Here is a 230,686-nt window from a genome sequence, read left to right on the forward strand (position 1 = left end):
CGAACTGCGTGTGTTCGTCGACTACCCGATCAACGTGTTCTGATGAACGCCTGATCACCGCCTGACTTCAGGTGGCGCAATGGAAAAAGCCCCGACTGGTTCGGGGCTTTTTTGTGCCTGCGATCTGAGCGCAATGAGGCCGCCAGAGTGGGGGAGGGGCGTGGTCAGGAAGAATGTGCGGTGAACGGGCGTGTTGCGTTGCTTTTCGGGCGTTTCCCACTAGCTTTATGCCATCAGGGATGAGGTTTCAGCCGCAATGGATGCGGGACAAGTTGCTGCGTAACGCCGATCCCTGTGCTTGGCCGATGTTGTTTCGTCCTGCCGCCGCTCTGCTGCGGGTCGTCCGGTCTCTACCTTCCTGGAGCACAGGAGAACACCATGAAAGCAACCCAGCCGATCAACGCCTTGGGCACAGGAATCCTGTTGTCAGTGGCGTGCGCTATTACCCCTGCAACGGCCGAAGCAGCCGCACGGACATTCGAGAATCCCGGCAGCCTGGAACAGCAGGCGCCGCGACAGAAAACCGGAGAAACCACACTGCTGATGTCGTCCAAGGCCACTGTCTTGAGCACTCTTCCAGCATCCTCCCAGGGCGGTATCGAACGCGCTCTGATCCTGAACATCGATTACACCAAGAGCACGATTTTTGACCCGGCCACCGGGCGCAATGTGCCAGTGAACCTGCGCAGCTATCAGGGCACCGGGGTCAATCCCCAGGCCCCCTTCGTGGCCCCGACCATCGATGTGACGCCGGGCGACACCGTACGCATCACCCTCAACAACAAGCTCAAGGCCAAGGACGACCAGCCGTGCAGTGCCCATTCCGCCGAGCCCGACAAGCCCCAGTGCTTCAACAGCACCAACCTGCACTCCCATGGTTTGTGGGTCAGTCCCGCCGGTAACAGCGACAACGTGCTGTTGTCGATCAATCCCCAGATCAGCTTCCAGTACGAGTACAACATCCCCGCCGACCACCCGGCCGGAACCTTCTGGTACCACCCCCATCGGCATGGTTCCACCGCGTTGCAGGTCGCCAGTGGCATGGCCGGAGCGTTGATCATCCACGGCAGCCGGCTGCCGAGTGGGCAAGCCAACGGTGATATCGACACCTTGCTCAAGTCGGCCGATGGCCAGGCCTTTACCGAGCGCCTACTGGTATTGCAGCAAATTCCCTATGCCTGCAAAGGGGTCAAGACCGACCCTGTGACGGGCGACAAGAGCGTGGATTGGCAATGCGATCCGGGCGAGGTCGGCGTGGTCGAGGACTTTGCCCAGTTCACGCCGAAGAGCTGGGGCCAGTCGGGGCGCTACACCAGTATCAATGGCCAGGTGCAGCCGATCTTCGATAAGGCCCGCACCGGTCAGGTGGAACGTTGGCGCCTGGTCCATGCGGGCATACGCGACACCATCAAGCTGGAGTTTCGCAAGCTCGCCGACAGCGCCCTGCAAAAGAGCAATGCGGGCGTTGCCGCAGCGGATGCCGATGCTTTCGTCAGTCAGCAATGCGTCGGCGAACCGGTGGACTATCAAGTCATCGCTGCCGATGGTCTGACCCTGGGCCAGGCGCAAACACTTAGCCAGGTCACCTTGCAGCCCGGCTATCGCAACGACCTGCTGATGCTCTTCCCGCAAGCCGGACGCTACTGCGTGGTCGACGCTGCGCAAACGGCCAATGGCGGCGTGTCCCAGGCAGCGAGTGGCCGGCAGATACTCGGGTTTGTCGATGTCGAGCAAGGCACTGAGGTCAAGGACAGCAATGCCTACTTGACCCAGGTGCTGGTGGATTCGGCGCAGCGCAATATGCCGTCCGATGTGCAGAGCCAGATCGTCAATGACCTCAAGAGCGGGATGAAGCTGACCCGGTTCGTTCCTCACGAGAGCGTCCGTGACGAGGAAGTGAAGGACCGGCCGGAGGAGCGGCTGATGTTCTACATCAACCGAGATGACGAGAAAAATCCCAAGTTCGAGGTGGGCACCAGCATGGACGACGTCAAGCCGTATGAGCCAGGAACCATCAATCGCCACCTGACCCTGGGCACGGCGCAAACCTGGGTGCTGAGTTCCGGTTATGCCAGCCACCCGTTCCACATTCACGTCAATCCGTTCCAGGTGGTGAAGATCATCGGTCCGGACGGCACCGACCTCAGCGAGCCGGGGGCGATCGACCCGACCGACCCCACCGACAAGCAGTACGCCGGGCTCAAGGGCGTGTGGAAAGACACCCTGTTCGTCAAGGGGCCGGACAAGCAGGGGCGCCCTTACACCCTGTACACGCGCACTCGGTATGAACGTTACATCGGCGAGTTCGTCCTGCACTGCCACATCCTCGATCACGAGGACCAGGGCATGATGCAGAACGTCAGCATCGAGCTGTCCGATGGTCAGGGCGGTACCGCGCCCATGCACCATTGATCGCCTGACAGGCGGCAAGGGAGGGCGCCTGCGGGGGCGTCCTCTCATGCATTGCGCTGCATGGCATAGCGCGGCCCCGCGCCTGACCCTTCTTTGTTAAAGTTCCACTCCCTCTTTTGCATCACGGATGATTTCGATGTTCCGTACCCTGCTATCCGGCCTGTGCCTGCTGAGCGTCGCCAGCATCGCCCACGGCCAGCAAGCGACTGCGTCCGAGCAGCTGCTGAGCGAGTTTTCCCGCTGCGATGGGCAATTCTTCCAGAGCCTGAACACGGTCCGGCTACCGGCGGGCACCCTGAGTCTGGCCCGATACGGTGCAGTGAGTGCGCCCAAGGTCCTGAACCCCTTGCAGGAAGGCGGTCGCTACCAGGCCTTCGACCAGCCGCTGCTGGTCAACGGCGTGCGCCTGGTGGGCTACTACAACGAGGCCCAGTCGCTGAAATCGGTGGGCAACCTGCTGTTCTGGGGCTTTATCGCCGAGGGCGAACCCAAGGATGTAGCCGCCGCGCTCAAGCCATTGTTGCGCGACAACAGCCGCCTGAAAGCCGATCGCAGCGCCATGACCCGGGTGGAGATCCGCCGTGTCGGCGATCCGATCGACCAGTGGCGTACCGAAGGCTTGGCGGGAGGTGGCGTGGCCACGCCGTTCGGTTTCGTCGAGCGTGTGTTGAGCATCGACACAGGCACCACCGGCGCCCCGATCTCCGGGCGCACCACGATCTTCTGCAGCCTGCAGGGCACGGTCACCGCGCCGCTGCTGCAGGTCTATCGCCCTGACCTCAACGCTCACCTGCTGGATTGAAAAACATGCCTTCATTGTCTGTTCGCGGGTCGATCCTGCTGCTGTGCACTCTCGCTGTCACCGGCTGCGCCAGCCTGCAGAGCCAGGACCAGATCAACTACGCCCATTGCCGTCTGGTGGGCCAGGCCTCCAAGGCCGAGAAGTTCGATGTGGTGCTGCAAGAGGCCGATCTGTGCCTGTCGAAAAACCAACTGTCCAAGCCGATGCAGAGCCTTGTGTACTGGTTGCAGTCCGATGCCTACGCCAGCTTCAAGCGTTACCCGGAAGCCATCAGCGCCAAGGAAAAATCCATCGAGCTGGGCCCCAAGCCCGATGCCCGTGCGGTGCTGGACCTGAGCCGTCTTTATCGTGAGTCGGGCAACCCGCAAAAGGCCCTGGAACTGGTGCAATCCAACCTCGACGCCAACCTGGGCGAGGCGGGCAAGGGCACCGGCTTCAACATGCCGACCTACTACCACCTGGGCCAGACCCTCTACGACCTGGGCCAATACCGCGAGGCGGCCGAAGCCTACAGCGCCGGCCTGCAGAAGCAGCCGGACTATGCCTGGGCCTTCTACCACCGGGGTTTGGCCTACGACAAACTGGGCCTGACCGACGATGCCCGCGCCGACTTTACCCAGTTCGCCAAGCGGGTGAACCCGAAGTACGTCGAACCGCAGCACCAGGCCAAGCTGGCCGAATACAAGATCAGCCTGCCCTGAGCAGAGCCTTGCCGGCGCAATGCAAAAGGCTCGCCGTTTGGCGAGCCTTTTTTCAGCAACCTGGCCCTTCAGTCATCCGGATTGATCGCGAATTTCAACTGATCGCCTTCCAGGTACACCACCGCCTCCCGGCCATGGATATCCACAGGACGGGCTGAAATCGCCTCATGCTCCGGGACGATCTTGGACAGCACCTTGTACTGCACGTCGACCCGCCAGATGCAGGCCCGCGGCCCTTCGTTGTCGAAGTACATCACCGGGCGGGTTTCGCTCCAGGTGGGATTGACGATGCTCCAGCCAGCCTCGACGTCATTGTGCTCGGTGACGTTCTCGGTGTAGGTGTTGTTGCTCTGCTGGTCGTAGTCCAGGGACAGGCTGTAGTTCTCCTGATTGAGATCCTGGCCGACCCGCGCCCGGGCATGGCGCAGGGTGTTGGAGAGCGACTGGAACACCTGCTGGCTGGCTTCGGGAGCACTGCGCGAGCCCAGGCGATAGCTCATGCCTTGCTGCAGTTCGCCGCCGCTGCGCTGGCGGTAATAGAGCACGCCGTCGACGATGCCGGCGAGGCGCTGGCCCTGATCGTTGGCCCCCGGAGAGGCCCAGCCGACAAAGCCGATATCCCGGGCAATGGGATGCAGACCGGGCTGGTCATCGGCGTATTCGTAGAGTGTGCCGACATAGCCTTCCCGCCCTTTCTGGTACTGACCGACGAACAGCACCACATGCAGCACGCCATCAAGCACCTGGGCGTCGACGATCTGCTGATCGCCCTGGGCAGGAGCGGCGGTGAACCTGGCCAGGGTGAAGCGCTGCCAGTCTTCAGGGTCCTGCAGGCGGTACTGCCGGGTGGGGTCCATCGGCAGCAGCTCGCCCTTGCCGGGCGCCGGAGGAAGGGGCAACAGCGTGAGCATCTTCACCTGGGCCCGGTAGGCCCCCTCCAGGCAGTCGCTGTCGATACAGGTGTCGCGTACCTCCCGCAGCCACTGGGCTTGCAACAGGCGAAACACCTGCAGGTGCTTGAGCGCCTTGTAGCGGCGGTTCAGTTCATCGTCCTTGGCAGACAGGGTTGGCGTGTCGCAGACGGTTTTCTCCACCCGGGTCGAGGCCTTGGCGCAGTCGAAACCGGCGGCCTGCAACTGGGGCATGAACGCAGCCAGGGCCAGGCCCGTGGCGGCAAGCGACAGCAGAGGAAACTTCATCAAAACATCCTTGTAGGCAAACGAGCTTGGATCAGGGGGAGGGGAAGGTCTGCAGATAGGCCAACAGATTATCGATTTTTTCTTCATCGCTCAGCCCCCAGAAAATCATCCGGGTGCCGGGTACCACGGCTTTCGGGTCTTCCAGGTACTGGATGAGCTTGTCCCGGGTCCAGACGATGCCCGACGACTTCATTGCCGTCGAATACTGGTAGTCCTGGGCACTGCCTGCCGGGCGATCGATGATGCCGTTGAGCTGCGGCCCGAACGAACTGCGCACCGAAGGCCCGATATTGTGGCAGCCGCTGCACAGGCGCTTGAACAGCTTGCCACCGGCTTCGGCATCGCCGGCCAGGGCGGGGGAGGTAAGGAGCGTGGAACTGACCAGCAGGGCCAGGATCGATACGGCGATGCGCTTCATGTTCAGCCTGTGTGTCACTGGGATCGGCGGCTATTTGATCATGAAGAGCATCTGTTTGGGGCAGTGACAGCTCCTGCACGGAGCGGCAGTTTTACTGTGAAGGCCTCAGAAGCGCCCGCTAATACCCAGCAGTGGCCCCTTCTGGACAATGTCGTAGACGAAACCGTCATGGCGATAGTTCACTCCCATGGCCCGGTAACCAACCACCGCAGAAAAGCCCGGCAAGAACTCCCAGCCCGCCAGCGCGGCCAGATCCCAGTCTTCCCGAGACTGTCCCGCGCCCGCCATTCCCCATGACGACAACCAGAAGCGCTCATTCACCGCATAGTGCCCACGCAGCCCCGCCATGGCATCGGCCCAGGTAGCCCGGTCGGATCCGGACAGGCCGCCGGCAGGCCCGCCATGCAGGCTGATGGTGGTGCTGCTGTACCAGACACGCACTCCGCCGGCCACGTCCAGCCGATGACTTTCATCACCCAAGACGGTGTACCCGCCTCCCAGAAATCCGGAAGCCGTCTTGCCTTCCACCTCAAGCTTGGAGGCCGGGGCGCCCGCTGGCAGGCGGTTGCGGGTATCGGTGTCGATGTACATCAGGTCGGTGAGCACGCTGTAGGGCCCGCGTCGCGCCTCGCCCATTAGCATCACCGACATATCGACAGTGCGCGCGATGTCCGAGAAGTCGGACTGTATAAACTGGGTCCCGGTGCTGCGGTGGCCTACGTGTCCGCGAATACCGGCGCCCCACAGGTAGGGACCGCCGTTGAAGTGCCAGTCATCGCTGTCTGCCGCCATGGCCACAGTCGGCAGACTGCAGCCGGCTGTGGCGAAGGCGCCAACCAGCAGTGCCAAGCGGGCGCGCTTGCGCAGCAAAGGCGAGCGGAGGTTGTCGCTGTGCATCATGGGGTTTCTCCGATCAGTGCTGGGTCAGCGAGAGCGCGACGCGCTCTGCCGCACAGTCCTCTGTCGGCTTCAGACCGGCCTTCTGGGCCGTCTTGACCTCCTCTTTCGCGGCCGCCAGATCCGCCAGGAACTCCGGATTGCCATGCAGGCTCGCCACCGTGGCGGCGCCCATGATGCGGCCTGCATCCACGTCGCTCTGCCAGTGTGCATCGCAGATGACCCGGCTCTGGCCGTATGCCAACCCGCGGGTCATCAGTTCGGTGGCACGCTCAGGCTGAATCTCGGCGAGAACCAAGCCCCAGGCCCAGCCGGCGGCAGAGTGGCCGGACGGCCAGGAACCGTCCGTGAGCAACAGCGGCTCCATGTCCTTGCGGCACGTTCCTTCGTCATGCACCACGAAGGGACGGGGACGGTTGTAGGCATTCTTCCCGGCATAGGTCGAACCGCCGGCATCGCTCAGGGTGCGTTGCATCAAGCGATAAAGATGCGGTGTATTTTCCTCGGTGATTGGCGTATCCAGGGCGCAGGAAAATGTTTTCGCCGGGCCTGGGAACGACAGTTCCGCATCCGTTGCCGCGAGTTTCTCCCGGGCGGTGCCGCGCAGCGCCAGCGCTGCACGCCGGGCTTCTTCATCCCGCGCCAGCGCTGCAGAATCTGGCTTGGGGGGCGCGCCGAGCAGCGCCAGGCGTACAGGCAGGTCAGCCGGGTCCAGGTAGCCTGGGGCCAGCTTGAAGTTCGGGTCCGTGACCGTGGTGGCGGCATCTTCGGCGAACACCGATCCCGACCCGAACAGGCCGGCCAGGGACAGGATCATCCCCCACGGCTTATGTAGTTTTTTCATCGATTGCTCCTTGATCTATCCCTGTATCGAATGGCGCCGATATCACCGGTCGATCAAAACCGGTACAGCGCGTTCAGATAGGCGCCTGCGCCCACCTTTTCTCCCGTCAGCGGGCTGTTGCGGGCATCGGAGACCAGCGCGTAGGTCTTGATGCCGCCCTCCAGTGCCAACTGTGGTTGCCATTGCCAGGTGAGGCCCAGTTTCAGGGTCACGTCGCGCATCCCGCCGCCTGGGTGGTATTCATCGAACCGGGTACGTGCCGCTTGCTGAGCGGTGACGCCGAAGCGCGCCATCATGTCGTTCTCGTTGCTCCAGGTGCCGTACAGCGTCGAGTCCAGGGTCAAGGTCGAGGACAATGCATAGTCCGTGGCAACCCCGGCCTCCAGGTACGCGGTACGGCCCAGGTGTTCGCCACCGTAATTTCGGCTTTGACTCGATTGCAGGCCGCGCACGAACAGGCGGCCGGCCGGCAGGATCCAATAGACTTCCGCTCCCACCAGGGCGGTGCTGTCCAGGTTGCCCATGCCCTTCAAATAGTCGTCACGGCCGTCCAGGGTATGAATCCGCTCCTTGCGCCCCTGGTCATAGCCAATCAACAGCGCCACCCCGAAAGGCGACAGCCCGGGCAAGTCCCAACGCAGTCCCTCTGGGAAGGCCGCGGTAAAGGTGCCCCAGTCTTGGGTAGGCAAGACCGCCTCGAGTTTCAGCGAAGGGAAAGCGGCGTACCGTGAGGAACCTTCGTACAAGGGACCAACGGCCAATCCGCCGCCTACTGTCACGGACGCAGTGCCGTTTGCATCGTCCGCCTGTGCCGGCAATACCGTGGTCAAGGCGCTAATGAGCAGCAGTTGATGCAGCAAGAAGTGATAAGCACCTTGGGTTGTCATTGTTTATTTCCTTGGCTGTAGAACTCTTCAAGTCAGAGATGCCCCCGACTTGATTGGCACTATCGGGCGTGGCGGCGTTTGCGCTTATTTGTAAGTTTCAGCACTTCTTAGTGGATGCCTTGACTAGAGCCCGATGGGCTGCGGCTGGGGAAAACTCCACTGGCCATTGAGTATTTCGTTGCTTGGCCGATAGAGCCTGACCGTATAGTTCCAACCGGGCGTGGTCGGCAGGTAATTGACGATCTTGGCGTCGCAAGCCCCGAACTGGATGACGATCGAGCCGTCATCACTTTTCTGGGCCGTGAGGTTATTCAGTGAATAGACGTCATATGGGTTTTTCTGGAAGTACCCGTCGGCGTTATACACACTCACCGACCAGAAACTGTTGACCGGCACCTGCCCGACCTTGAGGCGGTAAACGGTTTTTCCATCGTTGCGCGGTATCACGCCGCCGAGGTAGATGGCGTCCTTGCTGGGATTTCCGCCCCAGCCGGTCGCTGTTCCGATCAGGTGATGGATCGGATTGACCCTGCCCTTGGGGCCAAAGGACTGGTTGTAGTTGGGTATTGTCGAACCCAGGACAGCCAGGGCATCGCGCATCTGTTTCTGGCTGGCCTGATCCCACTTGGGAACCACGAATTCCCCGGCCTTGGCCTGGCTGACCCTGATTGCGTCCTGCAGTACATGCACCTGCTCAAGGTCTTTGCGCTCCGTGGGATCGAAGAACAGGCGGACGGCGACGAAGACATAGCGGGTACCGATCACCTCTTTCGTCAGCGTATGGTCGCCGGCACCGTAAATGACCGCGGGTACGTAGTGGTCTTCATTGACCAATTGCATCGACATGAACCGCCCGCCGGCTTCAGGCAATGTGATGGTGACCGGGCCGGCATCGAGGTCGAACACGGCCGACGAATACAGCGTGTCGCGATTCATGCGGATGACATTCTGCGCGTCGATGGGAACCGGCTCGCGGTTATGTACAAACCGACCCAGGCCGCCATCCGCGACGGTCTTGCCCATGTAGAGGTCGGACTCGGCACGGATAAAATTGTCGACACCCACCAAGAGCGTCGTATCAGCGGACGGCTGAGCATTAACGCTGCCGAAAGTTGCCAATGTCAGAGCGACAATGCAGGCCGTGGATGAACAGGACATTTAAACCTCGTGGGCGTTTAAGTGGGCATCAGCTGTTCAAACTTTATAAGAACACCCTGCTGGAAACTTGCCATTTGGTGCCAAAAGCCAAGCGAGCGCGTGCCGCGAAGACGGACTTGGAAGTCAGCCAGTTACTTGGGCGCAAGAGGGGCGAGGGAGGAAGAAAAGTCAGTTAGCGATCGTGTTTCAAGATGGCGCGATAGCGCGACGGTGAACTCCCGGTCCAACGCTTGAAGGCACGGGTGAAGTGCGCTTGATCGCTGTAGCCCACCATGTAGGCAATTTCGGTCGCGGTGTATCTGCCGCTGGCAATGAGTTGCAGTGCTTCACTGCGGCGAGTCTCGTCACGCAAGTCTTCGAAGTCGATACCGCAGGATTTAAGACGCCGCTGCAATGTTCGAGAAGACAGCCCCATGTTCCTCGAGATCACGCCAAGTTTGGATTGATCCTGGTCCGCTATCCGCTCGATGAGCACCCCTGCTGCTTGCGCTGTCGACCTCAAGGCTTCGGTGACTTTCCAGGCATCATCCCGACCGGGCTGCAGGGGGGTGTCGAGCAGCTCACGGTCGAATTCGATCATGTTGTGCTGCGCGTTCATTTCCAGATGAGGCCCCAGGTACTCCTCCAGCGCCTCATCTCCTCTTTCCCTTGGGTTTTGCAGATGCACGCGTATGGCGCCAGGCTCACCGGACATGAGCGGTACTTTTCTGAGCAGCGCCAGCGTGCCGAGAATGACCTGCTTCGGATCCGCCCCGTGCTGCCCGGTAAATCGGTGGATCAGTTTCGTCGTACGGCCTTCGGTGACGATTCTGACTTCTCCTCCCTGATGCAGTAAGTCCGTGTGGATCGACGCCACTGCACAGGCCTGAGCGAGGTTGCTTGAGCCCAATATCAATTCGCCCCAGGCGCCGAGTGAGCGTACTTCGATCAGGTGTCCCACACAGGCCCCCCCGAAAGGGTCCTGGGCGATAGCAGCCATTTCGTTGGCTATGTGAAAGCAGACCGCCCGGGGTACCCAGGCATCAGGGTTTTGAAAAACATGAGGAGAAATGCCGTAACGCCGAAAGAACTCCAGCGGCGACACCCCACGCAGGCTCAGGTAGGGGGCAATTTGCCGAAGAGTACTGAGTTTGATGGATGGCATAGCATTCGTCATAAGCGGTTGCCCCTTTTTAAAGGCCATGCGCGTGAACGCCCTCCTGGCCCGCAGGGAAACACTAGCGCAAAACTTTTGCCGAAGTCGTGCTAACTGCAACGCAGCGAACACAATGGTTTCGCCCTTCGCACCGCAGCGCGCATATAGGGAGTTCAAGGAGCAAGCTGTTTTAGAAAGGACAAGGCTAGGTGGATGGTGAGTGTTATCTGGGAACGAGGTCCTGGTGACCTTGCGAGCCATCGGCCGCTGATCGCACGTTGTGAGAACCACACAGGGCGTGGCTGAGCCTTAAAGATGCTGGCTGCCTGAATGGCGCTCGAAGACAGCCGTTGTTCTATCTATTCTGCGGCTGTGGATAACTTGAGCGGGCGTCTATGAAATTACCCAGGATCCAGAAACAACAAAGCCCCTGCATTTCTGCAGGGGCTTCGTTTTGTATGGTGCCGGCACCAGGAGTCGAACCCGGGACCTACTGATTACAAGTCAGTTGCTCTACCAACTGAGCTATACCGGCGTGTTAGGGCGACGATTATAGCGATTGGCGGGGTTCTGTAAACCCCTGAAATCTGACTATTTTTGCGTGGCCTGTTGAGGGCGCTGGCCGCGCTCCTCGGTGAGTCCTGTCGAGCGGGAAGATTGAGCGCTGCGCCCCTCTGGGCTGAGGGGCGTCGCAAGGCTCTGTGGCCAGGGTGGGCGTTGTGCCAGGAGGAGGCGGGTCTTGCCGCTTTGGCTATGCCTTGTCCTGTTTCTCCAGCTCGCTCTGGGCGTCATGGAACACGCTGTCGGGATAGGGGTACCACCAGCTCTGAATCCGTGGTTTGTGGTCGATGATGACCATCTTCGAACGGCGAAACGCGTCCAGTCCCTGGCGGCCCAGTTCGCTGCCGATCCCTGACATTTTCCAGCCGCTCAATGGCAGGGCGTCGTTGTCCACCAGGGGGTTGTTGATCCATACCATGCCCGCTTCAAGGCGTTCGGCCGCTTCCATCGATTCGGTCAGGTTGGTGGAAAACAGTGAGGCTCCCAGGCCGAATGGCGAGTCGTTGGCGCGGCGGATGGCCTCGTCGAAATCGGCGACGCGACAGACCGCCGCCACTGGCCCGAAACATTCTTCCTGGAGAATCGCCATGTCACCGGTGACGCCACTGAGGATGGTCGGCTCGTAGAACCAGCCGACAGGGCGGTCCTGTGGGATGCGCCCGCCGCACAGCACGCGGGCGCCTTTGGACACGGCGTCTTCCACCAGGCGTATGACTTTGTCGCGTGCCGCTTCGCTGACCAGCGGTCCGATCTCGGAGCGCTCCAGGCCGTGGCCAATCCGCAGTTGGCGGGTCTGCTCGACGAAGCGGGCGACAAATGCCTCATAGATGTCGTCGACCACGTACAGGCGTTCGGCCGAGGTGCAGATCTGTCCGCTCAGATGAAAGGCGGCGGTCACTGCGCCCGCTACCGCGACATCCAAAGGTGCGTGTTTGGAGATGATCATCGGATCGCTGCCACCGGCCTCGATCACGCAAGGCTTCATCAGATCGGCACAGGTCACGGCCACGGCGTGGGCAGCGGCGATACCTCCGGTAAAGGCCACCGCGTGGGTGCCGGATGATTGCACCAGCAATTGGGCGGTGAGGGCATCCCCCGGTACGCAACACACCAAGCCTGGCAACAGGCGGGTGAAGTGGCTGAGAAATTTCAGGGTGCAGAGGGTGGCGCTTTCCGCCGGTTTGATGATGCAGGCGTTGCCCGCAGCCAGGGAGGCCGCGACGGTCCAGCACATCAGCAGAATGGGGTAGTTGAAGGGCATGATGTGCACGCTGACCCCATAGGGCTCATAGCGCACATGCTGGAATGAGCCGGTTTGCGTGGTACCTGCCACTTTGCCGGCATCGTCTCGTGCCATCTCCGCGTAGTAGCGGAAAACCGACGCACAGTTGGCCAGCTCGCCCATGGCTTCCGGAAAGGGCTTGCCGGTCTCCAGGGTCATCAGCCGCGCCACTTCACGGTTGAGGCCAGCCACTTTCTCTATGCTCTCGGCCAGTTCGTGCAGGCGTGCGGCCCGGCTTCGGGTATCCACTCTGGCCCATTGCTGTTGCGCCGCATTGGCGGCATTCACGGCAGCTTGCACATCAGCCTTTTCGCCGAGGCCCATGCGCCCGACGCGCTCCAGGGTCGCCGGGTCGAAGACTTCGCGGAGCCGGCCGCTGGCGGGTGTCAGGTAGTGGGGATTGATAAAGTACAAAGCGCTTTCACAGGTAAAACTGGTCATTGTTCTGTCCTTGAAACCCTGGGTGAATGAAGAGCCCTCAGTAACGGCTTTCAGCGAATCATGTAGACCTTCTTGATCGTCTGGTGGACGGTGCAGGTGCCTTTCCAGTCCTGGCGAAAGAACGCGCTGCTGCCCGGGCGGATTTCGATCACTTCCCCGGACTCATGGACATAGGTGCAGCGCCCTTCAAGAAAGTGACAGAACTCATCCCGGGTCACATGGCACCTCCACTTGCCGGGAGTGCAGCGCCACAGGCCGCATTCCGACTGGCCTTGTGCACCCTTGTGCAGAAGCACGCCGGCAACCCGTGACTGGCCTTCCAGCATCTCTGGTATCTCGCCCCAATCCTGCAGGTCGGTGATCTGCAGCGGGTCCTGTAGCAGCGGTGTGTTCATCGGTCGCGCTCCTTGTGTTGCACTCCCTTTCGAAGGTTGGGCCGGACCTCGCGCTTGAGGAGGTCATCGAGCAGGCGTGCGGCTTCTTCGGTGCCCTGGCGTGATTGCATCTGGGCGCTGGTGCGTTGCAGGCGTTGGCGCAGCACGCTGTCGTTGAGGCAGGCGCTCAGGGCTTCGGCCAGTTGCACTTCGGTCCATTGGTAACGGTCGAGCCGGAAGCCGTGGCCGGTTTCCTGGGCCCGCATGGCGTTGTCATGGCCGTCCCAGACGTAGGGCATGACGATGGCCGGCTTACCGAAGTACAGGCACTCGGTGAAGCTGTTGTTGCCACCGTGGTGGATGACTACGTCCACCTGGGCGATCACCGAGGGCTGCGGCAGCCAGTCGGCAATCTGCACGTTGTCCGGCAATACCGGGTACTGGTCCAAGTGCTCGCCGACATTGACCAGGGCTCGATAGGGCAGTTTGCCGAGGGCGTCTATCAGGCGTTTGAGCAAGGGGATGTCACTGCTGCCCAGGCTGCCGAAGCTCACGTACAGCAATGGCTGGTGGCGTTGTACCGGGAACTCGGGGATCTCATAGGGGCTGTCCTTGCGCACGCTGCCTTGCAGGTAGTGGAAGCGCTCGGCAGGCAATGGGTGGCGTCGCTTGAAGCGGACGGCATCGGGATAGAGCAGCAGGTTCATGAACGGCGAGGGTTCGCAGAAGGTGCCCAGGGGATAGGGTTTCTCGCCCTGGGCCTGGAGGAAAAGGTTGAAGTCCTCGTGGATCGGGCGGATCACTTCCTCGAAGCGCGCTCGGAAACCTTCATGACCGGCTTTGTCCTGAACGCTCATCCCGGACAGGTGCGGCGGGATGTCCGGGTCGCCGATTTCATTCTCCGAGCAGGAAATGATGCGCACCCAGGGCGCGCGGTACTGCTTGATCGCGGGAAACATGACGACGTTGTCGACGCAGATCAGATCGGGTTCGACCCTCGCCAGCACCGCAGGCAGTTCCTTCTGTGCCCATTTCGCCGTATCGACGATCGCTGCCCAGCATTCCTTCACATAGGTGTCGATCTGCTCCAGGGGTGTTTTGCGAAAGTTCGGCAGGTGGCCGTTGATGAAGTCGATCCAGTAACGGGCCATCTCTGCGGCCGGCATCGGCGCGGACATGTTCACCCGGTGTTCCTCAAAGCCGAACCTGGCATACACGCCTTGCATGCCAGGGTCCGTGAGGAATACGGCCTTGTGCCCGAGTGCCTCGCAGGCCTGGGCGATACCCACAGAGTTCAACGCCGGCCCGTAGGCGGCTTCAGGAAAGAAGGCGATCACTTTTTGTGACATGGATAGAGGCTCCCGCCCGGGCATCAGCCGGGCTCGCTAGTCCTTTAGGGGGTTCCTATCGCGCACTGCAGCGCTCTCCAGAGCGAAGCGTTCCAGGTGTGTAAACGAAGATCAGTGAGACGCAGCAACGAACACGCCAGGGGTGTTCGGCAAGAGACGCTTAATAGGGCGGGACGAGCGTTGGCAGCGATCTGTTCATGCCGCGACGGCAAATCGGGCGCAGAAGGCGTCGAGTGCGCAGGGCAAGGGGAGCCGGTTGCCGGGGGCACACTGCAACGCGCGGAGGGGGCTGGTTGTGGTGCAAGGGATTGGGCTTGAGCACTGGGTTCACCTGAGTTTTTGGTTGCTGACTCAAAGGCACGGCCTTGGAAGCTAGTGCCGACTCAGGCGCCTGTCAAACAGCGGTTGCCTGGCCGATGATTCAGTGCAGACTACCCTCACTCGGCCGATAGCCTGCTCAGCCGCTTATGCCGCTTCAGACAAAGGAAAGATCAGTCATGAACCCCGGAAATATCCCCTTGTTGGCGCTGCTGTCGTTGCTCGGCGCCTGCAGCGTCAAGCCGGTGCTGCCTTATTCGGAACCGCCCCTTGGCGTGCCGACGGCGCAGTTGCGGGTGATCACCAATGGCGAGGTGCGCGGTGAGGCCTATGCCGGTTGCCAGGGTGACAGCAAGCGCCTGGCCAAGGCCGGGCGTTTCGGCAGCGATCAACAGGCGAACATCAACTATCCGCAGTTCCCGCTGCAGCCGAGGCAGATCGACATGTTGCCGCGTTTCGCGCCGAAGCTGCCGTCCTATGTGGGTGCGATCCGTATGGGCGAGGGGGCTTACACCGAGGTCGTCACCGAGTATCGGGTGCCCGCCGGCAGGCCTTTTCTGCTGGAAGGGGGAGGTGTGGCTGCAGGCAGTTATGGCAGTACCTATCGCACCTGTGCGCCGGTGAAGAAGGTGGTGCTGTTCGAGCCGGGCAAGAGTTACGAAGCCTTTGTCGGCTTGAATTACATCCCGGTGGCCGGAGGCGAGGTGCAGGCGATGTGTGCGTTTGCGGTGTACCAGTTGCTGCCGCTGAGCAAACCGGGGGCAACCTTGCCGCTGGCGGTCCAGTCCAGGCCTCCAGCGGATCAGCGTTGCCCCGGTCAGTGAATGTCCCCGGCCGGCGTTCAGCCGTCCGGGGAGCCTTTGCCTAGGCCTCCCATCCTGCATGGCTGACGGCTTTCTGCACCAGAGGGTGCAGGTCCGCTCCTTGCTGCTCGGTCTGCCAGGCCAGCAGTTCCTTGCGCATGGCCGGGGTCCAGTACATTTGCATGTGGTTGCGCACGTTGAGCACCGCCTGGTCCTGATTGGGCTCGTTGACGAAGTAGGCGGCGATCTGGTTGGCCATCTTGATCAGGTTGGCGGTGCTCATCGGCGCACCTCCGCCTTGCCATCCCGGGAGCGGCCGCGCTTGTCCAGCAGGCGATGTTGTTCATCGCTGAAGGCCTGGTAGCGTTTCTGCCATTCGGAAGGGTGATAGACGCGGCTGACTTCCACCGCCGTGACCTTGTACTCCGGACAGTTGGTGGCCCAGTCGGAGTTGTCGGTGGTGATCACGTTGGCCCCCGATTCGGGGAAGTGGAAGGTGGTGTAGACCACCCCCGGCGCCACTCGCTCGGTAACCCGGGCCCGCAGCACGGTCTGCCCGGCGCGGCTGCCGATGCCCACCCAGTCGCCTTCGTTGATGCCCCGGCTCTCGGCGTCGGTGGGGTGGATTTCCAGGCGGTCCTCGGCGTGCCAGGCGACGTTGTCGGTACGCCGGGTCTGGGCACCGACGTTGTACTGGCTGAGGATGCGCCCGGTGGTCAGCAGCAGCGGGTAGCGGCCATTGACCTTCTCGTCGGTGGGCACGTAGCCGGTGAGCATGAAGCGCCCCTTGCCGCGCACGAACTCGTCGATGTGCATGGTCGGCGTGCCGTCCGGCGCGGCGTCGTTGCACGGCCATTGCAGGCTGCCGTGGCGGTCCAGGCTGGCGTAGCTGACGCCGGTGAAGGTCGGGGTCAGGCGGGCGATTTCATCCATGATCTGCGAAGGATGGTTGTAGTGCATCGGGTAGCCCAGGGCCGCGGCCAGGGCCAGGGTGCCTTCCCAGTCGGCCTTGCCACCCAGGGGCTCCATGACCTTGCGCACCCGGGAGATGCGCCGTTCGGCGTTGGTGAAAGTGCCGTCCTTTTCCAGGAACGAGGAGCCCGGCAGGAACACGTGGGCGAACTTGGCGGTTTCGTTGAGGAAGATGTCCTGCACCACCACGCATTCCATGGCCGACAGGGCCGCAGTCACGTGCTGGGTATTGGGGTCGCTCTGGGCGATGTCCTCGCCCTGGCAGTACAGGCCCTTGAAGCTGCCGCCCAGGGCCGCTTCGAACATGTTGGGAATGCGCAGGCCGGGGTCGGCTTGCAGGGTGACGTTCCAGGCCTGCTCGAACTCCTGGCGCACCGCCTGGTTGGAGATGTGCCGATAGCCCGGCAGCTCGTGGGGGAAGGAGCCCATGTCGCAGGAGCCCTGGACGTTGTTCTGCCCCCGTAGCGGGTTCACCCCGACCCCTTCGCGACCGATGTTGCCGGTGACCATGGCCAGGTTGGCGATGCCCATCACCGAGGTGCTGCCCTGGCTGTGCTCGGTGACGCCCAGGCCGTAGTAAATCGCGGCGTTGCCGCCGGTGGCGTACAGGCGCGCGGCAGCGCGGATGTCGGCGGCGGGGACGCCGCAGATGGCGCCGAGCACTTCCGGCGAGTTGTCGGCGCGGCTGACGAAGGCGCTCCACTGGGCGAAGGCTTCCGGCTCGCAGCGGGCGTCGACGAACCCCTGGTTGACCAGCCCTTCGGTGACGATCACATGGGCCAGGGCATTGAGCATGGCGACGTTGGTGCCCGGGCGCAGAGCCAGGTGCAGCTCGGCGCGGGCGTGTACCGAGTCCACCAGATCGATGCGTCGCGGATCGATGACGATCAGCTTGGCCCCTTCACGCAGACGCCGCTTGAGTTGGGAGCCGAACACCGGGTGGGCGTCGCTGGGGTTGGCGCCCATTACCAGGATCACGTCGGCCTGCATCACCGAGTCGAAGCTCTGGGTCCCGGCGGATTCCCCCAGGGTCTGCTTGAGACCGTAGCCGGTGGGCGAGTGGCAGACCCGCGCACAGGTGTCGACGTTGTTGTTGCCGAAGGCTGCCCGCACCAGTTTCTGCACCAGGTAGGTTTCTTCGTTGGTGCAGCGGCTGGAGGTGATACCGCCGATGGAGTCGCGGCCGCACTTGAACTGGATGCGCCGCAGCTCGCTGGCGGCGTAGGTCACCGCTTCGTCCCAGCTGACTTCCTGCCACGGGTCGCTGATGTGTTTGCGGATCATCGGTTTGGTGATGCGGTCAGGGTGAGTGGCGTAGCCCCAGGCGAAGCGGCCCTTGACGCAGGAATGGCCGTGGTTGGCCTGGCCGTTCTTGTCCGGAACCATGCGCACCAGCTGGTCGCCCTTCATCTCGGCGCGGAACGAGCAGCCCACCCCGCAGTAGGCGCAGGTGGTGATCACCGCCCGCTCCGGCTGGCCGATTTCCACCACGCTTTTTTCCATCAGGGTCGCCGTCGGGCAGGCCTGCACGCAGGCGCCGCAGGACACGCATTCGGAGTCGAGGAAGTTGTCGCCACCGGCTGCCGCGACCCGGGATTCGAAGCCGCGGCCGCTGATGGTCAGGGCGAAGGTGCCCTGGGTTTCCTCGCAGGCGCGCACGCAGCGGTTGCAGACGATGCACTTGCTCGGGTCGTAGTCGAAGTAGGGGTTGGAGGTGTCTTTCTGATCGTCCAGGTGGTTGGCGCCGTCATAGCCGTAGCGCACTTCCCGCAGGCCCACCTGGCCGGCCACGGTCTGCAGTTCGCAGTTGCCGTTGGCCGAGCAGGTCAGGCAGTCGAGCGGGTGGTCGGAGATGTACAGCTCCATCACGTTGCGCCGCAGGGTCGCCAGCTTTGGCGTTTGCGTATGCACCACCATGCCTTCACTGACCGGGGTGGTGCAGGAAGCCGGGTAGCCGCGCATGCCGTCGATTTCCACCAGGCACATGCGGCACGAGCCGAAGGCTTCCAGGCTGTCGGTGGCGCAGAGCTTGGGGATGGTGGTGCCCAGCAGGGCGGCGGCGCGCATCACCGAGGTGCCCTGGGGCACGCTGATACTGCGTCCGTCGATGTTCAGGCTGACTTGCACCTGGCTGTCGCGGGCTGGGGTGCCGAAGTCCACGGCATTGAGGTCGATGTCTGTGGCTGGGTCGAAAATACTGATCATTGGTCGGCCTCCGAGGGCTGCAGACCGAAGTCGGCGGGAAAGTGTTTCAGGGCGCTGGCCACCGGATAGGACGTCATCCCGCCCAGGGCGCACAGCGAGCCGTATTGCAGGGTGTCGCACAGGTCTTTGAGGATCAGCGCCTGCTCATCGCGCCGGCCTTGATCGGGGGCTGCCAGCAGGCGGTCGATGACCTCCACGCCGCGGGTCGAACCGATGCGGCACGGGGTGCATTTGCCACAGGATTCCTCGGCGCAGAATTGCAGGGCGAAGCGCGCCATGTGGGCCATGTCCAGGCTGTCATCGGCCACCACCACACCGCCGTGGCCGAGCATCGCGCCCATGGCGGCGAAGGCTTCGTAATCCAGCGGCGTATCGAACTGTGCAGGGGGCACCCAGGCGCCGAGCGGGCCGCCGACTTGCGCAGCCTTCAGCGGCCGACCGCTGGCGGTGCCGCCGCCGTAGCCTTCCACCAGCTCGCGCAGGGTCAGGCCGAAGGCCCGTTCCACCAGGCCGCCGTGACGCACATTGCCCGCCAGTTGGAAGGGCATGGTGCCCAGGGAGCGGCCCATGCCGTAGTCGCGATAAAACGGCGCGCCCTTTTCCAGGATCAGTGGCACCGAGGCCAGGGTCAGCACGTTGTGCACCAGGGTCGGCTGGCCGAACAGGCCTTGCAGCGCCGGGATCGGCGGCTTGGCGCGAACGATGCCGCGCTTGCCTTCCAGGGAGTCCAGCAGGGCGGTTTCTTCGCCGCAGATATAAGCCCCGGCACCGACCCGCACCTCCATGTCGAACGCCTGGCCGCTACCGCCGGCATTGGCCCCGAGATAACCGGCATCCCGGGCGATTTCCAGGGCTTCGCGCAGGGTCGCCACCGCCTGGGGATATTCCGAGCGCACGTAGATGTAGCCGTAGCTGGCGCCGACCGCGATACCGGCAATGGCCATGCCTTCGATCAGCAGGAACGGGTCGCCTTCCATCAGCATGCGGTCGGCGAAGGTGCCGGAGTCGCCCTCGTCGGCGTTGCACACCACGTACCTCTGCTGCTGCGGCGTGTCGCGCACGGTGCGCCATTTGATCCCGGCGGGGAAGGCCGCGCCGCCGCGGCCCCGCAGGCCGGAGTCGAGCACCGCGGCCACGGTCTGGTCACCGCCCAGGGCGACGGCGCGGCTCAGGCCCTCGAAGCCGCCGTGGGCCCGATAGTCCGCCAGGGACAGCGGCCGGGTAATGCCGGCGCGGGCGAACAGCAGACGTTGCTGGCTCTTCAGGTAGGGCAGGTCTTCCACCCGGCCCAGGGCCAGGGGATGGCTGGCGGGAGCGTCTTGCAGGGCGTTCAGCAGCGAGGGTACGTCGGCGACGCTCACCGGGCCGAAGCCCAGGCGTCCGTCCGGGGTATCGACTTCCAGCAGCGGTTCCAGCCAGTACAGGCCACGGGAGCTGGTGCGTTGCAGTTGCAGCGGTAGTTGGTGCTGCTCGGCCTGGGCGGCGATGGCGTCGGCCACCGCGTCGGCGCCCACGGCCCGGGCCAGGGAATCACAGGGCAGATAGAGGCTTGGCATCACGCGTCCTCCCGGCAACTGTCCAGCAGCGCATCCAGACGTTCGGCGCTGACCCGGGCATGCAACTGTCCGTCCAGCTCCAGGGCCGGCGAACAGGCACAGGCCCCCAGGCAGTACACCGGCCGCAGGCTGATGGAGCCGTCGGCGCTGCTACCGTGGTCATCCAGTTGCAGGCGTGCGCGCAGTTGCGCCGCCAGCTGCTCGGAGCCGCGGCTCTGGCAGGACTCGGCGCGGCACAGGCGCAGGATGTGGCGCGCCGGCGGTGCGGTACGAAAATCATGGTAGAAGCTGATCACCCCGCGCACTTCCGCCTGGCTCTGATTGAGTGCATGGGCGATTTCGGGGACGGCCAGATCGGGGATGTAGCCGAGCTCTTCCTGGATCTGGTGGAGAATCGGCAACAGCGCACCCGGGGAGCCTTTGTGACGCTCCAGCAGGGTGTGGATCAACGGCAGATGCAGTGTTTCATCAGGCATACAGCAATTCCTCACGGTCACGGACAAACCTGGTGGTTGTCGGCTGTCCGAAAGTGTCGGCTGCGGCACTGGTTGCCACGTCACGGTAGCGCGGCGTTTCAGGCCGTTGGCCATGCACCCTGAATGGGTATCTTGTTGTACCCGGTGCGGTCGTTGCCGCACCTGTTCAGGGCATAAAGGGCAGCTTGACACGCTGCCTCTGATTGATCCGCACGAAAGCGACTTGCTCAGTTCCGAATACGACCACCCGTTGAGTCTAGAAGAGCCTGGGCAACCGGGTGAGCGAGCTGCGCACTATCGGACAAAACCGAGGGGACTAGGCATGACTTCGGTCAGCTCGGTGGCGAATAGCCGGACGCGGGGGAGGGCTGTGGAGGGGCTGTGTGGCGAGGCCGCTTGCTCCCTCGCCACAGGGGGCAATCAGGAGCGGGCGCGGCGCTGGGCGGCGTACTGCAGGGCCAGGCGGCCCATGAGCACCAGCAGGGTCAGGCCGATCAGCAGCACCGAGATCGCCGCCACGCTAGGATCGACGTTATCCCGCAGGCCGCTCCAGATCCGCCGGGGCAGGGTGTTGACGTCGACACTGGTGATGAACAGGGTCACCGCCACCTCCTCCCAGGACAGGGCAAAGCTCAGCAGCGCGGTGGAGAAGATCCCCAGCTTGAGGTTCGGCAGCATCACCAGGAAGGTGGTCTGCATCAGGCTGGCCCCCAGGTTGCGCGAGGCCAGCTCGATGCGCCGGTCCACTTGGCTCAGGGCCACCAGCATGGTCACCACGCCGTAGGGCACCACCATCACCACGTGGGCGATCACCACCCCGGGCAGGGTGTCGTAGCCCCAGCCCGGGGCGATGCGCCCGAGGTTGGTTTCCATGAAGTACAGCACCAGCGCCGAGATCACCGGCGGAATGGCCATGGGCAGCAGCACCAGGCCGATCAGCAGGGTTGCCAGGCGCGAGCGCAGGTACCAGATGCCGAGGCTGAAGCTCACCGCCAGCAAGGTGGCGATCAGGCTGGTGGCACTGGCGATGGCCAGGCTCTGGCCGATGCTCGACAGCCAGTCGGGGTTGCTCAGTAATGCCTCGTAGTGACGCAGCGACCAGTTGCCCTCGGGCATCGACAGGTAGCGCTTGGCGGTGAAGGACACCGGGATCACCGTCAGCAGCGGGAACAGCATGAAGGCCATGGCGACCACGGCGATCAGCCGGGTACTCAATGCAGTGCGATGTGTATTCATAGTGACCTCAACCCACCAGTCGATTGACACGGGTGATGCGCAGCAGCAGCCAGATCAGCGCGCTGACCAGGGTCAGCAGCACCAGGCTCAGGGCCGCGCCCAGACCCCAGTTGCTAGTCTGGAACATCTGCAGGAACACGTACTCGGCGATCATCACCGTCTGCCCGCCACCCAGCAGCACCGGGGTGATGAAGAAGCCCAGGCAGAACACGAACACCATGATGAAAGCCCCCAGCAGCCCTGGCAGGGTCTGGGGCAGCAGCACTTGCCAGAAGGTCCGCAGCGCACCGGCCCCCAGGCCGCGGGAGGCCAGCAGCACCCGTTGATCCAGCTGGCGCATGCTCGACAGCAGCGGGAACAGCGCATAGGGGATCATGAAGTGCAGCATGCCGATCACCACCCCCAGTTCGTTGCGGGTCAGTTGCAAGGGGTGATCGATCCAGCCCAGGGACAGCAGGCTGTCGTTGACCACGCCATTGCTGCGCAGGGCGATCAGCCAGCCGAAGGCCCGCACCAGCACCGAGATCCAGAACGGGATGAACACGCAGATTTCCACCATGCGCTGCCAGAACGGCGGGCTGAACACCCAGCAGTAGGCCAGCAGGTAGCCGATCACCAGGGCCAGCAGGCTCACGGTCAGGCACAGGCGCAGGGTGCGCAGGAGCATGTCGTGGATCGCCGGGTCCGTGGCGATGCGCTGGTACTGCTCGATCCCGGGCTCGGGCAGGGTGAAGCTCCAGCTCACCACGCCGAAGAACGGTAACAGGTAGAACACCACCAGCAGCAACGGCAGGGGAAACAGCAGCAGGCTGCGTTCCAGGCGTGCGGTTCGGGTTGCACTCATGGTCGACGGCTCACTTGGACAGGTGGGTCAGGTACTGCTCCAGGGTGCTGGAGTAGTGGTCGGCGTACCACTGGGTGTTGAGGAAGATCTGCTTCTTCATGTTGGCTTCGGAGGCGCAGTTGATCTCCCGCTGTTCGGCGCTCATCAACTGTTGCGTGGCGGCGTTGGACGGGCCGTTGCCCAGGGCTTCGAATAGCTTCAGCTGCCCGGCGGGCTGCAAGGCGTGCTGGATGAACTGCATGGCCGGCGCGGCGCCTGCCGGGTTGTCCTTGAGCACGCCCCAGCTGCTGGCGTTGAGGAAGGCATTGTCGAAGCCCCACTTGATGCGGCCCTCGCTGTCCTCATGGAGCAGGGTGGCGCGGGTGTGCCAGATGGCGCCCATGGAGGCTTCGCCTTCGATCATCAACTGCTGGCTTTCGGCGCCCGAGCCCCAGAATGAAAGGACGTGGGGCTTGAGTTCATCGATCTTGCGCAAGGCCCGAGGCACGTCCAGCGGGTACAGCTGGTCAGCGGCCACGCCGTCGGCCAGCAGCGCAGCCTCGAGCATGCCGTTCATCCACTTGTAGAGGGTGCGCTTGCCGGGGAATTTCTCGACGTTCCAGAAATCCGCCCAATCCTTGGGGCCGTTGTTGCCGTATTTCTGACTGTCCCAGGCGATCACGTAGCTGAACAGGTAACCGGCGACGCCGTGTTCGTGGGACAGCTCCGGGGCCACCAGATCCCGTTGCACCACGCTGTAGTCCAGGGGCTGGAGGACCTTGTCGCGGCCCAGGGTCATGGCGCTGTAGCTGTCCACGTCCACCACGTCCCAGCTCGGCCGGCCACTGGCCAGCTGCGAACGGATCGCCCCTTCGGTGGGGCCGGCGCCGTCGATGCGCACCGGGATGCCGGTGCTCTGGGTGAAGCTGTCGGTCCAGGCACTGCGGAAGGCGTTGAGCGCATCGCCGCCCCAGTTGACCACCACCAGGGGTTTGTCCGCCGCCCAGCTGATGCCACTGCGCAGCGCCAGGGGCACTGCGGCCAGCAGCCCCATGGCCTGGATGAAAGTGCGGCGGCTGACCTGCCCGCCACGGGCTTTTTCGATAAGGATTTCGATGCAGTCGCGTTGATGGTGCTGGCTCATGGGGCAAGTCCTCGCGAGGCCGACGTGCAAGGCGCCGGCCGATATTGTTATTGGCTTTCTACGAAAACGATCGACAGCGAGCGTGGCCGGTTCAGGCTTCCAGCAGGAAGCTGTGGCGCACCGGCCAGCTCAGCCACACCGGGGTGCCACTGGGCAAGCGGGCGCCGGGATGATCGCCGGGCACCGAAAGGTTCACCGGCGCCAGTTCCGGGCTGATATTCAGCGCCAGGTGGGTGCTGGAGCCCTGGTACACCCGGTCACCGAGGCAGGCCGGTAGCACGTTGTGCTCGCCCGCTTGCGGTCGCTCGGTGTGCAGCGTCATGTATTCCGGACGCACCGCCAGCAACTGCGGCTGGCTGCTGATTTCCCCGTTTGTGGTGGCGTGCAGCGGGCTGTCGCCAAAGCGCCCGCTGGCCTGGCTGCCGTTGCGGGAGAGGCCCTGCAGCGGAAACAGGTTCATCTTGCCGAGGAACTCGGCGACGAAGCGGTTTTTCGGCCGGTCGTAGATGGCTTCCGGGGTGTCGATCTGCGCCAGCCGTCCCTGGTTGAAGATGGCGATGCGGGTCGACAGGGCCAGGGCTTCGCCCTGGTCGTGGGTGACGAAGACGAAGCTGGTGCCGACCTGGCGGTGGATGCGCTGCAGCTCGGTCTGCAGTTGTTCGCGCAGGTTCTTGTCCAGGGCCGACAGCGGCTCGTCCAGCAGCAACATGTCCGGTTCGAATACCAGAGCCCGGGCGATGGCCACCCGTTGCTGCTGGCCGCCGGACAGCTCGGAAGGTTTCTTGTGCAGGTGAGCTCCCAGGCCCACCACTTCGAGGATGTGCTTGACCCGGCGCTGGCGCTCCTCGGCCTTCACCCCACGAATGCGCAGCGGGTAGGCGACGTTGTCGGCCACGCTCATGTGCGGGAACAGGGCGTAGCCCTGGAACACCATGCCGTAGTTGCGTTTCTCTGCCGGGCGCCGGCTGATGTCGATGCCACGCTCCAGCAGCTTGCCGGCGCTGGGGGTGAGAAAGCCCGCGAGGATCATCAACAACGTGGTCTTGCCTGAGCCGGAAGGGCCCAGCAGGGTGAGGAATTCGCCTTGGCGAACGTCCAGATCGATGCCGTCCAGGGCAGTGAAGTTGCCGTAATACTGGCTGATTCCTTGGGCGCTGAGTTGAGTCGAGGGGCTACTGGACACTACAGAGATCTCCCGGAAACCCACCTGCACGATTGAGTTTTTATTGTGTGTGCAGCAGGTGGTGGACTCATTATTGTGAAAAGCAACGCCACATCAATGGAATAATTTTTGCCTCATTGGTGAGTGAAATTTCCCAGTCGTTGCCCCCTTCAAGGGTCGATCAGCGGGTTGTCACTGATGCTTTGGGCACTGATCTGCAGCTGGTTTTTCAGCCAGTCGCTGAACGCCTGGACCGCCGGCCGCTCGGCCTTGGCCGGATCGATCACCAGGAAATAACCGCGCAGGGCGCTGATGCTGATATCGAACGGGCGCACCAGCAGCCCCCGGGCCAGGGCGTCGCCGCTGAGCAGGTTGTCGCCGATGGCCACGCCTTGGGCGGCGATGCAGGCGGACTGCGCGCAATGGGCGTCGGAGAAGGTAATGCCACGGTCAGGGTTGACCTGGCTGGCACCGGCGGCCGCCAGCCAGACCCGCCAGTCGCTGGTGTCGCTCATGTGGATCAACGGGAAGTCCTTGAGGTCCAGCGGGCTCTTCAGGCCGCCGATGGCATGGATCAGGCGCGGGCTGCAGACCGGTGAAAAGCGCAGGGTGACGATCTGCTCCACTAGCAGCCCCGGCCAGTCGCCGATGCCATAGGCGATGAACAGGTCGGCCTCGGCGTCGCTGGTGTCGTCCTGGGCCCGAGGGCTGACCACCTGCAACTGCACCTGGGGGTATTGGCGCAGGAAGCCGTTGATGTGGTTGCACAGCCAGAAACTGGCGAACCCCGGGTTGCAGCTGATGCGCAATTTGCCCGACACCGCCAGGCCGTCGAAGCGCCGTCCGGCGTCCTGGATATCCGCCAGGATGCGCCTCACTTCCCGGGCATAGCACTCGCCCTGGTAGGTCAGGCCGATGCCGCGTCCCACCCGTTCGGTGAGGGCAAAACCCAGGCTCTGTTCGAGGCTGATGATCTGGTGGCTGATGGCGCTGCGGGTCAGGCTCAACTGCTGGGCGGCAGCGGTCACGCTACCGAGCCGGGCCACGGCGTCGAGGGCGCGCAGGGCAGTGATCGAGGGATAGCGCATGCAAACTCCGGGTCAAGGAAACCTGTCTTCGAAGGGAACCGGCCGGTGCCAGGATGCTGCCCAGGCAGGACCCCGAGAGGGGCTGGCCGCGTCGCAGTATGGGCCGTGGCGGCACCGAACTGGTCAATTTTCTTTGACATTGCTGGCGAAAAAATTCGATTGATGTCATCACCGCTTCACCAATACTGGACCTCGATCCGGGCTGCAACCGACCGGACCATCCCTATAACAACAAGAGGTCCTGCAGGTCTTGCGCGGGCGCCGAGGCGTCCTGGCAGCGGCCGGCCGGAACCTGGATAACCAGGAGTGCCGCGGATGTCCCGCTACAAAGAATTCGCTCTCGATTGGGTTGAACGCCACCGCCAGCAACTGTCGGACTGGCACCAGATCATCTGGCATTACGCCGAGCCGGCGTTCCGTGAATACAAGTCCTGCGCCTGGTATGTCGAGCTGCTGGAGGCCGAGGGTTTCATCGTCGAGCGCGGCAGTGGCGGCATGCCCACGGCCTTCTGCGCCACCTTTACCCAAGGCCAGGGACCGCTGCTGGCCACCTATGGCGAGTACGATGCGGTGCCCGGCAACTGCCAGGCGGCCACCACTCGCAAACAGCCCCGGGACGGCCTGTCGCGTTTCGCCCCGGGGCACACCGATCCGCACTCGGCCCTGGGCATCAGCGCCCTCGGTGGGGCCCTGGCGGCCAAGGCGACCATGGTGGAATTCGGCTTGCAGGGCAGCATCAGGTTCTTCGGCGAGCCGGCGGAAAAGCTCCGCGCCTCCAAGCCGGTCCACGCCGCCAAGGGTTATTACGACGACCTCGACGCCGCCATCAGCTTTCACCCCACCTACATGTTGCCGCTGAACAACACCACCACCTGGGACACCCACTGCGGCATCGCCTACGCCTACATCTACAGCTTCACCTGCGAAGACCCGCAGAACTGGATCGCTGCCGATCGCTACAGCCCCATTCCGCAGAATCACTTGGCGGCCCGGGCTCCGGGGGCCAACGATGCCCTGGTGCATTTCTATACCCTCAACGAAAGCCTGCGCCGCTCGACCCTGCCGTTCACCGGCCTGTGGAGCTACAACGAGGCGATCCTCACCGCCGGCCAGGCCACCGCCGACAACCTGCCGCCGCACCTGTCGCAGATCCAGTACCTGCTGCGTTGCGACTCCATCGAACAGGCTGAAACCATCTCCCAAGTGATGGACAACAACGCCGCTGCCGCGGCCATGGCCACCGGTTGTCGCTGGAAAAAGACCTGGGTCTGCAAGTCCCGGGGCGGCCTGCCCAACCACGTCATGGCCCAGGCCACCTACGACAACCTGGCGGCGGTGGGCGCCCCGCAGTGGGACGAAGAAGCCCGAGAAATCGCCCGCGAGATCCAGCGCAACCTCGGTCTGGAAGCCATGGAACGACCCTTCCTGCCGGCCACCGAAGCCTTGATCGAGCCCCAGGAATGCGAGCGCCAGATGCGTCTGCAGATGCCGGCCTGGCAGAACTACCTGACCTCCGACGACTACCCGGAATACACCTGGCACTGCCCGACCGTGCGCCTGCTGGTGGCCCGACCGATGCTCAGCGCGCCGTCGGGGACGGTCTATCCGGACTGGGTGTCCAACGCCCTGGGGGGCATCCGCCAGACCATCGATCCGATGATCGAGGTCGCCGCCAAGACCATTGCCGCGACTCTGGTGGACCTGCTCACCGACGAGGCGTTGCTCAGCGCGGCCAAGGCCGAGTTCATCGAGCGCACCGGTGGCGGCATCGGCGGCAGTCGCTGGCAGGCGCCGCTGCTGCCCAAGGACTTCCAGGTACCCCACGACTTCCGCTGGCCGGAATACATCAGCACGGCCCGAGGCGAAGAGTGGTGGATTCCGGCGCGGGCCGATGAGTAGGAGCCGGTATCAGGCCCTTGCCTGAGGTCGTTGCAAGGCACCTGAGCGAAGGTCGTTATGCCCGTTCGCTCAGGTGTTTATGCACAACGGATGGGTTGCCAGGGTCGGGAACTGTCGGATTTGTGGAGCCGTTCTCATCTTTATGCAACTGGCTGTTTTTTCGGGCTTTTATTTTGTGAACAAAAAATGACCAGCCTGTGAAGGGGCTCCAGCGCCATGCATTACAAGGCTTTGTCAGGATTCCATCAACAGACTTATCCACAGGTCGCGACAGCCTGTCGCAGAAACGCACAGCCTGCTCATCAAGCCAATGGCGCACGGCTGCCGGGAGGCTCGACCGAGCACGCTGTGGTTAGGCCCCTGCGTTGGGTCCGGGCCGGAACCTAGTCGGCCTTTGTGGCCGGGATGGACATTTCATGACGAAACAGGTTGTTGGGGTCAATTGAGGCCTTCAGGTTGCAAAGTGTGTTGATGAGTTGTGTGTTCCAGCCGTAGTACAAGTTCAACCAGTTGGGGTCTACAGCGCCCGCATCGGTGTACTTCATGTCGACATCGGGGTAGTTGATATAGCAGCCATCGTAGGCGGGTCTTTTCGGCTTGCCGCCGTGCACGGCATTGAAGATGTTGCGAATCCAGGCTAGTTGCACCGAGTCATCGGCAGCATGGGTCCAATACGTCTGGTATTGGGTTTTAAGCAGTGAGCTTCTTTGAGGAACGGCGGTGGTTCCCATGCCCTTTTTATTGATCGCCCCGCCGTAGGAGTCGATCTGTACCAGGGACTGGCTGAAGCGCTTGTCTGGCGTAGCTTCGGTCAGGTGGGTCAGCAACGCGTTGCAGGCCTGCTCGGAGAATTGTTCGACCTGATAATCAGACTTGTATTTGCCCCGCTGATTGTTGCCCGAGCCGTTGATCATTTGAGTGACGTATAGCCAATCCATCGCGGTGTGTTCAGCCACCGCCCCTCTGAACTTCCTGCCGGCAAGCGGGTGCCTGAGCGGTGCAATGTTGGGTGCGATGAAACCGTCATGGAGGGTCGGCGTAATGCCCGCCGCGGCATTCATCTTGCTGATGAAGTCGTTGAGCGGTATATCGTTTGCGCCGCCGACCAGGCCATTAGGACCGGTGTATTGGATCGCCAGCACCACATGGTCGGAGGTATCCACATGGTTCAGTTTCAGCAGGGTGAACAATCCGCCGTTGCCTACGCCTTCCACCGGGCTGGTCGCGTTGGCGTCGTTATCCGAGAACCATTGCCAATAGGCTCGCAGGAAGTTCGAGAAGTTGGGAATCAGCTCTTTCCACGGGTAGGCCAGGGGAATCCAGTAGGCTTTTTGCGGGGCTTGGGGGAGTTGGTCGAAGTAGTAGCCGATGATGATGCCGAAGTTGCCACCGCCGGCCCCGCAACAGGCGGTAAACAATGCCTTGTCTTCGTTTGATGGACTGTCTGCGCGAACATGCCGGAACTTCAGTTGCCGCGAGTTTTCCACAGGCACAAGCATGTCGACGCCGGTTACCCAGTCCACGGTCAAGCCCTGAAGGCGCGATAACAAACCGTAACCGCCGCCGCTGATGTGCCCGCCCAAACCGACCGAATAGCATGAGCCGCCAGGAATGGTGCGCCCGGCCTGCTTGTACAGCGACAGGTAACCGTCCCAGTTCTGATTGCCGGTCAATGCCATGAATCGATACTGCTTGTTCTGGCTGTCCCAGGGAGACGTGATGGATTGGCTTTCGTCGTACTTCAGGCCTTTCATTTCACCGATGTCGATAATTGCCAGGCTTTCTGTCTCGCCGCTCAACTTGTTGGAAACAAAACCCTCGTAGCAGTGGCCGCCACTGCGCACTGTGATGCGATAGCCATCACGCAGTGCTGTATTGGCTGCCGCCAGAACTTCATCGGGTGTTGTACATACATAAATCCGCTGTGCGCCCTGTTCGATACTGGGCGGCCAGCGCAAGTTGAACCCCTTTTGCAGGGTTTCGTAGGTGTGTGACTGAGGGTCTATGACGTTCATGGTTAACTCCCTGTATGTGTGGGTGGACTTGGCGACTTCCTGTCGAAAAATGACCGCTTTAGTTGCGCCAGAGCTGTGGCTTGAGTGCTGCACATGTCCAGCTCGCCTTAGAGACTAGTAGGCGTAATGAGCTTGGTTTTTTTCTTTCGTGAAGTTGAGGGACATCCCCCGGCGTGATCGGCGACTTTCAATGGGGTGCGGGTTTCCCATGGGGTGTCCGATGTCCGTTAGTGAGGTCACTGGCCGCAGTGGTTATGCACAACGGGCCTGGGTCGGCGCAGGCGGTTACCGGCGCTCTGCCAGCAGCAGCAGATTGCGCGGGGTCAAGGGGGCTTCGCAGAAGGTTCCAAGGCGCACGGCATAGCCCTGCTCTTGCAGAAACAGCCCGCGATCCAGCACCAGCCACAATTCCAGGGGGCGGCGGAACAGGCCCCGCAGCAGTTCCAGGTTGCGCACCTGGGCCAGGCGCTGCCAGCCGGCGACTTCCAGCGCGGCCCAATCCTGGCAATCGACTGTGGATAAGTCCTTGAGGGCGGCGAGGTCGCGGCAGTAGTCGGCGAAGGGTTTGTCCAGCCAGTGGCTGGGCAGGGAGGGTGTCGGCAGGTATTCGTCGAGGCCACGCACTTGCCGTTGCAGCAGGTCGAATGCCAGGCGCCGGGCCATGGAGGTGTCGCGCTGGCGCCGGACTCGGGCGCCGGCAGTGACGGTTTCGCTCATGGGCAGGGCCAGGTCTTCCAGGGACAGTTCCAGGCCTGATGCCCGGGCGGCTGTGGATAAGCCCTGGTAGCGGCTGGCGCGGGTGCGGTTGTAGCAGCAGGGGGCAATGGCCAGCTGTGGACAACCCTGCTGGCTGGCCAGCTGGATCAAGCGCACATGCAGATCGCCGCACGCGTGCAGGGCCACCGGGCTGTGCTCGGCGCGCAGGTGCTGGGCCGTGTCATCGGCCAGCACGTCCTGTTGCCGATGGCGGGCGGGCAAACCGTGGTGCCGGCTCAGTTGCTCGCCACTCTCGATCAGCGCCGGGTCGTATTCCAGGCAAGTCAGTTGCTGCTCGGGTTGCAGCAGGCGCCTGCCGAGGTGGCCCTTGCCGGAGCACCAGTCGAGCCAGTGAGTCGGCGTGCGGTCGAATTGCAGGCAGGTGGCGAAGGCTTCGATCTGCTGCCATTTGCGCCCGGGCACGTCGACCTTGAGGCGTTGGTTTGGCGCGGGCAGTGCCTTTATGGGGAGTGCGCCCACCGCGCCGAGTGCTCGGGCCTGTTCCGCCAGTTGGGCAAAGGGCGCCGGTGCCTGGAGTTGCTCCGGGTGGTTGTGGGCCGCTTCGGCGTCTTCCAGGGAGCGCTGGCGCAACCACTGGGCCAGTTCGGGATGAGCGGTTTCCCACGGCAGTTGCAGATGGTTGAACGGACGCGGGCGCCAGAGCATCTGGTGTTCAAGCAGGAAGCCGTCCAGGGCCTGGAAACGATCGAGCAGCGCGGGGCCTTGGAGGATCGAGGGCATGGGCGGTGAGTCCGGGCAGGCCCGCTCCCGCGCGGGAGCGGGGGAAGGTCAGCGTCCCTGGCAGGCGTCGACCCGCAGCCAGCGTTCCAGCAGCTTGAAGCCGCGTACCAGAACGTAGGCCATCACCAGGTAGAACAGCCCGGCGGCGAAGAAGATCTCCACCGGCAGGTAGGTGCGGGCAATGATGGTGCGTGCCATGCCGGTCAGTTCCAGCAGGGTCACGGTGCTGGCCAGGGCACTGGCCTTGAGCATCAGGATCACTTCGTTGCTGTAGGCCGGCAGGCCGATCCGCGCAGCGCGCGGCAGGATGATGTAGAACAAAGCCTTGGGTCGGGACATGCCCAGGGCCCGCGCAGCCTCGATTTCACCCGGCGGGATGGCCTGGATCGCACCGCGCAGGATCTCGGCGATGTAGGCCGCGGTGTGCAGGGTCATGGTCACGGTGGCGCACCAGAACGGATCGCGCAGGTAGGGCCACAAAGCGCTTTCACGCACCGCATCGAACTGTGCCAGCCCGTAGTACACCAAAAACAGCTGCACCAGCAGCGGCGTGCCGCGGAAGAAGAAAATGTAGGCGTAGGGCAGGGCGCGCACGTACCACAGCCGTGATGAGCGGGCGATGCCCAGGGGGATCGCCAGCAACAGGCCGGCGATGACCGCGATGGCCACCAGCTCCAGGGTCAGGGTTGCGCCCTGAGCCAGTTTCGGCAGCCATTTGATGATCACTTCCCAGTTCATTGGGCGCTCCTTGCGAAGCCGCGAGCGGCGCGTTTTTCCAGGAAGTGCATGCCGGTCATGGCCAGTACGGTCAGGCCCAGGTACATGAAGGCGGCCACCATGTAGAAGGTGAACGGCTGCTTGGAAACGGTCACTGCAATCTGCGAGTGACGCATGATTTCTTCCAGGCCGATCACCGACACCAGGGCGGTGTCCTTCATCAGGATCATGAACAGGTTGCCCAGGCCCGGCAGGGCGATGCGCCACATCTGCGGCATGATCAGCCGGGTGAAGATCCGCCATTTCGACAGGCCCAGGGCCATGCCAGCCTCGCGGTGACCCTTGGGAATGGCCAGGATCGCGCCGCGGAACACTTCGGTGGCGTAGGCGCCGAAGCACAGGCCAAGGGCGATCACCCCGGCGGCGAAGGCGTTGAGTTCAAGTTCGGGGTTGCCGAAGAACTCGCCCAGGGCCCGCATCAGGTTGACCGTGCCGAAGTAGATGAGCAGGACCCAGAGCAGCTCGGGAACGCCGCGCACCAGGGTCGAATAAGCGCCGCCAAGCCATTGCAGCGGCTTGTACGGAGAAGTCTTGGCCAAGGCGCCGAGCAGACCGAGCACCAGTCCCAGGCATAACGCCGAGAGGGCCAGCTTGACGGTCATCAGCGCGCCGGCGGCGAGCGCCGGGCCGAATCCGTAGAGATCGATATTCATGGGGTCTGGATGGCTTTGCTAAGGACCGGCGCCCAGGGGGCGAGCGCCGGTCAGGCAAGTCAGTATCAATAGATGCTGAACGGGAAGTACTTGTCGTTGATCTTCTTGTAAGTGCCGTCGGCCACGATTTCCTTCAGGGCGGCGTTCAGCTTCTCGCGCAGAGGATCTTTCTTGCGTACGGCAATGCCGATCTTGTCGCTTTCTTCAACCGGATCGCCTTTGAACTCGTAAGGCTTGCCGGCTTCGCTCTTGAGCCACTCGTAGTTGACGTATTTGTCGGCCAGGATCGCGTCCAGGCGGCCAGACGTCAGGTCCAGGTAGGCGTTTTCCTGGGTGTCGTAGAGCTTGATGGTGATGTCGTCGCCCAGTTGGTCTTCCAGCCAGGTGCCGGCCAGGGTCGCCCGTTGCGCGCCGATGATCTTGCCTTTGAGCGAGGCTTTGTCGGTCTTGAACTCGGTCTTGGCCTTGGGCGCAATGAACTGCAGCTTGTTGGAGTAGTACGGGTCGGTGAAGTCCACCGCTTGCTTGCGCTCGTCGGTGATCGACAGCGAGGAGATCAGGAAGTCGAACTTCTTCGCGTTCAGGGCCGGGATGATGCCGTCCCAGTCGGAAGTGACCACGGTGCATTCGACTTTCATCTTGGCGCACAGGGCGTCGCCGATGTCCTTGTCGAAGCCGACCACTTGGCCGCTGGCATCCTTGTTGTTGAACGGTGGGTAGGCGGCCTCGATGCCCATTTTCAGGGTTTCGGCGGCAGCGCTGGCGCTGAAAGCCAGAGTGACGGCAGCGGCCAGGAGGATCTTCTTATAGCTCTGCATGCGTGTAGCTCCGTTAGCGGTTGCTGGACATGAATTGTTTGCAGCGTGCCGAAAGCGGGTTCTCGAAGACCTGCTGTGGCGATCCCTGCTCTTCGATCAGGCCCTGGTGAAGGAACACCACTTCACTGGAGACCTGGCGGGCAAAGCTCATTTCATGGGTGACCAGCAGCATGGTACGGCCTTCGTCGGCCAGGGCGCGGATCACATTGAGGACTTCCTGGACCATTTCCGGGTCCAGGGCCGAGGTCGGCTCGTCGAACAGGATGACTTTGGGTTGCATCGCCAGGGTGCGGGCGATGGCGGCGCGTTGCTGCTGGCCGCCGGACAGTTGGGCCGGGTAGGCGTGGCGCTTGTCGGCGATGCCGACCTTGGCCAGCAGCGCCTCGGCCACTTCGATGGCCTCGGCCTTGCTCTGGCCCAGCACCCGGCGCGGTGCCTCGATGATGTTGTCGAGGACGCTCATGTGCGGCCAGAGATTGAAATTCTGGAAGACGAAACCGATTTCGCTGCGCAGTCGGTTGATCTGCTTGCCGTCGGCGGCCACCAGCTCGCCGTTTTTCGCGGCCTTGAGCTTGAGCTCTTCGCCGGCCACCAGGATCTGGCCCTGGTGCGGGTTTTCCAGCAGGTTGATGCAACGCAGGAAAGTGGACTTGCCGGAGCCGGAGGAACCCAGGATCGATATCACGTCACCGTCGCGTGCGGTCAGCGAGATACCTTTGAGTACCTCCTGAGAGCCGTAGCGTTTGTGCAAGTTGCGGATTTCAAGCGCGGGCGTGGCCTCAGCCATGTGCGGTCCTCATAGAGTTCATTGTGCTCCTGCTGTTGGCGGCCTTCCTGGCGAGGCGCCAAGCTAGCATAGGGTTCGAATCGCAGCCAACAGCGCTACCGGAGGTAAACAGACGGCGTGTGGCAGGTTGTCGCATCAGCACAGAAGACTGTCGCCCCATCAACAACCGAACGCCCGTTTGAACCCAGAAACCGCCTGAAATCCGGTAGGTGTCGCGTAAAAAAAGGCGCGATGGTGCCAGCTTTGGCCGGGTGTTGGAAGGGTTAACGGGCCAAAGGTCACGGATCTGCTTGCTAATTGTGCATCAGGCACTTTGGGGGTGTGTTTCTGGTGCATTGTTTCGTCCTACAAAGTGAGTCACCCGGTAACGAAATGGCGAAATGCCATTGTTCTCAATGACTTGGGATTTCCATCGGTCGGCTCGCCAACCCCTATTGCCCGGGACTCTGTAACATTTTGGCGCAATTCTTGCGTACGAAATAAAGAACGCCCTGTTGAATTCTTTTTACGAGAACGAATGCAGACCGGGTGGAGTTACTCTTTTTTCGTTGCAAAGGTGCTTTTCATGAGCGGTACGCAACTCTCCAATGACCTCGAGCAGGGGCTCAAACCACGGCATGTGACCATGCTGTCGATCGCCGGCGTTATCGGCGCGGGTCTCTTCGTCGGCTCCGGCCACGCCATCGCCGAGGCCGGCCCGGCCGTGCTGCTGGCTTACGCCGCCGCCGGTACCCTGGTGGTACTGGTGATGCGCATGCTGGCGGAAATGGCCGTCGCCTCGCCGGATACCGGGTCGTTCTCGACCTACGCCGATCGCGCCATTGGCCACTGGGCCGGTTTCACCATCGGTTGGCTGTACTGGTGGTTCTGGGTGCTGGTGATCCCGCTGGAAGCCAACGCCGCTGCAACCATCCTGCATGCCTGGTTCCCCAACGTGGCGATCTGGGTCTTTACCCTGGTGATCACCCTGCTGCTGACCGCCACCAACCTGTTCAGTGTGAAGAACTATGGCGAATTCGAGTTCTGGTTTGCCCTGATCAAGGTCGTGGCCATCATCGGCTTCGTGATCCTCGGCCTGGCGGCCATTTGCGGCTTGCTGCCCAACAGCCAGGTCAGCGGCGTCTCGCATCTGGTGGACACCCAAGGCTTCATGCCCAACGGCATGGGCGCGGTGCTGGCCGCCATGCTGACCACCATGTTCTCCTTCATGGGCACCGAGATCGTCACCATCGCTGCGGCGGAATCCCATAACCCGGGTAAACAGATCTCCAAGGCCACCAACTCGGTGATCTGGCGGATTGGTCTGTTCTATCTGGTGTCGATCTTCATCGTTGTGGCCCTGGTGCCGTGGAACGACCCAAGCCTGGCCCAGGTTGGCTCCTACCAGACCGTGCTCGATCGCATGGGCATCCCCAACGCCAAGCTGATCGTTGATCTGGTGGTGCTGGTGGCGGTGACCAGTTGCCTGAACTCGGCGCTCTACACCGCCTCGCGCATGCTCTTCTCCCTGGGCAAGCGGGGCGATGCTCCAGCGGTCGCCAAGCGCACCAATGCCAGTGGCACGCCTTACTGGGCGGTGATCCTGTCCACTGCAGCAGCCTTCCTTGCGGTGTTCGCCAACTATGTAGCTCCGGCTGCGGTGTTCGAGTTCCTGCTGGCCAGTTCCGGCGCCATCGCCTTGCTGGTGTACCTGGTGATTGCCGTATCGCAACTGCGCATGCGCCAGAAGCGCATGGCCGCCGGTGAGAAAATCGCCTTCCGCATGTGGCTGTTCCCTGGCCTGACCTACGCGGTGATCGTGTTCATCGTCGCGATCCTGGGCATCATGCTGTTCCAGGAAGAGCATCGGGTGGAGATCCTCGCCACCGGCCTGCTGAGTGTCATCGTCATCGCTGCGGGCCTATTGGTGGCCCGTCGGCGCAAGGCCGAGCGCAATGGTGCCCTGGCGCTGAGCTGACGGTTTGCTCCACTGCTTGTAAAAAAGGCCGCGCTCAGAGATGACCGCGGCCTTTTTCATGTCCGAATGCAATTTGGCGTGTCTGTTTGTGGCGGGCTGATGCTCAGTCGCGGTCTGGCGACGGGGCGCTTTACGCTGGCAGGTTGCCTACTGATAATCCACCGCTCGGTCAGCTTGGGATGCAGCGATGAAGGACTTGGACATGGATTTTGCCGAGTGGGAAATGCTCGACCTTGAGTGGCATCAGGGGTTCGCCTTCGTGGAGGGCGCGCTGTTGGTGGAAGAGCGCGCCCGGGACGTCTACCTCATGCTGCAGCTTGAAGGGCGGACGCCGGCTGAGCAGGCTTCTCAGGCCGCGGCCGAGCAGTTCCCGGTTTCCCTCCTGGTAGAGGGCGAATCGCTCTGGCGCCATCGTGTTCATCGGCACCTGCTGCGTGATGCGCGGGCCGACTATTATGGCTTGCCCCGCTACTTCGCCCGTTATGGCTACCACCCGTTGCAGACGTTGCCGATGCGTGTGTGCCGCGGGTTGCGGAGCCTGGGCCATGACCATTGGTGCGATCAGCAGCGTGCCTACTTTTGTCACGACTACGGGTTGGCGGTGATCGAGGGCGCGCAGCCTGAGCGCCTGGCACTGTTGCACCCGGTGCCGGAGAACTGGCCTTCATCCGCGGTGCTGTTCAGTGACGGGGCCAAGGTCTTCCTGGGCGCACGGGCGATCGCCAGCGCCGAGGACCGGGTGCGTGGCAGCAACCATCCGGCTTATCAGGTGATCAACGATCAGGTCTGTCGGGGCGGTGTGCCGCTGCACCAGAAGGACGGCTCGCCGTTGCCGATAGCCAATCCGCAGGGCTTTCAGATGCTGGCCCAGCGCTGGGGCACCGACGGGCATTCGGTGATCGTCCAGGCGCAGCAGGGCTCAAGCATTGCCTACGAGTATTTCTACCGCATCGACAACGTCGATCTGGCAACCTTCAGTGTGCTCAACGAGCGCTACGCCAAGGACGCACAACGGGCCTACTTCCTGACCGGAAAAACCCTGCGCTATGTCGGCGACTTTCGCCTGCTGAATCGCGTTCAGTCCGTGTTCGATGCTGCCGGCCGAGTCTTGAGCCGCAGTGAAACTCCGGACCCGTACGTGGCCGTGGATGACCAGTTCGTCTACTGCAATGGCACCCGCCTGCGTGGAGCCCACGCCCCGAGTTTTCGTCACCTGGGATTCCATTACTACGCCGACGAGCATCGCGCCTACCTGTTCAACAAGCCGCTGGATGTGGATGTGCAGAGCTTTGTGGTAAACCAGCTGGAGCGCGGTGAACACCACCACTCGCCGGTGCTGGTGGGCGACAAGCACGGCCCTCTCGGTTCGGGTGGGGTGATCGATGACGGGATGCTGCAGGAGTGGGCCGCGTTCTTCGAGGCTCACCCGCAGTTGCAGGGCTACTGGTGGCACCGTCTGCAGGAGCCCAGCGTGTCAGCGTCGACAACGCCAGCCCTGCGCGCCATCGGCTTGGGGTTTGAGCTGGGGCACCAGGTGCACTTTCATGGTCGCGCTATCAATGGTCTGGATGCCGGCAGTTTCAAGCTGCTGGACACACACCTGTGCGGTGATGCCAACGGCTTGTACCTGATCCCCTTTCATCGTGCCGAGACCCAGGTGCCGGAGCGATTTTCTTCAGCCTCCGTCGACCAGTACCGTGCCCTGGGCGGGCCTTACCTGGCCGATGGCCGGACGGTTTTTTGCCACAGGATCTTTTACCAGGCGCCTGAGCCGCTGGGTAAGGCGGATCTGGCCAGCTTCGAGTCCTGCGGGCATGGCTGGGCCAGGGATAAGGGCGCGGTGTACTACTACAGCGAAAGAAAAAGGAACCTCGACCCGGCCCACACGCGCTTCATGGGCAGCTACGCCTTCAGCGCGACGCAGATGTTTTCTGCCGGCAAGGCGCTGGAGGTGGAGTTCAGCCCGGAAGAAGTGAGGGTTCCTCATCCGGATTTCTTGCAGTTGGGCACGCGCAAGCTGTTCTGTGGCCGGCGCCCGGTGAGTGCCAAGCGCATCGACCTGGCCAGCCTGGAGTTTGTCGCGGACCGCTATGCTCGGGATAAGCAGCGTTTTTACCAGTACGACGGCTACGCGACTCTCAGCGAAATCAGTGCCGAGCAGTATTACCAGGCAACGACGAAGGCCCCGGCCGGGGATGCTGAAAATTTGGCTGTTTGAGCGGCAAAAAGATGGCTGTCAGCATTGACGGTGGCCTTTTTTGTCGGAACTGTGACTTGTTACATGGCGTTTCATGGACAGCCCGCTGGCGAAATAGTAGCCTGCGCGCTCTTCGATAAGAGCTCTTGCGTGCCAGCGTGAGAGGAGCTAAGGAATAGCGCTGTATTGCAAGGGACTGAATGCTTGTCGGGGCTCTGAATCCGTCTTCGCCTCTCTCCCTTGATCCGTGCGCACTAGCCCTGGTTCCTGATTGTCCGCGCCTGCCTGCGGCATGCCCGACAGTCCCGGCTCGAAGAACGAGCATTCAGGGTTCAATGGTGATCGCCCGGCCATTGGTCTCTCAAAAAAGGGCGGCAAGGAGACGCGCATGGCGTTCACTAAAATCATCTTCAAAAACCCGAACACCGGAGCCATCAAGGAAGCGCCAGTTGGTTTCTCCTGGACCGTGTTCTTCTTCGGTTTCATCCCGGCACTGTTCCGCGCCGACTGGAAATGGGCCGCCATCATGTTCCTGCTGGCCATGTTCACTTTCGGCCTGAGCAACCTGGTGTTCATGTTCATCTACAACAAGCTGTATGTACGCGACCTGATCGGCTCGGGCTTCAAGGCCCAGTCCATCGCCAGCGGCGACCTGAACTTCGCCAGCTCGCGCATCGGCATGGAAATCCCTCGGCTGGAAGCTGCCTGAGCATCACGCCAGGCGGTTTAGCTGAAACGAAAAAGGGCGCATTCATTGCTGAATGCGCCCTTTTTCATGCCCGGATGAAACTCAGCCTTCGGCGCTGAACAGTGCCTGGGATGCGGCCATGTAGTCGGCCTGGAAGGCCTCGGACTCGATCCAGGCCAGGGCCGTGGCCTCGTCGGCCTCGGTGGACCAGTTGCGGTACTCCATCAGCGCCGCAAGGATGAAGTCCGTGGCGCCCTGTTCGCCTTCCTGCTCATAGACCAGCTCCAGCAGCGGGTCCGAGAGGAAGACCGTGCACAGCGCCTGCTGGCTGGTTTTTTCGGCATCGCGCATTTTCACGAACAGTTCGGTCAGGTCCACCGATTCGAAGTCGATGCGGCTGTCGTTGGGGTCCAGTTCCAGCTCAGAGGTCGGTGCAGTGCGCTTGGCGCGGTTTTGCTTGGCCTTGGTTTTCGCCCGCTGGGCCCTTTTGTGTTGCTTGTTCGCAGATGCCATGGGCGTCTTACCTTGATGCTTGGAGGTGTGTCGCGTGGGTCGCCAGACAGCGGCGACCTTTCAGGCGGCCAAGGATGCCAGTAAATGCCGGCCGGGGCATCTGCCACCGGGCGAGAAGGGTGGTTCAGGCGCGTGGGATTACTCGTCCCGGGCTGCGGCTGTCGAGTTCGCCGTGGCGCAGCCAGCCCAGGATGATGGGCCAGAGCCGCGTGTCGAAACGGCTGTGGAAGAAGGCGAAATGGCCGACCGCGGTTTCGCCGATTTCCTGCGGGGCGATGCGCAAGTGAGTGCGTGGACTGTTGTTGAAGTAAGCCAGCAGGCGTTCGATGGCCGGCACGGTGCCGAAGGGATCGTCGCTGAGGCTGATGGCGAGGATCGCTGCCGTGACTTGGGCGAAGGGCTGGCCGTTGCGCTCTCCAGCGAGCCTGCGGCCACTGGGGCGGCCTTCGTAGCGCGTGTGTGGGGTGCACCAGTCGCTGACCACGCCGGCGGGGGTGTCCTCCATCCAGCCCAGGCGCTTGCCGGGAAAGTAGCCGTAGAGACAGGTCAGCAGGGGCATCAGCACGTGCCATTTGCCCAGCATGCGCCAGCGCAGCCTGGGTTCGTAGTCGCGCCAGTAGGCGAACTGTGCGCCCATGGTGGCCACGCGGCGGATCACCCCGGCAGAGGCCGCCAGGCCCACGGCGCAACCGCCGAAGCTGTGGCCCACGACATCGATCGGCTGCCCGGGAAACTCGCGCTGGGCTCGTTGCAGCATGGCTTCGAAGTCCAGCGCAGCCCAATCCGACCAGGACGCCTTGAAGCCCTTGAGGGAACCCGTGCGCGACTCGCCGATGCCGCGGTAGTCGTAAGTCATCACGTCGAAGCCGTTGGCGAACAGGTAGTCGGCGAAACGGAAGTAATAACGGCAGCGCACCGAGGTCGCGGCGTTGATGATCACCACCGGTCGCGCTGGATCGGCTTGCGGGTGGCGCCAGGCACAGCCACCGATCAGGTAACCGTCCGCCGCCGGTTCGTTGAAGGTTTCGCTGGGGCCAGGTGTCGGCCCGGCAATGGCGGGTTGTGCGGCAGGCAGGTCGGGCGAGGACAGCAGGGACATGGACGGTTGTTCCTTGGCGGCTGCAATGTGCCGGAGCGGCATTCGGCGTCAGCGATGTTTTTTTGTGTGCCCATTAATACCCGGCCGATCCACGGCGCGGCAACTGCCAGCGCGTCCAACAGCCGGGTGGCGCCGGCATCTTTACTCTCGCTGCGGCCCGTGAGAATAATCCGGGCCCCTGACCCCGATGGAGTGTTGAGCATGGAAGTGAAGAATCAGATGAGCCCGGAACAATGCCAGGGCATGGAAGACATCCGCCGGGAAATCGACACCCTGGATCGGGCGGTTGTCGCGCTGCTGGGGGCTCGTTTCAAGTACGTGCTGGCGGCGTCGAAGTTCAAGACTTCGGCGGCTACTGTACGGGCCGAGGAGCGCTTCAAGGCGATGCTCGCCACCCGCCGCGAGTGGGCAGAGGCCGAAGGCCTGAGCGCAGATGCCATCGAGAAGCTGTACAGCGATCTGGTGCAGCACTTTATCGCCGAGGAGATGAAGCATTGGCAGGCGGCGCAGGCGCCTGCCTGAGGCTGATTGCCGGCGCTCAGTGTTGATCGGGTTCTGCTGCTGATGGCGGCCCGTTCCCTGGATCAGCATCGGCGCGGGTATGCTGGCGGCCTTTTTTCGAGGGATCAGGGATGACAATGATGCAATTTCGCTCATGGACAGGGTTGGCGCTGGCGGTGCTATTGGCCGCGACCGGGCAGGTGCAGGCGAGCGAGCCTTCCTCGGTGTATCTGCGTTGCAGCATGACGCCCGAGCACTACGCCCAAGCCATGGCCGCGCCGCCACGCCCGGCGATCGCCTACAACGATTGGCAGAAGTGGTTCGACAGCAAGGACATGTACGGCTCGGCCCGGGTCGATGCCGAGTCGCTGGAGGATTCTGGTGCGAAGAGCCTGCAGGAAGTGGCGCAGATGTGGGCGGGGGCGGGCGGCACTTCTCACTACGACCCGCAGACAGGGCGTTGGCAGTTTGCCTTGCTGCAGTTCACTGAAAACTATGGCGAGATGATCCAGTTGCTGGCGCCGCTGCGCAGCGTCGCCCCTTACTGCCAGCCCGGCTCCGACAGTTTTCTGCTGATCTACTCCTACATCTGGGGCGATGGCGACAACGCCTACCTGACCCTCAACAAGCAGCGCAGCCGATTTGCCGTCAAACCCACCAAGGCACAACGTGCCGAGGCCGATGCGGCGCTCAAAGTGTTGATGGATGCCGCTTCGGGGTGAAGCGGTTGCGTCGCTCCGGTTCACGGCATTTCTACATGGACAGGGTCATCATGTTCAGCGTCTTGCAATGAGCCTGAAGGGTGATCCGACCATGAACTTGAGTGTTCTCTGCGCGCTGGCGGCGGCCGCCTTGTTCGGCGCCAGCACACCACTGGCCAAGCTGCTGGGGCTGGATGTTCCGCCGATGCTCCTGGCTGGGCTGCTGTATCTGGGCAGTGGTGTGGGCCTGGCCATTGTTCGTTGCGTTCGCGATCGGGGTTGGCAGCCGGCGGGGCTGACGGCGCGCGAGTGGCCGTGGCTGCTGGGGGCGATCCTGTTTGGTGGTGTGCTGGCGCCGGTCGCGCTGATGTTTGGTCTGACGCGGACCGCGGGCGCCAGCGCTTCGTTGCTGCTCAATCTGGAGTCGGTACTCACCGCGATGCTGGCGTGGCTGGTGTTCAAGGAGAACGCCGATCGCCGGATCGTCATCGGCATGCTCGCGATCGTGTTGGGTGGAGTGGTCTTGTCGTGGCCGCAGCAGCACGCCGGTACTGATGACTGGCTGGGGCCGCTGGCCGTGGCCTTCGCCTGCCTGTGCTGGGCCATCGATAACAACCTGACCCGCAAGGTCTCGGCCTCCGATGCGCTGTTCATCGCCGGCAGCAAGGGAGTGGTGGCGGGGGTGGTCAATGCCGGCCTGGCGTTGCTTGTTGGCGCGCAACTGCCTGCTGCTGCCACGCTGGGGCCGATACTGCTGGTGGGTTTTTTGGGTTACGGCGTCAGCCTGGTGCTGTTCGTCCTGGCCCTGCGAGGGCTGGGCAGTGCGCGCACCGGGGCCTACTTCTCCACGGCGCCCTTCCTTGGCGCAGCGCTGTCGATTCTGATCCTGGGCGAGGCGGTTTCCCTGTGGTTCCTGGTGGCGGCGGCACTGATGGCCATCGGCGTCTGGATTCACCTGATGGAAAGCCACGCTCACGAACATCAGCATGAGCCCCTCGCGCACAACCATCGCCATAGGCATGACGAGCACCACCAGCATGAACACGGCTTTGAGTGGGACGGCTCAGAGCCCCACAGCCATCCCCACGAACACGCACCGATCCGGCATAGCCATGCGCACTTCCCTGATGTTCATCATCGGCACAAACACTGAGTGGGCGGGTTACTTTCAGTCACCAGGTGAGGGCTTGCGCTGATCAGCGCATACGCGCCCTTCACAAACTGATGAACAGCCTGTCCTGCATGACCGCGCAAACGGCTGATGCCAGCGACCTGTTCCAGATCGCCGACATCGCCGCGCTGTTGCTCGGTGATGGCGTGGCTCTGCTCGATGTGGCCCAGGGGCAGGCGATGGAGCGGGCGGATAAGGCCTTCTGATTGGCGTGGGCGCTGCGCCAGCCCCAGGATCAGTTTGATTCTGGGCGCCCTTGGAGAGTCCGAGAGAGTGTCATGGCGCCTCAAGCGGTGCCGGTATGAACCCTTGCTCTCGAAGTGCCTTGATCATTCCTCTGATGAGGTAGCTGTTGGAGAAACCGATGGTGTATTGCCGGGCGTTGGCGCTGATGGGCAATAGCATGCCCTGGTCCACCAGTTTCTTTATTTGATAGGTCCTTTGTCCGGCAGTCAGCTTGGGCAGTACCTGGGCGATGTCGCTCGACTTAACAACGCCTGACTTGATCGCTGTGGTCAGTACCGTTTCTTCCGCTGCAGTGATCCATTGTCGATCCCGAGCAAAGGTAATGGCAGGAGCCAGGATGTGCCGGGTCAGGTAGCGGTAGTCGGTGAGGCGATTGACCTTTTCCAGGTCGTCCCTAATGCCCTCTAGAACGTAAGTGCACCAGGTCTCCAGCCCGGCCTTGGTTCCTTGGTCCGCGGTGGCGAGCATGGCGTAGTAACGTTCCCGATCATTGAAGAAAACAGCGGTAGGGTTGAGTACACGGCCACCCGTATCGACGTTGAAGCCATATTTCATCAGCTGTGCATAAGTCAGGAGGCGCACCACGCGGCCATTGCCGTTGCCAAATGGGTGAATCCAACCAAACCGGTGATGGGTCAAGGCCACTTTCATCAGGTCGTATTTGGGGAGGTCCTCCCGATTGACGAACTCCACCAGCTCTTGCATGTAGCTGGGTACCATCAGGGCATCAGGAGGTAGGTGGGCGGCCTGAGCGATCTGTACTTCGCCCTGGCGATACGCTCCAGGCGTCTTATCGCCCTCTCGCTCCAGGTCCTGGACGGTCATCGCGTGCAGCTCTCTGATGGTGAGCTCGGTGATTGGTGTTCCCGGGCCAATGGTTTGCTCGATGTAATCCATGGCTTTTTCGATGTTCGCCACTTCGCGTAACGGGTCGGAGTCCTGGGCTGTGCCTTCCACCTTGCTCTCGATGTAGTCGGCAAGCGTTGTGTGGTTGCCCTCGATGCGCGCCGAACCCAGGCTTTCCAGGATGTGGAAGATCGTTTTCAGCTGATAGAAGACCGCAGGAGGCGTATCGCCTTCCAATCGCAAGCGCCGAAGGTGCTCAAGCTCGCTCAGCACGTCCACCAGAGGGGAGTCGAAGGATGGGTTTAGCAGCTCAAGATCGTGATGGAAGAATGCAGGCATTGTGCAAACATCTCGAAAGCCGAAAAAATTATCTATGATTTTTTTGCCATAGGCCCTGTTCTATAGGGGTTCTGCTCGAATATCAAAAGATGATTATCTCAAAATGGTACTTCACTTAAGTGAACGCTTGAGAAAAAGCGAGGCGTGATGCGCTGTGTGGGTGGCGTGATGGTCGCGCAGCGGCTTGGTTGTGCAGGAAAGAAGGCCGGGGTGTCGAGCAGGGGGAAGGGAAGGGCTGAATGACAGGCAACAAAAAACCCGCACTAGGCGGGTTTTCTGGTTGCTTTCACGTGATGTAAACACCACCTGAAAGCTGAAGGTGGTGCCCAGAGACGGAATCGAACCGCCGACACGGGGATTTTCAATCCCCTGCTCTACCGACTGAGCTATCTGGGCAACGGGGCGCATTAAACGGGTTTTTCAGGGGGGCGTCAAGCAAGTTTTGAAAAAAATGTTTAATTATTACCGTCGCTTACGTTCCACCCCCGATTTTCAGCGGGTTTACTCAGCCGGTGGCACGTAGCCGTCGGCCTTGGCGTATTCCTCGCCGGAGAAAAATTTGTCCATCTCGCCCTGCAGATATTTGCGATCTTCGGCATTCATCATGTTCAGGCGCTTTTCGTTGATCAGCAGGGTCTGGTGTTTCTGCCAGTCAGCCCAGGCCTTGGCCGAAACGTGTTCGAAAATATCCTGGCCTTTGGCGCCCGGGTACGGGGGGCGTTCCAGGCCTGGTAGTTCTTCCTGGTATTTGCGGCACATTACGGTGCGGGTCATGACGACTCTCCTGCATTCAAGACTTCGGCCGCGCGTTTGAGCAGTGTCTTCACCGGGGCGGCAAGGCCCAGGCGCGGCGGGGTGGCGAGGTTATACCAGAGCCAGTCGGCCTCGGCGACGTGCAGCGCCGACTCTTCGACCCGGACCAGCCAGGGCTCGATGGCCAATTGGAAGTGGCTAAAGGTGTGCACCAGGCCGGGCATTTGCTGTTGCTGGCCCAGTTCCAGGGAGTGCTGCAGGGCCAGGTGCTGGATGTCTTGCAGGTCGTCCAGCTCCGGCAGGCTCCAGAGGCCGCCCCAGAGCCCGCTGGAGGGGCGTCGGTAGAGCAGGATGGCGCCTTCGCGGTTAGCCAGCAACGGCATCAGGGTGCGCTTCTGCGGCACCTCCTTGCGCGGCTTGGGAATCGGGTAGCGGGTTTCCAGGCCGAGCATGTGGGCTTCGCAGCCGCGCTCCAGAGGGCACAACAGGCAGCTGGGCTTGCTCCGGGTACAGAGGGTCGCCCCCAGGTCCATCATCGCCTGGGTGTAGTGGTTGACCCGGCTGTGGGGCGTGAAGCGTTCTGCGGCGGCCCACAGCTGCTTGGCCACCTTGGGTTCCCCCGGGTAGCCCTCCTGGGCGGTGAAGCGGGCCAGCACCCGCTTGACGTTGCCGTCGAGAATCGGTGCCCGCAGGCCCATGCTGATGCTGGCGATGGCGCCGGCGGTGGACAGGCCGATGCCCGGCAACTCGGTGAGTTGCTCCACGTCCCGGGGAAACTCGCCGCCGTATTCGGCCATGACGATCTTCGCGGTCTTTTGCAGGTTGCGCGCCCGGGTGTAGTAGCCCAGGCCGGTCCACAGGTGCAGCACTTCGTCTTCCGGGGCCTCGGCCAGGGCCTGCACCGTGGGGAGTGAGGCCATGAAGCGGTCGAAGTAGTTGAGCACGGTGCTGACCTGGGTCTGTTGCAGCATGATCTCCGAGACCCACACCCGATACGGGTTGATGTCCTGCTGCCAGGGCAGGTCGTGGCGACCATGGCGGTCGTACCAGTCCAGCACCGCCGGTGCAAAGGCCTCGGCTCTCATCGCTTGAACAACCCCTTGAGTGCGTTCTTCAGTTCCGGGCTGACCTTGTCACCGAGTTTCTCGTCGATCTTCTGCTGCAGCCGGTCACCGGCCAGCTTGGCGGCAACCTGGCCCAGGCCGTCCTTGTCCAAGCGGCAGGCCTTGGCCCCCAGCTCCAGCGGGCCCCGGCAGCGCAGCGGCAGTTCAACACCAGTAAAGCGTTCGCCGACCTGGCAGGCCGGGTCCGGATTGTCGCTGAGGTCGCCCTCGACGACGATGCCGACCCGGTAGTCCATGCCCAGCACCCGCAGGTCGATATCACCATTGCCGTTGACGGTCATGCCGGGGATGCGCACTTTCAGGTCCGGGTTGCTGGCCACGCCGTTGCGAAACGTCAGGTTGCCCTTGAGCTCCTGGAACGGTGTGTCCTTGCCCCGTGGCGTGCTGCTGAGGTTCTTGCGGTTGAGCACCGCGATGCCCTGGCACAGCTGCTGTTCGATGTTGGCGTTGAGCAGCACGCCGTTGTTGATCACGAAGCTGGCAGTACCGTTGAGGCTATCGATCAGCGCTTTCTGGCTGTTGCCGCTGCCACTGAGGTTGCTGTTCAGAGTCACCAGGCCTTTGACCGGAGGATTCTGGCCCTGGCTTTCCAGGATGCGTTCCACCGGTACGCGGTTGATCTTGGTCTGCAGGCTCAACTGCGGTGTGCTCTGGCGCACATCGAGATTGCCGCTGGCTTCGAAACTGCCGTTGTACAGCTCGCCCCGCAGGCTGGAAAGCTTGAGCTGGCCGCCCTGGCCGCTGGCCTTGAGCGCGGCGTTCTGGATCGGCAGCTTGTCCAGGGTCAACTGGCCAAAACTCAGGTCGGCATCGACGTCGAGTTTGCTCAGGCGCTCCACTGGCAGCAGCTTGTCGGTGCTCCAGGCGCCCTTGGTCGGGGCGTTGGGCAGCGGCGTGGTGCCGGCGCCGGCCATGGCGTCGGCTTCGCTGCTTTGCACCTCAGCCTTGCGTGCTGTGGCGGCACTGTTGGCTGCGGCGGATTTGGGCGGCAGGTAGCGGTCGACATTGAAGGTGTCGCCCTTGAGCTGAGCGCGCAGGGATTGCTTGTCGAAGTCCTCGATGGCCAGGCGGCCACTGAAGGCGCTGTCGTCGAGCTTCAGGTTCAGGTCTTCCAGGGCCAGGCTGCTGGGCGTGCCTTGCAGGCGGCTGACCAGCTCGACCTTGCTCAGGCTGCCTTCGGCCATGGCCGGCAGGGGCTGGCCGATGCTGTCGACGAATTTCGCCAGGTCGAACTGGGCAATGGAAATTCCGCCGCTGATCTGCGGGGTCTTGTCCAGGTCATTGACCTTGAGTTCGCCCAGGGCGCGCAGCTGGTTGAGGGAGACTTTCAGGCCGGTCCACTGGCCGACGTTGGCGGCCTTGTCCAGCAACAGCTGGCCCTGGGCAGCGAAGGTCAGGGTCTTGCCTTGCAGCGGGTCACCGGTAGCTTCGCCGGACAGGCGCATGTCTTCGAACTGGTAGCGCTGCAGGGCGCGGTCGAAGCGCAGCTCGCCATTGAGTTCGGTGCGCACGCGCACGGCGGGCTGGGTGCTGGCGAGGAAGGCGGTGAGCTTGACCGGGGTGTTGCTGGCTTCGTGGATCGGCCCGGTGCTCAGTTGGATGCTTTCGGCGGTGAACTGCTTGCCGGTCTGCTCATCGTTGTACTCAACCCGGGCGTTGTTCACGGTCAGGCTGTCGATGTCCAGGCGGATCGGTTGCGAGGGCTTGTCTGCGCCGACGCTTGGCTGGCCCGCTTCGCCGGTGCTGGTGGCCGGGGTTGCGGCCTGCTTGTCGGTAGGAGCGGTCTTGCCGATGTCCTGCCAGTTGCCGTGGCCATCCTTGTCGCGGTTCAGGCGCAGGTTGAGGCCTTCGACCCGCACATCGCTCATCTGCACTTCACGGCGCAGCAGCGGTAATACCCGGACCGACAGACCAAGCATCTGCAGGTCGGCGAAAGGTTGGGTCGGGTTGGCCAGGGTGGCCACGCCGGCGTCGTGCAGTTCCAGTCCGAGCCAGGGGAACAGGCTCCAGCCGATGTCGCCATTGAGCGTCAGCTCGATGTGGGCCTTGTCGCGGGCAATCTGGCGAATCTCTTCTTTGTAGTCGTTGGGATCAAACAGGTGGGTCAAGGCGAAGCCGAGAGCCACGATGATCAGCAACAGCCCGAGAATTACCAGACCCAGGATTTTGCCGAACGCTTTCATGGGCGAGTCCTTGTATGTCGAATTCAAAATTTAGCGAGGGAGTATAACGCTCTGAACCTGACGACTGGTCACCCATTGCAGTTAGAGGTTTTTTCGTCGTGGCGGCCATTTTTTTGCCAGTGGCCTGGCCTGCGGGCGAAGCAGTTGCGGGAAAAAAGGTAATGTCAGTTTGGTTTTTTAGTTTGTCGCAAATGGTAACCTCTCGCGGTTCGTTCGCCCTTGTGCGACTTAATGTCGCGTCTGCCCAAATGGAGCTTTACTCAATAAAACGACCGCGCCCGCGTGCCAAGGTCGTCGCAGATGAGTGGCCGATGAACAATTCTAATAATTGGGGGAAACATCCATGAGCTCTAGCAACGCGGCGGCCAGTCCGTCTGCTCAGCCAGCGTTCTTGTCCAAAGAACGCATCATTGCCAAGCCCGGCTTCAACCGTTGGCTGGTCCCACCGGCCGCTCTGGCCATTCATCTGTGCATCGGCATGGCCTACGGCTTTTCGGTGTTCTGGCTGCCGCTGTCCAAGGCGCTGGGCATCGGTGCGCCAGTGGCGTGTGCGCCGGGCATGGGTTTTATCGAGCAGGTCTTTTCGTCCCAGTGTGACTGGCCGATCTCCATGCTCGGCTGGATCTACACCCTGTTCTTCATCTTCCTGGGCTGCTCGGCAGCGATCTGGGGCGGCTGGCTGGAACATGCCGGGCCGCGCAAGGCAGGGGTGGTTTCCGCGCTGTGCTGGTGCGGCGGCCTGCTGATTTCGGCGTTGGGGATCTACACCCACCAGATCTGGCTGATGTGGATTGGCTCCGGGGTCATCGGCGGTATTGGCCTGGGCCTGGGCTACATTTCCCCGGTGTCGACCCTGATCAAGTGGTTCCCGGACAAGCGCGGCATGGCCACCGGCATGGCGATCATGGGCTTTGGCGGTGGCGCCATGGTGGGCGCGCCCCTGGCGGCAGCCCTGATGAGCTACTTCGCCACGCCTACCAGCGTCGGCGTGTGGCAGAGCTTTTTGGTGATGGCCGCGATCTACTTCGTGTTCATGATCGGCGGCGCCCTGGCCTATCGGGTTCCGCCGACCGGCTGGAAACCTGAAGGTTGGACTGCGCCGGCGAAGAAAGCCGCCAATGCGATGATCACCCACCGCCATGTGCACGTGAACGTGGCCTGGAAGACTCCGCAGTTCCGCCTGGTCTGGCTGGTGCTGTGCCTCAACGTATCGGCCGGTATCGGCATCCTCGGCATGGCGTCGCCGCTGCTGCAGGAAGTGTTCGCCGGCAAGTTGCTGGGCAACGACCTGACCTTTAGCCAGCTGGATGCCGGGCAACTGGCGCAGATCGCCGCCATCGCTGCCGGCTTCACCGGTCTGTTGAGCCTGTTCAACATCGGCGGGCGGTTCTTCTGGGCGTCGTTCTCCGACTACCTGGGTCGCAAGAACACCTACTTCGTGTTCTTCGCCCTGGGCTTTGCCCTCTACGCGCTGATTCCGAACCTCGGCCACCTGGGCAACATCGCCCTGTTCGTGGCGGCGTTCTGCATCATCCTGTCGATGTACGGCGGTGGTTTCGCCACAGTTCCGGCCTACCTGGCGGACCTGTTCGGGACACAAATGGTGGGTGCGATCCACGGTCGCCTGCTGACTGCCTGGGCGGCGGCGGGCGTACTGGGCCCGGTGCTGGTGAACTACCTGCGTGAGTATCAGCTGAGCATCGGCGTCGAACGCGCCGCGGCCTACGACATCACCCTGTACATCCTCGCCGGCCTGCTGGTGCTGGGCTTCCTGTGCAACCTGCTGGTGCGCCCGGTAGCCGACAAGTACTTCATGACCGACGAGCAACTGGCGGCCGAGCAGGCTCTGGGCCACGACAAGGGCGCTGACAGCAGCGTCGTGCTGGAGTGGAAAGCTTCGTCCGCCAGCCAGCCGCTGGTGATCGCTGCCTGGCTGGCCGTGGGCATTCCCCTGGCGTGGGGCGTGTGGGTCACCCTGCAGAAGACGGCGGTGCTGTTCCATTAAGGGCTTCGCTGGCCAGCCAGCTCCTACGTAGGAGCCGGCTGGCCGGCGAACGCTTCGCCGCTTGTCATGACAGGTACAGCCCCGTAGCCATTGGCTGGCGCCCGTCAGGATATTGTCCAGCGTGTTTCTGTTTGGCCGCCGTCGGGCCTATACTATTCGCCTTTTTCGCCCAATGATTTTGCGGAGCTGGTGATGGCCGAACGTAAGGCATCTGTCGAGCGCGACACTCTGGAAACCCAGATCAAAGCCTCGATCAACCTGGATGGCACCGGAAAGGCCCGATTCGATATCGGCGTGCCCTTCCTTGAGCACATGCTGGACCAGATCGCCCGGCACGGGCTGATCGACCTGGACATCGAAAGCAAGGGCGACCTGCATATCGACGACCACCACACCGTGGAGGATGTCGGTATCACTCTCGGCCAGGCGTTCAGCAAGGCCATCGGCGACAAGAAGGGCATCCGTCGCTACGGTCACGCCTATGTGCCGCTGGATGAAGCCCTGTCCCGCGTGGTAATCGACTTCTCTGGCCGTCCCGGCCTGCAGATGCACGTACCCTTCACCCGCGCCACTGTCGGCGGTTTCGACGTTGACCTGTTCCAGGAATTCTTCCAGGGCTTCGTCAACCACGCCAACGTGACCCTGCACATCGATACCCTGCGCGGCACCAACACGCACCACCAGATCGAGACCGTGTTCAAGGCCTTCGGCCGTGCACTGCGCATGGCGGTGGAGCTGGACGAGCGTATGGCCGGCCAGATGCCGTCCACCAAGGGCGTGCTGTAATGCAGACCGTCGCCGTTATCGACTACGGCATGGGCAACCTGCACTCGGTGGCCAAGGCCCTGGAGCACGTGGGCGCCGGCAAGGTGTTGATCACCAGTGATGCCAACGTGATTCGCGAAGCCGACCGGGTGGTGTTTCCCGGCGTGGGTGCCATTCGCGATTGCATGGCCGAGATCCGTCGCCTGGGCTTCGACGCCCTGGTGCGTGAAGTCAGCCAGGATCGTCCTTTCCTCGGCATCTGCGTGGGCATGCAAGCCTTGCTCGACCACAGCGAAGAGAACGAGGGTGTTGACTGCATCGGCCTGTTTCCCGGCCAGGTGAAGTTCTTCGGCAAGGGCCTGATCGAGGATGGCGAACACCTGAAGGTGCCGCACATGGGCTGGAACGAGGTGAAGCAGGCGGTGGACCATCCGCTGTGGCACAACATTGCGGACCTGGCGCGCTTCTACTTCGTGCACAGCTACTACATCAATGCCGGCAATGCCCGGCAGGTGGTAGGCAGCGGTCACTATGGCGTGGACTTTGCCGCAGCGCTGGCCGACGGCTCGCGTTTCGCCGTGCAGTTCCACCCGGAGAAGAGCCATACCCACGGCCTGCAGTTGCTGCAGAACTTCGCGGCCTGGGACGGTCGCTGGTAATGGCGATCAAGAAGTCCAAGCCGCCGATCCTGACCCTCACTACCGAACAGGAGAGTGAGGCGACGCACAAGATCAAGCGCTTCATGGAGGACCGTTTCGAGCTCGACCTGGGCTCGTTCGAGGCGGCGGAAATTCTTGAGCTGTTTACCCGCGAAATTGCTCCGCACTATTACAACCGGGCGATTTTCGATGTGCAGACGCACCTCAAAGAGAGGTTCGAGAGCATCGAAAGCGACCTGTGGGCGCTCGAGAAAAATTGATTTTCGAGTGAAGCTGAACAATCGAATTTGAAGGTTTGCCAGATGCTGATTATTCCCGCTATCGATCTTAAAGACGGTGCCTGTGTACGTCTGCGCCAGGGCCGCATGGAAGATTCCACGGTGTTCTCCGATGACCCGGTGAGCATGGCTGCCAAGTGGGTTGAAGGCGGTTGCCGTCGTCTGCATCTGGTGGACCTCAACGGTGCCTTCGAAGGCCAGCCGGTGAACGGCGAGGTGGTGACCGCGATCGCCAAGCGTTACCCGAATCTGCCGATCCAGATCGGTGGCGGCATCCGCTCCCTGGAAACCATCGAACACTATGTGAAGGCCGGCGTGAGCTACGTGATCATCGGCACCAAGGCGGTCAAGGAGCCGGAGTTCGTTGCCCAGGCTTGCCGTGCTTTCCCGGGCAAGGTCATCGTTGGCCTGGACGCCAAGGATGGCTTCGTCGCCACCGATGGCTGGGCTGAAGTCAGCAGCGTGCAAGTGATCGACCTGGCCAAGCGTTTCGAAGCCGACGGCGTGTCCGCCATCGTTTATACCGACATCGCCAAAGACGGCATGATGCAGGGCTGCAACGTGCCGTTCACCGCAGCCCTGGCGGCGGCCACCAAGATCCCGGTGATCGCTTCCGGCGGTATCCACAACCTGGGCGACATCAAGGCCCTGCTGGATGCCAAGGCTCCAGGAATCATCGGCGCCATTACTGGCCGCGCGATCTATGAAGGCACCCTCGATGTCGCAGAAGCCCAGGCTTTCTGCGATTCGTACCAAGGCTGAGGACTCGCCATGGCACTGGCCAAACGCATCATCCCTTGCCTGGACGTGGACAACGGCCGGGTGGTCAAGGGCGTCAAGTTCGAGAACATCCGTGACGCCGGCGATCCGGTGGAAATCGCTCGACGCTACGACGAGCAGGGCGCCGACGAGATCACCTTCCTCGATATCACCGCCAGCGTCGATGGGCGCGATACCACCCTGCATACCGTCGAGCGCATGGCCAGCCAGGTGTTCATCCCGCTGACCGTGGGCGGTGGTGTGCGCACCGTGCAGGACATCCGCAACTTGCTCAATGCCGGCGCGGACAAGGTTTCGATCAACACCGCAGCAGTGTTCAACCCCGAGTTCGTCGGCGAAGCGGCGCAGCACTTCGGTTCCCAGTGCATCGTGGTCGCCATCGACGCGAAGAAAGTCTCCGGCCCGGGCGAAACCCCGCGCTGGGAGATCTTCACCCATGGCGGGCGCAAGCCCACCGGGCTGGACGCGGTGGAGTGGGCGAAGAAGATGGAAGGCCTGGGTGCCGGCGAAATCCTACTGACCAGCATGGATCAGGACGGCATGAAAAACGGCTTTGACCTGGGCGTGACCCGGGCCATCAGTGATGCGCTGGGTATTCCGGTGATCGCTTCCGGCGGCGTCGGCAACCTCCAGCACCTGGCCGACGGCATCATTGAAGGCCACGCCAGTGCAGTGCTGGCGGCGAGCATTTTCCACTTCGGCGAATACACGGTTCCCGAGGCCAAGGCCTATATGGCCCAGCGCGGGATTGTTGTGCGATAGCCACTGGACAGCATGGCGTGCTCGCGGCACTCTTGAGCACGCCATGGATTCTGGTAACCCGTCATGTTCAAACGTCTTCTTGTGGTTGTCGCCAGCGCTTCGCTGCTCCTTGGCAGCCTGGCCCGCGCCGCTGAAACCGCCGACACCTCCCTGGTGCTGCTGACGGAAAACTTTCCCCCCTACAACATGGCCAAGAACGGCAAGAACTTCGCTCAAGGCGAGAATATCGATGGCATTGCCGTGGATATCGTCCGCGAAATGTTCAAGCGTGCCGGGGTCAACTACAGCCTGACCCTGCGTTTCCCCTGGGAGCGCATCTACAAGATGGCCCTGGAGCAACCGGGCTATGGCGTGTTCGTCATGGCGCGTCTGCCGGACCGCGAACCGCTGTTCAAGTGGGTCGGCCCCATTGGCCCGGATGACTGGATCATGCTGGCCAAGGCCGGCAGCAAGATCACCCTCGAATCCCTGGAACAGGCGCGCAAATACAAGATCGGCGCCTATAAGGGCGATGCCATTGCCGAGACCCTGACCAAGCAGGGCCTGGCACCCCAGGTGGTGCTGCGGGACCAGGACAATGCCAAGAAGCTGGTGGCGGGGCAGATTGACCTCTGGGCCACCGGCGACCCGGCCGGACGTTATCTGGCCAAGCAGGAAGGCATCACCGGCCTCAAGACCGTGCTGCGCTTCAATAGTGCCGAGCTGTACCTGGCCCTGAACAAGGACGTGTCTGACGAGGTGGTGGCCAAGCTGCAGGCCGCCCTGGAGCAGATGCGCAAAGAGGGGGTGGTGGAAGAGATCATGGGGCGCTATCTGTAGGCGCTTCGCTGGCAAGCCAGCTCCTACGGCGAAGGGCTTTAGCGATAAACCCCATTCTTGCCATGCCCCGCCATGGCCTGGTTGCTGCGCAGACTGATCATCGACTTGATATCGATCCACTCGATGCCCTGGGCCTTGAGCTTGGGCAGTTCGCGCTCGAGCACCGCCAGGGTCTGTGGATAAGGGTGGCCGATCATCACCGCCGAACCCTGTTTGCGGGCCAGCTTGATCGCTGTCTGTAGCTGCTGGGCAATCGCCGCTTCGGTGCGCTCGTCATCCAGGAATACATCCCGGGAAACACTGGCCAGGCCGATCTTCTGCGCTTCGGCGGCGGCGACTGTCTGGGCGCTGGTGCGGCTGTCGACGAAGAACTTGTGGCGGCGCTGCAAGTCAGCCATCAGCCAGGCCATGGCCTGGGGTTGGGCGGTCATGCGGCTGCCCATATGGTTGTTGATGCCGCTGGTGTAGGGCACGGCCTGGAAGGCGGCTTCCAGGCGTTTTTGCAACTCTTCGATGGGCAATTCGGGGTGCCAGGCGAACGGCCCGGTGGCCGGGTCCATGGGCATGTGCAGGATGACGATCTTGCCGGCGCGATGGGCCTCGCGGGCGAATTCGGCAGCGTGGGGCGTGTCGGGCATGATCGCCGTGGTTACCGGGCCGGGCAGGGCCAGTACGCGACGGTCACGGGGCAGGTTCTGGCCGAGGTCGTCGATGATCAGGCTCAGGTAGGCCTTGGGTGCGGCGGCTGTGGGTTCGGCGGCTTGGGTTGCAAGGGGCAAGAGGCACAGCAGGGTGAGCAGCGGGGCCCGGAGTGAGCGGAACAGGGGTGAGCAGCGGGAAATCATGGGGATCGGGGTCAGGCCTTTAGGGGGGATTGGCGCCCTGGCGGGCGCTTCGCGGGCAAGCCAGCTCCTACACAAACCGGCTCCTGATAGGAGCCGGTTTGCCAGCGAAGGGTTCAATCACTTGCCGCGGGTGATGCTCAGCCCCTTGAGCAGGCTCAGGGCCTGGGCCAGCTGGTAGTCGTCATCTTGTGGCATCGGCTTGGCCTTGCTCGACGAGCCGCTTGGCTTGTCGGCACCACCGTTGCCGTTGCCCAGGTGGCCCTGCAGGTCGGCTTCCTTGAAGTACTCGCCGTCCTGGGCCTCGCTGGTGATCTTGGCGCGGCGCACTTCGATGTCCGGAACGATGCCCTGGGCCTGGATCGAGCGGCCGTTGGGGGTGAAGTACAGGGCGGTGGTGATCTTCAGCGCACGGTCGTTGTTCAGCGGCAGCACGGTCTGTACCGAGCCTTTGCCGAAGCTGGTGGTGCCCATCAGCACCGCGCGTTTCTGGTCCTGCAGGGCGCCGGCGACGATTTCCGAAGCCGAGGCGCTGCCGCCGTTGATCAGCACCACCATCGGCACGGCTTCGCTCTCGTCCTTGCCGGTGGCGGAGAAGCGCAGCTCGGAGTTGGCGATGCGGCCCTTGGTGTAGACGATCAGGCCCTTGGTGATGAAGTGGTCCACCACTTCCACGGCGGCCTGCAGCACGCCGCCCGGGTTGTTGCGCAGGTCGAGGATGATGCCATTGAGCTTCTTGCCGTTGTCCTTGCGCAGCTTGGCCAGGGCCTTGGAGACTTCCTCGCCGGTCTTGACCTGGAACTGGGTGATGCGGATGTAGCCGTAGCCCGATTCCAGCAACTGGCTCTTCACGCTTTTCACCTGGATGGTGGCGCGGGCCAGGGTCACGTCGAACGGCGTACCGCCGTCGCGCACCAGGGTCAGGGTGATTTTCTGGCCGATCTTGCCGCGCATCTTGTCCACGGCTTCGGTCATGGTCTGGCCGCGGGTCGGCTGGCCGTTGATCTTGACGATCAGGTCGCCGGCCTGGATGCCGGCCTTGGAGGCCGGGGTGTCGTCGATGGGCGAGACCACTTTGATAAAGCCGTCTTCGGCACCGACTTCAATGCCCAGGCCGCCGAATTCGCCGCTGGTGCTTTCCTGCAGCTCGGCGAAGTCTTCCGGCCCCAGGTAGGCCGAGTGCGGGTCTAGGTTGCTGAGCATGCCCTTGATGGCATTTTCCAGCAGGGTCTTGTCATCCACGGGTTCGACATAGGCCGCCTTGATCCGGTCCATGACCTCGGCAAAGGTGCGCAGTTCTTCCAGCGGCAGAGGTGCCTTGGTGGTCGCGGCGGTCGCTGATTGAGCGGTTTCGGCGGCAAACGCCAGAGGCGCTCCGATCACCAGGGCGATCGTCAGGGCCAGCGAGGTAAGGCGGGACAAATGCAGCATGTCGAACGAACTCCTAATTTAGATGCAGCGCTTATCCTTGCGCGTGGCACCACTGTGCCGGGTCGCTGGGGCGGCCCTGCTGACGAATTGCAAAGTACAGCGCAGGAGTGTCCTGTCCGCCACTATTGCCCACTGTGGAGATGGACTCTCCGGCCTTGACCACATCACCGGCTTCTTTGAGCAGGGTCTGGTTGTGTCCGTAGAGGCTCAGGTAACCGTTGCCATGATCGAGGATCACCAGCAGCCCGGCACCGCGCAGCCAGTCGGCGAACACTACCCGGCCACCGTGTACGGCGTGCACCTGGCTGCCGGCAGCGGCGCTGATCATCACCCCGTCCCACTTGGAACGGGAGTCGTCGCCACGGGTTTCCCCAAAGCGTGCCAGCAGTCGACCATCAACGGGCCATGGAAGTTTTCCCCGGGCCGCAGCAAATGCACCACCGAAGGAAGGACCGGCGCTGGAAACCAAGGCACCGGGGCTTGATCTGACGGGCTTGCGCGGGGCATCGCTGGCGTCGGCCTGGGCCTCACGTAAACGCTTTTTTTCGGCTTCCTGCTGGGCGATCAGCGCTTTCTGGCGCGCTTCCTCTGCCTCACGGGCCTGGCGGGCCAGGGTTTCTTCAATGGTTTTCAGGACCTTGGCCAGGTCGGCCTGGTCCTGTTCGCGGGCCTTGAGCTTGTCGTCCCGGGCCTTCACGTCGTCATTGAGCTTGGCCAGGGCCAGTTGCCGCTCTTTGCGGACCTTGTCGAGTTCTGCACGCTGGGTGTCGAGGCTGCTTTTCTGCACCAGCAACTGGGCCTGTTGCAGGGAGATGTCCTTTTCCACATTGGCCAGCTGACGCAGGGTCTCGTTGAAATTCTTCAGCTGCTCCAGGCGCGCCTGGCTCAGGTAGTCGTAGTAGGTCAGGGTGCGGGCAAATTTTTCCGGATTCTGCTGGTTGAGCAGCAGCTTGAGGTATTCCTGACGGCCGTTCTGGTAGGCCGCGCGGGCCTGGATGGCGATCAGTCGTTGCTGTTCAGTGCGCGCGCTCTGGAGTTTTTTTTTCTCCTCATCGAGTCGCTGCAGCTCGGATTCGCTTTTTTTCAGCTCTTTCTGCAGGGCTTCGACCTGCTTCTCCAGCTTGCCCATCTCGGTCTCGGTGCCGCGCAGGTCTTTCTGCACGCCGGACTTCTCTTCCTGCAGCTTGCCCAGCAGCTTTTTCAGCTCGGCAATGTCCTGACGCGTGGCGTCCAACTGTTGTTGGGTTTGCGCGCGCTCATCGGCAAAAGCCGGTTGGAGCAGGCAGATCAGAGCAAGGGCAATCAGGGCGCGAAGCATAGAGGCGGGCGACACCAGGGAAAGGGACGGTCTAGTATGCCCGCCCATCGCTGCAAAAAAAACGCCTCAAAGCCAACTGCTTTGAGGCGTTCGTCATAAAAAGCCGTTTCCGGCCCATTATTGGGCCTTTTGCTATCAGGATGCAGGCGGTTATTGCCGCCGACCCCGATCGAGCCGGGCCCGTTCGCTGGCGTGGCTGGCGGCCGATCGCCGTTGGCCATCAGCCGTGAGTGAGCGCCTGGCTTGGTTGTCGTGCTGATTGCGCGTCGATTTGCGGCGCCGACTGCGGTGCGCAAGCCTGGCAGTCTTGTCGGGTGCGCAACACCACGATGCCCGGGATGTTCTGCACGTATTCCATGAAGGGTGAGTCCATGACCTCGCGTTGCATCTTCTTGGACGATGCATTGCGCAGCACGGGGCCGTTGGCGGTTTTGATGAAGAGCCCGGTATGGGTGACGTCCAGGCCCGCAAGATGGGTGTAGATGCCGATGTAGTCGCCAGTGTGCAGGCGGCTGAGCAACTGCTCGTCAATCGACGTGCTGGGTATGTAGGTTATGTCGCGTTCAATCAGGGGCAGGCCTGGCAGGTATAGGTCGCCGTTAGCCTTTTGGTTGAGGTGTTTAGTCACGGTCACCGCATCCGCGCTCAGCTGCGCCGTCAGGTCTTCGGTCAGCGGTTGCCCGGCATGCGCCCAATCCGTGAAGAAGTGCCGGCGGTCTGCATAGTGCACGCCGTCGCCGACATAGCGGGTCTGGATGAGGTTCTTGATGAAGCTGTCCTGGTCGGTGGATTTTCGCAGGGCCTCGACGTAATCCAGGTAGGTGAAGCAATCCAGGCCCCTGAAGTCGACGACCAGCTTCTCCGCCAGGGTCGCCGAGCCCTGCAACATGTTCGCTGCATAAGGCGTGTGCATGAACTCCCGTGAAATCTGCTCGCTCAGTTGGCCCATGCTGTCTGCCTCGGACTGTTGGCGGAGCTTGAGCAGGGCGCTCAGTTTCTCGGCGGTGTAGCTATCCATTTCCACCGAGGGACGCTGATCTTCGAGTGCAGCCACTTCAGGTGTGTGTCTGTGTTCAACATGGGCAGGGTTGGCGCAACCTGCGAGGACGGAGGCTAAAAAAAATACAGCGGTCTTGTTCATTCGATTTCTCCAGATGCTGCGCAATCGTAACTGATAACTATTACTATTTGTGCGGCGGTGCTGAGGATTGTGCTGCCCGGATGCGCTCATCAGCTGGAGAGGCTGCGAGGCAATGGCTGCTGCTGATACACAAACGCCCGATACGGTGTATCGGGCGTTTGTGCAGGAAACAGCCAGCTTCAGTTTCAGGCGTCCAGCAGTATCGACTTGCCGGTCATCTCTTCAGGCTGCGCCAGGCCCAGCAGTTTGAGCATGGTGGGCGCCACGTCTGCCAGGACCCCGCCTTCGCGGACTTTCAGCGCACGCTTGCCCACATAGATGAAAGGCACCGGCTCGGTGGTGTGGGCCGTGTGGGCCTGGCCGGTGGACTCGTCGGACATCTGCTCGACGTTGCCGTGGTCGGCGGTGATCAGCGCTTCGCCGCCGACTTTTTCCAGAGCATCGACGATGCGACCGACACACAGGTCCAGGCATTCAACGGCTTTCACCGCGGCTTCGAACACACCGCTGTGGCCGACCATGTCGCCGTTGGCGTAGTTGACGATGATCACGTCGTAACGCTGGTGCTCGATGGCATCGACGATCTTGTCAGTGACTTCCGGAGCGCTCATTTCCGGCTGCAGGTCGTAGGTGGCGACTTTTGGCGACGGAATCAGGATGCGCTCTTCGCCCGGGAACGGCTCTTCACGGCCGCCGGAGAAGAAGAAGGTCACGTGAGCGTATTTCTCGGTTTCGGCAATGCGCAGCTGGGTCTTGCCGTTTTTCGCCAAATAGTCGCCCAACACGTTTTCCAGGCTGCCCGGAGCGAAGGCCGACGGCGCGGGAATGCTGGCGGCGTACTGGGTGAGCATGACAAAGCCGGCCAGCTTTGGCTGGCGCGCACGCTCGAAGTCCTTGAAGTCGTCCTCGACGAAGACCCGGGTCAGCTCGCGGGCCCGGTCGGCGCGGAAGTTCATGAACACCACGGCATCGCCGTCTTCGACCTTGACCGGTTCACCGATGGTGGTGGCCTTGACGAATTCGTCGCTCTCTTCACGGGCGTAGGCAGCTTGCAGACCTTCCTGGGCGGTGGCGGCGTTGAACTGGCCCTGGCCGTCGACGATCAGGTTGTAGGCCTGGGCCACGCGGTCCCAGCGATTGTCGCGGTCCATGGCGAAGTAACGGCCGATCAGGCTGGCGATGCGGCCCTTGCCCAGGGTCTTGAAAGTCTCATCCAGCAGTTCGATGGACGACTGGGCGCTTTTCGGCGGCGTGTCGCGACCGTCGAGGAAGGCGTGCAGGTAGATTTTCTCGGCGCCGCGCTTGAAGGCCAGTTCGGCCATGGCGATCAGGTGGTCCTGGTGGCTGTGCACGCCGCCGTCCGACAGCAGGCCGAGGATGTGCACGGCCTTGTCGGCGGCCACGGCCTTGTCCACGGCCGCGCAAATGGTCGGGTTCTCGAAGAACTCACCGTCACGGATGGCCTTGGTCACCCGGGTGAAGTCCTGATACACCACGCGACCGGCACCCAGGTTCATGTGGCCGACTTCGGAGTTGCCCATCTGTCCGTCCGGCAGGCCGACGTCCATGCCCGAGCCGGAGATCAGGCCGTTGGGCATGCTGGCGCACAAGCGGTCCAGGACTGGCTTCTTGGCCGCATAGACGGCGTTGGATTCGTGGCTCTCGCTGTGACCGAAGCCATCCAGAATCATCAGGACCAAAGGTTTAGGCGTGGTAGTCATGGCGTCCACTCGTGGCTGGATAGGAAAGTGTTGAAAAGGGAGGTGTTGAAAAAGGGAGTGGCAGTTTAAAGCGAAGTTCCGGTGGCGTCACCGCCGGGCGGGGTTTGGCCGACCTTGAGGGCTGTGTATACTGGCCGACATTTTAACGCCCTGGAACCTCCTTAGATGGTTGCTCACCTGATTCAATTCGCCACTGAACACTACTTGCTCGTCGGCGCCTTCGCCATCCTGCTGGCTCTGTTGATCGCTCATGAATTGAGCCGCGGTGGCCGCAGCCTCAGCACCCGTGAACTGACCGCACTGGTCAACAGCGAGCAGGGCGTAGTGATCGATATCCGTCCGTCCAAGGACTTCGCTGCCGGCCACATCGTCGGCGCGCTGAACATTCCCCAGGACAAGCTGACCGCCCGCGTCGGCGAGCTGGAGAAGCACAAGGCCAAGACCATCATCCTGGTGGACGCCCAAGGCCAGCACGCCGGCACCCATGCCCGTGAACTGATGAAGTCCGGTTTCACCGCGGCCAAACTGTCCGGCGGCGTGTCCAGCTGGAAAGCCGACAACCTGCCATTGGTGAAGTAATGCCCAAGGTCATCGTCTACTCCAGTGATTACTGCCCTTACTGCTCGCGGGCCAAGCATCTGCTCGGGAGCAAAGGCGTAGCCTTCGAAGAGATCAAGGTCGATGGCAAGCCGCAGGTGCGCGCCGATATGGCCCAGAAGGCCGGACGCACGTCCGTGCCGCAGATCTGGATCGGTGCCACCCATGTAGGTGGTTGTGATGATTTGTTTGCCCTGGAGCGCGCCGGCAAGCTCGACGCGCTGCTGGCGGCCTGAAATTCCTAGGTTCGTATGGAAACTCGCCGAGCGAAGATCAGGCAAGGCAAAAACAGGCGAGGAAGCGGAGTGTAGGGGCCTACATGAGCATCCGAGCCTGTTTTGAACGCAGCATGGTCGAAGCGCAGGCAGTTTGCGTACAGAACCTAACCCTATAGACCCAAGATCAAGAAGGATCATGAGATGACTGACCAACAGAACACTGCTGCTGCCGAAGACGAAAGCGCACCGCAATTCTCCCTGCAGCGCATCTACGTGCGTGACCTGTCCTTCGAAGCGCCGAAAAGCCCGGCCATCTTCCGCCAGCAGTGGGAACCAAGCGTCGGCCTGGACCTGAACACCCGTCAGAAAGCCCTGGAAGCCGACTTCCACGAAGTGGTGCTGACCCTGTCCGTGACCGTGAAGAACGGCGACGAAGTGGCCTTCATCGCTGAAGTGCAACAAGCCGGCATCTTCCTGATCAAGAACCTGGACGAGGCTTCCATGAGCCACACCCTGGGTGCCTTCTGCCCGAACATCCTGTTCCCTTACGCTCGCGAAGCGCTGGACAGCCTGGTGACCCGTGGTTCGTTCCCGGCCCTGATGCTGGCCCCGGTGAACTTCGACGCGCTGTACGCCCAGGAACTGCAACGTCTGCAGTCCGCCGGCGAGAACACCGTTCAATAAGAGCGTCGCCCGAGCATGAAAAAAGCGCCTGTAATGGCGCTTTTTTCATGCTCGGGCAAAACCTGTAGGGGCGGGCTTGCCCGCGACCCCCAGGCCCTACTTGAACCCCAACTGCCGCCAGCCTTCATAGACGGCCACGGCCACGGTGTTGGACAGATTCAGGCTGCGGCAACCTTCGCGCATGGGCAGGCGCAGGCGCTGCTCGCCCGGCAGGGCGTCCAGTACGTCCGCCGGCAGCCCGCGGCTCTCGGGGCCGAACAGGAAGGCGTCGCCCTCCTGGAAGCTGGCGTCATGGAAGGGGCGCGAGCCCTTGGTGGTGAAGGCGAACAGGCGCGGATGGCCAAGACTCTCCAGACAGCTGGCAAGGTCGGCATGGCGTTGCAGGGTGGCGTATTCGTGATAGTCGAGGCCGGCACGGCGCAGGCGCTTGTCGTCCATTTCGAAACCCAGCGGCTCGATCAAATGCAGGTGGCAGCCGCTGTTGGCGCACAGCCTGATAACGTTGCCGGTATTCGGCGGAATTTCTGGTTGAAAGAGGATGACGTGAAACATGCACGGCTCCGAAGAGAAAGACAGGCTGCATTCTACGCCTGAAGCGTACTCGCGACCGAAGCTAATGCTGCGGGTATTCGGCTCCCTGGCGATTGTCGGGATGATGGTGGGGCTGATGATCGGCCGCCTGACCCAGCCCGATCCTGTGGAACTGCAGCAGGTCGAGGTGGCCCCTGATGGCCTGGTGCTGTGGTTCAACCATGAACCCAAGGTTCACGGCGAACATATCGACGGCGCCGTGGCGTTGCTGTTCGACGCCCAGGGGCGCGTGCAGAACGGCCAGCTACAGGTCAATCAGAAGAATGTGAACTGGCGGGTGCGCCTGGCGGACCAGGGCTTGCTACTGAACCTGGTGGCCGCCCGGCCGTTGCGGGGCGATTGGGCGGGTAGCGAGGTGGAGGGGCGCTGGCGCCTGGCGATCCACCTGCGGGAGGAATAAAAGAGGGAAACCCCGGCCTGCCTGTACCAAGGCCCCCAAAAGCGGGAGGGGCTGATCGCCTTGGGGGCGATGAGTCCCGGTGTAAAGAAGGGGATTCCCGGCCTGCCTGTACCAGGGTCCCCGAAAGGGTTGTGGGCGCGTCGTTCACAACGTGATGAGCCCGGTGTTAAAGAGGGAAGCCCCAGCCTGCCTGTACTGAGGTTCCCGAAACCTTGGGCTCGTCGCGATGCGCTTGATGAGCCCGGTGTTAAAGAGGGAATTCCCGGCCTGCCTGTACCGAGGTTCCCGAAAACTTGGCCCGTCGCTGTGAGCGTGGTGGGCCGGGTGTTAAAGAGGGGAATCCCCGGCCTGCCTGTACCAAGGTCCCCGAAACTGGGTAGTGATGGAGTTATTGCAGGGGGCGTGCCAACTCTGGCCGGTCGTGTATGAATTGCCTGGATAAAAAGCCGAAAGCCCCGGATTCCGGGGCTTTTGCGTTTTCGAAGGGCAAATTTTCAGATTTGAAGGCCAGGCCTCGAATGATCGCGCTGTGCTCAATTGCGGTTCATCGCGCCTTCGGGCAGTGCATGCACCCCATCCTGGTGCACGCCCGTCCTCGTCGTAGGAGCCGGCTTGCCGGCGAAAGCGCCGGTCAGCGCTCTGCAAGGCTCAGGGGCCTTTTCGCTGGCAAGCCAGCTCCTACGTGCCGTGGGGCGGGGCTTCAGCCTTCTTCGCTTTCGTCCTCGTCGCCACCGTCCACCTTCATTCCCAGCTCTTTGATCTTGCGGGTCAGGGTGTTGCGGCCCCAACCCAGCAGGACTGCAGCGTCGCGGCGGCGGCCGGCAGTGTGCTTGAGGGCGGTCTCGATCATGATCCGCTCGAAACTCGGTACCGCGCTGTCCAGCAGGCTCGATTGCCCACGGGCCAGGGCTTGGTCGGCCCACTGGCGCAGGGCCTGTTCCCAGTTGGTCACCGGTGCCGAGTCCTGGGGCAGGCTCAACAGCTCCGGCGGCAGGTCGCTGATGTGCACCTCGCGCCCCGACGCCATGACGGTGATCCAGCGGCAGGTGTTCTCCAGCTGGCGCACGTTGCCCGGCCAGGGCAGGTTCTTCAGGTATTCCTCGGTTTCGTTTTTCAGCAGCTTGGGTTCCACCGCCAGTTCCTGGGCGGCACGGCTGAGGAAGTGCTTGGCCAGGGTCGGGATGTCTTCACGACGGTCCGACAGGCGCGGAATATGGATGCGGATCACGTTGAGGCGGTGGAACAGGTCCTCACGGAACTTGCCGGCATGCACCAGGGTTTCCAGGTTCTGGTGGGTGGCGGCGATGATCCGTACATCGACCTTGACCGGAGTATGTCCACCGACCCGGTAGAACTCGCCATCGGCCAGAACCCGCAGCAGGCGAGTCTGGGTATCGGCGGGCATATCCCCGATTTCGTCGAGGAACAGGGTGCCGCCATCGGCTTGCTCGAAACGTCCACGGCGCAGGTTGGCGGCGCCGGTGAAGGCGCCTTTTTCATGGCCGAACAGCTCGGACTCCATCAGATCCTTGGGAATCGCCGCCATGTTCAGGGCGATGAACGGCGAAGCCGCCCGCGGGCTGTGGCGATGCAGGGCGTGGGCCACCAGTTCCTTGCCGGTGCCCGACTCGCCGTTGATCAACACCGTGATGTTGGAGTGGCTCAAGCGGCCGATGGCGCGGAACACCTCCTGCATCGCCGGTGCTTCACCGATGATTTCCGGGGTACGGGTCAGAGTCGGCGCCACTTCCAGGCCTTGCTGTTCCTGGGCGTGCTGGTTGGCGCGCTTGACCAGGGACACCGCCTCATCCACATCGAATGGCTTGGGCAGGTACTCGAAGGCCCCGCCCTGGTAGGAGGCGACGGCGCTGTCCAGGTCCGAATGCGCGGTCATGATGATCACCGGCAGGCGCGGGTGCAGCTCGCGAATCCGCGCCAGCAGGTCGAGGCCGCTGGCACCGGGCATACGGATATCGGAGATGATCACGTCCGGCTGCTGGCGTGCCAGGCGACTCATCACCCCATCGGCGCTGTCGAAGCTCTGGGTGGTCATGCCTTCCTGTTGCAAGGCTTTTTCCAGGACCCAACGGATAGAACGGTCGTCATCGACGATCCACACGGTTTCACTACGGCTCATGTCGATGGGGCTCCTTGTTCCAGAGGCAGAAAGATCGAGAAGGTGGTGTGGCCGGGATGGCTGTCACATTCGATCAGGCCCTGGTGCTGGCTGATGATGTTCTGGGTAATGGCCAGACCCAGCCCGGTACCGTCCGGCCGGCCACTGACCATGGGGAAGAAGAGGGTGTCCTGCAGCTCTGCGGGGATGCCCGGGCCGTTGTCGATGATCTCGATCTTGGTCACCAGGCGATGGCGCACATGGCCGATGGTGAACTGGCGCATGGTGCGGCTGCGCAGGGTGATGCGCCCCAGGCGCATTTCGTTCTGGGTGCTGATGGCCTGCATGGCGTTGCGCACGATGTTGAGCACCGCCTGGATCATCTGCTCGCGATCGATCAAAACGTCGGGGATGCTCGGGTCGTAATCGCGTACCAGGGTGATGCAGCCCTGGCTTTCGGCTTCCACCAGGCTGCTGACCCGCTCCAGCACTTCATGGATGTTGGTCGGTGCCAGGGATGGCAACTTGTTCGAGCCCAGCATGCGGTCCACCAGGTTTCGCAGGCGGTCGGCCTCTTCGATGATGACGTTGGTGTAGTCCTTGAGGCTTTCCTCGGGCAGCTCCCGGGCCAGCAATTGTGCGGCGCCGCGAATCCCTCCCAGGGGGTTCTTGATCTCGTGGGCCAGGCCGCGCACCAGCATCTTGCTGGTTTCTTGCTTGGACAGCTGGGCCTCTTCCTTGGTGATGCGCAGCAGCCGGTCCCGGGGGTGGACTTCCAGCAGCAACAGGGTGTCGCCATTGCTGAGGATCGGCGTCACCGCGTAGTCGACGGTCAGGGTCTGGCCGGTCAGGGCGGTGAGCATGGCTTCGCGCTTGGTGAACGGGTGCGCCTGTTCCACTGCCTGGCGCAGGGAGCTCAAGGCTTCGGCGGATTCGGTGAACAGCTCGCTGATGAATTGCCCATGGCTACGCTGGCCGCTGATGGCCAGGAGCATCTCCGCCGCCGGATTCATGTACTCAAGGCGCAGGTCGGCGTTGAGCAGGATGGTGGCGGTGGTCAGGTTGTCCAGAAGCAGACGGTGCAGTGGGTCGCTGATGGTCATGGGTAAAGGGTGACCTCTTTTGAAGCAAGACAATCCGGGGCCGGTCCCGAATTGCGCGCGCGGGTAAGGCGCTGATGTGGAGAAAATGCAAAAACCAAACCAAGGCTCCGAAAAGAAGCGTCCAAGCCCTGAAACAGCTGTTTGAAGCTCGATTGCGTGGCGCTTTGCCAGCCCTGGCGGGTATTTTCGAACCAAAATGGGCTGGGAATGGCCCCTGAGTGCAAGGTGTTGCACCAATATAGTGCATGAATCTGTATGGTGCTTGCGACTGTTCGGTGGTGTGGGAATCAACGCCCGTTTTTCAGCGGCCGCTGTCAGGGAGCGGGTTTAAAGTGCTCGAACCCAATGCTTCAAGGTTTAGGATGCGGCCATGGAAAACGCCCCCCTGCTGTTCCAGCTCCCCGATGACGACACCCTGTACCAGGCACTTCTGGATCGCGACCCGGCCTATGAAGGCTTTGCCTTTGTCGGGGTCAAAAGTACCGGCGTGTTCTGTCGCCTGACCTGTGCCGCACGCAAGCCCAAGCGTGAGAACACGGTGTTCTTCAGCTCCATCAAGGGCTGCGTCGAAGCGGGATTGCGCGCCTGTCTGCGTTGTCGCCCCCTGGAGCGTGCCGGAGTGCAGGAGCCCTGGGTGCAAACCCTGCTGGATCAGTTGCAAAGCGATCCCGAACGCCGCTGGTACGAAGATGACCTGAGCCGCCAGGGGCTGGACCCGTCCACGGTGCGTCGCGCGTTCAAGCGCTACTTTGGGGTGACCTTCCTGGAAATGGCCCGCCTGCGACGCATGGGCCAAGGCATGCAGCAGCTGTCCTGCGGAGAGTCGGTGATCGAGGCGCAGATCAGCGCCGGCTTTGACTCCGATAGTGGCTTTCGTCGTGCCTTTGCCCGCCTGGCCGGCCAGCCGCCGTCGAACCTGCGGGGGCGCGAGCTGCTCAAGGTGGACTGGCTACAGACCCCCATTGGCGTGATGCTGGCGGTGGCGGATGCCCAGGTCCTGCATCTGCTGGAGTTTTTCGATCGTCCGGCCCTGGCCAATGAACTGCAAAACCTGCAAAAGAGCAGCGGTTCCAGCATAGGGTTCGGACGTTTCGCCCCCATCGATCAAATCGAGGCCGAGCTGCAGCGCTACTTCGCCGGAGAGTCCGCCGGCTTCCATACCCCTCTGGCGATGAACGCCTCGCCCTTTACCCGAACGGTGTGGCAGGCCTTGCGCGCCATCCCCTTGGGCAGCACCTGCAGTTATGCCGAAGTGGCGAGCCGGATCGGCTCGCCGTCAGCGGTGCGTGCCGTGGCCCGAGCCAACGGCGCCAATCAGATCTCCATCGTCATCGCCTGCCACCGAGTCATTGGTAGCGATGGCGCGCTGACCGGCTACGGCGGCGGGCTGTGGCGCAAACGCTGGCTGCTGGAGCATGAGCGCCGCATGTCCAGGCCCCGGGGCGATTCAGTGAGCGGGCTGTAGCGGCTTGCCTGAAGGACCCGGGCCGGCTTGCTCCGGGATATCCACAGGTCGCTGCAGCCGGTTGTCTGTCTGGCGCGCCAGTTCATCGGCATCCGCCTGCTCCGCCGTGGACAGCTCGGCAGCGTTGTGGCCGATGCGCTTGAGCAGCGCCAGCATGCACAGCAGCGAAACCAGGGTGTAGCAGGCCGAGGCGATGGCCACGCCGACGATGCTGCCGGTGCCGTTGAGGATGCTCTGGGCCAGTACCGGGGTGGCGCCCCCCACCAGCAGCGAGCACAGCTGATAGGAAATCGACAGCCCGCTGTAGCGCACCCGGGTCGGAAAGGCCCGGGCCAGGATGCCGCCCACCGCGCCATAGAACATCGAATGGGGCACGGTGGCCAGGCACATGCCGAGTACGGCGATCCAGTAGCTGCCGGTTTCCACGGCGAAGAACATCGCCGGCATCAGCACCAGTTCCGGCACCACCATCAACACCATGGCCTTGCGCATGTCGATGCGTGAAACCAGCACCGCCCCCAGGGGCTGGGTGATGAACTGCACCACCAGGGCCATGACGATCACGCTGAGAAAGCTGCCCTGGGTGTAGCCCAGTTCCTTGGTGGCCCAGGACAGGGCGAAGGTGCTCTTGAAGTAGGTGACGTGGATGATCGGCAGCACTCCGGCGCCCAGCAGCACCAGCCGCCAGTGGTTGCGCAGCACTTCGAGAATCGGCAGCTTGACGGTCTTCTTCTGCGCGATCAGGCGCTGCATGTCATCGGACTCTTCGAGCTTGAGGCGAATGATCATGCCGACGATCACCAGCAGCGCCGAGAGCAGGAACGGGATGCGCCAGCCCCAGAGCAGGAAGTCCGGCGCGGGCAGGGCGCTGAGGCCGAAGAACACCAGGGTCGCCAGCAGGTTGCCGGCCGGTGAGCCCTGTTGGGCAAAGGCGGCATAGAGAATGCCCTTGCCCTTGGGCGCGCTCTCGCTGGCGATCAGGATCGCCCCGCCCCATTCGCCGCCCACCGCGATGCCCTGGATGATGCGCAAGGTCACCAGGGCAATCGGCGCCCAGATGCCGATCTGCAGGTAGCTGGGCAGCAGGCCGATGCAGGTGGTGGCCACGCCCATCATGATCAGGGTGATCACCAGGGTGGTCTTGCGGCCGATCTTGTCGCCCATGTGGCCGAAGATGATGCCGCCGATGGGGCGCGCGACAAAGCCGGCCCACAGGGTCAGGAAGGACAGCAGGGTAGCGGTGCCCGGGGGCAGGTCGGCGGGGAAGAAGACTTTGCCGAACACCAGGGCGGCGGCGATTCCGTAGGCGTAGAAGTCATACCACTCGATGGTGGTGCCGATGAACGAGGCGATGCCCGCCTTGCGGGCTTTCTTGTGGGCGGCAGCTTCCAGGGCGGCGGTCATGTGCAACTCCTGCTTGTTATTGTTATGGGCACCCGCGCAGGGCACGTGGGCTTCATGCAAGGCCCGACCGCTGGGAGCCTATACAGGCAGGAATCGAAAAATATAATGATTAAATCTTATGGTTTGATACGTGATTTCGTATCGCCGCGTGGCGCTCACTCCCCTGTGATTGCCGGTTGCAGCAAGGCCCGGAACATGGCGAGGAAGCTGTCGGCTGCGGCCGAAGGCTGGTCCGCCAGATGGATCGCCAGGATCTCTGAAGGCGCGCCCTTGCCTTCGATCTCGCAGTAACGCACTCCCGGTTGGCCGAGCAGGGCCAGGGTCTGGGGCACCAGCGCCACCCCCATCTCATGGGCCACCATCGCCACCACGGTTTGCCAGAGCCGAGTCTCGTGACGGATGCGCGGGCTGAATCCGGCGGCCACGCAGCGGGCGATGATCAGGTCGTGGTAGTGGGGCGAGACCTCCCGTGGAAACAGGATGAAGTCATCATTGGCCAATTGCCCCAGGTCGACTTGCGCCTGTCGGGCCAGCCGGTGGCCCTGGGGCAGGCAGCAGAGAAAGGGTTCGGCCAGCAGTGTCTCGCTGTGGATGCCGGCGGCGAAGGTGCCACCGTGGACGAAACCGATATCGATCTGGCCCCGCTGCAGGGCCTGGGCCTGAGCGGCGCTGTTCATTTCCATCAGCACGATCTCGGTGTCCGGATGATCGCGCTCGAAGGCCTTGACCGTCTGGGGCAGGCCGCGGTGCAGGATCGAGTTGACGAAACCCACACTCAGGCGTCCGGCAAAGCCTTCGGCCGAACGCTGGGTCAGGCGTCGTGCCTGGTCGGCCCGCAGCAGTAGATAGCGCGCCTCGCCCAGCAGCACCTGACCGGCGTTGGTCAGGCTCACTGACTTGTTGTTGCGGTTGAGCAACTGGAGATCCAGTTGCCCTTCAAGCTTCTTGATATCGAAACTCAGCGCCGGTTGTGAAATGCACAGGCGCGCTGCGGCCCGCCCGAAGTGCAGTTCCTCGGCCACGGCGACGAAGTAGCGCAGCTGTTTGAGGTCCATGTGATCCTGCCTCTACGATCTGGATTACTTATCGTAGTTGATCAATTTTGTATTAGATACTTATCGAAGGCGGCTCTAGTCTCGGCCTACAAAAATCAGGAGACGCGCCATGACCGCCGAGCCCCGCCCTATTGAAGACCGCCTGAACATCCCCGACAGCCATGGTATCAACCTGTTTGAATGCGACGCCGGCCTGGGCGCATTGCTCAAGGTCTACCTGCCGCCGGAGGTCTGCCAGCAGTGGCTGCCGACCTTGCAGCGCCTGGGCGCCCGGGCCGGTGGCGAGCTGGATGCATTGGCCCTGTCCGCCGACAAGCACCCGCCTGTGTTGCAGCCCCGCACCCGCCGCGGCGAGAACCTGCAAAGCATTGCCAAGCACCCGGACTATGTCGCTCTGGAGCGGGTGGCCTACGCCGAGCTGGGCCTGGCCTCCATGAGCCATCGCCCTGACGGGCCGCTGCCGCTGGTCAAGTACGCCCTGACCTATCTGTTCGTCCAGGCGGAATTTGGCCTGTGCTGCCCGGTGAGCATGACCGACTCCCTGGCCCGCACCCTGCGCAAGTTCGGCGCGCCTGAGCTGGTGCAGCGTTATCTGCCGCAGCTGCAGTCCCAGGATTTCGACGAGCTGTTCCAGGGGGCGATGTTCATGACCGAGCAGGCCGCCGGCTCCGATGTCTCGCGCACCGAAACCCGCGCCCGGCTGGAAGACGGCCAATGGCGGCTGTACGGCGAGAAATGGTTCTGCTCCAACCCGGATGCCGACCTGGCCATGGTCCTGGCGCGCCCGGAACAGGCGCCTGCGGGCATGGCCGGGGTCACCCTGTTTCTGCTGCCGAAAGTCCTGGCCGACGGTTCGCGCAACCACTATCGGATTCAGCGCCTGAAGGACAAGCTGGGCAGCCGCTCCATGGCCAGTGGCGAGATCACCCTGGAAGGCGCCAGCGCCTACCTGATCGGCGAGGTCGGTCGTGGCTTCCAGCAGATGGCCGACATGGTCAACATGTCGCGGCTGTCCAACGGCGTGCGGGCGGCGGGGCTGATGCGCCGCGGGGTCAACGAAGCGTTGTTCATCGCCCGCCAGCGCCGGGCCTTCGGCAAGTACCTGATCGAGATGCCGCTGATGCAGCGGCAGTTGCTGAAGATGATGCTGCCCACCGAGCAGGCGCGCTCGATGTTCATGCAGATCGCCAGCTTGCTGCCCCGGGCCGATGGCGGTGACGAGGCGGCGCGCAAATGTGTGCGGATTCTCACCCCGCTGATCAAGTTCCGCGCCTGCCGCGACGCTCGGCGGGTCACCGGCGATGCCATGGAGGTGCGAGGTGGGGTCGGCTACATCGAGGAGTGGAGCGATGCCCGGCTGGTACGCGATGCCCATCTGGGTTCGATCTGGGAGGGCACCAGCAATATCGTCGCGCTGGACATTGCCCGGGCGGTGACCCGTGAGCAGGCGCTGGAATCCTTGCAAGGCTATCTGACGGCACTGCTGGCCGAGGCCGATCTGCCGGACGTCAGCCGCCGGCTGTTCGATTCGGCCCTGCTGCGCACGGTCACTGGCTTCAGTGCGGTGGCGCAACAACGGCGGGATGAGCAGGTGCGGCAGTTCGGCAGCGTGCTGTATCACCTGACCAGCGCGATCTTCATGGCCTGGGAGGCCGTGCGCCAGGCTCCGGATTATCGACGCCTGGCCCTGGCTCATCTGGTGCTGGCGCACAAGGTGCTGCCACGGGACCCCTTGAGCCTGGAGCCGGCCATCGATGCCGAATTGCTGGCGCGCCTGGCCAATGAGAGCCCGCTGTCGCAAGCCGAGGCCATGCAGTTGCTGCCGGCCTGATTGGCCGTCCCTTTCCGATGTGCGGAGTACCTGGATGAAGCTTGCCCAAGGGGCCCTGGCGGGCCTGAAAGTCATCGATCTGAGTCGCGTGCTGGGCGGTCCCTACTGTACCCAGGCCCTGGCCGACCATGGCGCCGAAGTCATCAAGCTGGAGCCTTTGAGTGGCGATGAGACCCGGGGTTGGGGGCCGCCGTTCGAAGGCGACGACGCCTCGTACTTTCGCGGCATCAACCGTAACAAGCAGGGGATTGCCGTCGACCTGTCGCGCCCCGAGGGCCTGGCCCTGCTGATGCAATTGCTGGAAGGCGCCGACGTGCTGGTGGAGAACTTCAAGCCCGGCACCCTGCAACGCTGGGGCATCGGTTTTCAGGAGGTGCTGAGCCCGCGTTTCCCGGGGTTGATCCATTGCGCGATCTCCGGCTTTGGCGCCGATGGCCCCCTGGGCGGTTTGCCCGGCTATGACGCGGTGATCCAGGCCATGGCCGGCTTGATGAGTGTCAACGGTGAAGGCGAGGGCGGGCCATTGCGCATCGGCCTGCCGATCGTCGATATGGTCACCGGGCTCAATGCTCTGGCGGGGATTCTCCTGGCCCTCAACGAACGTCAGCGCAGTGGCCTTGGGCAGTCTCTGGATATTTCCCTGTATGACTGCGGTGTCTCCCTGCTGCACCCTCATCTGCCGAACTACTTCGCCTCCGGCAAGCCCCCGAGACGCACTGGAAATGCCCATCCCAACATTGCCCCTTACGACAGCTATTGCACGGCTGGCGAACCGATCTTCCTCGCGGTTGGCAATGATCGACAGTTCGCCAGGCTGTGCCAGGAACTGGGGGCCAGCGAGTTGCTGGAAGACCCGCGGTTTGCCGATAACGGCCAGCGCTCGGTCAATCGCCAGGCCTTGAAGCAGGCGCTGGAGCGGCATCTGGCTGCCCACGATGGGGCCTCGCTGGCGCCGCGGCTGATTGGCCTGGGAGTGCCTTGCGGTTCGATTGCCACGGTGGATCAGGTGGTGGCTCATCCCCATACCCGGCATCGCGGCCTGTTGGTGGAGATGGGGGATTATCGGGGTGTGGGTTCACCGGTGAAGCTTTCGCGCACGCCGGCCAGTTATCGCAGTGCGCCGCCGGCCCTGGGCCAGGACACCCGCGCGGTGCTGCAGGGGTTGGGGCTGGATGAGTCAACTATCGCCAAGCTGTTGGCCAGCGGGGTGGTGCGCGGTTGAGGTTTGCGCTCAACGACGATGGGCTCGCAGCAGGCTGAAGGTGATGCTCGGACTCTGTTGCAGCACCCGCGCGCCGTCGAGGATCTGCACCGCCAGGCGATGTTGGCCGCGGTCGATATTCACCAGCGGCAGCTCGGGGCCTCGGCTGGGGCTTCCATAAGGCTGGTCGTCCAGCAGCAGACGCAGGCGATGCTGCGGCTGCAAGTCCGGGGCTAGCGTCACCTGCACATTGAAGCTGCCGTTGTTGGCCCGCAGCGCGCCGTGGTCTGGCACGCCCTGCAACTGCAGTTGTGTGTAAGGCTCTGCGCTGGCGGGCAGCGCCGTTATCCACAGCAGGCAAAAAACAGCGATGCGCATCACGGTGATTCCAGCCCATTACGGGTGTGCGGTTGAAAGGCTCAGCATAGGGCGGCGTGAGGCTGGGCGCGGGCGCGGTTAACCTTTGAACACACATAACTCAGCGGTAGCGCGAATCATTGCCAGCCGCCGCAACGGGTCGCTGCTGGCGGCCTGATTGGCCTGGGCCAGCCATTGCGAGCATTGGTGATCACCGCGATGGGGGCTGAAGTCGGCCAGTTGCTGCAGCAGGCGTTTTTGTAACTGATCGAGTTGTGGGCGGATCTGTCCGGCCAGGTCCTGGCGCGGCGTTTCCGGCGCCCGGCCTTGCAGGTGCCAGCTGGACAGCCTGGCGTACTGCAGCAGTTTGTTGGCTTCGATCTGGGCGGCGAAGAACTGCCCGACCGTTTCCTCACTCAGGTGATAGGTGGCGGCCTGGGCTGTGGCGCCGGCAATCACCTGCTGTTCCCGAGGGCGGTCCTCCACCGCCTTGTGGCTGTCCCATTTGCTCAGGGCCACCTGATCGGCAATTGCCAGGCGTTCGCCGATGCTGCCCAGCAATGGGGCGAGAGCGGCGGGAGCTTCGGTGGCGCAGGCGGCTGTAGTGAGCAGGCTGCAGGTCAGGGCGAGGCACAGATTGAGGCGCGAAGTCATGGGTGGGCTCGGCTGATAAGAGAAGGGCGGCGCCCATGATGCACGCAACCACCCCGGGCAGGGCAAATGCGCGGGCATAAAAAAGGCCTCCCGAAGGAGGCCTCTTGATCACGCGGCTTGCGGATCAGCAGCTGTAGTACAGCTCGTATTCCAGTGGGTGTACGAAGGTACGGACCTTGATCTCTTCTTCGCTTTTCAGGGCGATGTAAGCGTCGATGAAGTCGTCGCTGAAAACGCCGCCTTTGGTCAGGAACGCACGACCTTTGTCCAGCTCTTCCAGGGCTTCCTTCAGGCTGCCGCAAACTTGTGGAATCTCTTTGGCCTCTTCAGGCGGCAGGTCATACAGGTTTTTGTCAGCAGCGTCGCCAGGGTGAATCTTGTTCTGGATACCGTCCAGGCCGGCCATCAGCAGAGCAGCGAAGGCCAGGTACGGGTTGGCAGCCGGGTCCGGGAAACGGGCTTCGATACGGCGGGCTTTAGGGCTCGACACGTAAGGAATACGGATCGAAGCGGAGCGGTTGCGCGCCGAGTAGGCCAGCATGACCGGGGCTTCGAAGCCTGGAACCAGACGCTTGTAGGAGTTGGTTGCCGGGTTGGTGAAGCCGTTCAGAGCCTTACCGTGCTTGATGATGCCGCCGATGAAGTACAGGGCGGTATCGGACAGGCCGGCATAGCCTTCACCAGCGAAGGTGTTCTTGCCGTCTTTCCAGATGGACATGTGCACGTGCATGCCCGAGCCGTTGTCGCCGTACAGTGGCTTAGGCATGAAAGTGGCGGTGCGACCGTAGGCGTCGGCCACGTTGTGCACGACGTATTTCAGGGTCTGGGTTTCGTCGGCTTTCTTCACCAGGGTGTTGAACTTGACGCCGATTTCGTTCTGGCCGGCAGTCGCCACTTCGTGGTGGTGAACTTCAACGGTCAGGCCCATTTCTTCCAGTGCGTTGCACATGGAGGTACGGATTTCGTGGTCGTGGTCGAACGGTGGAACCGGGAAGTAGCCGCCTTTGACGCCTGGACGGTGGCCCTTGTTGCCGCCTTCGATGTCCTGGTCGGACATCCAGGAACCTTGTTCGGAGTAGATCTTGAACATCGAGCCGGAGATGTCGGACTTGAATTTCACTTGGTCGAAGATGAAGAACTCTGGCTCTGGACCGGCGAATACGGTGTCGCCGATGCCGGTGGCTTTCAGGTGCTCTTCGGCGCGCTTGGCGATGGCGCGTGGGTCGCGGTCGTAACCTTGCATGCTCGAAGGTTCGATGATGTCGCAGACCAGAATCAGGGTCGGTTCTTCGGTGAACGGGTCCAGCACGGCGGTTTCGTCGTCCGGCATCAGGATCATGTCGGAGGCTTCGATGCCTTTCCAGCCAGCAATGGAGGAGCCGTCGAACATCTTGCCGGATTCGAAGAAGTCTTCATCCAGCGCATCACGAGCCGGCATGGTCACGTGATGTTGAGTGCCCTTGGTGTCAGTGAAGCGCAGATCAATCCATTTGACGTCATGATCTTTGATGAGTTGAACCGACTTCGACATAGTGTCCTCCGGGGTGGCTTCGGGCTTGGTGTTGGAGTGCCCTTAGAATGTGGGTGATGCCGGCGCGAATACTCTGCCATGGCAACCTGCCTCACAAGGGAGCAAATTGCATGCCAGTGCCCCGAGATGGGTTTTCTGCCCCAAAATCACGCTTTCTGCAGCGGATTTGGCGTAATGCCGGCATTTGGCGCACTGCAATGTAGCGTCTTCTTTGATAAATGACCCGTTTTGGTGCATTGAAAACCTTCTGCACATTAACTGGTTAAACCTTGAGCAATTTCCGCTATAATCCGCGCCCCCCTTTTTCGGCTGGCCCAGCGCGCGCTGTTTTCATGAAACTAATCGTTAAAGTTTTCCCGGAAATCACCATCAAGAGCCGCCCGGTACGGACGCGTTTCATCCGTCAGTTGGCCAAGAACATCCGTGCCGTGCTCCGCGATCTGGACCCGGCCGTGGTGGTCAATGGTGTGTGGGACAACCTCGAACTGGAAACCGCCCTCAGCGAGCCCAAGGCCCTGAAGGACCTGACCGAGCGCCTGAGCTGCATGCCCGGCATCGCACATTTCCTGCAGGTCGACGAGTACCCTCTGGGCGACTTAGACGACATCGTTGCCAAGTGCAAGCAGCACTTCGGCGAGGCCTTGCCCGGGAAGATTTTTTCGGTGCGCTGCAAGCGCGCCGGCAAGCATGAATTCAGCTCCATGGATGTGGAAAAGTACGTTGGCAGCCAACTGCGTCGGCAGTGCGGCGCCGCCGGCATTTCCCTGAAAGAGCCGGAAATCGAAGTGCGGATGGAAATTCGCGACCAACGGTTGTTCGTGATCCACAGCCAGCACAATGGCATCGGCGGCTACCCGCTAGGCGCCCTGGAACAGACCCTGGTGCTGATGTCCGGCGGTTTCGATTCCACCGTGGCGGCCTACCAGATCATGCGCCGCGGCCTGATGGGGCATTTCTGCTTCTTCAATCTGGGCGGACGTGCCCACGAACTGGGCGTGATGGAAGTCGCGCACTATATATGGAAGAAGTACGGCAGCTCCCAGCGGGTGCTGTTCGTCAGCGTGCCGTTCGAGGAAGTGCTCGGGGAAATCCTTGGCAAAGTCGACAACAGTCATATGGGCGTCATTTTGAAGCGTATGATGTTGCGTGCCGCGTCGAGCATCGCCGACCGCCTGCACATCGACGCGCTGGTGACCGGCGAGGCGATTTCCCAGGTGTCCAGCCAGACCCTGCCGAACCTGTCGGTAATCGACTGCGTGACCGAGAAGCTGGTACTGCGTCCGCTGATCGCCAGCCACAAGCAGGACATCATCGACCTGGCCGTCGAAATCGGTACCGCCGACTTCGCCAAGCACATGCCGGAGTACTGCGGGGTCATCTCGGTGAACCCCAAGACCCATGCCAAGCGCCATCGCGTCGAGCATGAAGAGAAAGAATTCGATATGGCGGTGCTCGAGCGTGCGATCGAGCGGGCCAAACTGGTGCCGATCGATCGAGTGATCGACGAGTTGGGCCAGGATTTGCAGATTGAAGAAGTCAGTGAAGCGCTGGCCGGTCAGATCGTCATCGACATCCGTCACCCGGATGCCGAGGAAGATGACCCGCTGCAGCTGCCTGGCGTCGAAGTAAAAGCGCTGCCGTTCTATGCATTGAACGCCCGCTTCAAGGAACTGGACCCTACGCGCCAGTACCTGCTGTATTGCGACAAAGGCGTCATGAGTCGCCTGCATGCTCACCATCTGCTCAGTGAGGGACATGCCAATGTGCGCGTTTATAGACCGAGCTAAGTGCCCGGGGATGTTCGCCTGTGGCTTGCGTCACCGGCCCCCCGACGCCGCCGTCCAGCTGTAACGGCCAGGCCTGAATCTATTGTTAATCGCTGCCAGCATTTGTCAGCACACCGAATCCTCTGATCGAGATACACAAGTGATCGAAAATCTACGCAACATCGCCATCATTGCCCACGTTGACCATGGTAAGACCACCCTGGTAGACAAACTCCTGCGTCAATCCGGCACCCTGGAGCGCAACGAGCTCAACGACGAGCGCGTGATGGACTCCAACGACCAGGAAAAAGAACGCGGCATTACCATCCTGGCGAAAAACACCGCCATCAACTGGAACGGCTACCACATCAACATCGTGGACACCCCGGGCCACGCCGACTTCGGCGGCGAAGTTGAGCGCGTAATGTCCATGGTCGACTCCGTGCTGCTGCTGGTCGACGCTCAAGACGGCCCTATGCCGCAAACCCGTTTCGTGACCAAGAAGGCTTTCGAAGCCGGCCTGCGTCCAATCGTGGTGATCAACAAGGTTGACCGTCCGGGCGCGCGTCCTGACTGGGTTCTGGACCAGATCTTCGACCTGTTCGACAACCTGGGCGCCACTGAAGAACAGCTGGACTTCAAAGTCGTCTACGCCTCGGCCCTGAACGGCATTGCCGGTCTGGACCACACCGAAATGGCTGAAGACATGACCCCGCTGTACCAGTCGATCGTCGACAACGTACCTGCGCCGGCTGTTGACCGTGACGGTCCGTTCCAGATGCAGATCTCCGCACTGGACTACAACAGCTTCCTGGGTGTGATCGGCGTTGGTCGTATCGCTCGTGGTCGGGTCAAGCCGAACACTCCAGTCGTGGCTATCGACGCCACTGGCAAGAAGCGTAACGGTCGTATCCTCAAGCTGATGGGTCACCACGGTCTGCACCGTGTGGACGTTGAAGAAGCGGCTGCAGGCGACATCGTGTGCATCAGCGGTATGGACTCGCTGTTCATCTCCGACACCCTGTGCCACCCGGACACCGTCGAGGCGATGAAGCCTCTGACCGTTGACGAGCCAACCGTTTCCATGACCTTCCAGGTCAACGACTCGCCATTCTGCGGTAAAGAAGGCAAGTTCGTGACGTCCCGTAACATCAAGGAACGTCTGGACAAAGAGCTGCTGTACAACGTTGCTCTGCGCGTTGAAGAAGGCGACTCGGCCGACAAGTTCAAGGTTTCCGGCCGTGGTGAGCTGCACCTCTCGGTACTGATCGAAACCATGCGTCGCGAAGGCTTCGAAATGGCTGTAGGCCGTCCAGAAGTGATCATCCGTCTGGTTGACGGCGTGAAGCACGAACCGTTCGAAAACGTCACCATCGACCTGCCGGAAGAATCCCAGGGCAAGGTGATGGAAGAGATGGGCCTGCGTAAGGGCGACCTGACCAACATGGTGCCGGATGGCAAGGGCCGTGTACGTCTGGAATACAACATCCCTGCTCGCGGTCTGATCGGTTTCCGTAACCAGTTCCTGACCCTGACCAACGGTGCTGGCATCCTGACCTCGATCTTCGATCGTTACGACGTGATGAAGTCCGGCGACATGTCCGGCCGTCAGAACGGCGTTCTGGTTTCGGTTGAAACCGGCAAGGCGCTGACCTACTCCCTGGAAACCCTGCAGGCGCGTGGCAAGCTGTTCGTTGAACACGGTCAGGAAATCTACAACGGTCAGATCGTTGGTCTGAATAGCCGTGACAACGACCTGGGTGTGAACCCAACCAAAGGCAAGAAGCTCGACAACATGCGTGCTTCGGGCAAGGACGAAACCATCGCCCTGGTTCCACCTGTTCGCTTCACCCTGGAACAGGCTCTGGAATTCATCCAGGACGACGAGCTGTGCGAAGTGACGCCTAAGTCCATCCGTCTTCGCAAGAAGATCCTGGACGAAAGCGAGCGTACCCGCGCTGCCAAGAAAGCCAAGAACTGAGTCTTTAGTTCCGGCTGAATGAAAACGCCCCCGGCCTTGCGGTCGGGGGCGTTTTTTTTGTGCCGGTTTTTTGTGCGCGGGGAGGGCTCCCGCTAGCCGATCGGGCTCAGAAGCGTTCCAGGGTCCGACTGCTGGTATTGGTCGGGCGCTCCTGGGGCTTGGGCTTGTAGGCACAGTAGCCCGGACGTGGACCGATCTTCGGGTGGTTGCGGCAGGTGTCCGGGCGCTTGTCATAAATGGTGCACAGGCGGCTTTTACGATCCAGATACAGGCAGTCGTTGTTGCTCATGCGCTGCAGGGTGAAGATTTCCGACTTCTGGTTGTAGCGCTCGACGATGCCTTCTTTCTGCAGGCGCTTGGCGATGTTCTTCGCCGGTTCGCCGCGCTCGAATTCGTCGACGATGCCAATGCGGATCAGGTCCTTGATCTTCACTTCCACCGGCAGGGTGCAGCAGCTGGACATGCAGGAACCGCACATGGGCGCGGTGTATTTGGCCCAGGTATCGAGACGGTCGATTTCCGCGGCGGCGATCAGGTTGGACTTCATCAAGGTGGTGGTTCCGGCATGTTCCAGGGCGCGCGATCATACCGGGACTGGTGGATTTTTGAACGACTTTAGGTCGGATTTTTCTTTCGTGCTTGGCGATTAGTCCCTGGCGGCACGGCATCTGCATCTTTTTCCCCGCAGGCGCAGAAGACTCCCTCTTGAGCCGAGCCATTTGAAACAGCGCCGAACCAGAGCCTTCGCTCCGTGTCAGACCGACTAGGCTCAGACCATTCCATGCTCACTGTGTATCTCGTCAGAGGTCGTATCGATGACTCAGGAATCCCTTGTTCGCGACGCTGAGGTGGCCGCCTTTCGCGAAGCCGTCTTGACCAAACTCACCTACGCGGTAGGCAAAGACCCGGATCACGCCTTCGACCACGACTGGTTCGAGGCCATTGCCCTGGCTGCGCGGGACCATATGGTCGACCACTGGATGGATCACACGCGACAGATGTATCGCAAGGGGCAGAAGCGGGTGTACTACCTGTCCCTGGAGTTCCTGATCGGCCGCTTGCTGTTCGATAGCCTGAGCAATCTTGGCCTGCTGGACGTGGCCCGTGAGGCCCTCACCGATCTGGGGGTGGACCTGGAGCGCATCCGCTTGCTGGAGCCCGATGCGGCCCTGGGCAACGGCGGCCTGGGTCGCCTGGCGGCGTGTTTCATGGAGAGCATGTCGACTCTGGGCCTCGCCGGTCACGGCTACGGTATCCGTTACGAGCACGGTCTGTTCCGCCAGGCGATTGTCGACGGCTGGCAGCAGGAGCAGACCGAACACTGGCTGGATTTCGGCAACCCCTGGGAGTTCGAGCGCCCCGAGGTGATCTACTCCATCGGCTTTGGCGGCAGCGTCGACACTGTGACCGACGAGGCGGGCAACACTCGCCAGGTCTGGTGGCCGGCGGAAACCGTACGGGCAGTGGCCTACGACACCCCGGTGGTGGGCTGGCGTGGGGCCAGTGTCAACACCCTGCGTCTGTGGCGAGCCCGGGCCATGGAGGATTTGCACCTGGAGCGTTTCAACGCCGGAGACCACCTGGGCGCCGTGGCAGAAGTGGCCCGGGCCGAGAGCATCTCCCGGGTGCTGTACCCGGCCGACAGCACCGAGGCGGGCCAGGAGCTGCGCCTGCGCCAGGAGTATTTCTTCGTCTCGGCGTCGTTGCAGGATTTGCTGCGGCGCCACAAGAACATGCACGACTCGGTGCTCAGCCTCGGCGAGCACGCGGCCATCCAGCTCAATGACACCCACCCGTCGATCGCTGTGGCCGAGCTGATGCGCCAATTGGTGGACCTGCACGGCATCGCCTGGGACGCGGCGTGGCAGATCACCGTGGAAACCCTGTCCTACACCAACCACACCCTGTTGCCCGAGGCCCTGGAAACCTGGCCGGTGGGCCTGATGGAACGCATGCTGCCACGGCACATGCAGATCATCTATTTGATCAACGCCCAGCACATCGACTCCTTGCGGGCCAAGGGCCTGCATGATTTCGACGTACTGCGGGCGGTGTCGCTGATCGAGGAAGACAACGGTCGCCGGGTGCGCATGGGCAACCTGGCATTTCTCGGCTCCCACAGCGTCAATGGCGTCTCCGGACTGCACACCCAGTTGATGCGCAGCACGGTGTTCTCCGAGCTGCACAAGCTGTACCCCGAGCGGATCAACAACAAGACCAACGGCATCACTTTCCGCCGCTGGCTATACCAGGCCAACCCGCAACTGACCGAAATGCTGGTGGACGCCCTGGGCCCCGAACTGCTGGACAATCCCGAGGAACTGCTACTGGGTCTTGAGCCCTTTGCCGAGAAAGCGGCCTTTCGCAAGCAGTTCGCCGAACAGCGGCTGCACAGCAAGCGCGCCCTGGCGGCAATCATCCATGAGCGTCTGGGAATCGCGGTCAACCCGGCGGCGATGTTCGATGTGCAGGTCAAGCGCATTCACGAGTACAAGCGCCAATTGCTCAACCTGCTGCATACCGTGGCGCTGTACCAGGCGATCCGCGCCGAGCCGGAAACCGACTGGGTGCCCCGGGTGAAGATCTTTGCCGGCAAGGCAGCCGCCAGTTATCACCAGGCCAAGCTGATCATCAAACTGACCAACGACATCGCCCGTACGGTGAACAACGACCCGACAGTGCGCGGCCTGCTCAAAGTGGTGTTCCTGCCCAACTACAACGTCAGCCTGGCGGAAAGCATCATTCCCGCCGCCGACCTGTCGGAGCAGATCTCCACCGCCGGCTTCGAGGCTTCGGGCACCAGCAACATGAAGTTCGGCCTCAACGGCGCCCTGACCATCGGCACCCTGGATGGCGCCAACGTCGAAATGTGCGAGCAGGTGGGCGCCGAACACATGTTCATTTTTGGCCTCAGCGCCCAGCAGGTTGAGGCGCGCAAGCGCAATGGCGAATTCAGCGCGGTGCCGGATATCGCTGCCTCCCATCGGCTCAACGATGTGCTGCAGGCGATTCGTGGCGGGGTGTTCTCTCCAGATGATCCGTCGCGCTACATCGGGCTGATCGATTCCCTGATCGACTACGACCGGTTCCTGGTCTGTGCCGATTTCGATGCTTACTGGAGTGCCCAGGCCCGAGTCGAGGAGCGTTGGCACGACTCCAAGGAGTGGTGGCGCTCTGCGGTGCTCAACACGGCGCGCATGGGCTGGTTTTCTTCGGACCGGACCATCCGTGAATACGCCACGCAGATCTGGAAGGCGCTGGAGTGAGGCGTTCGGGAAAATGCTTGAACTGTGCACAAGGCCCAACGTTTATTGGGCCGGGTCGATATACTGAGCGGCGATTTTATCTCCCGGATGGTGTCTTTTGAGCCGCGCTCAGCTTCCAATCGGGGACCGGCCTTCGCCGGCAAACCGGCACCTACAATCTCCGTAGGAGCCAGTTTGCCGGCGAAAGCGTCAACACAGCTGTACCTGTCCTTTAGTGGACCGCTTAGGGATATCGACACATGCAATGGATGTTCATGCTGTTGGGGATGGTGCTGGGGTGGATCGTTGATGAGTCCATCAGCGATGCCCTGATAGGTGCGCTGCTGGGCCTGGCCGTCGGCCTGGCCATTCGTTTCGGCGCCCTGCAGCGACAAGTTGTCGACCAGCACCGCGAGCTGGAACAGGCGAAAAAGGCCTTGGCCACGCTGGGCCAGCGTCTGGCCCTGCTGGAAAGCAACGGTGGCTCCGCTGCCGAACCCGCGTCAGCTCCCCCGAGTGCCCCGCTTGCCGAGGCCAGCGCAAGCATGAGCGCCGCGTCGGAACGCGAAGAGCTGCCTGAATTCATTCTGGATGAAGTCCAGCCTGTGGAGCCGGTGCCGGTGGCCCCCGAGCTGGTCTGGGAGTTGCCCGCTGCGGTGCGCCCTGTCGCGGCAATGGAAGCCAGCCAGCCGGTGCCGGATTCGGTCTGGCAACCCGCGCCCCAGGCGACGTCCCGGGAGCCGCAGCAGCCTGCGGCCCCTGTGGATCTGCAACCGAACCTGATCGAGCGCGCCATCAGCGGTGCGCGCACCTGGCTGTTTGGTGGCAACACCGTGCTGCGGGTCGGTGTGGTGCTGCTGTTCCTCGGCCTGGCCTTCCTCCTGCGCTACGCCACCGAAGGCATGGTGGTGCCCATCGAACTGCGTTATGCCGGGGTGGCGGCCAGCTCCCTGGGGCTGCTGGGACTGGGTTGGTGGCTGCGGCGACGCAACAGCAACTACGCGCTGATGCTGCAGGGCACCGGCATCGCCGTGCTCTACCTGACGGTGTTTGCAGCCATGCGCCTGCATCCGTTGCTCGACCCTTCCGCGGCCTTGGGCCTGCTGGTGGCCGTGACCGTGTTTTCGGCGATCCTGGCCATTACCCAGGATGCCCTGGCCCTGGCGGCGGCCGCCGCCCTGGGCGGTTTTGCCGCGCCGATCCTGACGTCCACTGGCGCCGGCAGCCATGTGGCGCTGTTCAGCTACTTCGCCTTGCTCAACGCCGGTATCCTCGCCATTGCCTGGTTCAAGGCCTGGCGCCTGCTCAACCTGATCGGCTTTGTCGGCACCTTCGGCATCGGTTTCGCCTGGGGCCTGCGTTCCTATACTCCGGAGCTGCTGTGGAGCACCGAGCCGTTCCTGATCTTGTTCTTCCTCATGTACCTGGCCATCGGCCTGCTGTTCACCCGGCGCAAACTGCTGGAAATGACCGATGCTCCGGTGGGCGCCGATCGTCAGGCGCTGCTGCACTGGTCCGCGCGCCAGGGCGACTACGTCGACGGCAGCATGCTCTTCGGCCCGCCGCTGGTGGGCTTCGGCCTGCAGCTGGCGCTGGTCCAGCATCTGGAATTCGCTGCCTCCTTCAGCGCCCTGGCCCTGGGCCTGATCTACATGGTCCTGGCGCGGGTGCTGATGGGCGGCCGCGCTCTGTTGCTGGGTGAAACCTGCCTGGCCCTGGGGGTGATTTTCGCCAGTCTGGCCATTCCACTGGGACTCGATGCCCGCTGGACCTCGGCCGCCTGGGCCGTGGAGGGCGCGGGGATCTTCTGGCTCGGCCTGCGCCAGCAGCGCCCATTGGCCCGGGCCTTCGCCTTGCTGTTGCAGGTGGGCTCGGCCCTGGCCTTCCTCAGTGAGCTGCGGCCTGGCGAATCCAGTCTGTTGGACGGTGCGCCGTTGGGCGCACTGTTGCTCGGTATCGCGTTGCTGTTCAGCTTCGACCAGTTGCGGCGGGCGCAGAAGACCCAGGTATCGAGTTGGGAGCAGGGCATTGCGCCGATCCTGGCGGTTGCCGGGCTGGCTTTCCTGTACCTGCTGGCGCCGCTGTTCCTGTTCACCCAGGGCACGGCCATCAGTTGGGCACTGGCCGGGCTGGCAACGCTGTTTGTCGGCCTGCGTCTGCAATCACGGACCTTCCTGTTCACCGCCTTCGCCGTGCAGCTGTTGGGCGGTGCACTGTTCCTGATGCGCCTGCAAGGCGCGGACGGCGATGCCGGTGCAGTGTTCAGCGCCGGCTGGAGCGGCCTGATGAGCGCTTCGCTGATCGGCCTGGCGCTGATCGGCGGCATGCTCCTGGCCGCCCGTAATCACATGGTGCGCAGTGATCCGCGGTTGCTGCGAGGCCTGTCCCTGGTGCTGCTGGCCGGGTTGATGATGATCAACCTGGCGGTGCTGTTCGTTCTGCCGTGGAGCACGGCCAGTGGTGTCTGGGCTGCCAGTGGCCTGCTGATCATCTGGCTCAGCCTGTACTTGCAGCAGCGGGCCAGTTTTGTCTTCGGCCTGGTGCTCCAGGTGATTGGCGGCAGCACCTTCCTGCTGGCCGGTTCGGACTGGTATTTCGTGGCGGCGGACGCTGCACGGCCCCTGGCCAATGGCGACTTCTGGACGCCGATGGTGCTGGCCCTGGCGGCCCTGGTGGGCGCCTGGCGTCTGCAGCGGGGCAATCACGGTTCGGCTTTCGATGCCTTGAGCCTGGGCCACCTGTCCGATCTGTTGCTGGCCTGGGGCGCGTGCTGGTGGGCCTTTACCTGGCTCAAGGAAGTACTGCGCTTCGCCCCGGCCCATTGGCAGGCGAGCCTGTTGCTGCTGATCACCGCGGCCAGTGTGCTGCTCTGCGCGCTGCTGGCGGTGCGACTGCAGTGGAAGTCCCTGGGGCTGGTGTGCAGCCTGCTGATACCGGCGGGGGCACTGGTGCTGCTGGCGGCTTGGGCGCCGCGTTATCACCCGGCGGCGGATCTGGGCTGGTTGGCCTGGGCCCTGCTGTTCGCCGTGCACTTCTTCAGTTTGCGGCGCCTGGCGGCATGGCTGCCGACGCGGATCCTGAGCATTGCCCATGTGCTGGGTTGCTGGCTGCTGATCGGCGTGCTGGCCCTGGAGCTGCGTTATGGCCTGCTGCTGTTGTCCGAGCAGTACAACGCTTGGCGCTGGTTGGGTTGGGCGATCCTGCCGAGCCTGTATCTGGTGGCCATGGCTGCGCCGCGCCATTGGCCGTGGCCGGTTGCCGCGCATTCCCGGGAGTACCGCCTGTATGCCGCGCTGCCTCTGGCGGTATTGATGCTGGGCTGGTTCTGGCTGGCCAATACCTTCAGCGATGGCCGGGCCGAGCCGCTGCCTTATCTGCCATTGCTCAATCCCCTGGAGCTGGGGCTGCTGTTTGCCTTGTTCGGGGTTTATGTGTGGTCTCGCAGTGCAGTGCAGGAGCTGGCGATCCGCGCCGATTACGCCGAGCGCGCCACGCAACTGGTGGCGGGGCTGTCGCTGTTCGCCTTCTTTACCGTGCTGGTGATGCGGGCCGCCCACCATTGGAGCGGTGTGCCGTTCCAGGCGGATGCCTTGCTTGAGTCGATGATGGTCCAGGCCGGGCTGTCCATCGTCTGGACCCTGATTGCCCTGAGCCTGATGATCGGCGGCCATCTGCGCCATCGCCGCGAAGTGTGGCTGATTGGTGCGGTGCTGATCGCCGTGGTGGTGGCCAAGCTGTTCCTGGTGGAATTGAGCAACCGTGGCGGGCTGGCGCGGATCGTCTCGTTCATCGGGGTGGGAGTATTGCTGCTGGTGGTGGGCTATTTCGCCCCATTGCCGCCCAAGCGCGCCGAGGCTGAAGCCGAGCCCGGCAAACCGTTGAATGAAGGAGTGTCATCGTGAGTGCGAAGCTGAGCCTGGGCTGGTTGGGGGCTGTTGGCCTGTGTGTGGCGCTGTCCGCCGCGGCCCAGGACAAACCGGGGGATTTCAGGTCTCTTGCGCCCCTGAGCCTGAGCGGCGAAGGCCCCTGGTATCGCCTGGAGTTGCCGTTGGCGGTGCAGCTGCACGCCAGCCAGACCGACCTGCGGGACATCCGTGTATTCAACGCCGCCGGCGAGCCCCAGGCCTATGCCCTGGCGCGCCAGCAGGCGCAGACCACCGAGCAGCGCAAGCTCAGTGATGTGAAGTGGTTCCCGCTGTACAACTCGGCGGACGCCGCCGACAGCATCCCCAGCGTGCGGGTGCAGTCCACCACCAATGGCACCTTGGTGGAGGTCCAGCCTTCCACGCAGATGGAGGCCGGGGAGGAAGTCCTGCGCGGCTGGTTGCTGGATGCCAGCGCGATCAAGGCACCGTTGCAGCAATTGGTGCTGGACTGGAACAGCGAGCGCGACGGCTTCCAGCGGTTCAGCATCGAGGCCAGTGACGACTTGCAGCACTGGCAGCCCTGGGGCGAAGGCCAGGTGGCGCGCCTGTCGTTCGCCGACGAGCGGGTCGAGCAGCATGAAGTGGCCTTGCCCGGGCAGGCGGCGCGCTACCTGCGCCTGTTGTGGAACACCCCGCAAGCGGCGCCGGTGCTGACCTCGGCCCAGTTGCAGAGCAGCACTACCAGCAGCCTGCCATCGCCGCTGGTGTGGTCGCAGCCCCTGGGAGGCAGCAGTGGCAAGGCCGGCGAGTACACCTGGCAGTTGCCCATGGGCCTGAACCTGGAACGGGTACGGATTGCCCTCACCCAGGCCAACAGCCTGGCCCCGGCCACGCTGTATGGGCGCCGTGAAAGCAGCCTGCCGTGGCAGCCCCTGGGCAATGGTCTGCTGTACCGCCTGACCCAGAACGGCCAGGACGTGCAACAGAACGAACTGCAATTGCCGGGGCAGACTGTGCAGCAACTCAAGCTGGTGGTGGACGAGCGCGGCGGCGGCCTGGGCGCCGAGGCCCCGAGCCTGGAGTTCGCCGTGCGCGGCACCCAACTGGTATTCCTGGCCCGGGGTGCCGGGCCTTACACTCTGGCCCTGGGCAACCCCACTGCGAGTGCGGCCAACCTGCCGCTGGCGACCCTGATCCCCGACTACAGCCCGCAACGCCTCAAGCAATTGGGCCAGGCCAAGGTCGAGGGCGCGGCGCAACTGGCCTCGGCCACTGCCGCTCCTGCTGCTGCCGTGGCGGCCAGCGGGCCGGACTGGAAGAAAATCGGCCTGTGGGCGGTATTGCTCTTGGGGGTGCTGGCCCTGGGCGGCATGGCCTTCAGCATGTTGCGCAAACCCGCGGCCTGAGGCGGGCGCTTGTGGCGAGGGAGCAAGCTCTCTCGCCACGGACGCCCATCCTGCCTGCGGTTTTGTGGCTACGCTGAAGCGGGCGCCTGAACTCTATCTGCCGGTTCCCTGTCTGAGAGGAGGAAATGCGCCCCGACTCGCGTTAAACTGCGCGGGTTTTTAGCCCCCCATTCCTCCGGAGCCTTCCATGTCCCGCGTTACCCTGAGTCGCTATTTGATTGAGCAGACCCGCAGCAACAACACTCCTGCCGATCTGCGCTTCCTGATCGAAGTGGTGGCGCGTGCTTGCAAGGAGATCAGCCACGCAGTGTCCAAAGGCGCCCTGGGTGGTGTTCTGGGCAGCATGGGCACGGAAAACGTGCAGGGCGAAGTGCAGAAGAAGCTCGACGTGATCTCCAACGAGATCCTCCTCGAAGCCAACGAATGGGGCGGTCACCTGGCCGGCATGGCGTCCGAGGAAATGGACAATGCCTACCAGATCCCGGGCAAATACCCGAAAGGCGCCTACCTGCTGGTGTTCGACCCACTGGACGGTTCGTCCAACATCGACATCAACGCACCGGTTGGCACCATCTTCTCGGTACTGCGCTGCCCTAACGAATACCTGAGCCAGAACGAAGCCCTGAACGAAAAGGCCTTCCTGCAGCCGGGCACCCAGCAGGTCGCTGCCGGTTACGCCATCTACGGCCCACAGACCATGCTGGTGCTGACCCTGGGCGACGGCGTCAAAGGCTTCACCCTGGACCGTGAAATGGGCAGCTTCGTGCTGACTCACGAAGACATCAAGATCCCGGAATCCACCCAGGAATTCGCCATCAACATGTCCAACGAGCGTCACTGGGAAGCCCCGGTCAAGCGCTACGTTGATGAGCTGCTGGCCGGTGATACCGGTCCACTGAAAAAGAACTACAACATGCGCTGGGTCGCGGCCATGGTGGCCGACGTGCACCGTATCCTGACCCGTGGCGGCCTGTTCATGTACCCACGTGACAGCCGCGAACCGGAGAAGCCGGGCAAGCTGCGCCTGATGTACGAAGCCAACCCGATGTCGTTTCTGGTGGAACAGGCCGGCGGCGCGTCCACCGATGGCCACAAGCGCATTCTCGACATTCAGCCTGAAGGCCTGCACCAGCGTGTGGCAGTGTTCCTGGGTTCGAAGGAAGAAGTGGCTCGCGTCACCGCGTACCACAAGGAATAAAACATGGCCGCGCCCTGGCAGCCCTTGCTCGATTGGTGGTTCGGTTCAGCCGACAAACCGGCGGACATCGTGGCGGAAAAGGGCCTGCTGTGGTTCGGCAAGCGTGACAGTCAGGACCTTGAGGCGCGTGAGCGCTTCGGGGCCCTGGTGGAGCAGGCACTGGCCGGCGGATTGACCGGGTGGGCGCAAAGTCCCCAAGGTTGGCTGGCCCTGGTGCTGTTGCTCGATCAACTGCCACGCATGATCTATCGCGATACTCCCAAGGCGTTCTCCGGCGATACCCGTGCCCAGGCACTGGTGGCCCAGGGCATTGCCGCGGACCTCGACCGGCAATTACCGGCCATGCAGCGCAGCTTCATCTACCTGGTGTTCGAGCATTGCGAGCACCTGGCGGTGCAGAACGAAGGGGTTTCACGTTTTGCTGCCCTGCATGACGCACAGCCGGAGGAAGATCGTCCGGTGTTCGCCGATCATCTGGACTACGCCGAACGGCACCAGAAAGTTATTGCCCGCTTCGGGCGCTTTCCCCATCGCAACGCCATCCTCGGCCGTGAGTCCACTGCCCAAGAGCTGGCTTTCCTGCGCGAGCCCGGTTCGCGTTTTTAAGATCGCTTTCGCCGGCAACTCGGCTCCTACGCAATTGCGGTAGGAGCCGGCTTGCCGGCGAAGCTGTTCCTTAGATACGGAAGCTGCCCACCAGATGCTGCAGGCGTTTGGCCTGTTGTTCCAGGTCGGCGCAGGCGCGCAGGGTGGCTTGCAGGTTTTCCACCCCTTCCTGATTGAGGGTGTTGATCTCGGTGATGTCGACGTTGATCGACTCCACCACGGCGGTCTGCTCTTCGGTGGCGGTGGCCACCGACTGGTTCATGCCGTCGATCTCGCCGATACGCTGGGTCACACTGCCCAGGCGTTCGCCGGCCTGGTTGGCGATGCCGACGCTGCTTTCGCTCTCGCGCTGGCTCTCGGTCATGGTGCCCACCGCTTCACGGGCGCCCACTTGCAGCTCCTCGATCATCTTCTGCACTTGCTGCGCCGAGTCCTGGGTGCGGTGGGCGAGGTTGCGCACCTCGTCCGCCACCACCGCGAAACCGCGACCGGCTTCCCCGGCCCGTGCCGCTTCGATGGCGGCGTTGAGGGCCAGCAGGTTGGTCTGCTGAGAAATGCTGGTGATGACTTCGAGGATCTGCCCGATGTTCACCGTGTTGCTGTTGAGGGTCTCGATGTTGTCGCAGGAGCTGCTGATCTTCGCCGACAGCTGCTGCATGGCGGCGATGGTCTTGTCCACCACCTGCTGGCCGTCTTCCGCCAGGCTGCGGGCATCGCTGGAGTGTTGCGAAGCCAGGGCGGCGTTCTGGGCGATTTCCTGGGCAGCGGCGCCCAACTGGTTGATGGCGGCGGCCACGCTGCTGGTGCGGGAGGCTTGCTGGTCGGAGTTGAACATCGACGAGTTGGAGGCGGCGACCACCCGCAGGGCCACTTCGTTGACCTGGCCGGTGGCCGAGGAGACTTCGCGGATCGAGCTGTGGATCCGCTCGACGAAACGGTTGAACGACATACCCAGGGTGCCGAACTCGTCGTGGCCGTGGATTACCAGACGCTTGGTCAGGTCGCCCTCGCCTTCGGCGATGTCGTGCATGGCTCGGCCCATCAGATGCAGCGGCTGCATCAGTATGCGGATCAGCATGCCCAGCAGGCTGATGATGATCACCACCGCGATCAGCATGGCGATGATCGCCGAGGTGCGAAATTCGCTGAGCACGGCGAAGGCGGTGTCCTTGTCCAGGACCAGAGCCACGTACCAGTCGGCCGAGGGCACGCCGTTGACGTGGGTGAAGGAGATGAACTGGGTCTTGCCGTTCAGTTGCACTTCTTTCAGACCGGGGCTGATGCTCGGCGCGCCAGTGGGATAGGCCTCGGCGAGGCTCTTGAGTACCAGCTTGCTGTCGGGATGGATGAGGATCTTGCCGTCGGCGCTGACGATGAAAGCCTGGCCATGGCCGCCGAAGTTCAGTGAATTGATGATGGCGCTGATGCTCGACAGATCGATATCGGCACCGGCCACGCCGATCATCTGGTTCTGATGTTGCACCGGAGTGGCGACGGTGATCACCAGCTTGCCGGACGAGGCGGCGATATAGGGTTCGGTGACTATGGTTTGTTGGGCGCTGTTGGCCGCCTTGTACCAGCCCCGGGCGCGGGGGTCGTAGTCGGCGGCGCGGTTGCCGGCCGGTACCGAGAACATCACGCCGTCCTGGCCACCGAAGTAGCTGAGCTGGAAGTTGCTGGTGTAGGCGGGCAGGCCGACGCTGCGTTTCAGGCTGTCGGCGCCGTTGCCGTCCACGGCGATCTGCTGGGCCAAAGATTGCAGGAGCTGGATGCGGCTTTCCAGCCAGGTCTGGATATTGCTGGTGGTCAGGCTACCCAGTTCCTGCATGGTGGACTCGGTGCTGCTGCGCAGGGCCTCACGCTGTCGGTAGTCATTGAACAGAATAAAACAGGCGAACGCGACGGCCACCACAAGGGCGGCGGCAAGCAGGATCTTGTGGCTGAATTTCATATTGCTGGTCATTAAGTGAACTACCGCGATGGGCTGGTCAACGAGGGGCGTCAATTTGCCACAGTGGAGGGCTTTACGCTGCAGTTATGTCGACTGGCCATTACTGAAGATGAGGCCTCGTGGAGAAAAACCGACGAACAGCAGGGCAAGGCGAAAAGGTGTTTGATTTACCGGGAAAATGCCCACAGAGCCGGGCAAGAAATACCCGGCTCTGTGGGGAACCAGAAGGGGCTTTTCTCTTCTAAGCTTCTGGTTGGCTGACAGGCCTTCCCCCTTTCGTCCAGGAGTTCACCATGTCCCTGCGTTCTCTCGCTCTGTTGTCGTTCTGCGTGCTGCTGGCTGCGTGCAGCAAGGTCAATCAGGAAAACTATTCCAAGCTCTCGGCGGGCATGCCCAAGGCCGAGGTTGAACAACTCCTGGGCAAGCCGACTGACTGTTCGGGCGCGCTGGGCATGTCCAGTTGCACCTGGGGTGACAAGAACAGCTTTATCAGCGTGCAGTATGCCGGTGACAAGGTTCTGATGTTTTCCGGGCAAGGCCTGAAGTAAAAACCGGGGCTTCGGGCCCGCGGGAGAAAAATAATGATGCGTTTTGTTTTCACTCTTCTGGTCGGCCTGCTCTTGGCCGGCTGCGCCACGTCCCGGGACGATTCGCTGGCGCCCAAGACTATCAACCACGTCGATCTCAAGCGCTATCAGGGGACCTGGTACGAGTTGGCGCGGTTGCCGATGTATTTCCAGCGTAACTGCGCGCAATCCGAGGCCCGCTATACCTTGCTGCCGGATGGCACCGTGGCGGTGCTCAACCGCTGCCTGACTCCGGAGTGGAAGTGGGAGGAGGCTCGTGGCACGGCAACGCCTCAGGTACCGGGCAAGACCGACAAGCTCTGGGTCGAGTTCGATAACTGGTTCTCGCGACTGCTGCCGGGGGCAACCAAGGGCGACTATTGGGTGTTGTATGTCAGCGATGACTACAAGACCGCCATTGTCGGCAATCCGAACCGCCGTTACCTGTGGTTGCTGTCGCGCACGCCGGAGGTCAACGAGACGGTGCGTGAAGAGTTGCTGAGCAAGGCGCGTCAGCAGGGTTATGACACCACGCGGTTGATCTGGCGGGTGTCGGACTCGGCCATGGCCCAGACCTCGAAATAGACCTGTAGGAGCCGGCTTGCCGGCGAAGGCGCTCTCATGGACGCTTTCGCCGGCAAGCCGGCTCCTATGCCTATGGGTCAGTTGAGCAGGTCGCGCAGGACCTGGGTGAAGGCCTGGTTACTGTCTTCTTCGGCGGCGTGACGGCCGTCACGCACGACCCATTGGCCACCCACCATCACATCCCGTACCTGGCGGTCGCCGCCGGCAAACAGCCAGCGGTTGAGAATCCCGTCGCCATCCGCCGTGGCCAGGTAAGGGTCGTTGCCATCCAGTACCAGCCAGTCGGCACGCTTGCCCACGGCCAATGTACCTATGGGTTGCCCCAGCGCCTGGGCACCGCCATCGAGCGCGGCATCGTACAAAGTGCGGCCGACCATGGGCTGGTCCGCGCGGTACAGACGGTTGCGACGCTGGTCCCGCAGGCGTTGGCCGTACTCCAGCCAGCGCAGTTCTTCCACCACGCTCAAAGACACATGGCTGTCAGAGCCGATGCCCAGGCGTCCGCCTTGGGCGAGGAACTCCACCGCCGGGAAGATGCCGTCGCCCAGGTTGGCCTCGGTGGTCAGGCACAGGCCGGCAATGGCCCGGCTTTCGGCCATGAGGCTGACTTCTTGCGGATTGGCGTGAGTGGCGTGGACCAGGCACCAGCGTTGATCCACCTCGACGTTTTCATACAACCATTGCAGTGGGCGAAGTCCGCTCCAGGTCAGGCAGTCGTCGACTTCCTTCTGCTGTTCGGCAATGTGGATGTGCACCGGGCACTGGCGGTCACTGGCGGCCAGGACTTCGCTGATCTGCTGTGGCGTGACCGCGCGCAACGAGTGAAAGCACAGGCCCAGTTGCTGGTTGGCCTGTTGCGCCAGCAGAGGCTGCAAGCGCTGTTGCAGCTGGAGGTAGTTTTCCGTGCTGTTGATAAAGCGGCGTTGGCCGTCATTGGGGGCCTGGCCGCCGAATCCCGAATGGCTGTACAGCACGGGCAGCAAGGTCAGTCCGATACCGGTGCCGGCGGCGGCCTGGCTGATGCGTCGGGACAGCTCGGCAGGGTCGGCGTAGGGTTGGCCGTCGGTGTCGTGATGCACGTAGTGGAATTCCGCCACCGAGGTGTAGCCGGCCTTGAGCATTTCGATGTACAGCTGGCGGGCGATGATCTCCAATTGTTCAGGGCTGATCTTGCCCACCAGGCGGTACATCAGGTCGCGCCAGGTCCAGAAGCTGTCGTTGGGATTGCCGGCCACTTCCGCCAGCCCGGCCATGGCTCGCTGGAAAGCGTGGGAGTGCAGGTTGGGCATGCCGGGTAGCAGCGGGCCCTTGAGCCGCTCTGCACCTTCCGCACTGGCGTTGGCCTGGATGTGAGTCAGCAGGCCGTCGGCGCTGACTTCAAGACGTACATCGTTGGCCCATCCGTTAGGCAGCAGCGCGCGTTCGGCGAAGAAGGCGGACATGGTTCAAGCACCCCATCGTGTGTTATTTGTATATACATATACAGACGTTTGCCTGCTCGGTAAACTCCGGCAAGCTAGTCACCTTTTTTGCTCAACAAGGATTTCCCGTGCCGACTCCGCCTGCCAAATCGCCGCTGGCTGCCCATCTGGGCGATAGTCCGGCGCCCTTGTATGCCCGCGTCAAACAGATGATCACCCAGCAGATCGAGAGCGGAAACTGGCCGCCGCATTACCGCGTTCCCTCGGAAAGCGAGCTGGTCAATCAGCTGGGCTTCAGCCGCATGACCATCAACCGCGCGCTGCGGGAAATGACCGCTGAGGGCATGCTGGTGCGCATGCAGGGCGTGGGGACCTTCGTCGCCGAACCCAAGAGCCAGTCGGCCTTGTTCGAAGTGCATAACATTGCCGACGAGATCGCCTCTCGCGGTCATCGCCACACCTGCCAGGTCGTCACCCTGGGCGAAGAGGCTGCCGGTTCCGAGCGCGCCCTGGCCCTGGACATGCGCGAAGGCCAGAGGGTTTTCCACTCGCTGATCGTGCATTTCGAGAACGACATCCCGGTGCAGATCGAGGATCGCTTCGTCAACGCCCTGGTGGCGCCGGAGTACCTCAAGCAGGACTTCACCCTGCAAACCCCCTACGCCTATCTGTCCCAGGTCGCCCCATTGACCGAGGGCGAGCATGTGGTGGAGGCGATTCTCGCCGAGCCTGAAGAGTGCGAGCTGCTGCAGATCGAGCGTGGCGAGCCGTGCCTGTTGATTCGGCGTCGCACCTGGTCCGGGCGCCAGCCGGTGACCGCCGCCCGCTTGATCCACCCCGGTTCCCGTCATCGTCTGGAAGGGCGCTTTCATAAATGATCCAGTCCACTTTGTTACGCGCCGCCGACTACCCGCGCATGCCGTGGAAAAACGGCGGCGGCAGCACCGAAGAAATCACTCGTGATGCCGGCACTGGCCTGGAAGGGTTTGGCTGGCGCCTGTCGATTGCCGATATCGGCGAATCCGGCGGCTTTTCCAGCTTTGCCGGTTATCAGCGGATCATCACCGTGCTGCAGGGTGCGGGCATGCAACTGACGGTCGATGGCGAAGAGGTACGGCCCTTGCTGCCCCTGGACCCCTTTGCCTTCAGCGGTGCCAGCCAGGTGAATTGCACCCTGCTGGAGGGGGCGATCCGCGATTTCAACCTGATCTACTGCCCTGAGCGTTACGTCGCTCGCTTGCAGTGGTTCGATGGTCAGCAACGTTTCTTCACCCAGGCACACACCGTGCTGGTGTTCAGTGCTGCCGAACAGGCCTGGGTGGACACGGGTAGCACTCCGGTGCAGGCATTGGGGCGTTATGACTGCCTGCGCCTGGATGACAATGCCGGGGTTGTGGAAATCGCCACCGATGGACGCTGCTGCGTCATCGAGCTCACCGCCATCTGATCATTGTGGGTGGGTGCAGGCCGGGATACGGCCTGCGCCTGCTGCCGGCTTCTCTCTTCTATTCGCTCCCTCGCTGCGCCAGAACCCCAATCCGCACCTGTCGTGCAGAACGGGCGCACATTTCCCTGCAGTTGCTGTTTCTCTCGCGCACCAGTTTGTTACCGAACGCCCCAGCACAGCGCAAAACCGAGTTTTGGTAACAGCTTCGTTGCGGCCAAAAATCTCTTCTAGAAAATTCTCGCCCTGTTGAAAGCCTTGTCCAGCAAGGCCTGCGCTTTTCTCCCAAGGTTTTTCAGTTACGTCTCAAGCGAGTTGGCCGCTTGATTGCATATGCTTGTATGTACAAGTAAATATGTGTGCGTAAGAGTCGATGGAATCCTCTTCGCACCTTGGACTCATCGCCGAGGAGTTTTTCCGTGACTGACAGCAAACCCACCAAATTCCGCAATGTCGAAATTCGCGCCGCACGCGGCAACAAGCTGACCGCCAAGAGCTGGCTGACCGAAGCGCCGCTGCGCATGCTGATGAACAACCTCGACCCGGAAGTTGCCGAGAACCCCAAGGAACTGGTGGTCTACGGCGGCATTGGTCGCGCCGCGCGCAACTGGGAGTGCTACGACAAGATCGTCGAAGCCCTGACTCAGCTGAATGACGACGAGACCCTGCTGGTGCAATCCGGTAAGCCGGTGGGCGTGTTCAAGACCCACAGCAACGCGCCACGGGTCCTGATCGCCAACTCCAACCTGGTGCCGCACTGGGCCAGTTGGGAGCACTTCAATGAGCTGGACGCCAAGGGCCTGGCCATGTACGGCCAGATGACCGCCGGCAGCTGGATCTATATCGGTAGCCAGGGCATCGTCCAGGGCACCTACGAAACCTTCGTTGAAGCCGGTCGCCAGCACTATGATTCCAACCTCAAGGGCCGCTGGGTCCTGACCGCCGGCCTCGGCGGCATGGGCGGCGCACAACCGCTGGCCGCGACCCTGGCCGGGGCTTGCTCGCTGAACATCGAGTGCCAGCAGATCAGCATCGACTTCCGCCTCAAGACGCGCTACGTCGACGAGCAGGCCACTGACCTGGACGACGCCCTGGCGCGGATCAAGAAGTACACCGCCGAAGGCCGCGCGATCTCCATCGCCCTGTGCGGCAACGCCGCTGAAATCCTTCCGGAACTGGTACGCCGTGGTGTGCGTCCGGACATGGTCACCGACCAGACCAGCGCCCACGATCCGCTCAACGGCTACCTGCCCAAAGGCTGGACCTGGGAACAGTATCGCGACCGCGCCAAGACCGAGCCTGCTGCCGTGATCAAGGCCGCCAAGCAGTCCATGGCCGAGCACGTCAAAGCCATGTTGGCCTTCCAGAAAATGGGCGTTCCGACCTTCGACTATGGCAACAACATCCGCCAGATGGCCCAGGAAGAGGGCGTGGAAAACGCTTTCGACTTCCCAGGTTTCGTCCCGGCCTATATCCGTCCGCTGTTCTGCCGCGGCATCGGCCCGTTCCGTTGGGCGGCGCTGTCCGGTGATCCTCAGGACATCTACAAGACCGACGCCAAGGTCAAGGAACTGATCCCCGACGACGCCCACCTGCACAACTGGCTGGACATGGCGCGTGAGCGCATCAGCTTCCAGGGTCTGCCGGCGCGGATCTGCTGGGTCGGCCTGGGCCAGCGCGCCAAGCTGGGTCTGGCGTTCAACGAGATGGTGCGCAGCGGCGAGTTGTCGGCGCCGATCGTCATTGGTCGTGATCACCTGGACTCCGGCTCCGTAGCCAGCCCGAACCGTGAAACCGAATCCATGCAGGACGGTTCCGACGCCGTGTCCGACTGGCCGCTGCTCAACGCCCTGTTGAACACCGCCAGTGGCGCGACCTGGGTTTCCCTGCACCATGGCGGTGGCGTTGGCATGGGCTTCTCCCAGCATTCGGGGATGGTCATCGTCTGCGACGGTACCGATGAAGCAGCCGAGCGGATTGCCCGGGTGCTGCACAACGATCCGGCCACCGGGGTCATGCGGCATGCCGATGCCGGCTACCAGATCGCTATCGATTGCGCCAAGGAACAGGGCCTGAATCTGCCGATGATCACCGGCAAATAACCACCCCTCCCTGTCGGAGCCAGCTTGCTGGCGAAGCAAGCACCGCGGTGCATCAGCTACACCGCCTCGCGAGCAAGCACGCTCCTACAGTGGAAATCGTCTGCAGTGCCCATTAGAGGTTTGACGTCCATGGCTTCATCGAATGATCGTGCAAGCAACAAGCCGTTGATCGAAAGGCGTTCGATCGACTACATCCCGGAAGCGGAAAGACACGGTCGTCTATTGAGCCAGTTCACCCTGTGGCTGGGTGCCAACCTGCAGATCACGGCTATCGTCACCGGCGCTCTGGCGGTGGTGTTGGGCGGTGATGTGTTCTGGTCGTTGATCGGTCTGTTGATCGGGCAACTGCTGGGCGGCGGGGTGATGGCGCTGCATGCGGCGCAAGGGCCGCAACTGGGGCTGCCGCAGATGATCTCCAGCCGCGTGCAGTTCGGTGTGTATGGCGCGGTGATTCCTCTGGTGCTGGTGTGCCTGATGTACGTCGGCTTTTCCGCCAGCGGCTCGTTGCTGGCCGGGCAGGCGGTGGCGCAATTGCTGCACGTCGAGGACTGGGTCGGCATTGTGCTGTTCGCCGGCTCGATCATGGTCTTCACCATTTTTGGCTACCGGGTGATCCACGGTATCGGTCGCATCGCCAGCGTGCTTGGCGTGGTGGCTTTCATCTATCTGTTCTACAAGCTGCTGGCAGGCAACGATATCGCGGCCTTGCTCGGCAACAAGCATTTCTCACTGGCCAGCTTCCTGTTGGCGGTGTCGCTGTCGGCCTCTTGGCAGATTGCCTTTGGCCCCTATGTGGCCGATTACTCGCGTTATCTGCCGCGCAGCACTTCGGCGGCAAAAACCTTCTGGGCGGTTGGCCTGGGTTCGGTGATCGGCGCCCAGGCCTCAATGGTCTTCGGGGTGTTTGCCGCGGCGCTGGCCGGTTCCCAGTTCGCCCATCATGAGGTGTCGTTCATCGTCAGCCTCGGTGGTACCGGGATCGTCGCCGGCCTGCTGTATTTTGCGGTGGCCTTCGGCAAGGTCACGGTGACCACCCTGAACGCCTACGGCAGCTTCATGTCGATCGCCACCATCATCAGCGGCTTCCGCGGCAGCCGGCATATCGGCAGTGGCGTGCGCCTGCTCTACATCTTCCTCATGGTGTCGATCGCCGCGGCGCTGGCACTGCTGGGCAAGGACTCGTTCCTCAAGGACTTCTCCGCCTTCATCCTGTTCCTGCTGGCGTTCTTCACGCCCTGGAGCGCGATCAACCTGGTGGACTTCTATTGCATCACCAAAGAGCGCTATGACATCCCGGCCCTGTCCAACCCGGACGGCCGCTACGGGCGCTGGAATGCCATGGGCATCTCCATTTATGTGTTCGGCGTGCTGATCCAGATGCCGTTCATCTCCACCCACTTCTATACCGGCCCCCTGGTGGCGAGTCTTGGCGATACCGATATCTCCTGGATCATCGGCCTGGTGGTGCCCGCGGCGTTGTACTACGTCTGCGCGAAGAAGTGGCATGGCGCGGTGCCCGAGCACCTGATCCTGCCGGTAGAGCAGGACGCGCCCAACGAACAAAAGCTGAGTCAGGCCCGTCGCGCTGCTGCGGTGTGAGTCTTGACGGGACGTGGACAGGGCTGGATGCCTCTTAACTGCCGTAAGCCAACTCATGATTAGGAGCGTCACACAATGAAAATGCATAAGACCCTGCTGACCACGTTGCTGTCCTTGGGCTTGCTGGCCGCTTCCGGCGCCCAGGCGGCCGGCTGGTGCGAGTCGGGCAAAACGGTGAAGTTCGCCGGTCTGAATTGGGAAAGCGGCATGTTGCTGACCGACGTCCTGCAGTTTGTTCTGGAGAAGGGCTACGACTGCAAGACCGACAGCCTGCCGGGCAACTCCATCACCATGGAGAACGCCCTGGGCAGCAATGACATCCAGGTCTTCGCCGAAGAGTGGGTGGGCCGCAGCGAGGTGTGGAACAAGGCCGAGAAGGCCGGCAAGGTCGTGGGTGTCGGCGCACCGGTGGTGGGCGCCGTCGAAGGCTGGTATGTGCCGCGTTATGTGATCGAGGGCGACGCCAAGCGCAAGCTCGAAGCCAAGGCGCCGGACTTGCAGAACATCGCCGACCTGGGCAAGTACGCCAGCGTGTTCAAGGACCCGGAAGAGCCGACCAAGGGCCGCTTCTACAATTGCCCGGCCGGCTGGACCTGTGAGCTGGACAACAGCGAGATGCTCAAGAGCTACGGCCTGGAAAGCAGCTACACCAACTTCCGTCCGGGCACCGGCCCGGCCCTGGATGCGGCGGTGCTGTCGAGCTACAAGCGTGGCGAACCGATTCTCTTCTACTACTGGTCGCCGACCCCGCTGATGGGCCAGGTGGATCTGGTCAAGCTGGATGAGAAACCCGGCGTCGACAAGAGCGTGAGCATCAAGGTCGGCCTGTCCAAGACCTTCCACGACGAAGCCCCGGAGTTGGTGGCGGTACTGGCCAAGGCCAACCTGCCCATCGACCTGCTCAACCAGAACCTCGCGCGCATGACCCGCGAGCGCATCGAGTCGCCGAAACTGGCGAAAATCTTCCTCAAGGAACATCCTGAAGTCTGGCACGCATGGGTGAGTGACGACGCAGCCAGGAAAATCGACGCGGCCTTGTAGGTCGGGCTTTTCCGGCGGTTCACAAGAGCCGGCGGAGGCTGGACCACAACCTCCTTTGATCGAGAATTTCTTATGTTTCCAGAAAGCTTCACCTTTTCCATCGCCGACTGGGTCAACGGCTGGGTCGACTCCCTGGTGACCCACTACGGCGATGTGTTCCGGCACATCTCCGACACCCTGTTGTGGGCCATCGTCAACCTTGAAGGCCTGCTGCGCGCGGCGCCCTGGTGGCTGATGCTGGCGATTGTCGGCGGCATCGCCTGGCATTCCACCCGCAAGCTGCTGACCACGGCGGTGATTGTCGGCCTGCTGTTCCTGGTGGGCGCCGTCGGCCTGTGGGACAAGCTGATGCAGACCCTGGCGCTGATGCTGGTGGCGACGGTGATCTCGGTGCTGATCGGCATTCCCCTGGGGATCCTCTCGGCCCGCAGCAACCGCCTGCGTTCGGTATTGATGCCGCTGCTGGACATCATGCAGACCATGCCCAGCTTCGTGTACCTGATCCCGGTGCTGATGCTGTTTGGCCTGGGCAAGGTGCCGGCGATCTTCGCCACGGTGATCTACGCCGCACCGCCGCTGATTCGTCTCACCGACCTGGGCATCCGCCAGGTGGACGGTGAAGTGATGGAGGCGATCAACGCCTTCGGTGCCAACCGCTGGCAACAGCTGTTCGGCGTACAACTGCCCCTGGCCCTGCCGAGCATCATGGCGGGGATCAACCAGACCACCATGATGGCCCTGTCGATGGTGGTGATCGCCTCGATGATCGGCGCCCGTGGCCTGGGCGAGGATGTGCTGGTGGGGATCCAGACCCTCAACGTTGGGCGCGGCCTGGAAGCCGGGTTGGCGATCGTGATTCTGGCGGTGGTGATCGACCGCATTACCCAGGCCTATGGTCGTCCACGCCATGAGGTGAACAAATGAACAACGCTGCCGTCAGCAAGATCGAAGTCAAGAACGTCTTCAAGATATTCGGCAACCGTTCCGCCGACGCCCTGGCGATGATTGGCCAAGGCAAGGGCAAGGACCAGGTGCTGGCCGAAACCGGTTGCGTAGTGGGGGTCAACGACCTGTCCCTGAGCATCGGCACCGGTGAGATCTTCGTCATCATGGGCCTGTCCGGTTCCGGCAAGTCGACCCTGGTGCGTCACTTCAACCGCCTGATCGACCCCACCAGTGGGGCGATCCTGGTGGATGGCGAAGACATCCTGCAATACGACATGGAAGCCCTGCGCCAATTCCGTCGACACAAGATCAGTATGGTGTTCCAGAGCTTCGGTCTGCTGCCCCACCGCAATGTCCAGGACAACGTCGCCTACGGCCTCAAGGTGCGTGGCGAGAGCAAGTCGGTGTGCGCCGAGCGGGCCTTGCACTGGATCAACACCGTGGGCCTCAAGGGTTACGAGAAGAAGTACCCGCACCAGCTGTCCGGCGGCATGCGCCAGCGCGTCGGCCTGGCCCGGGCCCTGGCTGCAGACACCGACATCATCCTCATGGACGAAGCCTTCAGCGCCTTGGACCCGTTGATCCGTGCCGAGATGCAGGACCAGTTGCTCGAGCTGCAGAAGACCCTGCACAAGACCATCGTCTTCATCACCCACGACCTGGACGAGGCGGTACGCATCGGCAATCGCATCGCGATTCTCAAGGACGGCCGCCTGATCCAGGTGGGGACGCCGAAGGAGATCCTGCATTCGCCGGCGGATGAATACGTCGATCGTTTCGTCCAGCGTCGCGCCGCCACAGTGTAGGAGCCGGCTTGCCGGCGAAAGGTCCGGCAAAGCGGCAGACAACCCAAGGTTTGCAAGAAGAGGTCCCCGATGTCCCAGGCTGAAAAAATCGTTATCGCCGACGCCCCCCTGGGTTGGCAGGATGTAGTCGCCGTCGCCCGTCATGGCGCGCAGCTCGAGCTGTCGGCCCAGGCCTGGGCGCGTATCGACAATGCCCAGGCCATCGTCCGCCAGGTGGTGAACAGCGGCGAGCGCGCCTATGGCATCAGCACGGGCCTTGGCGCCTTGTGCAACGTGGTGCTGGCCGGTGAGCAACTCAGCCAGCTATCGCGCAATACCTTGCTCAGCCATGCCTGCGGTGTCGGGCCGGCGCTGGCCGACGAACAGACTCGGGCGATCCTCTGCGCCGCCATCATCAACTACAGCCATGGTAAATCCGGTATCCACCGGCAGGTGGTCGAGGCGTTGCTGGCCTTGCTCAATCGCGGCATCACCCCACAAGTGCCGTCCCAGGGGTCGGTGGGTTATCTGACCCATATGGCCCACATTGGCATCGCCTTGCTGGGCGTCGGTCAGGTCAGCTATCGCGGTCGCATTGTTTGCGCCGAACAGGCCCTGGCCGAAGAGGGGCTGCAGCCGGTGCAACTGGGGGCCAAGGATGGCTTGTGCCTGGTCAACGGCACGCCGTGCATGACGGGTCTGAGCTGTCTGGCCCTGGCCGATGCCAGCCGCCTGTTGCAGTGGGCCGACGTGATCGGCGCCATGAGTTTCGAAGCCCAGCGGGGCCAGATCGACGCCTTCGATGCCGAGATCATCGCCCTCAAGGCGCACCCCGGCATGCAGGTGGTGGGCAGCAATCTGCGGGCCTTGCTCGATGGCAGTGAAGTCATCGCCGCTAGCCGCGGCATTCGCACCCAGGACGCCTTGAGTATCCGCTCCATTCCTCAGGTACATGGTGCGGCCCGGGATCAGTTGGCCCATGCGATCAAGCAGGTAGAAACCGAGCTCAATGGCGCTACCGACAACCCGTTGCTGCTGGGCACCCCGGATCACTATCGGGTGGTGTCCCAGGCCAATCCTCACGGGCAATCGGTGGCTCTGGCGGCGGATCTGCTGGCCATCGCCATGGCTGAGATCGGCTCCATTGCCGAACGTCGCCTGGACCGCTTGATCAACCCCCATGTCAGCGGCTTGCCGGCATTCCTGGTGAGCGAGCCCGGGGTCAACTCCGGAATGATGATCGTGCAGTACGTGGCGGCCTCGCTGTGTGCGCAGAACCGTCAGTTGGCCCAGCCGGCGGTGCTGGACAACTACGTGACTTCGGGCCTGCAGGAGGACCACTTGAGCCTGGGCACCAACGCCGCGCTGAAGCTGCATCAGGTGCTGGAGAACTGCACCCAGATCCTGGCCATCGAGTACCTGCTGGCCGCCCAGGCCTTCGAATTTCTCAAGGAGCAGCGCTTCGGCACCGGCACCGGTATCGCCTGGTGCCTGCTGCGCGAGCGGATTGCGGCCTATGACCAGGACCGCTGGCTGGCGCCGGACATTGCCGGCGCCGCGGCGCTGCTCAAGGACCCTTTGCTGCTGCCCAAACGTTTTTCCAAGGTGCAATAAACCGTTTTTCCCATAACCAGCGTGCCAAGGCGTCACTCGCTCGATACTGCGAGTGACGACGGATAACGGAAGCTTCCGGAGCGACTGGTAGTTATTACAAAACTCTCAAAAGGAGCATGAATGTGACTGCGCTAAACCTGATTCCCGGCCAACTGACCCTGGCCCAACTGCGGGCCATCTATCAGCAGCCGCTGACCCTGACCCTGGATGACAGCGCCTCGGCGCAGATCGACGCCAGCGTCGCTTGTGTCGAGCAGATTCTCGCCGAGAACCGCACCGCCTACGGGATCAACACCGGATTTGGCCTGCTGGCTTCGACCCGCATCGCCAGCGCCGACCTGGAAAACCTCCAGCGTTCCCTGGTGCTGTCCCATGCCGCCGGCGTGGGCGAGCCCATCAGCGACGATCTGGTGCGTCTGATCATGGTGCTCAAGGTCAACAGCCTGAGCCGCGGTTTCTCCGGCATCCGCCGTCAGGTGATCGATGCCCTGATCGCCCTGATCAACGCCGAGGTCTATCCGCATATTCCACTCAAGGGCTCGGTGGGCGCTTCCGGCGACCTGGCGCCTTTGGCCCACATGTCCCTGGTGCTGCTGGGTGAGGGCAAGGCGCGCTACAAAGGCCAATGGCTGGAAGCGACCGCAGCCCTGGAAATCGCCGGCCTCAAGCCGCTGACCCTGGCCGCCAAGGAAGGCCTGGCGCTGCTCAACGGCACCCAGGTGTCCACCGCATACGCCCTGCGCGGTCTGTTCGAAGGCGAAGACCTGTTCGCCGGTGCCCTGGTCTGTGGCGGCCTGACGGTGGAAGCCGTGCTGGGTTCGCGCTCGCCGTTCGATCCACGGATTCACGCCGCTCGCGGCCAGCGCGGGCAGATCGATACCGCTGCGGCCTATCGCGCCTTGCTGGGAGACAGCACCGAGGTGTCCGCCTCGCACCAGAACTGCGACAAGGTTCAGGACCCGTACTCCCTGCGTTGCCAGCCGCAAGTGATGGGCGCCTGCCTGACCCAGTTCCGCCAGGCGGCCGAAGTGCTGGTGGTCGAAGCCAACGCCGTGTCCGATAACCCGCTGGTGTTCGCAGCCGAAGGCGATGTGATTTCCGGTGGCAACTTCCACGCCGAACCCGTTGCCATGGCGGCCGACAACATGGCCCTGGCCATCGCCGAGATCGCTTCCCTGAGCGAGCGCCGTATCTCGCTGATGATGGACAAGCACATGTCCCAGCTGCCGCCGTTCCTGGTGGCCAATGGCGGGGTCAACTCCGGCTTCATGATCGCCCAGGTGACCGCTGCGGCCCTGGCCAGCGAGAACAAGGCCCTGGCCCACCCGCACTCGGTGGACAGCATTCCCACCTCCGCCAACCAGGAAGACCACGTGTCCATGGCTCCGGCCGCCGGCAAGCGCCTGTGGGAAATGGCCGAGAACACCCGCGGTGTTCTGGCCGTGGAATGGCTGGCGGCCTGTCAGGGCCTGGACCTGCGCGAAGGCCTGAAAACCTCGCCGACCCTGGAAAAAGCCCGTGCCACCCTGCGCGAGAAAGTGGCGTATTACGAGAAGGACCGTTTCTTTGCACCGGATATCAACGCGGCCAGCGAATTGTTGGCTTCGCGGTGCCTGAACGACCTGTTGCCGGCTCAGTTGCTGCCGAGCCTCTAAGACACTTTCGCCGGCCAGCGGGCTCCTGCGGGGGCTGCGCGTCGGCGAAATCTTTGGGTGGGCCGGGCCTTGGCTATTGAGGGTCGGTCCACCGCTTTCTCTGATAAGAATAATTAGGGACGAGAAATGACACAGCAAACCCAAGGATTGAAACGCGGGCTGACGGCCCGCCACATTCGCTTCATGGCCCTGGGGTCGGCCATTGGCACCGGGTTGTTCTACGGGTCGGCCTCCGCCATCCAGATGGCCGGCCCGGCCGTGCTGCTGGCCTACCTGATTGGTGGCGCAGCGGTGTTCATGGTGATGCGCGCCCTGGGGGAGATGGCCGTGCACAACCCGGTGTCCGGCTCCTTCGGGCAGTACGCCAGTCAGTACCTGGGGCCTTTGCCGGGCTTTATCCTGGGCTGGACCTACGCGTTCGAGATGCTCATCGTCTGTCTGGCGGACGTCACTGCTTTTGGCATCTATATGGGCTTCTGGTTTCCCGAAGTAGCACGCTGGATCTGGGTACTGGGCATCGTCCTGCTGATCGGCGGCCTCAACCTGTGCAGCGTCAAGGTCTTCGGCGAGATGGAGTTCTGGTTGTCGCTGCTCAAGGTCGGGGCGATCGTCGCCATGATCCTCGGCGGGTTCGGCATCATGATGTTCGGTATCGGCAGTGCGGCCACCGAGCAGGCCACCGGCGCCAGCAACCTCTGGGCCCATGGCGGCTTCATGCCCAATGGCATTGGTGGGGTGATCGCGTCCTTTGCGGTGGTGATGTTCGCCTTTGGCGGCATCGAGATCATCGGTGTCACCGCCGGCGAGGCCAAGGACCCACAGCGGGTCATCCCCAAGGCGATCAACGCGGTGCCTCTGCGCATCTTGCTGTTCTACGTACTGACCCTGTTCGTGCTGATGTCGATTTTCCCCTGGCCGCAGATTGGCACCCAGGGCAGCCCCTTCGTGCAGATATTCGACAGCCTGGGCATCAGTTCGGCAGCCACCATCCTCAATATCGTGGTGATTTCGGCGGCGGTATCGGCGATCAACAGCGATATCTTTGGTGCCGGGCGCATGATGTACGGCCTGGCCCAGCAAGGACAGGCGCCCAAGGGCTTTGCCCAGGTGTCCAAGGCCGGCGTGCCGTGGATGACCGTGGTGGTGATGGCCGTGACGCTGTTGGGCGGCGTGGTATTGAACTACCTGATCCCGGAAAACATCTTCCTGCTGATCGCGTCCCTGGCCACCTTCGCCACGGTCTGGGTGTGGCTGATGATTCTTCTGACCCACGTGGCGATGCGTCGCTCCATGAGCGCCGAGCAAGTGGCCCGGTTGCAGTTCAAGGTGCCGTTCTGGCCTTGGGCGCCGGCAGCGGCGATTGCCTTCATGCTGTTCATCTTCGGCGTCCTGGGCTATTTCCCGAAAACCCAGGCGGCGCTGATGGTGGGCGTGGTGTGGATCGTTCTGCTGGTGGTGGCCTATATGCTGTGGGTCAAGCCGGTGGCGGGGCAGGCTCAGCAGATCCGCGTCGATTCTTCTTTACCTACTGATCATTAACGGAGGCCCTGGATGAAAACTCTTTGGCAACACTGCAACGTCGCCAGCATGGCCTCGGGTATCTACTCGATCATCGAGGACGCGGCCATGGTGACGTCAGGGGCGCACATCGAGTGGATCGGCCGGCGCTCGGAGGCGCCGGCCGGCGACTACGCCCAGGTCAAGGACCTGGCTGGAGCCTGGGTAACCCCGGGCTTTATCGATTGCCACACCCACACGGTATTTGGCGGCAACCGCAGCGGCGAGTTCGAGCAGCGCCTGCAGGGCGTGAGCTACGCCGAGATCGCCGCGGCCGGTGGCGGTATCGCCAGCACCGTACGGGCGACCCGCGCAGCCACTGAAGAGGAACTGTTCGTCAGCGCCCGCAAGCGTCTGCTGAGCCTGCTGCGGGACGGTGTCACCAGCGTCGAGATCAAGTCCGGCTACGGCCTGGACCTGGCCAGCGAGCGCAAGATCCTGCGGGTGATCCGCCGTCTCGGCGAGGAGTTGCCGGTCAGTGTGCGCAGCACCTGCCTGGCGGCCCACGCCCTGCCGCCGGAATATGCCGAGCGCAGTGACGACTACATCGAGCATATCTGCAGCGAGATGCTCCCGGCCCTGGCGGCCGAGGGGCTGGTGGATGCCGTGGATGCCTTCTGTGAGTACCTGGCGTTCTCCCCAGCCCAGGTGGAGCGGGTATTCATTGCCGCGCACAAGCTCGACCTGCCGGTGAAACTGCATGCCGAACAATTGTCGTCCTTGCATGGCTCGAGCCTGGCAGCGCGCTACCGGGCGCTGTCTGCCGATCACCTGGAGTTCATGACCGAGGACGATGCCATTGCCATGGCGACATCGGGGACCGTGGCCGTGCTGCTGCCGGGTGCGTTCTATTTCCTCCGGGAAACTCAGTTGCCACCGATGGATGCCCTGCGCAAGCACGGGGTGAAGATTGCCGTGGCCAGCGACCTCAATCCTGGGACTTCGCCGGTGCTGTCGCTGCGCCTGATGCTGAACATGGCCTGCACTTGTTTGCGTATGACGCCGGAGGAGGCGTTGGCCGGGGTCACCTTGCACGCGGCCCAGGCCCTGGGCATGGCGCAGACCCATGGTTCGCTGGAAGTGGGCAAGGTGGCGGACTTTGTCGCCTGGCAGATCGATCGTCCCGCCGACCTGGCCTACTGGCTGGGCGGTGACCTGGAAAAACGCGTCGTGCGACACGGCGTTGAAGTGACTGTTTAGGAGACGGGTTGTGGATAAGGTTCTGACATTCAAACAAGGCCGGGTGCCCCTGCTGATCAGCATGCCCCATGCCGGTACGCGCCTGACGCCGGCAGTGATGGCCGGTCTGGTTCCACAGGCGCAAAGCCTGCCGGACACCGACTGGCACATTCCACGGCTGTATCAGTTCGCCGAGGAGCTGGGGGCCAGCACCCTGGCGGCCGAATATTCGCGTTTCGTCATCGACCTGAACCGGCCTTCCGATGACAAACCGCTGTACGTCGGTGCTACCACTGGCCTGTATCCGGCGACGCTGTTCGATGGCGAGCCGTTGTTCGTCGAAGGGCAGGCGCCGTCCAAAGAAGAGCGGCAGCAATACCTGGAACAGGTCTGGGGGCCCTATCACCGCACCCTGCAAGAGGAGCTGGCGCGGCTCAAGGCCGAGTTCGGCTATGCCTTGCTGTTCGATGCCCACTCCATTCGTTCGCTGATCCCTCATCTGTTCGAGGGCAAGCTGCCGGACTTCAACCTTGGCACCTTCAACGGCGCCAGCTGCGATGCGCAACTGGCCAGCCGTCTGGAGAGCATCTGCGCCGCCCATGGCGATTACACCCACGTGCTCAACGGTCGGTTCAAGGGGGGGCATATCACCCGGCATTACGGTAACCCGGCCGAGCACATTCATGCGGTGCAACTGGAACTGGCGCAGAGCGCCTATATGGAGGAGTTCGAGCCGTTCCGCTATCGCGAGGACCTGGCGGCACCGACCCAGGTGGTGCTCAAGGCATTGCTGCAGGGGCTGCTGGCCTGGGGGCAGGAGCGTTACCGCTGACATTGCTTTGGCCAGCAAGCTGGCTCCTACCGCGGATGCACGCCTTTATATAGGAGCGAGCTTGCTCGCCAAGCGCCCTGCGCGACTCGTCGCAATCCCCTGAACAACCCTGTTTTCTTCAAGGACATGCTCATTGCGTAATTCGGGTTTATGATGCCAAACGGCAGAATAAATGAAGTCCCACCAGGGATGAACCCGACCTCCACGGAGCGCGTAATGCAGACTTTGTACCCGCAGATCAAACCCTATGCCCGGCACGATCTGGCCGTCGACAAGCCCCATGTGCTGTATGTCGACGAAAGTGGTTCACCGGAAGGTTTGCCGGTGGTGTTCATTCACGGTGGTCCGGGCGCGGGCTGTGATGGGGCGAGTCGCTGCTATTTCGACCCGAACCTGTACCGCATCGTCACCTTCGACCAGCGCGGTTGCGGACGTTCCACCCCCCACGCCAGTCTGGAAAACAACACCACCTGGGACCTGGTGGCGGACCTGGAGCGGATTCGCCAGCACCTGGGCATCGACAAATGGGTGCTGTTCGGCGGCTCCTGGGGTTCGACTCTGGCCCTGGCCTATGCCCAGGCCCACCCGGATCGAGTGCTGGGCCTGATCGTGCGGGGCATCTTCCTGGCCCGTCCCCAGGAAATCCAGTGGTACTACCAGTGCGGCGCTAGCCGTCTGTTCCCGGATTACTGGCAGGACTATGTGGCGCCGATTCCCCTGGAGGAGCGGCATGACCTGGTCAGCGCCTTCCACAAGCGCCTGACCGGCAATGACCAGATCGCCCAGATGCATGCCGCCAAGGCCTGGTCGGGTTGGGAAGGGCGCACCGCGACCCTGCGTCCGAACCCGCTGGTGGTGGACCGCTTCTCCGAGCCGCAGCGGGCGCTGTCGATTGCCCGGATCGAATGCCATTACTTCATCAACAACGCTTTCCTCGAACCCGACCAGCTGATCCGCGACATGGGCAAGATCGCCCATCTGCCCGGGGTCATCATCCACGGTCGCTACGACGTGATCTGCCCCCTGGACAACGCCTGGGAGCTGCATCAGGCCTGGCCCAACAGCGAGTTGCAGGTGATTCGCGATGCGGGTCATGCCGCCTCCGAACCGGGCATCACCGACGCCCTGGTACGAGCCACTGATCAGATGGCTCGCCGCCTGCTCGACCTGCCGCCTGAAGAAGCATGAAGGGGCTGTTGCAGCGCGTAACCGGCGCGCGGGTTGAAGTGGCCGGGGAAATAGTCGGTGCGGTGGACCAGGGTTTGCTGGTGCTGGTGGCGGTGGAGCCCGAGGACACTCGGGCCAGCGCCGACAAACTCCTGCATAAGCTGCTTAACTATCGGGTGTTCAGCGATGCTGAAGGCAAGATGAACCTGTCCCTGACGGATGTGCAGGGCGGGCTGCTGCTGGTGTCGCAGTTCACCTTGGCGGCAGACACCAAAAGCGGGTTGCGTCCGAGCTTTTCCACGGCTGCGCCACCTGCACTCGGTGAGGAGCTTTTTGACTACCTGATAGCGAAGGCGCAACAGTTGCATAGCAAAGTGGCATCAGGGCGTTTTGGCGCGGACATGCAGGTGCATCTGGTCAATGATGGCCCGGTAACCTTCCTGTTACAGACCTGAAAGCGCCTGAAACATCTTTTTCCACCGATTTGGGCCGGAAACTGCTGTTTTTCGCGATAAATACTTTGTTACCCCTGATGCGTTGTAACGCGGGCTACTAGATAATCGCGCGCTACGGGGATCAGCGTTCGTTGGTCCATTTTGACTTTAGTAGAGACTTGTCCACGGCCGCTTGGGGAATCATTTAGCCCCATCGGAGTCGGAACAATGCTCGCCAACCTGGCATATAGATAGCTGGCCGTTGGTTTTTTGATCTGTTTTCGGCGAGGGTTGCTCGTGATTGTTAGTCCCTGTAATGCACCAAACTTGTTTGCCAAACGGTTACGAAACGCACTGGTGACGGGCTCTGCGCTGGTCTGCCTGTTCGGCGCCGGTCAACTCATGGCATTCAATCTGGATGATGTGTCGGCCAAGGCCAAGGACTTGGCCGGGCAGAAGTACGAGGCCCCGCGCAGTAACCTGCCGAACGAATTCCGTGAGATGAAGTTTGCGGATTACCAGAAAATCCGCTTCCTCAGCGAAAAAGCCGAATGGGCCGATCAGAAGACCCCATTCAAGCTGTCGTTCTATCACCAGGGCATGCACTTCGACACGCCGGTGAAGATCAACGAGATCAGCGCCAACACCGTATCCGAGATCAAGTACGACCCGAATCGCTTCGATTTCGGCGACGTCAAGTTCGATCCCAAGGCCACCGAAAAGCTCGGCTATGCCGGTTTCCGTGTGCTGTACCCGATCAACAAGGCTGATAAGCAAGACGAGATCATGACCATGCTGGGCGCGAGCTACTTCCGCGTCGTCGGCAAAGGCCACACTTATGGCCTGTCCGCCCGTGGTCTGGCGATCGACACCGCCCTGCCGTCCGGCGAAGAGTTCCCGCGCTTCAGCGAGTTCTGGATCCAACAGCCCAAACCAACCGACAAGCATCTGGTGATCTACGCCCTGCTGGATTCGCCACGGGCCACTGGCGCCTACCGCCTGACCCTGCGTCCGGGCGCCGACACCATTGTCGACGTCAAGGCTCGGGTGTTCCTGCGTGACAAGGTCGGCAAGCTGGGCCTGGCCCCGCTGACCAGCATGTACCTGTTCGGCGCCAACCAGCCGTCGAAAGTCCTCAACTACCGTCGCGAGCTGCACGACTCCAGCGGTCTGTCGATCCATGCCGGCAACGGCGAATGGATCTGGCGTCCCCTGAACAACCCGAAACACCTGGCCGTGAGCAACTTCTCGGTAGAGAACCCGCGTGGTTTCGGCCTGCTGCAGCGTGGCCGTGACTTCAGCCACTACGAAGACCTCGATGACCGCTACGACAAGCGCCCAAGCGCCTGGATCGAGCCCAAGGGCGACTGGGGCAAAGGTACCGTCGATCTGGTAGAGATCCCGACTGCGGACGAAACCAACGACAACATCGTGGCGTTCTGGAACCCGGAAAAGCAGCCTGAGCCAGGCCAGCCGCTGGATTATGCCTACCGCCTGCACTGGACCATCGACGAAGCCGCCCTGCATTCCCCCGACAGCGCCTGGGTGCAACAGACCCTGCGCTCCACCGGTGACGTCAAGCAATCCAACCTGATCCGTCAGCCTGATGGCAGCGTTGCCTACCTGGTGGACTTCGAAGGCCCATCCCTGGCGGCATTGCCGGAAAACGCCGAAGTTCGCAGCCAGGTGAGTGTTGGCGACAATGCCGAGCTGGTGGAAAACAGCGTTCGCTACAACCCGGAAACCAAAGGCTGGCGCCTGACCCTGCGGATGAAGATCAAGGATGCGAGCAAGGCCACCGAGATGCGTGCCGCGCTGGTGCGCAACATCCCGGTAGCCGAGCCGGTCAAGGCTTCGACCCCTAACTCCAACTCCTCCGTTGCCAAGGCCGACAAGATCGCCGCCAAGCAACAGGAGAAGAAGGAGAAGGAAGCCGCTGCGGCAGCGGCCAAGCAGACTGAAGCCAAGCCGGCCAAAGACGCCAAGAATGCCAAGGACAAGGACCACAAAGACGCCAAGCAGCCTGCTGCCGAGGCGGCCCCAGCCACACCGGAACCGGTTAAAACTGAACAAGTCCTGACCGAGACCTGGAGCTACCAGTTGCCTGCCGATGAGTAACTCTCAACTACAGCCAGAGTCTCTTGCCGAGTACCTGGCGCACTTGCCGATGTCGGACCAGCAGCGCGCGGAACTCGCGGGCTGCCAGTCTTTCAGCGAACTGCACCAACGTTTGTCGTCAACGACCTTCGACGCTCCAACCGATGCCGCCCAGGTATCGGTGGGCCAGCGCCTGTCCTTGAGCACCGCCGCGGAACTCGAAGAAGCGGAAATGCTTGCGGTCGACGCCGAAGGCCGGGTCTGCCTCAAGGCCACGCCGCCGATCCGCCGCACCAAGGTGGTACCGGAGCCGTGGCGCACCAATATCCTGGTGCGTGGCTGGCGGCGACTGACCGGGCGCACCAACCCGCCCGCGCCGCCGAAGGACGAACGTGTGCTGCCGGCTGCGCGCTGGCGCACCGTGGGTTCGATCCGTCGCTACATCCTGCTGGTGCTGATGCTCGGCCAGACCATCGTCGCCGGCTGGTACATGAAAGGCATCATGCCGTACCAGGGCTGGTCCTTCGTCGACCTGGAAGAGGTCCTGCACCAGCCGCTGATGCAGACCGCGACCCAAGTGCTGCCCTATGCCCTGCAAACCAGCATCCTGATTCTTTTCGGCATCCTCTTCTGCTGGGTCTCGGCGGGTTTCTGGACTGCGTTGATGGGCTTCCTGGAGCTGTTGACTGGTCACGACAAGTACCGCATCTCCGGGGCCAGCGCCGGTAACGAGCCGATTCCCAAGGACGCACGTACCGCACTGGTGATGCCGATCTGCAACGAAGACGTGCCCCGGGTGTTTGCCGGTCTGCGGGCGACCTTCGAGTCGGTAGCGGCCACCGGTGACCTGGACCGCTTCGATTTCTTCGTGCTCAGCGACAGTAACGACAGTGATATCTGCGTGGCCGAGCAGCAGGCCTGGCTGGATGTCTGCCGGGAAGCCAAGGGCTTCGGCAAGATTTTCTACCGCCGTCGCCGTCGCCGTGTGAAGCGCAAGAGCGGCAACCTCGACGACTTCTGCCGTCGTTGGGGCGGTGACTACAAGTACATGGTGGTGCTCGACGCCGACAGCGTGATGAGCGGCGAATGCCTGACCAGCCTGGTGCGCTTGATGGAAGCCACGCCGGACGCGGGGATCATCCAGACCGCGCCACGGGCGTCGGGCATGGACACCCTGTATGCGCGCATGCAGCAGTTCGCCACCCGAGTCTACGGCCCGCTGTTCACCGCCGGCCTGCACTTCTGGCAGTTGGGTGAGTCCCACTACTGGGGCCACAACGCGATCATCCGCATGAAGCCGTTCATCGAGCACTGCGCCCTGGCGCCATTGCCCGGTAAAGGCGCCTTCGCCGGTGCGATCCTGTCCCACGACTTCGTCGAAGCCGCGCTGATGCGCCGTGCCGGCTGGGGCGTGTGGATTGCCTACGACCTGCCGGGCAGCTACGAAGAGCTGCCGCCTAACCTGCTGGACGAACTCAAGCGTGACCGTCGCTGGTGCCACGGCAACCTGATGAACTTCCGCCTGTTCCTGGTCAAGGGTATGCACCCGGTGCACCGTGCGGTGTTCCTCACCGGGGTGATGTCCTACCTTTCGGCACCGCTGTGGTTCTTCTTCCTGGTGCTGTCCACGGCTCTGCTGGCGGTCAATACCCTGATGGAGCCGCAGTACTTCCTCGAACCACGGCAGCTGTATCCGCTGTGGCCGCAGTGGCACCCGGACAAGGCCATCGCGCTGTTCTCCACGACTATCGTGCTGCTGTTCCTGCCGAAGTTGTTGAGCATCATCCTGATCTGGGCCAAGGGCGCGAAAGAGTTCGGCGGCAAGTTCAAGGTGACCCTGTCGATGCTCCTGGAGATGCTGTTCTCCATGCTGCTGGCGCCGGTGCGGATGATTTTCCACACCCGTTTCGTGCTGGCTGCATTCCTCGGCTGGGCCGCGACCTGGAACTCGCCACAACGTGACGACGACTCCACGCCGTGGAGTGAAGCCGTGCGCCGCCACGGTCCGCAGACCCTGCTGGGCTTCTGCTGGGCCCTGCTGGTGATCTGGCTGAACCCCAGCTTCCTCTGGTGGCTGGTGCCGATTGTCGGTTCTCTGATGCTGTCGATCCCGGTGTCGGTGATCTCCAGTCGTGTCGGTCTGGGCCTGAAGTCCCGTGACGAGAGTCTGTTCCTGATTCCCGAGGAATACGCTCCGCCCCAGGCGCTGCTGGCCACCGACCAGTACACCCACGAGAACCGCTGGCATGCGCTCAACGACGGCTTTGTCCGAGCCGTGGTGGACCCGCAGCAGAACGCTCTGGCCTGTGCCCTGGCCACATCCCGCCACACCCAGGCCGAGCCGATCGAATGGCTGCGCCAGGAGCGGGTGCGGCATGCACTGAAAGTCGGCCCGGCGGCCCTGAACAACAGCGAGCGCCTGGCGCTGTTGAGCGATCCGGTGGCCCTGGGGCGCCTGCACCAGCAAGTCTGGAGCGAGGGTCACAGCGATTGGCTGGACGCCTGGCGCCAGTCGGTGGATGCTGACCCCCATGCGCCGCTGCTGCCCTTGCAGCCGCTGATGGCGGCGCCGCAACCGGCCTGAAGCCAACGCCCTTGAGCCTCCACTCAAGGGCGTTTTGCTTTCTGCTGCCAATAGCCCCGCATCCCCCCTTGTAACAACAAAAATCCTTGTGCAAACGGCCGAGTGCGTTAGCATCGCTCCCGCAAATTTCTGTGCGTGATCGACAACGGCTTGATATCCGAAGATTTTCATTCCAGGCCCGCGGCGCGCAGACACCACAATAAAATGGCTTCAGGGGACTTGAGATGAAGAAGTATCTTTCGCTGCTGCTGGCAGGCGCCGCCGCCATGCTGGCGGTCACTACCGCCCAGGCCGGCGCCATCGATGACGCGGTCAAGCGCGGTACGCTGAAAGTCGGCATGGACCCGACCTACATGCCGTTCGAAATGACCAACAAGCGTGGCGAAATCATCGGTTTCGAAGTCGATCTGCTCAAGGCCATGGCCAAGTCCATGGGGGTCAAGCTGGAGATGGTTTCCACTGGCTACGACGGCATCATCCCAGCCCTGCTCACCGACAAGTTCGACATGATCGGCAGCGGCATGACCCTGACCCAGGAACGCAACCTGCGCCTGAATTTCAGCGAACCCTTCATCGTGGTCGGCCAGACGCTGCTGATCCGTAAGGATCTGGAAGGCACCATCAAGTCCTACAAGGACCTGAACAGCGCCGACTACCGCATCACCTCCAAGCTGGGCACCACCGGGGAAATGGTCGCCAAGAAGCTGATTGCCAAGGCCAAGTACCACGGCTACGACAATGAGCAGGAAGCGGTGCTGGACGTGGTCAACGGCAAAGCCGACGCCTTTATCTACGACGCCCCGTACAACGTGGTGGCGGTGAACAAGGTGGGTAATGGCAAACTGGTGTTCCTCGACAAGCCGTTCACCTATGAGCCTCTGGCCTTCGGCCTGAAGAAGGGTGACTACGACAGCATCAACTTCATCAACAACTTCCTGCACCAGATCCACGAAGACGGCACCTACGATCGCATCCATGACAAGTGGTTCAAGAGCACCGAGTGGCTCAAGGACATGGAATAGGCGTCAGGCAACTGATTGGCGGTTGATCGCGAGCAAGCTCGCTCCTACAGGGCGTACAGCGTTTTTGTAGGAGCGAGCTTGCTCGCGATGATGCCCGCCCGAGCTCTGCCGAACCTCCCCGCTGCAAACCGCTGGAACCTGCAAAGTGAACAAACAGAAGAAAGCCCAATGGCCCTGGCACGTATTGACCGTGCTGGTGCTGATCGGCCTGGCCGGCGCCCTGTACTACGCCACCTCGCTGATGTCCTACGAATGGCGCTGGAACCGTGTCCCCCAGTACTTCGCCTACCAGGCCGAAGAATCCCAGCGGGCGGCGGAGATCTCCACCGTCGCCGAGGTTGTGCGCCAGGGCGGCAAGGCTCAAGTCACGCTGCGCGGTGACTCGGGTGCCGAGCAGCATCTGAGTGTCGATGAAAGCAGCCTGCAGGTGGCTAGCGGCGATGACGTGGCCGAAGGCGATGTGATTGGCGTGACCCGGCACTGGGCGGCGGGCCCCCTGTTGTGGGGCTTGTGGACCACCTTGTGGCTGTCGGTGGTGTCTGGGGTGTTGGGCCTGCTCATCGGCCTCGGCACCGGCCTGTGCCGGCTGTCCAGCAACCCGACCCTGCGTGACCTGTCGACGCTCTATGTCGAGCTGGTGCGGGGTACGCCGCTGCTGGTGCAGATCTTCATTTTCTATTTCTTCATCGGCACGGTGCTCAACCTGTCCCGGGAGTTCGCCGGGATCGCCGCGCTGTCGCTGTTCACCGGGGCCTATGTGGCGGAAATCGTCCGTGCCGGGGTGCAGTCCATTACCCGTGGGCAGAACGAGGCTGCCCGCTCGTTGGGGCTCAGCGCCGGCCAGTCGATGCGTCACGTGGTGCTGCCACAGGCGTTCAAACGGGTGTTGCCGCCCCTGGCCGGGCAGTTCATCAGCCTGGTCAAGGACACGTCGCTGGTGTCGGTGATCGCCATCACCGAGCTGCTCAAGAGCGGCCGGGAAGTCATCACCACCTCGTTCTCGCCGTTCGAGATCCTGTTCTGCGTGGCGGGCCTGTATCTGTTGATCAACCTGCCGCTGTCGAAGATGGCCAGTCGGCTTGAGCGGAGGCTCGCGCAAAGTGATTGAAGTTCGCGATCTGGTAAAAGTCTTCGACACCCGCGGCCAGGTGGTGCGTGCGGTGGACAACGTCACCACTCAGGTGGCCAAGGGTGAAGTGCTGGTGGTGATCGGTCCGTCCGGTTCCGGCAAGTCCACCTTTTTGCGTTGCCTCAATGGCCTGGAAGAGTTCGATTCCGGCTCGGTGAGCATCGACGGCCTGCAACTGGCCGACCCCAAGACCGATGTGAACGCCTATCGCCGGGAAGTGGGCATGGTGTTCCAGCATTTCAACCTGTTCCCCCACATGACCGTGCTGGAAAACCTCTGCCTGGCGCAGAAAGTGGTGCGCAAGCGTGGCAAGCAGGAACGCGAGGCCAAGGCCCTGGCGTTGCTGGAGAAGGTCGGCATTGCGCAGAAGGCCCATGAGTTTCCTTCGCGGCTTTCCGGCGGCCAACAGCAGCGGGTGGCGATTGCCCGGGCCCTGGCCATGGAGCCAAAGGTCATGCTGTTCGATGAGCCGACTTCGGCACTGGACCCGGAAATGGTCGGCGAAGTGCTGGACGTGATGAAGACCCTGGCCCTGGAAGGCATGACCATGGTCTGTGTGACTCACGAGATGGGCTTTGCCCGGGAAGTGGCGGATCGGGTGCTGTTCTTCGATCACGGCAAGCTGCTGGAGGATGCGGCGCCGGATGTGTTCTTCGCGGCGCCGAAAGATCCTCGGGCCCAGGCTTTCCTGCGCCAGGTACTGTGAGGCCTTCGCCGGCTCCTGCATTCCCTTGTAGGAGCCGGCTTGCCAGCGAAGCGATTCAGACCCGGAAGCGCCCCACCAGGCTTTGCAGGTGAATCCCCAACCGCGCCAGTTCGGCGCTGGAGGCCGCGGTTTCTTCGCTGGCCGATGAAGTCTGTTCAGACACATCACGCACATTCAACACGCTGCGGTTGATCTCTTCCGCTACGGCGCTCTGTTGTTCGGCTGCCGCGGCAATCTGCTGGTTCATCGCCTGGATGGCCGACACGGTGCGAGTGATGTTCTCCAGCGACCCCCCGGCCCGGCGGGTCAGTTCGACGCTGCTGTCAGTGAGGCTGCGGCTGGTGTCCAGGGTGCTGGCTACTTGCTGTGTGCCGCTTTGCAGGCCGACGATCAGCTCGGCGATTTCTTCGGTGGATTGCTGGGTGCGCTGGGCCAGGCTGCGCACTTCATCCGCAACCACGGCGAAACCACGCCCGGCTTCACCGGCACGTGCCGCTTCGATGGCGGCGTTGAGGGCCAACAGATTGGTCTGCTGGGCCACCGACTTGATCACATCCAGCACGCTGCCAATCTTGTCGCTTTCCTGCTTGAGGTGGCCCATGGCTTCGGTGGAGTGGCCCACCTCGCTGGCCAGACGCTCGATCTGGGCAATGGCTTCGTTCACCACGCGATCACCCTCGCGGGCCTGCTGATCGGCGGCTACAGCGGCCTCTGAGGCTTCTTCGGCATTGCGCGCGACTTCCTGCACTGTGGCGGCCATTTCGTTCATGGCCGTGGCTACCTGATCGGTTTCCACCTTCTGGCTGTTGACCCCGGCGCTGGTCTGCTCGGTGACGGCCGACAATTGTTCGGCGGCGCTGGCGATCTGGGTCACGCCGTCGCTGATGCCGCCGATCAGTTCCCGCAAGCCGAGGGTCATGCGCTGCATGGCTTTCTGCAGTTGGCCAAGCTCGTCGCGGCGATCCACCGTCAGGTTCTGGCTGAGATCGCCGGCTGCCACGCGTTCGGCGGCCTTGAGGGTCTGCTGCAGCGGTTGGATGATCTGCCGGGTGATGGCCCAGGCGGCAATCAGACCAAACACCAAGGCCAGTACTGTGGCGATCAGCAGGGTACTTTTGGCCTGGCTGGCATCGCTGTCACGCTTGGCGGTCTGTGCGCTAGTCAATTGGTTGCTCAGGTCCATCAGTCGGTCGCCTTGGGCGGCCATGCGCTTGAGCGCGGCAGCACTGGCCTCTTCGGCGTCGCTGAAGCCGCTGACGGCCGCTCGGTAGGCTTTGAGCGAGTCGCTGGCTTGCTGCAGGTTGGCAATGTGCTGCTCCGGCAGGCGGGTCGGTAGGCTGGTGAGGTGGTTCAGCGCGTTATCGATGGCATCCAGGGCCGGTTGCTTGGCTTCCGGTTTGGCGCTGTAGGTGTAGCCACGCACCTGGAAGCGTGCCTGCTGGATCAGTTTGGAGAGGTCGATGACGCTGTTGAACTGAGCCACGCTGTCGCCTTGCAGCAGCGATTTCTCGACCTCGGCCACCCGGGCCACGGCATTGTCGGCACTGGCGCCGAGCTGGGCCCGGGCAGCCTCGCGGCTGGCGGTGGCACGGGTCATGTCGGCAAAGGCTTTCTGGTATTCGGCCACGGCGTTCAGTTGCTGGTCCAGCATGGCGATGCTTTCGGGTTGCTGCAGTTGCTCACGGGCGGCCCGTAGACCTTCGTCGAGTTGTTTGAGTATGTCGTTGACTGCCGCCGGGCCTTGGTCGCCATGGTGCATCTCGTAGTTGAGACGGGCGATGCGCAGGTCCTTGGTCATGCCATAGAGCGTGGAGATGTTGCCCAGTTTGTCGCCACGGTCGATCACTCGGCCCAGGCCGGTCCAGCCTGTGGCAGTGATCAATAGGGTCAGAAGCAGTACCAGGCCGAAGCCGATACCGAGTTTGCGGCTGACGCTTACATTTCCCAGGTTCCTGGCTAGCCAACGGTACATGCTGCGAACTCCCTTTTAGCAATATGGGCTTAACCATAGGCTATCGGCGGGAGCGGTGGATTCTGTAGGTAGGTGGCGATTTGATATTGCAGGCGAAAGCTCCGGCTGGCACGGAGCCTTTGCTCAAAACAGGCGTGAGAGGAGGGCTGTGACGGCGGTTTCGACCCGCAGGATGCGTTCGCCCAGTTGCACCGGTTGCAGGCCGGCCTTGGCCAACAGATCGATCTCGTAGGGGATCCAGCCGCCTTCGGGGCCGATGGCCAGGGTTACCGGTTCATCCAGGCCGCGAGGGCAGGGTGGGTACTGGCCGGGGTGACCCACCAGTCCCAGGGTGCCTGCGCTGAGGGCCGGCAGACGATCCTCGACGAAGGGCTTGAAGCGTTTTTCGATGACCACTTCGGGTAGCACGCTGTCGCGAGCCTGTTCCAGGCCGAGAATCAGCTGTTCACGAATGGCCTCGGGTTCCAGGAACGGGGTTTGCCAGAAGCTTTTTTCCACCCGGTAGCTGTTGACCAGCACCAGCCGTGGCACGCCCATGGCGGCGACGGTCTGCAGCACTCGACGAAGCATCTTCGGGCGTGGCAGGGCCAGCACCATGGTTAGCGGCAGCTTGGCCGGTGGTGGCTGGTCCAGGGTGATTTGCAGCTCGGCTTCGGTGGGTTCCAGGCGCAGCACCCGGGCTGAGCCCATCAGCCCGCCGATACGCCCGACCCGCAGGCTGTCGCCCACCGCAACCCGATGCACTTCCTGCATGTGAGTCAGGCGCCGGTCGCGCAGCACCACAAGGTCGGCCGCGATGAAGTCGGCCTCTTCCAGAAGCAGCAGGTTCACGCTTGGGTCGCTGGCGGCTGGTCGTTGTGATCGTCAGCCGGCGCATCGTCCGGGTGGTCGCCGCGCTTGCTGATCAGCCCGCCGAACAGCACGCCGATTTCGAACAGCAGCCACATGGGTACGGCCAGCAAGGTCTGGGAGAAGATATCCGGCGGGGTGAGAATCATGCCGACCACAAAGCAGCCGATGATCACGTAAGGCCGGATCTTCCTCAGGTAGGCCACGTTGACCACGCCGATCCATACCAGCAGCACCACAGCCACCGGAATCTCGAAAGCCACGCCGAACGCGAAGAACAGGGTCATGACGAAATCGAGGTAGCTGGTGATGTCGGTCATCATCTCCACGCCGGCCGGAGTGGCGGCAGCGAAGAACTTGAAGATCAGCGGAAACACCAGGAAGTAGGCGAAGGCCATGCCGATGTAGAACAGCAGGATGCTCGACACCAACAGTGGCACCGCGATGCGCTTCTCATGCTTGTACAGCCCGGGTGCGATAAAGCCCCAGATCTGATGCAGGATCACCGGGATCGCCAGGAACAGCGAAACCATCATGGTCAGTTTCAGCGGGGTGAGAAACGGCGAGGCGACGTCGGTGGCGATCATCGTTGCACCCACCGGCAGGTACTCGCGCAGGGGGGTGGAGACGATGGTGTAGATCTGCTGGGTGAAGGCGAACAACCCGGCGAAGATGATGAAGATCGCCGCTACGCAGCGCAGCAGGCGGGTACGCAGCTCGGTGAGGTGCGACACCAGCGGCATGTGTTGGTCGTTCTCTGGGATATCGCTCATGGGGCTCGCGGCGGCAAAGTGGGGTCGTGGGGGGCCGTGGTGACGGGTGTCGCCACCGGGGCCGCAGGCTCGGCAACCGGCGTCGTGGGTAGCGGCGCTTCGCTCACAGGGACCGTTTCAGCTACCGGGGCGGAGCTTGGCGAGTGATTCGTCTGCTCGGCTATCGGTTCGACCGGAGTCGGTTGCTGCTGGGTCGGGGCGAGGATCTTCCGCGCCTCCTGCTCCAGGGACAGAATGTGCTCGTTGTGCAGTTGCCGGCGGATCTCGTCGGCCCCGATTTCACGTTCAACTTCCTGTTTTATCGCGTTGAAGCTGCGCTTCAGGCGCCCGACCCACAGGCCGGCGGTGCGCGCCGCGCCAGGCAGGCGCTCGGGGCCGAGCACCAGCAGGGCCACCAGGCCCACCAGCAGCAGTTCAGAGAAGCTGATACCAAACATTAGTCAGTGCTCACGAGTCTTTGCGGGTCGGCTCTTCGACTTTTTGTGCCTGCACGTCGATGGTGTGCGGCTGGTTCAGCGGTGCGCTTTGCTGCGGCTGAACCGGTGGCACGGGCTGTGCCGCTGGCGGTACTACGGGCTCGGCCGGCTTTTCGTCGTCGTTCATGGCCTTGCGGAAGCCCTTGATCGATTCGCCGACGTCAGTGCCCAGGTTCTTGAGCTTCTTGGTGCCGAATACCAGTACCACGACCACCAGGATGACGATCCAGTGTTTCCAGTCAAAAATGCCCATGCTGCGTTTCCTCTTAGAAAGTTGTTCAGGCGGACGGACGCGAGGCTTTCTCGGCGTGTCCGGACAGACCGAAGCGGCGATCCAGTTCATCGAGCACGGCCTGGGGGTGCTGCCCTAGCTGCGCCAGCATGACCAGGGTATGGAACCACAGGTCTGCGGTTTCATAGATCACATCGCTGCAGTCACCGCTGATGGCGGCGTCCTTGGCGGCGATGATGGTTTCCACCGACTCTTCGCCGACTTTTTCCAGAATCTTGTTCAGGCCCTTGTGATACAGGCTGGCCACATAGGAGCTGTCGGCTGCGGCGTCTTTACGCTCTTCCAGCACTTGGGCCAGACGGGTGAGGGTATCGCTCATGTCAGTGTCCTGCAGAATAAATCGCGTGCGGGTCCTTGAGGACCGGTTCGACGGTTTTCCACTCGCCGTCTTCGTAGACGCGGTAGAAACAGCTGTGGCGGCCGGTGTGACAGGCAATGTCGCCGATCTGCTCGACCATCAGGATGATCACGTCAGCGTCGCAGTCCAGGCGCATTTCATGAAGCTTCTGCACGTGCCCGGACTCTTCGCCCTTGCGCCATAGCTTGCCACGGGAACGTGACCAATAGATGGCGCGATTCTCGGCGGCGGTCAGGCTCAGAGCCTCGCGGTTCATCCAGGCCATCATCAGCACGCGCCCGGTCTTGTGATCCTGGGCGATGGCCGGCACCAGGCCGTCCGCATCCCATTTGATCTGGTCCAGCCAATCTTTCATTTTCGACTCCGACAACCGGGCTCAACCCGCTGGTGACGCCTCGGCGATTTCGACAGTTTGCCAGCAGGTCGCGCCACTGGCTATCGGCGAACGATCAGATACAGACCCACCGCAATCATGATGCCGGCAGGCCAGTGGCCCAGCTCATGCAGCGGACCGCCGGCGGCCAGAACGGCGCCGCCACCCAAATGGGCGGTGCCCAGCAGGCGCAGGAACCAGTCGTCCTTGCGCTTGTGCCAGGGCGCCGGAGGGTCGGCCGCGTGTGGCTGCGACATGCGTTCCAGCAGGTCGCGAGTCATGTTGGCCAGGTGGGGGAGCTGTTCGATCTGGCTGTGGATATTACCGAGCACGGCTTTCGGGCTGACCCGTTCGCGCATCCAGCGTTCGAGGAAGGGTTGCGCGGTGTTCCACAGGTCCAGGTCCGGGTACAGCTGGCGACCCAGGCCTTCAATATTGAGCAGGGTCTTCTGCAACAGCACCAGTTGCGGCTGGACTTCCATATTGAAGCGCCGAGCGGTCTGGAATAGACGCATCAGCACCTGGCCGAAGGAAATATCCTTCAACGGCTTTTCAAAGATCGGTTCGCAGACCGTGCGGATCGCCGCTTCGAATTCGTTGAGTTTGGTTTCCGCGGGGACCCAGCCGGAATCGATGTGCAACTGGGCCACGCGGCGGTAGTCGCGCTTGAAGAAGGCGAACAGGTTGCGTGCCAGGTAGTCCTGGTCTTCCGGGGTCAGGCTGCCGACGATGCCGCAATCGATGGCAATGTACTGCGGGCTCCAGGGCTGCACGGTGCTGACGAAGATGTTGCCCGGGTGCATGTCGGCGTGGAAGAAACTGTCGCGGAACACCTGGGTGAAGAAGATCTCCACACCCCGTTCGGCGAGCATTTTCATGTCGGTGCGCTGGTCGGCCAGGGTCGCCAGGTCAGTGACCTGGATGCCGTAGATGCGCTCCATCACCAGTACTTTCGGCCGGCACCAATCCCAGTAGACCTGGGGTACGTACAGCAGCGGCGAACCTTCGAAGTTGCGCTTGAGCTGGCTGGCGTTGGCCGCCTCGCGCAGCAGGTCGAGTTCGTCGTAGATGGTTTTCTCGTAGTCGCTGACCACATCCACCGGATGCAGCAGGCGGGCGTCGGCCGAAAGCTTTTCCGCGGCCCGGGCGAGGATGAACAGCCATGCCAGGTCCTGGGCGATGATTGGCTTGAGCCCGGGGCGGATCACCTTGACCACCACTTCTTCACCGGTCTTGAGCTTGGCGGCGTGGACCTGGGCTACCGAGGCCGAGGCCAGCGGCTCAATGTCAAAGCGGCTGAACACGTCGCTGATCTTCTTGCCCAGCTGTTCTTCGATCAGGGCCACGGACTTCTGCGAATCGAACGGTGGTACCCGGTCCTGCAGCAGCATCAGTTCGTCGGCGATGTCTTCCGGCAACAGGTCGCGGCGGGTGGAGAGGATCTGCCCGAACTTGATGAAGATCGGTCCCAGGTCCTGCAGTGCAAGGCGCAGCCGGGCACCGCGGCTCAGCTCCAGCGGCTTGCGCGGGAACCAGCGCCAGGGCAAGGCGAAGCGCAGGGCCAGGAGAAACCAGGGCAGGGGCAAGGCGAACAGCAGGTCATCGAGGCGGTAACGGATCACGACGCGCTGGATGCGCAACAGACGGCGGACGGCAAGCAGCTTCATGCGTTATCGCTTGGTTCAAGGGATCGGGAAAGGCGCTCGAAGCGCGCCTCGAGACGTTCCAGGTCGAGTTTGGCCTGATCCAGCTCACGAAAGCGCGCTTCGGCTTCGCGCTGGCCCACCAGGGTGCGTGATTCTTCGGCGAGGAACTCGGCGAGGTTCTGATTCAGGCTGGCAAATCCTTGCTGATACCAGCGGGCGCGGCTGCGCACATGGCCGCTGAACAGTTGGGTGGCCACCGGGCCCAGCCACCGGGACAGTTCGTATTCCCAGTCCAGCTCCAGGTCCTGGAGGATGGCCGCCAGATCCAGCAGCACGCCGCTGTCGCCTTCCAGCTCCACTTCCGGAGCGTGCAGAACCGCAGTCTTGTCCTTGCTCAGGGCCAGGCGCACCAGGCTTGAGGCCGGTGCACGTAGCGTGCAGTCAGGGTCCGCGGCCCATTGGGCGGCCAGTATCAGGCCTTCGTCGCTGGGCAGGATGAATAGCTGCAATGCCGGGTTGCGGCAATCCACGGCGATCACCTTGCCATTGAGGTGCTGCAGGCGCGGCAGGGCCGTGCTGTCCAGACGCAGCACCCGATTGATGCCGGTCTCGACGCTGGCGAGCAGGCCGCTGAGCAGCATCAGGGCTTGATGCCGCGGTGCAGGGCGACGATGCCTGCGGTCATGTTGTGATAGGTCACGCGGTCGAAGCCGGCCTCGACCATCATCGACTTCAGGGTTTCCTGGTTGGGGTGCATGCGGATCGATTCGGCCAGGTAGCGGTAGCTTTCCGAGTCGTTGGTGATCAGCTTGCCGGCCAGGGGCATGAAGGCAAACGAATAGGCGTCGTAGACCTTGGACATCAGCGCATTGGTCGGTTTGGAGAATTCCAGCACCAGCAGCCGGCCGCCGGGCTTGAGCACCCGCAGCATGGAGCGCAGGGCGTCCTCTTTATGGGTAACGTTGCGCAGACCGAAGGCAATGGTGACGCAATCGAAATGGTTGTCCGGGAAAGGCAGCTTTTCCGCATCGGCCTGGACGAATTCGACGTTGCCGGCCACACCCAGGTCCAGCAGGCGATCGCGACCGACCTTGAGCATGGACTCGTTGATGTCGGCCAGTACCACTTGGCCAGTAGGGCCTACCAGGTGGGAGAAGCGCTTGGTCAGGTCGCCAGTGCCGCCGGCGATGTCCAATACGCGATTGCCGGCGCGCACGCCTGACAGCTCGATGGTGAAGCGTTTCCACAAACGGTGCATGCCGCCTGAGAGTACGTCGTTCATCAGGTCGTACTTGGCCGCTACCGAGTGGAATACTTCGGCGACTTTTTCCGCCTTCTGGCTTTCAGGAACGTTCTTGAAGCCGAAGTGCGTGGTGGGTTCGGCATCGCTGCCTTTGCGCTGATCAGTCATATCGCTGTCACCAAAAGAGAATGCGGGACATTCTAATGCCGGTGGCGGTCTTTGTCTTGGCAAGGCTGAATGTAAGATAGCGATCCGCCGGGACGTTTTGACGCACTCAGGGTCAAGATGCTTCAGGCAAGTCCCGAAACAGCAGGAGTCCTTCAATGGCCCGTATTAGTGTTGAACGTGCCCATGGCCTGGGTAAGCAGGTGGCCCGTGAAAAGGCCGACAAACTGGCGCAGAAACTCGCCGATCAGTATGGCCTGGAGCCGCAATGGGCAGGGGATACCCTGAACCTCAAGCGCTCAGGCGTCAAAGGCGCGGTGCATGTGGGCGAAGAGTCGATCCGTATCGATGTGGAGCTGGGGCTGTTGATGTCGGCCATGAGCGGCACCATCAAGTCGGAAATCGAAAAGGCCCTGGACAAGGCCCTGGCCTGAGCCCACCGGTAGGAGCCGGCTTGCCGGCGAATCGCAGGCACTGCAACGGTGCCAGGCAAAGAGCCTTTCCGGCGAGCAGGCTCCTACATGATTTCATGACATTCGTTAGGGTGCCGATTCTAATTTTTCTCTTTAGGTTGTGCCTCAGGTCCTCTTTCCGAGGGCAGTTCCTCAAACCTTCTGAGCGTGAGGTGCACCATGGCCAAAGTAATTCTGAAGAAAAAAGTTGATGTTCAATCGACTGCCCTGAGCGAAGTCAAATCCTATGCCCGCAAGATCTGGCTGGCAGGCCTGGGTGCCTACGCCAAAGTTGGTCAGGAAGGCAGCGACTACTTTCAGGAGCTGATCAAGGCTGGTCAATCCGTTGAAAAGAAAGGCAAAAAAGTTGTCACTGAACAACTTGAAGCTGCCAACAGTCAGATTGATAGCGTTAAAGGGGATGTCAGCACTCTTAAAGGCAAAGTCGAAGTGCAACTGGATAAAGTCGAGAAGGCTTTTGACACGCGCGTCGCCAGTGCCTTGAATCGTATCGGCATTCCGTCTAAACATGACGTTGAGACACTCTCTGCTAAGCTCGATGAGCTGACGGCGTTGCTCGAACGTGTCGCGCGTAAACATTAAGGAGAACGGGATGGCTGGTAAAAAGAATACTGAAAAAGAAGGCAGCTCGTGGATCGGGAAAGTCGAAGAGTACTCCCGTAAAATTTGGCTTGCTGGTTTAGGCGTGTACTCGAAAATCGACTCTGACGGCAGCAAGCTTTTCGAGACACTGGTCAAGGATGGTGAGAAAGCCGAGAAGCTGACCAAGAGCGTAGTTGGCAAGAAGGTTGATGCTGCCAAAGACTCCGCAAGTTCCGCCAAGTCGCGTATCAGCGACGTCAAGGACCGCGCTTTGGGCAAGTGGGACGAACTGGAAGGCGCTTTCGACAAGCGCTTGAACAGTGCCATCTCGCGTCTGGGCGTACCGAGCCGCAATGAGGTGAAGGCGCTGCATGACAAGGTCGATACCCTGACCAAGCAGATCGAGAAACTCACAGGTGCCAAGGTCGCGCCGGTTGCAGCCAAGACCGCTGCCGCCAAGCCGGCGGCAAAACCTGCTGCCAAGCCACTGGCCAAGCCTGCCGCCAAACCGGCAGTCAAGGCCGCCGCCAAGCCAGCAGCGAAAACCGCGGCCGCCAAACCGGCAGCCAAACCCGCCGCCAAGCCTGTTGCAGCCAAGCCAGCGGCCAAACCCGCTGCCAAACCAGCGGTGAAAGCGGCCGCCAAACCTGCTGCGAAGCCGGCCGTGGCGAAAAAACCTGTAGCCAAGAAGCCTGTAGCAGCCAAACCGGCAGCCAAGCCCGCTGTAGCAGCCAAGCCTGCAACTGCGGCACCAGTGGCCTCGGCCAGCTCGGCGAACTCCGCCGCAGCACCTGGCCCGGCTGTAACTCCAACTGCAGCGCCGGCTCCAGCGACGCCAAGCAGCCAGTCCTGATTACATCAGGCACACAAAAAACGCCCGGCCTGCGAAGGTCGGGCGTTTTTTTATGGCGCGCTGCTGGCTATCCCTGTTCATCCAGGTAACGCAGGGCCATCTGTTCCGTGGCCAGCTTTGCCGGTGGCAGCAAGTGCGGCGCCACCAGCATCATGATCTGGTAGACCACCAGACGCACTTCGCCTTCGCGATCGAGAATCCGTTGGTAATCCAGTGAGAACAGCAAGGTCATGGTGATCTGTTCCACCAGCTGGCCCAGGGCTTGGGTGCCGCTGACCAGTTGGCCTAGAGTCTTGAGCCGGGCCAGCAGGGAAGCCAGGGTGCGCTTGAGGGCGTTGAGCAGGTTGCGAATGCCTTTGGCCAGTTTCGGCAAGCGTCCCGCAAGGTTGGAGAGGTCCTGGAACAGAAAGCGGTAGTGGGCCAGGCGCTCGACAATCAGGTGTAGAAACAACCAATAGTCTTCCGGCGCCAGCTGGGCATCGGACGGAGGGTCCAGCAGTGGTGTCAGCTCGTTCTGGAAACGCTCGAACAGGCCGAGCACCAGAGGTTCCTTGCCATGGAAGTGGTAGTAGAGGTTGCCGGGGCTGATCCCCATTTCATTGGCCACCTCCATGGTGGAGACATTGGGCTCGCCCTTCTGGTTGAACAGTTGCAGGGCACATTCGAGTATCCGGTCGCGGGTCTTCATCCTGACTTCTTGTCGGTCCATTGAGGGGTACGACTCCAGCGCGGAGTCGGGCTGCAAAGTGTCTTTAGCGCACGCGCACGTAAGTGCCTGGAGCGGCCTCCATCGGTGGGTAATTCTGGTTGCCCAGGGTGGCCAGGGTTTCGCGCTGCGCTCCGGAGTGTTCCTGAACCCAGGCCAGCCATTGGCTCCACCAACTGCCGTCGACATGTTTGGCGTCGTAGTACCAGGCTCGAGGGTCGCTGCTGAGCTTGTGGTTCTCTACGTAGTTGGCCTTGGGGTTGCTCGGTGGGTTGAGGATGCTCTGCACATGCCCGCTATTGGACAGTACAAAGCGTTTATCGCCTCCCAGCAGCAGGGTCGAGCGGTACACCGCGTCCCAGGGCGTGATGTGGTCGTTGATCCCGGCCACGCTGAAGCTGTCCACCGTGACCTTCTGCAAATCGATCGGTGTGCCGCAGACTTCCAGTCCACCCTCGTGGCTCAGCGGGTTGTGCTTGAAGAAGTCCAGCAGGTCGCCGTGCAAGGCCGCGGGCAAGCGGGTGCTGTCGTTGTTCCAGTACAGGATGTCGAAGACCGGCGGCTCCTTGCCCAGCAGGTAGTTGTTGACCCAGTAGTTCCAGATCAGGTCGTTGGGGCGCATCCAGGCAAACACCTTGGCCATGTCGCGGCCGTCCAGCACCCCTTGCTGGTAGGAGCGACGCTTGGCCGCCTCCAGGGTTTTCTCATCGGCGAACAAGGTGGCCGGGCTATCCAGCTGGCTGTCCAGCAGGCTCACCAGATAGGTGGCGCTGGCGACCCGACGCAGTTGCCGCTTGGCCTGCAGGTGGCCTTGCAGGGCGGCAATGGTCAGGCCGCCAGCACAGGCACCCACCAGGTTGACTTCCCGACTGCCGGTAATGGCACGGGCGACATTCAGTGCCTCTTCGGCCGCTTCCACATAGCTCGACAGGCCCCACTCGCGATGGCGCACGTCCGGGTTGCGCCAACTGACCATGAACACCTGCAGGCCGTTCTTCAGCGCGTACTGGACGAAGCTGTTGCCCGGGCTGAGGTCGAAAATGTAGTACTTGTTGATCTGTGGCGGCACGATCAGCACGGGCTTGGCGTACTGCTTTTCGCTCATGGGACTGTACTGGATCAATTCCAGCAGTTCATTGCGAAACACCACCGAGCCTGGGGTCACGGCCAGGTTGCGGCCGATTTCGAAGGCGTGCTTGGTCACCTGACTGGGCAGCCCGTTGTTGTGCAGCAGGTCATCCACCAGGTTGCTGATGCCGCGCACCACGCTGTTGCCACCGGTGTTGAAAATCTCCTTGAGGGCCAGGGGGTTGAGCAAGGTGTTGGAAGGCGCCACGGCGTCATTGAGCAGGGAAAAGGCAAAGTGCGCCCGGGCCCGGTCGTCCTCGCTCATTCCGCTGTCGTCGATCCAGCTCCGGACCTGCTTTTGCCAGCTCAGGTAAGCCTGCAGACCCCGTTTGTAAAAAGGGTTGAGGGTCCAGGCCGGGTCGGCGAAACGGTTGTCCTTGGGGTTGGGTTTGTGCAGGGTTTCCCCCAGCAACACGCGTCCTAGCTGGCCGCCCAGGGCTAAAGTATGACGGGCGCTTTGCAACGGGTTACGGAGACTGTGGACCGCGAGGCTGCGCAACGTGGAGAGCAGATCCCGACCGCGCAGACCGGTGATCGCACTCTGTGCGTTGATATAGGCTGCGGGGGAGGGCAGCGAGCCCTGCGCAGGTTTGTCTTGCATGAGTCAACACTCCTTCGTCAAACCACTAACAAGCAGACCAATCCAAGACAGACAACATAGTCGGTCCTGGCCCTTCTTGCGCGCGACGATCCTGTCGACAGGTATCTTTTACTTCATGGGACGCAAAGGTTCGGGATGGGGGTGCATCACGGCCCTTTGTCGCTCCTCCTGGAGGAACTTCATGATAATGGGGGCGACGGCCTCGGCCCGGGTGATCAGGAACAGGTGGCCGTCATCGATGATATGCAGCTGGGCGTTGGGAATTCGCCAGGCCAGCATGCGCATGTTGATCAAGGGGATCAGCGGGTCGTCATCACCGGCCAGCACCAGGGTCGGCTGGTGGATCTTGTGCAGCCAGTGAATGCTGGTCCAGCCCAGGCCGGCGAACAGCTGCCAGTAGTAGCCCAGTTTGCCGGCCGAGCGCACCTTGGCCGCGTGTTCGGCGGCCAGGTTCGGGTCGCGGCGGAAGGAGCCACCGTAGATCAGCGGGGCGATGCGCATTACGTGGGAGGGCTGCACGTAGCGCCGTGGGCTGGCCATCATCCACAGCACTTTGGGTTTGCCGGGGACCATGAAAGCGCCGGCCGCGGTGGCTGCCAGCACCAGCTTCTTGCAGCGCTCCGGGTAGTCGTAGGCGAATTGCTGGGCCAGGGCGCCGCCCCATGACACGCCCACCGCGTTGACCTGGCCATAGTCCAGGTAATCGAGCATGCGTGCGGTCAGCTTGGCCAGGCCCGGGAACCGATAAGGCCGGCTCGGGGTCGAGGAGCCGCCAACCCCCGGGACGTCGAAGGCAATGACCTCCAGGTCCGGGTCCAGGGCCTGGACGAAGGGGAACACCAGCTCCAGGTTGGCGCCGATACCGTTGAAGATCAGCAGTGGCGTCAAGTGAGGCTTGCCGGGGCGTACCGCAGTGCGGATGGTCTGGCCGTCCAGATCAACGGTGCGGAAGATGAAAGAGTGTGGCATGCCGTAGCCCTGTGAAGTGAACCATTGGAGGCGCCTTCCCGGGCGTCCTCCGGATTTCCTGAGGCCAGGCCTCGTACCAAGAATAGGGCTTGGCGGCACCTCCTGGCGCCGCGTCGTTTAATGCCTGGGCTCAACGCTCGTGGACGTAGGTCCCCGGCGCGGCTTCGGCGGCTGCGTATTTCTTGTTGCCCAGAACGCTGGGTGCTGGTTTCAGCTCGCCCGAGCGCTCCGCTTGCCAGGCTTGCCAGTGCAGCCACCAGGAGTCGGTGTGCTTGACCGAGTTTTCCTGCCACTGATCGGGACAGGCAGGGATATCGCTGCTGGTCATGTAGCGCGCTTTCGGGTTGCCTGGCGGATTGAGGATGCTCTGGATATGACCGCTGCTGGACAGCACGAACTCCACATTGCCACCGAACAATTGTGCCGACTTGTAGCAGGACTTCCACGGGGTAATGTGATCGTTGGTCCCGGCTAGTGAGAAAATATCGGCCGTGACCTGCTTCAGGTCGATCGGCGTCCCGCACACTTCCAGTGCATTGGGGCGGATCAGCGGATTGTTCTTGAACATCTCGATCAGATCGCCGTGGAACGCGGCAGGCAGGCGCGTGGTGTCGTTGTTCCAGAACAGGATGTCGAACACCGGCGGCTCATTGCCCAGCAGGTAGTTGTTGACCCAGTAGTTCCAGATCAGATCGTTGGGGCGCATCCAGGCGAACACTTTGGCCATGTCCCGGCCTTCTAGGACACCGGCCTGATAGGAGTGGCGCTTGGCCGCCTCCAGGGTCTGCTCGTCGACGAACAGGGCTACCTGGGTATCCAGGGTGGTATCGAGCACGCTGACCAACAGGGTCAGGGCATTGACCTTCTTCTCCCCCAGCGCTGCATAGTGGCCCAGCAAGGCAGTGCAGGTGATGCCCCCGGAGCAGGCACCGAGCATGTTCACGTCCTTGCTACCGGTGATCGCGGTCACCACGTCGACGGCTTCTTTCAGGGCCTCGATATAGGTGGACAGGCCCCATTCCCGTTGTGCCTTGGTGGGGTTGCGCCAGCTGACGATGAAGGTTTGCACATTGTTGCGCAGGCAGAACCGCGCCAGGCTCTTGTCCGGGCTGAGGTCGAAGACATAGAACTTGTTGATCTGTGGCGGTACCACCAGCAGCGGTCGCTCGTGAACCTGCTCGGTGATCGGCCGGTACTGGATCAGTTCCAGTACATCGTTGCGAAACACCACAGCCCCTTCGCTGGTGCCGAGGTTCTTGCCGACTTCGAAGGCGTCCATGTTCACCTGGCTGGGCATGCCGCCGTTGTGCACCAGGTCCTTGGCCAGGTGTGACAGGCCGTCCAGGAGGCTCTTGCCGCCGGTTTCGAAGAAGCGCTTGACTGCAGCAGGGTTGGCCGCGCTGTTGGTCGGGGCCATGGCCTCGGTCATCAGGTTGATCACGAAGTGGCCCCGGCTGATGTCCTGTTCCGACAGGCTACTGTCGCCGATCCAGTCGTGGAGTTCCTTGCGCCACGCCAGATAGGTTTGCAGGTAACGTTTGTACAGCGGGTTCTGGCTCCAGGCCGGATCGTTGAAACGACGGTCGTCGCTCTCCGGTTGCAGCGTCGACTTGCCGAACATCACGTTCTTCAGTTCGAGGCCGAAATGAGCAACGTGCTTGACGCTGTGGATGGGTTGTTTGATGGCCTGGGCAAGCACCATTCGAGCAGAGGTAAGCAGATCCTTTCTACGCAAGCCGATGACCGGATTGAGCCCCAGGGTGTTTTCCGAGGCTTGGCGTTTCAGGTCATCGTTATTCTTGTTACTCATCTACGACGCTCCATTGTCCTGAGACGAGTACCGGACCTGCTGTGCAGTCACACAGCACGATGCCAGGTACTACTGCTCGGGTGACCGTTAATTGCGCACCGCTGCCTTACAGGCTCGCAAAACTCTGCAGGGAACTTGCCAGCTCCATTGGTTACCCGAGTTTAATTTTTTTCGCAAGCAGGCCATTCATTGGCCATACAGCGCAGCATTCAAACAGATGGAATTAGAAAATGCCCTCTAAACAGCCGGAGGCTTGAGCTAGAGCATCAGCTTGATGACGGACTCATTCGGGTCGCGGGACTTTCCGGCAGCTTTGAGTTCCGCCAGATAATCGCTCCACAGATCTTCCTGGCGCAGCGCCAACTGATACAGGTAGTCCCAGGTGAACAATCCGCTGTCATGGCCGTCATCGAAGGTCAATTTCAGTGCGTACTGGCCAGCCGGTTCAACCTTGCTCAGGCCAACGCCAAGCTTGCCGAACTGAAGGATGGGTTTGCCGTGGCCCTGGACCTCGGCAGAGGGGGAGTGCACCCGCAGGAATTCCGCGGGCAACTGATAGACCTCGTCTGGCCCATAGGTCAGGGTCAGGGTTTTCGAGGCTTTATGCAGGTTGATGCCGGTGGGGAGTTTGCTCATGACCTGTAGTCCTTCCGGTAGGAGCCGGCTTGCCGGCGATCGGGGCGGGTGGCCCTGTCGCTGGCAAGCCGGCTCCTACGTGGGTAGTGAAGGCTTACAGGATATAACGGGACAGGTCTTCGTTCTGTGCCAATTCGCCCAGGTGGCTGTTGACGTAGGCGGCATCGATGCGGATCGGCTCTTCGCTGTGAGCGCTGGCCAGATCACCGGCGCTGAACGACACCTCTTCCAGCAGGCGCTCCAGCAGGGTGTGCAGGCGACGAGCACCGATGTTCTCGGTCTTCTCGTTGACCTGCCAGGCAATCTCCGCCAGGCGCTTGATGCCGTCGGGCAGGAACTCGATATTCAGGCCTTCGGTCTTCAGCAGCTCACGGTACTGCTCGGTCAGCGAAGCATGGGGCTCGCTGAGGATGCGCTCGAAGTCTTCCGGCGACAGTGCCTTGAGCTCCACACGGATCGGCAGGCGGCCTTGCAGCTCGGGCACCAGATCGCTTGGCTTGCTCAGGTGGAAGGCACCGGAGGCAATGAACAGGATGTGGTCGGTCTTGACCATACCCAGCTTGGTGTTGACGGTGCAGCCTTCGATTAGTGGCAGCAGGTCGCGCTGTACGCCTTCGCGGGACACGTCGACGCCGCCGGAGTTGCCACGCTTGGCCACCTTGTCGATCTCGTCGATGAACACGATGCCATGCTGCTCGACGGCCTCCAGGGCCTTGGCTTTGAGTTCCTCATCGTTGACCAGGCGGCTGGCTTCTTCGTCGCGCACCAGTTTCAGCGCTTCCTTGACCTTGAGCTTGCGGCTCTTGCGCTTGCCCTTGCCCATGTTGGCGAACAGGCTCTGCAGCTGGTTGGTCATTTCTTCCATGCCCGGTGGCGCAGAAATGTCGACACCGCTGACTTCCGCCACTTCGATCTCGATTTCCTTGTCGTCCAGCTGGCCCTCGCGCAGGCGCTTGCGGAACAGCTGGCGGGTGTTGGAGTCCTGGGCCGGAGCCTCATCGCCGCTGAAGCCCGTGCGTGCCGGTGGCAGCAGGGCATCGAGGATGCGTTCTTCGGCGGCGTCCTCGGCGCGGTGGCGAACCCGGACCATTTCCTGTTCGCGGAACATCTTGATTGCCGCATCGGCCAGGTCACGAATGATCGATTCAACGTCGCGGCCGACATAGCCGACCTCGGTGAATTTGGTGGCTTCGACCTTGATAAAGGGGGCATTGGCCAGCTTGGCCAGGCGCCGGGCGATTTCGGTCTTGCCGACACCGGTCGGGCCGATCATCAGGATGTTCTTGGGGGTCACTTCAACGCGCAGCTCGGCCGGCAGTTGCATCCGGCGCCAGCGGTTACGCAGAGCGATAGCGACGGCGCGCTTGGCATCGTCCTGGCCGATGATATGGCGGTTGAGTTCGTGGACGATTTCGCGGGGTGTCATGGACATAGTAATTGGCGGTCCTCAAGCAAGAATGAATGCCGTGGCGCGAACGCCGCAACAGGCTTATTCCGCGAGATCCTGCTCCTCGATGGTTTGAGTGTGGTTGGTGAATACACAGATGTCGCCGGCGATACCCAGGGCGGTCTCGACGATTTCACGGGCAGACAGGTCGGTCTTCTTCAGCAAGGCGCTGGCAGCGGCCTGGGCGTAGGCGCCACCGGAACCCATGGCGATCAGGCCGTCTTCGGGCTCAACCACGTCGCCGTTGCCGGTGATGATCAAGGAAGCGTCCTTGTTGGCGACGGCCAGCATGGCTTCCAGGCGGCTGAGGGAGCGGTCGGTACGCCATTCTTTGGCCAGTTCGACAGCGGCTCGCACCAAGTGACCCTGATGTTTCTCCAGCTGGCCTTCGAAGCGTTCGAACAGGGTGAAGGCGTCAGCGGTGGCCCCGGCAAAACCGGCGATCACCTGGCCGTGGTACAGGCGACGGACTTTTTTCGCGTTGCCTTTCATCACGGTGTTGCCGAGAGAAACCTGGCCGTCGCCGCCCATGACGACTTTGCCGTGGCGGCGGACTGAAACGATGGTGGTCAAGGGGAAGTCTCCACACAGCGGGGCGAAAGTGCCCTGATGGAAACTCATATGGGGGTGGCTGAGCGTTTTTCAACTGGAGGCTGTAGCGCAGGACCGGCGGTCATTGTTGCAAGCTGCAAGCGCTTCGCGGTCAAGCCCGCTCCTACGGGGCGTTGTGTAGGAGTGGGCTGGGCCGCGATCGATCGCGCAGCGGTCGGCTTAGCGGCTCTGGCGCTGTTGTAACAGCAGGTTGCTGAAACCGGCGCCGGCCAGTTGTTTCTGGGCCACGGTGAGCTGTTCCCGATTGCTGAAAGGCCCTACCAATACCCGGTACCAGGTTTCGTCCTTCACCGTGCCGGACTCAACCGAAACCGACTGGCCCAGCAGAATGATCTGCGCGCGCACCTTGTCGGCGTCGGCTTCCTTGCGGAACGAACCGGCCTGGAGGAAGAACTTGGTCACCGGTGCTGCCTTGGCCACAGGTGGAGCCGGTGGCGGAGTGATCCCGGCCAGGGCCGCCTGGGCCCGAGCCGTGTCGATCTTCGCCGCTTCCGCCGGGGTGACCGGGGTGGTCGGCACTGGCGGCACCTGCGGCGTCGGCAGGGTTTTCTCCGGCACCGCTTCGGGCGGCACTATGACTTCCGATTCCGGCAGCAGGGTGTAGAAGTCGTACTTCGGCTTCACCGGTTGCTGCGGGCTCGGCGGGGTCTTGTTGGCCTCGGCGATCTTGCTGGCTTTCTGCTGTTCGATCTTTTCGCGCTTGACGCTGTCGCCACCCTTGCCCGGTTCGAGCTTCATCAGGAACACGATGAAGGCGCCGATGGTCAGGCCGATGGCCAGCCACAACCAGCCCGGGATCGGCTTCTTGGCCGGAGCCTGGTAACGGCTGGCGCCACGCTTGGGTGCAGGTTTTTTCTTGGCAGCCAACTTACATTTGCTCCAGGACTTTGAGGCCCAGCAGTTCCAGACCTTGCTTGAGGGTGCGACGGGTCAGCTCGGTGAGGCGCAGACGGCTGTGCATCTGCGTCGGTGTCTCGGCCGCCAGGATTGGACAGTTCTCATAGAAGCTGGAAAACAGCCCGGCCACGTCGTACAGGTAGGTGCAGAGGATGTGCGGGGTGCCCTTGTCGGCGACGTTGTTGAGGATCTCGCCGAACTGCGCCAGCTTGGCCGCCAGCTCCAGTTCCTGGGCTGCGTGCAGTTCGATCTGGCCGCCCACTTCGCTGAAGTCCTTGCCCAGCTTGCGGAATACGCCGGCGGCGCGGGTGTAGGCATACAGCAGGTAGGGGGCGGTGTTGCCTTCGAAGTTGAGCATCAGGTCGAAGTTGAAGCTGTAGTCGCTGGTGCGGTGCTTGGACAGATCGGCGTATTTCACCGAGTCGATGCCCACCACCTTGGCGATGCTGCGCAGGTCGGCTTCCGGCAGTTGCGGGTTCTTCTCTTTCACCAGGACGTAGGCGCGTTCTTCGGCTTCGGTCAGCAGGTCGATGAGTTTTACGGTGCCGCCGTCGCGGGTCTTGAACGGACGGCCGTCGGCGCCGTTCATGGTGCCGAAGCCCATGTGCTCCATCTCCATCGGATGGGTCACGAAACCGGCCTTGTGCGCCACGGCGAACACCTGCTGGAAGTGCAGGGCCTGGCGCTGGTCGACGAAGTACAGGGCACGATCGGCCTTGAGCTTGCCACTGCGGTAGCGCACGGCGGCCAAGTCGGTGGTGGCGTAGAGGTAACCGCCATCGGCCTTGACGATGATCACCGGCAGCGGCTCGCCTTCGGCGTTCTTGAACTCGTCGAGGAACACGCACTGGGCGCCGTTGCTCTCCACCAGCATGCCCTTGGCCTTGAGGTCGTTGACCACATTGATCAGGTCGTCGTTATAGGCGCTCTCGCCCATGACGTCGGCCATGGTCAGCTTGACGTTCAGCAGCTCGTAAATTTTCTGGCAGTGGGACAGGGAGATGTCCTTGAACTTGGTCCACAGCTCCAGGCAGTCCGGATCGCCGGCCTGCAGCTTGACCACCAGGCTGCGGGCACGATCGGCAAAGGCTTCGGATTCGTCGAAACGCTGCTTGGCGGCGCGGTAGAAGTTCTCCAGGTCCGACAGTTCGTCGCTGGTGATCGGGTTTTCTTCCAGGTACGCCATCAGCATGCCGAACTGGGTGCCCCAGTCACCGACGTGGTTCTGGCGGATCACGGTGTCGCCGAGGAACTCCAGGACCCGTGCCACGCCGTCGCCGATGATGGTGGAGCGCAGATGGCCGACGTGCATCTCTTTGGCCAGGTTGGGCGCCGACATGTCGACCACGGTGCGTTGTGCCGGGCCGGCCTTGCGCACGCCCAGGTGCTCGTCGCCAAGGGCGGCGTCCAGGCGCGCAGCCAGGGCCTGGGTGTTCTGGAAGAAGTTGATGAAGCCCGGGCCGGCGATTTCCGCCTTGCTCAGGTCTTCATGGGCCGGCAATGCGGCGATGATCTTTTCCGCCAGGTCGCGCGGCTTCATGCCGGCGGGCTTGGCCAGCATCATGGCGATATTGCTGGCGAAGTCGCCGTGGGTCTTGTCGCGAGTGTTTTCGACCTGGATCGCCGGCGACAGGCCTTCTGGCAACACACCTTCGGTGACGAGTTGGGTGATGGCTTGCTGGATGAGCTGGCGAATGGTGTCTTTCATGGTCTTCTCTTTCGACCGCTGGCGCGGCGGCGCTTCGGTGCGCAGGTGGAAAAACTGGGCATTATCCGTTGCTGAAGCGGGCTTGCCAACTATAGAGGGCTGCTGGGGGATCGGTGGTGGCTATTCGGTGCTGTTCGCGGGCAAGCCTGTTCCTACGGGTTTGATGCTGCCCATTGTCGGAGCGGGCTTGCCCGCGAAAACACTGTATCGATCAATACAGATCCACTGGGTCCACATCCAGCGACCAGCGCACCTGGCGCCCGCTGGGCATTTGCTCCAGCACCAGCAGCCAACTGCTAAGCAGCCGGTGCAGCGGTGCCCGGGCGTTGGCCTGCAGCAGCAATTGCGCACGGTAGCGTCCGGCGCGCCGTTCCATCGGAGCTGGCACCGGGCCCAATAGTTCGATGCCTCCCAGGTGCTGTTCCGCCAGCAAGCGCTCGGCCTCGCTGCAGGCTTCGTCCAGAAAGCCTTCGGCCTGGCCCGGCTTATGGGCTTCGGCCCGCAGCAGCGCCAGGTGGGCAAAGGGCGGCAGGCCGGCGGCGCGGCGCTCGCTCAGGGCTTGCTCGGCGAAGGCGAAGTAGCCCTGCTCGGTCAATTGCACCAGCAGTGGGTGGTCGGCCAGGTGCGTCTGAATGATCACCTTGCCCGGTTCTTCGGCTCGTCCCGCGCGCCCGGCCACCTGGACGATCAGTTGCGCCATGCGCTCGCTGGCGCGGAAGTCGCCGGAAAACAGGCCGCCGTCGGCATCGAGGATCGATACCAGGGTGACCCGGGGGAAGTGGTGGCCCTTGGCGAGCATCTGGGTGCCCACCAGGATGCACGGATGACCTTTCTGGATGGTGGCGAACAGTTGGTTCATCGCATCCTTGCGTGAGGTGCTGTCGCGATCCACCCGTAACACCGGGTAGTCGGGGAAGAGTATTCCCAGGCGTTCCTCCGCGCGCTCGGTGCCGGCGCCCACGGGGCGCAGGTCGACCTTGCCGCATTGCGGGCAATGGCGCGGTACGCGCTCGACGTGGCCACAATGATGGCAGCGCAACTCGCCGGAGCGCTGGTGCACGGTCATCCGGGCATCGCAGCGCTGACATTCGGACATCCAGCCGCAGTCGTGGCAGAGCAGGGTCGGGGCGAAGCCCCGGCGGTTGAGAAACACCAGCACTTGCTGCCCGGCGGCCAGGGTCTGGCCGATGGCTTGTTGCATGGGGCCAGAAATACCGCTGTCCAGGGGGCGACTCTTCACATCCAGACGCAGGAAGCGTGGTTGTTTGGCGCCACCGGCCCGCTCGTTCAGGCGCAACAGTCCATAGCGGCCGGTGTAGGCGTTGTGCAGGCTTTCCAGGGATGGCGTCGCCGAGCCCAGGACAATCGGGATGTTTTCCTGGCGTGCCCGCACCAGCGCCAGGTCCCGGGCGTGGTAGCGCAGGCCTTCCTGCTGTTTATAGGAGCCATCGTGCTCCTCGTCGATGATGATCAGCCCGGGGTTCTTCATCGGGGTGAACAGGGCCGAGCGGGTGCCGATGATGATGTCGGCCTCGCCATCCCGGGCCGCGAGCCAGGCGTCCAGGCGTTCCCGATCATTGACCGCCGAGTGCAGCAGGGCGATGCGTGCGTTGAAGCGCTGCTCGAAGCGCGCCAGGGTTTGCGGCCCCAGGTTGATTTCCGGGATCAGCACCAGCGCCTGCTTGCCGGCCTCCAGGGTCTCGCGGATCAGTTGCAGGTAGACCTCGGTCTTGCCGCTGCCGGTGACGCCGGCCAGGAGAAAGGCGTGGTAGCTGTCGAACCCGGCGCGGATGGCTTCATAGGCGGCACGCTGTTCGCTGTTGAGCGGCAGCTCCGGCTGGGCCAGCCAGTGTTCATGGCGCACGCCCGCTGCGTGCTTGCGTACTTCCACCTGCACCAGATCCTTGGCCAGAAGCAGATCCAGGCTGTCCTTGCTCAGCATCAGCTTGCTCAGCAATGCATGGGGCACGCCATGGGGATGCTGGGCCAGGGTTGCCAGGGCTTCACGCTGGCGCGGGGCACGGGCGATGCGTGGGTCATCAAGGCGAGCGCCAGGGGCAATCGACCAGAAACGCTCCTGGCGGGCCTCGGCCAGCTCTCCCTGGCGCAGCAGCACCGGAAGCGCCCAGCTCAGGGTGTCGCCGAGGCTGTGCTGATAATACTGGGCGGTCCACAGGCACAGCTTGAACAGGGCGGGTGGCAGAGGCGGGGTGGGGTCCAGCAAGGCCAGCGCCGGTTTGAGTTTCTCGGCTGGGACTTCGCTGTGATCCGCCACTTCCACCAGAATGCCGATCATCTCCCGGCGGCCGAAGGGCACCCGCAGGCGCATGCCCGGATGCAACTGGGCGCGCAGCACACCGGCTGGTGCACGGTAGTCGAACAAGCGGCGCAGGGGCGAAGGCAGGGCGAGGCGCAGGATGGCGTCGGGCACGCGGGAAAATCTCGTTGAGCGGACAGTAAATAAGCCCCGGAGCCTAACAGAGGCGCTACGGAGTGTCCTGCACAAGCGTGTGCGGCTCCGGTCGCTGCGACCTTTGAGCCATGTCGGAATGGCCGTCGTCGTTCACGGAACGGCAATCCGGGGGCTGTCAAGGTTGTATGGGATTTTTCTGATGGAGTGCAGTCAGGGTCTCTTGCGCGATTGACGGGGTCTGGTAGAATTCGCGCCCTAATTCGTGCGGTATTCAACAATAGTGTTGGGTGGCGGCACGCTAGCCTGAGGAATACACCATGAAAGCCGATATCCATCCAGTATACGAAGCCATTACCGCTACTTGCAGCTGCGGTAACGTCATCGAAACTCGCTCCACCCTGGCCAAGCCTCTGAGCCTGGACGTGTGCAACGAGTGCCACCCGTTCTACACCGGTAAGCAAAAGACTCTGGACGTTGGCGGTCGTGTCGACAAGTTCAAGTCGCGCTTCGGTGCTTTCGGCGCAACGAAAAAGGCCTGAGGCTGATCGTTCTGGAAAGCCGTTATCGACTTTCCTCGCTGATGAAAAAGGCGTCCCTAGTGGGCGCCTTTTTTGTGTCCGCGATTTGGCTGACCGCCGTCCAGGCGTTTTGCCCGGCGCCGAAGGGGCTGATTCCTGCAGCAGTGCAGCGGGTGGTGGATGGCGACACGCTGCGCCTCAAGGATGGCCGCAGCGTGCGCATGATCGGCCTCAATGCGCCGGAGCTGGCTGGCAAGGGGCGGTCCGCGGAGCCTTTCGCGGTGGCGGCGCGGCAACGCTTGCAGCAATTGGTGGCGCAGAGTGGTGGCCGGGTCGGTTTGTTGCTCGGGCGTGAACGGCGTGATCGTTATGGCCGGACCCTGGCTCATGTCTATGGCGCCAGTGGCATCAACTTTGAGGCGCGCTTGATCGCTGAAGGGCTGGCCTACCAGATTGCACTGGCGCCGAACGTCGCCCTGGTGGCTTGTCAGCAGGCCGCTGAAAAACATGCGCGCCGAGCCGGGCTGGGGCTCTGGCGGCGTTCACCTGTACTGAAAGCGGAGCAGATCCGCCATTCAGGTTTTGCCGTGCTCAAGGGGCGTGTGAGCAAGGTGCAGCGCAATCGCGGGGGCGTTTGGATCACATTGCGGGGCGCAGTTGTATTGCGTATTGCACCCAATGTCCTGGAGCGCTTTGATCGTCGCTGGCTCAAGGGGCTTTCGGGGCAGCGAATCGAGGCTCGCGGCTGGGTGGTGGATCGCTCGCGTCGAGACCAGTTCACATCGGGCGGGGCGCGCTGGATGTTGTCAGTGACCGACGCTTCCATGGTCAGACTTCTCTGATAAAGAAAAATTGTAGACATTTTTTAACTGGATTGTGAACAGTTGAAAGCCTTGTGCACCGTGGCTCTTGGCCCAAAGTCGTACGCTACAGGCCTTGACAGGGGTGACTGGGCAGTCTTGTAGGGACTATGCGACACGCGTATCCTCGGCGGTCCGTCTGTCCAACAGTAAAAAGCGGAATGCCCACATGTCTGATTTGAAAACTGCCGCTCTCGAATATCATGCCAATCCTCGTCCAGGAAAGCTGAGTGTCGAGCTCACCAAGGCCACTGCTACCGCTCGTGATCTGGCGCTGGCCTACAGCCCCGGCGTAGCCGAACCGGTACGCGAAATCGCTCGCGATCCGGAACTGGCCTACAAGTACACCGGCAAAGGCAACCTGGTTGCCGTCATTTCCGATGGCACCGCGATTCTCGGCCTGGGTAACCTCGGCCCACTGGCGTCCAAGCCGGTGATGGAAGGCAAGGGCGTACTGTTCAAGCGTTTCGCTGGCATCGATGTATTCGACATCGAAGTCGACTCCGAAAGCCCGCAAGCCTTCATCGACACCGTCAAGCGCATCTCCATCACCTTCGGTGGCATCAACCTGGAAGACATCAAGGCCCCTGAGTGCTTTGAGATCGAACGTGCTCTGATCGAGCAGTGCGACATTCCGGTCTTCCACGATGACCAGCACGGCACCGCGATCGTTACCGCAGCCGGCATGATCAACGCCCTGGAAATCGCTGGCAAAACCCTGTCCGACGCCAAGATCGTCTGCCTGGGTGCCGGTGCTGCCGCTATCTCCTGCATGAAACTGCTGGTGAGCATGGGCGCGCAGATCGAGAACATCTTCATGGTTGACCGTACCGGTGTGATCCACTCCGGCCGTGACGACCTGAACCAGTACAAGGCGGTGTTCGCCCACACCACCGACAAGCGCACCCTGGCCGACGCCCTGCAAGGCGCCGACGTGTTCGTCGGTCTGTCCGGTCCGAACCTGCTGAGCGCTGAAGGCCTGAAGTCCATGGCGCCGAACCCGATCGTGTTCGCCTGCTCGAACCCTGATCCGGAAATCGCTCCAGAGCTGGCTCACGCCACCCGTGACGACGTGATCATGGCCACTGGCCGTTCGGACTACCCGAACCAGGTGAACAACGTTCTGGGCTTCCCGTTCATCTTCCGTGGTGCCCTGGACGTTCGCGCCAAGCGCATCAACGAAGAAATGAAGATCGCTGCGGCCAACGCCCTGCGTGAACTGGCCAAGCTGCCGGTGCCTCAGGAAGTGTGCGACGCCTACGGCGGCATCAAGCTGGAGTTCGGTCGTGAGTACATCATTCCGAAGCCAATGGATGCCCGCCTGATCACCGTGATCTCCGATGCCGTGGCCAAGGCTGCCATTGAGACCGGCGTGGCGACCCTGCCGTATCCGAAGAACTATCCGCTCAAAAGCGTGAATGATGTGTTCAACGGCTAAGCTGTTGTAGCGTCATGCAAAAAGCCCCGGCTCGCGAGAGCCGGGGCTTTTTTGTGGGCGCCTTGCACCCTGTCACAGAGTTGCCGTAGGAGCGGGCCCGCCCGCGAAGAGGTTGGTGAGCCAAGTACAACACTCATCGACCTTTTCGGCGGCAGGCCGGCTCCTGCTGGCTTAGAACAGATCGATCGGTGCCGCCTCGTCTGCCGGCAACGGGCTGCCCGGAGCGACGCCATTGCCCAGTTCGTTGACCGAGGGCGGAGTGTCTTCGCTCTTGAACAGTTCGAAGTACGCATTCGGCGTGCCCGGGGTGGCCGCGCGGCCGCTGACCGGGTCGACCCGCAGGCTGAGGATGCCTTCCGGCTCCGCTTGGGTGTGCGCGGGCTTGCCCTTGAGGGCGGCCCCCATGAAGTTCATCCAGATCGGCAAGGCCACAGTACCGCCGTATTCGCGGCGTCCCAGGCTTTCCGGCTGGTCGAAGCCGGTCCACACGGTGGTCACGTAGTCGGCGTTGTAGCCGGAGAACCAGGCATCCTTGGATTCGTTGGTGGTACCGGTCTTGCCGGCCAGGTCCGTGCGGCCCAGTGCCAGGGCCCGGCGTCCGGTGCCCAGCTTGATCACGTCCTGGAGCATGCTGTTGAGGATGTAGGTGGTGCGCCCGTCAATGATCCGCTCGGCAACTGCCGGAGTCTGCACCGGGGCCTGGATCGGACTTTCGCCCGCCGCGGTATTGACCGTGAAGTTGTGTTCCAGCGCCGCAATGCCGCTGCTGGTTGTATCTCCGGTGGGGACGCTGGGCGGGTTGGCGCTGAACAGCATCTCGCCGTTGCGGCTTTCAATCTTGTCGATGATGTACGGGGTGATCTTGTAGCCGCCGTTGGCAAAGGTGCTCCAGCCGGTGGCGATCTCCATGGGCGTCAGGGTCGCGGTGCCCAGTGCCAGGGACAGGTTGCGCGGCAGGTCCTGCTTGTTGAAGCCGAACTTGCTGATGTAGTCGATGGTGTGGTCCACGCCCATGCTCTGTAGCAGGCGGATCGATACCAGGTTGCGCGACTTGTACAACGCTTCGCGCATGCGGATCGGGCCGAGGAAGGTATTGGTGTCGTTCTTCGGACGCCAGACCTTGTCCAGGTACTCGTCGACGAACACGATCGGCGCGTCATTGACCAGGCTGGCCGCGGTGTAGCCATTGTCCAGGGCTGCGCTATAGACGAACGGCTTGAAGCTCGAACCGGGCTGGCGCTTGGCCTGCATCGCACGGTTGTAGTTGCTCTGCTCGAAGGCAAAGCCCCCGACCAGCGCACGGATTCCGCCGTTTTGCGGGTCCAGGGTCACCAGGGCACCCTGGGCGACCGGAATCTGGCTGAACTTCAGCGAATTGTCCGCCTGGCGCTGTACGCGAATCAGATCGCCGACCTGGGCCACGTCCGCTGGCTGGCGAGGGACGGCGCCCATGCTGTTGGTGTTGAGGAACGGCCGGGCCCATTTCATGGTGTCCCAGGCCACGTGCTCCTCGCCGTTGCGAGTCAGCACTTGCACGCCGTTCTTCTCGACCTGGGTGACGATCGCCGGCTCCAGGCCGCTGATGGTCCGCTGCTTGGTCAGCTCGGTGGCCCAGGCCGCCTGAGTCTTGCCTGGCAGGCGGGACTCCGGCCCACGATAGCCGTGGCGCTGGTCGTAGGTCATCAAACCTTCGTGGACCGCGGTATTGGCCATTTCCTGCAGGTCGCTAGGCACTGTGGTGGTGACCCGGAAACCTTCGGTATAAGCGTCGCTGCCATAGCGGCCGACCATTTCGGCGCGGGCCATCTCGGCGATGTACGGCGCGTTCACTTCCGGTGTCGGTACGTGATAGCTGGCGTTCAACGGCTCGTTGATGGCTTCGGTGTAGGCCGCCTCGGTGATCTTGCCGAGCTTGTACATGCGCCCCAGGATCCAGTCGCGGCGTTCCTTGCTGCGCGCCGGGTTGGCCAGGGGGTTGAAGCGTGAAGGGGCCTTGGGCAGGCCGGCGATCATCGCCATCTGCGCCAGGCTCACGTCGCGAATGGACTTGCCGTAATACACCTGGGCCGCAGCCTCGATACCGTAGGCGCGGTTACCCAGGTAGATCTTGTTGACGTACAGCTCGAGGATCTCGTCTTTGGTCAACTGCCGTTCGATCTGCAGGGCCAGGAGAATTTCCGTGGTCTTGCGTGAAAAGCTGCGCTCGCTGCTGAGGAAGAAGTTCTTCGCCACTTGCATGGTGATGGTGCTGCCGCCGGACTGAATGTGTCCGCTTTTGACCAATTGGGTCGCAGCACGCATCAGGCTGCTGGGGTCAACTCCGTAATGGTTAGCGAAGTTGTCGTCTTCAGCACTTAGTAACGCATTGATGAAGTTGGGGGGGATTTCGGCGAAACGTATAGGGGTGCGGCGCATTTCGCCAAATTCTGCGATCAACTTGCCGTCGCTGCTGTACACCCGCAGAGGAATCTGCAACTGGATACTTCTCAGGGCCTCAACCGAAGGAAGGCCGGGACTAAGATAGAGAAACGCACCGGAGAGGGCGAGAAGCAGCCCGCAGAACACAGCGACGATGGACCACCCGAAAAACTTCAGCAGACGAATCAAGGCTTTTGGATTTCCAGAGAAAGGAATGAATTAGGCGTCAGGGCATTCAAGGTAATCAGGGACCGACCCACGCAGCAGGAAAAGCGGAAAAAAAACGCTGGGCATTATAAGCATTTTCCGCCGAGAGCGTCATTTGCCCGTCTGTCAAGACGTGGCGATTGAGCGCAACTGAGTTTGGGAAGTCCGTAAGTTACGGATAGTCATAGGGAAATGATCGTGCTTGGACTCTTCAGCAAAAAGTCGGGTTCCCTGCTGGGGATCGATATCAGTGCGACATCGGTCACGCTTCTGGCTCTGAGTCGCCAGGGGCGTAGTTATCGGGTCGAGGCTTATGCCAGGGAAGACCTGGCCCCGGACCCGTTCGGCGCCGATCCCGAGGCGCTGGCCAGGGTGTTGTCCCGGGCCTGGCTCAAGAGCGGCAGCCGTCGCAAGGGGGTGGCTGTAGCGGTGGCTGGTGAGGCAGTGATCAGCAAACTGATCGAGATGCCGGCCGGGCTCGGCGACGATGAGCTGGAACATCAGCTCAAGCTGGAGGCGGCCCAGTACATTCCTTATCCCCTGGAAGACGTGGCCACCGATTTTGAGGTCCAGGGCGCCGTGCCCGGCGATCCTCAGCGGGTTCAGGTGCTGCTGGTAGCCTGCCGCTACGAGGATGTCGAATCCCTGGAAGTGCCAATGACCCTGGCTGGCCTGACGCCAAGGGTGGTGGATACCGCGCCCCTGGCCCTGCAGCGTGGCTTGTCGATGCTGACTGGGCCGATGCCGTCTGCATCGCCCTTGGCTGTGGCGCTGCTGGACATAGGTGTGGATATGACCACGTTCTGCGTGATGCATGGCCAGCGAATCATCTATAGCCGGGAGCAGTTGTTTGGCAGTCGACAGCTGAACCAGGCGCTGGAGCGCCGCTATGCGCTGACCCTGGATCAGGCCGTGCAGGCCGAGCGCCAGGGCCGATTGCCCCAAGGTTGCGCCGAGGACGTGCTGCGACCGTTCGAGCAAGAGTTGCTGCAGCAGGCGCATCGTTCCTTGCAGCTGTTTGCCGAGTCGCCGCAACAACAGCCTGTTGAGCGGTTGCTGCTGGCCGGTGACGGCAGCCGCTTGACTGGCCTTGATGGTCGGGTGGCGGAGCAAGTGGGAGTCGCCACGGTCATCGCCGATCCCTTCGCCAGCATGTCCATTGCTCCCCAAGTGGATGCCCGGGCGCTTGCCGACCAGGCGCCGAACCTGTTGCGTGCCTGCGGTCTGGCCCTGCGAGGGCTCGACTGATGACTAGTATCAACCTTCTTCCCTGGCGGGAGACCGCGCGAGCAATGCGCCGTCGACGTTTCCTCCAGGCACTGGCGGCAATGCTGGTCCTGGGCCTGGGGTGTGTGCTCCTGGCTGATGCCTGCATCGATCGGATGATCGGTCGGCAACAGGCCCGCAACCAGTATCTGAGGCATGCGACAGCTGATCTGGATAGCCAAATCGCCAGCATTCGCCAGCTCAAGGCCCAGCGTCAGCAACTGGTGGCGCGCATGGGGATCATTGAGGAGTTGCAAGGCAATCGCTCGGCCAGTGTGCGGATTTTTCAGCAGTTGGCCCGCAGCCTGCCCGATGGCGTGTACTTCACCGCGGTGGACCTGCTGGGGCAGAACCTGAGCATTAGTGGGGGCGCGGAGTCCAATAACCGGGTCTCTGAGCTGATGCGCAATTTGCAGTCTGCCGAGGGATTTGCCGCTCCCAGTCTGACCGAGGTGAAAAATGTTGTGGCGGCGGATCAGGGGGTGGGCAATCTGTTTCGACTCAGCATCGGGCTGCTGCCGGAGGAGGCGCAGCGATGAGCCGGGGACATTGGTTGGCGCAGCTGCGTGGTACCGATCTGCGGGAGCTGGAACTGAGCAACCTCGGTTCCTGGCCGAGTCCGATCAAGGCGCTGCTGGCGGTCTTGCTCCTGCTGCTGACTTTGCTGGCAGGCTACGGCTTTTACCTGAGCCCGCATCTGGAGGCGCTGGGGCAGCAGCGCCGAGAGGAGCATCGATTCAAATTGCAGTTCGCCGACAAGGCCGGAAAGGTCGCCAATCTTCAGCGCTATCGTGAGCAAATAGGGGGCATGCAGGACAGCTTCTCTCTGTTGTTGCGTCAGTTGCCCAGCGATACCGAGGTCCCGGGACTGCTGGAAGACATCAGCCGAGTGGGGCAGGGCAGCGGCCTGGCGTTCGAGGAGATCAAGCTGCAACCGGAGGTGGTCCGGGATTTCTATGTCGAGCTACCGATTCAGATCGCGGTCACCGGTGCCTATCACGACCTGGCGACTTTCGTCAGTGGCGTCGCCGGTCTGTCGAGAATCGTCACCTTGCATGATTTTCAGATCAGTCCCGTGGACCGGGGCAACCCCACACAACTGCGCATGAGCATCGAGGCGCGGACCTATAGGTACGACAGTCGGGAGCCGCACTCATGAGCGGTTGGCGTTGCTGGGTGTCCGGTTGTTTCTGTGTGGCGCTGCTGGGTTGCGAAGGTGGTGCCGATTTTGCCGACCTGGATGCCTATATGAGTGAGGTGCGCCTGCAATCGCCAGGGGCGATTGATCCGGCTCCGGTCATGCGGTCCTACCCCTCGGTCACCTACAGCGCCAGTGCGCTGCGCAGCCCGTTTCGCCCGCCACAAAGAATCGACCTGATCATTGGTCGACGGGGTACGAGTGCTGTCCGGCCCAATCCGCAGCGGGTCCGGCAACATCTGGAGAGCTTCGATATCGAGCAGTTGCAAATGGTCGGGAGCCTGTTCCATGCCTCCGGCCGTTTTGCCCTGTTGCGCAGTGCCGGCGGTGTCTTTCCCTTGCGGGTCGGTGATTACCTGGGGAGAAACGAGGGTCGGATAGTGGCCATCAGCGAGTCCCGGGTGGACGTGGTGGAAATTGTCGCCGATGGAGCGGGAGCCTGGCAGGAGCGACCGCGGACACTGTCTCTGAAAAAACACTCTTAAGTGGAATCTGCAAAATGAACAGGACTGTTTCAGCCTTCGGTGTGGCGCTATGGATAGTGCTGCTGGCATCGCTGGTTGGCACCACCGAGCTCAGGGCCTTCGCTTCTGAGGAGCGCAATCGCTTTCCAAACAGCCCCACGGCCACGCCGGCAATCACTGGCGTTTCAGGCGAGGGGGCAACTCGTCCGCCCGGTGAAAAGCTGTCGCTGAATTTCCAGGACATCGAGGTGCGCGCGGTATTGCAACTGATCGCCGATTTCACCGGACTCAACCTGGTGGCCAGTGACTCCGTGCAAGGCAGCATCACTTTGCGCTTGCAGAACGTACCCTGGGATCAGGCTCTGGATCTGGTGCTCAAGACCAAGGGGCTGGATAAGCGCAAGGTCGGTAACGTCTTGTTGGTGGCTCCGGCGGATGAGATCGCGGCCCGGGAGCGCCAGGGGCTGGAGTTGCAGAAGCAGTTGGAAAACCTGGCGCCCCTGCGACGGGACCTGCTGCAGGTCAATTACGCCAGGGCCGCGGACATCGCCAGGCTGTTCCAGTCAGTGACCGGTAGCGAGGAGAAGGCTAGCGAGCGGGGTTCCATCACCGTGGATGAACGCACCAACAACATCATTGCCTACCAGACCCAGGAGCGCCTCGATGAGTTGCGGCGCATGGTCATGCAGCTGGACGTCCCGGTGCGTCAGGTGATGATCGAGGCGCGGATCGTCGAGGCCAACGTCGACTACGACAAGAGTCTGGGGGTGCGCTGGGGCGGCTCGCTGCAAAACAGGGGCAACTGGAATGCCTCCGGGGTGCAGAGCAGCGCCAAGGGCTCCTCGACCATAGGCACCCCCGGCAGCAGTGGCAGCCACTCGCCCTTCGTCGATCTGGGCACCACGGGCAACACCTCGGGCATCGGCATTGCCTACATCACTGACAGCGTGCTGCTGGACCTGGAGCTGACCGCCATGGAGAAGACCGGCAACGGTGAAATCGTGTCCCAGCCCAAGGTGGTCACCTCGGACAAGGAAACCGCGAGGATTCTCAAGGGCACCGAGATTCCTTATCAGGAAGCCAGTTCCAGTGGCGCCACTTCGGTGTCGTTCAAGGAGGCCTCGCTGTCTCTGGAGGTAACGCCGCAGATCACCCCGGACAATCGCATCATCATGGACGTCAAGGTCACCAAGGATGAGCCGGACTACTTGAACAAGGTTCAGGATGTGCCGCCGATCAAGAAGAACGAGGTCAATGCAAAGGTCCTGGTCATTGATGGCGAGACCATCGTCATCGGTGGGGTTTTCTCCAATACCCAAAGCAAGGTTGTAGATAAAGTGCCATTTCTTGGCGATGTGCCGTATCTTGGCCGCCTTTTCCGGCGTGACGTGGTGTCGGAGAAAAAATCCGAGCTGCTGGTATTTCTCACTCCGCGTATCATGAACAACCAGGCGATTGCTGTGAGTCGTTGATTCTGTGCGAAATTTGATTCTTGTTGGGCCGATGGGGGCTGGAAAAAGCACCATAGGTCGCTTACTGGCCAAAGAGCTGCGCCTGCCATTCAAAGATTCCGATAAGGAAATTGAACTGCGTACAGGCGCGAATATTCCGTGGATCTTCGATAAAGAAGGCGAGCCGGGCTTTCGCGACCGCGAGCAGGCGATGATCGCCGAGCTCTGTGGCACCGACGGTGTGGTCCTGGCCACCGGCGGTGGCGCGGTGATGCGCGAAGCCAATCGGCGGGCGCTGCATGCCGGTGGACGAGTGGTCTATCTGCACGCTTCGGTTGAACAACAGGTAGGGCGCACTGCCCGGGACCGCAATCGTCCCTTGCTGCGCACCGCCGATCCGGCCAAGACCCTGCGCGACCTGTTGGAAATCCGTGACCCGCTTTATCGGGAAATCGCCGATCTGGTGGTGGAAACCGATGAGCGGCCGCCACGAATGGTGGTGCTGGACATACTCGAGCGCCTTCAGCAGTTGCCACCCCGTTAATGCGTCGAGCGAAATGCGCTATTCTCGGCGTCGCGCCATGACCGCCAAGGTGTGGCGCAGAGCTATCGGGCAGCGTCAGAAGACCAGACGAGGCCCATCGTCAATACAAGGCACAACGCCTGCTTCCATCTTCACTGTGGGGACACATGCAGACACTTAAGGTCGATCTAGGCGAGCGCAGCTACCCGATTCACATTGGTGAAGGACTGTTGGACCGGCCCGAGCTGCTGGTGCCCCATATCGCTGGGCGGCAAGTGGCGATCATCTCCAATGAGACCGTTGCGCCGCTGTACCTTGAGCGTCTGACCCGCAGCCTGGCGCAGTTCTCGGTGATATCGGTGGTCCTGCCCGATGGCGAGGCCTACAAGAACTGGGAAACCCTGCAACTGATTTTCGACGGCTTGCTCACTGCGCGCCACGACCGCCGGACCACCATCATTGCCCTCGGTGGCGGGGTGATCGGCGACATGGCCGGCTTCGCCGCAGCCTGCTATCAGCGCGGCGTGGACTTTATCCAGATTCCTACCACCCTGCTGTCCCAGGTGGACTCCTCGGTGGGTGGCAAGACGGGCATCAACCACCCCCTGGGCAAGAACATGGTTGGCGCCTTCTATCAGCCGAACGTGGTGCTGATCGATACCGCCAGCCTCAATACCCTGCCGAACCGCGAATTGTCGGCAGGCCTGGCGGAAGTGATCAAGTACGGCCTGATCTGCGATGAGCCGTTCCTGACCTGGCTGGAAGAGAATGTCGATCGCCTGCGGGCCCTGGACCAGCAGGCGCTGACCTATGCCATCGAACGCTCCTGCGCGGCCAAGGCTGCGGTGGTCGGTGCCGACGAGCGTGAATCGGGGGTGCGCGCCACCCTCAACCTGGGTCATACCTTCGGCCATGCCATCGAGACTCATATGGGCTACGGTGTCTGGCTGCATGGTGAAGCGGTGGCTGCTGGCACCGTAATGGCCCTGGAAATGTCCGCGCGCCTGGGCTGGATCACCAGTCAGGAGCGTGACCGCGGTATTCGCCTGTTCCAGCGTGCGGGCTTGCCGGTCATCCCGCCTGAAGAGATGACCGAAGCGGACTTCCTCGAGCATATGGCAATTGACAAGAAAGTGATCGACGGTCGTTTGCGTCTGGTGCTGTTGCGCCGCATGGGCGAAGCCGTAGTGACCGACGATTATCCGAAAGAGGTTTTACAGGCCACGCTGGGAGCGGATTACCGCGCCCTGGCTCAGCTTAAAGGTTAATAAGATCCCGATGACTAGTTTGCACGCCGACGAGGCTTTCCTCGGCCATTACCAGTTGAGCCATGATCCTTTCGCTCCCCGGGTCCCTGGCTTCAAATTCTTTCCTGCCCAACGCAAGCCTGTGCTGGGGCAGTTGCATCACCTGGCGCGTTACAGCCAGCTGCTGCTGGTGGTCACCGGCCCTCAGGGCAGTGGCAAGACACTGTTGCGTCAGGCATTGGTCGCCAGTACCAACAAGCAATCAGTGCAAAGCGTGGTGGTTTCCGCCCGTGGCGCTGGCGATGCTGCCGGGGTGTTGCGCCAGGTAGCCCAGGCCCTGAATGTGGCCCAGGCCGAGATCGGCGCAATCCTCGCCCAAGTGGTGCAACTGGCCCTGACCGGCCAGGAAGTCTACCTGCTGGTGGATGATGCCGAGCAGCTTGACGAGTCTGCGCTTGAGGCCCTGCTGGCCCTGGCGGCGGGCGCTCCGGAAGGCCGCCCTCACGTATTCCTGTTCGGCGAGTCGTCGTTGATTGCGGCCCTGGATCAGTTGAACACCGAGGAAGAACGCTTCCACGTTATCGAGTTGCAGCCTTACGCCGAAGAGGAAACCCGTGAATATCTGGCCCAACGCCTCGAAGGCGCGGGTCAGGGCATCGAACTTTTCTCCGCAGATCAGATCAGTGATATTCACGAAAGCTCCGATGGCTGGCCGGGCAACATCAACCAGGTCGCCAGGGATGCAATGATCGAAGCCATGATCGCCAGCCGCTCTGCGGTCAAGCGTCCAAGTATGGGGTTCAACATGCCGAAGAAACACGTATTGGCCATTTCCGCTGTAGTGGTTGTGGCCGTGGCTGCAGCCTGGTTGATGCCGGGTCGCAGTAAGGCGCCAACCACCGGGGCTCCGGCCAGTGAGCAAGCGCAACTGCCACTGGGGCAGACGCCGACACCGAATGCCAATGGCAATCCATCGGTGGAATTTGCCGGTTCGTCTCAGCCAATGCCGCTGCCGTTGGTCGGCCAGTCGCAACCGGTCATGCGCGGTCCTCTGGCTGAAGCCGCAGGCGGTATCGCTGAGGGCGACGATGGGGTTCCTGTGGAAGGCTCCAGCGCCGTTCCGCCAACCGTGACCACCACCGCACCACCTGCTGGTGCAGTGGCCGGCCCTGCACCGACTCCGGCGGCACGTCCGACTCCGGCTCCGACCCAGGTCGCCACTGCCAAGCCGACGCCTGCGCCTAAGCCGGCAGAGAAACCGGTCGCTGCCAAGCCTGCTCCAGCCGCCAAGCCGGCAGAAAAGCCGGTCACTGTAGCCAAGGCTGCCGGTGGCAGCTGGTACGCCGGTCAGGCGCCAGGCAACTACGTGGTGCAGATACTCGGCACCAGCTCGGAAGCCACCGCACAGAATTTCGTCAAGGAACAGGGCGGCGAATACCGCTACTTCAAGAAAGTCCTCAACGGCAAGCCGCTGTATGTGATCACCTACGGCAACTTCTCCAGCCGCGATGCAGCGGTCAGCGCCATCAAATCCTTGCCAGCGAAGGTTCAGGCTGGTAAACCTTGGCCTCGCACTGTCGCTAGCGTTCAACAAGAACTGGCAACAACTCGCTGAAGATTCGGCGGCCTTACCCAGGCCGCCTCTCCCGGCAACCTCAAATTTCCGCATCGGCATGCTGCCTTACAGGCCGCGTGCCTTGTGGTGTCTGCGTCACAGTAGTTTTTGAGTCGCGGCAGTCAAAAACAAAACTTTTTGACTAGCACAGCATATCGCTTTAAAACGTTCATAAATGCGACATGAATTTACGACAGATCGTCGCTAAATTTGTGGGGCTTTGTGTCGGTGTGTACAATGACCTCCCTTTTGCCCCCGCAAAGCTGGCGTACGTTCGGCGCGGATGGCAAGTGGTTGAATTGAAAAGAAATTTGTCTCGATAAGAGGCAGCCTGGTGAGAAAGTGTCTATGAAAGCAGGTCTGTACCAACCAGATGAATTTAAGGATAACTGTGGTTTCGGCCTGATAGCCCATATGCAGGGCGAACCCAGTCATACCCTGTTGAAAACGGCCATTGAGGCCCTGACCTGCATGACCCACCGCGGTGGGATCAACGCGGACGGCAAGACCGGCGACGGTTGCGGTCTGCTGATGCAAAAGCCCGACCTGTTCCTGCGCGCAGTCGCCACGGAGCATTTCGGCGTCGATCTGCCCAAGCAATATGCAGTGGGCATGGTGTTCTTCAACCAGGACCCGGTGAAAGCCGAGGCCGCTCGCGAAAACATGAATCGCGAGATCCTGGCCGCCGGCCTGCAACTGGTGGGCTGGCGCAAAGTACCGATCGATACCAGTGTGCTCGGGCGTCTGGCCCTGGAGCGCCTGCCACAGATCGAACAAGTGTTCATCGGCGGCCAGGGTCTGAGCGACCAGGACTTCGCCATCAAGCTGTTCAGCTCCCGTCGTCGCTCCTCGGTAGCCAACGCCGCCGACACCGACCACTACATCTGCAGCTTTTCCCACAAGACCATCATCTATAAAGGCCTGATGATGCCGGCGGACCTCGCCGCCTTCTATCCGGACCTGGGTGACGAGCGCCTGCAAACCGCGATCTGCGTGTTCCACCAGCGCTTCTCCACCAACACCTTGCCGAAATGGCCGCTGGCCCAACCATTCCGCTTCCTCGCCCACAACGGCGAAATCAACACCATTACCGGCAACCGCAACTGGGCCGTGGCCCGGCGCACCAAGTTCGCCAACGACCTGATCCCGGACCTGGAAGAACTCGGCCCGCTGGTCAACCGCGTGGGTTCCGACTCCTCGAGCATGGACAACATGCTGGAGCTGATGGTCACCGGCGGCATCGACCTGTTCCGCGGCGTGCGCATGATCATTCCGCCCGCGTGGCAGAACGTCGAGACCATGGACGCCGACCTGCGCGCGTTCTACGAATACAACTCGATGCACATGGAACCGTGGGACGGCCCGGCCGGCGTGGTCATGACCGACGGCCGCTATGCCGTCTGCCTGCTGGACCGCAACGGCCTGCGTCCGGCCCGTTGGGTCACCACCCAGAACGGCTTCATCACCCTGGCTTCGGAAATCGGCGTGTGGAACTACCAGCCCGAGGACGTGATCGCCAAGGGCCGGGTCGGCCCGGGTCAGATCTTTGCCGTGGACACCGAAACCGGGCAGATCCTCGACACCGACGCCATCGACAACCGTCTCAAGTCCCGTCATCCGTACAAGCAATGGCTGCGCAAGAACGCCCTGCGCATCCAGGCCACCATGGAAGACAACGACCACGGTTCGGCCTTCTACGACGTCGACCAGCTCAAGCAGTACATGAAGATGTACCAGGTCACCTTCGAGGAGCGTGACCAGGTGCTGCGTCCGCTGGGCGAGCAGGGCTACGAAGCCGTGGGCTCCATGGGCGACGACACGCCGATGGCGGTGCTGTCCCAGCGCGTGCGTACCCCTTACGACTATTTCCGCCAGCAGTTCGCCCAGGTCACCAACCCGCCGATCGACCCGCTGCGCGAAGCCATCGTCATGTCCCTGGAGATCTGCCTCGGTGCCGAGCGCAACATCTTCCAGGAATCGCCTGAGCATGCTTCGCGGGTGATCCTCAGCTCGCCGGTGATCTCCCCGGCCAAGTGGCGTTCGCTGATGAACCTCGATCGCCCGGGCTTCGAGCGCCAGGTCATCGACCTCAACTACGACGAGAGCGTCGGTCTGGAAGCGGCGATCCGCAACGTCGCTGACCAGGCTGAAGAAGCTGCGCGCGCCGGCCGCACCCAGATCGTCCTCAGCGACCGCCATATCGCGCCGGGCAAGCTGCCGATCCACGCTTCCCTGGCCACGGGGGCGGTGCACCACCGTCTGACCGAAAAAGGCCTGCGCTGCGACTCCAACATCCTGGTGGAAACCGCCACTGCCCGCGATCCGCACCACTTCGCGGTGCTGATCGGTTTCGGCGCCTCGGCGGTCTATCCGTTCCTGGCCTACGAAGTGCTGGGCGACCTGATCCGTACCGGTGAAGTGCTGGGCGACCTCTACGAGGTGTTCAAGAACTACCGCAAGGGCATCACCAAGGGCCTGTTGAAGATCCTGTCGAAGATGGGCATCTCCACCATCGCCTCCTACCGTGGCGCGCAGCTGTTCGAAGCCATCGGCTTGTCCGAGGAAGTTTGCAACCTGAGCTTCCGTGGCGTGCCGAGCCGGATCAAGGGCGCACGTTTCGTCGACATCGAAGCCGAACAGAAAGCTCTGGCCACTGAGGCCTGGAGCCCGCGCAAGCCGATCCAGCAAGGCGGTCTGCTGAAGTTCGTCCACGGTGGCGAATACCACGCCTACAACCCGGACGTGGTCAACACCCTGCAAGCCGCCGTGCAGCAGGGCGACTACGCCAAGTTCAAGGAATACACCGCGCTGGTGGACAACCGTCCGGTGTCGATGATCCGCGACCTGTTCCAGGTGAAGACCCTGGACACGCCGATGGACATCAGCCAAGTCGAGCCCCTGGAATCGATCCTCAAGCGCTTCGACTCCGCGGGTATCTCCCTGGGAGCCCTGTCGCCGGAGGCCCACGAAGCCCTGGCCGAAGCGATGAACCGCCTCGGTGCGCGTTCCAACTCCGGTGAAGGCGGTGAAGACCCAGCGCGCTACGGCACTATCAAGAGCTCCAAGATCAAGCAAGTGGCCACTGGCCGCTTCGGCGTGACCCCGGAGTACCTGGTCAACGCCGAAGTGCTGCAGATCAAAGTCGCTCAGGGCGCCAAGCCCGGCGAAGGCGGCCAGCTGCCCGGTGGCAAGGTCAACGGCCTGATCGCCAAGCTGCGCTACGCAGTCCCCGGCGTGACCCTGATCTCGCCACCGCCGCACCACGACATCTACTCGATTGAAGACTTGTCGCAGCTGATCTTCGACCTCAAGCAGGTCAACCCTCAGGCCCTGGTCTCGGTGAAGCTGGTGGCGGAAGCCGGCGTTGGCACCATCGCTGCCGGTGTGGCCAAAGCCTATGCCGACCTGATCACCATCTCCGGCTACGACGGCGGCACTGGCGCTTCGCCGCTGACCTCGATCAAGTACGCCGGTGCACCGTGGGAACTGGGCCTGGCGGAAACCCACCAGACCCTGCGTGGCAACGACCTGCGCGGCAAGGTCCGGGTACAGACCGACGGCGGCCTGAAAACCGGCCTCGACGTGATCAAGGCCGCCATCCTCGGCGCCGAAAGCTTCGGCTTCGGCACCGCGCCGATGATTGCCCTGGGCTGCAAATACCTGCGTATCTGCCACCTGAACAACTGCGCCACCGGCGTGGCCACCCAGAACGAGAAGCTGCGCAAGGATCACTACATCGGCACCGTCGACATGGTGGTGAATTTCTTCACCTACGTCGCCGAGGAAACCCGTGAGTGGCTGGCCAAGCTCGGCGTGCGCTCCCTGGAACAACTGATCGGTCGTACCGATCTGCTGGAAATCCTCGAAGGCCAGACCGCCAAGCAGCACCACCTGGACCTGACCCCGTTGCTGGGCAGCGACCACATCCCGACGGACAAACCGCAGTTCTGCCAGGTGGACCGCAACCCACCGTTCGACAAGGGCCTGCTGGCCGAGAAAATGGTCGAGATGGCGCGTTCGGCGATCAACGACAAGAGCGGTGCCGACTTCGCCCTGGATATCTGCAACTGCGACCGTTCCATCGGTGCGCGGATATCCGGTGAAATCGCCAAGCTCCACGGCAACCAGGGCATGGCCCAGGCGCCGATCACTTTCCGCTTCAAGGGCACTGCGGGGCAGAGCTTCGGCGTGTGGAACGCCGGTGGCCTGAACCTCTACCTGGAAGGCGATGCCAACGACTACGTGGGCAAGGGCATGACCGGCGGTAAGCTGGTCATCGTTCCGCCCAAGGGCAGCGTCTACAAGACTCAGGACAGCGCCATTATCGGCAACACCTGCCTGTACGGCGCCACCGGCGGCAAGCTGTTCGCCGCCGGCACCGCGGGCGAGCGATTTGCCGTGCGTAACTCCGGTGCCCACACGGTGGTGGAAGGCACTGGCGATCACTGCTGCGAGTACATGACCGGTGGTTTCGTCTGCGTCCTGGGCAAGACCGGTTACAACTTCGGCTCAGGCATGACCGGCGGTTTCGCCTACGTGCTCGACCAGGACAACACCTTCGTTGACCGGGTCAACCACGAACTGGTGGAAATCCAGCGGATCAGCGGCGAAGCGATGGAAGCCTATCGCAGCCACCTGCAGCGCGTGCTGAACGAGTATGTCGAGGAAACCGACAGCGAATGGGGTCGTAACCTCGCTGAGAACCTCGACGACTACTTGCGTCGCTTCTGGCTGGTCAAGCCCAAGGCGGCGAGCTTGAAGTCTCTGCTCTCCAGTACTCGTGCGAATCCGCAGTAACGCAGCTGCAGGCTACGAGCCTCAAGCGGCAAGCTTGAAGCTCGTGCGCGGTGTGCCGACTTAATGTGATTGTCTTGCAGCTTGAAGCTCGTCGCTTGAGGCTGTCGTAAAGAGGTTCCTGAACATGGCCGAACGTCTCAATAACGACTTCCAGTTCATCGAGGTCGGACGTAAAGACCCGAAGAAGAAACTGTTGCGTCAACGCAAGAAAGAGTTCGTGGAAATCTACGAACCCTTCAAACCCCAGCAGTCGGCCGATCAGGCCCACCGCTGCCTGGGTTGCGGCAACCCGTATTGCGAATGGAAGTGCCCAGTGCACAACTTCATTCCCAACTGGCTCAAGTTGGTGGCCGAGGGCAACATCCTCGCCGCCGCCGAGCTGTCACACCAGACCAACACCCTGCCGGAAGTCTGCGGCCGGGTCTGCCCGCAGGATCGTCTGTGCGAGGGTGCCTGCACCCTGAACGACGGTTTCGGCGCGGTGACCATTGGTTCGGTGGAGAAGTACATCACCGATACCGCCTTCGCCATGGGCTGGCGCCCGGACATGTCCAAGGTCAAGCCCACCGGCAAGCGCGTGGCGATCATCGGTGCGGGCCCGGCAGGCCTGGGCTGTGCCGACGTGCTGGTGCGTGGCGGCGTGACCCCGGTGGTGTTCGATAAGAACCCGGAAATCGGCGGTCTGCTGACCTTCGGTATTCCCGAGTTCAAGCTGGAAAAGACCGTGCTGAGCAATCGCCGCGAAGTCTTCAGCGGCATGGGCATCGAGTTCCGCCTCAACACCGAGGTAGGCAAGGACGTGACCATGGAGCAGCTGCTCGCCGAATACGATGCGGTGTTCATGGGCATGGGCACCTACACCTACATGAAGGGCGGCTTTGCCGGTGAGGATCTGCCGGGCGTGTATGACGCGCTGGACTTCCTGATCGCCAACGTCAACCGCAACCTGGGCTTTGAAAAGTCGCCGGAAGACTTCGTCGACATGAAAGGCAAGAAGGTCGTGGTGCTGGGCGGTGGCGACACCGCGATGGACTGCAACCGCACCTCGATCCGCCAGGGCGCCAAGTCGGTGACCTGCGCCTATCGTCGTGACGAAGCCAACATGCCCGGTTCGCGCAAAGAGGTGAAGAACGCCAAGGAAGAAGGCGTGAAGTTCCTCTACAACCGCCAGCCGATTGCCATTGTCGGTGAAGACAAGGTCGAAGGCGTGAAGGTGGTCGAAACCCGTCTCGGCTCGCCGGACGCCCGTGGCCGCCGCAGCCCCGAGCCGATCCCGGGCTCCGAAGAGATCATCCCGGCCGACGCCGTGGTCATCGCCTTCGGCTTCCGCCCAAGCCCGGCGCCGTGGTTCGAGCAGTTCGACATCCAGACCGACAGCCAGGGCCGCGTCGTGGCCCCGGAACAGGGCAAGTTCAAGCACCAGACCAGCAATCCGAAAATCTTTGCCGGTGGCGACATGGTGCGCGGTTCTGATCTCGTGGTGACGGCGATCTTCGAAGGGCGTAACGCCGCCGAAGGCATCCTCGACTACCTGGGCGTCTGACCCACCTTGCAGGAGCCGGCTGGCCGGCGAACAACGATAACGCGGTGCTGTTGATGCACCGCGTCGATCGCTTCGCCAGCAAGCTGGCTCCTACGGGGTCCATGCCCGTCCCCGTGACAAATTGACCCCATAGACATAAAGAAACGGCTCTTGCCGTGCCTTTTGTGTCGCGCTCTGAGAAAATGCCCCCACTTTTTTTCCGGATGCCGACATGACTGCCCTGAAGAACGACCGTTTCCTTCGTGCCCTGCTCAAGCAACCCGTAGACGTCACCCCGGTGTGGATGATGCGTCAGGCTGGGCGCTACTTGCCTGAATACCGTGCCAGCCGCGCCAACGCCGGTGACTTCATGAGCCTGTGCATGAACCCGGAGTTCGCTTGCGAAGTCACGCTGCAGCCTCTGGACCGCTATCCACAGCTGGATGCGGCCATCCTCTTCTCCGACATCCTGACCATCCCCGATGCCATGGGCCAAGGCCTGTACTTTGAAACCGGCGAAGGCCCGCGCTTCAAGAAAGTGGTCAGCACCCTGGCCGACATCGAAGCCCTGCCGATCCCCGATCCGCAAAAGGACCTGGGCTATGTGATGGATGCGGTCAGCACCATTCGTCGCGAACTCAATGGCCGGGTGCCGTTGATCGGTTTTGCCGGCAGCCCCTGGACCCTGGCCACCTACATGGTTGAAGGCGGTTCGTCGAAAGACTTCCGCAAGTCCAAGGCCATGCTCTACGACAACCCGCAAGCCATGCACCTGCTGCTGGACAAGCTGGCACAGTCGGTGACCTCCTACCTCAACGGACAGATTCTGGCCGGTGCGCAGGCGGTGCAGATTTTCGACAGCTGGGGCGGCAGCCTCTCGGCGGCGGCCTATCAGGAATTCTCCCTGGCCTACATGCGCAAGATCGTCAACGGGCTGATCCGCGAGCACGACGGGCGCAAGGTTCCGGTGATCCTGTTCACCAAGGGCGGCGGCCTGTGGCTGGAAAGCATCGCTGACGCCGGTGCCGATGCCCTGGGCCTGGACTGGACCTGTGACATCGGCGAAGCCCGTCGCCGTGTCGGCAGCAAGGTTTCCCTGCAAGGCAACATGGACCCCACCGTGCTTTACGCCAATCCGCAGGCGATCCGCAGCGAAGTCGCGCGCATCCTCGCCAGCTACGGCACCGGCAGCGGCCACGTGTTCAACCTGGGCCATGGCATTACCCCCGAAGTGAAGCCGGAGCACGCCGGAGCCTTCCTGGAAGCGGTGCACGAGTTGTCGGCGCAGTACCACGCATAAGCGCCACCCCATGAAAAACGCCCGGCACCTGCCGGGCGTTTTCATTGGCGGACACTTTTTTGTAGGAGCCAGCTTGCTGGCGAATGGGGCTTCGAGACTTGCGCCTGCCTGACGGCCGCCTTCGCTGGCAAGCCAGCTCCTACAAGGGCCATTGGCTACGATCCGCCCTGTGTAGGAGCCAGCTTGCTGGCGAATGGGCCCTCGAGACTTGCACCTATCTGCTGGCCGCCTTCGCCGGCAAGCCAGCTCCTGGCACAAGCCCGTTCCTATAGAGGGGGCAGTTTGGCCAGCTTCATGGCGATCAGCAGGGCTCCAATCAGCAAGGCGCCGATAAACAGGCCGATGCCGTTCCAGCCCGCCAGGTGCCAGAACACGCCACCAGCGGTTCCGGCAATGCTCGAACCCGCGTAGTAGCTGAACAGGTACAGCGATGAGGCCTGGCCCTTGGCCTTGGTGGCCCGGCGGCCGATCCAACTGCTGGCCACCGAGTGGGCACCAAAGAAGCCGAAGGTGAACAGCAGCATGCCGATCAGCACCAGGGACAGCGGGGTCAGCAGGGTCAGGGCGATCCCCGCCAGCATCAGTACGATGGTGCCCCACAGCACTCGGCGTCGGCCCAGTTGATCCGCCAGGGCGCCGATCTTCGCCGAGCTGTAGATCCCCGAGAGGTAGACCACCGAGAGCATCCCGACCCAGGCCTGGCTCAGGTGATAGGGCTCGGCCAGCAGGCGGTAGCCGATGTAGTTGAACAGGGTGACGAAGGCCCCCATCAGCAGGAAACCTTCGAGGAACAGCCAGGGCAGGCCGGCATCGCGAAAGTGCATGGTAAAGCCGTCCAGCAGGCTGCGTGGGTGCAGCGAGCGGGGGCGGAAGTTGCGTGACTCGGGAAGGATGCGCCAGAACACCGCGGCGGCGATCAATGCCAGGCCGCCGATCACCAGCATCGCCGTGTGCCAGCTGACAAAGTCGATCAGCACGCCGGTGATCAGTCGCCCGCTCATGCCGCCAATGGCATTGCCGCCGATGTACAGGCCCATGGCCAGGCCGATGTGCTGGGGGTGAATCTCTTCGCTGAGGTAGGTCATGGCCACTGCCGCCAGCCCGCTCAGGGACAGCCCCACCAGCGCCCGCATCACCAGCACTCCCTGCCAGCTGGGCATCAGTGCGCTGGCGATGGTGCACAGGGCGGCGGCGAGCAATGCTGCGACCATCACCGGCTTGCGGCCGATGCGATCGGAAATGGGCCCGGTGATCAGCAGACCGATGGCCAGCATGCCTGTCGACACCGAGAGGATCAGGCTGCTTTGCGCCGCATTGATGGAAAAATCCCGGGACAGCAACGGCATCATCGGTTGCACGCAGTACAGCAGGGCGAAGGTGGCAAAGCCCCCGGAGAACAGCGCCAGCACCGTGCGCATGAACATCGGTGTGCCTTTCTCGATATAGACCTCGTTGAGTTGGGCGACCACTTCGTCCAGGGGCGTAGAGGGAAGGGTGTGGGCAAGGGGGGCAACAGCGGTTTTCACGGGGACCTCGGGGGGAGCACAGCCGGTCAGGCAATGGAAAAAAGCATATAGCTGGCTAATGATCATTTCCAATATATTGTTCGACCTGTTTGATAGCTTTAACGACTCATTGGAATTGCCCATGGAATTGCGTCATTTGCGCTACTTCATCGCCGTCGCCGAAGAGCTGCACTTCGGCCGTGCGGCCCAGGCTCTGGGCATCTCCCAGCCGCCTCTGAGCCAGCAGATCCAGGCCCTGGAGCAGGAGGTGGGCGCCCGGCTGTTCGAGCGTACCAATCGTCGGGTCGAGCTCAGCGAGGCTGGGCGTCTGTTCCTCGAAGAGGCGCGCCTGGTGCTGGCCCAAGTGGACAAGGCGGCAGACGTGGCGCGGCGTGCGCAGTTGGGTGAGCTGGGGGAGTTGAAGATCGGCTTCACCTCGTCGGCGCCGTTCAATTCGACCATTCCCCAGGCGATCTTTGCCTTTCGCCAGCGCTTTGCAGCCGTGCACCTCAAGCTCAAGGAAATGAGCAGCACCCAGGTGGCTGAAGCCTTGGTGGACCAGACGATCCAGGTGGGCATCATGCGGCCCTTGCCCTTGCCGGACTCCCTGTCGGTGGTGGAGCTGCTGCGCGAGCCGCTGGTGGCGGTGCTCAGTTCCAAGCATCCGCTGGCCAGCGGCAGTGAAGAAGGCCTGTACCTGGCGGCGCTGGCCCAGGAGCCTTTTGTGTTCTTCCCCCGCAGTTATGGCAGCGGCCTGTATGCCCAGTTGCTGAGCCTGTCCCGGGATGCCGGTTTCACCCCGCATTTCGCCCAGGAGGCGGCGGAAGCCATGACCATTATCGGTCTCGTGGCCGCGGGTCTTGGGGTCTCGGTACTGCCGGCGTCCTACCAGCGCATGCGCATCGATGGCGTCGTCTATCGCCGGCTGCTGGACCCAGAGGCCATGTCGGCGGTGTGGCTGGTACAGCGCAAGGACCAGTGTTCGCCCATGGCCAAGGCCTTTGTCGAGCTACTGACGCGCAAGACCGGGGCCACGCCCTGAGGGGCTGTTGGGACGCACCGGGGTCTGCAGGAACACCAGGTCGCCGCGCAGGGCGACTCCCGCCATCAGCACCCCGGCGTGGCATTCGTAGGTGTTGAGGTCCTTGCGTACGTGGTGTTTGTAGTAGCTGACGATGTTGGTCACCGCGTTGGCGCCAACTCGCTTGGCTGCGGCTTGCAGGGTGATCAGCGCCGATTGCAAAGCCCACTCGCAGGCGGCGATATCGCTCTTGTTGAAGGCATTGGTCTTCTTGTTGGTGGTCACTTCGGTGAGCCGTACCCGGAGCACTGGTGGCAGCGGGTTGCCGGCCAGGTGGAAGCTCACGCTGCCATCCAGGCGCCCGGCGCGCTCGGCGTCGGCCACGACTTTTTCGAAGGGCATGTACATCAGGTTGGTGGCCTGGCTGGTGGGGCTCAGGACCGCTAGCAGGGCCAGGGCAATCAGCGCTTTCACTTGCATGGTCGGCTCCTTGACGGACGTGAAAGAAGAGCCACTGTCACGCCGGCCGAGGTCCGATCGCAGCGCTTGGCTCCCGCAGGCGGCGTTGGCCCGGCCTGCTGTTGCGAGTGTAGACGGCGCTGGCCGGGCTCCTGAAAAAATCCCGGAAACGCAAAGGGCGCCCCAGCAGGCTAGGTGAAAACGCAGTAGTTTTCACACAGCCTGCCAGGCGCCCTTTTGGTTTTCAGCCGCAGCTCACTGGACCTTGGACAGATCCCCGCGCAGCGCGACGCCAGCCATGATGGCGCCAGCATGGCACTCATAGGTGGTGGCGTCCTTGCGCTCACGGCTCTTGTAGAAGCTGGCGATGTCGGTCACGGCATTGGCGCCGACCTTCTTCGCCGCTTCATGCAGGGTGATCAGCGCCGACTGCAAGGCCCACTCGCAGGCCACCTGGTCGGCCTTGCCGAAGGCATTGGTCTTCTTGTTGGTCACGGCGCCCGGGCTCAGCACGCTGACCTTGCCGGCCGGCTTGTTGCCCGCCAGGTAGAACTTCACGCTGCCATCGATCTTGCCGGTGCTGATGGCCTCGGCCACCACCTTGTCGAAGGGCAGGTACAGGGCGGTATCGCGGGCCTGGCTGATGCCGGGCAGGGTGCACAGCAGCAGGGTGGCGGTGGCCGCCAGTGTCTTCAAACGCATCGCATTCTCCATGACATTAAAGGGGGTGAAGCAGCCCTGTGACCGGGGTCACAGGGAGGGGCTCATTGCGCGGCCGGGAAGCTTTTGGCCGCCGCGTCGGACAGCTGTTGCGCGGTCCGCTCGTTCTGGTTGTCCCGCAGTTCGCGCAGGATGCCCTTGTCCAGCAGGCGCACCCAGCGGATGTAGTTCTTGTGGATCTTGCCGTCCTTGTAATCCAGGTCGCGGCTGTCGCGGTAGACGATCTTGTAGAAGCTGGCGGAGTACTGGATATCGATCTCGGCGTGGAACTGTTCACGCACGGTGATCTCGGCCTGGATCAGCTCCGGGCTGATGCGCTGCACCGTCCACTTGCGGGCCACCAGATTCTTCAGGATCGCTTGTTTGACCTGCTCCTGGTCGGCCTGGATGGTGGCCGGGATTACTCGGTTGGGGGTGTACATGCGCTTGCTGGTGCAGGCGGTGATGCTCAGCAGGGCGAGGACGATGAGGGTGGCGCGAAACAGGGAAGACATTCCATTTCTCCAGTGAGGTGAGGCATCAGGACCAGCGGCGGAAGATCAACGAGGTGTTGACGCCGCCAAAGGCAAAGTTGTTGTTCATCACGTATTCGTGGCTCATGGCCCGAAAACCGCCCTGCAGGTAGTCCAGTTCGCCGCAGCGCGGGTCGACCTGATCCAGGTTGCAGGTATGCACATACTGGTCACGGTTGAGCATCTCGATGCTGAACCAGGACTCCAGCGCGCCGCAGGCACCCAGGGTGTGGCCGAGAAAGCTCTTCTGCGAACTGATGGGCATGCGATTGCCGAACAGACTGCTGGTGGCCTGGGTCTCGGCGATATCGCCCTGTTCGGTGGCAGTGCCATGGCCGTTGACGTAGCCGATGGCCGCCGGGAACAGGGCCGCATCCTCCAGCGCCAGCTCCATGGCCCGGCGCATGGTGCTCTGCTCGGGACGAGTGGTGTGCTGGCCGTCGGCGTTGCTGCCGAAACCGACGATTTCCGCGTGAATGCGGGCGCCACGGGCCAGGGCATGTTCCAACTCTTCGAGCACCAGCATGCCGCCGCCTTCGCCGATCACCAGGCCATCGCGATCGATGTCATAGGGGCGCGGGCTGGTGTGGGGGGCATCGTTTTTCAGGCTGGTGGCATAGAGCGCGTCGAACACCATGGCCTCGGTGGGACACAGCTCTTCAGCGCCGCCGGCAAGCATCAGCGGCAGGCGCCCGAACTTGATCGCTTCATAGGCGTAGCCGATACCCTGGCTGCCACTGGTGCAGGCGCTGGAGGTGGGGATCAGGCGTCCGGTGAGGCCGAAGAAGATGCTGATATTGGCGGCGGTGGTGTGGGGCATCATGCGCACGTAGGAGTTGGCGTTGAGCCCCTCGGCCACCGAGTTCAGCAGCATGTTGCCGAAGGCCTTGATCTCGTCGGTGCTGCCGGTGGAAGAGCCACAGGCCACGCCCATGCGCCCGTCCTTGATCGACGGGTCGCCCAGCAGTCCGGCGTCGGCCAGGGCCTGCTCGGCGGCGCCGACGGCGAGCCGCGAAACCCGGCCCATGCTGCGCAGTTGCTTGCGGGTCCAGTGGCTGGGCACCTGAAAGTCATCGATGGGGCCGGCCAGACGGGTATTGAGCTCGCTGAACCGGTCCCACTCGTCCATGCGCCGGATGCCGCTGCGGTTGGCGCCAAAGCGCTCGACGATGCTGGCCCAGTCGCTGCCCAGGGAGGTGATGCCGGCCATGCCGGTGACGACCACGCGTTTCATCAGCACAGGCCCCCGTTCACCGCCAGCACCTGGCGGGTGATGTAGGCGGCCTCGGCAGACATCAGGAAGTTCACCGCGCCGGCCACCTCTTCCGGGGTGCCCATGCGCTGGGCGGGAATCATCTTCATCAGCTCGTCCACCGGCACGTTTTCGTCGAGCATGGCGGTGTCGATCAGGCCCGGGGCCACGCAGTTGACGGTGATCTTGCGCTTGCCCAGCTCGATGGCCAGGGCTTTGGCAGCGCCGATCAACCCGGCCTTGGAAGCGCTGTAATTGACCTGGCCGCGGTTACCGATCAGCCCCGAGACCGAGGTGATGCAGACAATGCGCCCCGCGGCGCGACGGCGGATCATTGGCATCATCACCGGGTGCAGGACGTTGTAGAAACCGTCGAGGTTGGTGCGCAGCACCTGGTCCCAGTCCTCTTCGCTGAGGGCCGGGAAGGCGCCGTCGCGGGTCAGCCCGGCATTGAGCACCACGCCGTAATAGGCGCCATGAGTCTCGACGTCGGCTTCCAGCGCGGCCTTGCAGGCCGCTCGGTCAGAAACGTCGAATTGCAGGATGCGGGCGCTGCGGCCCAGGGCCTCGACTTCGCCCTTGACGGCTTCGGCTTCGCTGCGGCCGCTGCGGCAATGCAGCACCAGGTCATAACCGGCCTGGGCCAGACGCAGGGCGATGGCACGGCCGATGCCACGGCTGGAGCCGGTGACCAGTACGGAGTCAGTCATGACGGAGTTCCTGTAGAAGAGGCAGGTGTTTCATGCAGATAGTCGGCGGCCTGAGGGGGACGGAATACGTTCAGGCGCGCGCTGGCGGTAATGCCGGGGCCATTGAGGTGGCATTCGAACACACCCATGCCGTTGTCGTCCTCGAGGGAGCGCAGGGCATGGATCTCCAGGAGGCTACCAACGGGAAAGTGTTCGACGTTGCATTCGAACTTCCGGGTGCCCAGAAGAAAGCCCAGCTCCACCGGCAAGCCCTGCTGGCGGGCGCGGCAACCGGCGTAGGCGGCCACGCTCTGAGCCATCAGTTCGATGCCGACCCAGGCCGGCAGGCTGCCGTCGGGGCGGTTGAACAGGCCGCCGGGGCGGATTTCGAGGCGGGTGCGGATCTGTTCTTCATCAAAGGCCAGGACCTGATCGATGAGGATCATGTCCCCGGCATGGGGCAGCAACTCGGCGAGCGGCCAGTCAATCATGGGGCGTCTCCGATTATCAGGCTGACGTTGTTGCCGCCGAAGGCGAAGGAGTTGCTCATCAGGCAGCGTGATGGATGCGTTGCCAGGCGGTCGGCGGAGGTGACCCAGCGCAGGGGGGGCAAGGCCGGGTCGGCCTGGGCATCCCAGACATGGGGCGGCAGCGCCTGCCCCGGGTTATCGCTGCCGAGGCTGAGCCAGCAGAACGCCGCTTCCAGGGCCCCGGCGGCACCCAGGGTGTGGCCGCTCATGGGTTTGGTCGATGAGCAAGGCACGCCTTCGGGGAACAGCTGCGCCACCGCCAGGCTTTCCATGGCGTCGTTGTGCTGGGTGGCGGTGCCGTGCAGGTTCAGGTAGTCGATCTGTTGTGGCTGCAAGCCGGCACTGCGCAAGGCCAGGTTCATAGCCTGCAAGGCCCCTCGACCGTCGGGGGCCGGGGCGGAAATATGGTAGGCATCGGAACTGGCACCGCCGCCCAGCAGGGCAACGGGCGAGTCACGGCCTGGTTCCTTGCTCATCAGGAACAGCACCGCCGCTTCACCGATATTGATGCCGTCGCGGTGGCGGGAAAACGGGTTGCAGCGCTGAGCGGACACCGCCTCCAGGGCGGTGAAACCGTTCAGGGTGAGCTTGCACAGGCTGTCGACCCCGCCGCACAGCACCGCGTCGCACAGGCCCAGGTCCAGCAGGCGCCGGGCGCTGATCAGGGCCCTGGCGCTGGAGGTGCAGGCGGTGGAAATCACATAGGCCGGGCCGCTCAGTTGCAGCCAGTCGGCGAGAAAGTTCGCCGGGGCGCTGAGCTCCTGCTGACGGTAGTCGTAGTCGGCGGGGAACTGCCGGTCCTGCAGATAACGGGCAATGCCGCGACTGGCCTCGTCGATGCCCGAGGTGCTGGTGCCCAGGACGATCCCGATGCGGCCACGGCCATAGCGTTGGATTGCCTGCCGGATGTCGTCCTCGATCTGCAGCGTGGCCTCCAGCAGCAATTGGTTGTTGCGGCTGTTTTGCGCTTCGAAGCCACTGGGCATGCAGGCCAGTGGACCGCGCACCGCCGCCACCGGCAAGGTGCGCTCGGGCACCCAGTGGCTTTCGTCGCGCATGCCTGAGCAGTCGCCGGCAAACAGGCTGCGGGCGACTTCCTGGCGATTGCGGCCCAGGGCGCAGATCACCCCGAGGGCATTGAGGTAGGCCGTCATGGCGTGGCCTCGGTGCTCAGTGCGGTGATGTGGTAGTGCGGGCCTTGAGGCAGGTTCAACTCGAAATCCAGAAGTTGTTGATAGTCAATCCGCCAGCGTGGGCCGAGGGTACGTTGGGCGCCTTGCTGGTGGGCGCCTGGGTAGTTGGCGGCCAGTTCCGCCTCGGGTGTGAGGGCGAACAGCAGGGCCGCGAACAGCTCCCGGGCCTCCGGGTTGGGGGGCAGCAGGCCGTCGGCCTGCCACTGGCCATGCACCAGGCGCTGACGGGCCTGGGGAATGCCCAAAGGGTCCATCAGCGACCAGCGCAGGTCCGGGCCTTCGGCCTGGATCACCAGCAGCCAGTCCTGGCGTTGTCCATCAGCCTGGCGCTGCACATGCAACTGCAACGGCAACATCAGGGAAGGCGTGCGCTCGGGCAGCGGAGCCTGACTGACGCAAGCGCTCAGCAACAGGACACAACCGAGCAGCAGAACGCGGATCATGCGGGCAGGCCTTCCTCGATGACAGGGGGATTCAGGGGCTTGCGGGCCACCACATTGACCAGGGTTTCCTCGCGCTCACCCACCGGCGGCGGCTGGCGCAGGCCCAGGCGCTCCAACAGGCCGAAGTCTTTGGCGCGGCTCCACCACAGGTAAGGATAAGACACGTTCTGCGGGCCGAACTCAAAACCCTGCCGACGAATCATCTCTAAATACTCGGCGGCGCTTTTCTGCACATGCATCGGATGGCGGAACAGCCAGCGAATCACCCAGGTGTCGATGTAGGCCTCGGTGGACTCGGCGAACAGCAGGTAGCCCCCGGGCTTGAGCACGCGATAGAACTCGGCCAGGGCCTTTTCCTGTTCCACCAGGTGATGGAAGGTCTGGTGGCAGAACAACAGGTCGACGCTGGCGTCCGCCAGCTCCAGGGTCGCGCAGTCGCTGCCGATCAGCTCCACCTGCAATTGCTGGCGCCGGGCTTCCTCGGCGCTGAGCTTGAGGCTGTGGGGATCGGCGTCGAGGCCGATCAGGCGCTGCGGGGCGAATACCTGGCGCAGGTACTGGAACGATTTGCCCTGGCCGCAGCCGGCATCCAGCAGCACCGGGTGGGCCGGCAGCTCGCCGTCGAACAGCGAGCGCAGGTCATTGATCGCCACCCGCAACACATGGTGCTGCCAGGTGTGGCTGCGCAGGAACCAGAAGCCGAAGCGGGTTTCCTCGACGTAGCTGTCGCTCAGGTACTGGGTGGATTGCTCGCTCATGCCACGTCCCTCGCGCAGACTTCCGACAGGGCCTTGAGCCGGCGCTTGGGCTCGCTGACGAAGGGGTTGCGTTCATCCCAGGCGTAACCGGCGAGGATCGAACTGATCATGCGGCGGATTTCCGGCGAGCTGCCCGGGTGGTAGATCACGTCCTGGAAAGTGCCGGCATACCAGCCTTCGACGTAGCAGCGGAAAGTGTCGACGCCGCGCTTGAGCGGTTCGGCGAACTCGCTGTGCCAATCGACGCTCTGGCCTTGCAGCTGACGGTGCAACACTGCGGCCGCCATGCTCGATGAACGCATGGCAATGGTCACGCCGGAGGAGAACACCGGGTCGAGGAACTCCGCGGCATTGCCCAGCAGGGCGAAGCCCGGGCCGTGCAGGGTGGTGACGTTGGCCGAGTAGCCGCCGATGGTCCGCGCCGGGGTGTCCCACTCGGCGTTTTCCAGGACCTTGGCCAGGCTCGGGGTTTCGCTGATGAAACCGCGCAGGCAGGCGTCCAGGTCGCCATCGCGCCCGGCGAAGTGTTCGTCGGCGGCCACCACGCCCACCGAGCAGCGGCCGTTGCTGAAGGGGATGCTCCAGAACCAGATGTCGCGGTGCTCCGGGTGCGTGGTGATGAGGATCTTGTTGCGGTCGAAGTGCTCGCAGTCGATGCGGTCCTCGACATGGGTGAACACCGCTCGGCGTACCGGAAAGTTCGACGGTGCTTCCAGTTCCAGCAGGCGTGGCAGGACCCGGCCGTAGCCGCTGGCGTCGAGGATGAAATCGGCTTCGATGCGGTACTGGCTGCCGTCTTCACGGCGGCAGTCGAGCTGCGGCAACGGCCGCTCCACATCCACCGCGACAATCTCTTCGCCGTAGCGGATCTCGACCCCTTGCAGGGCGGCCTGATCGGCCAGCAGCTTGTCGAAATCGGCCCGCTGCACCTGGAAAGTGGTGGGCTTGCCATTGCTGAAGGTGTCACCAAAATCGAAGGTGCTGTAGTGCTCGCCCCAGGCGAAGGCCGCGCCGTTCTTGAGTTGGAAACCGGCGGCTTGCACTGCCTCCAGCATGCCGGCTTCCTCGACGAAATCCAGGCAGTGGGACAGCAGGCTTTCACCGATGGAGAAACGCGGGAAATGTTGCCGCTCGACGATCAGCACGTCGTGGCCCTGGCGCTTGAGCAGCGCGGCCGCGATGGCCCCCGAGGGGCCGGCACCGATCACCACGACCTGGCGACGTTGCATTTCAACTGTTGGCACTGGGGCTCCTTGCCGGTTCGGCGATGTTCAGGTTCAAGGGGGCCACGTTCAGCGCGGCCGGGGGAGTTCTGTGCAGCCCGGCCAGGGCCGGTAGCAGGGTGGCGATCAGGCCCATGAGCATCAGCGCGAAGTACAGCGCCGGGCTGATCAACTGTTGTTGCAGCAGCAGGTTGAGAAAGACGATCTCGCTCAAGCCGCGAATGTTCAGCAGCAGGCTTTCGCGCCAGCGGCTGGCACCCTCGAAGGAGGCGCCGGCCCAGCTCAGGCCCAGCCAGTTGCCCAGTAGTTTGCTGGCAATCGGCAGCAACAGCAGCGCCGCCAGTTGCACCCAGCCGAGGCTGTCTATGGCGCTGTGCACGTTGATCTGCACGATGCCGAAAGTCAGGATCAGTGGGATGGCGACAAAGGTCTGCAAGCGGTTCATCCAGGCAGCCTTTAACGGCAGCACCAGCGGCAGCTTGAGGGCGGCCATGCACAACAGGTAGCCGATGCCGAAAATCAGCGCATTGAGCTTGTAGTGCTCGGCCACCACCAGCAGACCGAAGAAGCCCAGGCTGTGCAGCAGGGGCTGGCGCAGGCCAAGGACCCGCAGCACCAGGGGCAGGCAGGCGCCCGCCAGGGGCAGTAGCAGGCTGCTCACCTGCAGGCTGCCCTGGGCCAGGGCGAACAGGGTCCAGCAGGTCAGGTCGATAAGGATCGCAGTCTGCACCAGGCGCCGGGTGGCGACGGGCGGGTACTGGATGTGTCGCAGATACAGGTAAAGCACCGGGATCGCGGTAATGGCGAACAGCAGGCCCACCGCCAGGGAGCTGATCCAGGGTTGCGCCGGCAGCAGCCAGAAGGCCGTGGCCAGGCCACAGGCAAAGGGAATGCAGAAACTCGGCACGGCGATCTTCAGGCTCTGACGGTCCAGGCGCAGGTCGATCACGTCACTGAGGATGTGCCCCAGCAGCAGGGCGAAGCTCAGGCCGTAGAGGGACTTGAGCCATTGCGGGGAGACCAGCTGCGCGCCGCCCAGCTGCCAGTGGGGTTCGATCCACAGCAGCATCAGTAACGGCAGGCCGAAGGTCGCCAGCAGCAACTGGCTGACAATCGGAATTAGGCCCAGGTGGCGCCCCACGTGGGTGGCCAGGGCGAACAGGGCCAGGGCCAGCAGCCAGAACAGCAGGGTCAGCATGGCGGGTTCTCCGCGGCCGGTGTCGGATGCGGCGTGTGGCCGGCCCAGGGTGCGAGGATAAAGCTGAAGGCCAGCCCCAGACTCACCGCCAGCCCGAAGTTGCTCACTGCCGGAGTGCTGGACACCGCCAGCAGACCGAACGACAGCCAGGTGGTCAGGGCCGCCAGCAAGGTGCCCAGCAGGCTCACGGCGGCGCCGCCGATCTGCTCGCGCATGAGGATTGCGTAGTCGACGCTGATGGCGGTCACCAGCAGCAGGCCGAACAGGCTGAACAGGGTCAACGGCTGGCCCAGCCAGCCGAGGCTGGCCAGGCTGCACAAGGCTGCCAGCAGCGGCAGTGCCACCAGGCGCAAGGCCCCGCCGAAACCGAAGGGCAGGATCAGCAGCAGGACGATCAGCACGCAGGACGCCAGCTTGAGTTCGGCGGCGCTGACCTGGGTTGCGGCGAACACTCGGTTCAGCTCACCCAGGCGATCCACCAGTTGCACCCCCGGCAGGTCGTCGGCCTGGACCCGCAGCAGGGCGGCGTCGTTCAGGCCTTGCAGGCTGACCATGGCCGCCACGCCGCTGGCGTTGCTACCCAGCCACAGCGGGCGAAAGGGCTCGGCCAGGGGGCCGATGAGCGCGGTGTCGATGTCGGCCACGGGCAGGTCTTGCAGCTGTTTGAGCTCCGCTTGCAGGGCCGGCAGTGGCACCCCCAGCTCCAGCAACGGCTGCCAGACGCCCGGCAGTTGCTTGAGGGCCTCGCGCACTTGCTGCTGCTCTGCGGGTTGGCTCACCAGTTGGTCCAGGGACAGGTAGCCCTTGAGCTTGCCCAGGTTCACCAGTTGTTGCAGGCGCTGGTCCAGGGCTCCCAGGCGCTCCAGCAATTGCTGCTGGTTGGCGGCGCGCACCAGGAAGAACTGGCTGGTGGGCTGATAGCCGGTGATCCGGGCAATGGCCTGGGCCTCTTGCATCAGTTGCGGCGGTGCACCGACCCATTGGCGGATGTCGTTCTTGCTCTCGAGCTGCCACAAACCAGCGGCGCAGAACAGCGCCAACAGGGCCAGCAACGCCGGGCTCGGCACGCGTTTGAGCAGTGCGGCACGCACCCCGAGCAGGGCCTCGGCGACCCGCAGCGGCCATTGCGCCGGACGCAGCTCGACGCCCTTGAGCAGTGCCGGCAGCAGGCACACCGCCGACAGGTAGGCCCCCAGCAGGCCGGCGGCGGAGAACACGGCGATCTGGGTCAGGGCCGGGAACGGGGTCCAGGCCAGGGCCAGGTAGCCGATGCAACTGGTGATCAGGCTCAGGCTCAGCCCCGGCAGGGTCAGGCGCAGGGCCGGCCAGCTGCGCCAGGGTTTCAGGCTCCAGCTCTTGGACAGGTAATGCAGGGGGTAGTCGACGGCCACGCCGATCAGGCTCGATCCCAGCACCAGGGTCATCACGTGCATGCGCCCGAACAGGGCGACGCAGGCCACGGCGCCGAACAGCATGCCCACCAGCACCGGGACGAAGGCCAGCAGAGCGCGCCAGCGGCGGAAGGCCAGGAGCAGCAGCAAGAGGATGCCCAGGGTCGCGCCCCCGCCGACCCAGGTGATTTCCCGGGTGGCCTGCTGCTGGCCGTTGGCGGCATACAGCAAGCCGCTGGCGGCCAGCAGTTGTACATCGCTCTGGCTCGCCTGTTCGCGGCTGTGACGCAGCAGTTCGGCCACCTGCAAGGGCAACTGCATGTCGAAGGCATTGCCTTTGGTACGGGCCCGCAGGAGGACCCAATGTTGGCCATCGGCCTCGGCCACCAGGGCACCACTGGCGACATCCAGCTGCACCGCGCCGTGTTGTGGCTGGCTGTTCTGAATGCGTCCGGTCAGGCCCAGCCAGTCATCCTGGCTCGGCACCAGGGAGAAGCCGGTAAAGGGGTCGAAGAGGCTTTGCACTCGCTGCTCGATGAAAGCCTGTGGCTGGCTGATCAACTGCTCGCGGTCATGGGCCGAGAGCATGGCCAGGCGCCCTTGCAGCAGTTGCTTGCGCAAGGCCGGCAGGTCGGCTTGCAGGTTCCACTGGACCTTCTCGAACAGCCCGCTGGCCTGCCATTGCTCGGCCAGTTGCCGGGCCATGTCCACCGCCTGCTGACGCTCGGCATGTCCCGCCAGCACCAGGATTTCCCGGTTCAGCGGTTCCTGCATGCGCTGTTCGGCCTGCAGCTCCAGGGCGTCCGGGGCGGTGCCAGGGACCAGTTCCATCAGGTTGGCGGACAGGGGCGCGCCGTGGCGCCATTGCCAGGCGCCCAAGGCCAGCACCAGGGCCAGCAGGATCAGGAAGGATCGGGGCAGCCAGCGTTCACTCGGCAAAGTCATGTTGCTCCGCTTCGCTCAAGGCTTGGGCACTGCTGCTGTCTTGCATGATCAGCAAGGTACGGTCGCCCTGGGCTTCCAGCAGTTCGATGCGTTGCACCAGCTCGCCGCCGTCGATGTTGATCTGGTTGAAGATCTGTTTCAGCAGCAGGGAACGGGGGATCAGTTGCAACTGCCAGTTCTGCGCGCTGCCTTGCAGCTTGAGTTCGAAGTCCCGCTGCAGACCGCTGCTGTCGCCTTGCAGCACGGCGAGGAACAGGCGGTTCTGTTCGGCACCGGCGCTCTTGCCCGGAAGCATCTGCCAACCGCCGGCATCGCGCCGGGCAATGCCCTGGGCGGTGATGCGGTAGTCCTGCTGCAACGGGGTTTGCAGCAGCCACAGCAGGCCGTGGTTTTTCGCCAGGACGAAGTGGCCCTTGCTGGTCAGCGGCTGAGGCAGGGCCCGCAGGTGTTTTTCCTGGATGAAGCGGCCGTGGATCACCTCCGGCCGCGACAGCTGATCGCTCAACTGTTGCAGATCGAATGCCTGGGCCAACCCCGGCACCACCAGCAACACCAGCACCGTAGGAGCGAGCTTGCTCGCGAACCGCCGCACCACCGTGCTCAGCGCCGTGCACTGGGTAGCCAGCCAGACCATCCTCGCGAGCAAGCTCGCTCCTGTGTTCATGGCAAGGCCCTCGCGACGGCGTCGGTGAAGACCTTGGGCGAGGCCAGCTGCATTTCACGGCTGGCGATCTCCACGGCCACCTGCACCGAGCTGGCGCGGGTCAGGCGCTCGCCACTGGCCAGGTCAGTGATCAGGTAGTTGATCTTCAGACGGTTCTCCCACTCCACCAGGCTGGCGCGCACGTTCAGGGTCTGGCCGAACACTGCGCCGCGCACGTAGCGCAGTTGCAGATCGATCACCGGCCAGGCGTAGCCGGATTCGAGCATCTGGTTGTAGTTGTGGCCGAGCTTGTCCAGCAAGGCGCAGCGGGCGACTTCCAGGTACTTGACGTAATGCCCGTGCCAGACGACGTGCATGGTGTCGACGTCGAAGAACGGCACCTGGACCTGGGTGTCGGCGTGGATCACTCCCTTACTGCGCATGCAGCCTCCAGTGTTGCTCGGCGATACGTTGCAGGCACAGGCGCAGTTCGCGCTCCAGGGCGCGGTCCTCGATGACAGGGGCGAAGTCCGCCGCCAGTTCCAGGTGCATGGCATCCAGGGCCGGCGGCAACGGCCGGGCATCGGCTTCCTGGCTGCGCAGCCAGACGCCCTGGTTGGCGGCGAGCAAGGTGGCGGCGGCCACTTGCTCAGTGAGCTCCAGCACGCGGATCGCGTCGCGGGCGGCGATGGTGCCCATGCTCACCTTGTCCTGGTTGTGGCATTCGGTGGAGCGCGAGAACACGCTGGCCGGCATGGTGTTCTTCAGGGCTTCGGCGGTCCAGGCGCTGGCGCCGATCTGCACCGCCTTGAAACCGTGGTTGAGCATCGCCCGCTCGGCGCTGGCGCCGGACAGGTTGCTCGGCAGGCCGTGGTTGTAGCGCACGTCCACCAGCAGCGCCAACTGCCGGTCTAGCAGGTCGGCGACGTTGGCCACCAGGTTCTTCAGGCTGTCCATGGCAAAGGCGATGTGCCCGCCATAGAAGTGCCCGCCGTGCAGCACGCGCTCGGCTTCGGCGTCGATGATCGGGTTGTCGTTGGCGCTGTTGAGTTCGGTTTCGATGAAGCCGCGCAGCCAGTTCAGGCTGTCGGCCAGTACCCCGAGAACATGGGGCGCGCAGCGCAGCGAGTAACGGTCCTGCAGGCGGTGCAGGGGCGCGGTCGGTGCGTCGATTGCCAGGTCCTGGCGCAGCCACGCAGCGACTTGCATCTGCCCCGGGTGTGGCTTGGCGGCGAACAGGCGTTCGTCGAAGTGCTCCGGGTTGCCTTGCAGGGCCACTACGTTGAGGGCGGTGATGCGGGTGGCCAGGCGCAGCAGGTAGTCGGCTCGGGCGAAGGCCAGGCAGGCGAATCCGGTCATCACTGCGGTGCCGTTCATCAGCGCCAGGGCTTCCTTGGGCCGTAGCACCAGAGGCTCCCAGCCCAGCTCGCGGTGCACGTCGGCGGACTCACGGCGTTCGCCGCGGAACATCACCTCGCGTTCGCCGGACAGGGTGGCTGCCACGTAAGACAGCGGCGTCAGGTCGCCGCTGGCGCCCACCGAGCCTTCTTCCGGGATCAGCGGCAGGATGTCCTGATCGAGGAAGGCCTGCAGGCGTTCCAGCAGTTCCACCCGGACCCCGGAAACCCCGTGGCACAGCGACTGCAGACGTGCGGCCAATACGGCGCGGGTGGCTTGGGCGTCCAGCAGCTTGCCCAGGCCGCAGCCATGGAAGGTGTACAGATGACGGGGCAGGGCCTCGACGTGCTGCAGGGGCACGGCCACCACGCAGGAGTCGCCGTAGCCGGTGGTCACGCCGTAGATCACCCCTTCCTTGTCCAGCAGGGAGTCGAGGAACTGCGCGCCCTTGGCGATCCGCTGGCGCCATGTGGCGTCGGCTTGCAGGCGCGTCGGTGCCTGACGGTTGGCCAGGGCCAGCACGTCTTCGATGCGCAGGGGGTGTTCGCCGAAGGTTACCGGCTCATGGGTCGAGGTCGTCATCGGTCTTCCAGAATGGGTAAAAGTTGAACCATTGTTGCGGTGCCTGCAGGCAGTACTGGCCCAGGCGCTCGGCGTAGCGGGCGGTCCATTGGGCGATCACCTGCTGGCGGTCATTGCGCTTCCACTGCACGGCTTCGGCGAAGGGTTCGAGGATCACCTGATAACGGCCCTGCTGTTTCAGGCACAGCAGCAGGTTGACCGGGCACTTGAGCAACCCGGCCAGTAGCCAGGGGCCCTGGGGGAAAGCGGCCTGATGGCCGAGGAAATCCACCCGCACGTTGCGCCCGCCGTGCAGCGGTACGCGGTCGCCGGCAATTGCCAGCCATTCGCCGCGATCCAGGCGCTGGCTCAGTTGCAGCATGATCGCCGGGTCCAGCTCGCTGACCTGGATCAGCCGCAGGTTGCTGGCGCCGGCCTCGCCCAGCAGGCGGTTGAAGCGTTCGGCGTGCTTGGTGTGCACCAGCACGTTCATGGTCACCTGCTCACCCAGCTCGGCCAAGGCCCGGCAGACTTCCAGGTTGCCCAGGTGCGCGCCCACCAGCAGCTGTCCGCGTTCGCCGCGCAGCTGATGGCGCAGCTGCGCCGGGTCGATGATTTCGATCTGTTCGATGCGCAGCTTGCCGTTCCACACATCGAGCTTGTCCAGCAGGGCGTCGGCAAAGGCCATGAACTGGCCGAACACCCGCCAGTGGCTGGGGCGCAACGCGTCGCGTCCGCTCCATTGGGCCAGACGCTGCTGGTATTGCCAGATGCTGCGGCGGGCGCTGCGGCCGAACAGGAAGAAATAGAACACGATGACGTACAGCACCGGGCTCAGTAGCCGCCGCCCCAGGACCCGCACACCGAAGGCGGTGAGCTTCATCAGCCAGAAACTGCCGCGCTCCTGGTGCTCGGCCCAGTGCTCGTTGGATGGTGGCTGGCTCATGGGCGCCACCGACGCCAGAGGATCTGCGGCAGGCGCAGCAACATGCCGAAGAACAGCTTGGCGTGCATCTTGGAAATCAGCGCGTTGTCGTGGAACAGGCGAAAGTGCGACAGGCCGTCCTGGGGATAGTGCACCCGGGTCGGCAGCCAGTGCATGGGCTGGTTGCGCCAGGACAGGCGCACCAGGATCTCCGGGTCGAAGTCCATGCGTCGCCCCAGTTGCACCGAGTCGATCAGGGCCAAAGTGGCGGGCAGGGGATAGACCCGGAAGCCGCACATGGAATCCGGGATCTGCAGCGACAGGCTATTGATCCAGACCCAGACGTGAGTCAGGTAGCGGGCGTACAGGCGCCCTTTGGGGACGCTGGCGTCGTACTGTGGATAACCGCAGATCAGCGCTTCGGGATGGGCCTGGGAGCGTTGGATGAAGTTATCCACATCCGCCAGGTCGTGCTGGCCGTCGGCGTCCACCTGCAGGGCGTGACTGAAGCCCAGTTGCACGGCTTCGCGCAGGCCGGCCATGACCGCGCCGCCCTTGCCCTGGTTGATGGCCAGGCGGATCAGGAACACCTTTTCGCGCTGGGCCATCTGCTCCAGCACTGCCGCGCAGGCCGGGCTGCTGGCGTCGTCCACCAGTACGCAGGGCAGGCCCCGTGCCAGGAGCGCGTCGACCACGGCGGGCACGGCGGTTTCATGGTTGTAGACCGGGATGACGGCGCAGGGGCTGTGGGTCGGCGTGGGCCCCTTCGCTGGCAAGCCAGCTCCTACAGCCGCGAAGCGGGAAGAGTTATCCACAGCTGGCCTCCAGGATGATCCGCCCGCTGGAGCAGGGGGCGCCGTCATTCAGGTAGGCGAAATACAGTTTCTGGCGCTGGACGTCGAAGCGCAGATTGAGCTGGATGCGGTCGCCGGGGCGTACCAGTTGCTGGAACTTCAGCACTTCCATGCCGGCGAAGCGGCCCGGCAGATCGAGCAGCTGCTGGCCCAGGGCCAGGGCCCAGTCCACTTGCACCACCCCCGGCAGCACCGGGGTGGCGGGAAAGTGCCCGCTGAAATACGCCAGGTCCGGCGGAATCGCCAGTTGCAGTTGCCACTCTTGTTCGTCCTGCACCTGCTGCAGCACCTCCGGCGCCTGCGGGCGCGGCGCTAGCAGCAGAGCCTGGACCTCGGCCTGGGGCAGCTTGCCCTGGTTGTTCAAGGGCATTTGCCGCAGCAGGCGCCAGCGCCGTGGCAGGGCCAGGGCTTCGCAGTGCCGGGAAAGGTGCTGGCGCAGGGCCTGGGTCAGGTGGCGTCGGCCCTGGTTGCGCAGGGCATGCAGGCCGGACTCGCTGAGCACCAGCAGGGCGCCAAGGTAGGCGCGGTTGTCTTCGATCACCCCAAGGCGTGCTTCCGCGACCCATTCGTGCTGCTCCAGGGCCTGTTCCAGCATGGGCAGGGAGATGCGTTTTTCTTCCAGCTTGACGATGCGGTCCAGGCGGCCCAGCAGTTCGAAGCGGCCGTCAGCGGCAATGCGCGCGGCATCGGCGCTGTGTTCGATATGCCCGGCCGGCAGGTAGGGCGAGGCGATCAGCAGCGCGCCGTCGCTGTCCTGGCTCAGGCGCACCTCGGCAAAGGGCTGCCACAGGTCGGGCCCCTGGCGCCAGGCAATGCCGCCGGTTTCCGAGCTGCCGAGGATCTCCGTTGGCCATTGCTGCAAGCGTTGTTGCAGCCCACTGGCGGCCTCGGCGGGCAAGGCGCCGCCAGAGGAAAATACCCGCCGCACCGGGCTCAGAGCCGGCCAGTCGAGGTTGTCGCCCATGCGCTTGAGCAGGGCGGGGCTGGCCACCCAGGCGAATGCCGGGCATTCGCGGCTGGCCCGTTGCAGGTCTTCGGGGAAGGCCAATTGACGGCGCACGAAGGGACGCCCGGCGCACAGCGGCCAGAGCACGCGGAACAGCAAACCGTAGATATGCTGGGTGGCGACGCTGCCGATGATCCAGGCCGGGCCCAGGTCTGTGCCCCACAGTTGTTCCAGGGCCTGGACCTCGTTGGCCAGCTGGCGCAGGTTTTTCTCGATGCGCTTGGGTTCGCCGCTGGAGCCCGAGGTGCACAGGCTCAGCCGGCAGGCGTCCAGGTCCAGCTCGGCCGGCTCCAGCGGTGCAACCTGCAGTGGCTGCAAGGGCGGGTCCTGGTCGGTCAGCCACAGGTCGACGTCCGCCGCCCAGCGCTGGCGGGTCTGGGCCTGCAGGTCGGCGGGCAGCAACACGCTGACCCCGGCGCGCCAGGCACCCAGCAGGGCCACGGCCAGGTCAACGGCGTCCTCCAGGTGCAGCGCCAGACGGCGTACGCCGCGCTCGTGCAGGGCTGCGGCCAGGCTCAGGGCCCGGGTCTGCACGCCTTCCAGGTCGATGTCGGGATGGGCGCTGACCACCCGCGGTGCTTGGGTCCTGAGCAATAGCCGCTCAAGGGCAATCCAGTTCATCTACGGCCTCGTACCCGTTGTCGTAAAAGCCACTCAATGGCAAACAGCAAACCCATCAGCCCATAGGCGATCAGGCCGTTGTACAACGTCCACCAGCTCAGCGGCGCCCAGAGGGTCAGGGCTGCGGCGAGCACTCCGTTACAGAGGAAAAACACACTCCAGGCGATGGTCACCTGGCGGGTGTAACGTATGGCCTTTTCCGGCAGATCCGGCTCGCTGAGGCGGGCCAGGCGCTCCGCCACCGGCGGACCGTACTTCAGGCTCAGGCCGAACAGGCCGAGCATGAAGCTGCTGATCAGCACCGGGTACCAGCGCAGCAGCGCCGGGTGATCGAACCACGCCAGCAGCAGGCAGAAGGCGATGGCCGCACCGGCCATCCACAGGCTGCCGGGACGGCGTTCGCCGGTCAGCGCCCGGGCCAGCCACAGGCCGCCCAGCAGCAGGCCGAATTGCCACGGAGCGAAGTGCTCCATGCCGAAATACACCGCAAAGGGGTAAAGCAGGCCGGCCAGCAACAAGCCCAGGCCGATCAGCCGGCTCATGCGGCCGGCTGGACCAGACGGTAGACCGCCTCGACCACGTCATTGACGGTACGCACCGACTTGAATTCCTCGGCGGCGATTTTCTTGCCGGTCTGACGCTTGATGTGGTCGATCAGGTCGACGGCGTCGATGCTGTCGATTTCCAGGTCCTGGTACAGGTTGGAATCCAGGCTGATGCTGTCGGGCTCAAGCTCGAAGAGTTCGACCAGGGCATCGCGCAGGGTGTTGAAGATGTCGTCACGGGTTTGCATGGTCGGTTCTCAAGCTGCCTGTTTTGCAGTGACGAACGCCGCAAGGCTCGCCACGTTACTGAAGTGGTTGCGGGTGTCCTTGGCGTCGGCATCGATCTTGATGCCGTACTTCTTCTGGATCGCCAGGCCCAGTTCCAGGGCGTCCACCGAGTCCAGGCCGAGGCCTTCGCCGAACAGGGTCTGATCGTTGCCGATGTCCTGGGCGCTGATGTCTTCGAGGCCCAGGGCATCGATGATCAGCAGTTTGATTTCAAGCATCAGATCCGGGTGTGTATCGCTCATCTCTGGCGAGCTCCTTGATGAAATAGTGGTGCAAGTGCTCATTGAGCTTGCGCGAGGCCTGAGGCGCGGGGCCTTGGGCGGCAAAGGTCTGTGGGTCTATATCGGCACCGACGTGAAAACTGAAGTGCACACGGCGTTGCGGAATGCGGTACCAGGGCTCGGCCTTGGTCAGGGTGGTGGGGCTGACCTTGATCACCACCGGGGTAATGATCTTCGCACCTCGCAGGGCAATCGCCGCGGCCCCCCGATGAAAGGCCGGAGCGGCGCCCGGCTGGGTGCGGGTGCCCTCCGGAAAGACGATCAGGGTCTGACCTGCCTGCAGCGCCCCGCAGGCGCTGTCGAGCATGTCCATGCTGCCGTCGTTGCTGATGTACTGGGTGGCGCGCACCGGGCCGCGGGTGAAGGGGTTGTCCCAGAGGCTTTGCTTCACCACGCAGTTGGCGTCGCGCACCAGGCCGATCAGGAACACCACGTCGATCAGCGACGGGTGATTGGCGATGATCATCTGCCCCGGACGGCCGAGCAGGTGGGCGCCCTGGACTTCATAGGTGAGCACGCCGCTCTTGGCCATGAAACGGATGAACAGCCAGAACAGCCGACTGACGGTCTGGCGTGCGCGCCGGCTATGGCTGGCGGCGTCGCCGGGCAGGCAGGCGAGCAGGGGGAAAATCACCAGGCGCAGGCACAAACCACCTATTCCGAACAGTGCAAAGCTCAGACCGGTGGCCAGCAGGCGCCAGTAGTAGGCATTGCGGCCCTTGGCGTTCAGTGGTTGCGTTGCCAGGTCCATACACGATTCATCCAGGCATGTTGGCAAAAGGTCTGCGAGCCGAGCAGGGTTCGCAGCAGGTTCAGGGCATGGGGCCACTGGGTCTTGGGGATTTGACCGTCGTGGCTGTCCAGGGACAGTTGCCAGTCGTCGCCGGGGCTCAGCAACAGGCCCAGGGCGTAGGGAAAAGGTACGTCGTCGATCCAGCTGGCATAGGCCTCGGGCGGCTGTTCCTCGGTGATCACCAGCAAGACGTGGGGGGCACCGTCCGCCAGCAGGGTGGCGGCTTCCAGCAGGCCGTGTTCCAGGCCGTCGCCGGCGGCGGCCAGGGCCGTCATTTCACTGGTTTCGCCGCGCATGATCGACCACAGGCCAATCACTGCGTTGTGCACCGAGAGGCTGAACTGGGTGGGCGACAGAGGCTGCTCGGCGGCCAGGTCGCTGAGGATCTCGAAGGTTCGCGGGGTTTCGCCATGCCGGGAAATGAACACCAGTGGCAATTGCTCGAGGCCTTCGGCCAGGGGCCAGCCAACGCTGAAGGCCATGCGCGCCAGGCGACTGAGACGGCGGCGCTGCATGGCGGGCAGAAAGGACACATCGGGAGCGGCATCGCTGCTCTCAGGCAGGGCCGGCTGACGGCTCCAGGCCTGCCAGGCGTCCACGCTTTCGAGCCCAGGGGCCCACGCACGCCATTGAGCGATGTTGAACTTGATCACTTGATTTCATCCCGCCCCTGCGGGCTTCCTTGACGCGGTGTATCGCTTCGATTGGCGATTGACCTGGATGACGCAAAGGCGCCAGTGGCGCGCATTATCCCGGTGCGACTGGCTTGTAGCAAATGCTGCTTGGGCTGTTGGTCGCAAAAGCAGACGGATCTGCGGTGATCATGGATATCTATTTGCCACTATCGAGTTGCCTTTTCGCCCCAATCCCTGGTCGCCAGGGCTTTGCATGGCGTGTTCCAAGGGTGTTGGGCGGCGGGAAACTCTTGTGTTGCCGAGGTAGCTAAGGGGCGGTGAGGACTACTACACTCGGTGATCTTTGATACACGGAGGTTTAGACATGCGGCGTGTGGTGTTCAATCAGAAAGGTGGTGTGGGCAAGTCCAGTATTGCCTGCAATCTGGCGGCGGTCAGCGCCAGCGAGGGGTATCGCACCTTGCTGGTGGACCTGGATGCCCAGGCCAACTCGACCCAGTACCTCACCGGCCTGACCGGCGATGACATTCCCATGGGCATTGCCGATTTCTTCAAGCAGACCCTGTCTTCCGGGCCTTTCTCGAAAAAGAACCAGGTGGATATCTACGAGACGCCGTTCGACAACTTGCATGTGGTGACCGCCACCGCCGAGTTGGCGGATCTGCAGCCCAAGCTTGAGGCCAAGCACAAGATCAACAAGCTGCGTAAGTTGCTGGACGAGTTGGCCGAGGACTATGACCGGATCTATCTCGACACCCCGCCGGCCCTGAATTTCTATGCGGTTTCGGCGTTGATCGCCGCCGATCGGGTATTGATTCCCTTTGACTGCGACAGCTTCTCGCGCCAGGCGCTGTACGGCCTGCTGGCGGAGATCGAAGAGTTGAAGGAAGACCACAACGAGGACCTGCAGGTCGAGGGGATCGTGGTCAATCAGTTCCAGGCTCGGGCCAGCCTGCCGCAACAGATGCTCGACGAACTGATCAGCGAGGGGCTGCCGGTGCTGCCGGTGTACCTGGCCAGCTCGGTGCGCATGCGTGAATCCCACCAGGCCAGCCTGCCGCTGATCTATCTCGATCCGCGACACAAGCTGACCCAGCAATTCGTTGACCTGCACAACCTGCTGGAAAACGCCTGAACTCAGCGCCGCGGTGGCAGGAGCGCAAGTCTCCTGTCAGGGCGTGTTCAGATGCCCTGGCTGCGCAACCAGCCCAAGAGTTGCGGCAAGGGCAGGGCGCCGCTCTGGCGGGCCACTTCCCGGCCGTTCTTGAACAGGATCAGGCTGGGAATCGAGCGAATGCCCAATTGCCCCGACAGCTGCGGGTTGGCTTCACTGTCCAGCTTGGCCAGGCGGCACTTGCCACTGAGCTGCGCGGCGGCCTGCGCAAAGATCGGCGCAAAGGATTTGCACGGCCCGCACCAGTCTGCCCACACATCCACCAGCAACGGCAGGTCGCCCTTGATCTGGCTGGCGTAGTCGCCCTGTTTCAAGTCAAAGGGTTTGCTCAGCAACACCTCGGCCTTGCAGCGCCCGCACTTGGGGTGATCCCCCAGGCGTTCGGCGGGAATGCGGTTGAGGCCGTTGCAGTGCGGGCAGGGGATCAGCAGTGGGTCGGACATGGTTGGGCTCCGCAAGCAGGGTAGAGCGCCTTAAATGGCGGCGCCCTGGGTGAATATCAAGTCGGCGTCGCCATGGCTTCACGTGCTGGGCGGGGCCAGTTCGACACTGACCAGACGGTCCATGGAGCGGCCGATGTAAAAGGTAAAGGGCCGCCCCAGTTCCATGGCCATGCCCTGGCACTTGCCCATGAAGCCTATGTGTTGCAACGGAGAAATCTCCCCATCCTCGTGGTACTGAAGGCCCAGGGAACCGACACTGAAGCCGACGCGGTCGGCGCGGCGATCCGTTCGTGTGCCCCAAGAGGTCTTGATCGCGGACAGCTGGATGCGGTTGTCGAACAGCATCTGGTTGAGCGTGGGGTTGGTGAACGTGATGTTGCCGAACAAGAACTGCGCCGGTTCGCGCTTGTGGTCTTTCCACTCCAGATACACGTTGTAATCCCCGGTTCCGCTTCCGGCCTTGCTGCCCATCTGGCTGAACGGCATGCCCGGCGCCTGGAGAGTGGCCTGGTATTGGCAAAACGCCTCGTTGGGCGTGCCGGTGGCCGAGAGCTTGCCGCTGGTCAACTCCTCCATCGAGTAATGAAACAGCACATCGGCGTATTTCACCGGCTCCAGCGCCAGCGAGAAGCGCCGCGGCAAGGCCATGGCTCTTTTGCGGTACTCGGGGCTGGTGTATTTCCCGGTTTCCGGGGCGATCTCCAGAACGGCTTCGAAGGTGCCGGCTGCGCGCGCCTCGACAATCTCGCTGAACAGTTCCCGCAGACGTTGGCGCTGGGTTTCGGGCACGCTGCTGTCCAGGCTGATATGCAGGGTCTTGTCGTCCTTGCGGTCCATCTCCAGGCCGATGGCGTCGGGTTCGATGCCGATCCCGGTGGCCATCTCAGTGATGGTCTCTGCAAAGTACGGCACGATGCGGGCCTGCTTGGGGTCACCCACTTCTTCCTGGAAATGCAGGGTGAGGTAGGTCTGCTTGCAGCCGGTCAGCAGCATCAGCAGCAGGGCTGCCGTGTAGAGGCGTCGGTTCAATGGAGGTCCTTGTTGCGCCATGGCGCTTAGCGGAAATCGACGCTGGTCAAGCGATCCAGGGTCCGACCCATTTGAAAGGTGAACGGTCGGCCCAGGGTCTGCATCTTTTGATCGCACAGCGCTTGCAGTTCGTCTTTTCGGGTGTCGAAGGGCTGGGCTGAGGTCAGGGTCTGGACACCGATGGAGCCGATGACGATGGCGAATTCGTCGAGGGGCACCGGTGCGGGCCGGGTGATTTTCGAGCTGGAAGGCCAGGCCTGGATGGTTTTCTGTTGCAGGTGCCGGTTCAGGTCCGGGTCATCGAAATGCACCTTGAGTGGCACCTTGGCAATGCTGCCGCTGCGGGTCAGCAAGGAGACCAGGCCGCGCTCGCTGTTGTCCTGTTCAAGGGCTTCGTAGCCGATCAGTTTCAAGCGCGTGGGCATTGCCAGGTGCGCGGTGATCTTGCAACTGACCGGGCCTTCGATTTCGCTCTGGTTGACGATGGCACGCATGCTGTCGTCGTAGCTGCGGTCCAGCAGCATCTCGAACGTCGGATCGAACTCGAGGCTGGCGTCGATGCTGTCCGGCAGGTCGCTGGGGCCGGGCGGGTTGACGCTGGCTTGGGCGTTGTCCAGTTCCAGGTGCAGGTTCATCGAACTGGCCTTGCGCGCGTCGGTAACCTGCTCGAAGACCGCCCTGAGGCGACCCCGTTGCTCCGGGCTCAGGGAGTAGTCCACCAGGCGCAGGTGGATCACTTTGTCATCCTCCTTGTCCCGTTCCAGGGCGATGGCATCCGGGGCCAGGTCCTGGGCGCTGAGCGCGGTGTAGATGCTCTGCTTGTACGCCTCGTGCACCAACTGGTCGGAGTATTGCGGGCCGGCCTTGGGATCGGAGCGCACCGAATCCTGGAAGTGCAGGGTGGCGAAGTCTTCCTTGCACCCGGTCAGGGCGAGCAGCAGGGGCAACAGCAGCAGGTAGCGACGTTTCATGGCGGACTCTTGCAGGGTATCGACGGGGGCAGGGTTCGTGGCATGGGCGAGTGGTGAAGGTGGCAGTCGGCTGCCGGTGCGTTACAGGGCCAGGCGATGCCCGTTGAGGCCGATGACCACGGCGAACTTCTTGGCGATCACCACTTCGGCCTGGTTGCTGTCGGCCAGGAAGCTGTCCATCGGGTAGGGGAATTCCACGGGAATACCGGCGATCGACACGTGTTTTATCGACTGGGCCTGCAGTTCCAGCCCGTCGCTCGCGGTGCCGCCGCTAATCAGATAGACGCTGTCGCTGATCGGCTCGTAGGACATGCCGCCGCTGCCCTGGATACGTTGCAGGCTAGCGGTCTGTTTGGCCAGTTCGTCCAGTTCGGCCTGGGTAATGGTGCGGTGCGGTTTACCGTGCAGGCGCAGGTCCTGCAGGTTCATGCGGTACTTGGCGCGGCGGCTCAGGTAGATGACAGCCGACACCAGGGTGATCACGCCGAAAACCAGGGTGACCAGGGTGAGGAACAGGTTCATGCGCATCCTTGCAGGTACTGGAAATCAGGGACGCGCATTATCCGCATCCGCTGCCGACGGGTCCATGCGCAATCTTGTGTTTGGCGCTTTTCTGCACGACGGCCGAGGCGTTGGTCGAAGCTCATGAGTCCGTCGCAATCGCTCACACACTGCTCGGCAAGCCCGTTCGTTGGCTGTCTAGGCTTGAAGCACGTGAGCACCGCTGGTCTGACCGCGGGTATAGCATCTTGAGATATCTAATGCTCGCATCTAACGTTAATAGCATTATGCGATAGGGACATTGCATGCACATCATCACCGCAAAACGTATCCGGCAGGCCAAGGAGCAATGGCCGCAAGTCGCGCGGGCACTGGATACCTGGTACCGCAAGGCCAAAGGCGCCAGGCCGGCTGATTTCGCCGACATGAAGGCCTTGTTTCCGGCGCTAGATAAGGTCGGGCGCTTTCATGTTTTCGACATTGGCGGCAACAAACTGAGGCTGATCGCAATCGTGCGCTATGGGGGGCAGCGCCTCTATATCAGGCATGTGCTGGATTACGGCGAGTACGACAAGGGGCTGTGGAAGGAGGAATCACAATGAGTCTTCAGGTTAAGCAAGCGGCGGAGCACTGGCAGTTCGTTGCGCCCATATTGCGCAAGCCCAAGAGCGAGGCCGATTACGACGCGCTGGCCCTGGCACTTGATGAGCTGTTGGACATCATGGGCGAAGACGAATCGCACCCACTGGCTTCGCTGGTGGACATCATTGGTGACTGGATCGAGGCCTACGACGAAGAGCACCATCCGATGCCGGCGGTCAGCGCAGTGGAGGTTCTACGTTCGTTGATGGGTGAACATGGCCTGACTCAAAGCGACCTGCCTGGGGTGGGCGCGCAATCGGTGGTGTCGGAAGTGCTCAGCGGCAAGCGCCAGCTCAACCTGCGGCAGATCCGCTGGCTGGCCGAGCGCTTCAAGGTGTCGATGGAGACCTTCGCCTGACTCAGGACGAGCAGCTGATTTCCAGGTGCTTGCCCCACTCAGGTGGGCGCTCGGCATAGCTGTCCATGCCGGCCTGTTTCTCGAAAGGCCGGCTCAGCACCTGATTCAGGCGGCGCACTTCGCTGTAGTCCCCCGCTTCTGCGGCATCAATGGCTTTCTGCGCCAAATAGTTGCGCAGGATGTACAGCGGGTTGACCGCGTGCATGCGCTCCCGGCGCAGGTCCTGGCCCTGGATCGGATCCCGGGCGACCCGTTCCCGGTACTGCTCGGCCCAGGCATCGAAGCCGTTGCGATCGACGAAATCGTCTCGCAGCCGCGCCAGCGACTGTTCCGGGGCTTGCTCCCCCAAGTGGCGGAAGAACAGGCTGTAGTCGACGCCGCTGTTCTGCATCAGTTGCAGCAGGCGCTCCACCAGCTTCTGATCGTCGTCCTCGGCCTGGGTGAAGCCCAGGCGTCGGCGCATCAGGTCCAGGTAATGAGCCTGGTACAGCGGCAGGAACAGGCCCAGGGTTTCGCGCAGCGCCTCGACGCTGATGAACGGCGTCAGGGCCTGGGCCAGGGCGCTGAGGTTCCACTGGCCGATGGGCACCTGGTTGCTGAAGGAGTAGCGGCCCTGGTCATCGGAATGGTTGCAGATGAAGTGGGCGTCGAAATCGTCGAGGAAGGCGAAGGGGCCGAAGTCGAAGGTAATGCCCAGGATCGACATGTTGTCAGTGTTCATCACCCCGTGGCAGAAGCCGTAGGCCTGCCATTTGGCAATCAGCTCGGCATTGCGCTCGACGATTTCGCGAAACATCGCCAGGTAGGGTTCAGGCTGTTCCAGGCACTCGGGGAAATGCAGGGCCAGGACATGCTCCCCCAGTTGCTTATGCTGCTCGGGTTTCTTCGTGTAGTAGAAATACTCGAAATGCCCGAAGCGGATATGGCTCTGCGCCAGGCGCAGAACCATCGCCCCGCGTTCCTGTTTCTCGCGCCACACCGGGGTGTCCGAGCCGATCACGCACAGGGCGCGGCTGCTGGGGATGCCCAGGGCATGCAGGGCTTCGGAAGCGAGGAACTCGCGGATCGACGAGCGCAGTACTGCCCGGCCATCGCCCATGCGGGAATACGGCGTCTGGCCGGCGCCCTTCAAGTGCAGGTCCCAGTGTTCTCCCGCCTGGTTGTAGACCTCGCCCAGCAGCAGCCCGCGGCCGTCGCCCAGTTGCGGGTTGTAGGAACCGAACTGATGCCCGGAATAGACCATTGCCCGGGGCTCGGCCTCGGCCCACAGCTTGTGCCCGCCGAACAGTTCGGCGAATACCGGGCTTTCGGCCACGGCGGGGTCCAGGTCCAGCAGCGCCATGGCGCCAGGACTGGCCGCTACCAGTCTTGGGTTGTCGAGGGGTTCGGGCAGTACGTGGGTCGAGAAGGCGTCGCCCAGGCGAGCGAAGCGGTTGTCGAAGGTCAGTTCGTCGAGGGCTTTCAACGGCCATCTCCCAGCAGAATGTCCGAGCATTCTGCTAGGGATAGAGGCCTTAGTCGAGTTTGCTCGGCGGCGGTTCCTGCAGCGGCTTGCCTTCGGCCACCGGGACGATGGTCTTGGCCTCCGGCTCGATGGGCACCATCTTGTATTCCTGACCGTGGAGGTTCTTCAGGTAGACCTCCATCTGCCGGAAGGAGATGTTGATGTGCTGCTTCTTGAACTCGCGGTTGATGAAGCGGTTGACCTCGTCCACCACCGGGTTGCGGTCCCCCAGTTCGCGAACGTGCATGCGCAGTTCGTGGTCCAGGGTGCTTTCGCCGAAGTTGAGGAAGTACACGTGAGGCTCCGGCTCCTTGAGTACCCGCGGGTTGTCCCGGGCCGCCTTGAGCAGCAGCTCCTTGACCAGATCCAGGTCCGAGCCGTAGTCGACCCCGAGCTTGAGGGTCACCCGGGTCACGGTGTCGGTCAGGGACCAGTTGATCAGTTGCCCGGTGATGAAGGTCTGGTTGGGGACGATGATGTCCTTGCGGTCGAAGTCGGTGATGGTGGTGGCGCGGATGCGGATCTTGCTCACCGTACCCGACAGGTTGCCGATGGTGATGGTGTCGCCGATGCGCACCGGCCGCTCGAACAGGATGATGATGCCGGAGATGAAGTTGGCGAAGATCGCCTGCATGCCGAAACCCAGGCCCACGGACAAGGCCGCCACCAGCCACTGCAGCTTGTCCCAACTGACCCCGAGGGTGGCCAGGGTGGAGACGAAGCCGATCCCGGCGATGGCATAGGACAGCAGGGTGGTGGTGGCGTAGGCACTGCCCTGGGCCAGATTCAGCTTGGACAGCACCAGCACTTCCAGGAGACCGGGCAGGTTGCGCGCCAGGGCAAAGGTGATACCGATAATGATCAGCGCGCCAATCACGTCGCCGATGCTGATGGGCACCATGCTCATGTTGGCGCCGGTGCCGCTGGTGTATTCGTAGAGGGTGACGTTGTCCAGATAGGAGAACACGGTGATCAGGTCCGCCCAGACCCAGTACAGCGCGGCGATGAAGCCGCCCAGCAGGGCCAGGCGGATCAGGCGCAAGGACTGTTCGTTGACCTTCTCGATGTCCATGGTCGGTTCTTCGACCACCGCATCGCCGCTTTCCCCCGCCTCCTTGGCGGCCTGGCGCTTGCTCAGGGCCCGCTGGTAGGCCAGGCGTCGAGCGGCGACGCTGAGGCCGCGGACGAAGGTGGCCTCGATCACCAGCCAGAACATCAGCAGGTAGAGGGTGTTGATCAAACGGTCGCTGAGTTTCAGTGCGGTGTAGTAGTAGCCAAAGCACACGGCAATGAACAAGGCGATCGGCAGCAGGGTGAACAGCAGTCCCACTGCCTTGCGGAACAGTGAGGCGTTCTCGTGAGTCGGGCTGCTCAACAGCAGGCGACTCAACAGCCAGGCCATCAATCCATAGCAGGTCAGCACCACGGCAATGCCCAGGACGTCCTCGGCCAGGGCCGCAGGCTGATGCTCGGCGACCGCCACCACGGCCACCAGCGCCAGGACCACCAGTCCCAGGCGGCGAACCCAGGACTGAAGGAATTCCACCTGGGGTTTCTCCCAGCGGAAATGCAGCTCGGCCACGCCGCCAGGGGCGAGGATTCGATAGGCGGTATAGAACACCAGCCAGGCCTGGGCGATCTGCAGCAGCGCCGCGCCGAGGTTGGCGTTCTGCCCCCGGGCATCGATCTGCAGGGCATAGCCGCACAGCGCCAGAGCCAGGGTGACCGGCATCGCCAGGAGAATGTTCACCAGGATCGCCAAGGGTGTGTGCCACTGACTGTCGCGTTTGAAGTGGCCGATGTCCTTGTGCACCTTGTTCAGGCGCGCATAGAGGTTCTTGCGTCGCCACAGCAGGGCGCCGATCAACAGCGCCAGGGGCAGGAACAGCAATGGCCGCTGTGCCAGGCCGTCGGTCAGTTCACTGAGGCTTGAGGCCCAGGGCAGGGTGGTGAGCTGTTTCTCCAGGCGCTGAGGGACTTCCTGCAGCCACTCGGCGTCCAGGGGCTTGTTGCTGGGAATCCAGAACATCTGCTCGTCGAGTGTCGCCCGCAGGCTCTGGGACGTGCTCAACAGCTGCTTCTGGTTCAGTTGCAGGGTGATGGATTCATTGAGCAGGGCGCTGAGCTCGCGGTTCAGGCGCTCCAGCAGGTCGGCGCGGGTTATCGCCAGGTCGATCAGGGTCCTGCGCAACTGAGGCGTGACCTGCTCCGGGGGTTGGGTCTTGAGCAGGTTTTCGACGTAGGCGCTGGGGCTGCTGAGCAGTTCCCGCTGCTGGTTGATCTCGAACTGGTAGAGGCGGATATCGGCGATTTCGTCCGCCAGGTCGCGGTCCAGTTTCAGGCGCGGCAGGGCCTGTTTCTGCTTGTAGAGAATCTTCGACAGCAGCAGGCTGCCCTTGAGCACGTTGATCTGTTCGTCCAGGGCCGCATCGCTCTGGCTCACGCTGTCCAGTTGCTGCTTGGTCTGCAGGTTCTGCTGGGTCAGCTCGTTGAGGCGGTCGGTGCACACCAGCAGGTAGTCGGAGAGCTTGAGGTTGGTGGCGCTCTCGGTGGCCAGCAGGCTACTGCCCCCGGCCTTCTGCGCCTCGATGGACTGCTGGGTCACGGTTTCCTGGGATTGGGCCAGGCGTTTCTGGTTGATCAGGGTCTGCAGGTCCTGGATTTCCTGTTCCAGGCGCGCGGTTTTTTCGATCAACAGGTCATGCTGGCTGTTGCCCAGGTCCTGGAGCTGGCTGTTGCCCGCCAGCTCCTGGCGGCGCAGGGGAATCAGGGCGTTGATCGCCGCCAGTTCGGCATTGAGCAGGTTGCGCTGGTCAGCACTGAGCAGCTTGCCGCCGTCCTTGCCGGACTTGAGTGCAGCGTTGATCTGCAGGATTCGCGTCTGGCTGCTGCTGATCTCGGCCTGGGCCCGCTCGGGGCGGGTCTGGGCGGTGATGGTCAGGCTATTGGCATCGGCCAGGGCCTTTTGCAGTTCGCCCTGGGTGGCGCTGCGCTCGGCCAGCAGTTGCTCCAGCTGGGACACCGCCAGCGTGGCGTAGCGCTGGGCCACCGGCACTACTTTGCTGGCCTTCAGACGTGCCAGTTCGCGCTGGTTGTCCGCAGTCAGGCGTGGCGCGTTGCTCAGCTGCTGCTTCAGGTCCGTCAGGCGTCGTTCGTAATCCTGCTTGTTGTTCAGCTGGTTCAGGGTGTTCTGCAGCAGGTTCTGCAGGGCCTTTTGATCGGCTTCCGGCAATTTGCGCTCGGCGATCTTGTCCAGGCTTTGCTGGACCGACTCGGCGCTGGGGGGATCGCCGCCCTGTGCGGCGCCGACAGAGAGACTCAGGCCCAGCAGGGCAACAGCGATGAATTTACGCAGGGTAGGCATAGAAGTCGGTCAAGCAATTGGGAATAGGGGGGAACGCCGCGGCGATGGCCTGGCGCGTTCCCGAGTTTAGAGGAAGAGTCCGGGGCCGGGGCGACTTCCTTCGGGGAATCTGACGCCAACTTTGCCGATCTTGTTCCCGTCCATCACGGCCACGGTCCAGATGGTGTTGTTCCACTCCACCTGGTCGCCGACCACCGGCGCGCCGCCAACCTTCTGGGCAATGAAGGCGCCCAGTGGCATATCCGCGTCCTGGCCATCGAGCTTGAGCCCGTAGAGCGCCGACACCGCGCCCAGCTGGGCGTCGCCTTCCAGTACGAAATCGCCGAAGAAGCGCAGGTCCAGCCCGCGCTCCGGAGCCTGGCTGAAGAGCTTGCCCAGGGCCGGCAGGTTGTGTTCATGACCGATTACGCACAGCAGGTCGTCGGCCTCGAGCACGGTACTACCCGACGGATGGAGCAATTGCTGACCGCGAAACAGGGCCGCGATCCGCGTGCCTTCGGGCATCTTCAGCTCCCGCAGGGCGGCGCCGATGCACCATTTTTCCGCTCCCAGGCGGTAGACGAACAGTTCCCACTCGCTGGTGACGTGGACTTCCAGGGCCGCCCGGGAAATCGGTGCCGGCTCCGGCGGCACCGTGACCTTGAGCCACTTGGCCACCCACGGCAGGCTGGTGCCCTGGACCAGCAGCGAGATCAGCACGATAAAGAACGCCAGGTTGAAGTACAGCTGGGCGTTGGGTAGCCCGGCCATCAATGGGAACACCGCGAGAATGATCGGCACCGCGCCCCGCAGGCCGACCCAGGAAATAAACGCCTTTTCCCGGCCATGGAAGGCCTTGAACGGCAGCAGTCCCACCAATACCGAGAGCGGCCGAGCGAACAGAATCATCCACAGCGCCAGGCCCAGGGCCGGCAGAGCGATGGGCAGCAGGTCGTGGGGCGTGACCAGCAGCCCCAGCACCAGGAACATGCCGATCTGCGCCAGCCAGGCCATGCCGTCGAGCATGTGCAGGATGCCATGGCGGCTGCGCACCGGACGGTTGCCGATTACCAGGCCGCACAGGTACACGGCGAGGAAACCGCTGCCGTGCAGGGCGTTGGTCAGGGCGAACACCACCAGGCCGCCGGCGACCACCAGGATCGGATACAGGCCGTTGGCCAGGTGGATACGGTTGACCAGTTGCAGCATCAGCCAGCCGCCTCCCAGACCGATCACCGCACCTATGCCGAACTCGCGGATCAGGTCGGTCAGCAGGCTCCAGTGCAGGCCGGTGTGGCCGTTGGCGAGCATGTCGATCAGGGTCACGGTAAGAAACACCGCCATGGGGTCGTTACTGCCGGACTCGATCTCCAGGCTGGCGGTAACCCGTTCGTTGAGGCCCTTGCCCCCCAACAGGGAGAACACTGCGGCGGCGTCGGTGGAGCCGACGATGGCGCCGATCAGCAGCCCCTGGATCAGGTTCAGGTCGAACAGCCAGGCGGCAGCCATGCCGGTCAGCCCGGTGGTGATCAACACCCCCACCGTGGCCAGGGACAGCGCCGGCCACAGGGCCACGCGGAAGCTCGCGACCCGGGTGCGCAAGCCGCCGTCCAGCAGGATCACGGCCAGGGCCAGGTTGCCCACCAGGTAGGCGGTCGGGTAGTTGTCGAAGATGATGCCGCCGCCATCGACCCCGGCGGTCATGCCCACGGCGAGAATGATCACCAGGATCGGGATGCCGAGGCGGGAGGAAAGTGAACTCACCAGAATGCTCGCACCTACCAGCAACGCGCCGATCAAGAACAGGCTGTTGATGGTCGTCGCATTCAAAGGCAGTACTCCAGAGCGGAAAAGGCGGGCGCAAACTGACCATGCAGTCTGCGTGCCAGCGATTCTAACCTGTTGAAATGCGCCACTGTCAAAAAGCTTTTGATGACAGTGGCGGATTTTTTTGGGGTGAATTCCGGCGCCGATTTACTGGCGTGTTCCGGGGCTGGCGAGCGGTTTCAGAGGCTGAATCGCGCGACCATGCTGTTGAGGTCCACCGCCAGGCGCGACAGCTCGTTGCTGGCTGCACTGGTCTGGTTGGCGCCGGTGGCCGATTGCACCGACAAGTCGCGGATGTTCACCAGGTTGCGGTCCACTTCCCGGGCTACCTGGGCCTGTTCCTCGGCGGCGCTGGCGATCACCAGGTTGCGTTCGTTGATCTCGATGATGGCGCTGTTGATGGTGTCCAGCGACAGGCCGGCACCGCGAGCGATGTTCAGGGTCGACTCGGCGCGCTCGGTGCTGTTGCGCATCGAGTCCACTGCGTGCTCGGTGCCGCTCTGGATGCTGCCGATCATGCGTTCGATTTCGCTGGTGGACTGCTGGGTACGGTGCGCCAGGGCCCGGACTTCGTCGGCGACCACGGCAAAGCCACGACCTGCCTCGCCGGCACGGGCGGCTTCGATGGCGGCGTTGAGGGCCAGCAGGTTGGTCTGGTCGGCCAGGCCGCGAATCACGTCCAGTACCTTGCCGATATCCCGGGACTCGTTGGCCAGGTCGCCGATCAAGCTGGCGGTGCCTTGCACGTCGGAGCTCATGCGCTCGATGGCGGACACGGTTTCCTGTACCAGATCGCGACCGTCACCGGCGGAGGTGGTGGCGTTCTTCGAAGCTTCCGAGGTGCTCACGGCGTTGCGTGCCACTTCTTCCACGGCGCTGGTCATTTCATTGACCGCGGTGGCGGCTTGCTCGATTTCGTTGTTCTGCTGGGTCAGGCCGCGAGCGCTTTCTTCGGTGACGCAATTGAGCTCTTCCGCTGCCGACGCCAGTTGGGTGGCGGAGCCGGAAATGCGCTGCAGGGTGTCCCGCAGTTTTTCCTGCATCTTGGCCATGGCGCGCAGCAGGCGTCCGGCTTCGTCGCTGCCGTCGACCGCAATCGGCCGGGTCAGGTTGCCTTCGGCGATCTCTTCGGCGGCGCTCAGGGCGTTGGCGATCGGTACGGTGATGCTGCGGGTCAGCAGCCAGGCGAACAGCAGGGTCAGGCCGGTGGCCAGGACCAACAGGGAGACCACCAGATTGAAGGCCGAGGAGTATTGTTCGGCGGCCTGCTGGTTGGTGTCGACGGTCTGCTGGGTGTTGATCTCCAGCAGCCGGTTGAGCACGGTGTTCATGGCTTCCGAGTTGTTCAGCAAGTCGGTGTTGAGCAGGTTGCGCAGCTCTTCCACCTGATTGCCGCGGGACAGGGATTTCATCCGCTCTTCGATCTGCCGGTACTGTGCCAGCAACTGGACGTACTGCTCGTAGGCGGTCTTTTCCTCGGGGCTGGTAATGAACTTCTCGTAGACGACCTGGGCGGCGCGGATCTGCTGGTTGCGCATGTCCAGCAGTTCGATGGTCTTTTGCTGGACATCGGGTTCACGGTTGACCAGCAAGCGATAGGACAGCACCCGCAGGCGCAGGGTCAGCTGAGTGAACTCGTCAAGGCTCTTGATGCTCGGCACGCTGCTCAGGGTGATGTCCTCGGCGGCGCCGCGGATCTTGCTCATCTGATTCAGGGCGAACACACCCAGGATCAGCATCAAGCCGCCGATCATGGCAAAGCCGAGGAAGGCCCGTGGTGCGATGTTCATATTACGAAGGGACATGGTGAGTACCAAAAAGGGCGCATCCGTGCGGGGGCTTGAGACTGATCTACCGTGACTTATCGGTCGTACGACTAAAGTCTTGAGCCTCGCCGTGGATTTAGCCTTTTGGCTACGCACCCGGCCGGGAGCGTCGATTGCCGACTGCGTCGGCCCCAGGCCCGGAATAGAGCCTTGGGGCCGGGGGCAGGGCTTTTACAGCTGGAATCGGGTCACCAGATTGTTCAGGTCAACGGCCAGGATCGACAGTTCGCTGCTGGCGGAGCGGGTCTGATTGGCGCCGGTGGTGGACTGCACCGACAGGTCGCGGATGTTCACCAGATTGCGGTCCACTTCCCGGGCCACCTGGGCCTGTTCTTCGGCGGCGCTGGCAATGACCAGATTGCGCTCGTTGATTTCGTTGATGGCGCTGTTGATGGTGTCCAGGGACTGGCCGGCGCTGCGGGCGATAGTCAGGGTCGACTCGGCGCGCTCGGTGCTGTTGCGCATCGAGTCCACTGCGTGCTCGGTGCCGCTCTGGATGCTGCCGATCATGCGTTCGATTTCACTGGTGGACTGCTGGGTGCGGTGCGCCAGGGCCCGGACTTCGTCGGCGACCACGGCAAAGCCGCGGCCGGCCTCGCCGGCACGGGCGGCTTCGATGGCGGCATTGAGGGCCAGCAGGTTGGTCTGATCGGCCAGGCCGCGAATCACGTCGAGCACCTTGCCGATGTCCCGGGATTCGTTGGCCAGCTCGCCGATCAGGTTGGCAGTGTCTTGCACGTCACCGGTCATGCGCTCGATGGCCGAGACGGTTTCCTGCACCCTGTCCCGTCCGTCCCCGGCGGAGGTGGTGGCGCTCTGGGAGGCTTCGGAGGTGCTGACCGCATTGCGTGCCACCTCTTCCACGGCGCTGGTCATTTCATTGACCGCCGTAGCCGCCTGTTCGATTTCGTTGTTCTGCTGGGTCAGGCCCCGGGCGCCTTCGTCGGTGACGCTGTTGAGTTCCTCTGCCGCCGACGCCAACTGGCTGGCGGAGCCGGAAATGCGCTGCAGGGTATCGCGCAGTTTCTCCTGCATCGTGACCATGGCCTGCAACAGGCGTCCGGCTTCGTCATTGCCGTCGACTGTGATCGGCCGGGTCAGGTTGCCTTCGGCAATCTCTTCGGCCGCGCTCAGGGCATAGGCGATGGGCTGGGTGATGCTGCGGGTCAGCCGCCAGGCGAACAGCAGGGTCAGGGCCGTGGCCAGCATCAGCAGCGCCACCACCAGATTGAAGGCGGTGTTGTATTGTTCGGCGGCCTCATGGTCGGCGACGGTGGAGTAATGGGTGTTGATCTCCACCAATTGATTGAGGGTCGCGTTGACCTTCTCGGCACTGTCCATCAGCTCGGTGTTCAACAGCCTTTGCATCTCGTCGAGCCGGTTGTTGTGCGACAGTTCGATCAGTTGGCGTTCCAGTTGGCGGTGGTGGGCCAACAGAGTGCTGTATTCATCGTAGGCGGCGCGCTCTTCGGGACTGCTGATGAGCGTCTGGTAGAGCACTTGGGCTTCATCGATCTTCTGGTTGCGCTGGCTGATGGACTCCAGGGTCTGTTGTTGTGCCTGGGGGTCGCGGTTGAGCAGCAGTCGATAGGCCTGAATCCGCAGGCGCAGGCTCAACTGGGTGAACTCGTCGACGCTCTTGATGCTGGGGATGGTGTCCTGGGTAATCCGTTCGGTTGCCTCGCGGATCTTGCTCATCTGATTCAAGGCAAAGATCCCGAGGAGCAGCATCAAGCACCCGATCAGGGCAAAGCCGAGGAAGGCCCTCGGAGCGATATTCATGGAGCGCAGGGACATTGAATCTACCTCGGGTGGGCGCCGTACGCGCCGTGTCAGTCAGGGAAGTACCTGTGCTATCGCGTTGAAAAAACGCTTCTTGAATCGTCAGGAGTGCTTTCAGAAAAGTCTGATCCCCTATTGGGAAAATTCATAAAAGTCCGAGGCGTCCGACGGAGCGTCAGGAACCCGAGGCCGGAATGACAGTCTCTAACAGCTCTCGCGGAAGGGTCATCGCCAGTAAAATCAAGGCTTTGCGCCTGGATATCCCTGGTATCCAGGGTGACTTTTCTTTATCGTACGCGCCCTTTGCAAACAGCCCGGAAGATCAAAATGTTGGAAGCATCCCTCAGCCAATTGGAACAATTGGTCAGTGACCTGGTGGTACAGAACCAGGAGCTGCTCGGCACGAACGAAACCCTCAAGGAACAACTGGCCCAGGCCAAGGATGAAAACGAAAGCCTGCAACTGAGCCTCATGGAGCAGGAAGAAAAGCAGGGCGCCACCGCGGCCCGCATCCAGGCTCTGGTTGAGCGTGTCAGTGCGAGCCCTGCCAACCCATGAGACATCACATCGATGGGGTGAAGGTGGTCTCGATCCTCGGTGAGGATTACTCGATCAAGGCGCCGGCCGGTGAGGAACAGACCCTCATGGACGCCGCGCTGATGCTCAAGGCGGCCCTGGCCGACACCAAGAAAAAATACCCGACGCTGATTGGCGAGCGCCTGTTGGTGCTGGCAGCGATGAACCTGTGCTCGCAGCAGATCGAAATGAAAAAGCAGCACGCCCAGGAGCTTGAGCGTTATCAGGAGCAGGTGAGCGCCACCGTCGAGGTGATCGCCAAGACCATTCAACAGAATTGATGGAAGTGCACACAGCCAGCGGGCGATAGGTTGGACAAGCAGGAGCAATGTTTGTATACAACTTCCCGCGGCTGGCGCGGTATCTCAGCCTCTTATAACCATAAGAAAGAGGTGTTCCATGCAATTCTGGCGACGCAGTATTCAATGGCAACTGATCCTCAGCATGGGTTCGGCCCTGCTGGTCAGCCTGTTGGTGGTCGTAGCGATCTACACGGTGCTGATCAATCACCTGACCCAGAACTACCTGGTGGAAAGGGCGCTGCCTTCGAGCATCGAAGCTATGCGCAACGATATCGAACGCATCCTCACCCAGCCGCTGACGGTCGCCCGGGACATTGCCAGCAACGGCATGCTGCGGGACTGGCTGGCGGCCGGTGAAGACCCGTCTCAGGCTCAGGTATTCATCGATTACCTGGAAGGCATCCGCGCTGAAAACCACGCTTTCACCACCTTGATGGTGGGCACCGCGACCAATCACTACTACAACGAGAAGGGCCTGGATCGCACCCTTAGCCGCTCCAATCCCAAGGATTCCTGGTTCTACAACTTCATCGACAGCGACAAGCCTCGGCTGCTCAACATCGACACCGATGTGGCCTCCGGCGAGCTGGCGATGTTCATCGATCTGCGGGTCAAGAAGGACGGCAAGCTGGTGGGGGTTGCCGGGCTGGGGTTGAGCATGAAAGAGCTGTCCGAGCTGATTCACAATTTCAGCTTCGGCGAGCGCGGCAAGGTCTTTCTGGTGCGGGCCGACGGCTTGATCCAGGTGCATCCAGAGGCGCAGTTCAGTGGCAAGCGGCATTTGTCCGAACAGATCGGCGAGTCCGCGGCCGAGGCGGTCATGGGCCAGGAAGGCTTGACCCGCCGCCATTTCGAGCGTGATGGCGAGGACTTCGTGGCCTTGAGCCTGCCGCTGCGGGGCATGGGCTGGTCCCTGGTGGCTGAGGTGCCGGAGACGCAGATTTACGCCGACGCCCGGCAAGCCTTGTGGATGACCACCGGTATTGGTCTGGCCATCGCCCTGGTCTGCCTGATGCTGGTGGTGTGGCTGGCCCGTGGCCTGGTGCGCCCGGTGCGACAGGTGACCGAAGGGCTGGTGGCTATTGGCAGTGGCGGTGGCGACCTGACCCTGCGCCTGGATGCCAGCCGTGCCGATGAGTTGGGGGATCTGGCCCGGGGCTTCAACCGTTTTCTCGACAGCCAGCGCGGCATGATCGGCGAGGTGCTGGCGACCACCGAGCGTCTGCGGGCCTCGGTCGGACAAGTGGCGGCGGTGGTGGAGAACACCGCCGAGCGCTCCGGCCGGCAGCAGGAAATGACCGACATGGTGGCCACTGCGGTGCATGAAATGGGGCTGACAGTGCAGGACATTGCGCGCAATGCCGGGCAGGCGGCGGACGCTTCCCAGGCGGCCCGGGATGAAGCCCTGCAGGCCCGGGAAGTGGTGGGCGGTTCGATTCGGCATATCGAGAGCATGTCCGGGGAAATCGCTCTGGCTGCAGGCGCCGTGGGCGAACTGGCCGAGCAGGTGGCCTCCATCGATCAGGTGCTGGCGGTGATTCGCGGGGTTTCCGAGCAGACCAATCTGCTGGCCCTCAACGCCGCCATCGAGGCGGCCCGGGCCGGGGAGATGGGCCGGGGCTTTGCGGTGGTGGCCGATGAAGTCCGGACCCTGGCCCAGCGCACCCAGACTTCTACCGATGAGATTCAGCAGATGATCCAGGGGCTCAAGCAGGGGGCGGAGAACGCCGTATCCTCGATGCAGGCGGGGCAATCGGCCACCGGCACTGGGGTTCAGTCCAGCCAGCAGACCGGGGCTTCGTTGACGGCGATCACCGGGCAGGTGGAGCACATCAGCGACATGAACCAGCAGGTGGCCACTGCCACGGAAGAACAGTCGGCGGTGACTGAAGAGATCAACCGCAATGTCCAGGGCATTTCCGATCTGGCCCGGGCCACGGCGGCTGAAGTACACGCCTGTCGTGAGGACTGTCGGACCCTGCAGCGTCTGGCCGAAGACCTGGCGCGCCAGGTGGGCGGCTTCAAACTGCACTGACCGGCCTGTAGGAGCTGGCTTGCCAGCGAACCGCACGCCACGCAGTGTCAGGCCGGACGCTTTCGCCGGCAAGCCGGCTCCTACGGGTGTGGAGCTGGCTTGCCAGCGAACCTCGCGCCACGCAGTGTCAGGCCCGGCGCTTTCGCCGGCAAGCCGGCTCCTGCGGCGGTCGCCTCAGAACCAGGCGTCCTGCATCTCCAGGCAGGTCGGGTCCCGGGTTTCCAGCAGCGTCAGCTCGTGCTGGCACCCCGGCACTTCCCAGGTCAGGAAGTAGCGCGCGGCCTGCAGCTTGCCCCGATAGAACGCCACATCTCCGGCATTGCCCCGAGCCAGTCCTTCCTCGGCCTTGATGGCCTGCTCCAGCCAGCGCCAGCCGATCACCGTGTGGCCGAATGCCTTCAGATACAGCGCCGAGTTGGCCAGGGTTGCGCTGACCTTGCCGCTGGCCAGATCCCCCAGCAGCCCCAGGGTCACGCTCTGAAGACGCGTCACCAGTTGCTCCAGGGGCTGACGCAGGGCGTCCAGGGATTCGTGTGCCTGGGCCTGCTTGCTGGTGTCGGCGATCAGGCGGATCAGGCGCTTGAGACCGGCGCCGCCGTTCTGCGCCAGCTTGCGCCCCAGCAGGTCCAGGGACTGGATGCCGTGGGTGCCTTCATGGATCGGATTCAGACGGTTGTCGCGGTAGTACTGCTCCACCGGGTACTCCCGGGTATAGCCATGACCACCGAGGATCTGGATCGCCAGCTCGTTGGCCTTGAGGCAGAACTCCGAAGGCCAGGACTTGACGATAGGGGTCAGCAGGTCCAGCAGTTCATGGGCCTGCTGGCGCTCGGCCTCGCTGGCCAGGGTGGTGGTGTCATCGAACAGCTTCGCCGCATACAACCCCAGGTCGAAGGCGCCTTCGACGTAGGCCTTTTGGGTCAGCAGCATGCGTCGCACATCGGCGTGCTGGATGATCGCTACCGGTGCGGTGGTCGGGTCCTTACTGTCCGGCAGGCGACCTTGCGGGCGCTCGCGAGCGTATTCCAGGGAATACAGATAACCGGCATAACCCAGCATCACCGCGCCCATGCCGACGCCGATCCGCGCTTCGTTCATCATCTGGAACATGTAGCTCAGGCCCTGGTGCGGCTTGCCCACCAGATAGCCCACGCAGTGGCCGTTATCGCCGAAATTCAGCGCCGTGGACGTGGTGCCGCGCCAGCCCATCTTGTGGAACAGTCCGGCCAGCAACACATCGTTGCGCGGCCCCAGGCTGCCGTCGTCGTTGACCAGGAACTTGGGCACGATAAACAGGGAAATTCCCTTCACCCCGGGCGGCGCATCCGGCAGCTTGGCCAGGACCATGTGCACGATGTTTTCCGACAGCGGATGGTCGCCGCCGGAGATGAAGATCTTGTTGCCCTTGAGGCGGTAGCTGCCGTCGGCAGCGGGTTCGGCGCGGGTGCGGATATCTGACAGCGACGAGCCGGCATGGGGCTCGGTCAGCGCCATGGTGCCGAAGAAACGGCCGTCGATCATGGGCTGCAGGAAGCGCTGCTTCTGCTCTGCGGTGCCGAAGCTCTCGATCAGGTTGGCGGCGCCCATGGTCAGGAACGGATAGGAGGTCGTGGCCGCGTTGGCGGCCTGGAAGTGGGCGAAACAGGCCTGGGACAGCAGGGTCGGCAACTGCATGCCGCCGGCCTCGAAACTGCGGGCCGCATTGAGAAAGCCGGCTTCGAGGAAGGCATCCACCGCCGGTTTCACTTCGGGAATCAGCACCGCCTGGCCGTCTTCGTAGCGCGGCTCGTTTTCATCGCCCTTGCGATTGTGGGGAGCGAAGAACTTCTCGGCGATGTTGCGGGCGGTGCCCAGGGCGGCATCGAAGGTTTCGCGGTTGTGCTCGGCAAACCGCTCGCGCTGGGTCAGGCCCTCGGCGTCGAGTACCTCATACAGCTCAAAGGCCAGATTGCGGGAACTGAGCAAGGTCTCGGACATGGCGGCTTACCTGATGATTAGGGAATGGGCCGAGTCTATGCGGGTGAATAAAGGCTGGATAGCAAGATTGATCACGGTGATGCAAAGCCCAAAAAACCGCTGTAGACGCCGGCTCGTGTAGGAGCGGGCTTGCCCGCGAAGACGTCATGGGAGGGCGATGGAGGGCTTAAGGGACTTTTCGCCGGCAAGCCGGCTGCTACAGAGGACGGGCAAAAAAAATGGGCGCCGGTGAGGGCGCCCATCGATGCAGCCGAACCTTCAGCGATCAGCCGATGGTCATCAGGCTGGCGTTGCCGCCGGCCGCTGCGGTGTTGACGCTCAGGGCGCGCTCGATCACCAGGCGCTCCAGGGCAATCGCGGTCTCGCCCTGGGACAGGCCCTGGACGCCAACGATGGCTCCGGCACGCTGGGCCACTTGCTGGCAAACGCCGCGCAGTTGGTCAGAGTCGCCATGATGCAGGACCGCGTCGAATACCACTTCGTCCTTGGTCCAATCCGCCACCCGCTGGATGCGCGCTTGCACGTCCTTGGGCAGGCGGGCGAACAGCGCTTTGCTGAGGTCGCTTTCCGGCCACACCGCCGAACCGCCGACGGCCAGTACTGCCGCCAGTTGCGTCAGCAGGTCGCCCTCGACCTCTGCCAGGCACAGGACGTGCTCGCGGGGCAGGATGGCATAGCTGTTGCGCTCGCCGGTCGGGCCGTTCAGTTGACGGGTGATACCGCTTTGCGACTGGCCGGCGAACTGTTTGCACAGGGTTGCCAGCTCCACCAGCTTGCTGCTCTCGGCCCAGGCTTGCAGGGCATTGAGCGGCTTGCTCAGGGCTTCGCGCAGACGCAGGTCCGGAGCGTTGGCAGCATCGGCGCGAACGAAGGATTGCTCGATGGCATCCACCGGACGGGTCGACAGCAGGCGGTACAGGTACAGCGGGCCGCCAGCTTTCGGGCCAGTGCCCGACAGGCCTTCGCCGCCGAACGGTTGTACGCCGACCACGGCGCCGACGATGTTGCGGTTGACGTAGACGTTACCGGCGTTGACGTTGTCCACTACCTTGGCAATGGTTTCGTCGATCCGGGTGTGCACACCCAGGGTCAGGCCGTAGCCGGAAGCGTTGATCTGGGCGATCAACTGGTCGATGTCCTTGCGCTTGTAGCGCACCACGTGCAACACCGGACCGAAGATCTCGCGCTGCAGCTCATCGAAGCTTTCCAGTTCGATCAGGGTTGGCATGACAAAGGTGCCGCGCTTGCATTCTTCACTGTCGGCAATGGCCATCTGGTACACGCTGCGACCTTTGTCGCGCATGGCCTGGATGTGCTTCTCGATGCCGGCCTTGGCTTCGGCGTCGATCACCGGGCCGATGTCCACCGACAGGCGCTCCGGGTTGCCCAAGCGGTTTTCGGCCATGGCGCCCTTGAGCATTTCGATCACGCGGTCGGCGGAATCTTCCTGCAGGCACAGCACGCGCAGGGCCGAGCAACGCTGGCCGGCACTGTCGAAGGCCGAGGACACCACATCGATGACCACTTGTTCGGTCAGGGCCGAGGAGTCGACGATCATGGCGTTCTGGCCGCCGGTTTCGGCGATCAGCGGGATCGGACGACCCTGGTTGTCCAGGCGCCCGGCGATGTTGCGTTGCAGCAGGCGCGCGACTTCGGTGGAGCCGGTGAACATCACGCCTTTGACGCGTTCGTCACCTACCAGGCGGGCACCGACGCTTTCGCCCTGGCCCGGCAGCAGTTGCAGCACGCCTTCGGGAATCCCGGCTTCCAGCAGCAGGCGCACGGCCTGGGCGGCTACCAGCGGGGTCTGTTCGGCCGGCTTGGCCAGGACCGGGTTGCCGGCAGCCAGGGCTGCGGCGACCTGGCCACTGAAGATCGCCAGTGGGAAGTTCCACGGGCTGATGCACACCACAGGACCCAGCGGACGGTGGGCGTCGTTGCTGAAGTCATTGCGTGCCTGCACCGCGTAGTACCGCAGGAAGTCCACGGCTTCGCGCACTTCGGCGATGGCGTTGGCGAAGGTCTTGCCGGCTTCACGGGCCAGCAGGCCCATCAGCGGTTGGATCTCGCCTTCCATCAGGTCGGCGGCACGCTCGAGGATTGCGGCGCGTTCGGCCGGCGGCGTGGCCTGCCAGATCGGCGCGGCGTTCAGGGCGCACTGGATGGCGTTGTCGACGTCTTCCACCGTGGCTTCCTGGACATGACCCACCACGTCGCGATGATCCGACGGGTTGAGTACCGGCGCCGGGGTTTCGCTGCTGGATGCGCAACCGAGCATCGGTGCGGCTTTCCAGTTGTTGTGGGCGGTGGCCAGCAGGGCGCAGGACAGCGACGCCAGACGGTGTTCGTTGGCCATGTCGATGCCGGCGGAGTTGGCACGCTCGGCGCCATACAGGTCACGCGGCAGCGGAATGCGCGGGTGCGGCAGGCCGAAGCCGCCTTCCAGGGTGGCCATCTGCTCGATCTGGTTCACCGGATCGGCCACCAGCTCTTGAATCGAGATCGACTGGTCGGCAATGCGGTTGACGAAGGAAGTGTTGGCGCCGTTTTCCAGCAACCGGCGGACCAGATAGGCCAGCAGGGTTTCGTGGGTACCGACCGGCGCGTACACGCGGCACGGACGGTTCAGCTTGCCTTCGGAAACCTTGCCCACCACTTGCTCGTACAGCGGTTCGCCCATGCCGTGCAGGCATTGGAACTCGTACTGGCCGGGGTAATAGTTCTGACCGGCGATGTGGTAGATCGCGGACAGGGTGTGGGCGTTGTGGGTGGCAAATTGCGGGTAGATGACTTCCGGCACCGACAGCAGCTTGCGTGCGCAGGCGATGTAGGAAACGTCGGTGTACACCTTGCGGGTGTAGACCGGATAGCCTTCCAGGCCTTCGACCTGGGCGCGCTTGATCTCGCTGTCCCAGTAGGCGCCCTTGACCAGGCGGATCATCAGGCGGTGACGGCTGCGGCGGGCCAGATCGATCACGTAGTCGATCACGTACGGGCAGCGCTTCTGGTAGGCCTGGATCACGAAGCCGATACCGTTCCAGCCGGTCAGCTGTGGCTCGAAGCACAGGCGCTCCAGCAGGTCCAGGGACAGCTCCAGGCGGTCCGCTTCCTCGGCGTCGATGTTCAGGCCGATGTCGTATTGCTTGGCCAGCAAGGTCAGGGACAGCAGGCGCGGGTACAGTTCTTCCATCACGCGCTCGTACTGGGCGCGGCTGTAACGCGGGTGCAGAGCCGAGAGCTTGATCGAGATGCCCGGGCCTTCATAGATGCCGCGGCCGTGGGAGGCCTTGCCGATGGAGTGGATGGCCTGCTCGTAGGACGCCAGGTATTTCTGTGCGTCGTGCTCGGTCAGTGCGGCTTCGCCGAGCATGTCGTAGGAGTAGCGGAAGCCCTTGGCTTCGAACTTGCTGGCGTTGGCCAAGGCTTCGGCGATGGTTTCGCCGGTGACGAACTGCTCGCCCATCAAGCGCATGGCCATGTCCACGCCCTTGCGGATCATCGGCTCGCCGCTCTTGCCGATGATGCGGCTCAGGGAAGAGGTCAGGCCGGCCTCGTTGTGGGTCGACACCAGCTTGCCGGTGAGCAACAGGCCCCAAGTGGCGGCGTTGACGAACAGCGACGGGCTGTTGCCCAGGTGCGGCTGCCAGTTGCCAGTGCTGATCTTGTCGCGGATCAGCGCGTCACGGGTGCCCTTGTCCGGGATGCGCAGCAGGGCCTCGGCCAGGCACATCAGCGCCACGCCTTCCTGGGACGACAGGGAGAATTCCTGCAGCAGGCCCTGGACGATACCGGCACGGCCGCCGGCGCTCTTCTGGTTACGCAGCTTTTCGGCGATCGAGGCGGCCAGCTTGTTGGCGGCTTCGGCGGTGGCGGCCGGCAGGCGCGCCTGCTCCAGCAGCATCGGTACCACTTCCGGTTCCGGGCGGCGGTAGGCGGCGGTGATCGAGGCGCGCAGCACCGATTGCGGGAGGATGCTCTCGGCGAATTCGAGGAAGCATTGGTGAGCGTGATCGGTCTGCACGTCGCCGGCATCGTCGCCGTCCTTGGTGGTGACACTGCTCAGCTCGGTCAGGGTTGCACCACCCTCGAGTTTTTCCAGGTAATTGAAAATCGCCTGCTTGATCAGCCAGTGCGGCGTACGATCGATCGAGGCCGCAGCGGCCTTGAGGCGCTCGCGGGTTGGGTCGTCGAGTTTGACCCCGAGGGTGGTGGTAGCCATATTTTTATCCTCATGTTTGCCACGCACGTGTGGCATCAGCTGGCGGCAAGATTATCCGTGCGCTGAAATAGGTGCAACCGGGTGCAACCCATTTTTAAGCGGAAAAAGCGGCAGCTTGTCAGGAATAAATTTCCTACATGAGATGTCATGCATCCTTATGGTGCCTTTGATTCTGAAAGACGCTTTTCTTGCTCCAAAAAGGAGCAAAAACGTCGCCAAAGGTCGATTATTCGACAAGGTGCAACTGATTCGATGCAAATTGGTTGCACCTTGTTCATTTTGTTGCATAGGATTCGCGCCCAAGGTGCAACCGTTCTTGCGGACCGGTTCATCGTCTGATGGCTTTCCTGGGGAAACATCAGTCATAAATGCGCGACCCGCCTGATCGTCTTCCAAACGTCATCGTTTGGCGGCAGGTGGCAGTGGTCGCCGCACCATAAAAACAAAGCCAGGGCGTAACTCAATGAGTGCAAGCAATCCAACCTTGATCACGTTCGTGATCTACATCGCAGCAATGGTGCTGATCGGCTTCATGGCCTATCGCTCCACCAACAACCTTTCCGACTACATTCTTGGCGGCCGCAGCCTGGGCAGCGTGGTCACCGCGCTTTCCGCCGGTGCTTCCGACATGAGTGGCTGGCTGCTGATGGGCCTTCCGGGCGCCATCTATATGTCCGGTCTTTCGGAAAGCTGGATCGCCATCGGCCTGATCGTCGGTGCCTACCTGAACTGGCTGTTCGTGGCCGGTCGCCTGCGGGTACAGACTGAACACAACGGTGATGCACTGACCCTGCCGGACTACTTCTCCAGCCGTTTCGAAGATAAAAGCGGCCTGCTGCGTATCATCTCCGCGGTGGTGATTCTGGTGTTCTTCACCATCTACTGTGCCTCTGGCATCGTGGCCGGTGCCCGTCTGTTCGAAAGCACCTTCGGCATGCCTTACGAGACGGCGCTGTGGGCTGGCGCGGCGGCGACCATTGCTTACACCTTTGTCGGCGGCTTCCTGGCGGTGAGCTGGACCGATACCGTACAAGCCACCCTGATGATCTTCGCCCTGCTGCTGACCCCGATCATCGTGCTGCTGGCCACCGGTGGCGTCGACACCACCTTCCTGGCCATCGAGGCCCAGGACCCGACCAACTTCGACATGCTCAAGAACACCACCTTCATCGGCGTGATCTCGCTGATGGGTTGGGGCCTGGGCTACTTCGGTCAACCCCACATCCTGGCGCGCTTCATGGCGGCGGATTCGGTGAAGTCGATTGCCAACGCCCGTCGCATCTCCATGACCTGGATGATCCTGTGCCTGGGCGGCACCGTGGCTGTGGGCTTCTTCGGTATCGCCTACTTCTCGGCGCATCCTGAGGTGGCCGGTCCCGTGACCGAGAACCCTGAGCGGGTGTTCATCGAACTGGCCAAGCTGCTGTTCAACCCATGGATCGCCGGTGTGCTGCTGTCGGCCATTCTGGCGGCGGTAATGAGTACCCTGAGCTGCCAGTTGCTGGTGTGCTCCAGTGCCCTGACCGAAGACTTCTACAAAGCCTTCCTGCGCAAGCACGCCTCCCAGCTGGAGCTGGTCTGGGTCGGTCGCGCCATGGTGCTGGTGGTGGCGCTGATCGCCATCGCCATGGCCGCCAACCCGGAAAACCGCGTGCTGGGCCTGGTGAGCTATGCCTGGGCCGGTTTCGGCGCCGCCTTCGGTCCTGTGGTGCTGATCTCGGTGCTGTGGAAGGGTATGACCCGCGACGGCGCGCTGGCCGGGATCATCGTTGGTGCCGTCACCGTGATCCTGTGGAAACACTTCGCTCTGCTGGGTCTGTACGAAATCATCCCGGGCTTCATCTTCGCCAGCCTGGCAATTCTGCTGGTGAGCAAGCTGGGCGCGCCGAGCGCTGGCATGGTCCAGCGTTTTGAAGCGGCCGAGAAGGATTTCAAACTCAACCACTGAGTGCGCAAATCCTGCCCTGATTGTTCGGGGCAATGAAAACGGCCCGCTGCGTTACCGCAGCGGGCCGTTTTTTTTAGTGCAGTTCAGCGTCGGGCTGGTTGAGGAAGATCAACACACCAAGGATCGCCATGTAGAACTTGAAGGCCGCGTCCTGGCCGTTCCAGGTCTGGGATTGCCACATCATGAACCACTCGCCACCCACCACCATGAAGCCGAAGAACCAGACGCAGAAGCCCAGGCAGAAGCCGGCAATCGCCCAGCGTTTGCGCCGGTTGAAGTAGCTGGCGACACCGTGCCGAGCCAGCCACAGGTGCAAGGCGCCAACGACCAGCAGCACGCCGGTCAGGGCCTCGCCGGTAATGATCAGCCAGTAGCCGACATTCCACAGCAGGGGCAGGGTCAGCGCGCGGTCGGTGGCGGTGTTGCCGGGGAACACGCTGTCCATGCTCAGTACATGCTGGACAAAGGCGAAGTTGGAGCCGTAGTCGCTGATGTTGTTGTAAGCCACCAGCAAGGCGAAAGCCGCCACCGCCAGGGTCATGGTGATTTTTACGTAACGCACAATCATGTTGGGTTCCTTTGAGGGTGAGTAATGATCCTGGGGGCTGGTTGGGGGTGGATGCGTCGGTGCCAACGCGGTGGGTGAAGGCCCTGGCGTCTGCTGCCAGGGCCGATGGATCAAGCTTGTTTCAGCGCCTGGTCGAGGTCCTCGAGCAAGTCCTCGATGGCCTCGATGCCGACTGAAAGGCGGATCATCTCTGGCTTGACGCCGGCCTTGGCCTGCTCTTCTTCGTTCATTTGCCGGTGGGTGGTGGAGGCCGGATGGCAGGCCAGGGACTTGGCGTCGCCGATGTTCACCAGGCGCTTGAAGATCTGCAGCGCGTCATAGAAGCGCACGCCCGCGGCGTAGCCGCCCTTGAGGCCGAAGGAGAGGATCGCCGATGGCTTGCCCTGCATGTACTTGCGCGCCAGTTCATGGTGCGGATGATCGGCGAGGCCGGCGTAGCTGACCCAGGCCACCAGCGGGTGGTCCTTGAGGAACTGCGCCACCTTGATGGCGTTGTCAGTGTGGCGTTCCATGCGCAGGGCCAGGGTCTCCAGGCCTTGCAGCAGCAGGAAGGCGTTCATCGGCGCCAGTGCCGCACCGGTGTTGCGCAAGGGCACGGTGCGGGCCCGGGCGATAAAGGCCGCCGGGCCGAACTTCTCGGTATAGACCACGCCGTGGTAGGCCGGCTCCGGGGTATTGAGGCTGGCGAACTTCTGCGGATGATCGGCCCAGGGGAAGTTGCCGCTGTCGACGATCACCCCGCCCAGGGAGTTGCCGTGGCCGCCGACGTACTTGGTCACCGAGTGCACCACGATGTCGGCGCCGAACTGGATCGGCTTGCACAGGATCGGCGTGGCCACGGTGTTGTCCACCATCAGCGGTACGTTACGAGCGTGGGCGGCCTGGGCCAGGCCCTCGATATCGACGATGTTGCCCGCCGGGTTGCCAATGCTCTCGCAGTACACCAGCTTGGTCTTGTCGTCGATCAGCTCGGCAATGGCTTCGGCCGAATCATCCCGGGCAAAGCGTACTTCGACCCCGAAGCTCGGCAGCAGGTGGGCGAACAGGGTGTAGGTGCCGCCGTACAACTGTGGCGTGGAGACGATATTGTCCCCGGCCTGGGTCAGGGTCTGGATTGCGTAGTGGATGGCAGCACTGCCGGCGGCCACCGCCAGCCCGGCAATCCCGCCTTCCAGGGCGGCCATGCGCTGTTCCAGCACATCGTTGGTGGGGTTCATGATGCGGGTGTAGATATTGCCGGGCACATCCAGGTTGAACAGGTCGGCACCGTGCTGGGCGTTGTCGAATTCGAAGGCGACGTTCTGGTAGATGGGCACGGCCACGGCCTTGGTGGTCGGGTCCGACTTGAATCCATGGTGCAGCGCAATCGTTGCGTCTTTCATAAATCCTCGACTCAGAAATAATCCATTAATGAGCACAGCCAGGCAGGTCGTGTGCCCGCGCAGCAGTCGGTGGTCCCGTGTGTCTGAGTCGCCAGCAACCGCTTGATGTACCCCTCGCTTGGCCGCGAGCGGGCGCGTCAGTGTCCAATAGGCGTGACAGATGGGCAAGATGGCAGCGGGTTTGCGCCTGCAAATGCGATGGCGTGTCCTGACGCGGTCCCTGGCACAAGGTAAACTTGCGCTCCTGCGCAGGAGCAACCATGAACTATCGTCACGCCTTCCACGCCGGCAATCACGCCGACGTCTTCAAACACCTGACCCTGACCCGCCTCATCGCTCTGATGTCGCGCAAGGAGCAGCCGTTCGCCTACCTCGACAGCCACGCCGGCATCGGTCTGTACGACCTCAAGGGTGACCAGGCAAACCGTACCGGCGAGTACCTGGAAGGCATTGCGCGGTTGTGGGGCGACGCAGATCTGCCGGCGTTGACCGCCGACTACATGCAGGTGCTGCACAAGATGAACCCCGATGGTGAGTTGCGTTACTACCCGGGGTCGCCGGAGCTGGCGCGGCGCCTGACCCGTTCCCAGGACCGGGTGCTGCTCAACGAAAAGCACCCGGAAGATGGGCTGCTGCTCAAGGACAACATGAAGGGTGATCGTCGCGTGGCGGTGCACCTGGGGGAAGGCTGGCATGTGGCCCGGGCGTTGCTGCCGGTGGCAGAGAAACGTGCGGTGATGCTGATCGATCCGCCTTTCGAGCAGCTCGACGAGATGCAGCGCTGCGCTGCGTCGTTGAAGGAAGCCATTGGCCGCATGCGTCAGACCGTGGCGGCTATCTGGTATCCGGTGAAGGATCAGCGGGCCCTGCGGCGCTTCTATCAGGATCTGGCCGGTACCGGTGCGCCGAAGTTGCTTCGGGTGGAGTTGCTGGTGCATCCGCTGGATACGCCCAACAGCCTCAATGGCTCGGGTCTGGCGATTGCCAATCCGCCCTGGGGGCTGGAGGAGGAGCTGCGCGAGCTGCTGCCGTGGCTGTCGAAGAAGCTCGGCCAGACCCAGGGCGGCTGGCAGATGGACTGGTTGATCGCCGAGTAAGCGTTCGCTGGCAAGCCAGCTCCTACAGGAGGTTGTAGGGGCCGGCTTACCGGCAAAAAAATCAGATCGGGCAGGTCACGCCAGTGCCGCCGATCCCGCAATAGCCTTCGGGATTCTTCGCCAGGTACTGCTGGTGGTACGCCTCGGCGAAATAGACGGTCGGGGCTTCTTCGATTTCAGTGGTGATGTCGCCCAGGCCGGCCTTGGTCAGTTCCGCCTGGAACACGTCCCTGCTGTGCAGCGCCTGTTCCAGTTGGGCCGGGTTGGTGGTGTAGATCACCGAGCGGTACTGGGTGCCAATGTCATTGCCCTGGCGCATGCCCTGGGTCGGGTTGTGCAGTTCCCAGAACATCGCCAGCAGCTCCTTGTAGCTGACTTTTTCAGGCTCATACACCACCAGCACCACTTCGGTATGACCGGTCAGGCCCGAGCAGACTTCTTCGTAGGTCGGGTTCGGGGTAAAACCGCCGGCATAACCCACGCAGGTGCTGAACACGCCTTCGCGCTGCCAGAAACGCCGCTCGGCGCCCCAGAAACAACCCAGGCCGAAGATGGCGAAATCCACATTGCCCGGAAATGGGCCCAGCAGCGGGTTGCCGTTGACGTAGTGTTCTTCGGGCACGGTCATGGGAGTTTCGCGGCCGGGCAGAGCTTGTTCTTTGGTTGGAAGCACGTTTTTGTTCACCAGTATTTCCGAGCGCAAGACCATGTGTCGGTCCTCCATTCAGGTTGGGGAGTCGGTAAGAAGATAGACACGCAGTTTGCCCGAGTGTTACAGCGCTGTCAGGCAATTGGGCCGCGAGGATAGCGCTTGAGCTTGGCAATCAGTTCGGTGCCGGGAATCGGCCGGTCGAACAGGTAGCCCTGGCCGACGTCGCAGCGATGACGGCGCAGGAATGCCAGTTGCTCGGCGGTTTCGATGCCTTCGGCGACCACCTTGATCTTCAGGTTGTGGGCCATGGCGATCACTGCCGAGGTGATTTCCATGTCGTCCTGGTTGTCGGGGATCTCGTGGATGAAGCTGCGATCGATCTTGATGATATCGATGGGGAATTTCTTCAGGTAACTCAGGGACGAATAGCCGGTGCCGAAGTCGTCCATGGCCAGTGTCAGGCCAAGCTTTTTCAGCTGTTCAAGCTGTTGGTGGGTGTCGTCGGTGGCTTCCAGCAGCAAGCCTTCGGTCAATTCCAGCTCGAGCAGCGAGGAGGGCAGTTGCTCTTCCTTGAGGATACTGGCGATGGACGCGACCAGGTCCGGGTCGGAAAACTGCTTGGGCGACAGGTTGATGGCCACGTGCAGGTTGCCCATGCCGGCGGCGGTCAGTTGCTTGCTCATGCGGCAGGCCTGGCGGGCGATCCACTTGCCGATGGGGATGATCAGGCCGGTTTCTTCTGCCACGCTGATGAACTGGTCCGGGCGGATCATGCCCTTTTCCGGGTGGTTCCAGCGCAGCAGCGCTTCCATGCCCAGTAGGCGACCACTGCGCAGGCACAGCTTGGGCTGATAGAACACATCCAGTTCGTTCTGGGTCAGGGCCCGGCGCAGGTTGTTCTCGACGAACAGCTTGTAGCTGGCCTCGGCGTTGAGGGCTTCGGTGAAGACCTGCACCTGATGCTTGCCGTTGGCCTTGGCCTTGTGCAGCGCCAGGCCGGCGTTGCGCATCAGGGTCTGGGGGTCGCGGCCATGCAGTGGCGCGCTGGCCAGGCCCACGGAACCGGTGACGCTGATCAGCTGGTTGTCGACGAACATCGGCTTGTCCAGGGTCATCAGCAGTTGGCTGGCGATCTGTTGCCCGGTTTCCAGGTCGGTGTTGTCCAGCAGTACGGCGAATTCGTTACTGGCAAAGCGCGCCAGGCTGCCGCTGGGGCTCAGGCTGTTGCGCAGGCGTCGGGCCAGGCTGATCAGCAGCTTGTCGCCGGTCTGGTGGCCGAGGCTGTCGTTGATCCGCTTGAAGTTGTCGATGTCCACCAGCAGCAGGCTGATCGGGGTATCGCTGTCTCGGGCGAAGCGTTCGTCGAGGTTGCGGATGAACGCGGGGCGGTTGCCCAGGTTGGTCAGGTTGTCGGTGTAGGCCAGGCGCTCGATGCGTTGCTGGGCAAGCTTGGTCTGGGTGATGTCTTCGTAGATGCCGATGTAGTGGGTCAGCTCGCGATTGTCGCCGTAGACCTTGGAGATCGACAGCTGGCCCCAGTAAGGCTCGAGGTTCTTGCGCCGGCTCTTGAACTCGCCTTGCCAGCTGTTGCTCTTGGCCAGGCTGGAAGGGGCATCGAACAACAGCTCGCTGAGGTTTTCCAGGGCCGGCAGTTCGGACAGACGGTGGCCGTGAACCTCTTCGGTGCTGTATTGGGTGATCGCGGTAAAGCTTGGGTTGACGTACTCCACCACGCCGTCGCAGTTGACCAGCAGGAAGGCGTTGGCACTCTGTTCCACGGCGCGCTGGAACAGGTGCAGGGCGCTGGTGGCGGCGCGCCGGTTGTGATTGTTGATGACCTGGGCGAACTGGTCCGCCAGTTCGCCGGCGAAAGCGATCTCGTCGGACTGCCAGGCCCGGGTCATGCCGGTCTGTTCCAGGCACAGCACGCCGACTACCTGGCCGTCGATGCGGATACTGGCGTCGAGCATGGCATTCACATCCCGTGGGCGCAGGCTCTCGGCCATCTCCCGGGTGCGCGGGTCGCGCATGGCGTTCTGGGCGTCGATGGCGCGGCAGCTGTGCAGGGCTTCCAGGTAATCGGGAAAGCTGCTGGCGTCGATGGACTCCGGCATGCGGTATTCCTGGGGGCCGCGGTGGTAGGCGGCGATCGGCACGAGTTGCTGGTCTTCCAGGTTCCAGATGCTGGCGCAGTCGATCTGGTAGATGTCGCAGGCACTGCGGGTGATCAGCTCGGCGGCCTCCTTCAGGGAGTTGCCGGTGCTGTAGCGCTGGCGCGTCAGGAGCAGGATCAGGTCCTGCTGCGCACGTACCCGTTCCAGATGCTGCAACTGCTCCTGCTGGGCCCGCTGGTTGAGTTCCAGGGCGATCTGCAGGCGGGTGTTCTGGGTTTCCAGGTCCACGGTCGGCATTGGCGAGGCGTCGCTGAACAGGCCTTCCACCACCAGCAGGTAGCCGCGCAGCAAGTGCCGGTTGTGCTGTTTGTAGGCTTCCCCCAGCTCCAGGATGCTCAAGGGCCCCTGGCCGGTGTGCAAGGTGTAGCGGATCAGGTAATGGGGGCTGGTGCTCAGTTGCTGCTGGATGGCGTCGTGCAGCTGATAACGCGCCTCAGGCTCCATCAGGCTGGCATAGGGGGAGCCGACCAGGGCGCAGAGTTCGACGGCGGGCAGGCCGAACTGGCGTTCGCAATTGGGATCGAGAAACAGCAGTGCCCAGCTAGCTTCATTCAGCCGTTCGAAACGCAACATGCCGAGCCGCGAAGGCACAGGCAACTGCGTCACTACCTCGGCCGCCATACGGCTGGCGGCATCGGGTTGGCTTTTCATGGGGAAACTCGCTTCGAAATTGCTGATCGCGCCGGGCTCACGCCCTCTTTACTGTTGCCTGCGGCAAGGTTGCATCATGCGGCATCGACTGACAAGTAAGATGAAGGCTAAGTGCTATAAACCTGTATCGGCAGGTTGAAGGATTTCTGCAAAGTTACTTTTTCGGCCTTTCGCAGTCCCAGGTGACGGGCTATTGGCGACGTTTTTTTGGCAAAAAAAAGCCCCGCCAAATTGACGGGGTTGAGGTACGAGCGTGGCGCTCGGAAAGCGTGCGCTACCGGCCCGCCCATGAGGCAGGCCGGTACGCCGGTTACAGCAGAATGGTGCGGATGTCGGCCAGCAGGTCGCTCAGACGCTTGGTGAAGCGAGCGGCAGCCGCGCCGTTGATCACACGGTGGTCGTAGGACAGGGACAGTGGCAGCATCAGCTTCGGCTGGAAGGCCTTGCCGTCCCAGACTGGCTGGATGGTGGCCTTGGAAACACCGAGGATCGCCACTTCCGGCGCGTTGACGATCGGCGTGAAGCCGGTGCCGCCAATGTGCCCGAGGCTGGAGATGGTGAAGCAGGCGCCTTGCATCTCGTCCGCGGAGAGCTTCTTGGTCCGGGCCTTTTCCGCCAGGGAAGCTGCCTCGGCCGCCAGTTGCAGCAGGCTCTTCTGGTCGACATTCTTGATCACGGGTACCAGCAGGCCATCCGGGGTGTCCACGGCGAAGCCGATGTTCACGTACTTCTTGCGGATGATCGCTTTGCCGCTTGGTGCCAGGGAGCTGTTGAAGTCCGGCAGTTCCTTGAGCAGGTGCGCGCAGGACTTGAGCAGCAGCGGCAGGATGGTCAGCTTGACGCCGGCCTTCTCGGCCACGGCTTTCTGTGCAACACGGAACGCTTCCAGCTCGGTGATATCGGCCGAGTCGAACTGCGTCACGTGCGGCACGTTCAGCCAGCTGCGGTGCAGGTTGGCGGCGCCGGCCTGCATCAGGCGGGTCATCGGCACTTCTTCGATTTCACCGAAGCGGCTGAAGTCCACGACCGGAATCGGCGGGATGCCCGCGCCACCGGTTGCGCCGGCAGCCGGTGCTTCCTTGGCCTTCTGCATCATCGCCTTGACGTAGACCTGCACGTCTTCCTTGAGGATGCGACCGTGCGGACCGCTGGCGCTCACGGCGTTCAGCTCGACGCCGAATTCGCGGGCCAGTTGGCGCACAGCCGGGCCGGCGTGAACTTTCGCGCCTGGTTTGGCCGGTGCGGCAACTGGAGCAGCAGCGGCAGGCGCGGCGGCGGCAGGAGCAACTTCAGCTTTCGCCGGGGCAGGTGCAGCGGCAGGCGCCGGAGCGGCTGCCGGGGCTGCGCCCTTGACCTTGAGCTTGAGGATCAGGTCGCCGGTACCGACTTCGTCGTCCAGCTTGATCGACACGCTTTCCACGATGCCGGCGGCTGGCGATGGGATTTCCATGCTGGCCTTGTCGGATTCGAGGGTAATCAGCGACTGGTCGGCAACCACGCTGTCGCCAGCCTTGACCAGCACTTCGATGATCTTCGCCTTGCCGGCCGAGCCGATGTCCGGAACGTGAATGTCCTGGACGCTGTCGGCCACTGGCGCAGCTGGAGCAGCGGCTGGTGCAGGCGCGGCGGCAGCCGGAGCGGCGGCTTGGGCCGGGGCGGCAGCGGCAGGAGCCGAAGCACCGGCCACTTTCAGGGCCAGGATCAGGTCGCCAGTGCCCACTTCATCGTTGAGCTTGACGCTGATGCTCTCGACCACGCCGGCAGCCGGCGATGGGATTTCCATGCTGGCCTTGTCGGATTCGAGGGTGATCAGCGACTGATCGGCCTCGACGGTGTCGCCGACCTTGACCTGGATCTCGATGATCTGGGCCTTGCCCGACGAGCCGATATCCGGCACGTGCACCTGCTGTACCGAGGCAGCGGCAGGAGCGGCAGTTGGAGCGGCAGCAGCAGGTGCAGGGGCCGCAGCAGCGGCGCCCTCGACTTCCAGCTCCAGCAGTTCGTCGCCCTCTTTCAGGCGGTCACCCAGCTTCACTTTCAGGCTTTTGACCACACCGGACTTCGGCGCAGGGATTTCCATGCTGGCCTTGTCCGACTCCAGGGTCAGGATGCTCTGGTCGGCTTCGATGCGATCGCCGACCTTGACCATCAATTCGATTACTTCACCTTCACCGCTGCCGATGTCAGGTACGCGAATGAGTTCGCTCACAGAAAGTCTCCTCAGCAGTCCAGTGGGTTGCGTTTTTCCGGGTTGATACCGAACTTGGTGATGGCTTCAGCCACGACCTTAGGTTCGATGTCACCACGGTCAGCCAAGGCTTCCAGGGCTGCCAACACCACGAAGTGACGGTCTACTTCGAAGAAGTGACGCAGTTTCTTGCGGCTGTCGCTGCGGCCGAAACCGTCGGTACCCAGGACTTTGAATTCCTTGGACGGCACCCACTGGCGGATCTGTTCGGCAAACAGCTTCATGTAGTCAGTGGAGGCGATGACCGGACCTTTACGGCCGTTCAGGCACTCTTCGACGTAGCTCAGCTTCGGCTTCTGGCCAGGGTGCAGACGGTTGCTGCGCTCTACGGCCAGGCCATCGCGACGCAGTTCGTTGAAGCTGGTCACGCTCCAGACGTCGGCAGCGACGTTGAACTCGTCACGCAGGATCTTCGCCGCTTCGCGAACTTCACGCAGGATGGTGCCGGAGCCCATCAGCTGCACGTGGTGCGCGGCTTCGCGGGTGTCTTCTTCCAGCAGGTACATGCCCTTGATGATGCCTTCCTCGACACCGGCCGGCATGGCTGGCTGCTGGTAGGACTCGTTCATCACGGTGATGTAGTAGAAGACGTCCTGTTGCTCTTCGGTCATCTTCTTCATGCCGTCCTGGATGATCACCGCCAGCTCGTAGCCGTAGGTTGGATCAAAGGTGCGGCAGTTCGGGATGGTCCCGGCCAGCATGTGGCTGTGACCGTCCTCGTGCTGCAGGCCTTCACCGTTGAGGGTGGTACGGCCGGCGGTACCGCCGATCAGGAAGCCGCGGGTGCGGCTGTCGCCGGCAGCCCAGGCCAGGTCGCCAATGCGCTGGAAGCCGAACATCGAGTAGAAGATGTAGAACGGCAGCATCGGCTGGTTGTGGCTGGAGTACGAAGTACCGGCAGCGATGAAGGAGCTCATGGCGCCCGCTTCGTTGATGCCTTCTTCGAGGATCTGGCCCTTCTTGTCTTCGCGGTAGAACATCACCTGATCTTTATCGACTGGCTCGTAGAGCTGGCCGACGGAGGAGTAGATGCCCAACTGACGGAACATGCCTTCCATACCGAAGGTACGGGCTTCGTCCGGGATGATCGGCACGATGCGCTGGCCGATTTCCTTGTCCTTGACCAACTGCGCGAGGATCCGCACGAAGGCCATGGTGGTGGAGATTTCGCGGTCGCCGGAACCGTCGAGGATGGCCTTGAGGGTATCCAGTGGCGGAGTCGGGATGCTGAAGCTCTTGGCGCGACGCTGAGGTACGAAACCGCCCAGTGCAGCACGACGCTCGCTCAGGTAACGGGCTTCGGCGCTGCCTTCTTCAGGTTTGAAGAACGGCAGGTTCTCGATGTCGTCGTCTTTCACCGGAATGTCGAAACGATCGCGGAACAGCTTCAGGCTGTCGACGTCGACTTTCTTGGTGTTGTGCGCGGTGTTCTTCGCTTCGCCGGCGCCGGTGCCATAACCCTTGATGGTCTTGGCCAGGATGACGGTTGGCTGCTCTTTGTGGTTGACCGCTTCGTGGTAGGCCGCATAGACCTTGTACGGGTCGTGGCCGCCGCGGTTGAGTTTCCAGATCTCGTCGTCGGACAGATCGGCAACCATCGCTTTGAGTTCAGGGGTATTAAAGAAGTGCTCACGGACGAACGCGCCGTCCTTGGCCTTGTAGTTCTGGTACTCGCCGTCGATGACTTCGTCCATGCGACGTTGCAGGATACCGTCGACGTCCTTGGCCAGCAGTGGGTCCCAGAAACGGCCCCAGACCACCTTGTTGACGTTCCACTGGGCACCACGGAACACGCCTTCGAGTTCCTGGATGATCTTGCCGTTGCCGCGAACCGGGCCGTCGAGGCGCTGCAGGTTGCAGTTGATGACGAAGATCAGGTTGTCCAGCTTCTCGCGGCCGGCCAGGGAGATCGCGCCCAGGGATTCCGGCTCGTCGCACTCGCCGTCGCCCATGAAGCACCAGACTTTCTGCTTGCCGGCCGGGATGAAACCGCGGGCTTCCAGGTACTTCATGAAGCGTGCCTGGTAGATCGCCTGGATCGGGCCCAGGCCCATGGAAACAGTCGGGAACTGCCAGAAGTCAGGCATCAGCCACGGGTGCGGATAGGACGACAGACCGTTGCCATCCACTTCCTGGCGGAAGTTGTTCATCTGGTCTTCGGTGATGCGGCCTTCCATGAACGCACGGGCGTAGACGCCTGGCGATGCGTGACCCTGGAAGTAGATCAGGTCGCCGCCGTGTTCGTCGGTCGGGGCCTGGAAGAAGTAGTTGAAGCCGATGTCATACAAAGTGGCGCTGGAGGCGAAGCTGGAGATGTGACCGCCCAGGTCAGAATCTTTCAGGTTCGTACGCATGACCATGGCCAACGCGTTCCAACGTACCAGCGAGCGAATGCGGCGTTCCATGAACAGGTCGCCAGGCATGCGTGCTTCGTGGGTGACGGGAATCGTGTTGCGGTACGGCGTGGTGATGGCGTAGGGCAGTTGCGAGCCGCTGCGGGTCGCGAGTTCGCCCATACGGGTCATCAGATAGTGAGCACGGTCTTCGCCTTCTTTGTCGAGAACCGATTCCAGGGCGTCCAGCCATTCCTGGGTTTCGACGGGATCGAGGTCTTGCATGGCTTGCTCCAGGGCGGAAAGGCTTCCAGAATCGGTTGCCTGAGTTTGCGACTGGCCTTGTGGGCAGACGATTATAAATTCTTGGATTGCCGGAGGTTGATCCGGCGGCGTGTAGTTTTACTACAAATCGTCGGCCATTTCAGCCTTTCGAATGTATATACGAGTAGTAAAACTACAGAAGAGCGGCTTATGGCCTCCTGCTGCGTTGTGAGAATAATCGTTACTGTTGGTCGGTGACTAACGGGAATAGGTAATAAATTAATGCCGCCTGCTAAAAAAAACCTATTTTCAGCTATTTCTAACTTTTGTTCGACAGTCCATCAGGCTGCCTGCCCTCGATATCCCTCTCCGCCTGCCTTTTCCACGCCGATCAAGGATAGCCCATGAGTCTGCCCGCGCTTGCCCCAGTCCCCGCGATTCTCCTGCCATTGGTCAGCCGTGCAGAGCAGTCGTTCCGCGCTGCGGTGGCGGCCCTTGAAGGCGGCCCCGATGTCGCGGATTGGAGCGCCGAGCGCTGGGCCGAGTTTGCTCGGGTCAGCGCCGCCAGCGACTTTGTTATTGAACAGAGCCTGCGTGACCCTTTGATGTTGCTGGAGCTGGTGCGCTCCGGTGAGCTGGACCGGGCTTTTGCTGCGGGTGAGTTGTGCGCGCAGATAGCAGTGGCGGTGCAAACGGCCGAGACCGACGATCAACTGGGGCGCGTACTGCGTCGCCAGCGCACTCGCCAGCAGGTGCGGATTATCTGGCGCGACCTGACCCGGCGGGCGGATCTGGTGCAAACCTGCCGTGACCTTTCCGACCTGGCCGACGCTTGTATCGATCAGGCCTATCAATGGCTCTACCTGCGGCACAGCCAGCAGTTCGGCGTGCCCACTGGTGGCCGCAGCGGCGAGCCCCAGCAGATGGTCATTCTCGGGATGGGCAAGCTGGGAGCGGTGGAGCTCAACCTGTCGTCGGACATTGACCTGATCTTCGCCTATCCCGAAGGCGGCGAGACGGTGGGCGTCAAGCGCCCCCTGGACAATCAGGAATTCTTCATCCGTCTGGGCCAGCGTCTGATCAAGGCTCTGGACCCCATGACCGTCGACGGTTTCGTGTTCCGGGTCGACATGCGCTTGCGGCCTTACGGGTCCGCCGGTGCCCTGGTGCTGAGTTTCAATGCCCTGGAACAGTACTACCAGGACCAGGGGCGCGACTGGGAGCGCTACGCCATGATCAAGGCCCGGGTGGTGGCGGGGGATCAGGTGGCCGGGGCGCAATTGCTGGATATGCTGCGGCCCTTCGTTTATCGCCGATACCTGGACTTTTCCGCCATCGAAGCGCTGCGCACCATGAAGCAACTGATCCAGCAGGAAGTCCGGCGCAAGGGCATGGCCGATAATATCAAGCTGGGCTCGGGGGGCATTCGCGAGGTGGAGTTCATCGCCCAGGCCTTTCAGTTGATTCACGGCGGTCGCGACCTGAGCCTGCAGCAGCGTCCTTTATTAAAGGTACTGGGTACCCTGGAGGGGCAGGGCTATTTGCCGGCGGCGGTGATCAGTGAGTTGCGTGAAGGTTACGAATTCCTGCGCTACACCGAGCATGCGATCCAGGCCATCGCCGACCGGCAGACCCAGATGCTGCCGGACAATCCCCAGGACCAGGCGCGGATCGCTTTTATGCTCGGCTTTGCCGACTGGAGCGCCTTCCATGAGCAATTGATGTACTGGCGCGGGCGGGTGGAGTGGCACTTCCGCCAGGTGATTGCCGATCCCGATGAAGACGAAGGCGCTGAAAGCGAAGTGGTGGTGGGAGGTGAGTGGTTGCCGTTGTGGGAGGAAGCCCAGGACGAGGAGGCCGCCTGCCGACAGCTGCAGGAGGGCGGCTTTGTCGATGCGCCCAAGGCCCTGCGGGCTCTCGCCAGCTTGCGCGGCAGTCCGCAGTTGCGGGCCATGCAGCGCCTGGGGCGTGAGCGTCTGGACGCCTTTATTCCGCGGCTGCTGGCCCAGGCTGTCGAACATGCCAATCCGGACCTGGTCCTGGAGCGGGTCTTGCCGCTGGTTGAGGCGGTGGCGCGGCGTTCGGCCTATCTGGTATTGCTCACCGAAAACCCGGGCGCCTTGCGCCGCTTGCTGACCCTGTGCGCGGCCAGTCCGTGGATTGCCGAGCAGATCACCCGTTTCCCTCTGCTGCTTGACGAGTTGCTCAACGAGGGGCGCCTGTTCAAGCCGCCCCTGGCGCCGGAACTGGCAGCCGAACTGCGCGAGCGCCTGACGCGAATTCCCGAGGACGACCTGGAGCAGCAGATGGAGGCCCTGCGCCACTTCAAGCTGGCTCACCGTTTGCGGGTGGCCGCCTCGGAAATCGCCGGTAGCCTGCCTTTAATGAAGGTCAGTGATTACCTGACCTGGCTCGCCGAGGCGATTCTGGAGCAGGTGCTGGCCCTGGCCTGGCGCCAGACCGTAGCCAAGTACGGCGCGCCACAGCGCAGCGACGGCACCTTGTGTGATCCGGGCTTCATCATCGTCGGTTACGGCAAGGTCGGTGGCATCGAGCTGGGCCACGGTTCCGACCTGGATCTGGTGTTCATCCATGATGGTGATCCCCAAGCGGAAACCGATGGGCCCAAACCCATAGATGGGGCGCAGTTCTTCACCCGGCTGGGGCAGCGCATCATCCATCTGCTGACCACTCAGACCAACTCCGGCCAGCTGTACGAAGTGGATATGCGCCTGCGGCCGTCCGGCGCTTCGGGTCTGCTGGTGAGTTCCTTGGGCGCTTTTGCCCGTTATCAGGAGAACGAGGCCTGGACCTGGGAGCATCAGGCGCTGGTACGGGCGCGGGTGCTGGTGGGCAGCCAGGATGTCGGCCAGGCCTTTGAAAAGGTCCGGGCCGTGGTGCTGGGCAAAAAACGCGACCTGCCCAAGCTGCGTCAGGAAGTCAGCGAGATGCGGGCCAAGATGCGCGACAACCTGGGCAGTCGCCTGACTGCCGCCGGAACCGCGGCCAACGCCTTCGAAGCCACGGCGCCGTTCGACCTCAAGCAGGACGCCGGAGGTATCGTCGATATCGAATTTATGGTGCAATACGCGGCCCTGGCGTGGTCCGAAGAGCACCCGTCATTGCTGCGTTACACCGATAACATCCGCATTCTGGAAGGTCTGGAGCAGGTCGGGCTGCTGCCGGCGAGCGATGCCAGCCTGCTGCGCGAGGTCTACAAGGCCTACCGTTCCGCGGCACACCGTCAGGCGTTGCAGAATGAGGCTGGAATCATTAACGGTGATCAATTCGTGACCGAACGACGGGAAGTGTTACGAATTTGGCGCGAGCTGGGGCTAAGCTAAACGGCATAATGCGGCCGCAATTGTATTCGGCGGGCTGCGAGGCTCGCCCCAACTGAACCGACGGTGAAGGCCGCGGTGCTGGATTCTCGAGGCGGGGAGGCGTATGCCTCCCCGGCTCGTTTATGGAAACCACATGAATATTCTGATCGTTGGGCCCAGTTGGGTCGGTGACATGGTGATGGCGCAGACACTCTTCGAGTGCCTGAAACAGCGTCATCCACAATGCGAGATCGACGTGCTGGCCCCCGAGTGGAGCCGGCCGATCCTGGAGCGCATGCCCCAGGTGCGTCGGGCCTTGAGCTTTCCTCTTGGTCACGGTGCCCTGGAACTGGCGACCCGTAGGAGTATCGGCAAGTCCCTGGCCGGTCAGTACGATCAGGCCATTCTGTTGCCCAACTCGCTGAAGTCAGCCCTGGTACCGTTCTTTGCCGGTATCCCCAAACGCACCGGTTGGCGTGGCGAGTTCCGCTACGGCCTGCTCAACGATGTGCGCAAGCTCGACAAAGAGCGCTACCCGTTGATGATCGAGCGTTTCATGGCCCTGGCCTATGAGCCGGGCGCCGAATTGCCTCAGCCCTATCCACGCCCGAGCCTGCAGATCGATCCGCAAAGCCGCGAGGCGGCCCTGGCCAAGTTTGGCCTGAGCCTGGATCGCCCGGTGCTGGCGTTGTGCCCCGGAGCGGAGTTCGGTGAGGCCAAGCGTTGGCCGTCCGAGCATTACGCCCAGGTGGCCGAGGCCAAGATCCGCGAGGGCTGGCAAGTTTGGCTGTTCGGTTCGAAGAACGATCACGCGGTGGGTGAAGAAATCCGCGGACGGCTGATTCCCGGGTTGCGCGAGGAGTCGACCAATCTCAGCGGCGAAACCTCCCTGGCCGAGGCCATCGACCTGCTGTCCTGTGCCGATTCGGTGGTGTCCAACGACTCCGGGCTGATGCACGTGGCGGCCGCGTTGAATCGCCCGCTGGTGGCGGTGTATGGCTCCACCTCCCCGGGCTTCACTCCGCCCCTGGCGGATCAGGTCGAAGTGGTGCGCCTGGGGATCGAGTGCAGTCCGTGTTTCGATCGCACTTGTCGTTTCGGTCATTACAACTGCCTGCGCCAACTTCTGCCGCAGCCGGTGAACGAAGCCCTGCAGCGGTTGCAGGGCACTGTGGTCGAGGTCCAGTAAGTTGCGGGTACTGTTGATCAAGACCTCCTCCCTGGGTGATGTGATTCATGCATTGCCGGCCCTTACCGATGCCGCGCGAGCGATCCCGGGGATCAAGTTCGACTGGGTGGTGGAAGAAGGCTTCGCTGAGATTCCCTCCTGGCATCCGGCGGTAGGCAAGGTGATTCCGGTGGCGATCCGTCGCTGGCGCAAGAACCTCTGGCAGACCATCAAGAGCGGCGAGTGGCGGCGTTTCAAACAGAGCGTGCGCTCGACCAAGTACGACTTGGTGATCGATGCCCAGGGCTTGTTGAAAAGCGCCTGGCTGACCCGCTACGTGCGCGCCCCGGTGGCGGGGCTGGACAAGCACTCTGCCCGTGAACCCCTGGCTTCGCGTTTCTACTCGCGGCGCCTGGCGGTAGCCCGTGGGCAGCATGCGGTGGAGCGGGTGCGCCAACTGTTCGCCGTGGCCCTGGGCTACGACTTGCCCCAGGGGCTGGGTGACTATGGCCTGAATGTCGAAAAGCTGGTGGAGTTGCCGCGCAAGAAGCCTTTTGTGCTGTTTCTCCATGGCACCACCTGGGACACCAAGCATTGGCCTGAGGCCTATTGGCGCGAACTGACCGAGCGCATGGGCATGCTCGGGGTCGAGGTCAAGCTGCCCTGGGGCAATGCTGCCGAGAAGGCCCGGGCGGAGCGTATCGCCAATGGCCTGAAAAACGCCACGGTACTGCCCAAGCTGAACCTGGCCGGAGTCGCCAAGGTGCTGGCTGACGCCCAGGCCTGCGTGGCCGTGGACACCGGTCTCGGGCACCTTGCCGCCGCTCTGGATGTTCCGACCATTTCGCTGTTCGGCCCCACCAACCCGGGCCTGACCGGCGCCTATGGCAAGGTGCAGATTCACCTGGGGAGCAACTTCCCCTGTGCGCCGTGCCTGCAGAAGAAATGCACCTACCAGCCCACCGCTGTGGATCAGCAGCGCTATGACATCAAACGCGAGTGGCCACTGTGCTTCACTCGCCTGAACCCCGAGCGTGTCGCCAGCCGACTGAGCACCTTGTTACTGGCTGAGGAGCCGCGCTGATGCAATTGGCTTTTGTCCTTTATAAGTATTTCCCCTTCGGCGGCCTGCAGCGCGACTTCGTGCGCATAGCCCTGGAGTGCCAGCGCCGCGGGCACCAGATCCGCGTCTACACCCTGATCTGGGAAGGCGACGTGCCTCCCGGCTTCGAAGTGCTGGTAGCGCCGGTCAAGGCGCTGTTCAACCATCGTCGCAACGAAAAACTCAGCGCCTGGATGGAGGCCGACCTGGCCAAGCGTCCGGTGGACCGGCTGATCGGCTTCAACAAGATGCCGGGGCTGGACGTGTACTACGCCGCCGACGGCTGCTTCGAGGACAAGGCGCAGAACCTGCGGCACTCCCTGTACCGTCGCTGGGGTCGCTACCGGCATTTCGCCGAGTACGAGCGGGCGGTGTTCGCCAAGGACGCCAAGACCGAGATCCTGATGATCTCCGAGGTCCAGCAGCCGCTGTTCATCAAGCATTACGACACCCCGCTGGAGCGCTTCCACCTGCTGCCGCCGGGCATTGCCCAGGACCGCCGGGCACCTGCCAACGCCGCCGAGATCCGCGCCGAGTTCCGTCGTGAGTTCGCCTTGAAGGATGACCAGCTGCTGTTGGTGCAGATCGGCTCCGGGTTCAAGACCAAGGGTGTGGATCGCAGCCTCAAGGCGTTGGCAGCGTTGCCCTCGGCGCTGAAAAAACGCACCCGGCTGTTTGTAATCGGCCAGGACGACCCCAAGGTATTCCAGGTACAAAGTGCTGCATTGGGGCTGAGCGACCAGGTGCAGTTCATGAAGGGGCGCAGTGATATCCCGCGTTTCCTGCTGGGGGCCGACCTGCTGATTCATCCGGCCTACAACGAAAATACCGGCACCGTACTGCTTGAAGCCCTGGTGGCTGGCTTGCCGGTGCTGGTGAGCGCGGTCTGCGGTTACGCCCATTACATCGCCGAGGCCGAAAGCGGCCTGGTGCTGGATGAGCCGTTCGAGCAGGCGCAGCTCAATCAATACCTCACCACCCTGTTGACCGACGACGCTGCACGCGCGACCTGGAGCCGTAATGGCCTGGCGTTCGCCGAGACGGCCGACCTTTACAGCATGCCGCAGCACGCTGCGGATGTGATTCTGGCGGAGCAACACCGATGAAGTTGATGCTTGCCGAACCCTTCAAGACCCTCTGGGCAGGACGTGATGCGTTCGCCGAAGTCGAGGGGCTCAAGGGCCAGGTCTACCGTGAGCTGGAAGCGCGCCGTACCTTGCGTACGGAAGTCGAGGGTCGCGGTTATTTCGTGAAGATCCATCGTGGCATTGGCTGGGGCGAGATCGTCAAGAACCTGATCACCGCCAAGCTGCCGGTGCTGGGTGCCGGCCAGGAATGGCGGGCGCTGGAGCGTCTGCATCAGGTTGGCGTGCCGACCATGACGGCCGTGGCCTACGGCGAGCGCGGCAGCAACCCGGCGGACCAGCACTCGTTCATCGTTACCGAGGAGCTGGCGCCCACCGTCAGCCTTGAAGACTTCAGTATCGACTGGGTCAAGCAGCCGCCCGCGCCTGCTCTGAAGCGGGCGCTGATCGCCGAAGTGGCGCGCATGACCGGCACGATGCATCGTGCCGGGGTCAATCACCGCGACTGCTACATCTGCCATTTCCTGCTGCACACCGACCGTCCCATCACGCCCGCTGAACTGAAACTTTCGGTGATCGACCTGCATCGTGCCCAGACCCGGGCGAAGATCACCCTGCGCTGGCGCAACAAGGACTTGGCAGCCCTGTATTTCTCCGCCCTGGATATCGGCCTGACGCGCCGCGACAAGTTGCGCTTCCTCAAGGGCTATTTCCAGCAGCCGCTGCGGCAGATCCTCGCCGAAGAAGCGGCGCTGCTGTCCTGGCTCGA

General features: G+C 62.7%; 196 protein-coding genes, 2 tRNA genes and 6 pseudogenes (2 of these 204 cut by a window edge). 88 read left to right on the forward strand and 116 right to left on the reverse strand.

Going from position 1 to position 230,686, the window contains the following annotated elements; translation table 11 throughout:
- The 4 genes from P7C00_RS02070 to P7C00_RS02085 all read left to right on the forward strand — a co-directional run.
- Positions 1-43, forward strand: partial view of an OprD family porin gene (locus P7C00_RS02070; RefSeq protein ID WP_346634149.1) — the final stretch only. It extends 1,244 nt beyond the left edge of the window; the window shows 43 of its 1,287 coding nt (coding positions 1,245-1,287); its start codon lies off the left edge, out of view; its stop codon occupies positions 41-43.
- 335 nt (positions 44-378) lie between these two features.
- Positions 379-2,412, forward strand: coding sequence for a multicopper oxidase domain-containing protein (locus P7C00_RS02075; RefSeq protein ID WP_346634150.1), 2,034 nt, complete (start codon positions 379-381; stop codon positions 2,410-2,412).
- Between the two features lie 136 nt (positions 2,413-2,548).
- The gene (locus tag P7C00_RS02080) at positions 2,549-3,214 is read left to right on the forward strand and encodes a hypothetical protein (RefSeq protein WP_404938056.1); all 666 of its coding nucleotides are present in this window, start codon (positions 2,549-2,551) and stop codon (positions 3,212-3,214) included.
- Positions 3,215-3,219: 5 nt separating this feature from the next.
- Positions 3,220-3,915: a tetratricopeptide repeat protein gene (locus P7C00_RS02085; protein WP_404938057.1), complete on the forward strand. Its 696-nt coding sequence runs from the start codon at positions 3,220-3,222 to the stop codon at positions 3,913-3,915.
- A gap of 68 nt (positions 3,916-3,983) precedes the next feature.
- Here P7C00_RS02085 and P7C00_RS02090 read toward each other — a convergent pair whose 3' ends face one another.
- The 11 genes from P7C00_RS02090 to P7C00_RS02140 form a co-directional block, all read right to left on the reverse strand.
- Positions 3,984-5,114, reverse strand: coding sequence for a hypothetical protein (locus tag P7C00_RS02090; protein ID WP_346634153.1), 1,131 nt, complete (start codon positions 5,112-5,114; stop codon positions 3,984-3,986).
- Positions 5,115-5,145: 31 nt separating this feature from the next.
- Positions 5,146-5,532: a cytochrome c family protein gene (locus tag P7C00_RS02095; protein WP_346634154.1), complete on the reverse strand. Its 387-nt coding sequence runs from the start codon at positions 5,530-5,532 to the stop codon at positions 5,146-5,148.
- A gap of 105 nt (positions 5,533-5,637) precedes the next feature.
- Positions 5,638-6,432, reverse strand: a complete 795-nt coding sequence (locus P7C00_RS02100; protein WP_346634155.1) for a hypothetical protein — start codon at positions 6,430-6,432, stop codon at positions 5,638-5,640.
- A 13-nt stretch (positions 6,433-6,445) separates the two neighbouring features.
- Complete coding sequence (locus P7C00_RS02105; protein ID WP_404938058.1) at positions 6,446-7,273, reverse strand: acid phosphatase; 828 nt, start codon at positions 7,271-7,273, stop codon at positions 6,446-6,448.
- A gap of 53 nt (positions 7,274-7,326) precedes the next feature.
- Entirely contained in the window at positions 7,327-8,160 is an 834-nt protein-coding gene (locus tag P7C00_RS02110) for a MipA/OmpV family protein (protein WP_346634157.1), read from the reverse strand.
- 123 nt (positions 8,161-8,283) lie between these two features.
- The gene (locus tag P7C00_RS02115) at positions 8,284-9,318 is read right to left on the reverse strand and encodes a DUF1214 domain-containing protein (RefSeq protein WP_404938059.1); all 1,035 of its coding nucleotides are present in this window, start codon (positions 9,316-9,318) and stop codon (positions 8,284-8,286) included.
- 172 nt (positions 9,319-9,490) lie between these two features.
- Positions 9,491-10,474, reverse strand: coding sequence for an AraC family transcriptional regulator ligand-binding domain-containing protein (locus P7C00_RS02120; protein WP_346634214.1), 984 nt, complete (start codon positions 10,472-10,474; stop codon positions 9,491-9,493).
- A gap of 438 nt (positions 10,475-10,912) precedes the next feature.
- Positions 10,913-10,988: transfer RNA gene (locus P7C00_RS02125), tRNA-Thr, on the reverse strand.
- A 216-nt stretch (positions 10,989-11,204) separates the two neighbouring features.
- The gene (locus P7C00_RS02130; protein ID WP_404938060.1) at positions 11,205-12,737 is read right to left on the reverse strand and encodes an aldehyde dehydrogenase family protein; all 1,533 of its coding nucleotides are present in this window, start codon (positions 12,735-12,737) and stop codon (positions 11,205-11,207) included.
- 50 nt (positions 12,738-12,787) lie between these two features.
- Positions 12,788-13,132, reverse strand: coding sequence for a cupin domain-containing protein (locus P7C00_RS02135; RefSeq protein ID WP_123724171.1), 345 nt, complete (start codon positions 13,130-13,132; stop codon positions 12,788-12,790).
- Entirely contained in the window at positions 13,129-14,460 is a 1,332-nt protein-coding gene (locus tag P7C00_RS02140) for a nucleotide disphospho-sugar-binding domain-containing protein (protein WP_404938061.1), read from the reverse strand. The genes P7C00_RS02135 and P7C00_RS02140 overlap by 4 nt, the downstream gene beginning before the upstream one ends.
- Before the next feature lie 497 nt (positions 14,461-14,957).
- On the opposite strand from P7C00_RS02140, the gene P7C00_RS02145 reads away from it, so the two are divergent.
- Entirely contained in the window at positions 14,958-15,602 is a 645-nt protein-coding gene (locus P7C00_RS02145) for an amidase (RefSeq protein ID WP_404938062.1), read from the forward strand.
- Positions 15,603-15,642: 40 nt separating this feature from the next.
- Here the strand turns inward: P7C00_RS02145 and P7C00_RS02150 are convergent, their stop codons facing one another.
- The 9 genes from P7C00_RS02150 to P7C00_RS02190 form a co-directional block, all read right to left on the reverse strand.
- On the reverse strand, positions 15,643-15,864 hold the full coding sequence (locus P7C00_RS02150) for a formate dehydrogenase subunit delta (protein WP_123724168.1): 222 nt from the start codon (positions 15,862-15,864) through the stop codon (positions 15,643-15,645).
- The gene (gene fdhF, locus P7C00_RS02155; protein ID WP_404938063.1) at positions 15,861-18,758 is read right to left on the reverse strand and encodes a formate dehydrogenase subunit alpha; all 2,898 of its coding nucleotides are present in this window, start codon (positions 18,756-18,758) and stop codon (positions 15,861-15,863) included. The genes P7C00_RS02150 and fdhF overlap by 4 nt, the downstream gene beginning before the upstream one ends.
- On the reverse strand, positions 18,755-20,314 hold the full coding sequence (locus tag P7C00_RS02160) for an NADH-ubiquinone oxidoreductase-F iron-sulfur binding region domain-containing protein (RefSeq protein ID WP_404938064.1): 1,560 nt from the start codon (positions 20,312-20,314) through the stop codon (positions 18,755-18,757). Before P7C00_RS02160 ends, fdhF begins: the two co-directional genes overlap by 4 nt.
- Complete coding sequence (locus tag P7C00_RS02165; RefSeq protein ID WP_123724165.1) at positions 20,314-20,790, reverse strand: formate dehydrogenase subunit gamma; 477 nt, start codon at positions 20,788-20,790, stop codon at positions 20,314-20,316. Before P7C00_RS02165 ends, P7C00_RS02160 begins: the two co-directional genes overlap by 1 nt.
- Positions 20,791-21,210: 420 nt before the next feature.
- Positions 21,211-22,026: an ABC transporter permease gene (locus P7C00_RS02170; RefSeq protein ID WP_077933215.1), complete on the reverse strand. Its 816-nt coding sequence runs from the start codon at positions 22,024-22,026 to the stop codon at positions 21,211-21,213.
- 7 nt (positions 22,027-22,033) lie between these two features.
- Positions 22,034-22,870, reverse strand: coding sequence for an ABC transporter permease (locus P7C00_RS02175; protein WP_102882151.1), 837 nt, complete (start codon positions 22,868-22,870; stop codon positions 22,034-22,036).
- A gap of 10 nt (positions 22,871-22,880) precedes the next feature.
- On the reverse strand, positions 22,881-23,993 hold the full coding sequence (locus tag P7C00_RS02180) for an ABC transporter substrate-binding protein (protein WP_346634166.1): 1,113 nt from the start codon (positions 23,991-23,993) through the stop codon (positions 22,881-22,883).
- 91 nt (positions 23,994-24,084) lie between these two features.
- Complete coding sequence (locus P7C00_RS02185; protein WP_404938065.1) at positions 24,085-25,176, reverse strand: ABC transporter ATP-binding protein; 1,092 nt, start codon at positions 25,174-25,176, stop codon at positions 24,085-24,087.
- A 149-nt stretch (positions 25,177-25,325) separates the two neighbouring features.
- On the reverse strand, positions 25,326-26,243 hold the full coding sequence (locus P7C00_RS02190; protein WP_346634168.1) for a LysR substrate-binding domain-containing protein: 918 nt from the start codon (positions 26,241-26,243) through the stop codon (positions 25,326-25,328).
- Between the two features lie 315 nt (positions 26,244-26,558).
- Here P7C00_RS02190 and P7C00_RS02195 point away from each other — a divergent pair, with 315 nt between their 5' ends.
- Positions 26,559-28,142: an amidohydrolase gene (locus P7C00_RS02195; RefSeq protein WP_404938066.1), complete on the forward strand. Its 1,584-nt coding sequence runs from the start codon at positions 26,559-26,561 to the stop codon at positions 28,140-28,142.
- Between the two features lie 383 nt (positions 28,143-28,525).
- Here the strand turns inward: P7C00_RS02195 and P7C00_RS02200 are convergent, their stop codons facing one another.
- The 6 genes from P7C00_RS02200 to P7C00_RS02225 all read right to left on the reverse strand — a co-directional run bounded on the left by P7C00_RS02200 (position 28,526) and on the right by P7C00_RS02225 (position 34,689).
- Positions 28,526-30,157 (reverse strand): BBE domain-containing protein, encoded by a 1,632-nt coding sequence (locus P7C00_RS02200; protein WP_346634170.1) that lies wholly within the window; start codon positions 30,155-30,157, stop codon positions 28,526-28,528.
- Between the two features lie 285 nt (positions 30,158-30,442).
- Complete coding sequence (locus P7C00_RS02205; RefSeq protein WP_404938067.1) at positions 30,443-31,654, reverse strand: methyltransferase; 1,212 nt, start codon at positions 31,652-31,654, stop codon at positions 30,443-30,445.
- Between the two features lie 48 nt (positions 31,655-31,702).
- A complete protein-coding gene (locus P7C00_RS02210; protein WP_170002027.1) occupies positions 31,703-32,392 on the reverse strand; it encodes an ABC transporter permease in 690 nt (229 codons plus the stop codon).
- Positions 32,389-33,084, reverse strand: coding sequence for an ABC transporter permease (locus tag P7C00_RS02215; protein WP_233321811.1), 696 nt, complete (start codon positions 33,082-33,084; stop codon positions 32,389-32,391). The genes P7C00_RS02210 and P7C00_RS02215 overlap by 4 nt, the downstream gene beginning before the upstream one ends.
- A 65-nt stretch (positions 33,085-33,149) precedes the next feature.
- Positions 33,150-33,902 (reverse strand): ABC transporter substrate-binding protein, encoded by a 753-nt coding sequence (locus tag P7C00_RS02220; RefSeq protein ID WP_233321810.1) that lies wholly within the window; start codon positions 33,900-33,902, stop codon positions 33,150-33,152.
- Between the two features lie 13 nt (positions 33,903-33,915).
- Positions 33,916-34,689, reverse strand: a complete 774-nt coding sequence (locus P7C00_RS02225; protein WP_346634172.1) for an ABC transporter ATP-binding protein — start codon at positions 34,687-34,689, stop codon at positions 33,916-33,918.
- A 565-nt stretch (positions 34,690-35,254) separates the two neighbouring features.
- Between P7C00_RS02225 and gabP the strand changes: the two genes are divergently transcribed.
- The 3 genes from gabP to P7C00_RS02240 all read left to right on the forward strand — a co-directional run bounded on the left by gabP (position 35,255) and on the right by P7C00_RS02240 (position 39,552).
- Positions 35,255-36,646, forward strand: a complete 1,392-nt coding sequence (gabP, locus tag P7C00_RS02230; protein ID WP_346634173.1) for a GABA permease — start codon at positions 35,255-35,257, stop codon at positions 36,644-36,646.
- Between the two features lie 187 nt (positions 36,647-36,833).
- The gene (locus P7C00_RS02235; protein ID WP_404938068.1) at positions 36,834-38,864 is read left to right on the forward strand and encodes a hypothetical protein; all 2,031 of its coding nucleotides are present in this window, start codon (positions 36,834-36,836) and stop codon (positions 38,862-38,864) included.
- A gap of 367 nt (positions 38,865-39,231) precedes the next feature.
- On the forward strand, positions 39,232-39,552 hold the full coding sequence (locus P7C00_RS02240) for a hypothetical protein (RefSeq protein ID WP_025128407.1): 321 nt from the start codon (positions 39,232-39,234) through the stop codon (positions 39,550-39,552).
- Positions 39,553-39,633: 81 nt separating this feature from the next.
- On the opposite strand, the gene P7C00_RS02245 is transcribed toward P7C00_RS02240, so the two are convergent.
- Entirely contained in the window at positions 39,634-40,044 is a 411-nt protein-coding gene (locus tag P7C00_RS02245) for a hypothetical protein (RefSeq protein WP_346634175.1), read from the reverse strand.
- Positions 40,045-40,168: 124 nt separating this feature from the next.
- Positions 40,169-41,143 carry an alpha/beta fold hydrolase gene (locus P7C00_RS02250; RefSeq protein ID WP_404938069.1) on the reverse strand — a complete coding sequence of 325 codons (975 nt, stop codon included), beginning with the start codon at positions 41,141-41,143 and terminating at the stop codon, positions 40,169-40,171.
- A 201-nt stretch (positions 41,144-41,344) separates the two neighbouring features.
- On the opposite strand from P7C00_RS02250, the gene P7C00_RS02255 reads away from it, so the two are divergent.
- From P7C00_RS02255 to P7C00_RS02270, 4 genes are all read left to right on the forward strand, one after another.
- A complete protein-coding gene (locus P7C00_RS02255; protein WP_404938070.1) occupies positions 41,345-41,665 on the forward strand; it encodes an isochorismate lyase in 321 nt (106 codons plus the stop codon).
- Between the two features lie 110 nt (positions 41,666-41,775).
- Positions 41,776-42,366 carry a hypothetical protein gene (locus P7C00_RS02260; RefSeq protein WP_346634178.1) on the forward strand — a complete coding sequence of 197 codons (591 nt, stop codon included), beginning with the start codon at positions 41,776-41,778 and terminating at the stop codon, positions 42,364-42,366.
- A gap of 91 nt (positions 42,367-42,457) precedes the next feature.
- Entirely contained in the window at positions 42,458-43,498 is a 1,041-nt protein-coding gene (locus P7C00_RS02265) for an EamA family transporter (protein WP_404938071.1), read from the forward strand.
- 71 nt (positions 43,499-43,569) lie between these two features.
- Entirely contained in the window at positions 43,570-43,722 is a 153-nt protein-coding gene (locus tag P7C00_RS02270) for a hypothetical protein (protein ID WP_346634180.1), read from the forward strand.
- Between the two features lie 70 nt (positions 43,723-43,792).
- Here the strand turns inward: P7C00_RS02270 and P7C00_RS02275 are convergent, their stop codons facing one another.
- The 5 genes from P7C00_RS02275 to P7C00_RS02295 all read right to left on the reverse strand — a co-directional run bounded on the left by P7C00_RS02275 (position 43,793) and on the right by P7C00_RS02295 (position 49,007).
- Positions 43,793-44,947 carry a Fic family protein gene (locus P7C00_RS02275; protein ID WP_404938072.1) on the reverse strand — a complete coding sequence of 385 codons (1,155 nt, stop codon included), beginning with the start codon at positions 44,945-44,947 and terminating at the stop codon, positions 43,793-43,795.
- Between the two features lie 320 nt (positions 44,948-45,267).
- Positions 45,268-45,343 (reverse strand) — tRNA-Phe (locus P7C00_RS02280).
- A 105-nt stretch (positions 45,344-45,448) separates the two neighbouring features.
- The gene (locus P7C00_RS02285) at positions 45,449-45,721 is read right to left on the reverse strand and encodes an oxidative damage protection protein (protein ID WP_015633824.1); all 273 of its coding nucleotides are present in this window, start codon (positions 45,719-45,721) and stop codon (positions 45,449-45,451) included.
- A complete protein-coding gene (gene mutY, locus P7C00_RS02290; protein WP_404938073.1) occupies positions 45,718-46,785 on the reverse strand; it encodes an A/G-specific adenine glycosylase in 1,068 nt (355 codons plus the stop codon). The genes P7C00_RS02285 and mutY overlap by 4 nt, the downstream gene beginning before the upstream one ends.
- A complete protein-coding gene (locus tag P7C00_RS02295) occupies positions 46,782-49,007 on the reverse strand; it encodes an AsmA family protein (protein WP_404938074.1) in 2,226 nt (741 codons plus the stop codon). The genes mutY and P7C00_RS02295 overlap by 4 nt, the downstream gene beginning before the upstream one ends.
- A 343-nt stretch (positions 49,008-49,350) precedes the next feature.
- Between P7C00_RS02295 and P7C00_RS02300 the strand changes: the two genes are divergently transcribed.
- The 7 genes from P7C00_RS02300 to P7C00_RS02330 all read left to right on the forward strand — a co-directional run bounded on the left by P7C00_RS02300 (position 49,351) and on the right by P7C00_RS02330 (position 55,075).
- A complete protein-coding gene (locus P7C00_RS02300; RefSeq protein ID WP_346634184.1) occupies positions 49,351-51,012 on the forward strand; it encodes an OFA family MFS transporter in 1,662 nt (553 codons plus the stop codon).
- A 192-nt stretch (positions 51,013-51,204) separates the two neighbouring features.
- Positions 51,205-51,798, forward strand: coding sequence for an imidazoleglycerol-phosphate dehydratase HisB (gene hisB / locus P7C00_RS02305; protein ID WP_011058736.1), 594 nt, complete (start codon positions 51,205-51,207; stop codon positions 51,796-51,798).
- The gene (gene hisH, locus P7C00_RS02310; protein WP_123724144.1) at positions 51,798-52,436 is read left to right on the forward strand and encodes an imidazole glycerol phosphate synthase subunit HisH; all 639 of its coding nucleotides are present in this window, start codon (positions 51,798-51,800) and stop codon (positions 52,434-52,436) included. Before hisB ends, hisH begins: the two co-directional genes overlap by 1 nt.
- Complete coding sequence (locus P7C00_RS02315) at positions 52,436-52,696, forward strand: DUF2164 domain-containing protein (protein ID WP_123724143.1); 261 nt, start codon at positions 52,436-52,438, stop codon at positions 52,694-52,696. The genes hisH and P7C00_RS02315 overlap by 1 nt, the downstream gene beginning before the upstream one ends.
- A 42-nt stretch (positions 52,697-52,738) precedes the next feature.
- Complete coding sequence (hisA, locus tag P7C00_RS02320; RefSeq protein WP_019093879.1) at positions 52,739-53,476, forward strand: 1-(5-phosphoribosyl)-5-[(5-phosphoribosylamino)methylideneamino]imidazole-4-carboxamide isomerase; 738 nt, start codon at positions 52,739-52,741, stop codon at positions 53,474-53,476.
- A 9-nt stretch (positions 53,477-53,485) separates the two neighbouring features.
- Entirely contained in the window at positions 53,486-54,256 is a 771-nt protein-coding gene (gene hisF / locus P7C00_RS02325) for an imidazole glycerol phosphate synthase subunit HisF (RefSeq protein WP_015633827.1), read from the forward strand.
- Between the two features lie 63 nt (positions 54,257-54,319).
- Entirely contained in the window at positions 54,320-55,075 is a 756-nt protein-coding gene (locus tag P7C00_RS02330; protein WP_404938075.1) for a substrate-binding periplasmic protein, read from the forward strand.
- A gap of 38 nt (positions 55,076-55,113) precedes the next feature.
- Here P7C00_RS02330 and P7C00_RS02335 read toward each other — a convergent pair whose 3' ends face one another.
- The 5 genes from P7C00_RS02335 to gpmI form a co-directional block, all read right to left on the reverse strand.
- Positions 55,114-55,920: a divergent polysaccharide deacetylase family protein gene (locus P7C00_RS02335; RefSeq protein ID WP_346634186.1), complete on the reverse strand. Its 807-nt coding sequence runs from the start codon at positions 55,918-55,920 to the stop codon at positions 55,114-55,116.
- A 117-nt stretch (positions 55,921-56,037) separates the two neighbouring features.
- Entirely contained in the window at positions 56,038-57,348 is a 1,311-nt protein-coding gene (locus P7C00_RS02340; protein WP_110595366.1) for a S41 family peptidase, read from the reverse strand.
- A gap of 31 nt (positions 57,349-57,379) precedes the next feature.
- Positions 57,380-58,666 (reverse strand): murein hydrolase activator EnvC, encoded by a 1,287-nt coding sequence (locus P7C00_RS02345; protein WP_346634187.1) that lies wholly within the window; start codon positions 58,664-58,666, stop codon positions 57,380-57,382.
- A gap of 220 nt (positions 58,667-58,886) precedes the next feature.
- Entirely contained in the window at positions 58,887-59,807 is a 921-nt protein-coding gene (locus P7C00_RS02350) for a DUF1460 domain-containing protein (RefSeq protein ID WP_404938076.1), read from the reverse strand.
- Positions 59,808-59,992: 185 nt separating this feature from the next.
- A complete protein-coding gene (gpmI, locus tag P7C00_RS02355) occupies positions 59,993-61,528 on the reverse strand; it encodes a 2,3-bisphosphoglycerate-independent phosphoglycerate mutase (RefSeq protein WP_346634189.1) in 1,536 nt (511 codons plus the stop codon).
- Between the two features lie 165 nt (positions 61,529-61,693).
- Between gpmI and P7C00_RS02360 the strand changes: the two genes are divergently transcribed.
- From P7C00_RS02360 to secB, 3 genes are all read left to right on the forward strand, one after another.
- Positions 61,694-62,107: a rhodanese-like domain-containing protein gene (locus tag P7C00_RS02360; protein WP_346634190.1), complete on the forward strand. Its 414-nt coding sequence runs from the start codon at positions 61,694-61,696 to the stop codon at positions 62,105-62,107.
- The gene (gene grxC, locus P7C00_RS02365; protein WP_102882126.1) at positions 62,107-62,361 is read left to right on the forward strand and encodes a glutaredoxin 3; all 255 of its coding nucleotides are present in this window, start codon (positions 62,107-62,109) and stop codon (positions 62,359-62,361) included. Before P7C00_RS02360 ends, grxC begins: the two co-directional genes overlap by 1 nt.
- Positions 62,362-62,544: 183 nt before the next feature.
- Entirely contained in the window at positions 62,545-63,027 is a 483-nt protein-coding gene (gene secB, locus P7C00_RS02370) for a protein-export chaperone SecB (RefSeq protein WP_016963308.1), read from the forward strand.
- 96 nt (positions 63,028-63,123) lie between these two features.
- Here the strand turns inward: secB and trmL are convergent, their stop codons facing one another.
- Positions 63,124-63,579, reverse strand: a complete 456-nt coding sequence (gene trmL / locus P7C00_RS02375; RefSeq protein ID WP_011058750.1) for a tRNA (uridine(34)/cytosine(34)/5-carboxymethylaminomethyluridine(34)-2'-O)-methyltransferase TrmL — start codon at positions 63,577-63,579, stop codon at positions 63,124-63,126.
- Between trmL and P7C00_RS02380 the strand changes: the two genes are divergently transcribed.
- Positions 63,578-64,018: a hypothetical protein gene (locus P7C00_RS02380; protein WP_346634191.1), complete on the forward strand. Its 441-nt coding sequence runs from the start codon at positions 63,578-63,580 to the stop codon at positions 64,016-64,018. The two genes, trmL and P7C00_RS02380, sit on opposite strands and share 2 nt — an antisense overlap.
- Positions 64,019-64,718: 700 nt before the next feature.
- Here the strand turns inward: P7C00_RS02380 and ntrC are convergent.
- The gene (gene ntrC, locus P7C00_RS02385; RefSeq protein WP_346634192.1) at positions 64,719-66,155 is read right to left on the reverse strand and encodes a nitrogen regulation protein NR(I); all 1,437 of its coding nucleotides are present in this window, start codon (positions 66,153-66,155) and stop codon (positions 64,719-64,721) included.
- Complete coding sequence (gene glnL / locus P7C00_RS02390; RefSeq protein ID WP_346634193.1) at positions 66,152-67,237, reverse strand: nitrogen regulation protein NR(II); 1,086 nt, start codon at positions 67,235-67,237, stop codon at positions 66,152-66,154. The genes ntrC and glnL overlap by 4 nt, the downstream gene beginning before the upstream one ends.
- Positions 67,238-67,607: 370 nt before the next feature.
- On the opposite strand from glnL, the gene P7C00_RS02395 reads away from it, so the two are divergent.
- Entirely contained in the window at positions 67,608-68,702 is a 1,095-nt protein-coding gene (locus P7C00_RS02395; RefSeq protein ID WP_404938077.1) for a bifunctional transcriptional activator/DNA repair enzyme AdaA, read from the forward strand.
- Here P7C00_RS02395 and P7C00_RS02400 read toward each other — a convergent pair.
- Both P7C00_RS02400 and P7C00_RS02405 read right to left on the reverse strand, forming a co-directional pair.
- Entirely contained in the window at positions 68,685-70,106 is a 1,422-nt protein-coding gene (locus P7C00_RS02400; protein ID WP_346634195.1) for an MFS transporter, read from the reverse strand. The genes P7C00_RS02395 and P7C00_RS02400 overlap by 18 nt on opposite strands.
- A gap of 155 nt (positions 70,107-70,261) precedes the next feature.
- Positions 70,262-71,161, reverse strand: coding sequence for a LysR family transcriptional regulator (locus tag P7C00_RS02405; protein WP_346634196.1), 900 nt, complete (start codon positions 71,159-71,161; stop codon positions 70,262-70,264).
- A 109-nt stretch (positions 71,162-71,270) separates the two neighbouring features.
- Here P7C00_RS02405 and P7C00_RS02410 point away from each other — a divergent pair, with 109 nt between their 5' ends.
- Both P7C00_RS02410 and P7C00_RS02415 read left to right on the forward strand, forming a co-directional pair.
- Positions 71,271-72,992, forward strand: coding sequence for an acyl-CoA dehydrogenase family protein (locus tag P7C00_RS02410; protein WP_404938078.1), 1,722 nt, complete (start codon positions 71,271-71,273; stop codon positions 72,990-72,992).
- Positions 72,993-73,026: 34 nt separating this feature from the next.
- Positions 73,027-74,214, forward strand: a complete 1,188-nt coding sequence (locus P7C00_RS02415; protein ID WP_404938079.1) for a CaiB/BaiF CoA transferase family protein — start codon at positions 73,027-73,029, stop codon at positions 74,212-74,214.
- Between the two features lie 9 nt (positions 74,215-74,223).
- Here the strand turns inward: P7C00_RS02415 and P7C00_RS02420 are convergent, their stop codons facing one another.
- From P7C00_RS02420 to glnA, 3 genes are all read right to left on the reverse strand, one after another.
- Positions 74,224-74,571, reverse strand: a complete 348-nt coding sequence (locus tag P7C00_RS02420; RefSeq protein ID WP_346634199.1) for a hypothetical protein — start codon at positions 74,569-74,571, stop codon at positions 74,224-74,226.
- Positions 74,572-74,649: 78 nt separating this feature from the next.
- Positions 74,650-75,204: a chorismate mutase gene (locus P7C00_RS02425; protein ID WP_404938080.1), complete on the reverse strand. Its 555-nt coding sequence runs from the start codon at positions 75,202-75,204 to the stop codon at positions 74,650-74,652.
- Positions 75,205-75,328: 124 nt separating this feature from the next.
- A complete protein-coding gene (gene glnA, locus P7C00_RS02430; protein ID WP_016965623.1) occupies positions 75,329-76,735 on the reverse strand; it encodes a glutamate--ammonia ligase in 1,407 nt (468 codons plus the stop codon).
- A gap of 332 nt (positions 76,736-77,067) precedes the next feature.
- On the opposite strand from glnA, the gene thiI reads away from it, so the two are divergent.
- Positions 77,068-78,522 carry a tRNA uracil 4-sulfurtransferase ThiI gene (thiI, locus tag P7C00_RS02435; protein ID WP_404938081.1) on the forward strand — a complete coding sequence of 485 codons (1,455 nt, stop codon included), beginning with the start codon at positions 77,068-77,070 and terminating at the stop codon, positions 78,520-78,522.
- Positions 78,523-78,661: 139 nt separating this feature from the next.
- Positions 78,662-80,482, forward strand: a complete 1,821-nt coding sequence (gene typA / locus P7C00_RS02440; RefSeq protein WP_041751915.1) for a translational GTPase TypA — start codon at positions 78,662-78,664, stop codon at positions 80,480-80,482.
- A gap of 106 nt (positions 80,483-80,588) precedes the next feature.
- On the opposite strand, the gene P7C00_RS02445 is transcribed toward typA, so the two are convergent.
- The gene (locus P7C00_RS02445) at positions 80,589-81,032 is read right to left on the reverse strand and encodes a YkgJ family cysteine cluster protein (RefSeq protein WP_170002055.1); all 444 of its coding nucleotides are present in this window, start codon (positions 81,030-81,032) and stop codon (positions 80,589-80,591) included.
- 265 nt (positions 81,033-81,297) lie between these two features.
- Here P7C00_RS02445 and P7C00_RS02450 point away from each other — a divergent pair, with 265 nt between their 5' ends.
- The 5 genes from P7C00_RS02450 to P7C00_RS02470 all read left to right on the forward strand — a co-directional run bounded on the left by P7C00_RS02450 (position 81,298) and on the right by P7C00_RS02470 (position 90,803).
- Positions 81,298-83,748, forward strand: coding sequence for a glycogen/starch/alpha-glucan phosphorylase (locus tag P7C00_RS02450; protein WP_346634202.1), 2,451 nt, complete (start codon positions 81,298-81,300; stop codon positions 83,746-83,748).
- 239 nt (positions 83,749-83,987) lie between these two features.
- The gene (locus tag P7C00_RS02455) at positions 83,988-87,629 is read left to right on the forward strand and encodes a DUF2339 domain-containing protein (protein WP_404938082.1); all 3,642 of its coding nucleotides are present in this window, start codon (positions 83,988-83,990) and stop codon (positions 87,627-87,629) included.
- Entirely contained in the window at positions 87,626-88,999 is a 1,374-nt protein-coding gene (locus P7C00_RS02460) for a DUF3999 domain-containing protein (protein WP_404938083.1), read from the forward strand. Before P7C00_RS02455 ends, P7C00_RS02460 begins: the two co-directional genes overlap by 4 nt.
- A gap of 187 nt (positions 89,000-89,186) precedes the next feature.
- Positions 89,187-90,197 carry a class 1 fructose-bisphosphatase gene (locus P7C00_RS02465; protein WP_346634205.1) on the forward strand — a complete coding sequence of 337 codons (1,011 nt, stop codon included), beginning with the start codon at positions 89,187-89,189 and terminating at the stop codon, positions 90,195-90,197.
- Positions 90,198-90,200: 3 nt separating this feature from the next.
- On the forward strand, positions 90,201-90,803 hold the full coding sequence (locus P7C00_RS02470; protein WP_404938084.1) for a DUF924 family protein: 603 nt from the start codon (positions 90,201-90,203) through the stop codon (positions 90,801-90,803).
- Positions 90,804-90,873: 70 nt separating this feature from the next.
- On the opposite strand, the gene P7C00_RS02475 is transcribed toward P7C00_RS02470, so the two are convergent.
- Positions 90,874-91,752 carry a methyl-accepting chemotaxis protein gene (locus P7C00_RS02475; protein WP_402890172.1) on the reverse strand — a complete coding sequence of 293 codons (879 nt, stop codon included), beginning with the start codon at positions 91,750-91,752 and terminating at the stop codon, positions 90,874-90,876.
- A gap of 27 nt (positions 91,753-91,779) precedes the next feature.
- Positions 91,780-92,766, reverse strand: a pseudogene (locus P7C00_RS02480) (cache domain-containing protein); the annotation flags it as partial.
- 3 nt (positions 92,767-92,769) lie between these two features.
- Here P7C00_RS02480 and P7C00_RS02485 point away from each other — a divergent pair.
- Genes P7C00_RS02485 through P7C00_RS02495 form a run of 3 tightly spaced genes read left to right on the forward strand, consistent with a single transcriptional unit; the run spans position 92,770 to position 93,905 of the window.
- Positions 92,770-93,015, forward strand: a complete 246-nt coding sequence (locus tag P7C00_RS02485) for a hypothetical protein (RefSeq protein ID WP_346634208.1) — start codon at positions 92,770-92,772, stop codon at positions 93,013-93,015.
- A 32-nt stretch (positions 93,016-93,047) separates the two neighbouring features.
- Positions 93,048-93,302 carry a hypothetical protein gene (locus tag P7C00_RS02490; RefSeq protein ID WP_011058771.1) on the forward strand — a complete coding sequence of 85 codons (255 nt, stop codon included), beginning with the start codon at positions 93,048-93,050 and terminating at the stop codon, positions 93,300-93,302.
- A 33-nt stretch (positions 93,303-93,335) separates the two neighbouring features.
- The gene (locus tag P7C00_RS02495; protein WP_346634209.1) at positions 93,336-93,905 is read left to right on the forward strand and encodes a lipocalin family protein; all 570 of its coding nucleotides are present in this window, start codon (positions 93,336-93,338) and stop codon (positions 93,903-93,905) included.
- A gap of 77 nt (positions 93,906-93,982) precedes the next feature.
- Here P7C00_RS02495 and P7C00_RS02500 read toward each other — a convergent pair whose 3' ends face one another.
- Positions 93,983-95,347, reverse strand: a complete 1,365-nt coding sequence (locus P7C00_RS02500; RefSeq protein ID WP_346634433.1) for a formimidoylglutamate deiminase — start codon at positions 95,345-95,347, stop codon at positions 93,983-93,985.
- Positions 95,348-95,454: 107 nt separating this feature from the next.
- Here P7C00_RS02500 and hutC point away from each other — a divergent pair, with 107 nt between their 5' ends.
- The 19 genes from hutC to P7C00_RS02595 all read left to right on the forward strand — a co-directional run bounded on the left by hutC (position 95,455) and on the right by P7C00_RS02595 (position 119,218).
- The gene (gene hutC, locus P7C00_RS02505; protein WP_123724121.1) at positions 95,455-96,204 is read left to right on the forward strand and encodes a histidine utilization repressor; all 750 of its coding nucleotides are present in this window, start codon (positions 95,455-95,457) and stop codon (positions 96,202-96,204) included.
- A complete protein-coding gene (locus P7C00_RS02510; RefSeq protein ID WP_346634434.1) occupies positions 96,201-96,773 on the forward strand; it encodes a HutD family protein in 573 nt (190 codons plus the stop codon). Before hutC ends, P7C00_RS02510 begins: the two co-directional genes overlap by 4 nt.
- A 416-nt stretch (positions 96,774-97,189) precedes the next feature.
- The gene (hutU, locus tag P7C00_RS02515; protein ID WP_346634435.1) at positions 97,190-98,872 is read left to right on the forward strand and encodes a urocanate hydratase; all 1,683 of its coding nucleotides are present in this window, start codon (positions 97,190-97,192) and stop codon (positions 98,870-98,872) included.
- A gap of 129 nt (positions 98,873-99,001) precedes the next feature.
- Positions 99,002-100,471, forward strand: a complete 1,470-nt coding sequence (locus tag P7C00_RS02520; protein ID WP_404938085.1) for a purine-cytosine permease family protein — start codon at positions 99,002-99,004, stop codon at positions 100,469-100,471.
- A gap of 75 nt (positions 100,472-100,546) precedes the next feature.
- The gene (locus P7C00_RS02525; RefSeq protein ID WP_404938086.1) at positions 100,547-101,512 is read left to right on the forward strand and encodes an ABC transporter substrate-binding protein; all 966 of its coding nucleotides are present in this window, start codon (positions 100,547-100,549) and stop codon (positions 101,510-101,512) included.
- A 72-nt stretch (positions 101,513-101,584) separates the two neighbouring features.
- Positions 101,585-102,436, forward strand: a complete 852-nt coding sequence (locus P7C00_RS02530; RefSeq protein WP_346634438.1) for a proline/glycine betaine ABC transporter permease — start codon at positions 101,585-101,587, stop codon at positions 102,434-102,436.
- Positions 102,433-103,263, forward strand: a complete 831-nt coding sequence (locus P7C00_RS02535) for a glycine betaine/L-proline ABC transporter ATP-binding protein (protein ID WP_346634439.1) — start codon at positions 102,433-102,435, stop codon at positions 103,261-103,263. Before P7C00_RS02530 ends, P7C00_RS02535 begins: the two co-directional genes overlap by 4 nt.
- A gap of 69 nt (positions 103,264-103,332) precedes the next feature.
- Positions 103,333-104,856, forward strand: a complete 1,524-nt coding sequence (gene hutH, locus P7C00_RS02540) for a histidine ammonia-lyase (RefSeq protein WP_404938087.1) — start codon at positions 103,333-103,335, stop codon at positions 104,854-104,856.
- A 116-nt stretch (positions 104,857-104,972) separates the two neighbouring features.
- Positions 104,973-106,511: a histidine ammonia-lyase gene (hutH, locus tag P7C00_RS02545; RefSeq protein ID WP_346634441.1), complete on the forward strand. Its 1,539-nt coding sequence runs from the start codon at positions 104,973-104,975 to the stop codon at positions 106,509-106,511.
- Positions 106,512-106,637: 126 nt separating this feature from the next.
- Complete coding sequence (locus P7C00_RS02550) at positions 106,638-108,050, forward strand: amino acid permease (RefSeq protein WP_346634442.1); 1,413 nt, start codon at positions 106,638-106,640, stop codon at positions 108,048-108,050.
- Positions 108,051-108,062: 12 nt separating this feature from the next.
- On the forward strand, positions 108,063-109,268 hold the full coding sequence (hutI, locus tag P7C00_RS02555; RefSeq protein WP_404938088.1) for an imidazolonepropionase: 1,206 nt from the start codon (positions 108,063-108,065) through the stop codon (positions 109,266-109,268).
- Positions 109,269-109,278: 10 nt separating this feature from the next.
- Positions 109,279-110,079 (forward strand): N-formylglutamate deformylase, encoded by an 801-nt coding sequence (hutG, locus tag P7C00_RS02560; protein ID WP_404938089.1) that lies wholly within the window; start codon positions 109,279-109,281, stop codon positions 110,077-110,079.
- Between the two features lie 216 nt (positions 110,080-110,295).
- On the forward strand, positions 110,296-111,267 hold the full coding sequence (pip, locus tag P7C00_RS02565) for a prolyl aminopeptidase (protein WP_346634445.1): 972 nt from the start codon (positions 110,296-110,298) through the stop codon (positions 111,265-111,267).
- Positions 111,264-111,701: a D-aminoacyl-tRNA deacylase gene (gene dtd, locus P7C00_RS02570; RefSeq protein WP_346634446.1), complete on the forward strand. Its 438-nt coding sequence runs from the start codon at positions 111,264-111,266 to the stop codon at positions 111,699-111,701. The genes pip and dtd overlap by 4 nt, the downstream gene beginning before the upstream one ends.
- A gap of 276 nt (positions 111,702-111,977) precedes the next feature.
- Entirely contained in the window at positions 111,978-113,798 is a 1,821-nt protein-coding gene (locus P7C00_RS02575) for a glucan biosynthesis protein G (protein ID WP_404938090.1), read from the forward strand.
- A complete protein-coding gene (gene mdoH, locus P7C00_RS02580; RefSeq protein WP_346634448.1) occupies positions 113,791-116,361 on the forward strand; it encodes a glucans biosynthesis glucosyltransferase MdoH in 2,571 nt (856 codons plus the stop codon). The genes P7C00_RS02575 and mdoH overlap by 8 nt, the downstream gene beginning before the upstream one ends.
- Before the next feature lie 224 nt (positions 116,362-116,585).
- The gene (locus tag P7C00_RS02585; RefSeq protein WP_015633853.1) at positions 116,586-117,383 is read left to right on the forward strand and encodes a transporter substrate-binding domain-containing protein; all 798 of its coding nucleotides are present in this window, start codon (positions 116,586-116,588) and stop codon (positions 117,381-117,383) included.
- Between the two features lie 145 nt (positions 117,384-117,528).
- Positions 117,529-118,491, forward strand: a complete 963-nt coding sequence (locus P7C00_RS02590) for an amino acid ABC transporter permease (RefSeq protein WP_346634449.1) — start codon at positions 117,529-117,531, stop codon at positions 118,489-118,491.
- Positions 118,484-119,218, forward strand: a complete 735-nt coding sequence (locus tag P7C00_RS02595) for an amino acid ABC transporter ATP-binding protein (RefSeq protein ID WP_404938091.1) — start codon at positions 118,484-118,486, stop codon at positions 119,216-119,218. The genes P7C00_RS02590 and P7C00_RS02595 overlap by 8 nt, the downstream gene beginning before the upstream one ends.
- A gap of 55 nt (positions 119,219-119,273) precedes the next feature.
- On the opposite strand, the gene P7C00_RS02600 is transcribed toward P7C00_RS02595, so the two are convergent.
- The 11 genes and pseudogenes from P7C00_RS02600 to ubiE form a co-directional block, all read right to left on the reverse strand.
- Entirely contained in the window at positions 119,274-120,146 is an 873-nt protein-coding gene (locus P7C00_RS02600; RefSeq protein WP_371826193.1) for a methyl-accepting chemotaxis protein, read from the reverse strand.
- Between the two features lie 33 nt (positions 120,147-120,179).
- A pseudogene (locus P7C00_RS02605) lies at positions 120,180-121,190 on the reverse strand (methyl-accepting chemotaxis protein); the annotation flags it as partial.
- Between the two features lie 123 nt (positions 121,191-121,313).
- On the reverse strand, positions 121,314-122,021 hold the full coding sequence (locus tag P7C00_RS02610) for a 16S rRNA (uracil(1498)-N(3))-methyltransferase (RefSeq protein WP_123724104.1): 708 nt from the start codon (positions 122,019-122,021) through the stop codon (positions 121,314-121,316).
- Positions 122,018-122,812: a twin-arginine translocase subunit TatC gene (tatC, locus tag P7C00_RS02615; RefSeq protein ID WP_123724103.1), complete on the reverse strand. Its 795-nt coding sequence runs from the start codon at positions 122,810-122,812 to the stop codon at positions 122,018-122,020. The genes P7C00_RS02610 and tatC overlap by 4 nt, the downstream gene beginning before the upstream one ends.
- Entirely contained in the window at positions 122,809-123,249 is a 441-nt protein-coding gene (gene tatB, locus P7C00_RS02620; RefSeq protein ID WP_346634452.1) for a Sec-independent protein translocase protein TatB, read from the reverse strand. Before tatB ends, tatC begins: the two co-directional genes overlap by 4 nt.
- A 10-nt stretch (positions 123,250-123,259) precedes the next feature.
- Entirely contained in the window at positions 123,260-123,541 is a 282-nt protein-coding gene (locus tag P7C00_RS02625) for a twin-arginine translocase TatA/TatE family subunit (RefSeq protein WP_011058797.1), read from the reverse strand.
- A gap of 25 nt (positions 123,542-123,566) precedes the next feature.
- Positions 123,567-123,899 (reverse strand): phosphoribosyl-ATP diphosphatase, encoded by a 333-nt coding sequence (locus tag P7C00_RS02630; protein ID WP_011058798.1) that lies wholly within the window; start codon positions 123,897-123,899, stop codon positions 123,567-123,569.
- A 1-nt stretch (position 123,900) separates the two neighbouring features.
- Complete coding sequence (gene hisI, locus P7C00_RS02635) at positions 123,901-124,293, reverse strand: phosphoribosyl-AMP cyclohydrolase (protein ID WP_011058799.1); 393 nt, start codon at positions 124,291-124,293, stop codon at positions 123,901-123,903.
- Positions 124,294-124,373: 80 nt separating this feature from the next.
- Complete coding sequence (gene ubiB / locus P7C00_RS02640) at positions 124,374-125,978, reverse strand: ubiquinone biosynthesis regulatory protein kinase UbiB (protein WP_346634453.1); 1,605 nt, start codon at positions 125,976-125,978, stop codon at positions 124,374-124,376.
- Positions 125,975-126,598 (reverse strand): SCP2 domain-containing protein, encoded by a 624-nt coding sequence (locus P7C00_RS02645; RefSeq protein WP_404938092.1) that lies wholly within the window; start codon positions 126,596-126,598, stop codon positions 125,975-125,977. Before P7C00_RS02645 ends, ubiB begins: the two co-directional genes overlap by 4 nt.
- Positions 126,598-127,368, reverse strand: coding sequence for a bifunctional demethylmenaquinone methyltransferase/2-methoxy-6-polyprenyl-1,4-benzoquinol methylase UbiE (ubiE, locus tag P7C00_RS02650; protein WP_011058802.1), 771 nt, complete (start codon positions 127,366-127,368; stop codon positions 126,598-126,600). The genes P7C00_RS02645 and ubiE overlap by 1 nt, the downstream gene beginning before the upstream one ends.
- A gap of 155 nt (positions 127,369-127,523) precedes the next feature.
- Between ubiE and P7C00_RS02655 the strand changes: the two genes are divergently transcribed.
- From P7C00_RS02655 to P7C00_RS02665, 3 genes are all read left to right on the forward strand, one after another.
- The gene (locus P7C00_RS02655; protein ID WP_346634455.1) at positions 127,524-127,799 is read left to right on the forward strand and encodes a polyhydroxyalkanoic acid system family protein; all 276 of its coding nucleotides are present in this window, start codon (positions 127,524-127,526) and stop codon (positions 127,797-127,799) included.
- A gap of 198 nt (positions 127,800-127,997) precedes the next feature.
- Entirely contained in the window at positions 127,998-128,420 is a 423-nt protein-coding gene (locus tag P7C00_RS02660; RefSeq protein WP_102862787.1) for a phasin family protein, read from the forward strand.
- A 10-nt stretch (positions 128,421-128,430) separates the two neighbouring features.
- Positions 128,431-129,273: a phasin family protein gene (locus P7C00_RS02665; protein WP_346634456.1), complete on the forward strand. Its 843-nt coding sequence runs from the start codon at positions 128,431-128,433 to the stop codon at positions 129,271-129,273.
- 67 nt (positions 129,274-129,340) lie between these two features.
- Here the strand turns inward: P7C00_RS02665 and P7C00_RS02670 are convergent, their stop codons facing one another.
- The 10 genes from P7C00_RS02670 to P7C00_RS02715 form a co-directional block, all read right to left on the reverse strand.
- Positions 129,341-129,961, reverse strand: coding sequence for a TetR/AcrR family transcriptional regulator (locus P7C00_RS02670; RefSeq protein WP_123725054.1), 621 nt, complete (start codon positions 129,959-129,961; stop codon positions 129,341-129,343).
- 64 nt (positions 129,962-130,025) lie between these two features.
- Positions 130,026-131,708: a class II poly(R)-hydroxyalkanoic acid synthase gene (phaC, locus tag P7C00_RS02675; protein WP_346634457.1), complete on the reverse strand. Its 1,683-nt coding sequence runs from the start codon at positions 131,706-131,708 to the stop codon at positions 130,026-130,028.
- Between the two features lie 108 nt (positions 131,709-131,816).
- On the reverse strand, positions 131,817-132,677 hold the full coding sequence (gene phaZ / locus P7C00_RS02680) for a poly(3-hydroxyalkanoate) depolymerase (RefSeq protein ID WP_346634458.1): 861 nt from the start codon (positions 132,675-132,677) through the stop codon (positions 131,817-131,819).
- A gap of 130 nt (positions 132,678-132,807) precedes the next feature.
- A complete protein-coding gene (phaC, locus tag P7C00_RS02685; RefSeq protein WP_346634459.1) occupies positions 132,808-134,487 on the reverse strand; it encodes a class II poly(R)-hydroxyalkanoic acid synthase in 1,680 nt (559 codons plus the stop codon).
- Between the two features lie 258 nt (positions 134,488-134,745).
- Positions 134,746-135,123: a gamma-butyrobetaine hydroxylase-like domain-containing protein gene (locus P7C00_RS02690; RefSeq protein ID WP_404938093.1), complete on the reverse strand. Its 378-nt coding sequence runs from the start codon at positions 135,121-135,123 to the stop codon at positions 134,746-134,748.
- A 94-nt stretch (positions 135,124-135,217) separates the two neighbouring features.
- A complete protein-coding gene (gene hslU, locus P7C00_RS02695) occupies positions 135,218-136,555 on the reverse strand; it encodes an ATP-dependent protease ATPase subunit HslU (RefSeq protein ID WP_404938094.1) in 1,338 nt (445 codons plus the stop codon).
- Between the two features lie 57 nt (positions 136,556-136,612).
- Positions 136,613-137,143 carry an ATP-dependent protease subunit HslV gene (hslV, locus tag P7C00_RS02700; protein WP_003186641.1) on the reverse strand — a complete coding sequence of 177 codons (531 nt, stop codon included), beginning with the start codon at positions 137,141-137,143 and terminating at the stop codon, positions 136,613-136,615.
- Positions 137,144-137,341: 198 nt separating this feature from the next.
- Entirely contained in the window at positions 137,342-138,049 is a 708-nt protein-coding gene (locus tag P7C00_RS02705; protein WP_123725060.1) for an SPOR domain-containing protein, read from the reverse strand.
- Position 138,050: 1 nt separating this feature from the next.
- The gene (gene argS, locus P7C00_RS02710; protein WP_346634462.1) at positions 138,051-139,787 is read right to left on the reverse strand and encodes an arginine--tRNA ligase; all 1,737 of its coding nucleotides are present in this window, start codon (positions 139,785-139,787) and stop codon (positions 138,051-138,053) included.
- Positions 139,788-139,998: 211 nt separating this feature from the next.
- Entirely contained in the window at positions 139,999-142,218 is a 2,220-nt protein-coding gene (locus P7C00_RS02715) for a primosomal protein N' (protein ID WP_346634463.1), read from the reverse strand.
- A 299-nt stretch (positions 142,219-142,517) separates the two neighbouring features.
- Between P7C00_RS02715 and rpmE the strand changes: the two genes are divergently transcribed.
- From rpmE to P7C00_RS02730, 3 genes are all read left to right on the forward strand, one after another.
- Entirely contained in the window at positions 142,518-142,739 is a 222-nt protein-coding gene (gene rpmE / locus P7C00_RS02720; protein WP_011058815.1) for a 50S ribosomal protein L31, read from the forward strand.
- A 41-nt stretch (positions 142,740-142,780) separates the two neighbouring features.
- On the forward strand, positions 142,781-143,560 hold the full coding sequence (locus P7C00_RS02725) for a thermonuclease family protein (RefSeq protein ID WP_404938095.1): 780 nt from the start codon (positions 142,781-142,783) through the stop codon (positions 143,558-143,560).
- 187 nt (positions 143,561-143,747) lie between these two features.
- Positions 143,748-145,016, forward strand: coding sequence for a malic enzyme-like NAD(P)-binding protein (locus tag P7C00_RS02730; RefSeq protein ID WP_346634465.1), 1,269 nt, complete (start codon positions 143,748-143,750; stop codon positions 145,014-145,016).
- Between the two features lie 171 nt (positions 145,017-145,187).
- Here P7C00_RS02730 and P7C00_RS02735 read toward each other — a convergent pair whose 3' ends face one another.
- Entirely contained in the window at positions 145,188-147,620 is a 2,433-nt protein-coding gene (locus P7C00_RS02735; RefSeq protein WP_404939893.1) for a penicillin-binding protein 1A, read from the reverse strand.
- A gap of 219 nt (positions 147,621-147,839) precedes the next feature.
- Here P7C00_RS02735 and pilM point away from each other — a divergent pair, with 219 nt between their 5' ends.
- The 11 genes and pseudogenes from pilM to hemE all read left to right on the forward strand — a co-directional run bounded on the left by pilM (position 147,840) and on the right by hemE (position 163,024).
- A complete protein-coding gene (gene pilM / locus P7C00_RS02740; RefSeq protein ID WP_404938096.1) occupies positions 147,840-148,889 on the forward strand; it encodes a type IV pilus assembly protein PilM in 1,050 nt (349 codons plus the stop codon).
- Positions 148,889-149,446, forward strand: a complete 558-nt coding sequence (locus P7C00_RS02745) for a PilN domain-containing protein (protein WP_404938097.1) — start codon at positions 148,889-148,891, stop codon at positions 149,444-149,446. The genes pilM and P7C00_RS02745 overlap by 1 nt, the downstream gene beginning before the upstream one ends.
- Entirely contained in the window at positions 149,443-150,066 is a 624-nt protein-coding gene (locus P7C00_RS02750; RefSeq protein WP_404938098.1) for a type 4a pilus biogenesis protein PilO, read from the forward strand. Before P7C00_RS02745 ends, P7C00_RS02750 begins: the two co-directional genes overlap by 4 nt.
- A complete protein-coding gene (locus tag P7C00_RS02755) occupies positions 150,063-150,590 on the forward strand; it encodes a pilus assembly protein PilP (RefSeq protein WP_404938099.1) in 528 nt (175 codons plus the stop codon). Before P7C00_RS02750 ends, P7C00_RS02755 begins: the two co-directional genes overlap by 4 nt.
- A gap of 191 nt (positions 150,591-150,781) precedes the next feature.
- Positions 150,782-152,041: pseudogene (locus tag P7C00_RS02760) on the forward strand (type IV pilus secretin PilQ); the annotation flags it as partial.
- A gap of 4 nt (positions 152,042-152,045) precedes the next feature.
- Positions 152,046-152,564: a shikimate kinase AroK gene (gene aroK / locus P7C00_RS02765; protein WP_011058824.1), complete on the forward strand. Its 519-nt coding sequence runs from the start codon at positions 152,046-152,048 to the stop codon at positions 152,562-152,564.
- 146 nt (positions 152,565-152,710) lie between these two features.
- Positions 152,711-153,811 (forward strand): 3-dehydroquinate synthase, encoded by a 1,101-nt coding sequence (gene aroB / locus P7C00_RS02770; protein ID WP_346634470.1) that lies wholly within the window; start codon positions 152,711-152,713, stop codon positions 153,809-153,811.
- A gap of 10 nt (positions 153,812-153,821) precedes the next feature.
- Positions 153,822-155,405: an AAA family ATPase gene (locus P7C00_RS02775; protein WP_346634471.1), complete on the forward strand. Its 1,584-nt coding sequence runs from the start codon at positions 153,822-153,824 to the stop codon at positions 155,403-155,405.
- A 348-nt stretch (positions 155,406-155,753) separates the two neighbouring features.
- Positions 155,754-160,202, forward strand: coding sequence for a glutamate synthase large subunit (gltB, locus tag P7C00_RS02780; protein WP_346634472.1), 4,449 nt, complete (start codon positions 155,754-155,756; stop codon positions 160,200-160,202).
- A gap of 124 nt (positions 160,203-160,326) precedes the next feature.
- Positions 160,327-161,745 (forward strand): FAD-dependent oxidoreductase, encoded by a 1,419-nt coding sequence (locus tag P7C00_RS02785; RefSeq protein ID WP_404938100.1) that lies wholly within the window; start codon positions 160,327-160,329, stop codon positions 161,743-161,745.
- Positions 161,746-161,956: 211 nt separating this feature from the next.
- Positions 161,957-163,024 (forward strand): uroporphyrinogen decarboxylase, encoded by a 1,068-nt coding sequence (hemE, locus tag P7C00_RS02790; RefSeq protein ID WP_346634474.1) that lies wholly within the window; start codon positions 161,957-161,959, stop codon positions 163,022-163,024.
- Between the two features lie 266 nt (positions 163,025-163,290).
- Here the strand turns inward: hemE and P7C00_RS02795 are convergent, their stop codons facing one another.
- On the reverse strand, positions 163,291-164,502 hold the full coding sequence (locus P7C00_RS02795) for an MFS transporter (RefSeq protein WP_404939895.1): 1,212 nt from the start codon (positions 164,500-164,502) through the stop codon (positions 163,291-163,293).
- A gap of 169 nt (positions 164,503-164,671) precedes the next feature.
- Here P7C00_RS02795 and P7C00_RS02800 point away from each other — a divergent pair, with 169 nt between their 5' ends.
- Positions 164,672-165,571, forward strand: a complete 900-nt coding sequence (locus P7C00_RS02800; RefSeq protein ID WP_346634476.1) for a LysR family transcriptional regulator — start codon at positions 164,672-164,674, stop codon at positions 165,569-165,571.
- Here the strand turns inward: P7C00_RS02800 and P7C00_RS02805 are convergent.
- From P7C00_RS02805 to P7C00_RS02915, 23 genes are all read right to left on the reverse strand, one after another.
- Positions 165,539-166,030: an excinuclease gene (locus tag P7C00_RS02805; protein ID WP_346634477.1), complete on the reverse strand. Its 492-nt coding sequence runs from the start codon at positions 166,028-166,030 to the stop codon at positions 165,539-165,541. The two genes, P7C00_RS02800 and P7C00_RS02805, sit on opposite strands and share 33 nt — an antisense overlap.
- 234 nt (positions 166,031-166,264) lie before the next feature.
- Complete coding sequence (locus tag P7C00_RS02810) at positions 166,265-166,711, reverse strand: excinuclease (protein ID WP_233321703.1); 447 nt, start codon at positions 166,709-166,711, stop codon at positions 166,265-166,267.
- Between the two features lie 62 nt (positions 166,712-166,773).
- On the reverse strand, positions 166,774-167,223 hold the full coding sequence (locus P7C00_RS02815) for a hypothetical protein (RefSeq protein WP_404938101.1): 450 nt from the start codon (positions 167,221-167,223) through the stop codon (positions 166,774-166,776).
- 25 nt (positions 167,224-167,248) lie between these two features.
- Positions 167,249-168,475, reverse strand: coding sequence for a beta-ketoacyl-ACP synthase (locus tag P7C00_RS02820; protein WP_346634479.1), 1,227 nt, complete (start codon positions 168,473-168,475; stop codon positions 167,249-167,251).
- The gene (gene fabG / locus P7C00_RS02825) at positions 168,475-169,203 is read right to left on the reverse strand and encodes a 3-oxoacyl-ACP reductase FabG (protein WP_102862814.1); all 729 of its coding nucleotides are present in this window, start codon (positions 169,201-169,203) and stop codon (positions 168,475-168,477) included. The genes P7C00_RS02820 and fabG overlap by 1 nt, the downstream gene beginning before the upstream one ends.
- The gene (locus P7C00_RS02830) at positions 169,200-169,673 is read right to left on the reverse strand and encodes a hotdog family protein (protein ID WP_346634480.1); all 474 of its coding nucleotides are present in this window, start codon (positions 169,671-169,673) and stop codon (positions 169,200-169,202) included. Before P7C00_RS02830 ends, fabG begins: the two co-directional genes overlap by 4 nt.
- Positions 169,670-170,866 (reverse strand): beta-ketoacyl-[acyl-carrier-protein] synthase family protein, encoded by a 1,197-nt coding sequence (locus P7C00_RS02835; protein WP_404938102.1) that lies wholly within the window; start codon positions 170,864-170,866, stop codon positions 169,670-169,672. The genes P7C00_RS02830 and P7C00_RS02835 overlap by 4 nt, the downstream gene beginning before the upstream one ends.
- Positions 170,863-171,348, reverse strand: coding sequence for a hypothetical protein (locus tag P7C00_RS02840; RefSeq protein ID WP_123725081.1), 486 nt, complete (start codon positions 171,346-171,348; stop codon positions 170,863-170,865). Before P7C00_RS02840 ends, P7C00_RS02835 begins: the two co-directional genes overlap by 4 nt.
- Positions 171,345-172,106: a class I SAM-dependent methyltransferase gene (locus P7C00_RS02845; protein ID WP_404938103.1), complete on the reverse strand. Its 762-nt coding sequence runs from the start codon at positions 172,104-172,106 to the stop codon at positions 171,345-171,347. Before P7C00_RS02845 ends, P7C00_RS02840 begins: the two co-directional genes overlap by 4 nt.
- On the reverse strand, positions 172,103-173,350 hold the full coding sequence (locus tag P7C00_RS02850) for an NAD(P)/FAD-dependent oxidoreductase (RefSeq protein WP_346634483.1): 1,248 nt from the start codon (positions 173,348-173,350) through the stop codon (positions 172,103-172,105). The genes P7C00_RS02845 and P7C00_RS02850 overlap by 4 nt, the downstream gene beginning before the upstream one ends.
- The gene (locus tag P7C00_RS02855) at positions 173,337-174,527 is read right to left on the reverse strand and encodes a sodium:proton antiporter (RefSeq protein WP_404938104.1); all 1,191 of its coding nucleotides are present in this window, start codon (positions 174,525-174,527) and stop codon (positions 173,337-173,339) included. The genes P7C00_RS02850 and P7C00_RS02855 overlap by 14 nt, the downstream gene beginning before the upstream one ends.
- Complete coding sequence (locus P7C00_RS02860) at positions 174,521-176,863, reverse strand: MMPL family transporter (RefSeq protein WP_404938105.1); 2,343 nt, start codon at positions 176,861-176,863, stop codon at positions 174,521-174,523. The genes P7C00_RS02855 and P7C00_RS02860 overlap by 7 nt, the downstream gene beginning before the upstream one ends.
- Entirely contained in the window at positions 176,847-177,497 is a 651-nt protein-coding gene (locus P7C00_RS02865) for an outer membrane lipoprotein carrier protein LolA (protein ID WP_346634623.1), read from the reverse strand. Before P7C00_RS02865 ends, P7C00_RS02860 begins: the two co-directional genes overlap by 17 nt.
- A 26-nt stretch (positions 177,498-177,523) precedes the next feature.
- Positions 177,524-177,949 carry a thioesterase family protein gene (locus P7C00_RS02870; protein WP_102862823.1) on the reverse strand — a complete coding sequence of 142 codons (426 nt, stop codon included), beginning with the start codon at positions 177,947-177,949 and terminating at the stop codon, positions 177,524-177,526.
- On the reverse strand, positions 177,939-179,486 hold the full coding sequence (hutH, locus tag P7C00_RS02875) for a histidine ammonia-lyase (RefSeq protein ID WP_404938106.1): 1,548 nt from the start codon (positions 179,484-179,486) through the stop codon (positions 177,939-177,941). The genes P7C00_RS02870 and hutH (P7C00_RS02875) overlap by 11 nt, the downstream gene beginning before the upstream one ends.
- Complete coding sequence (locus P7C00_RS02880; RefSeq protein WP_346634487.1) at positions 179,467-180,411, reverse strand: glycosyl transferase; 945 nt, start codon at positions 180,409-180,411, stop codon at positions 179,467-179,469. Before P7C00_RS02880 ends, hutH (P7C00_RS02875) begins: the two co-directional genes overlap by 20 nt.
- Positions 180,408-181,166, reverse strand: coding sequence for a glycosyltransferase family 2 protein (locus P7C00_RS02885; RefSeq protein ID WP_404938107.1), 759 nt, complete (start codon positions 181,164-181,166; stop codon positions 180,408-180,410). The genes P7C00_RS02880 and P7C00_RS02885 overlap by 4 nt, the downstream gene beginning before the upstream one ends.
- Positions 181,167-181,197: 31 nt before the next feature.
- On the reverse strand, positions 181,198-182,871 hold the full coding sequence (locus P7C00_RS02890) for an AMP-binding protein (protein WP_404938108.1): 1,674 nt from the start codon (positions 182,869-182,871) through the stop codon (positions 181,198-181,200).
- Positions 182,868-183,413, reverse strand: coding sequence for a hypothetical protein (locus P7C00_RS02895; protein WP_346634490.1), 546 nt, complete (start codon positions 183,411-183,413; stop codon positions 182,868-182,870). Before P7C00_RS02895 ends, P7C00_RS02890 begins: the two co-directional genes overlap by 4 nt.
- Positions 183,410-183,664, reverse strand: coding sequence for an acyl carrier protein (locus P7C00_RS02900; protein ID WP_016962653.1), 255 nt, complete (start codon positions 183,662-183,664; stop codon positions 183,410-183,412). Before P7C00_RS02900 ends, P7C00_RS02895 begins: the two co-directional genes overlap by 4 nt.
- 9 nt (positions 183,665-183,673) lie before the next feature.
- A complete protein-coding gene (locus P7C00_RS02905; RefSeq protein WP_011058851.1) occupies positions 183,674-183,946 on the reverse strand; it encodes a phosphopantetheine-binding protein in 273 nt (90 codons plus the stop codon).
- Complete coding sequence (locus tag P7C00_RS02910) at positions 183,915-184,736, reverse strand: lysophospholipid acyltransferase family protein (RefSeq protein WP_346634491.1); 822 nt, start codon at positions 184,734-184,736, stop codon at positions 183,915-183,917. The genes P7C00_RS02905 and P7C00_RS02910 overlap by 32 nt, the downstream gene beginning before the upstream one ends.
- The gene (locus P7C00_RS02915) at positions 184,712-185,431 is read right to left on the reverse strand and encodes a beta-ketoacyl synthase chain length factor (protein ID WP_346634492.1); all 720 of its coding nucleotides are present in this window, start codon (positions 185,429-185,431) and stop codon (positions 184,712-184,714) included. Before P7C00_RS02915 ends, P7C00_RS02910 begins: the two co-directional genes overlap by 25 nt.
- 346 nt (positions 185,432-185,777) lie before the next feature.
- On the opposite strand from P7C00_RS02915, the gene P7C00_RS02920 reads away from it, so the two are divergent.
- Positions 185,778-186,548: a ParA family protein gene (locus P7C00_RS02920; protein ID WP_102882064.1), complete on the forward strand. Its 771-nt coding sequence runs from the start codon at positions 185,778-185,780 to the stop codon at positions 186,546-186,548.
- Positions 186,549-186,595: 47 nt separating this feature from the next.
- Here P7C00_RS02920 and trxC read toward each other — a convergent pair whose 3' ends face one another.
- The 4 genes from trxC to P7C00_RS02940 all read right to left on the reverse strand — a co-directional run bounded on the left by trxC (position 186,596) and on the right by P7C00_RS02940 (position 189,552).
- Positions 186,596-187,030 carry a thioredoxin TrxC gene (gene trxC, locus P7C00_RS02925; RefSeq protein ID WP_210482776.1) on the reverse strand — a complete coding sequence of 145 codons (435 nt, stop codon included), beginning with the start codon at positions 187,028-187,030 and terminating at the stop codon, positions 186,596-186,598.
- Between the two features lie 78 nt (positions 187,031-187,108).
- Positions 187,109-188,059, reverse strand: coding sequence for a hypothetical protein (locus P7C00_RS02930; protein WP_346634493.1), 951 nt, complete (start codon positions 188,057-188,059; stop codon positions 187,109-187,111).
- Positions 188,060-188,085: 26 nt separating this feature from the next.
- Positions 188,086-189,030, reverse strand: a complete 945-nt coding sequence (locus P7C00_RS02935; protein ID WP_346634494.1) for a hypothetical protein — start codon at positions 189,028-189,030, stop codon at positions 188,086-188,088.
- Between the two features lie 81 nt (positions 189,031-189,111).
- Complete coding sequence (locus tag P7C00_RS02940) at positions 189,112-189,552, reverse strand: IgaA/UmoB family intracellular growth attenuator (RefSeq protein WP_346634495.1); 441 nt, start codon at positions 189,550-189,552, stop codon at positions 189,112-189,114.
- 284 nt (positions 189,553-189,836) lie between these two features.
- On the opposite strand from P7C00_RS02940, the gene P7C00_RS02945 reads away from it, so the two are divergent.
- Positions 189,837-190,133 carry a type II toxin-antitoxin system HigB family toxin gene (locus P7C00_RS02945; RefSeq protein WP_346634496.1) on the forward strand — a complete coding sequence of 99 codons (297 nt, stop codon included), beginning with the start codon at positions 189,837-189,839 and terminating at the stop codon, positions 190,131-190,133.
- Positions 190,130-190,531, forward strand: a complete 402-nt coding sequence (locus P7C00_RS02950; protein WP_123725097.1) for a type II toxin-antitoxin system HigA family antitoxin — start codon at positions 190,130-190,132, stop codon at positions 190,529-190,531. Before P7C00_RS02945 ends, P7C00_RS02950 begins: the two co-directional genes overlap by 4 nt.
- 1 nt (position 190,532) lies before the next feature.
- Here P7C00_RS02950 and selO read toward each other — a convergent pair whose 3' ends face one another.
- From selO to P7C00_RS02985, 7 genes and pseudogenes are all read right to left on the reverse strand, one after another.
- Positions 190,533-191,996 carry a protein adenylyltransferase SelO gene (gene selO, locus P7C00_RS02955; protein ID WP_404938109.1) on the reverse strand — a complete coding sequence of 488 codons (1,464 nt, stop codon included), beginning with the start codon at positions 191,994-191,996 and terminating at the stop codon, positions 190,533-190,535.
- 49 nt (positions 191,997-192,045) lie between these two features.
- On the reverse strand, positions 192,046-195,399 hold the full coding sequence (gene mscK, locus P7C00_RS02960; RefSeq protein WP_346634498.1) for a mechanosensitive channel MscK: 3,354 nt from the start codon (positions 195,397-195,399) through the stop codon (positions 192,046-192,048).
- A gap of 66 nt (positions 195,400-195,465) precedes the next feature.
- Positions 195,466-197,208, reverse strand: a complete 1,743-nt coding sequence (locus P7C00_RS02965) for a potassium/proton antiporter (protein WP_346634499.1) — start codon at positions 197,206-197,208, stop codon at positions 195,466-195,468.
- 176 nt (positions 197,209-197,384) lie between these two features.
- Positions 197,385-198,257 (reverse strand): methyl-accepting chemotaxis protein, encoded by an 873-nt coding sequence (locus tag P7C00_RS02970; protein ID WP_402890179.1) that lies wholly within the window; start codon positions 198,255-198,257, stop codon positions 197,385-197,387.
- Positions 198,258-198,287: 30 nt separating this feature from the next.
- A pseudogene (locus P7C00_RS02975) lies at positions 198,288-199,010 on the reverse strand (MCP four helix bundle domain-containing protein); the annotation flags it as partial.
- Between the two features lie 192 nt (positions 199,011-199,202).
- Positions 199,203-200,075: a methyl-accepting chemotaxis protein gene (locus tag P7C00_RS02980; RefSeq protein WP_404939897.1), complete on the reverse strand. Its 873-nt coding sequence runs from the start codon at positions 200,073-200,075 to the stop codon at positions 199,203-199,205.
- A gap of 30 nt (positions 200,076-200,105) precedes the next feature.
- Positions 200,106-200,828 (reverse strand): annotated as a pseudogene (locus P7C00_RS02985) (MCP four helix bundle domain-containing protein); the annotation flags it as partial.
- Between the two features lie 312 nt (positions 200,829-201,140).
- Here P7C00_RS02985 and P7C00_RS02990 point away from each other — a divergent pair.
- The 4 genes and pseudogenes from P7C00_RS02990 to P7C00_RS03005 all read left to right on the forward strand — a co-directional run bounded on the left by P7C00_RS02990 (position 201,141) and on the right by P7C00_RS03005 (position 203,726).
- Positions 201,141-201,371 (forward strand): hypothetical protein, encoded by a 231-nt coding sequence (locus P7C00_RS02990; protein WP_102862842.1) that lies wholly within the window; start codon positions 201,141-201,143, stop codon positions 201,369-201,371.
- Positions 201,368-201,670 (forward strand): cell division protein ZapA, encoded by a 303-nt coding sequence (locus tag P7C00_RS02995; RefSeq protein ID WP_346634501.1) that lies wholly within the window; start codon positions 201,368-201,370, stop codon positions 201,668-201,670. The genes P7C00_RS02990 and P7C00_RS02995 overlap by 4 nt, the downstream gene beginning before the upstream one ends.
- 163 nt (positions 201,671-201,833) lie before the next feature.
- Positions 201,834-202,859 (forward strand): annotated as a pseudogene (locus tag P7C00_RS03000) (cache domain-containing protein); the annotation flags it as partial.
- Positions 202,860-202,994: 135 nt separating this feature from the next.
- The gene (locus tag P7C00_RS03005) at positions 202,995-203,726 is read left to right on the forward strand and encodes a methyl-accepting chemotaxis protein (protein ID WP_404939899.1); all 732 of its coding nucleotides are present in this window, start codon (positions 202,995-202,997) and stop codon (positions 203,724-203,726) included.
- 174 nt (positions 203,727-203,900) lie between these two features.
- Here P7C00_RS03005 and P7C00_RS03010 read toward each other — a convergent pair whose 3' ends face one another.
- The 3 genes from P7C00_RS03010 to P7C00_RS03020 form a co-directional block, all read right to left on the reverse strand.
- Positions 203,901-205,703, reverse strand: coding sequence for an acyl-CoA dehydrogenase (locus tag P7C00_RS03010; RefSeq protein ID WP_346634503.1), 1,803 nt, complete (start codon positions 205,701-205,703; stop codon positions 203,901-203,903).
- Between the two features lie 265 nt (positions 205,704-205,968).
- Complete coding sequence (gene putA / locus P7C00_RS03015) at positions 205,969-209,922, reverse strand: trifunctional transcriptional regulator/proline dehydrogenase/L-glutamate gamma-semialdehyde dehydrogenase (RefSeq protein ID WP_346634504.1); 3,954 nt, start codon at positions 209,920-209,922, stop codon at positions 205,969-205,971.
- A gap of 51 nt (positions 209,923-209,973) precedes the next feature.
- Positions 209,974-210,318 carry a hypothetical protein gene (locus tag P7C00_RS03020; RefSeq protein ID WP_404938110.1) on the reverse strand — a complete coding sequence of 115 codons (345 nt, stop codon included), beginning with the start codon at positions 210,316-210,318 and terminating at the stop codon, positions 209,974-209,976.
- Positions 210,319-210,385: 67 nt separating this feature from the next.
- Between P7C00_RS03020 and putP the strand changes: the two genes are divergently transcribed.
- A complete protein-coding gene (putP, locus tag P7C00_RS03025) occupies positions 210,386-211,870 on the forward strand; it encodes a sodium/proline symporter PutP (protein WP_346634506.1) in 1,485 nt (494 codons plus the stop codon).
- A 73-nt stretch (positions 211,871-211,943) separates the two neighbouring features.
- Here the strand turns inward: putP and P7C00_RS03030 are convergent, their stop codons facing one another.
- Both P7C00_RS03030 and P7C00_RS03035 read right to left on the reverse strand, forming a co-directional pair.
- A complete protein-coding gene (locus tag P7C00_RS03030; protein WP_346634507.1) occupies positions 211,944-212,438 on the reverse strand; it encodes a DUF2165 domain-containing protein in 495 nt (164 codons plus the stop codon).
- Positions 212,439-212,548: 110 nt separating this feature from the next.
- Positions 212,549-213,820: an aminotransferase class V-fold PLP-dependent enzyme gene (locus tag P7C00_RS03035; RefSeq protein ID WP_346634508.1), complete on the reverse strand. Its 1,272-nt coding sequence runs from the start codon at positions 213,818-213,820 to the stop codon at positions 212,549-212,551.
- Positions 213,821-214,080: 260 nt separating this feature from the next.
- Here P7C00_RS03035 and P7C00_RS03040 point away from each other — a divergent pair, with 260 nt between their 5' ends.
- The gene (locus P7C00_RS03040; RefSeq protein WP_346634509.1) at positions 214,081-214,917 is read left to right on the forward strand and encodes a 23S rRNA (adenine(2030)-N(6))-methyltransferase RlmJ; all 837 of its coding nucleotides are present in this window, start codon (positions 214,081-214,083) and stop codon (positions 214,915-214,917) included.
- A 61-nt stretch (positions 214,918-214,978) separates the two neighbouring features.
- Here the strand turns inward: P7C00_RS03040 and msrA are convergent, their stop codons facing one another.
- The 4 genes from msrA to aceE form a co-directional block, all read right to left on the reverse strand.
- Positions 214,979-215,626: a peptide-methionine (S)-S-oxide reductase MsrA gene (gene msrA, locus P7C00_RS03045; RefSeq protein WP_404938111.1), complete on the reverse strand. Its 648-nt coding sequence runs from the start codon at positions 215,624-215,626 to the stop codon at positions 214,979-214,981.
- A gap of 74 nt (positions 215,627-215,700) precedes the next feature.
- Complete coding sequence (locus P7C00_RS03050) at positions 215,701-218,394, reverse strand: EAL domain-containing protein (protein WP_346634511.1); 2,694 nt, start codon at positions 218,392-218,394, stop codon at positions 215,701-215,703.
- A 310-nt stretch (positions 218,395-218,704) separates the two neighbouring features.
- A complete protein-coding gene (gene aceF, locus P7C00_RS03055; protein ID WP_404938112.1) occupies positions 218,705-220,603 on the reverse strand; it encodes a dihydrolipoyllysine-residue acetyltransferase in 1,899 nt (632 codons plus the stop codon).
- Between the two features lie 11 nt (positions 220,604-220,614).
- Positions 220,615-223,260 (reverse strand): pyruvate dehydrogenase (acetyl-transferring), homodimeric type, encoded by a 2,646-nt coding sequence (gene aceE / locus P7C00_RS03060; protein WP_123473066.1) that lies wholly within the window; start codon positions 223,258-223,260, stop codon positions 220,615-220,617.
- Positions 223,261-223,643: 383 nt separating this feature from the next.
- Here aceE and glnE point away from each other — a divergent pair, with 383 nt between their 5' ends.
- From glnE to rfaP, 5 genes are all read left to right on the forward strand, one after another.
- A complete protein-coding gene (gene glnE, locus P7C00_RS03065) occupies positions 223,644-226,583 on the forward strand; it encodes a bifunctional [glutamate--ammonia ligase]-adenylyl-L-tyrosine phosphorylase/[glutamate--ammonia-ligase] adenylyltransferase (protein ID WP_346634513.1) in 2,940 nt (979 codons plus the stop codon).
- 133 nt (positions 226,584-226,716) lie between these two features.
- Positions 226,717-227,751 carry a lipopolysaccharide heptosyltransferase II gene (waaF, locus tag P7C00_RS03070; RefSeq protein ID WP_404938113.1) on the forward strand — a complete coding sequence of 345 codons (1,035 nt, stop codon included), beginning with the start codon at positions 226,717-226,719 and terminating at the stop codon, positions 227,749-227,751.
- A 1-nt stretch (position 227,752) separates the two neighbouring features.
- On the forward strand, positions 227,753-228,814 hold the full coding sequence (gene waaC / locus P7C00_RS03075) for a lipopolysaccharide heptosyltransferase I (protein WP_346634515.1): 1,062 nt from the start codon (positions 227,753-227,755) through the stop codon (positions 228,812-228,814).
- Positions 228,814-229,938, forward strand: coding sequence for a glycosyltransferase family 4 protein (locus P7C00_RS03080; protein ID WP_404938114.1), 1,125 nt, complete (start codon positions 228,814-228,816; stop codon positions 229,936-229,938). Before waaC ends, P7C00_RS03080 begins: the two co-directional genes overlap by 1 nt.
- Positions 229,935-230,686, forward strand: partial view of a lipopolysaccharide core heptose(I) kinase RfaP gene (gene rfaP, locus P7C00_RS03085; protein ID WP_404938115.1) — the 5' portion only. Its footprint extends 55 nt past the window's final position; 752 of the gene's 807 nt are visible here — the first part of the coding sequence; it begins with the start codon at positions 229,935-229,937; its stop codon lies off the right edge, out of view. Before P7C00_RS03080 ends, rfaP begins: the two co-directional genes overlap by 4 nt.

This window comes from Pseudomonas sp. JDS08PS003 (assembly GCF_045013505.1).
GTDB lineage: Bacteria > Pseudomonadota > Gammaproteobacteria > Pseudomonadales > Pseudomonadaceae > Aquipseudomonas > Aquipseudomonas protegens_B.

Excerpts from the sequence above, each read along its gene's own strand:
- P7C00_RS02075 (WP_346634150.1), top strand. The coding sequence starts at position 379 with ATGAAAGCAACCCAGCCGATCAACGCCTTGGGCACAGGAATCCTGTTG.
- P7C00_RS02080 (WP_404938056.1), top strand. The coding sequence starts at position 2,549 with ATGTTCCGTACCCTGCTATCCGGCCTGTGCCTGCTGAGCGTCGCCAGC.
- P7C00_RS02085 (WP_404938057.1), top strand. The coding sequence starts at position 3,220 with ATGCCTTCATTGTCTGTTCGCGGGTCGATCCTGCTGCTGTGCACTCTC.
- P7C00_RS02090 (WP_346634153.1), bottom strand. The coding sequence starts at position 5,114 with ATGAAGTTTCCTCTGCTGTCGCTTGCCGCCACGGGCCTGGCCCTGGCT.
- P7C00_RS02095 (WP_346634154.1), bottom strand. The coding sequence starts at position 5,532 with ATGAAGCGCATCGCCGTATCGATCCTGGCCCTGCTGGTCAGTTCCACG.
- P7C00_RS02100 (WP_346634155.1), bottom strand. The coding sequence starts at position 6,432 with ATGATGCACAGCGACAACCTCCGCTCGCCTTTGCTGCGCAAGCGCGCC.
- P7C00_RS02105 (WP_404938058.1), bottom strand. The coding sequence starts at position 7,273 with ATGAAAAAACTACATAAGCCGTGGGGGATGATCCTGTCCCTGGCCGGC.
- P7C00_RS02110 (WP_346634157.1), bottom strand. The coding sequence starts at position 8,160 with ATGACAACCCAAGGTGCTTATCACTTCTTGCTGCATCAACTGCTGCTC.
- P7C00_RS02115 (WP_404938059.1), bottom strand. The coding sequence starts at position 9,318 with ATGTCCTGTTCATCCACGGCCTGCATTGTCGCTCTGACATTGGCAACT.
- P7C00_RS02120 (WP_346634214.1), bottom strand. The coding sequence starts at position 10,474 with ATGACGAATGCTATGCCATCCATCAAACTCAGTACTCTTCGGCAAATT.
- P7C00_RS02130 (WP_404938060.1), bottom strand. The coding sequence starts at position 12,737 with ATGACCAGTTTTACCTGTGAAAGCGCTTTGTACTTTATCAATCCCCAC.
- P7C00_RS02135 (WP_123724171.1), bottom strand. The coding sequence starts at position 13,132 with ATGAACACACCGCTGCTACAGGACCCGCTGCAGATCACCGACCTGCAG.
- P7C00_RS02140 (WP_404938061.1), bottom strand. The coding sequence starts at position 14,460 with ATGTCACAAAAAGTGATCGCCTTCTTTCCTGAAGCCGCCTACGGGCCG.
- P7C00_RS02145 (WP_404938062.1), top strand. The coding sequence starts at position 14,958 with ATGAACCCCGGAAATATCCCCTTGTTGGCGCTGCTGTCGTTGCTCGGC.
- P7C00_RS02150 (WP_123724168.1), bottom strand. The coding sequence starts at position 15,864 with ATGAGCACCGCCAACCTGATCAAGATGGCCAACCAGATCGCCGCCTAC.
- fdhF (WP_404938063.1), bottom strand. The coding sequence starts at position 18,758 with ATGATCAGTATTTTCGACCCAGCCACAGACATCGACCTCAATGCCGTG.
- P7C00_RS02160 (WP_404938064.1), bottom strand. The coding sequence starts at position 20,314 with ATGCCAAGCCTCTATCTGCCCTGTGATTCCCTGGCCCGGGCCGTGGGC.
- P7C00_RS02165 (WP_123724165.1), bottom strand. The coding sequence starts at position 20,790 with ATGCCTGATGAAACACTGCATCTGCCGTTGATCCACACCCTGCTGGAG.
- P7C00_RS02170 (WP_077933215.1), bottom strand. The coding sequence starts at position 22,026 with ATGAATACACATCGCACTGCATTGAGTACCCGGCTGATCGCCGTGGTC.
- P7C00_RS02175 (WP_102882151.1), bottom strand. The coding sequence starts at position 22,870 with ATGAGTGCAACCCGAACCGCACGCCTGGAACGCAGCCTGCTGCTGTTT.
- P7C00_RS02180 (WP_346634166.1), bottom strand. The coding sequence starts at position 23,993 with ATGAGCCAGCACCATCAACGCGACTGCATCGAAATCCTTATCGAAAAA.
- P7C00_RS02190 (WP_346634168.1), bottom strand. The coding sequence starts at position 26,243 with ATGCGCTATCCCTCGATCACTGCCCTGCGCGCCCTCGACGCCGTGGCC.
- P7C00_RS02195 (WP_404938066.1), top strand. The coding sequence starts at position 26,559 with ATGTCCCGCTACAAAGAATTCGCTCTCGATTGGGTTGAACGCCACCGC.
- P7C00_RS02200 (WP_346634170.1), bottom strand. The coding sequence starts at position 30,157 with ATGAACGTCATAGACCCTCAGTCACACACCTACGAAACCCTGCAAAAG.
- P7C00_RS02205 (WP_404938067.1), bottom strand. The coding sequence starts at position 31,654 with ATGCCCTCGATCCTCCAAGGCCCCGCGCTGCTCGATCGTTTCCAGGCC.
- P7C00_RS02210 (WP_170002027.1), bottom strand. The coding sequence starts at position 32,392 with ATGAACTGGGAAGTGATCATCAAATGGCTGCCGAAACTGGCTCAGGGC.
- P7C00_RS02215 (WP_233321811.1), bottom strand. The coding sequence starts at position 33,084 with ATGAATATCGATCTCTACGGATTCGGCCCGGCGCTCGCCGCCGGCGCG.
- P7C00_RS02220 (WP_233321810.1), bottom strand. The coding sequence starts at position 33,902 with ATGCAGAGCTATAAGAAGATCCTCCTGGCCGCTGCCGTCACTCTGGCT.
- P7C00_RS02225 (WP_346634172.1), bottom strand. The coding sequence starts at position 34,689 with ATGGCTGAGGCCACGCCCGCGCTTGAAATCCGCAACTTGCACAAACGC.
- gabP (WP_346634173.1), top strand. The coding sequence starts at position 35,255 with ATGAGCGGTACGCAACTCTCCAATGACCTCGAGCAGGGGCTCAAACCA.
- P7C00_RS02235 (WP_404938068.1), top strand. The coding sequence starts at position 36,834 with ATGAAGGACTTGGACATGGATTTTGCCGAGTGGGAAATGCTCGACCTT.
- P7C00_RS02240 (WP_025128407.1), top strand. The coding sequence starts at position 39,232 with ATGGCGTTCACTAAAATCATCTTCAAAAACCCGAACACCGGAGCCATC.
- P7C00_RS02245 (WP_346634175.1), bottom strand. The coding sequence starts at position 40,044 with ATGGCATCTGCGAACAAGCAACACAAAAGGGCCCAGCGGGCGAAAACC.
- P7C00_RS02250 (WP_404938069.1), bottom strand. The coding sequence starts at position 41,143 with ATGTCCCTGCTGTCCTCGCCCGACCTGCCTGCCGCACAACCCGCCATT.
- P7C00_RS02255 (WP_404938070.1), top strand. The coding sequence starts at position 41,345 with ATGGAAGTGAAGAATCAGATGAGCCCGGAACAATGCCAGGGCATGGAA.
- P7C00_RS02260 (WP_346634178.1), top strand. The coding sequence starts at position 41,776 with ATGACAATGATGCAATTTCGCTCATGGACAGGGTTGGCGCTGGCGGTG.
- P7C00_RS02265 (WP_404938071.1), top strand. The coding sequence starts at position 42,458 with ATGAACTTGAGTGTTCTCTGCGCGCTGGCGGCGGCCGCCTTGTTCGGC.
- P7C00_RS02270 (WP_346634180.1), top strand. The coding sequence starts at position 43,570 with ATGAACAGCCTGTCCTGCATGACCGCGCAAACGGCTGATGCCAGCGAC.
- P7C00_RS02275 (WP_404938072.1), bottom strand. The coding sequence starts at position 44,947 with ATGCCTGCATTCTTCCATCACGATCTTGAGCTGCTAAACCCATCCTTC.
- P7C00_RS02285 (WP_015633824.1), bottom strand. The coding sequence starts at position 45,721 with ATGACCCGCACCGTAATGTGCCGCAAATACCAGGAAGAACTACCAGGC.
- mutY (WP_404938073.1), bottom strand. The coding sequence starts at position 46,785 with ATGAGAGCCGAGGCCTTTGCACCGGCGGTGCTGGACTGGTACGACCGC.
- P7C00_RS02295 (WP_404938074.1), bottom strand. The coding sequence starts at position 49,007 with ATGAAAGCGTTCGGCAAAATCCTGGGTCTGGTAATTCTCGGGCTGTTG.
- P7C00_RS02300 (WP_346634184.1), top strand. The coding sequence starts at position 49,351 with ATGAGCTCTAGCAACGCGGCGGCCAGTCCGTCTGCTCAGCCAGCGTTC.
- hisB (WP_011058736.1), top strand. The coding sequence starts at position 51,205 with ATGGCCGAACGTAAGGCATCTGTCGAGCGCGACACTCTGGAAACCCAG.
- hisH (WP_123724144.1), top strand. The coding sequence starts at position 51,798 with ATGCAGACCGTCGCCGTTATCGACTACGGCATGGGCAACCTGCACTCG.
- P7C00_RS02315 (WP_123724143.1), top strand. The coding sequence starts at position 52,436 with ATGGCGATCAAGAAGTCCAAGCCGCCGATCCTGACCCTCACTACCGAA.
- hisA (WP_019093879.1), top strand. The coding sequence starts at position 52,739 with ATGCTGATTATTCCCGCTATCGATCTTAAAGACGGTGCCTGTGTACGT.
- hisF (WP_015633827.1), top strand. The coding sequence starts at position 53,486 with ATGGCACTGGCCAAACGCATCATCCCTTGCCTGGACGTGGACAACGGC.
- P7C00_RS02330 (WP_404938075.1), top strand. The coding sequence starts at position 54,320 with ATGTTCAAACGTCTTCTTGTGGTTGTCGCCAGCGCTTCGCTGCTCCTT.
- P7C00_RS02335 (WP_346634186.1), bottom strand. The coding sequence starts at position 55,920 with ATGATTTCCCGCTGCTCACCCCTGTTCCGCTCACTCCGGGCCCCGCTG.
- P7C00_RS02340 (WP_110595366.1), bottom strand. The coding sequence starts at position 57,348 with ATGCTGCATTTGTCCCGCCTTACCTCGCTGGCCCTGACGATCGCCCTG.
- P7C00_RS02345 (WP_346634187.1), bottom strand. The coding sequence starts at position 58,666 with ATGCTTCGCGCCCTGATTGCCCTTGCTCTGATCTGCCTGCTCCAACCG.
- P7C00_RS02350 (WP_404938076.1), bottom strand. The coding sequence starts at position 59,807 with ATGAACAAGACCGCTGTATTTTTTTTAGCCTCCGTCCTCGCAGGTTGC.
- gpmI (WP_346634189.1), bottom strand. The coding sequence starts at position 61,528 with ATGACTACCACGCCTAAACCTTTGGTCCTGATGATTCTGGATGGCTTC.
- P7C00_RS02360 (WP_346634190.1), top strand. The coding sequence starts at position 61,694 with ATGGTTGCTCACCTGATTCAATTCGCCACTGAACACTACTTGCTCGTC.
- grxC (WP_102882126.1), top strand. The coding sequence starts at position 62,107 with ATGCCCAAGGTCATCGTCTACTCCAGTGATTACTGCCCTTACTGCTCG.
- secB (WP_016963308.1), top strand. The coding sequence starts at position 62,545 with ATGACTGACCAACAGAACACTGCTGCTGCCGAAGACGAAAGCGCACCG.
- P7C00_RS02380 (WP_346634191.1), top strand. The coding sequence starts at position 63,578 with ATGCACGGCTCCGAAGAGAAAGACAGGCTGCATTCTACGCCTGAAGCG.
- trmL (WP_011058750.1), bottom strand. The coding sequence starts at position 63,579 with ATGTTTCACGTCATCCTCTTTCAACCAGAAATTCCGCCGAATACCGGC.
- ntrC (WP_346634192.1), bottom strand. The coding sequence starts at position 66,155 with ATGAGCCGTAGTGAAACCGTGTGGATCGTCGATGACGACCGTTCTATC.
- glnL (WP_346634193.1), bottom strand. The coding sequence starts at position 67,237 with ATGACCATCAGCGACCCACTGCACCGTCTGCTTCTGGACAACCTGACC.
- P7C00_RS02395 (WP_404938077.1), top strand. The coding sequence starts at position 67,608 with ATGGAAAACGCCCCCCTGCTGTTCCAGCTCCCCGATGACGACACCCTG.
- P7C00_RS02400 (WP_346634195.1), bottom strand. The coding sequence starts at position 70,106 with ATGACCGCCGCCCTGGAAGCTGCCGCCCACAAGAAAGCCCGCAAGGCG.
- P7C00_RS02405 (WP_346634196.1), bottom strand. The coding sequence starts at position 71,161 with ATGGACCTCAAACAGCTGCGCTACTTCGTCGCCGTGGCCGAGGAACTG.
- P7C00_RS02410 (WP_404938078.1), top strand. The coding sequence starts at position 71,271 with ATGACCGCCGAGCCCCGCCCTATTGAAGACCGCCTGAACATCCCCGAC.
- P7C00_RS02415 (WP_404938079.1), top strand. The coding sequence starts at position 73,027 with ATGAAGCTTGCCCAAGGGGCCCTGGCGGGCCTGAAAGTCATCGATCTG.
- P7C00_RS02420 (WP_346634199.1), bottom strand. The coding sequence starts at position 74,571 with ATGCGCATCGCTGTTTTTTGCCTGCTGTGGATAACGGCGCTGCCCGCC.
- P7C00_RS02425 (WP_404938080.1), bottom strand. The coding sequence starts at position 75,204 with ATGACTTCGCGCCTCAATCTGTGCCTCGCCCTGACCTGCAGCCTGCTC.
- glnA (WP_016965623.1), bottom strand. The coding sequence starts at position 76,735 with ATGTCGAAGTCGGTTCAACTCATCAAAGATCATGACGTCAAATGGATT.
- thiI (WP_404938081.1), top strand. The coding sequence starts at position 77,068 with ATGAAACTAATCGTTAAAGTTTTCCCGGAAATCACCATCAAGAGCCGC.
- P7C00_RS02450 (WP_346634202.1), top strand. The coding sequence starts at position 81,298 with ATGACTCAGGAATCCCTTGTTCGCGACGCTGAGGTGGCCGCCTTTCGC.
- P7C00_RS02455 (WP_404938082.1), top strand. The coding sequence starts at position 83,988 with ATGCAATGGATGTTCATGCTGTTGGGGATGGTGCTGGGGTGGATCGTT.
- P7C00_RS02465 (WP_346634205.1), top strand. The coding sequence starts at position 89,187 with ATGTCCCGCGTTACCCTGAGTCGCTATTTGATTGAGCAGACCCGCAGC.
- P7C00_RS02470 (WP_404938084.1), top strand. The coding sequence starts at position 90,201 with ATGGCCGCGCCCTGGCAGCCCTTGCTCGATTGGTGGTTCGGTTCAGCC.
- P7C00_RS02475 (WP_402890172.1), bottom strand. The coding sequence starts at position 91,752 with ATGTCGTTCAACCGTTTCGTCGAGCGGATCCACAGCTCGATCCGCGAA.
- P7C00_RS02490 (WP_011058771.1), top strand. The coding sequence starts at position 93,048 with ATGTCCCTGCGTTCTCTCGCTCTGTTGTCGTTCTGCGTGCTGCTGGCT.
- P7C00_RS02495 (WP_346634209.1), top strand. The coding sequence starts at position 93,336 with ATGATGCGTTTTGTTTTCACTCTTCTGGTCGGCCTGCTCTTGGCCGGC.
- P7C00_RS02500 (WP_346634433.1), bottom strand. The coding sequence starts at position 95,347 with ATGTCCGCCTTCTTCGCCGAACGCGCGCTGCTGCCTAACGGATGGGCC.
- P7C00_RS02510 (WP_346634434.1), top strand. The coding sequence starts at position 96,201 with ATGATCCAGTCCACTTTGTTACGCGCCGCCGACTACCCGCGCATGCCG.
- P7C00_RS02520 (WP_404938085.1), top strand. The coding sequence starts at position 99,002 with ATGGCTTCATCGAATGATCGTGCAAGCAACAAGCCGTTGATCGAAAGG.
- P7C00_RS02525 (WP_404938086.1), top strand. The coding sequence starts at position 100,547 with ATGAAAATGCATAAGACCCTGCTGACCACGTTGCTGTCCTTGGGCTTG.
- P7C00_RS02530 (WP_346634438.1), top strand. The coding sequence starts at position 101,585 with ATGTTTCCAGAAAGCTTCACCTTTTCCATCGCCGACTGGGTCAACGGC.
- P7C00_RS02535 (WP_346634439.1), top strand. The coding sequence starts at position 102,433 with ATGAACAACGCTGCCGTCAGCAAGATCGAAGTCAAGAACGTCTTCAAG.
- hutH (WP_404938087.1), top strand. The coding sequence starts at position 103,333 with ATGTCCCAGGCTGAAAAAATCGTTATCGCCGACGCCCCCCTGGGTTGG.
- hutH (WP_346634441.1), top strand. The coding sequence starts at position 104,973 with ATGAATGTGACTGCGCTAAACCTGATTCCCGGCCAACTGACCCTGGCC.
- P7C00_RS02550 (WP_346634442.1), top strand. The coding sequence starts at position 106,638 with ATGACACAGCAAACCCAAGGATTGAAACGCGGGCTGACGGCCCGCCAC.
- hutI (WP_404938088.1), top strand. The coding sequence starts at position 108,063 with ATGAAAACTCTTTGGCAACACTGCAACGTCGCCAGCATGGCCTCGGGT.
- pip (WP_346634445.1), top strand. The coding sequence starts at position 110,296 with ATGCAGACTTTGTACCCGCAGATCAAACCCTATGCCCGGCACGATCTG.
- dtd (WP_346634446.1), top strand. The coding sequence starts at position 111,264 with ATGAAGGGGCTGTTGCAGCGCGTAACCGGCGCGCGGGTTGAAGTGGCC.
- mdoH (WP_346634448.1), top strand. The coding sequence starts at position 113,791 with ATGAGTAACTCTCAACTACAGCCAGAGTCTCTTGCCGAGTACCTGGCG.
- P7C00_RS02585 (WP_015633853.1), top strand. The coding sequence starts at position 116,586 with ATGAAGAAGTATCTTTCGCTGCTGCTGGCAGGCGCCGCCGCCATGCTG.
- P7C00_RS02600 (WP_371826193.1), bottom strand. The coding sequence starts at position 120,146 with ATGCAGCGCATGACCCTCGGCTTGCGGGAACTGATCGGCGGCATCAGC.
- tatC (WP_123724103.1), bottom strand. The coding sequence starts at position 122,812 with ATGAGCGATATCCCAGAGAACGACCAACACATGCCGCTGGTGTCGCAC.
- tatB (WP_346634452.1), bottom strand. The coding sequence starts at position 123,249 with ATGTTTGGTATCAGCTTCTCTGAACTGCTGCTGGTGGGCCTGGTGGCC.
- P7C00_RS02625 (WP_011058797.1), bottom strand. The coding sequence starts at position 123,541 with ATGGGCATTTTTGACTGGAAACACTGGATCGTCATCCTGGTGGTCGTG.
- P7C00_RS02630 (WP_011058798.1), bottom strand. The coding sequence starts at position 123,899 with ATGAGCGATACCCTCACCCGTCTGGCCCAAGTGCTGGAAGAGCGTAAA.
- hisI (WP_011058799.1), bottom strand. The coding sequence starts at position 124,293 with ATGAAAGATTGGCTGGACCAGATCAAATGGGATGCGGACGGCCTGGTG.
- ubiB (WP_346634453.1), bottom strand. The coding sequence starts at position 125,978 with ATGAAGCTGCTTGCCGTCCGCCGTCTGTTGCGCATCCAGCGCGTCGTG.
- P7C00_RS02645 (WP_404938092.1), bottom strand. The coding sequence starts at position 126,598 with ATGCTGCTCAGCGGCCTGCTCGCCAGCGTCGAGACCGGCATCAATCGG.
- ubiE (WP_011058802.1), bottom strand. The coding sequence starts at position 127,368 with ATGACTGATCAGCGCAAAGGCAGCGATGCCGAACCCACCACGCACTTC.
- P7C00_RS02655 (WP_346634455.1), top strand. The coding sequence starts at position 127,524 with ATGGCCCGTATTAGTGTTGAACGTGCCCATGGCCTGGGTAAGCAGGTG.
- P7C00_RS02660 (WP_102862787.1), top strand. The coding sequence starts at position 127,998 with ATGGCCAAAGTAATTCTGAAGAAAAAAGTTGATGTTCAATCGACTGCC.
- P7C00_RS02665 (WP_346634456.1), top strand. The coding sequence starts at position 128,431 with ATGGCTGGTAAAAAGAATACTGAAAAAGAAGGCAGCTCGTGGATCGGG.
- P7C00_RS02670 (WP_123725054.1), bottom strand. The coding sequence starts at position 129,961 with ATGAAGACCCGCGACCGGATACTCGAATGTGCCCTGCAACTGTTCAAC.
- phaC (WP_346634457.1), bottom strand. The coding sequence starts at position 131,708 with ATGCAAGACAAACCTGCGCAGGGCTCGCTGCCCTCCCCCGCAGCCTAT.
- phaZ (WP_346634458.1), bottom strand. The coding sequence starts at position 132,677 with ATGCCACACTCTTTCATCTTCCGCACCGTTGATCTGGACGGCCAGACC.
- phaC (WP_346634459.1), bottom strand. The coding sequence starts at position 134,487 with ATGAGTAACAAGAATAACGATGACCTGAAACGCCAAGCCTCGGAAAAC.
- P7C00_RS02690 (WP_404938093.1), bottom strand. The coding sequence starts at position 135,123 with ATGAGCAAACTCCCCACCGGCATCAACCTGCATAAAGCCTCGAAAACC.
- hslU (WP_404938094.1), bottom strand. The coding sequence starts at position 136,555 with ATGTCCATGACACCCCGCGAAATCGTCCACGAACTCAACCGCCATATC.
- argS (WP_346634462.1), bottom strand. The coding sequence starts at position 139,787 with ATGAAAGACACCATTCGCCAGCTCATCCAGCAAGCCATCACCCAACTC.
- rpmE (WP_011058815.1), top strand. The coding sequence starts at position 142,518 with ATGAAAGCCGATATCCATCCAGTATACGAAGCCATTACCGCTACTTGC.
- P7C00_RS02725 (WP_404938095.1), top strand. The coding sequence starts at position 142,781 with ATGAAAAAGGCGTCCCTAGTGGGCGCCTTTTTTGTGTCCGCGATTTGG.
- P7C00_RS02730 (WP_346634465.1), top strand. The coding sequence starts at position 143,748 with ATGTCTGATTTGAAAACTGCCGCTCTCGAATATCATGCCAATCCTCGT.
- P7C00_RS02745 (WP_404938097.1), top strand. The coding sequence starts at position 148,889 with ATGACTAGTATCAACCTTCTTCCCTGGCGGGAGACCGCGCGAGCAATG.
- P7C00_RS02750 (WP_404938098.1), top strand. The coding sequence starts at position 149,443 with ATGAGCCGGGGACATTGGTTGGCGCAGCTGCGTGGTACCGATCTGCGG.
- P7C00_RS02755 (WP_404938099.1), top strand. The coding sequence starts at position 150,063 with ATGAGCGGTTGGCGTTGCTGGGTGTCCGGTTGTTTCTGTGTGGCGCTG.
- aroB (WP_346634470.1), top strand. The coding sequence starts at position 152,711 with ATGCAGACACTTAAGGTCGATCTAGGCGAGCGCAGCTACCCGATTCAC.
- P7C00_RS02775 (WP_346634471.1), top strand. The coding sequence starts at position 153,822 with ATGACTAGTTTGCACGCCGACGAGGCTTTCCTCGGCCATTACCAGTTG.
- gltB (WP_346634472.1), top strand. The coding sequence starts at position 155,754 with ATGAAAGCAGGTCTGTACCAACCAGATGAATTTAAGGATAACTGTGGT.
- P7C00_RS02785 (WP_404938100.1), top strand. The coding sequence starts at position 160,327 with ATGGCCGAACGTCTCAATAACGACTTCCAGTTCATCGAGGTCGGACGT.
- hemE (WP_346634474.1), top strand. The coding sequence starts at position 161,957 with ATGACTGCCCTGAAGAACGACCGTTTCCTTCGTGCCCTGCTCAAGCAA.
- P7C00_RS02800 (WP_346634476.1), top strand. The coding sequence starts at position 164,672 with ATGGAATTGCGTCATTTGCGCTACTTCATCGCCGTCGCCGAAGAGCTG.
- P7C00_RS02805 (WP_346634477.1), bottom strand. The coding sequence starts at position 166,030 with ATGCAAGTGAAAGCGCTGATTGCCCTGGCCCTGCTAGCGGTCCTGAGC.
- P7C00_RS02810 (WP_233321703.1), bottom strand. The coding sequence starts at position 166,711 with ATGCGTTTGAAGACACTGGCGGCCACCGCCACCCTGCTGCTGTGCACC.
- P7C00_RS02815 (WP_404938101.1), bottom strand. The coding sequence starts at position 167,223 with ATGTCTTCCCTGTTTCGCGCCACCCTCATCGTCCTCGCCCTGCTGAGC.
- P7C00_RS02820 (WP_346634479.1), bottom strand. The coding sequence starts at position 168,475 with ATGAAACGCGTGGTCGTCACCGGCATGGCCGGCATCACCTCCCTGGGC.
- fabG (WP_102862814.1), bottom strand. The coding sequence starts at position 169,203 with ATGACTGACTCCGTACTGGTCACCGGCTCCAGCCGTGGCATCGGCCGT.
- P7C00_RS02830 (WP_346634480.1), bottom strand. The coding sequence starts at position 169,673 with ATGATTGACTGGCCGCTCGCCGAGTTGCTGCCCCATGCCGGGGACATG.
- P7C00_RS02835 (WP_404938102.1), bottom strand. The coding sequence starts at position 170,866 with ATGACGGCCTACCTCAATGCCCTCGGGGTGATCTGCGCCCTGGGCCGC.
- P7C00_RS02840 (WP_123725081.1), bottom strand. The coding sequence starts at position 171,348 with ATGATCCGCGTTCTGCTGCTCGGTTGTGTCCTGTTGCTGAGCGCTTGC.
- P7C00_RS02845 (WP_404938103.1), bottom strand. The coding sequence starts at position 172,106 with ATGAGCGAGCAATCCACCCAGTACCTGAGCGACAGCTACGTCGAGGAA.
- P7C00_RS02855 (WP_404938104.1), bottom strand. The coding sequence starts at position 174,527 with ATGCTGACCCTGCTGTTCTGGCTGCTGGCCCTGGCCCTGTTCGCCCTG.
- P7C00_RS02860 (WP_404938105.1), bottom strand. The coding sequence starts at position 176,863 with ATGACTTTGCCGAGTGAACGCTGGCTGCCCCGATCCTTCCTGATCCTG.
- P7C00_RS02865 (WP_346634623.1), bottom strand. The coding sequence starts at position 177,497 with ATGGTCTGGCTGGCTACCCAGTGCACGGCGCTGAGCACGGTGGTGCGG.
- P7C00_RS02870 (WP_102862823.1), bottom strand. The coding sequence starts at position 177,949 with ATGCGCAGTAAGGGAGTGATCCACGCCGACACCCAGGTCCAGGTGCCG.
- hutH (WP_404938106.1), bottom strand. The coding sequence starts at position 179,486 with ATGACGACCTCGACCCATGAGCCGGTAACCTTCGGCGAACACCCCCTG.
- P7C00_RS02880 (WP_346634487.1), bottom strand. The coding sequence starts at position 180,411 with ATGAGCCAGCCACCATCCAACGAGCACTGGGCCGAGCACCAGGAGCGC.
- P7C00_RS02890 (WP_404938108.1), bottom strand. The coding sequence starts at position 182,871 with ATGAACTGGATTGCCCTTGAGCGGCTATTGCTCAGGACCCAAGCACCG.
- P7C00_RS02895 (WP_346634490.1), bottom strand. The coding sequence starts at position 183,413 with ATGAGCCGGCTGATCGGCCTGGGCTTGTTGCTGGCCGGCCTGCTTTAC.
- P7C00_RS02900 (WP_016962653.1), bottom strand. The coding sequence starts at position 183,664 with ATGCAAACCCGTGACGACATCTTCAACACCCTGCGCGATGCCCTGGTC.
- P7C00_RS02905 (WP_011058851.1), bottom strand. The coding sequence starts at position 183,946 with ATGAGCGATACACACCCGGATCTGATGCTTGAAATCAAACTGCTGATC.
- P7C00_RS02910 (WP_346634491.1), bottom strand. The coding sequence starts at position 184,736 with ATGGACCTGGCAACGCAACCACTGAACGCCAAGGGCCGCAATGCCTAC.
- P7C00_RS02920 (WP_102882064.1), top strand. The coding sequence starts at position 185,778 with ATGCGGCGTGTGGTGTTCAATCAGAAAGGTGGTGTGGGCAAGTCCAGT.
- trxC (WP_210482776.1), bottom strand. The coding sequence starts at position 187,030 with ATGTCCGACCCACTGCTGATCCCCTGCCCGCACTGCAACGGCCTCAAC.
- P7C00_RS02935 (WP_346634494.1), bottom strand. The coding sequence starts at position 189,030 with ATGAAACGTCGCTACCTGCTGCTGTTGCCCCTGCTGCTCGCCCTGACC.
- P7C00_RS02940 (WP_346634495.1), bottom strand. The coding sequence starts at position 189,552 with ATGAACCTGTTCCTCACCCTGGTCACCCTGGTTTTCGGCGTGATCACC.
- P7C00_RS02945 (WP_346634496.1), top strand. The coding sequence starts at position 189,837 with ATGCACATCATCACCGCAAAACGTATCCGGCAGGCCAAGGAGCAATGG.
- P7C00_RS02950 (WP_123725097.1), top strand. The coding sequence starts at position 190,130 with ATGAGTCTTCAGGTTAAGCAAGCGGCGGAGCACTGGCAGTTCGTTGCG.
- mscK (WP_346634498.1), bottom strand. The coding sequence starts at position 195,399 with ATGCCTACCCTGCGTAAATTCATCGCTGTTGCCCTGCTGGGCCTGAGT.
- P7C00_RS02970 (WP_402890179.1), bottom strand. The coding sequence starts at position 198,257 with ATGGCCAAGATGCAGGAAAAACTGCGGGACACCCTGCAGCGCATTTCC.
- P7C00_RS02980 (WP_404939897.1), bottom strand. The coding sequence starts at position 200,075 with ATGGTCACGATGCAGGAGAAACTGCGCGATACCCTGCAGCGCATTTCC.
- P7C00_RS02990 (WP_102862842.1), top strand. The coding sequence starts at position 201,141 with ATGTTGGAAGCATCCCTCAGCCAATTGGAACAATTGGTCAGTGACCTG.
- P7C00_RS02995 (WP_346634501.1), top strand. The coding sequence starts at position 201,368 with ATGAGACATCACATCGATGGGGTGAAGGTGGTCTCGATCCTCGGTGAG.
- P7C00_RS03005 (WP_404939899.1), top strand. The coding sequence starts at position 202,995 with ATGGTGGCCACTGCGGTGCATGAAATGGGGCTGACAGTGCAGGACATT.
- P7C00_RS03010 (WP_346634503.1), bottom strand. The coding sequence starts at position 205,703 with ATGTCCGAGACCTTGCTCAGTTCCCGCAATCTGGCCTTTGAGCTGTAT.
- putA (WP_346634504.1), bottom strand. The coding sequence starts at position 209,922 with ATGGCTACCACCACCCTCGGGGTCAAACTCGACGACCCAACCCGCGAG.
- putP (WP_346634506.1), top strand. The coding sequence starts at position 210,386 with ATGAGTGCAAGCAATCCAACCTTGATCACGTTCGTGATCTACATCGCA.
- P7C00_RS03030 (WP_346634507.1), bottom strand. The coding sequence starts at position 212,438 with ATGATTGTGCGTTACGTAAAAATCACCATGACCCTGGCGGTGGCGGCT.
- P7C00_RS03035 (WP_346634508.1), bottom strand. The coding sequence starts at position 213,820 with ATGAAAGACGCAACGATTGCGCTGCACCATGGATTCAAGTCGGACCCG.
- P7C00_RS03040 (WP_346634509.1), top strand. The coding sequence starts at position 214,081 with ATGAACTATCGTCACGCCTTCCACGCCGGCAATCACGCCGACGTCTTC.
- msrA (WP_404938111.1), bottom strand. The coding sequence starts at position 215,626 with ATGGTCTTGCGCTCGGAAATACTGGTGAACAAAAACGTGCTTCCAACC.
- P7C00_RS03050 (WP_346634511.1), bottom strand. The coding sequence starts at position 218,394 with ATGAAAAGCCAACCCGATGCCGCCAGCCGTATGGCGGCCGAGGTAGTG.
- aceE (WP_123473066.1), bottom strand. The coding sequence starts at position 223,260 with ATGCAAGACCTCGATCCCGTCGAAACCCAGGAATGGCTGGACGCCCTG.
- glnE (WP_346634513.1), top strand. The coding sequence starts at position 223,644 with ATGAGTCTGCCCGCGCTTGCCCCAGTCCCCGCGATTCTCCTGCCATTG.
- waaF (WP_404938113.1), top strand. The coding sequence starts at position 226,717 with ATGAATATTCTGATCGTTGGGCCCAGTTGGGTCGGTGACATGGTGATG.
- P7C00_RS03080 (WP_404938114.1), top strand. The coding sequence starts at position 228,814 with ATGCAATTGGCTTTTGTCCTTTATAAGTATTTCCCCTTCGGCGGCCTG.